This window comes from Yersinia entomophaga, from assembly GCF_001656035.1.
GTDB lineage: Bacteria > Pseudomonadota > Gammaproteobacteria > Enterobacterales > Enterobacteriaceae > Yersinia > Yersinia entomophaga.
Map to the genome: position 1 here is coordinate 2043749 of NZ_CP010029.1, position 230686 is coordinate 2274434.

Here is a 230686-nt window from a genome sequence, read left to right on the forward strand (position 1 = left end):
TGCAGGGCGCGGAGCATTCCAGGGATAGGCCCACTCAAATGGCACTACGCCGCTACATGGAAAAGGTAACGGCGGTGTAGGTGCAATGCGGCCGCGTGAGTCTCGGCTCAATCCACGGCCTCCAGCGTAGCAATAATCTCCTGCACTTTCTGACGGCCATCGCCTTTGCAACTGATAGAGCGCGGCGCGGTAATACTGTGGACGGCGAAAAGAGCGTAAAGCTCGGCAGCGCGGGGAGTGTCGCTATTGGAAACCACCACCTTGCAACCGTTATCAGCGGTATTTACCAGCGCCAAAGCTAGGCGGCGCTGATCGTCATCGGTAAAACCATCAGTGTGATAGTGGGTAAAATCGGCCGTTTTAGACGTTGGGATATACGGTGGATCGCAATAAACCACATCGCCTGGGACTGTCATATTTAGCGTCTCGGAAAAGTCGCAGCATAGGAACGTGGCGTTCTTGGCCTTTTCTGCAAAGAAACGGATCTCAGCTTCGGGGAAGTAAGGCGCTTTATATTTACCGTAAGGAACATTAAAACCGCCGCTTTGGTTATAGCGGCACATACCATTAAAACAATGGCGATTGAGATACAGAAATATTACCGCTCTGCTGAGTGCGTCACTGTTGCCGGTATTAAAAACATTGCGGAATTCATAATATTGCTCGGCGGTGTTAGCCGTCATAAACAAGGACGAGGCCAGGTTGATTAGCTCGCTCGGTTCTCGTTTGGCGATGTTGTAAAAGTTAATCAGGTCAGCATTAATATCCGTTATCAAATATTCGTCATAATCCGTATTCAGCATGACCGAACAGGAACCGGCGAACGGCTCAACCAGCCGCTTACCAGCAGGTAAATGCTGGCGCAGGGTTTCCATAATACGGGCCTTGGAACCGGCCCATTTAAGCGGGGAGCGATTTAATTGCATTGAGCACCGCCCGCCATAGCACGAATAATACCCAACGTGGTTTTACAGTCGGAAAGCGCACGATGAGCAGTACCCTCAATAACAACGCCTTGCTGTTTGGCGGCGTTACCCAGTCTCTGCCATTTGTATTTATTTCTCTTCTTATCCCTTTCGCCGAAATATTCGGCATAAGCTTCCATGACGCATTCAGCTTCAAGAATATATTTCTTACCTAAAAACTGACAATTATTAGCTGCCGCCGTTTGAAAAATTAAACGGGTGTCAAATAGCGCATTATAAATAAGTAGGGTACGGTCATTGGTCAGCACCATAAATTGCCAATGAATATCACGCCATGTCGGGGCGGCTGCAACCATTTCATTCGTGATCCCATGAATGGCGGTGGCCTCGGCGGGGATAGTTTTTATTGGCTTAACAAGCGTATCCAGCAGGATCTTACCGGTACAATCAATAATAGTTATTTCTACTATTTCAGCATCATCCCCTAGCCCTGTAGTCTCTGTATCTAGAATAAGACAGTTATTTTTTAGCCACTTTTTGGCTCGATGCTGTGCGCCTAATTTACACAGTCTATTACCCAGCCCCTTAATCCATTGACGGATGGCGCGGAAAAGTGCTTTAAATGAATCGCGAGCACCCATGATTTTTTGAACTGATTTAATGTCATTTTTCATTATTTATTTCCACTCAAGATAGCTGCATTGGCGTTACAAGAAGAGAGGTTGTCAGGAAGAGCAAAAGACAGCATTACCAACCCCTGAATTGCAAAATCAGCTTCGGTAATATCGGTGGTCAACACCTTAATTTCACGCCCTGTAAATTCATCCGCTCCGCCATCCCATTCCTTTAACAGCAAATAATCACCAACACGGAAACCCCGGTCATCTATTCGTAGTTCCGCTTTTTTCTTTCCTTCGATAACTGCATGGAAATATTCGGGCAATATTTTCAATTCATGCGTTCTTGGCGCGTAGGTATATGCGGTCACCGCCTCCTGAAATGCCGTTGCAGTGCGTATTGCTTCTTTGCGTCCAGACTCTGTTTTATTTATTGCTTTAAGCGCGTTAGCGGTTGTGCCGAATAAACCAGCGGTAACGATGTTTTTACCTGCATCAGTACCCGCAATCGCAAAAATCAATGAATCCCATAGCGGTTCAAATGCTGAATGGAAATACTCCAAATACCCAACGCGCTGATTTAACTGCTTTATCTTCTGTTGCTGACTGCTTTCAATACAGCTAAGGCGCTCTATTTCTGATGCGGCAGAGGTTAAGTGGCCTATAGCGTGTTTTGCCATAGCAGATAACAACGGATGCAACTCATGAGGAAATGATTGAATTGCATTGATTACGCAGGTAATTCCTTTAATTGAATCGATGGTTTTGGTATTAGTCATAATTTCAGCCTCGTTTTTAGGTAATAAAAAGCCCGACGCAATAAAGCGCCTGTAAATTTCAGGTGTTAATCAGGTTCGATTTAAATCAGGTAATAGGATCGCAATCTATATAAGTGATTCTTTCCGGTAATAAACTGGCTGACGCTCGCCAGCGGTTTAAGGCATCGACAATATTTCTTTGTTCGTCTGGTCGTAAATCTGAAAATTTATTGTTATGTCTGGCTCTCTCTATGCCTGCCAGATAATAAATAGCACCTTTCATCTTCGGGTCTGTCTCACCCATTTCAGTAATAAGCGCGGGAATAAGCCCTTTATGTTTTGGATTAGGGAATAAGCACCAAATTTCAGCAGTATGTTTAAGGCCGTTCTGACGTTCTTCTAATGTCAGCGGTAAAGCCCGTACCTGTTCGGTGTTAGCCATAACCAATCCTTACGTGAAAATACCCATTAAACGAGCAAACCAACGGCGCTTTGCTCCGGGCTTGGCAATAAATGGTGTGCGGCAACCTTTAACGAACTGCATTTCGCTGGCTTTGGGTTGTGACTTCGATGGGTTTTGGTATAACACCGCAATTACACTGAGTGACCAGCAATTCCAACGCCTGAGCGCTAGTTTGGTCTCCAGATGATTGTGCGGTACTTAACAGCCCCTCCAAGCCGACACTCAGGCGAAAGGCGTAATCATTAAGCGAAAACATTCGCACCTCGTCGGCAACAGCGGAAGCGATACGCAGGTTTTCGGCCTTGAAGTGGTATTGCTGCAACAACTCATTGATCAATATGAAATAGGCTTGCTTCATTTCTTATCCTTTAAAGTTGCTGGTACGTTTTGCGTTCGGTTTCTTTTTTGTTGATTATGCGGCTACGGTGATCGTGAATAACCGCACGGGCTGAAAGAAAGGCAATCCAAACGAGTGCTGCCAATAAGGCTATTGCTCCGCTGGTTAATTCGGCTAATTGGCCGGGCATGTCTCGACCTCATCGTTAAATGGTTGCGGGGCAATGCCGGACGTTTTGAATTCTTGCAGGGCCGCACTGAGCTGATGAAAAGCGTTTAATTCAGAGCCGCATAACTGCCAGGCTATCGTTGTGATCATGGTTAATCCTGCAATGGCATTACAGGTGATAACTTCTTTTTCACGTGCACGAAGATGAGGATTAAACGAGAAAGCTTCGCCTTTATCTGATGCACAGAGATTTAACTCAGCTATTTCAGCCGTGTAGGTTCGTAATATGGCGTTAGCCACCGGTAAGCAAATGGATTTCATGCTGCGGCTCCCGTTGTGCGTTGGCTATACAACCAGTCAATGTATTGAGTCGCCAGAGATTGTGAGTAGAAATAGCCAAACGACTGATCGCCCAACAGCACCTCATGCCGCGCAATTGGGTTAATTGCCGTACTGCGGCGATAAGCGAGCACAAACGAGCGATAACCTTTTGAGTTTTTGCTGATTGGGATTATGGCGTAGCTCATATTGGCTCTCCCAGCCCTAACCACATCAACCACCCGTCACGAATTTCTTTAGGACGGCTATCAAAAGCTAACTTCATTCCCTTGTTCCAGGCTGGCAAATAAACCCATGATTCGGCGCGTGCTGCAGGGTTCTCTGGGTTTTTCATTTCCACGACGGGCAACTTACCTTTCTCAATCATACCCTTCACCGCTTCCGGTGATTTGCCGATCAATCGAGCAAATTCCGGGTAACTAATGGCATCTGACATGCTTACGATTTCTTTGCTCATCTGCTAACCTCTACGATTGTGCAATTAATTGCTTATAGTTGCTTTTAGTTGCCTATGGTGGCGACAAGTACGCCTTACGATAGTGCCAATATTATACGATGGTATAAACATGTCAATAGACGTATCAGAGAAAGTAAAGCTAATTAGAGAGTCAGAAAGGATAAACAGAAAAGAATTCAGTGAGTTAACTGGTGTTAACTATGCGACTTTGTCTAGCTATGAAAATGGTGCTAAGGGAATGAGCTTAGAAATGACAATGAGGATCTTGAATCATCCCCGATTTAAAAAATACACACTCTGGTTTATGACCGATCAGATTGCCCCTGAATCCGGGCAAATTGCACCGGCTCTCGCACACTATGGGCGAGACAGCGAAACCTCTCCGCAATCGGAAAATGGGGCTGGCTAACTCTTTATAAGATATTCATTTTCGAAGATAAATTTCAAAACGACTACTACATCGGGGAGTTTTCTTATGTCGATTAAGAAGCTCGATGATGGTCAATATATTGTGGACATTAGGCCGGCTGGTCGCGACGGAAAGCGGATTAGGCGGACATTCAGTAAAAAGCACGAAGCACTGGCGTTTGAGAAATATGTGGTTGTTAATTACCACGAAAAGGATTGGCTATCTAAACCTGCAGATAAGCGGCCTCTTTCAGAACTGACTGCATTGTGGTGGCTATATCATGGTCAGAGCATGGATTATGGGAAGAAATATAAAGCCCAGTTGGCAAAGGTCGCCAAGATTATGGCCGATCCCTGCGCTTTTCAGATTGATAAAAGCGCCATTGCCAAATACCGAGCGATAAGACTTGCGGAGGGCGTAAAGGCATCCAGCGTTAACAGAGATTTGATTGTTTTGGGAGGAATGTTTACTGCGCTGATTAATGCGGGGATGTATCACGGCGAACATCCTTTGAGAGGGATCGGTAAATTAAAAGCCAAGCAAACAGCAATGGCCTTCCTATCGCAGGGGGAAATTGCGTTATTGCTCGACCGACTGAATGAAGATAATCGTCGGATTGCTGTTTTATGTCTGAGTACTGGGGCGCGCTGGGGAGAGGCTACGCGCTTGAGGGCGGAGCATGTAGTAAATAATCGAGTGACGTTTGTTGAGACGAAAAATGGCAAATCACGCTCTGTTCCTATATCGCAGGACGTAGCTGACAATCTGATTTCAAAAAAATCAGGCTTGCTGTTCGGCGAAGCGGCATACCCGATCTTTTGCCAAGAACTCCGGTCAGTGAAGGTAGACTTGCCGCACGGCCAGGCAACGCATGTTTTACGTCATACCTTTGCGACACATTTTATGATGAATGGCGGGAACATTATTACGCTACAGCGAATATTAGGTCACTCGACAATTCAGCAGACAATGGCATATGCGCATTTTTCACCCGACTACTTGCAGGATGCTATTTCGTTCAATCCATTAAGAGGAAAAGCAACGATTTAGTGTCCACGGATTGTCCACACTTGGGTCGCTTTTAGATGCTTTTAGAGGCTTGTAGTGCTGGCTAAATGATTGATTCCCCGTACCACACCAGTGGGACGGGGATATCATAAGGCTCCTACAGGAGCCTTTAAGCAAATACAAACGGAACGCTATTACAGTACGTCGACCGCGTTCAGTTCTTTGAATGCCAGTTCCAGACGAGTAATCATTGAAGTCTGGGCAGCACGGAGCCATACGCGTGGATCGTAGTATTTCTTGTTAGGTTTGTCTGCGCCTTCTGGGTTACCCAGCTGAGCTTGCAGATAGCCTTCGTTCTTTTTGTAATACTGCAGGATACCGTCCCATGTTGCCCACTGGGTATCGGTATCGATGTTCATTTTCACTACGCCGTAGCTGACCGCTTCTTTGATTTCTTCTGCAGTAGAACCTGAACCGCCGTGGAATACGAAGTCCAGGCTGTTGTGTGGCAGGCCATGTTTTTTAGAAACATAATCCTGAGAATCACGCAGAATAGTTGGGGTCAGTTTAACGTTGCCTGGCTTGTAAACACCGTGAACGTTGCCGAAAGAGGCAGCGATGGTGAAGCGTGGGCTGATTGCGTTCAGTTTTTCGTAAGCGTAATCAACGTCTTCTGGCTGAGTGTACAGAGCAGAAGCATCCATGTGACTGTTGTCCACACCGTCTTCTTCACCGCCGGTACAACCCAGTTCGATTTCCAGAGTCATACCGATTTTCGCCATGCGAGTCAGGTATTTGCTACAGATTTCGATGTTTTCTTCCAGAGACTCTTCAGACAGGTCGATCATATGAGAAGAGAACAGTGGTTTGCCGGTAGCCGCGAAGTGTTTCTCACCCGCGTCCAATAGGCCGTCTAACCATGGCAGCAATTTCTTGGCACAGTGGTCGGTATGCAGAATCACAGGAACGCCGTAATGCTCAGCCATCTGATGTACATGGTGTGCACCAGAGATTGCGCCCAGAATTGCAGCACCTTGTGGAACATCAGTTTTCACGCCTTTACCCGCGATGAACGCAGCGCCGCCGTTAGAGAACTGAACGATAACTGGTGCACGCACTTTCGCCGCTGTTTCCAGCACGGCGTTAATGGAGTCAGTACCCACGCAGTTTACTGCTGGCAGAGCAAAGTTGTTTTCTTTAGCTACTGCGAACACTTTCTGCACGTCATCACCTGTGATGACACCTGGTTTTACGAAATCAAAAATTTTAGACATGTTACGTTGTCCTGTTTCGTCGGCCGAAGATAAATGGAATCGGTTTCGCTGATTAACCTGTCGGCGGCTACCGACAGCAGCGAAATAGCGAAACGGGCGGCTTTCGCCCCCCGTCATCTAAATTACTGCTTAGCGCGCTCTTCCAGCATCACTACTGCTGGCAGTTTTTTGCCCTCCACGAATTCGAGGAATGCACCACCGCCGGTAGAGATGTAAGAGATTTGGTCAGCAATACCGAACAGATCGATTGCTGCCAGAGTGTCGCCACCGCCAGCGATAGAGAATGCTTCGCTCTCAGCGATGGCGCGAGCCACGATCTCGGTTCCTTTACGGAAGTTAGGGAACTCGAACACGCCAACCGGACCATTCCACAGAATGGTTTTGGCGTTTTTCAGAATCTCGGCCAGACGTTCAGCGGACACGTCGCCCAGATCCAGGATTTGTTCATCGTCTTTGATTTCAGTTGCTGGTTTCAGCGTCGCGGTCGCAGTTTCAGAGAACTCGGTCGCTACGCGTACATCGGTAGGAACCGGGATATTGCAGGTTTCCAACAGACGTTTGGCTTCTGGGATCAAATCAGCTTCGTACAGGGATTTACCTACGTTGTTGCCTTGAGCAGCCACGAAGGTGTTCGCGATACCGCCACCCACAATCAGCTGGTCAGCAATTTTAGACAGCGCGCCCAATACAGTCAGTTTGGTAGAAACTTTAGAACCGCCAACGATAGCCACCATCGGACGAGCTGGGTTACCCAGCGCTTTACCCAGTGCTTCCAGTTCAGCTGACAGCAGCGGACCGGCACAGGCGATAGGCGCAAATTTACCAACGCCGTGAGTAGAAGCCTGTGCACGGTGAGCGGTGCCGAAGGCATCCATCACGTAAACGTCACACAGGGCGGCGTATTTTTTAGACAGGGTTTCGTCGTCTTTCTTCTCGCCTTTGTTAAAGCGAACGTTTTCCAGAACCACCAGCTCACCGGCAGCCACTTCAACGCCATCCAGGTAATCTTTAGCCAAACGTACCGGAGAAGACAATTTGTCTTTCAGGTAGTTAACTACCGGCAACAGAGAGAACTCTTCGTTGTACTCGCCTTCGGTCGGACGACCCAGGTGAGAGGTAACCATTACTTTAGCGCCTTGCTTCAGCGCCGCTTCGATAGTCGGCAGGGATGCACGGATACGCGCATCGGAAGTCACTTTGCCATCTTTTACCGGAACATTGAGATCCGCACGGATCAGCACGCGTTTGCCAGCTAGATCCAGATCGGTCATCTTAATTACAGACATGGTGAATCCTCTCGTTGATTCTCTTTAAAGTTGCTTATCAGTAGGTCAACTCAGGGTAATCCCTTGAATTAACCCGCCGTATTAGAAACCGCTGTCGGCCATTGCCAATGTCGTATCCAACATTCTATTGGCAAAGCCCCATTCGTTATCGCACCACACCAGAGTCTTAATCAGGTGCTGCCCACTGACCCGTGTTTGGGTGCCATCAACGATAGCACTGTGCGGATCGTGGTTAAAATCGGTCGACACCAATGGTAATTCCGTATAGTCAACTATACCACGAAATGAACCCATTGCCGCCTTTTGCAAAAGCTGGTTGACCTCAGTCACCTTCACCGAACTGCTCACACTGACGCTCAGATCGATCGCCGTTACGTTGATCGTCGGCACTCGCACCGATATCGCTTCAAACCTGTCGCAGAACTTCGGAAAAATACGGGTAATGCCCGCAGCCAGCTTGGTATCAACCGGAATAATCGATTGACTGGCGGCTCGGGTGCGCCGTAAATCCTGATGATAGGCATCAATAACCGGCTGATCGTTCATCGAAGAATGGATGGTAGTGACAGTGCCGGATTCGATGCCGTAAGCCTCGTCCAACAGTTTAATAACGGGAATGATACAGTTGGTAGTGCAAGACGCGTTGGAAACAATCCGATGCTCTGCGCGCAGATCCTGATGGTTTACACCATAGACCACGGTGGCATCCAAATCATGGCTACCCGGATGAGCAAACAGTACCTTTTTGGCACCAGAGGCCAAATGCGCCTCGCCATCTTCTCGGGAACCGTACACGCCGCTGCAATCCAAAACTACATCGACTCCCAGCTCATGCCAAGGTAACTGCGCTATTTCTGGCTGATGTACCAGCCGGATAACATCGTCCCCAACGTAGAGCTTGTCACATTCCTGACGAACATCCCAAGCGAAACGGCCATGGCTGGAATCATATTTAAGCAGATGAGCCATGCCTTCCGCGTTTGCCAGTTCATTAATGGCAACCACTGAAATTTCTGCCCGACGGCCCGACTCATACAGCGCACGCAATACACTACGACCAATACGCCCAAAGCCATTTATCGCTATGCGGATTGTCATGTTACTCCCTGTTTTATGGTTATCTTCATGCAACCCCATAGAGTACTGTAGCACGTGGCCTGATATTCATCGTTTTATCACATTTCAGATAATCATGCTGTCGGCATTATGCAAATTATTCCCGACAGGCCTTGATAATGAATCACAACTGAAACGCTTCAGCCAGAATAAACCAAACGAGGTACAAAGGGAATATCTTGCTGATAAAGGGCACATATCCCCCCTTTTCTGGCGAAAAACAGGCAAAAAAAAGGCCGCAGAAGCGACCTTTTAACATCGATATTACCGAGGGATACCTTCCCTTTTACACCTTGAGAACAGCGTCTGTTATTTCAACAGCGCCTGAGCTTTCGCTACTACGTTCTCAACGGTGAAGCCGAACTCTTTAAACAGCAGATCTGCTGGAGCAGATTCCCCGAAGCTGGTCATACCAACGACAGCGCCGTTCAGGCCGACGTATTTGTACCAGTAATCCGCAATACCGGCTTCTACCGCAACGCGAGCGCTAACCGCCGCTGGCAGGACAGATTCACGGTAAGCCGCGTCTTGCTTATCAAACGCATCGGTAGATGGCATAGAAACAACGCGAACTTTACGGCCTGCGGCAGTCAGTTGATCCGCTGCGGCAACCGCCAGTTCAACTTCAGAACCGGTCGCGATGAAGATAAGTTCAGGCTGACCAGCGCAGTCTTTCAGGATATAACCACCTTTGGCGATGTTAGCCAACTGTGCTGCATCACGCGGCTGCTGAGCCAGGTTTTGACGGGAGAAGATCAGTGCGCTTGGGCCGTCTTTACGCTCCAGAGCGTACTGCCAGGCTACCGCTGACTCGACCTGATCGCATGGACGCCATGTGCTCATGTTTGGCGTTACGCGCAGGCTTGCCATTTGCTCAACCGGCTGATGGGTCGGGCCGTCTTCACCCAGACCGATAGAGTCATGGGTATAAACGAAGATGCTGCGGATTTTCATCAGAGCAGCCATGCGCACTGCGTTACGTGCGTATTCCACGAACATCAGGAAAGTTGCGCCGTAAGGGATAAAGCCGCCGTGCAGAGCAATACCGTTCATGATGGCGGACATACCGAATTCGCGCACACCGTAATGGATGTAGTTACCGGCGATATCATCGTTCAGAGCCTTAGAGCCAGACCACATGGTCAAGTTACTTGGTGCCAGGTCAGCAGAGCCGCCCAGGAACTCAGGTAACACTTTACCGAAAGCTTCAAGCGCATTTTGTGATGCTTTACGGCTAGCGATATTGGCTGGGTTTGCCTGCAATTGCTCGATGAATTTCTTGGATTCAGTTTCCCAGTTAGCTGGCAGCTCACCGCTTACGCGACGTTTGAACTCGGCAGCCAGTTCTGGGTAGGCTTTCTCATAGGCCGCAAACTTCTCGTTCCAGGCAGCCTCTTTCGCTTTGCCCGCCTCTTTAGCATCCCAGGCCGCGTAGATATCTTGTGGAATTTCAAAGGCAGGGTATTTCCAGCCCAGCGCGTCACGAGTTGCAGCCACTTCCGCAGCGCCCAAAGGCGCGCCGTGGGAATCATGGGTGCCCGCTTTGTTTGGTGAACCGAAACCGATAACGGTTTTGCACATCAACAATGAAGGCTTATCGGTAACTTTACGTGCTTCTTCGATTGCCGCTTTGATGGAGTCAGGGTTATGACCGTCTACATGACGAACCACATGCCAGCCGTAAGCTTCGAAACGCGCTGCGGTATCATCGGTGAACCAGCCTTCAACATGACCATCAATGGAGATGCCGTTGTCATCGTAGAATGCAGTCAGTTTGCCCAATTTCATGGTGCCGGCCAGAGAGCACACTTCGTGAGAAATGCCTTCCATCATGCAGCCGTCACCCATAAAGGCGTAGGTGTGGTGGTCAACAATATCGTGACCTGGGCGGTTGAACTGCGCGCCTAGAGTACGTTCGGCAATGGCAAAACCAACGGCGTTAGCAATACCCTGACCCAGAGGGCCGGTCGTGGTTTCTACACCTTCGGTGTAGCCATATTCCGGGTGGCCCGGAGTTTTAGAATGTAACTGACGGAAGTTTTTCAGCTCTTCCATCGGCAAGTCGTAACCGGTGAGGTGCAACAAGCTGTAGATCAACATGGAGCCGTGGCCGTTAGACAGCACAAAGCGGTCGCGGTCAGCCCAGTGTGGGTTAGTTGGATTATGGTTCAGGTAATCACGCCACAGGACTTCGGCAATATCTGCCATACCCATAGGGGCTCCGGGGTGGCCGGAATTCGCTTTCTGCACGGCGTCCATGCTAAGGGCGCGGATCGCGTTGGCAAGCTCTTTACGAGAGGTCATGTTTTACTCCAGGTCGGATTTAAAAAGCGTTCAAGTCTATCATTTTCTCAGACTAGACATTGAAACGGCAATCACTAAAAACAAATGAAGGCAACTTCCATGACGGCACAGCCGAATTTGCTGGATTTTCAGAATAAAGCTATAGCTCTATCGCTGATTGCACGTTACCTTCGCTACCTTCAGGTAGCTATATCAAGCGTCAGTATTGCGAGCTAGGGTAGTGGAAGCCGCACTGATGCAACAGCTATTAATGCAATTGCTGTAATGTAGCAATGAACCCAGATTAATTGAACTGTCTAACTATATTGATTGAAACGTAAAACTATATTGATTGAAACTGAATTGATTAGAACGGATTAAACCTTAAAAATTATTGAACGGCAAAACCATGCTGAACAGCATAATAATGCATAACTACAGGAAATAAGGCGTTATGAACATTCGTACTTCGTTGATGGCTTTGAGTATCACCGCGCTGCTAAGTGGGTGTCAGAATATGAACACCGAAGGCCTGATGCAATCTGGCGCACAGGCGTTTCAGGCTGCAACGCTAAGTGATACCGATGTCAGAACGCTCAGCGATAAATCCTGTGCAGAAATGGATCAAAAGGCGCAAATCGCGCCAGCTGACAGCGAATACAGCAAGCGTCTGGCAAAAATTTCCGCAGCCCTCGGCGACAATATCAATGGAACACCAGCCAACTATAAGGTTTATGTGACCAAAGACGTCAATGCCTGGGCGATGGCGAACGGTTGTATTCGCGTATACAGCGGCCTGATGGATATGATGACTGACAACGAAGTGGAAGGGGTTTTGGGCCACGAAATGGGCCACGTCGCTTTAGGGCATACCCGTAAAGCCATGCAGGTTGCTTATGGCACCATCGCCCTGCGTACCGCAGCGTCTTCCGCTGGCGGTATTGCCACTTCCCTGTCTCAGTCCCAACTTGCGGATATTGGAGAAAAACTGGTGAACGCCCAGTTCTCGCAGAAACAAGAAAGTGAAGCCGATGATTATTCCTTTGAACTGCTGAAAAAACGCGGTATCGATCCGAACGGTTTGGTCACCAGTTTCGAAAAACTGGCAAAAATGGAAGGTGGGCGAGGCAGCAGCCTGTTTGACGATCACCCGGCTTCTCAGGCACGCGCCGATCATATTCGTGAGCGTATTACCAGCGGCCAGTAAGCTAATTGGTATCAATCATTTCTACTACGCCCGTAAATCGCGGGCGTTTTTTCTTCTTTCAATTTTCATCGACTGGTTTATATCAACTAACTTTTATCGATTAATTTTCATCGATTTCCACCTGAATCTGCCCACCGTCAATCCGCACCGGATAAGTTTGTAGATCGCGATCTCCCGGCTCACGTAGACATTTCCCGCTTCTCACGTCAAACACCGCCCCGTGTAACAGGCACTCAATAGTGCCCTCATCAAAAAATCCCGGACTGAGTAACGCATTTGCGTGAGGGCAAATATCATCCATCGCAAAATATTCGCCATCAATAATATAAATCCCAATTCGTTTATCCCCCACGCTGGCGGAGAACGGCGAATCTGGTTTGACGTAAGACACTTTGCACACATTCAGCCAGCTCATGTTATCGCTCCATTTATTCTCAGGAAGCCCATTTCAAGGGGTACAGTTCGGCTTATCGATCTTAGTGTGGTCGATTTTGCGCATAACGGAGGAAAATGGTTGTTCGCAGCAGAGAATAGATATGGAGGGGAAACAATAAGGGCAGACCGAAGTCTGCCCTTAAGATAATGCCTGACAAGCCAGTTAACTGGGACTCACCTTCAAGAATTACTCGTCTTCGAGATAAGTGTAGCCATACAGACCGGATTCAAACTCTTCCAGGAACTGGGCTTGCAGTTCTGGGGCCAAATCGGTTTCTTTGACCTGATCGCGGAAGTGATTCAGCAGTTTTTCCGGGTCTAGCTGCACGTAAGCCAGCATATCTGCCACGGTGTCGCCTTCGTCGGTTTGTTCCACGTTCACGGTGCCATCAGGATAAACATAGACATCAACTGCGGCCGTATCACCGAACAGGTTGTGCATGTTGCCCAGAATTTCCTGATAAGCGCCCACCATAAAGAAGCCCAGCGCTGGCGGGTTTTCCGGATCGTACGGAGGCATTGGCAACGTGGTAGCCACACCGTCGCCGTCCACGTAATGATCGATAGTACCGTCTGAATCACAGGTGATATCCAGCAACACCGCACGACGCTCCGGTGGCTTATCCAAACCTTCTAGCGGCAGAACCGGGAACAGTTGATCAATACCCCAGGCGTCTGGCATCGACTGGAACAGCGAGAAGTTGACGTACAGTTTGTCCGCCATACGTTCTTGCAGCTCGTCGATAATCGGACGGTGTGCGCGATTGCTCGGATCCAACTGTTCCTGAATCATATTGCAGATAGTCAGGTACTGTTGTTCAGCCCAGGCGCGCTGCGTCAGATCCAGCATGCCGTGCGCGTATTGGGTATGCACATCGTGCAAATCCATCTGGCTATCGTGCAGCCATTCACGCAGAGAACGACGGCTTTCTGGTTTCTGCATTTCCTGCCAAGTATCCCACAGGCTTTCCAGTGCGCGTGGCGCATCTTCGGCCGGTGCCTGAGGTTCACTGAATTCATTGCGTTCCACGCCGATAACGTTGGAAACCAGCACGGTATGATGCGCGGTAACCGCACGACCAGACTCAGTAATCACCGTTGGATGCGGCAAACCGTGTTCATTACAGGCATCGCCGATACCCCAAATCACGTTGTTGGCGTATTCGTTCAAACCGTAGTTCACAGAGCAATCGGACTGAGAACGCGTTCCTTCGTAATCCACGCCCAAACCGCCGCCCACATCGAAGCACTGGATGTTTACGCCCAGCTTATGCAGTTCGACGTAGAAGCGAGCAGATTCACGCACGCCGGTTGAGATATCGCGGATATTGGAAAGCTGCGACCCCAAATGGAAGTGCAACAGTTGCAGGCTATCCAGACTGTTAGCTTCACGCAGCATTTCTACCAGTTGCAGAACCTGAGTTGCGGATAAACCGAATTTGGATTTCTCACCGCCGCTGGCCTGCCATTTACCTGACCCCTGAGACGCCAGACGAGCGCGAACACCTAGGCGCGGCACCACGTCCAGACGTGCTGCTTCTTCCAGTACCATTTTGATTTCTGACATCTTTTCGATGACCAGATACACTTTATGGCCCAGTTTTTCGCCGGTCAGTGCCAGACGGATATATTCACGGTCTTTGTAACCATTACAGACAATCACGGAGCGAGTCATGCCAGCGTGAGCCAGTACCGCCATCATTTCTGCTTTGGAGCCGGCTTCCAGACCCAAAGGTTCACCGGAATTCACCAGCGATTCTATCACCCGGCGGTGCTGGTTAACCTTAATCGGGTAAACCAGGAAGTAGTTGCCTTGATAGCCAAATTCGTTACGCGCACGCTCAAACGCTGCGTTAATGGAACGCAGGCGGTGCTGTAAAATCTGTGGGAAACAGAACAAAGCCGGTAAACGCTGCCCGCGCTGTTCTTGCATATCCTTGACCAGTTGCGCCAGATCGACACGTGCCTGGGGGACGTCCGGATCAGGGCAAACGCTGATATGGCCTAATTCATTGACGTCAAAGTAGTTCCCGCCCCAGTAGGCGACGTTATAAGTGCGCAGCATCTTGCTGGCATTACGATCATTCATGGCAACCTCCTGCATGGAGCGTAAAGAAACATGTGCGCCCGCAGTAGACGGACGGCCAATCAAGTTATCATCAGACATAATTCGCCTCTATTGCGATACTGACGATAAAGTCAGTCACTATCGCAGCTACAACCTGCAAGGACAACCCGTGTGCGCACCCTTTAGGAGGAATAATACGCTAATAAAGCGCCGCACGACCGCGAGTTATCACTCAGATAATTGTAAAACACGTTTAAATGTAAAATACGTTTAACGACACATACGTATTGAGATTTCGTGAATCGGATGCAGCCCAAATCTGAAAAACAGACGGCTGGCGAACCGGATTCAGTACTTCAGGCGACCGTTAACCTGCCCGCGAATCCTGAGTGGCACCCATATGGGTGTAACATCGGGTTGATGGTATACAAGAAAGGAAGGTTGCAAGGGGGGATTGAACGTCAGAACGACGCAGCTGTTGATGTGCAGCAACCAGTAGACAACGGATCATTAATCCAACCACCTCCACGCATGTCGTTCACGATTGAACGAACAAGACTTATTAATAAACAAGATAAAGTAACAGTTTGATGACGCCGCTGATAATGCCAATGTCGCTGACAGGATTTTCACCGCCAACTCTCGCCATTAAACAATGAGCCAATGCCATTCTATGCCATCTTCATCATTGCGTATCAAATAAGCTGCGCGCGCAGTTTATACCTAGAACAGAGAGAAAATGCAAAATGAAAATGGCCGAACAACTGTTTCAATAGGTAAAAAATTTGCCGCCAAAGCTCACTAAGCGTTATCTGATGTTAAAAAGGGCTGGTAATGAAGCTGAAAGGTGACCTAAAATAGACGTCCAGATGTTAATCCGTCCATACTACAAATATGGAATAGGATTATAGGCCGCTACAGGCTCTGTTTTTTTAATGACTGCTTGAGGCTTTGCCTAAGGGGGGCGTTACAGGACGCCAGAGTCAGGAAGCGAGCGTATTGATATGCACCACCGACTCGCCCCTCAATGCTATGCAGTGATTTTTCATCCGAATACCAAGGTAAAGAATAAAATGGCTAAACACCTTTTCACATCAGAATCCGTCTCCGAAGGACATCCTGATAAAATTGCCGACCAGATTTCCGACGCCGTACTTGACGCAATTCTGGAGCAAGATCCTAAGGCGCGAGTCGCCTGTGAGACCTATGTCAAAACCGGCATGGTCATGGTTGGTGGTGAAATCACCACCAGCGCATGGGTAGATATTGAAGAAATTACGCGTAATACCATCCGTGAGATTGGTTACGTTAATTCCGAAATGGGTTTTGATGCGAATTCTTGTGCCGTTCTGAGCGCTATCGGTAAGCAATCCCCTGATATCAATCAGGGCGTTGACCGTGCCGATCCGTTGGAGCAAGGCGCTGGCGATCAGGGCCTGATGTTTGGCTACGCCAGTAACGAAACCGATGTACTGATGCCAGCACCTATTACTTACGCGCACCGTTTGGTTCAGCGTCAGTCTGAAGTGCGTAAAAACGGTACGCTGCCTTGGCTGCGTCCAGATGCAAAAAGCCAGGTGACTTTCCAATACGAAGACAACAAAATTGTCGGAATTGATGCGGTTGTCCTGTCTACTCAGCATTCTGAAGACATCGCGCAAAAAGACCTGCAAGAAGCGGTTATGGAAGAAATCATCAAGCCGGTTCTCCCTGCTGAATGGCTTTCTGCGAATACCAAATTCTTCATCAACCCAACCGGCCGTTTTGTCATCGGTGGCCCAATGGGCGACTGCGGTCTGACCGGTCGTAAAATTATCGTTGATACTTACGGCGGCATGGCTCGTCACGGTGGCGGTGCATTCTCTGGTAAAGATCCGTCCAAAGTTGACCGTTCAGCGGCATACGCTGCGCGTTATGTAGCGAAAAACATCGTTGCTGCCGGCCTGGCCGATCGCTGCGAAATTCAGGTTTCTTACGCTATCGGCGTAGCAGAACCGACTTCCATCATGGTGGAAACCTTTGGTACAGAGAAAGTGGCTCCAGAGCAACTGACTCTGCTGGTTCGCGAGTTCTTCGACCTGCGTCCATACGGCCTGATTAAGATGCTGGATCTGCTGAAACCAATCTACCGTGAAACCGCATCCTATGGTCACTTTGGCCGTGAGCACTTCCCTTGGGAAGCGACCGACAAAGCCGAACTGCTGCGTGATGCGGCTGGCCTGAAATAAGTTTCAGACCTTTCGCGCATCAAGTTAAAACCCCGGTTTCCGGGGTTTTTTATGCCTGACGATGGGCTCTGACTCGTTCAGTCAGGCTAAAAATCATCATTCCCACCACCATCGCCAATGCGAAGATCATGCCCTTTCCCACACCGGCACCGACTAATACCAGCGCAGGGCCAGGGCAAATACCCGCTAATCCCCAACCAACCCCAAATAGCAGGCTGCCACCAATCAAGCGCCGATCGATTTGCGTTGCCGTCGGCAACTGCATCGGGAGCCCCAACAGACTTACAGAGCGCTTACGAGTCAGGAAAAAGGCTAATGTGCCTACCAGAATGGCTCCGGCCATCACCAGCCCTAAAGACGGATCCCACAGGCCGCTAATATCGAGAAAACCAAGCACTTTAGCCGGATTTGCCATACCTGCGACAATCAGTCCCAGCCCAAAAATCAGTCCGGCCAATAGAGAAAAGAACTGTTTCATTTTCCTGCCTTATCTATACCAATACGTGGCGAATTAGCCACACCGTGAAAAAACCGCCCAGCATGAAACTCAAGGTCGCCGCCAGCGAACGCAGGGAAAAACGCGATAAGCCACAGACGCCATGGCCGCTGGTGCAGCCCGAACCATAGCGGGTGCCGATACCAACCAATAACCCCGCGGCTACCAGTGTTCCGATATCGGCATCAATCCGAATCGCTGGCAAAGGTAAAAACAAGGCATAAACTAACGGGGAAGCAATCAGGCCAATCAGGAACGCCAATCGCCAACTGATATCCCCCTTTTTCCCTGCTAATAAGCCGCCAAAAATACCACTGATCCCCGTAATTTTTCCGTTGAATACCCAAAATAACGCCACGGAGCAGCCTAATATTATTCCTCCCGCCGCAGCCGAATACGGTGTAAAATTCATCCAATCAATGTTCATGAATCCCCTCTCCTTCTTTTGGACAGTAAAGCTCATATAGCGTGTGTAAAATCGCCAGAATCCGTCGATCTGCGATGGAGTAATAAATACGTTTCCCTTCCCTTCGCGTCGTCACCAGCCCTTCGTTTCTCAAAGCCCCAAGCTGCTGGGAAAGGGTCGGTTGATGAATATTCAGCAAGGTTTCCAGCTCACCGACGGATTTTTCCCCCTGACTGATTTGGCACAGCAATAACAAACGGTCTTCATTTGCCAGCATACGCAAGGTACCGCAGGCTTCAGCCGCTCCCATGCTCATCAGATTCAGACTCAATGTGTCTTTGCTACTCATGTTACGCCCTGCAATTTCGCCATTCATTATATAAAAACATATAATATAATTATATAATGTGTAATTCGTGCGCTCAAGGCTGAACGGGTCGCTTGCATCTGCGTTTCCGTCACACTATTCTTCCGCTCTATGAGCTCACAAAGAATTCCTATCGCCCTGCAACAAGGGGTTATGCAGTGTCTACGCCAGAAGCTGCAACTTGCCAACCAGCATCTGGGAACCCAACATCCAGAGCCAAAAATCAACTATTACCAACGCGGTACTAGCGCCGGTAGCGCTTACCTACAATCCTGGGAAATTCGCCTGAATCCGGTATTACTGTTGGAAAACAAACAGACATTTATCGACGAAGTGGTGCCTCATGAACTGGCTCACTTACTGGTATTTCGTCGGTTTGGCCGCGTTGCGCCACACGGTAAAGAGTGGCGCTGGATGATGGAAAGCGTGCTGCAAGTCCCCGCCAGCCGCACGCATAAGTTTGAAATCGCCTCGGTGCAGAGCAAAACCTTCCCCTATCGCTGTGCCTGCCAACTGCACCAACTGACGGTGCGCCGCCACAATCGGGTGCTACGCGGAGAGAGTGAATATCGCTGCCGTCACTGCGGTGAAAAACTGCAATATACGACTACAGAAACATCTTAGTTATTGGATTAACTGTATAAAAAACCAGATCTTTGTTTGCCTGAGCCGATAACTTTCTATAACCTGCGTTCTTTTCCATATTTAGGTCGTTTTGGAACATGTTACGCAAAATTCTATTGGTTCTGGTTTGCTCTTCCCCGCTATTCTCATCCGTCAGTTATAGCCAAAATATCAACAACTTCTCGCATGCCAAAGCCGCAGCTGCCAAGATCCATCAAGACGCTCCCGGTAGTTTTTACTGTGGCTGCCAGATTCAGTGGCAAGGCAAAAAAGGGCTTCCCGATCTAAACAGCTGCGGCTATCAGGTACGAAAAAACGCACAACGGGCCGAGCGTATCGAGTGGGAACATGTGGTTCCGGCCTGGCAATTTGGGCACCAGCGTCAATGCTGGCAAAATGGCGGCCGTAAAAACTGCAATAAAGATGCAGTCTATCGTCAAATTGAAACCGACCTGCACAATTTGCAGCCAGCCATTGGCGAAGTGAATGGAGACCGGAATAACTTCATGTACAGTCAATGGAAAGGCGGCGAAGGTCAATATGGTCAATGTGCGATGAAGGTTGATTTCAAGAATAAGCAGGCAGAACCACCGGCGCGTGCGCGCGGTGCTATTGCCCGTACCTACTTCTATATGCGCGATCAATATCAGCTTCGCCTGTCCAGCCAGCAGACCAGGCTGTTTGAGGTTTGGGATCGCCAATATCCGGTTGATAATTGGGAATGCCTGCGTGACGAGCGTATTGCAAAAGTACAGGGCAATCATAACCCTTATGTACAACAAGCTTGCCAGCGGCAAAAAAGCTAACCTACTATATTGGCTGATATCCCCATTGGCCGATATCCCCGCCACTCTGTTATTCTGCGGGCAGCCTTTTATTTCGCGTCGTTAACCAACGAACGGCGCGGTGAAATTTTCGTTACGGAAACAAGAGCAAATCCATGCGTATACCTCGCATTTATCATCAGCAGCCGCTGTCGGCTCATTCTGAACTGGCTCTCAGCGATGACGCCGCCAATCACGTAGGCCGCGTGTTACGCATGAGCGAAGGGCAAAACCTGCAGCTTTTCGACGGTAGCAATCAGATATTCAGCGCGGAAATCATTCGCGTGGATAAAAAAAGCGTTCAGGTTCGCCTCGGCGACGCCGTGGTTGAAGATCGGGAATCCCCCCTGAATTTGCATCTCGGGCAGGTTATTTCTCGCGGCGAAAAGATGGAGTTTACTATCCAGAAATCCATCGAATTGGGTGTGAACGTCATTACGCCTCTGTTTTCAGAGCGTTGCGGAGTCAAGCTGGACGGCGAGCGTTTGGCTAAGAAAATTCAACAATGGCAAAAAATCGCAATCGCCGCCTGCGAACAGTGCGGTCGCAACACTCTGCCGGAAATCCGTGAAGCTATGCAGTTAGAGGCCTGGTGCGCCGAACAGGATGATAGCCTGAAGCTAAATCTGCACCCGCGAGCCAGCAATAGCATTAATACGCTGCCGCTGCCGGTGGATAAAGTCCGCCTGTTAATCGGCCCGGAAGGTGGTTTAACCGCCGCCGAAATTGAGATGACCTCACACCACGGATTTACTGATATCCTGCTGGGGCCACGCGTTTTGCGTACAGAAACGACAGCGCTCACCGCAATCACTGCCTTACAAGTGCGTTTCGGCGATCTGGGTTAAAGGAGAAAATAATGATCAAGCTCGGCATCGTGATGGACCCTATCTCATCCATCAATATCAAAAAAGACACCAGTTTTGCCATGCTGATGGAAGCACAGCGCCGCGGTTACGAATTGCATTATATGGAGATGAACGACCTTTATCTCCACGCTGGTGAAGGCCGCGCCCGCACTCGCTTGCTGAACGTAAAAGAAGATAAAAACCAGTGGTTCAGCTTCGGCAGCGAGCAAGATCTGACGTTGCACGATCTCGACGTTATCCTGATGCGTAAAGATCCGCCGTTTGATACCGAATATATTTACGCCACTTATATTCTGGAACGCGCTGAGATCAAAGGCACGCTGGTCGTCAATAAACCGCAAAGCCTGCGTGACTGTAACGAAAAACTGTTTACCGCCTGGTTCCCGGAGTTAACCCCGGATACGCTGGTTAGCCGGAGCAAAGAGCATATCCGCACATTCCACCAGAAGCACGGTGACATTATTTTGAAACCGCTGGATGGCATGGGCGGCGCGTCTATCTTCCGCGTGAAACAGGACGATCCTAACCTGTCGGTGATTATCGAAACCCTGACCGAGCACGGCAGTCGTTTCTGCATGGCACAAAACTTCCTGCCAGCTATTACCGAAGGCGACAAACGCATTTTGGTCGTGGACGGCGAACCGGTGCCTTACTGTCTGGCGCGCATTCCGGCACAGGGTGAAACCCGTGGCAATCTGGCCGCCGGTGGCCGAGGTGAAGCCCGCCCACTGAGCGAAAGCGACTGGAAAATTGCTCGTGCGGTTGCTCCTACGTTGAAAGAAAAGGGGCTGATCTTTGTTGGTCTGGACATCATTGGCGATCGTTTGACTGAAATTAACGTCACCAGCCCAACCTGCGCTCGCGAGATCGAAGCCGCGTTCCCTCAAGTATCCGTTACCGGTATGTTGATGGATGCCATCGAAAAACGCCTGGCTGATAAAAAAGCCTGATTCTACTTGGGGTTGCGGCTTCAACGGCAGCACCCCATCATTTTATTACTTTCATCCGCAAATTGCGGCTGTTTATCTTTTACTTCAGCTAGTTACCTATAAAACATAATGAATTTACAGCATCACTTCCTTATTGCTATGCCTTCACTACAGGACCCTCAGTTTAAGCGCTCGGTGGTATATATTTGCGAGCACAATGAAGAAGGTGCCATGGGTTTGGTTATCAATAAACCTGTGGAAAAATTCACTGTGGAATCCGTGCTGAATAAACTAAAAATCACCCCTTCTCCGCGCGATCCTGCCATACGGTTGGATAAGCCGGTGCTTGCCGGCGGCCCTTTAGCTGACGATCGCGGTTTTATCCTGCATTCACCGCAGCCAGGCTTTGGCTCCAGCGTGCGCATTTCGCCGGAAACCATGATCACCACATCAAAAGACGTGCTGGCGACATTAGGTACGCCGGAACAGCCGAAAAATGTGCTGGTGGCTCTGGGTTATGCCGGTTGGCAAAAAGGCCAGTTGGAGCAGGAACTGCTGGATAATTCCTGGTTAACCATCGAGGCCGATCTCGATATCATTTTCCATACGCCTATTGCCGAACGATGGCAGCAAGCAGCCAATAAACTGGGCATCAATATTTTCAATATCGCCCCTCAAGCAGGACACGCCTGATGGCTAACCGCACCATTCTCGCCTTTGATTTTGGCACCAAAAGTATCGGCGTTGCTATCGGTCAGGAAATTACCGGTACGGCTCGCGCACTGACCTCTTTCAAAGCGCAGGACGGCACGCCAGACTGGCAGAAAGTCGAGAAATTGTTGAAAGAATGGCAGCCAGATCTGGTGGTGGTAGGGCTGCCTTTAAATATGGATGGCACCGAACAGCCTTTGACCGCCAGAGCGCGCAAATTTGCCAATCGGCTGCATGGCCGTTTTGGTGTACCTATTGCTTTACACGACGAACGACTGAGCACAGTAGAAGCCAGAGCCTATCTGTTCGACAGCGGCGGCTATCGTGCTTTAGACAAAGGCAGCGTAGACGCTGCCTCGGCGGTGATTATTCTGGAGAGCTGGTTCGAGCAACAGCCCGAGTAATATCTTGGCAAGATCATATCATAAATGCCCTGAGCCAAGGCTTGGGGTCGCCAGCCCATACTTTCCCCGCAAAACAGATAGCACATTGATTTAAAATCACTTTACCATGATAAACACCGCTATCTGCGGCAGAATGCTGCCAATTTACCCCTATTGAGCTAAGCACGCGGTACAATAGGGCTTGGCGAATAGTTTTAGCTGACATAGTATGCTGCCCCGCGATGATATCGGCGGATGAAATTGGGCAACGGCGGCCTTGATTACTATGCTTAGCCTCTATTGTCTCGATGCCGGAACCGCCAAGTTGCGCAACGGCCAACGCCGCCGTCTCTGTAGAGATTTATTTAACTCTGACAGATTGATGGCGCAGAATATCGCTCATCCTTAGAGGGTGTTTTTTACATTTATTGAGGTTTTCTCATGACAAAAGTGACTGTTGCTGCAACACAAATGGCCTGTTCTTGGGACCTGCCGAAGAACATCGAAAATGCCGAGAAACTGGTGCGACAAGCTCACGCCAAAGGCGCGCAGATCATCCTGATTCAGGAGCTTTTCGCTGCACCTTATTTCTGTATTGATCAAAGCCCTGAGCACTATGCGCTGGCCCAAGAGCTGGACAATAGCCCGCTAATTCAACATTTCTCCAAGCTGGCCGCCGAGCTGGAAGTGGTATTGCCACTGAGCTTCTTCGAACGCGCCAACAACGCTTACTATAACTCTCTGGTGATGATCGATGCCGATGGCTCGGTGCTGGATGTTTATCGTAAAACCCATATTCCAAACGGCCCGGCCTATCAGGAAAAACAATTCTTTATTCCCGGCGACACCGGTTTTAAAGTCTGGCAAACCCGTTATGCCAAAGTCGGCGTAGGTATTTGCTGGGATCAATGGTTCCCGGAAACCGCTCGCAGCCTCGCTCTGCAAGGCGCAGAAGTGATCTTCTATCCAACCGCGATTGGTTCAGAACCGGCTTTCCCAGAAATCGACAGCCAGCCACACTGGACTCGCGTACAGCAAGGCCACGCCGCAGCCAACCTGGTTCCGGTTATCGCTTCCAACCGCATCGGTACCGAAGCCAGTCAATATATCGATGGTCTGGAAATGACTTTCTACGGTTCTTCTTTCATCGCCGACCAAACCGGCGCTTTAGTGGCTCAGGCTAACAAAACCGACGAAACCGTATTAGTACATGAATTTGATTTGCAGGAAATCGCTGCACAACGCGCTTCATGGGGCCTGTTCCGCGACCGTCGTCCTGAAATGTATCAGGCACTGGCGACTTCTGACGGCAAAACCCGGAGATAATCATGGCGTTGCAAACAACTCCTCGGCAGGACGGTTTCTATATGCCTGCCGAATGGGCACCTCAAGACGCAGTCTGGATGCTATGGCCTTACCGTCAGGATAACTGGCGCGGTAAAGGTATTCCTGCCCAACAAACTTTTGCCAAGGTTGCTGAAGCTATTGCTCGCGCCACGCCGGTATACATGGGCGTACCGGCCAAATTTATGGAGCAGGCGAAAGCCACTATGCCAGCCAATATCACATTGGTTGAAATGGAGTGTGACGACGCCTGGATGCGCGATACCGGCCCAACTATGGTTATCAATGGTAAAGGCGAACGTCGTGGCGTTGACTGGAAATTCAACGCCTGGGGCGGATTACTGGGCGGTCTGTACGCCGATTGGCGACAGGACGAAAAAGTCGCCGAACAGGTGAACCAGTTTCATAAAAACCTCAGCTATGCCGCTCCGTTGATTCTGGAAGGCGGTTCAATTCATACCGATGGCGAAGGCACACTGCTAACCACCGCGGAATGTTTATTGAATCCAAACCGCAACCCAGACCTGAACCAAGAACAAATCGAAGCATTACTGCGGGAATATCTGGGTGTAACCCACTTTATCTGGCTGCAAGACGGCGTATATAACGATGAAACCGACGGTCACATCGACAATATGTGCTGCTTTGTACGCCCCGGCGAAGTGGCGTTGCACTGGACCGACGACCAGCAGGATCCGCAGTACGCCCGATCCGTGGCCGCTTACGAAGTACTATCGCAAGCGGTGGATGCCAAAGGCCGTAAGCTGAAAGTCTGGAAGCTTCCTGCGCCCGGCCCGCTGTACAACACCGAAGAAGAGACTGCCGACGTGCTGTCAACCGATGCGGTGCCTCGTACTGCCGGTGAACGTCTGGCAGGTTCTTACGTCAACTATCTGATCAGCAACCAGCAAACCATTTTCCCAATGCTGGATAGCCGTACCGATGATTTGGCCAAAGATCTGTTGCAACAAATGTATCCTGACTACGCCATTATTGGCGTTCCAGCCAGAGAGATTTTGTTGGGCGGCGGCAATATCCACTGCATTACCCAGCAGATTCCTAAGCCTTAATCTGTACGTCATCAGCCCGGAACTTATATCCGGGCTGATATTCCCCGCATACCCCCGTTGATTCTCCTGACAAATTCCCCGCTCCCAAGAGTCTCCATTGCTGGACGTCCCTCTTCGTTGCTTATGTTTTCTCTTTCCCTCTTTCTTTTCTTTTGCCTTTTGCCTTTTGCCTTTTGCCTTTTGCCTTTTGCCTTTTGCCTTTTAATGCTGCGTCCAACGTTGTTCTTCGGCCAGAGCCAATACGCCCTGATTTTGACGCTGTACTAAACCTTGCTCAAAAGTTTGCATTCCCATCGCTCCACCGGTTTGCATCAAACTGGTTAGCTGATGAGTTTTTCCTTCCCGGATCAGATGGCTGACTGCACCGGTTTGTACCATGGTTTCAAATATAGCCACTCGCCCTCCACCTCGTTTTGGCAACAGCTTTTGCGCAATTACGGCCATCAGGCTCCCCGCCAGCTGACTGCGTACACTGCCCTTGTCTTCCGCCGGAAATGCGTCAACCAGTCGATCAACAGCCTGCGCCGCCGTGCGGGTATGCAAGGTTCCTAACACTAAGTGTCCGGTTTCTGCTGCGGTCAGCGCCAGCGTAATGCTTTCTCTGTCCCTCAATTCCCCCAGCAAAATGATATCCGGATCCTGCCTTAGCGCTGCCTTAAGCCCCGCACTAAAAGACGGCATGTGCTCGCCTAGTTCTCGCTGCTGAATCAAGCATCCCTGACTGTGATGAATAAATTCGATAGGATCTTCCAGCGTAATGATGTGTCGCCCTCCCATACGGTTAATCCCGTCGAGCATTCCTGCCAGCGTGGTGGATTTCCCACTGCCAGTCGCTCCGGTTATCAATATCAAACCGCTTTCACAGGGTAATAAATGATGCACGACCTCCGGTGCATCCAACTCGGCCAAAGTGGGACATTGGGCGGAAATCAAACGGAAAGCGGCGGAAAGCCCACGTTGCTGTTGAAAGAAATGCCCACGCAGCCGCGTTCCACAAGATAATGAAAATGAAAAATCAATCTGCCCATGCCGTTGTAATTTCTCATAATGCACCTCATCTAACAGTTGTCGGCTTAAATTCTGTATCCATGTCGATGTAACCTGCGCGACCTGCCTGAATATATGCAAGTCACCGCAAATTCGTAACGCGGGATGATAGCCAGTACACAGGTGCAGATCGGAGGCATTATGCTTTACACTAGCCGCCACCCATTCATTGAAATCCATATCAAACTCCCGGGGTCATATGAGCACTATCCAACAGAACCTACAGGATGTCAGGAACCGGATCGCCGCTGCTGCAAGGAATTGCGAACGCTCCCCAGAAGAAATTACGCTGCTTGCAGTCAGTAAAACCAAACCTGTGGCCGCGATCGAAGAAGCCATTGCCGCCGGGCAACACGCCTTTGGTGAAAACTACGTTCAGGAAGGGGTGGATAAAATCCACTATTTCGCCGGGAATCCCGAGTTGGAATGGCACTTTATTGGCCCGCTGCAATCCAATAAAAGCCGTCTGGTAGCGGAAAATTTTGCCTGGTGCCATACCGTTGACAGGCTCAAAATTGCCAAGCGCCTGAGTGAACAACGCCCGGCGGACATGCCTGCACTGAATGTTCTGATTCAGGTCAATATCAGCGATGAGCAAAGCAAATCCGGCATTCAGCTCGCCGAACTCCCTGAGTTGGCCGCCAGTATTTATGGTTTACCAAACTTGAAATTACGGGGTTTGATGGCAATTCCAGCGCCAGAAAGCGATTTTGAACGTCAGCTTGCCGTTTTTCAGCAGATGAATCAGGCTTTCTTAACCTTAAAACAGCGCTACCCTGAAATAGATACGCTTTCTATGGGTATGACCGACGATATGGCTGCCGCCATCAGCGCTGGTAGCAACTTGGTGCGCATCGGCACTGCCATTTTTGGCGCTCGCGACTATGGTTCCACCGCGCCAGCGCAGGCTTAATCGAGGATATTTATGCAACATCGCAAAATTACATTTATCGGCGCGGGCAATATGGCGCGCGCAATTATCGCGGGTCTGGTTGCAGGCGGGTATCCGGCTAAATTAATCAGCGTCTGCGCTCCTTCAGCCACCCATCGTGATGCTCTGGCGCAGGAATTTGGCGTAATCAGTAGCAGTGATAACGTGGCTCAGACTCGTGAAGCCGAAGTAGTGGTACTTTCGGTGAAACCGCAAATGATGGCCGATGTCTGCAAGCCATTGAGTGAGCAGGTAGATTTCGGTAAGAAACTGGTATTATCCATCGCGGCCGGCATCAGCGTTTCGCGTTTTTACGCTTTGCTGGGAGACAAGCTGAATCTGGTGCGAATTATGCCTAATACGCCCTCTCTGGTAGGAAAAGGCATGAGCGGGCTTTATGCGCCGGAGCAGGTTAACCAGGCCGATCGCGATTTTACCTCTCAATTAATGGGTTCAGTCGGTAAAGTGTGTTGGGTCAACGATGAAAGCGGCATTAATCAGGTTATTGCCGCCGCAGGCAGTGCGCCAGCCTATTTCTTCTTGTTTATGGAAGCAATGCAGCAAGAAGCGGAACGTTTAGGGTTTGATAGCGAAACCGCACGCCTGCTGGTACAGCAAGCGGCTTCTGGCGCTACAGCGCTAGTCGAGGCCAACCCGCAGCTACCGCTATCGACTTTGCGCGAGCAGGTCACTTCGAAAGGTGGCACCACGGCGGAAGCGCTGCGCGTATTTAATGAGCAACATTTGTCGGATATTGTTTCCCATGCCATGCAGGCCGCAATCAGCCGCGCCCAGGAGATGGAGAAACTGTTTTAATCCATCCAATGGCTGATAAGACTGATTTACAAAACAATACGCTCCCCCTAAGCCTTTATCATTAAGATAGAGGTACTTTACAGACACTTGAATATGATTAAGGACTAAAGGCAACCATGCTAACGCTGACTTTTTTGGCTAAAACCGTCATTGACCTTTACGTCATGGTGCTGCTATTACGCATCTGGATGCAAATGGTACACAGTGACTTTTACAACCCGTTTTCGCAGTTCGTGGTGAAAATCACTCAGCCGATCGTTGGCCCGCTGCGACGAATTATTCCGTCATTAGGCCCGATAGATAGCGCTTCTCTGCTGTTGGCCTTCCTGTTGATGACCATCAAATACCCGCTATTACTGCTGATTCAGGGCGGCGGCATGTCCCTCAGCCCTTATAACCTGCTGTTTGGCGTAATTTCACTGGTTAAGGCCGCCGGTTATCTGATCTTCTGGGTGATGATTATCCGTGCATTGATGAGTTGGGTTAGCCAGGGCCGAAGCCCGATGGACTATCTGCTATATCAACTGACCGAGCCGCTGATGGCACCGATCCGCCGTATTCTGCCAGCAATGGGCGGGATCGATTTTTCCGGCATGGTAGTTATCCTGATCCTGTATCTGATCAATTATTTAGGTATGGATCTGTTAGGCGAGCTCTGGTTCGTACTGTGAGTGCAGTCACTCCCCTGCTGGACGGGCTGGCGATCAGGCTATATATTCAGCCGAAAGCCAGCCGCGATCAGATTATCGGTTTACATGGCGATGAGTTAAAAGTCGCCATTACCGCCCCGCCGGTTGATGGGCAGGCCAACGCCCATTTGATCAAATTTATAGCCAAACAGTTTCGAGTGGCCAAAAGCCACGTCATCATCGAAAAAGGTGAGCTGGGGCGGCATAAACAGATCAAAATTATTCATCCGCAGCAGATTCCACCTCAGGTTGCAGCACTGCTCGAATAGTCGGATAACTCCGCTGCTCCATTTTGAATGGCACGAAATAAATTCAATCAATGGCACAAAACCATCAGGTTTATCTCACGATGGAAAGCAGGTTACCGGCGTAACAATCAATCAGGATTTACCATGCAAAAAGTCGTTTTAGCTACCGGTAACGCCGGTAAAGTACGTGAGTTAGCCAGCCTGCTGGCGGATTTCGGTCTGGACGTGGTTGCGCAAACCGAGATGGGCGTTGAGTCTGCGGAAGAAACCGGTTTAACCTTTATCGAAAATGCCATTCTGAAAGCTCGTCATGCGGCACAGGTCACAGGATTGCCCGCCATTGCCGATGATTCTGGTCTGGCCGTCGATGCGCTGAGCGGCGCTCCGGGCATTTATTCGGCGCGCTATGCTGGTGTTGATGCCAGCGATAGGGAAAACCTGGAGAAACTGTTGGTAAGCCTACAGAATGTGCCTGAAGGACAACGCGGTGCGCAGTTCCATTGTGTTCTGGTGTATATGCGTCACGCCGAAGATCCTACGCCTCTGGTGTTCCACGGCAGTTGGCCTGGCGTGATTGCACGGGCAGCATCCGGCGCAGGTGGCTTTGGCTACGATCCTATTTTTTACGTACCGGAATTAGGCAAAACAGCCGCAGAACTGAGCCGCGAAGAAAAACAGGCAGTATCGCATCGCGGTAAGGCCTTGAAATTAATGCTGGATGCCCTGCGAAATGCTTAAGTTGCCACCGCTTAGTCTTTATATCCATATTCCGTGGTGCGTACAGAAATGTCCTTATTGCGATTTTAACTCCCATGCGTTGAAAGGAGATGTTCCTCATCAGGAATATGTCGATCACTTGCTGGCCGATTTGGACGCCGATCTGCCGCTGACCAGCGGACGAGAAATCGGCACCATTTTTATCGGCGGCGGTACGCCCAGTTTACTGAGTGCAGAAGCGATGCAAAGTCTGCTGGACGGCGTTAGAGCACGCCTGCCGGTTGCAGCAGATGCCGAAATCACCATGGAAGCCAATCCCGGCACCGTTGAGGCCGATCGCTTCAGCGGCTACCAGCGGGCCGGTGTCAATCGCATCTCTATCGGCGTGCAGAGCTTTAACGAGCAGAAATTAGTGCGTCTGGGGCGGATACACGGCCCAGAAGAGGCTAAACGCGCTGCGGCGCTGGCAACCTCTTTGGGTTTACGTAGCTTTAATCTGGATTTGATGCATGGATTGCCGGATCAAATGCTGGAAGAGGCGCTGGACGATTTACGTCAGGCCATCGCACTAAACCCCCCTCATTTATCCTGGTACCAGCTAACTATCGAACCCAATACCGGTTTCAGCTCGCGTCCGCCCAAGTTGCCGGATGATGATGCGCTGTGGGATATTTTCGAGCAAGGTCACCAGTTGCTTAGCGCTGCGGGTTATCAGCAGTATGAAACCTCGGCCTACGCAAAGCCCGGTTACCAGTGCCAGCACAACCTTAATTATTGGCGCTTTGGCGACTATCTGGGCATTGGCTGCGGCGCTCACGGAAAAGTGACTTTTAGCGATGGTCGCATTCTTCGCACGGTGAAAACCAAGCATCCACGCGGTTTCATGCAAGGCAAATATATGGACAGGCAACATGAGGTTGAAATAGCCGACCGGCCGTTTGAATTCTTCATGAACCGTTTCCGTCTATTGGAAGCCGCGCCGCGCGGTGATTTCTATAATTTTACCGGTCTGGAAGAAAGCACCATTCGCTCGCAGCTGGATCAGGCTATCGCCAAAGGCTATATGCTGGAAACCGATGAACACTGGCAGATTACCGAAAAAGGAAAGCTATTCCTGAATTCATTGCTGGAACTGTTTTTATAGTTGTCAGAGCGCATCGTAAAAAAACGGGCATTCGCCCGTTTTTTATTTTATCGGATGGAACTCAATTTAAGGCTTTGAGCAGCTCAATACGCTGTTGCTCTAGCGTGGTCACCCGACCGCAAACTTCATGGCCGAAGTTCTGGAAATCTTGTTCCTGATTGTTCCATTCAGTCTGAATCGCTTGCTGCAACCCCCCCAGATTGCCCATTATCGCCTGCAATGGATTATTGGAAGAACCGCTCGTCGCCTGCTTAACGCCCATTTCATTCAGGCTATCCTGCAAAACGCCCCCCAGACTCTGTTGCACGATGGCGCGACCGTCCTTCTCTACTTGGGCAATGGCCTGATGGTGGAAAGTCAGACCGTCGCTGCGTTTCTCAATGATGCGGCTCATTTGCTGTTTCAGCTGATCGTTCAACGTCGTCAGCCGGTTACGCACATTACTGCTGCTCCCCAACTGTTGCACAATGACGTTATCCAAAGAAACCCGGGCTTTTTCCAGATGCTGTTGCGCGCCTTTATCAATCCACGGCAAATCTTTACGCAATGCGCTCTGATAGCTGAACGCTTTCTGCCGCTGAGCCTCTGTGAGAGTCAATGTTTTGCCGTTGCGAATCACATCACCATCCGGTGAGATTTGCAGATTTCCGCTGGCTCCCACAACCTGTACGCTCTGCGGACTGATAATCACATCATCCTGAGGTTTTACGTTGCACTGATATTCTGCGTGAACCTGTCCCGCAGCCAATAACAAAAGCGCCAGTCCTGCTTTTCGTAACATAGATTCTCCTGAGAAACCGTTTATCTACCGCTAATTATGACACTGCCTGAGTTTTATCGCCGCCAGTAGTGGACTGATCCTAAAAGATTGAGCGACCAATCCGCTGGGCAAGTAACTCTAAGGCAGCGGTTCCGGCCAATGAGTTCCCTGAGACATCCAGTTCCGGTGACCATACCGCAATGCACATCTCATCAGGCACCACGGCAATAATTCCGCCGCCGACACCGGATTTCCCCGGCATACCCACGCGGAATGCAAACTCGCCGGCACCGTCATACATACCGCTGGTTATCATTAACGCATTGATTTGTCTGGCTTGAATCGGTGAAATAATCTGTTCGGCATGATTGATTGGCCGCCCCTGATTTGCCAGATAAACAAAACAGCGAGCCAGCTCGATGCAGCTCATACGCATGGCGCAATAATGGAAGTAAGTTTGCAGCACGGTCAAAACATCGTTGTCAAAATTGCCAAAAGATTTCATCAGATAAGCGATGGCCGCATTGCGATCCGAATGTTCAAATTCAGAACGTGCCACCCGGCTGTCATAGCCGATAGAGACATCATCGACCAACTGGCGCACCACTTCCAGCATCCGCTGCTTAGGCGCACTCAGGCGACTTTGAAGCATGTCGCAAATCACCAGCGCCCCCGGATTAATAAAGGGATTACGTGGCTTCCCTTGCTCCAACTCCAGCTGTACCAATGAGTTAAACGGCTGGCCCGATGGCTCTTTTCCCACTCGCCGCCACACTTCATCCTCGCCGTAGCGCCCTAAAGCCAGAGTCAGGCTGAGCACTTTAGAAATCGACTGGATTGAGAAACGCTCTTCCGCATCACCCGCCTGAAAAATCTGACCATCGACGCCGCAAACCGCAATACCCAGCTTATCTGCGGAAACTTCCGCCAGGGCTGGAATATAGTTAGCGACTTTCCCTTGCCCAATCATCGGTCTAACCTGATCGAGGATATCTTCCAACAGCGTATTCGATAACGTCTTTACCACGGAAATACTCCAGTACTTTCCCCAATAAAAATAAAGGCGCCTATAGCGGCGCCCTTATTATCAAACAGTGGTCAGATCGTTAGGATCAATCCCACCAGATATCAAACAGCTCGCTGGTTTCTACGTTTTTCATTTTACGAGCTTCCAGCCATTTGCTGACCAATGCACGGTGCTCATCGGTGCAATGACCGATTTCCTGCAGGCAGATTAGGCCTTCCCACTGCATGTAGCCACTACCGTCGAAAGCCAAACCGTTTGGTTCAATAACTTCGTCGATAAATGCGTCTACGGTGGAATCGATCACATCAACGCCAGTGCCTTCAGGGAAGGTCCACTGAACGGAGAAACCTAATTCCTGAAACTCATCGATGTGCATTTTCTTGCGTAAACGACGACTGCGATTGTTAGCCATTATTCTTTCCTCTCAAACATCAGATCCCAAACGCCATGTCCCAGACGCTGGCCACGTAATTCAAATTTCGTCAACGGACGTGAATCCGGACGAGGAACATAGTCATTGGTTTCGGAAAGATTACGGTATCCGGAGACGGCCGACATCACTTCCAACATATGTTCCGCATAAGGTTGCCAATCGGTGGCCATATGGAATACGCCGCCGACTTTTAATTTACTTTTTACCAGTTCCACAAACGGAGTCTGGACAATACGACGCTTATTGTGGCGCGCCTTATGCCATGGGTCGGGGAAGAATAGCTGAACCATATCCAGCGAACCTTCCGGGATCATGTTTTCCAGTACTTCAACCGCATCGTGACACATCACGCGCAAATTGTTCAGTTCCGCTTCATGAGCGCTGCCCAAACAGGCGCCAACGCCCGGCGAGTGAACTTCGATACCTAAAAAGTTCTGCTGCGGATTATTGGCTGCCATGGTGACCAAAGAGGTACCCATACCGAAACCAATTTCCAATACTGTCGGCGCTTCACGGCCAAACAGCGTGCTCAGCTCAACCGGGGTCGTTTGATATTCTACGCCCATCACCGGCCAGTAGTTATCCAGCGCAAACTGTTGGCCCTTGGTTAAGCGCCCTTGCCGGCGGACAAAACTACGAATACGGCGCAGTGCGCGACCGTTTTCATCAAACTCCGGAGATATGACGTCATTTATCATGGTGCTTTCTGTCTGTTGAGTTGCGCAAAATAAGAACGCGCATTATGCAAAGATACGCTAGTTTATCAACTATGAACGCGAGAAGTACAAATTTAACCACGAAATGATTCATTATTACCGACGAAACTTCGCCAACCCCTCGGAAAGTTCCGGTTTACAGCCTTCAGACTCTATGCTGCAATCCCAGCCCTAAATTATTTCTCTGCCGGATATCGATACTTACCTATGATGCAAGCGCAACAGTTCGCGCAAGTGGTGCTTGACTGGTACCAAAGCTACGGTCGCAAAACCCTACCGTGGCAACGGGACAAGACACCTTACCAAGTATGGCTATCGGAAGTGATGTTGCAACAAACTCAGGTTGCCACCGTCATTCCTTACTTCCAACGCTTTATGACGCGTTTCCCCGATGTGCGGGCGCTGGCTGCTGCGCCATTGGATGAAGTATTGCACCTGTGGACAGGTTTGGGTTACTACGCTCGCGCTCGTAATCTTCACAAGGCGGCGCAGACCATTGTGGCCAAACATCAGGGTGAATTCCCTACCACTTTTGAAGAAATTGCCGATTTGCCCGGAATTGGCCGCTCTACCGCAGGCGCTATTTTGTCGCTGGCGCTGGGGCAGCATTTCCCGATCCTCGACGGTAACGTGAAACGGGTTCTGGCTCGCTGCTATGCGGTAGATGGCTGGCCGGGGAAAAAAGACGTGGAAAAACGGCTATGGCAAATCAGCGAAGACGTCACGCCAGCTAAGGGCGTGGGCCAGTTTAACCAGGCGATGATGGACCTTGGAGCGATGGTTTGTACTCGTTCCAAGCCGAAGTGCGAACTTTGTCCGCTAAACGCTGGCTGTATTGCATACGCCAACCATAGCTGGCCACAATATCCGGGGAAAAAACCGAAACAAACCATACCGGAAAAAACCGCGTATTTCTTATTGATTCAAAATCATACGCAGGTTTGGCTCGAGCAGCGCCCTCCCGTTGGGCTGTGGGGCGGATTATTCTGCTTCCCGCAGTTTAGTGAAAGAGAAGATCTCAGTCACTGGTTGCAGCAAAAAGGGCTACCAGAGCAAGGTTTGCAGCAGCTAACCGCTTTTCGTCACACCTTTAGCCACTTCCATTTGGATATCGTGCCGATATGGATGAATGCGGTAACCCTGAGTGGATGCATGGATGAAGGAGCGGGTCTCTGGTATAACTTAGCACAGCCACCGTCGGTAGGGCTTGCTGCGCCCGTTGAGCGCCTGTTGCAGCAGTTGGCCAAGCAGCCTCCTACCCAAGCAGCTTTATTTGGCGATAGTGCCACAAATGAGGATTTAGCATGAGCAGAACGATTTTTTGCACATTTTTACAAAAGGATGCTGAAGGGCAGGATTTCCAGCTCTATCCGGGTGAAGTTGGCAAACGCATTTATAACGAAATCTCAAAAGAAGCCTGGTCACAGTGGATCACTAAACAAACCATGCTGATTAATGAGAAAAAACTCAGCATGATGAATGTGGAAGACCGCAAATTACTGGAACAGGAAATGATTAACTTCCTGTTCGAAGGGCAGGATGTTCACATCGAAGGGTATACCCCGCCGAGTAAGTAACGCCAAAGGGCCAGTCATGGCCCTGATGTTATTCCTCATCACGATATGGCTTGTAAGATGAAGAAAATTTTAGCTTTGCTAGTGATTGCCCCATTATTAGTTTCCTGCTCGGGCAATAAAGATCAGGCCAATAATGAAGCCTTTATCAAAGACACCAATGGGTTCGAAATCTTAATGGGCCAATTTGCCCACAATATCGAAAACATTTGGGGTTTGAGTGAAGTTTTGATCGCCGGTCCGAAAGACTACGTAAAATATACCGATCAATACCAAACCCGTAGCCACATCAACTTTGATGCCGGTACCATTACGGTAGAAACCATCGCAACAACCGATCCTGCCGCTCACCTGCGTCAGGCGATTATCACGACTTTATTAATGGGTGATGATCCCGGTTCGATCGACCTTTATTCCGATGTTAACGACATCCAGATCAGTAAAGAGCCGTTCCTTTACGGTCAGGTGTTGGATAACAATGGTCAGCCAATTCGTTGGGAATGGCGGGCCGCGCATTTTGCAGATTACCTGTTACAAACCAGAATGAAAAAACGGACTTCCGGTCTGCATGTCATCTGGTCGGTTACGCTGCAACTAGTGCCAAACCACTTAGACAAACGAGCCCACAAATATCTGCCGCTGGTTCGACGTTCGGCGGAAAAATATGGCGTGGAAGAATCGCTTATATTGGCGATTATGCAAACGGAATCTAGCTTCAACCCTTATGCGGTCAGCGGTTCTGATGCTCTGGGTCTGATGCAGGTAGTACAGCACACCGCCGGTAAAGACGTATTCAGATTGAAAGGGAAAAGCGGGCAGCCAAGCCGTAGCTATTTATTCGATCCTGAAAACAACATCGATGCAGGTACGGCTTATCTGTCTATTCTGCAAAATAGCTATCTCGGCGGCATCCAGAATGCCACCGCCCGTCGTTATGCGGTAATTACCGCCTATAACGGTGGCGCAGGTAGCGTATTACGCGTATTCCATAGCGATAAGAATCGGGCGTTCTCCATTATCAACAGCATGGCACCGGGTGATGTATTCCAAACGCTAACCACCAAACACCCGGCAGCGGAATCTCGCCGTTATCTGGTAAAAGTAAACAGCGCTCAGAAGAGCTATCGCCGATATTAATTTAGCTTTATTCCTAAATAACCGGTAAAAATGGCACAGTTTTCTGTGCCATTTTTTTTATTCTCAGAAAGCACCAATACCACTCTTTGCCAGACAGAAATTGTGTTCATTATCACAGTGCACGCAAGAACAATGGGAAATAAACCACGGCAGCCTATAGTAAAAGCTCCTCCCTTCTTATTACTCAGACTGAACAAATGGATCTTGGATTTACGCTATTCGAATTAGCAGCCATATTTGCCACCATGGTTGTCGCCTACATTATCTTTGGCCTGACCGGGTTCGGCTCCGCACTTATTGCTAGCCCGGTTTTAGCACTTTTTATCCCAGTCGCAAAAATTGTCCCTCTATTGGCAATAGTAGATATGTTCGCTGCCGTTACTAACGTCGCCAGACACAGTAGGAATGCCGATCTTGGTGAGCTTAAGCGACTGATACCCATGATGATTATCGGCAGCTTAATTGGCGCTACAATTTTACTCAAAACCCGTCCGGACATTCTTTTATTAGCCTTAGGGATATTTGTCATTCTTTACGCGCTCTATTCTTTGAGTCGACGTAAACCTCTGGGGAAATTCAAAACGGCGGCAGCCGTGCCTTTTGGCTTAGTCGGCGGCGTGTTTAGTGCGCTATTTGGCAGCGGCGGGTTTATCTATGCCATTTATTTATCTGGTCGAATAGAAAGCAAAGATAACCTGCGCATCACCCAAACAACATTGATAGGTTTGAGCACCTTCACCCGCGTTATTTTATTTACGCTGGCCGGTGTTTATATGGATTTATCGATCTTATTGATGGTGTTGCTGTTAGCCCCAGGTATGCTGGCAGGCTTAACCCTCGCTAATAGGATCAGTTTAGGTATCAACCGCGAGCAGCTAATAAAACTAATAAATATCCTGTTACTGTTATCTGGTCTGGTTCTGTTAGGTCGCTATTTCAGCCAATAATATGCATCTCCAGATACCACCGGCTAACCCGGTGGTATCAGAAAAAAATCAGTCTGCGATGACGTACCCCAAAATACGTCGCCACTCAACGTCACCCTTTTCGATATATACGCCCTGTAATTCCGGTGAGAATCCCGGTAATAGGTTAATTCCCTCTTCCAGTGCGAGGAAATAGCGCTGAGCGGCACCACCCCATACTTCACCGGGAACGACGCAAAGTACGCCCGGAGGATAAGGCAAAGCGCCTTCTGCGGCGATTCGCCCTTCAGCTTCCGCTATCGGAATTAGCTCAATATTATCTCGGATAAACTGAATATTGGCATCCTGCGAATTCATGACTACCTGCGGCAAGCTGGCTTTGCGGAACATCTCTTTTTGCAGCTGTTTTACGTCATGACTCACGTATAAATTGTGCATTTCCTGACATAAACGGCGCAGAGTATATCCGCGATAACGCTGCTCATTCTTCCGATATACCGTCGGCAATACGTCACACAGCAATGAATCTTGCCCAACGTGTCGCTCAAACTGCGCCAACATTTCTACCAGATGAGCCATTTTAGCGCTATTTTCAGCCGGCGTGAGCAAGAACAAAATTGAATTAAGATCGCACTTCTCTGGCACAATGCCATTTTCCCGCAGGAAGTGAGCCAAAATAGTCGCGGGAATACCAAACTCGCTATATTGGCCGCTGGCCACATCAATACCAGGCGTCGTCAGTAATAATTTGCAGGGATCGACCAGATATTGATCGTCGGTATAACCATCAAAGCCGTGCCATTTCTCTCTAGGTACAAAATCAAAGAAACGGGCATCATTCGCAATTGTCTCAGTGGCATAGTCCTGCCAGTTCTTGCCATTTATCTGTAGCGGGATAAAGGGTTTTAGCAATGAGCAACGTTCCAATATTAATTTTCGCGCCTCGATACCCAATCTGACACAATCCATCCACATATTGCGACCACTGGCACCAGAATGAATTTTGGCATTAACATCCAACGCGGCAAACAGCGGATAAAATGGGCTGGTAGAAGCATGCAGCATAAAAGCGTTATTAAACCGTTTATGATTACAGTGTCGTTTCTGCCCTTTAATGTGATTATCTTTTTTGTGCACCTGTGAGGTTTGGGAGAAACCAGCCTGCTGTTTATGGACTGACTGGGTCACAATAATCCCTGGGTCATCTTCATTTAATTCCAGCAACAGCGGAGAGCAATCTTTCAGCATCGGAATAAACTGCTCATATCCTACCCACGCCGAATCAAACAAAATGTAATCACACAGATGACCAATGCTGTCCACAACCTGACGAGCGTTATAGATCGTACCGTCGTAGGTTCCTAATTGAATGATTGCTAATCGAAATGGCCGAGCTTCATCGGCACGCTCAGGAGCGACTTCCCGCAACTGCTGACGTAAATAACGTTCATTGAAGCAATGTGCATCAATTCCGCCAATAAAACCAAAAGGATTACGAGCGGTTTCTAAATATATTGGCGTGGCTCCGGCCTGAATCAACGCACCGTGATGGTTTGATTTATGATTATTACGATCGAACAGCACCAAATCTCCGCGAGTTAATAGTGCATTAGCCACCACTTTATTAGCTGCAGATGTTCCGTTTAGCACAAAATAGGTTTTGTTAGCGTTAAACACTTTTGCCGCGTGCTTCTGCGCATCTTTGGCCGCGCCTTCATGGATCAACAAATCGCCCAATTTGACATCAGCATTGCACATATCAGAGCGGAAAAGCGTTTCACCGTAAAATTCGTAAAATTGCCGACCGGCCGGATGTTTACGGAAAAACTCCCCCCCCTGATGACCGGGGCAGGCAAAAGTCGAGTTTTTCATTTCGACGTATTTTTTCAGCGTTGAGAAAAACGGCGGTAACAGGTTTTTTTCATATTCAGCAGCAGAGGCTTCAAGTTGAGCGAGATAAAAAGCTTTATTATTTTCGCCCAAAGCCATTACACCTTTAATCAGTGGCAGGTAATCAACGGACACTTGTTGATCGCCTTGCGCAGCAATAAAAGTGGGTATCCCGAAGCCCTGATTATGCAATTCCGCCAGAATACCGCTATTGACGTCTTCCAGAGAAACCAGAATCACCGCGACGTCGGTAAAGTCAGTTTCATAAAGACATACTACCTCGCGTGGGGTAGCCAGATAGGAAACCAAATTTGCGCTTGCTGCTATTTTCAACTGTGTCATGTTACCGAGTCTCAAACTGTCAGGGATGAGTCGTGCCACCCAGGCACAAAGATGAAATCTTATGAGATAAATACACCTAATAATATTCCGTAAGTTGCTATTGAATTAGCTGAATGACTGATGAACCGATGTGGAGAAAAACACGAGCGGAGCATGATCTATCTCATTTCAGCTGTAACCAATAGACATCAGTAAAATCAGAGAATGAACTCTAGTTTTAATCATGCCTAACAGTGAGCAGAGGTAGCCTTACCGCATAGGAGAAACAGCAGAGGAATCATAGAAGGGCAAGAAATAGTGATAGGAATAAATCATTGGCTGACGGGGGAGATTTTGCGTCAAAAAAAAAGATACAACACTTGTCATGGACGCCCCTCTTTAGCCTGATTTAGCGTAATAGGATATGAGTTTCGCGCAATAATTGCATTTTTATTAGTGTGACTCAAGTGGTAAATATTCACTAATTGTGAATATTTAATCCATTGTTATGCAATCAACTAGAAATTAAGGGGTTATGGTTCGCAGGCGCTAAACCACACTGTCACTGATTCCCTCCTCCTCATCGGGCTGTATTTCACCTTACCTGACCGAAAAGGCAGCAAACGATCGACTTTATGACAGAAACTCATTGACGATTTAGTGCCAATACGGTTTAATGCGCCCCGTTGCCCGGATAGCTCAGTCGGTAGAGCAGGGGATTGAAAATCCCCGTGTCCTTGGTTCGATTCCGAGTCCGGGCACCATATTTAGAGAAACCAGCCTACGGCTGGTTTTTTGCTTTCTGGCATCTGGACTCTTCATCGAACACGTTCGATTATTCGAGCCAAAGGCTCTCACCCCTTCGGGGCCGTCGCAAGCGACGTTCAAAGCCGCCTAGCGGCGTTGTCCGAGTCCGGGCACCATATTTAGAGAAACCAGCCTACGGCTGGTTTTTTGCTTTCTGGCATCTGGACTCTTCATCGAACACGTTCGATTATTCGAGCCAAAGGCTCTCACCCCTGCGGGGCCGTCGCAAGCGACGTTCAAAGCCGCTGAAACGAAATGTCTCGCAAACTCAGATGTCGTGCAAAACCTTTATTACATCTGGGTATCGTTTCACTGCTTATTCTCTTAACCACTTCCCCACGGCATAGTCTAATAAAAAGAATCGCAGATAAACCATCGCCGATGCTGTCTGACTCCAAAATGAACTGCACTCGATAAAAAGACTATCGGGCTAATGAACATATTGAGGGAGAGTAGCGGAATGACTCAAATAGGAAAAATTTATGCTGGCAGGTTAAATTTATTCGTTACTTAGATATTGATAATAACTCTCTTTCAAGATCTTTTACGTCAATAAAAAATTAATATAACTAATACAGGATGCTTATCATTTATTTCTCAATCAAATTTATAACCCAATGAAAAACAGTACTAATTACATTATAAAAGCAGAGATTGAATGTATAAAAAACATAAGCCTATACTTCACAATAAATACAATAAGGGTGACATGCGTTTATTATCATACAAAATAAAAAAGCACCAGCAATACAACAAATTGTCAGAAAAACCTCAGCCATAAAAATCTGTAGGAATTTTCCCACATAAATTGGTTCGCTTATCCTATGTCCAGCCAGATATATTTTCTATATCATTCTCTCATCAAGTAATAGACGCAGATAAATAATGACTGCCAAATTACTTTTAATAAAAGGCACGTGGAAACCTGACGAGTATAACCGAATAACATTCGCGAACATAGTCACTAGCCCACTTCACATATATAAAGTTAAACACTCATTCCTATCTAAATACGAATGAATGCTAACCGCACATTTAATTATTGTATTGGAGTTTTAAATGAATAAGATTACTTTGGCTATCGCGTTATTCTCTGCATCCACAACCGTAGCAATGGCGGCGAGCAATAATACAATTACATTCCAAGGGGAAGTCACAGCGCAAACCTGTTCAGTGACAGTCAACGGGCTTGACGCAAACCCAATGGTTTTGCTGCCAACGGTATCAAGTACAGATTTAGATGCTTCTGGTAAAACAGCAGGTAAGACAACCTTTACTCTGGGTGTTGCCGGCTGTGCTCCAGGGGTTGATGATATTGACATCAAAACTGTGTTTGTAGGTAGCCAGGTTACTACCGCCGGTAACCTAAAAAATACAGGCACCGCAACCAACGTTGAACTTCAATTACTGAAAGACTCAACCACAACAACCGGTATCGATCTGAATAGCGGTGTAGCACAAGATGGTATCGTGTTAAAAGCGGGTGATACATCAGCAGAACATGATTTTGCCGTTCAATACTATGCAACAGGGAAAACCACCCCAGGTTCAGTCATTGCCTCTGTCCAATATGCGGTTTCTTACCTGTAAAAAAATAAGCGTGACCGTATAGGATATACTTTAATTAACTGGTGCGGCAGGTACGCTGCAAGTAAGTAAAATCACCCGAGGAACTTAGTAATAAGTTGCTCGGGTGAATGTATGCAGCATATCTCTGACCACACTCGGCAACCAGGGATATAGTTATTTCGCCCGCATTTAGAGGATATCCTCATGGCAATTAATATACTTGGTTACCGTTACCTGTTTATCACTCTTTTACTTTTCATAGGCATGTCTTTCGCTCAGGCTAGTGTAGTCATGAACGGTAGCCGGATTATTTATTCCGCAGGGGAAAAAGAGCACAGCGTACAATTAACCAATAATGATAGCTTTCCTAATGCCATTCAGGTTTGGCTAGACAGCGGCGATGCCCAGTCAACACCAGACACAGGCAAGGCTCCTTTTATCGTTACCCCACCGTTCTTTCGCATTGAAGCTAATGCAGGACAAACATTGCGCTTGAAATATACCGGCAGTGGTCTGCCGACGGACAGAGAGTCAGTGTTCTACCTGAATTTTTTACAGGTGCCCCCCGTCAATAAAGCAGAAAAAAATAACAAAATGTTAGTGCTGATGCGTAATCGCATTAAAGTATTTTATCGGCCAGAAAATATTGCAGGCCGCGTAGATCAGGTACCCAGCGCACTCACTTTTAGCCTTCACCAACGAGGCAAGGATGTCGTTGTCACAGGAAAGAACCCCACTGGTTTCTATGCCACTATTGCCAGCGCGGAAGTCGTTGGAAGTGGTAAAAAACTTAATATGAAATCAGAAATGATTGCGCCTATGTCTCAAGCTGAGTGGGTTATTCCGAATTCATCGGCCCCCTCAAATGCTACCGTAAAGTTCCTACTCGTGAATGATTTCGGTGGGCAAGATACCGGCAGTTATAAAATTCAGTAGCATCTTTCCGGCGAAGGAATATTTATGGGGTTTGTACGTGTCAGTCTAAAAAAGAAGTTCTCCGGCCGTAAAAAAGCATTAACTTTGTGTATTACTTTAATCTTATATGTTGATGCGCCTTTAGCTCAGGAAGAACCGCAAGACCTCGAATTTGATGAATCTCTTTTTCTAGGAACAAAATTCGCCTCAGGTTTGAATCAACTGAATAAAGAGAATGCCGTAACCGCCGGAAATTACGATGCCGTAGATGTTCTGATTAATAACAGGCTATTTAAACGTACCACTGTTAAATTTATTAAAAATGCTGATTCGTCAGAGGCCTACCCTTGCCTGAATGATGAATTCTTAACAGCCGCTGGCGTTGAACTCACGGCTAAAGGCGATTCCCTATCCCGACAACCCAACACACCTGAAATAGAGTCACGCCCTTCAGATTCTGCGATTCCGCTGATAGAACAATGTGTTCCACTGGCCGAGCGGGTCAAAGGCGCGTCTTTTCACTTTGATCAGGCAAAACTGCGATTAGAGCTATCAATTCCACAAGCCTTATTAAAAAAACGGCCTCGGGGATATATAGAGCGGAGCGAATGGGAAGAAGGTGAAAATCTCTTATTCGTTAATTACAGCTCCAACTTTTATCGCAGTGAGACAAAATCCCAACAGCAAAATAGCACCTCTGATTATGCTTTTATGGGATTAAAAAGCGGGCTTAATTTAGGATTATGGCAAATACGCCAGCAATCCAACCTGCGCTATTCCAATAACAGCAACGGTAGCGATAGCCAATGGAATAATATTCGTACTTATTTACAACGCCCTATTCCCCAATTAGATAGCCAATTAACGCTGGGCGAAACTTTCACCGACAGTACGTTATTTGGCACCCTGTCATTTCGTGGAGCAAAAATAGCCACCGATCAACGTATGTGGCCGGAATCAATGCGCGGCTTTGCTCCAGAAGTCCGTGGAGTTGCCAGTACCAATGCGCGAGTCATTATTCGCCAGAATGGCCGTGAAATTTATGAAACCAACGTCGCCCCCGGCCCGTTTGTTATTAATGACTTATATAGCACCACCAGCCAGGGTGATCTCAACGTTGAGATCATAGAAGCGAACGGTAGCCGTTCAACATTTACTGTGCCATTCAGCGCCGTACCTGATTCAATGCGCCCTGGCGTGAGCCGTTATAGCGCCGTTGCCGGGGCATCACGCGACTTTACCAACATTGATAACTATTTCACTGATTTTACCTATGAACGCGGCCTGACCAATCAGCTAACGGGTAACTCCGGTTTACGATTAGCGAAAGACTACACCGCGCTGCTGGCCGGAGGAGTCATTGGCACTTCAGTCGGCGCTTTCGGCCTCAATACCACTTTCTCTCACGCTAAGGTCGAAAATGACCAAACCCAGAATGGCTGGCGTATGCAGGCAACGTATAGCCAAACATTCAGCGAAACCGGAACGACCTTTTCGTTGGCGGGATATCGCTATTCAACCAAAGGTTATCGCGATTTAAACGATGTATTTGGCGTTCGTTCCGTGCAAAAGAACGGCGGAATATGGGATTCATCAACCTATAAACAACGCAGCCAATTTACCACCACAATCAATCAGAATCTGGGGAGTTTCGGCCAGCTTTATGCCTCTGCCTCAACCAGCGATTATTATAATGATACGCAGAGGGATACACAGTTACAGCTGGGTTATTCAAATAACTATAGGGATATCAGTTATAACCTGGCGATTAGCCGGCAGCGTAGCGTTTATACCTCGACGCTGTATGGTTGGGAAACCGAAGATAGTAATAATACGACGACGACACGCTATGGTAATACCGAAAACATCGCGACATTAACGCTGTCAATTCCGCTAAATATCGGCAGCAAAAGCCAATATCTGTCGATGTCTGCCAACCGTAATCCGAAAAGCGGCAATAGCTACCAGACATCGTTATCAGGCACTGCCGGTGAGCGGAATTCCTTTAACTATTCGGTTAATGCTGGCTATGACGATAATAAAATCGGCAATAACTCAAATAGTTGGGGAGCCAATGTGCAACAACAATTCCCTAATGCGACCGTCAACGGTAGTTATTCGCGCGGCAATAATTACACCCAATATGGTGCCGGTGCGCGCGGTGCCGCAGTTATTCACGGCAAAGGCGTAACATTTGGGCCTTATTTGGGTGAAACATTCGGTTTAATTGAAGCGGATGGCGCCCAAGGGGCAAGCGTTCGCAACGCACAGGGGGCCCGGATCGATAATAACGGCTTCGCTCTGGTGCCAGCCTTAACGCCTTATAATTACAATACGATAGGTTTAGATACCAAAGGCATTAATCGTAATACCGAACTGAAAGAAAATCAGGGTCGCGTGGTTCCTTACGCCGGTGCTGCAGTGAAAGTTAAATTCGAGACACTGACCGGCTATGCGATGTTAATTCAGACTCAAACCGCCGACGGTGAAGGGTTACCGCTGGGTGCCGACGTGTATAACAGTCAAGATGACATTGTCGGTATGGTGGGTCAGGGAAACCAGATCTATGTCCGTGTGAAAGACAAAAAAGGTTCGCTGCATGTCCGCTGGGGCGAAAACAGCGGTGATCAATGTGAGCTACCTTATACTTTCAATGATCAGGATACCGAGCAAGATATTATTCATATAACAGGCAGTTGCCACCGTTAACAATTATGAGAAAAATAATGTTAAGACCAACAAAGCAGTTAATACCTTGCGAAGTCTCACGGCCAACGTCCACTGCCTGTTATCGCCGCCCGCGTATTCTGGCTGGTTTAATAATACTGATCGGGCTAAGCAGTGGTTCTGCCTGGTCAGCCTGCTCTAAAATTACCGCGCAAAGTCAGCTAGGTACCGGTGATGGAACGGCGGGTTCCTGGGCGGGTTCTCTGGATAACAATAATGGCTCGCTGGGTTTACCAGGCATTATCGACCTCAGTACCAATGCAAATTTCCAGCCGGATGGCACATTATTAGCAGCGGCGACATCAAACTTTACCACTTTTGCCCTGAATACTGGCTATGATCCCGAACGAGTGCTGTTCCGCTGTGATGCAGCCGACGTAGATCAGATCTTCGAAATGTATGCCACAAACGGTGATAATAATTATGCGGGTAAAAATGAGGACGGCACCATTGCTGGCAACGTTCCCTCTGGCTTCGCCACCTATGTACGTAACGTTGTTATCCGTATTACTAATTTATCAACTGGTGAGTATTACTCTAGATTATGGAAAGGCCGTCGCCTGACCGATCTTGATAAGGACAGCACCGGCCGTATTCTGGTTAAAGCGAAGAACTTCAGCAATATCTATACCGAACTGTTTCGCATTGATTATGCCCGAAGTGGTACCAATAACGCGGCTTCTTATACCTATGCCTACACTCAGCCCAACGCCTATATTGCCTTTAAAGGGCCGGGTATCAATGGGCCGATTGAAGGCACTGATGCGGTATCAAACTGGCCCGGCTGGTATGCAACCTGGCCTGCGTCAATCGGCCTGTACAATTATGTTACCTTCCGCCGGACGACGATTTGCGCCGTGACCAATTTTACACCAACGGTGATATTACCCAGAATTTCTGTAGCAGAGCTGAATAGCGGCAACACCAGTTCGGCGGAATTTCACGTGGATTTTCAATGCCAAACTGGCATCACATCTGGAGTGACTTCTGGCGCAGTTGCGATGGGCTTTTTGGTTCCCGCAGCAAACGCAGCAAAAGCTCAATCATTGGGATTAATGAATGGCAGTGGCGGTATCAGCCATTTGATATCAGATAATTATGGTGCATCCGGAACGGCCAGCGGTGTCGGTATCCGTATTTATCGCAACAATAACCCAATTAATCTGCTATCAAAAAACGTGACATTAACCGGTAATAGCGGTGGCTGGTATGGCATCTTCGACGGCGCGCAGCAAACCACCGGCAGTGTAACCGGCGGAAATAGCTACACTGAAAACTTTCGGGCTGAGTTAGGCAAGATCAGCGGGCAAACTGTTACGCCAGGAGCGGTGAATGCACATGCGCAAGTGGTTATCCGTGTTCAATAATATGCCATTCAAACGCCTGACTAGCGGCATCACCCGCTTACTTTTGCTACTAATAGTGGCTCATAGCACACCCGCCGTGGCCAGCGTGATAGCGGAAAGAACGCGCGTGATCTTTAGTGAAGGCCATACCGAAGAGTCACTGCAATTGGTTAACAGCAATAGCTATCCAGTGGCGGTGCAGGTCTGGGTAGATGATGGCGATTTAATGGCAACGCCGGAGAAAGCAATTTCTCCTGTATTAGTGCTTCCGCCGCTGTTTCGTCTACAACCTCAGGCGCAGCGCAGCCTGCGACTCATTTTATCCGGCGTCAGTAAGTTGCCGACAGATAGAGAGTCCGCATTTTGGCTCAATGTCTACGAAATTCCGCCAAAGACCGTCACTCAAGTCGATAACGAGTCTTTCGTGACATTGGCACTACGTATGCAATACAAAGTATTTTATCGCCCTAAGAATATAGCTGCGCCGGGAGACACGCTGAGTAAAGCATTAACCTTCACGTTAGAGCGCAACGGCGATACCGCAGTGGTCAAAGTTGATAATCCGACGCCTTATTATGCATCGGTCGCCTCCCTGACATTAGGCTCAGCGGAAAGTCTGCCGGATATGGTTTCCCCGTATTCAACGCTCAACTTTCCTCTCAACCGCTCTCCGGCAGCTGGCAGCACTAGCCTTACTTTTGCTTTGATTGATGATTCAGGAAACAGTAAGGGTTTTAGCGCCAATCTAAAATAAAGCGTGTTTCTGTAGCAAGCGCGCGGTCGGATGCTTTCCCTCCGCGATTTGCATCACTCCCCTCGCCGTAATGCCACACGGACTCATTCCGTAAAAACCCTGTAGATCAGAGCGACCTAATTGTTCTATTTATAGAACGTAATGAGCTATTTTCGCGTCTACTCCGCTTGTTGTTGTGAATATATAGTAATTAAGTGAAACAGCTTTGCTGAAACCTAACCGATTCGGTCGCACCTAAGTACAACAAAGGAGAATACGATGTCTATCCCAGCTAATTTCAATGGTCAACGCCCAGTTATTGATGTCAACGATTCCGTGATGCTGCTGATTGATCACCAAAGCGGCCTCTTCCAAACCGTGGCCGATATGCCAATGCCGGAGCTACGCGCTCGGGCTGCTGCGCTGGCAAAAATGGCGACCCTGTGCAACATGCCGGTAATCACCACGGCTTCCGTTCCACAAGGTCCGAATGGCCCGTTGATTCCAGAAATTCATGCAAATGCTCCGCACGCCCAATACGTTGCACGTAAAGGAGAAATCAACGCCTGGGACAACGAGGATTTCGTTAAAGCGGTAAAAGCAACCGGACGCAAAACCCTGATTATCGCAGGCACTATTACCAGCGTTTGTATGGCTTTCCCGTCCATTAGCGCCGTCGCCGAGGGATATAAAGTGTTCGCGGTCATCGATGCATCAGGCACTTACAGCAAGATGGCGCAGGAAATTACGCTTGCCCGCATCGTTCAGGCAGGGGTAGTACCAATGGATACCGCCGCCGTGGCCGCAGAACTTCAGAGCACCTGGAATCGCGCGGACGCCGAAGCATGGGCGGAGGTTTACACTCAGATATTCCCAGCCTATCAATTGCTGATTGAAAGCTATAGCAAAGCTCAGGAAGTATTGAAAAGTAACGAAAAACTGGATTCTCAGCGTTAATCCGCAGGTAATCCATAGTTAGACAAGCCTCGGTTGAACCTGTTTCGTACCAACGGACAACCGAGGCTTGAATCGAATAGACCAGTGCCCTATCGCCCTTCTTTTATCGTTCCGAATCGTTCAGCCAGAAAATCAATCAAGGCGCGAATAGATGGAAGCAGCCCTCGCCGAGAAGGGAATACCGCATGAATAATTTCCCGACATGTCGCCCAGTCAGGTAGCAGACGAACCAAACGGCCATGTTCAAGCTGAGATCGCACCATCATCGCCGGAAGCTGAACCACACCAACTCCGGCAATTGCCGCCTTGCATAAGGTTTCCATATCGGTAGAGACAAATTTAGGCACATGGTGCTGGGTGGTTTGCATCCCATCGGCTCCCATCAGCGTCCAACAATGTTTTTCCATAGAAGACCCGTAACCAAGCGTTGGCCACGACGCCAAATCAACCGGCGTCAACGGCATACCATATTTTTCCAGTAAAATCGGGCTAGCGACAAGGTACTGAGCGGCATAGCCCAACCCTCGCATAACTAAATCAGCCCCATCCACAGGCAAAGGCTTTACCCTGATGGCCAGATCTACACCTTCAGTCAGAATATCTACGGGGCGATTCATACCTAAGAGCTGAATACTGACATCGGGGTATTGTAAGGAGAAATCTACCAACATATCTCCCACATAGGCATGCAATATAGTTATCGGGCAAGCCAGTCGGACGGTTCCGCAAGGCACGGACTGTGCTGATTCGATAATGGCCTGCGCGGCTTCAGCCTCAACTAGCATAGATCGACACTGGGTGTAGTAAGCCTGCCCCAATTCAGTGACGGTAAAAATACGGGTTGAACGTAGGATAAGCCGCACTCCCAAACGTTCCTCCAGCATACCAATGCGCCTGCTAAGTTTTGATTTGGGCATATCCAGCGCGCGAGCAGCCTGAGAAAATCCACCGTGCTCCACTACCTGGACGTAGTAATACAGGTCATTAAGATCTTGACGCATAGAAAATTTGTTTAAAATACAGTGTATTAGAGAAAAAATAACGTATAGCACACATACTGATATTTGATTTACCGATACTGCTAAAGAATGCTGCACACCTGTTTTTCTACACTCCGACTTCCTATACCTCTATTCCTTATTTATTAAGAAAAGAATATAGGTGGAGCACAGCATTCTACTTAGATCATCAGGAAGATTGGGATTCCGATTTATCCTCTACTTCACCCGTATGCTTGCCTTCATCGGTTCCTTTCCAACCATGACGCTGAATGAGGGAAAGATGAGCGCGTTCTTCGGCAAGGCTTTCCGTCAGCATTTCGCTGGTTCGCTTATATGCCGCAGCGCGAGACTGGGTATCGCTCTCCCCTTCCGCCATTTCCTGTACCATCTGGAGATTAAATCTGCGGAACAGATCGGCGCGCTCCCGCGCTTCATAGCGGCCCAGACCGAGTTTCTCCAACGCCAGACGCCCGATTTTCAACGCCCCTTCAAAGGTTTCACGCTCCGGTTGAGCAACGCCCGCGTGTTTAAGCTGAATGTAATGCTCGACATCCCGCGCTCTAGCAATGATTTGCAGGTTTGGGAAATGCTCTTTCGCCATTTCCGTAAGCTGCATACTGGTTGCCGGATCGTCTATGGCATTGATTAACACTTCCGCCTTGACTGCCCCTGCGGATTCCAGCAAATCCATACGTGTCGCATCACCATAAAACACTTTCATTCCGAATTTCCGCAGGGTTTCGATATGCTCAGGATCGTGATCGAGTACCACTACCTTCACGCCGCTGGAAAGCAGCAAGCGGCCTGCTATCTGCCCGAAACGACCAAATCCGGCAATAATGACTCGCGTCTGTTCTTCATCAATTTCATCGGCTTCGCGCTCCGGTCCGTGGTCGGATTTCTCCATTCGCGCCAACAACACTAGTAAAATCGGCGTCATCGCCATTGAAAGCGCCACGGCCAAAGTCAAGGATTTCACCCAGTCTGGCTCTAACACATTCGCCATTTGCGCCGCGCCAAAAACAACAAAGGCGAATTCACTCCCCTGTCCCAAAAATACGGCAAACCAATAGCGCTGCTTGCGAGGAACATTAAGCGGACGCGCAATTAACCACAGGACTGTCGTTTTGATGATCAGGAAGCCCGCCAGCAAAACGATAATACGCAGCGGATTATCGATCAGCGTGCCAAAGTCGATCGACATCCCGACACCGATAAAAAATAACCCCAATAACAAACCCTTAAAGGGTTCAATATCACTCTCAAGCGCGTGTCGGTACTCAGAGCTCGCCAGCAACACCCCGGCGAGAAAAGCCCCCATCGCCATAGATAATCCGACTTCTTCCAGTAATAGACCAAAGCCAAATACCAGAAATAGCGCTACGGCACTGAAAACCTCGCGTAAACCAGAGCGAGCAACAAAACGCAGAGCCGGACGGGTGACATAACGCCCCAACAAAATGACCAACGTAAGCGTTCCGGCAACTTTCAGAGCTGAAAACGCAAAAGCAGCCAGAGTGGTGGATGATTCGCTGGCAGCTAAAAGTGGAATCATCGCAACCAGAGGAATCGCCGCTATATCCTGAAATAACAATACGGAAAAAGCGCTGCGCCCCATCTGCGAAGCCATTAAATTTCGTTCATTCATCGCCTGTATAGCAATTGCCGTTGAGGAGAGCGCCAATGTTAGCCCAATTAAACAGGCAATTTGCCAGCGCAGACCCAGCAACATACAGAACAACCCGATAAGTGCGCCGCAGGCCACCATCTGTAATGCTCCACCGCCAAAGACGGAGACGCGCAAATTCCACAGTCGCTGCGGATCGAGCTCAAGACCAATAATAAACAGCATCAATACCACGCCGATTTCGGCAAAATGGAGAATACTGTCAACATCGGTAACCAGCCGTAATCCCCACGGCCCAATAATACATCCGGCGATCAGATAGCCTAATACCGAACCTAATCCCAAACGCACCGCAATTGGTACGATCAACGCCGCTGCACCAAGATAAATCAGTGCCTGTATGAGCATATGGCTATCCATAAAACGCCTCCTTCCATTCCATCAGACGGTGTTTGTAATGACGAGCCTGGGCCTGAAGCGTTTCATCATCACAAATAAAAGTATTGTGCATGGAAAAAGGCGGTAACCATTTCAGACCGCAATAAAGTGCCGTGGCCTGAAACGGCTGAGCAAGCACCTCAAAGCCGGGATGACTCCCCATGCCAAAATGATTTTCGCCACCGCCGGTGGTGACCGCCCACATCAGATTTTTTCCACGTAACGCCGTACCACCGTGACCATAAGCCCAACCATGAGCCAAAACTTTGTCCATCCACAGCTTAAGCAGCGGCGGCATGCTGTACCACTGCATCGGATGCTGCCAGATAACGAGATCGGCACGAGACAACGCTGCCTGCTCAGCGGCGACATCAATATTGAAATCGGGATAAAGTTGGTAAAGAGAGCGAATTTCTACACCTTCGAGAGTCTCCGCCTGCTCTATCATGCGTTTGTTCGCATGAGAATGCTGCGGATAAGGATGAGCATATATAATTAGAATCATGTCTTTTCCAAAAAGTATTAACGCACTTAATTATTACTATTAAGATAACCTGTTTTACCAAAACGCTTTATTCGATATTAATATCTATTTATATCAATCAATTACATTATTGAGTTTACCCTTTATCAACAATGGCATAACTGCGAGACGCTTAGATTAAAAGCGCTCACATAATCAATTATAGGTATGCCTCACCCTGATTCTCTTCTTCCTGGCAATTGAATCTCTGCGATATGGCATTCTTTAGCGATATATCCTTAGTCTGTTGCACTTTTCCGGCGTTTTCTCAGGAGGCCAAAACTCCTTTCGTTTAGCGAGGCTAATCAGTTAATCTCCGCTCAACAGACCCAGTGCATTAATATGAAGCAGGAATGTTAATCACCCTATTTATTAACAGATAAATTAAAACAATACTAAACAGTAAAGCTAATTCTTACTCATAACAATCACAATAAAATTGAAAAAATGAGAAAAATCCGAGAAAAACAAATAGGGATGTCCAACGAAAATGCAAAGCTGGATTGGGTAACCAACTAATTTAATGATGAAAATCAATTTTGAAAAAAAGAAAAATATAATACCCAAGACTACAATAACAAAAGATCAAAAAGTACTACCAGTCACACGTTTTGTTACTTCGTTCAAAAAATAAAACTCAAGTATAATTTAGCGTGTTAATTAATCACCTCATGAATTATCATTCTTATCTAATAAATGACTCACTCATATGGAGAATGATAATGAAGGTCTTGTTTATCGATGGAGCACAAAAGTCATTGCATTATGATAATAAGAAGATCGTGCTGACAGAAAAGGAATTTTTGATGCTACAGTTCCTGCTCAATCGCAGGAAAAATAATAGTATTCCTATAAACGAAATCGTCACTCACGTTTGGAAAGGTAGAGAGAGCATTATCGGTAAAGGTAACGTTTCGCAGCTGGCTTATCGTTTAAGGAGTAAATTATCAACCATAGGTGATGTCATTCAGATATCCATCTCAATGAACAACGGCGGAAATTGCAAAGTCCAGCGGAACATCATAACAATTATTGCAAGCAATAATGGGATCATGTGTTTTCTGGTCAAGTTCTTACTGAACATTAAGGAAAATAATTCATTATAATCAGGATTAACCTCAATATAAGTAGATCTGAAACTCTGACAGTATAACCAACAGGTATATAACCAAAGATAATCCAGCGTCTCAAACTGGATAAACTAAAAGAATCGTAAATAACTTGAATAGAACAGAAGCAATAATTTATTATTTATAAATAATCAAACCATTGAGTATCGAACGACAATGAGAAATAGCATTTAACTTATCCAAACGAATCGGGCAAAACGGAAATTAATTACCACACCTCTCTGTTGACTTAATTCTCATTTAGTTCATACGAGAGATGAAATTAACTACCATAGTTGCGAGTTAAAATGATTGATTACACTGATTTTCATGATTACACAGAGCGGATAGGTATTATCAGTTAGCCATTAACAGTGGCAAATAAATGGAGATAACCGCATGTCACTAAAGTCCCCGGCAGAAACACAGATTATTACATGGATAATTATCGGCATTTTTTCTGCTTGGGGAGGTTTAGTACGATACCTGATGGACAGACAAGGCACTCGCAGTAAATGGAGTTGGATGGGTGTGCTCAGCCAAATAACGATATCAAGCTTCACCGGTTTATTAGGTGGATTATTAAGTTTTGAGAGCGGCGCCAGCCATTACATGACATTCCTATTTTCTGGATTATTCGGCACAATGGGCAGCACAGCGTTGAGCTACTTATGGCACCGTTTATCTAATTCGTCAGGGAAGTAACATGGCTTATTTTATACAAAACCATGCCAACAGACAGAACTAACCAATAGTTAGTCCCCAATGGGTCCAAGTTGTTCACTCAGTATTTTAACTTTCACAAAGAGCTACTCATGACATTTTTACTCCCAACTATCTACAGCACCGGAATATTATTGTTCGCCTTGCTTCTTATCGTACTTTTGGTTCGTCATCAGCAGCGAACGTCTAACCAAGCTCAACGGGATAATCAACGGCTAAAAGCGCAGAATGACTTATTGAATGCCCGGTTATTACAGCTGAAAAGACAGGCTGAAGATTTAGCCTCGGCTATAACCAAACAAGCGCAGCATACAAAACAGCTGGAGAAGAAAAATGCATTGTTACGGGAACAACCGCATGTCATCCAGGCCGAAAAGGCCTAAGCTGCTCGAATTACCCCAACACAGCTATCCGACAAAATGCACTCCCACAGAGTCCAAATAACTCTCCGATAAAACTTATCCCACATAATCTTTGAGAGTTAGTCCACCCGTATGAGATTGAACGCAGCAAGATTATCCAGACTAAAATAGGCCTAATATTTACCCCCCCTATACTCCCCATTAATGAATAAGAAAACCTTTCAGAAATACGCCTCTCTCACTAACTTTATTCAACGTCACTGACCGCTTCTCTCCCGTCCTCAAGTTTTCCCTACCACAGCCTGAAAAGAGGCGCAAAAGAATGCAATAAATTTAGCGCATCAGATCAAGCCATTATTATTTAATCAATTAAATACGTTATAACTTATAATTTAATAAAAAAACAAAATAAGTTTTGCATTAAAATATAAATATCGCTGTCATCACTCAAAAAATCAAACACGAATAGCTTAGTTAAGATAAAAATAGAGCATTAACGATATCATCAATTATAACCCGATATTGATTTCTTAATCAGTGATTTATTGAATAGTCTTTTCGTACCAACAAATTGGTTGGTATAAAAAAGGATAAAGATATGAACAAGGTAACCATCACGATTAATACAGAATCAAATACAGTTGAAGTGGAAAAACCAACTGAAATTTATAAAGCTCAAGCAGCGGCTTTAATCTCCGCCCCCCTCAGAGCAAGAGTCGCAGCCGAAGTAGCGCCAAACTCCAGCACCGAGGTCTTCTATCAAAGCACTCCCATTATTCCAGAAAGCCGCCGAAACATAATGATCACTAATGATGGCGCGGCAAACCTCATTACTGCCGAGTATTATTGGTCGCACAGTTTCACTAGCCAATGGTTCCTTTATACGTCCATTGAGGTGAGTGTCGGTGAATCTAAGTTACTGCAGTCACCATCGAACTCTCTATATTACAGCAAAGTGGTATTGGTAAATAAAACCAGCCGAAAAGCGTACGTAACAGCAGAGGAGAAATAAAAGTAGCGATTAATTAACGGATTGTAAATCTTCTATCAGAGGAAAATAGAAACAGCCTGAAAAATCTTATCTTCATGCCAGTGAAGAGCCAGGACTTTACATAAAATTCTGAATTTCGGCTCAAGCCGGATTGAGACTTTTTATGGCCAAAAAAAAGTTTTAAATATTCAATCTGATTTGAATAAATCATGAAAATAAAAGGTAAGTTAAATGAATAAAATTACAGAGTATGACAATATCGCCAGTCTGACTCCTTACCCTGTCTATGCTAGCTCGGCTTACGAGTTTGACTGGAATTCTTCCGCTATCCTTAAGCAAGCGATAATTAAAGGTATATCCTTTATTCCTTACGTTGGAGATTATCTGTCCTCAATTATCGATTTCTTCTGGAAAGATCAAGAACGCGATATTTGGCAGGAAATGATGGGACAGCTGCACCAGCTTATTGAGGAAAGTGTCCTTAAAGCGATTCAGGGTATCTTATTAGGCGATATCGCCGAACTTAAAGGCAAGATTGCATCCGTAGTTTCCGCGCTACAGGATCATCCCGGTACGCCAGAAGCCAAAAGCTTATATATGAGTGTCTCCGTAAATTTAGACAGCGTACAGCGCAAGTTCACTACCTTTGATCACAAAACCAATTACCATATTCTTTCCATGTATTCGACGACTGCTCTGATGCAAATCATGTACTGGACTATGGGTATTGAGCGTAAAGATGAAATTGGATTAAACAACAATGAGGTTGGGCAACTTCAGCGGAACATTGATCAACTGGTAAAGCATGTCGAAGATTATACACAGGGTATTTACGATACAGAGCTAGATATTCAGTACAACGAATCTTCACCCAATACAGTGGCAAATAATGTCATGTACGCCCACGGTTATTGCCGGGTACATGGTATGGAATATACAGAGATCATTCAAAACGTTCAAAAAAATGGCAGTAACACGAAAGGTCTGTATTTAAAAACGTTGTGTTATTTCACCTTCTTTGGCTGGCCAACCAGCCAGGCTCGGATTTTAGCGTTAAAAGATGAAATTAATATGCCTGAGCCATTCAAACCCAGTCTGGTTAATGGTCGCATCAACCAGATTAAATCGATTAAAGGCTATATCCAGCGTATTGGCGGAGCTTTGCGAGTAGGCGGGTTCGAAATTATCTTTGCAAACGGCAACAGATACCAACAGGGTACGGTTACCGGTGAATCCCGCTCAATAGAACTTAATGGAAGCCTGATTAATACGCTCGAAACCTGGGGAAATGGAGCTATCGATGAGGTTAAATTTACCTTAAGCGATGGCCGAACCTTGAGTGTCGGTCAGCGCTATTCAACTAACTATCGGAAATTCGCTCTCGAGGGTCACTATATTTCTGGCATTTTTGTTTCCAGCGATCGAAAAGAGCTGGCCGGTCAGGCCGCGAATATTTGTGTTTCTTACCACCAAAAACAATAGCTTTATTAATATAGAGATTATTTTCAATTCTATTTAAAACTAAAAACAAACAGGAAATAAAAAATGAATAAGATGCCTATGGCTTTATTGTTATCTATTTTTTGCATTTCATCTTATGCAGCTAATGATGTGAGTTCAATTTCAGAGACTAGTGTTCCACCTGAAAAGAACATGCAAAAATCACTCAATAAGAGTGAAACCTATACCTATATAAAGTGTGCTTACCGGAAAAACAAAGATAAATCGTTTGACGCTACGTCATCCTGGGAATGGGGCCGCGCAGGCAATTCAGCCAATGATTATGCCACCGTTAATGGCCATTGGTATTCCAGCGCTATTTTAGCCAATATGTTTTATACGAAATCAACTCATCAGGAAATCAAAGACGTTTGTATTAATACATTAAATAAGAAAAATATTAGTTTTACCGACCTTATCCCTTATGCGTCAGATTACACGTTGTCTTACTACTATTCGTTCTGGAATGAAGGAGACAAAATACCGACAATTGATATTGGTAAAACTAAACTGGACCGAATGGTTGTCTTTGGTGACAGTCTATCAGATACGATCAATGTCTATAATGGTTCCTACGGAACTGTGCCTAACAGTAATACCTGGTATTTAGGGCACTTCTCAAATGGATTGGTTTGGCATGAGTATCTGAGCCAAAAACACATTAAAGTGCCTAGCTACACTTGGGCAACAGGTAACGCGGAGAGCGGTAGCGGCCTTATCTTCTCCGGCTTTGGGCAGCAGCTGGACTCTTTTGAGTCCTATATAAAAAAATCTGATGGGTATTCTATCGGTAAAACTCTTTTTCTGGCTTTATTTGGTGGCAATGATTTCATTACGGGCAGCAAGTCACCTGATGACATCATTAATAACTATAAAAATGATTTAGTCCGACTAAAGAATCTAGGCGCGAAGCAGATTGCGGTATTTAGTCTACCCAACTTTTCTACTGTTCCTGCTGTTAAAGGTTGGAGTCAATCTGATAAAGACAAGTTAAAAAATAAATCTATCGAGTTTAACACTAAGCTAATCTCATTAATCAATTCACTGAAATCGACATATCCTGATGTTAAATGGATTATGCCAAATCTAAATACGGCGTTTGAGGATATCATCAAAAACCCTGAGAAATTTGGCTATGTTAACTCCAAAGACACCTGTTTGAATTTGCGAGATTCAAGTCTCGATTATATTACCGGTGCGTCACCACGAGACGAATGTAAGAATAGTAATGGCGCTTTTGTTTTCTGGGATAATATGCATCCAACCACGAAAACACACGAAAATATCAGTGACATTTTGGCGAATGAAATCAAATTGGCACTGTAATACCTTACGTTGTATCCGATAATCGTCATGCAAAGTGCGCGTATATCTACGGCTGTGGATATACGCTTTTTACGGCCATTAGTTCTCACCGCCGTTCTTTATCAACGTTACGGTTTCTCACTGCTATTTTTTTCTCTACTATTTTTCTCTGCTACTTTTTAACCGTCATTTGTTTTTATTAGTCTTGTTAACAATTCGTTCTCTCAGAGCAAAGACGCAGCCTAATCCGCCTTGTATTTTACTCAATCAGCAATCTATTAGATGAAAAGCGGGGCGTCATTTCACAATGCACATCGGTCGGCCAGAAATCGGTTCGCGATGAATTTGCGCGTCAATCTGAAAAGTTTCCGCCAAGAGCTCCGGCGTCATCACCTCCTCCGGCGTACCCTGAACAATAACTTTGCCCTGCCTCATCATCACCAAATTGTCGCAATAACGGCTAGCCTGATTCAGGTCGTGCAATACTGCGACCAGAGTTTTTCCCTGTTGATTTTGCCGACGGAGCAACGCCATTAGTTCAACCTGATGATTAATATCGAGATAAGTTGTTGGTTCATCGAGCAATAACAGCGGCGTCTGCTGCGCCAATACCATCGCCAGAAATGCTCGCTGACGCTGCCCTCCGGAAAGCTCGCTGACCAATTTATCTGCCAGATCCGCGATCTGAGTATCGCGCATCGCCTGCTCAACTTTGCGTTTGTCATCGGCGCTTAACCGCCCCCACAGATTTAACCACGGGCTGCGGCCATAGCCGACCAGTTCGCATACCCGAATACCTTCTGGTGAAACGTGCTGTTGCGGTAACAATGCGAGTTGACGAGCCAGTTCGCGGCTAGATAATGCGGAAATAGGATAGTTATCAAGCCATATGCTGCCAGATGATGGCGTCAGCAAACGCGAAAAACACTTCAACAAAGTTGATTTCCCACATCCATTCGGGCCAAGCAATGCGGTAATTTTGCCCGCTGGCAGAGTCAGCGATAAGTCGCTAAGAATGGTATTTTTACCGTAGCCAGCGCGCAGGTTCTCAATTGAGAGTTGCATCAGCGGTTTCTCATCAAAAGCCAGAAAAAATAAGGAGCGCCAATCACCGCGGTTAATACGCCGGCTGGCAGTTCAAGGGGAGGATGTAGCGTTCTGGCCAGTAGATCGGCCCATAGGAGGATAAGCGCCCCCACCAACATTGCCGCGGGAATCAGCAGCAAATGACGCCCACCGACTAGTTTTCGGGTCAAATGAGGGGCGACCAACCCGATAAATCCAATCGGGCCGCATACAGCCACGCTGATAGCCGCCAGCGCTACTGCCAATATTAATACCAGCGATTGTACGCGCCGTACCGAAATGCCCAGCGTTGACGCACTATTCTCTCCCAGCGCCATCACGTCCAGATCGCGACAAAACCACAGGCTAAGCGGCAACAGGATGACCAGCCAGGGAGCAATAACCAGAACAAATGACCAGCCTCTCCCCCACAAACTGCCGGTCAGCCATAACAGCGCGTTATTGATTTCCAGCGGATGTGACAGCATCAGATAATCGGTCAGACTGGCGTAAAAAGCGGTCAGAGCCACGCCAGTTAGCGCCAGTTTTAACGCGGCGGATTGACCCGCGCAGACGCGAAGTAGCATAAACGCCAATACGCCGCCCATGAAAGCAATCGGCGGCAACCACAGTACCGATAGAGCGGGAAATAGCATCAAGGCGCTAACCGACGCCAGCCCTGCGGCATGATTCACCCCTAAAATATCCGGTGACGCCAATGGATTGCGAATCACCCCCTGAACTAATACACCGGACAATGCCAGCGCCGCGCCAACCATCATTGCCAGCAGCGCACGAGGCAAACGGTATTCGACGAGCGGAAAATAGTTGTCGTCTGCCGGAAGAAAAGCCATGCGCATCTGGCTGAAACTCAAAGTGTGGGTGCCATAACGCAGTGACAGCAACAATGTCAGCAATACCAACGCCGGCAGCAGTATCAACGTGATGAATGGGCGCTTCATGTTCGGCTCCTGACCAACCAGATAAAGACCGGCGCACCAATCAAAGCCAACACTGCACCGGCGGGGATTTCGCCCGGCCACGCCAGCACTCGCGCCAGTAAATCCGCCAGTAACATCAGCGTAGCCCCCATGATCATGCTGACAGGCAGCATACGGCGTAGGTCATAACCGATCCAACCTCGCGCCATATGGGGTATCAACAAGCCAATAAAGGCCAGCGGCCCAGCTACGCTCACGCAGGCGCCCACCAGCAGCAATACCATCAGATTAATTAATAATCGCAAACGAGGAAGGTTCACTCCAAGTGAGTGAGCGCTTTCATCGCTGACCTGCAATACATTCAAGCGGCTAGCAAGCAGCAACGCCAGTGGAGCCACGATCAGCGTGAAGGGGAATAAATGCCAAAACTCCGGCCAGCGCGCATGAGCAACGCCACCGGCTAGCCAGTTGAGTATGCTGTAGGCCTGATCTTCAGACAAAATCAGCGTTGCTTTGGCCAGAGCAGCACATAGTGCCGATACCGCAACGCCCGCCAGAACCAGCCGGCTACGGTCACCTGCCTGCTGCCAGCCGCCGCCAAGTAGCATAACAACGCCCCAGCTGATACCTCCACCTAAGGCGGCAGCCAAAGCAATGCTAAAGCCAGAAAACAGCTGCGGGCTAAGAGCGCTAACCACTACCATCGCCAGCGAGGCTCCGGCATTAATCCCCAATAATGAGGGGGAAGCCAGCGGGTTGCGGGTCAGCGTTTGCAGCAGACTACCCGCCAGAGCCAGACTGGCACCCAACAGCATGGCGACCAGACTGCGCGGCAAGCGGAGATTCAGCACCAAAGCCTGCGCCAAGGTTGCCGGCGCACCCGGAAACAAAGCGCGCAGCGCCTCTAACGGCGCAATCGGCACGGCCGAGCGGCAAAACAACGTGAGCCAGAAACCAAGCGCTAATACCAACAGTGGCAATGCCCAGCGCCACCCGATAAAAAGGCGTTTTATTAGCATAATAACATTGCGATCATGGCGTTTCGTTTCTTGACCGATGATGCAAAATGGCCACGGCGTCACTGGCGATATGCTCTGCGGCAAAAACCCCGCGCATACGCGCCCAGGTATTGCTATCTACCGCAGCAACATGATTTTGCTGTGCCGCTTTCATCACCTGCCACAGCGGATCTTTCTGCCACTGTCTTACAATACTTTCCTGACGATAATGCGCGACGATCAGCCATTCTGGATCGATCGCTAATAGCTGTTCGAGACTAATATTGGCGAGCGCCTGCTTATTCACGGGTTCAGGCACGATCAGGCCCAAAGCGGTCAAAACGCTGCCAGTGTAAGATTCACGGCTGTGCAGATTGAACTGCTGTTCGCGGGAAGTACCGAATACCACTTTTTCACCTTCCGGCAACTGGCCGGCAAAAGCCTGCATACGTTGATGATGTTCGGCCAAGCGCGGCTGCATTAAGGCATTTTTCCCCAACACTTCACCGATTATCGCCGCTGATTCCAGATTTTCACTGTAGGTTTCATTGCGAGACTTAAGCATCAGCGTCGGCGCAATGCCTTTTAACGCAGCATAAATACCACCGTGGCGGCTGCTGTCCGCGATGATTAAATCCGGTTTTAAAGCCGCAATAGCTTCCAGACTCGGCTGTGAACGTGTTCCAACCGACTGCCACGGCTGAATGCGCTGGCGTACCTCCGGCAATATTCTTTCGGGATCGTTATCGTCCGCTACGCCTACCGGGCTAACTTCAACTAAGGCTAAAGCGTCCACAAATGACAATTCCAAAACCACAACCCGGGAAGCCATGCCATTGAAAGTAAAAGCGCCCTGCTGATCCTGCACCGTCACAGCTCCGGCGTTGCCTAGACATAAACACATCAGACACACGGGAATGGCCAATCGTGAGATAAAAGACATAGAACCTCTGGCAGAAAAAGTAAAAATTACCGGGCATCCTATAGAGACACCCGGCATAGCAGCGATGCTGAAATATTAGAATTTCACCGAACCTTGCAGATAAAGGGTACGCGGCTGGCCGACATACATTCCTTTGTTGTTATCGTCATAGGCGCGGGTGAAGTAATGGTGATCGAAGATATTCTTCACGCCCACCGCCAGATTCAGGTTGGCCATTTGCGGGCCAAAGTTGTAATTGGCGCGAGCGCCCCACAGCATGAATCCAGGAATTCGCCCGTTACTGCCGTCCACGCTTTCTTTCACAGTATTGGCATTGTCCGCAAACTGGCTGGACTGGAACTCGCTATTTAGGTTAAACGTCCAACTACCCGGTGAATAATCCAGCCCCAGCGTGCCTTTGTTTTTAGGTGAGAACGGCACCTGATTACCGCGGTTAGCACCTTCTTCACGGATTATCGCATTCACATAGGCATAGCTGGCGTAGGCCGAAAGGTTATCCAATGCGGGAGATAAATCCGCCAGATCGTAGCGCACCTGACTTTCCAAACCGCTGTGGCGGGTTTTACCGCGAGCGGTCACGCTATCAGTCACCTGATTGGAATCATACTGATTATCAAAGTTAATCAGGAACAGTCCGACTTCCGCTTTCACGATGTCGTTATCGAAGCGCGTCCCCAATTCCCATGTGCGCGCTTTTTCCGGCTCAATTTTGCCGCTATCCACGGCTTTTCCGATTTGGCTGTACTGCACCGTACCGAAGGAACCTTCGGTATTAGCATAGATATTCCAGGCATCATTCAGGTGATAAACCACATTCAGAGCGGGCAGAGGCGCGTTGTAGCTGATGTCCTGCTTAGTATTCTTAATGTAGTTATTCTGATAAGACTGAATACGCTCATAGCGTATCCCCGGCGTAATCGTCCAATCACCAATATCAATACGGTCATCGATATACCAGGCGTGAGCCTGAGTTCCGGACTGAGTATCCCGGTCAAACGGGCTGCTGGTAGTCGGTAATTTTCCACTGCTGGCTAAACTGGTGTAGCGCAATTCATGGGTTGATTCGCTAACGAAACGATAGCCGATACCCACTTCATGGGCGGACGAGCCCAATGTGAAGCTTTGGCTATAACGCGGTTCAATACCACGAACCCAATATTCGCGCGGTGACAGGGTGATATTTTTGCCCTGATTGAGATAGCCACTGCGTAAGGTGTAGGTATAGAAGCTCTGGATATTAAACTTATGCTGTTGATCCGGTTGATATTGGTAACCCAGACTCGCGAGCTGGCGACGGCCCCAGAATTCGTCGTAAGGACGCGTTGACTGGAAAGGGTCGGCGTTATAAGCCGCACGTGACAAACCGCCCGGCATTTCAGCCCGACCTTCATAATATTGCAGTAAGCTATTGAAAGTATGTACATCGTTTGGCGCATAGCGCGTTTTCAACATCACATCGTCGATTTTGGTGGAACTGTGTTCTCGCCAGTCGCTACCGCGAGTGCCAGAATACAGCAGCGCCGCTCCCAGACCGTTATCCGCCGTGCCGCCAATCATCAGATTTCCGGTGCCTTTGGGATCATTCTGGCTCGATGTCGGGCTCAGTGCGCCTTCCATGCCCGCTGAGAGGCCAAAATCCTGCGGAATAGCGCGAGTCACGAAGTTAACCACGCCGCCAACGCTTTGCGGCCCGTAACGCACGGCACCGCCGCCGCGCACCACATCGACCGCATCCAGATTACCCAGCGAAACCGGTGCAAGGGAAAGCTGAGGCTGGCCGTAAGGGGCAAAAGGAACGGGAATACCGTCCATCAGCACGGTAGAACGACTGGCTAAACGCGGATTAAGGCCACGAATACCGAAGTTCATCGCCATATCATGGCTGCCAGTGCCATTGTTTTCCGGCGCATTCACCCCCGGCATACGGTTTAAAACCTCACGAACGGTAGTCGCACCCGTTTTAGCAAACTCTGCGCGGCGCACGACATCACGCGCCCCGGCGTGTTCAAAAATGTCATTTTCACGCGCATCCCCTAACCAATCACCGACTACGGTCAGAGTATCTGCGTTAGCTGAGACCTCAGGCTCCAGCGTGAAAGCATTGCCGCCCAGCGCTTTACTCCGTAAACCACTACCCGATAACAAAGCGTGTAAACCGCTATTCACCGAATAATTGCCGTTTAGGCCTTCGCTACGTTTGCCGCGAGTCAGTGAGGAATCCACTGACAAAGTGATCTCAGACTGACTGGCAAACAGATTCAATGCGGTATCGAGATCACCCGGTGCAATGTGATAGCTCGCGGTGGCAGAAGCCGCCGTCGCCATTACCGGTGCCAGCATCGCCGCTGGAATTAACGTGCAATGAATGGCGATTGCCAATGGTGTTGCCTTGCTAAAAATGCCAAAAACGCCTGCGCGTGAAGAAATGGACATACCCTCTCCAGAATTTATGTTTTTTTACTGTGCTATGTAGGAGTCGAATGAAATCGCAAAAGGTATAATCGCGAATGCGACTTTTTATCATTTTTATTTAGAAATAAGCATTCAGGCAGGCACCACTTTCACCCAATATCGGGTAAGTGATTGAACTTTAACAGGAAGAGTTTGAGTCAGTATTTTTAGCAAACGATCGGTATCCTTGAGAGGAAAAGTGCCGCTAATACGCAGCTCGGCAACCGTCGGATCGCAGCTTAGGCGGCCATGTCGATAACGCGCAATGTCTTCAATGACATCACCCAGCCGCCCGTCACTGACGCTTAATCGCCCCTGAGTCCAACTTCCGGCACCGGCGATTAACGGAGTCAAGGCAGAGAAATCCCGATCGCTGAAACTCACCGACTGACCTTCATTCACGGTGATAATTTGATTTGGAGCGGCGCGTAGCTTCACTTCGACGGCGTGTTTAAGCACCGATAACTGTGTGATATCTCCGGTTTGTCGCACGATAAATTGTGTACCCAACGCCCGCATCCAGCCCTGCGATGTTTCCACAATAAAAGGTCGAGCCTGCAGATCTTTTGCAGTGGTAATGCCGATCTCTCCCTGATGTAGCCAGATCAGCCGCCGATCCGTCGTATAACGAATGTCTGCCGCACTGGCGGTATTGAGGAAAAGTTGGGAACCATCGCTCAAAGGCAGAGATTTAATTTCACCGGTCGAGGTGCGCGCATCTGCCCACAGCCCTTGCCCGGTAGGCGACTGCCAGGCTTTCCAGGAACCACCGACTCCCAGAAAAACCACCAATCCTTTCAATACCCGACGCCGAGTGATTTCCGCCTGCTGTCGTGCCTGATTGAGGGTTTGATAGCTGAATGTACCGGGCATGCTGTGAAACTGCCCCTGTAATGCCTCGACCCGCTGCCACGCCCAGCGATGATCCTCATGCTGCTGATACCAAAGTTGCCACTTTTGCTTTTGCTGCGACGTGACGTTTTCGTCACAAAGGGCAGCAAACCACTGCGCAGCCATTTTCAAGGCCCGTTGCTGAGATTCAGATAATGAGGAACTCATGGCGTTTGAGGATGTTCCAGTGCAAACAGCAGGCAATGTTCGGTCGCTTTTGCCATATATTTTTTGACTGAAATAACCGATATCTGTAAACGTTCGGCTATCACCGGATAAGTGAGCCCTTCCAACTGCGACATCAGAAATGCCTGGCGCACCTTATGCCCAAGCCCATCAAGCATGGTGTCGATTTGTTGCAGCGTTTCCAACAGGCACTGGCGCTGTTCAGGTGAGGTGACAGAAACTTCCGGCATTTGCGCCAGCATTTCAAGATAGGCACGTTCCAGCGCGTTACGGCGGAAATAGTCGATCATGACCCGGCGAGCAACGGTGCATAAGAAGGATTTGGGTTCACGAATTTCATGAGCTTTATTGCCGACGAGAATCCCCATAAAGGTATCCTGCGCCAGATCGTCTGCATCATATGTCGATCCCAGCTTCGATCGCAGCCAATTTCTTAACCAGTGATGGTGCGAGCTGTAGAGAGCTTCAAAGCTAGCAGAAGGTGACGCACCAGCGAGAGTGGACATAGACGGTTACAAAACCCTACCGAGAATTTATTCAAGGATAATAATTGATAATAGTTATCATTACAATCGAGAATCAAATGCTATTTTATTTCCTCCTTTTTAATCAATTTGTTAGCGTTATACTCGCAGGTTCTGGCTAGAGATAAATTTAAACGCTTTATTGGCGTGAGTTTACATGAATATGATCAGCGTCAATCAGAGAATTCCGCGTCGGTATCGGGGCGTTCTTTAAAAGAGATCCGATATAACTCATGCCATTACATTAAATATAAGGATAAGGATAAAGATAAAGATAAAGATAAAGATAAAGATAAAGATAAAGATAAAGATAAAGATACAGATACAGATACAGATACAGATACAGATACAGATACAGATACAGATACAGATACAGATACAGATACAGATACAGATACAGATACAGATACAGAATTAAAGTTTTCGTCAGTCTATTTAAGAAAACCAGCCTTGCGGCTGGCTATTTTATCTCTGGAATGTATTTATCCCGCGACTTTAGCGACTCTAGCTTGATGTTTAAGAATATCCCGTGCTGAATCAGCCATAATCATAATCGCACCTGCCAGCATCAAAGTATCCTTTAATATCAATCGTCCTGCCCCTGATAAATAAGGGAAACCGTGGTGCATGTCTCCCAAATTCGGAACCCAGGCTTCTGGCGTTGTGATTAAAAATGAAAGGGTAACAAAAGGCGTCAGGAACGCTAGCAGGCCGCCAATCAGGCCTAGCCAACGGCTAAACGGATTGGCTAAGACCAAAAGAGCAATCAGCACTTCCACAACACCCAGTCCATTAGAAAAATCGTAGGTGTTATTCATTTCTTGCCACTGTCTGGCGACAAGGTTTAACTCACCTTCGTGCGTCATATACTGTTTATATTCGGTGGGATTCTCATAGAAGAATGACATCAACGGGCTATTGGCGACAAAAGGGGTAATACTATCGGCTTCGTAAGGTACAAATTTCAACAAACCGATCCAGATAAAAACAATCGCAATGCTTAATCGGATCAGGGTAAGACCGACCTTATCACCCCGACTCAGTAACTCTAAATACTTGTTCATCGATAAACTCCTTTTTATTTATCTGACACAGCAGTAGAAAACCGGGTTAATTAGATAAACACCCGTCTTTCCATTGATGAGATAATAGGTTTATCTGAGTGAGTTGCATTTTTCACAGACTCTGAATTTTTTTGTCGTATCGTCTGAAATAGCGTGACTACCCATAATCGATAAAACAACTCTCCGTCCGAAATAGAGCGTTGTAATAAAGCAGAATACTTTTATTGAACCAGACTGAATAAATCGTTTAAAGATTCACTCATCGAAGGATGAGTAAAAATCTGATCGCGTAGTATGGTATAAGGCAGCCCCGCATCCATTACCATTTTTACGGTATTGATCATTTCGTGAGAATCAGGGCAAAGCAACGATACACCGAGAATCTGCTGTGTCTTATTATCAATAATCGCTTTTAGCACGCCTCTCGTATCATTTAACACTCGAGCTTTCGGAATAGCAGCGACCGGCAGGGTAACAACCTGAATATCGGCACCGCTATTGCGCGCTTGCGTTTCGGTTAGCCCAACCCGAGACAGCGGCGGATTCATGAATACCGAATAAGGTACATGTTTACGATCGCCGGTATGGCGTTTACCACTCCCCAATAGCTGATCCCGAACAATGCGGAAATCATCCAGCGAAATATAGGTAAACTGCGGCCCACCTTTTACATCCCCCATCGCCCAGATATGACTCGCCGTGGTACGTAAATAAGGATCGACCATCACAGCACCGCGATCGTTAACCTCAACTCCCGCCTGATGCAATTGTAAATCTTGAGTATTCGGCGCTCGCCCGGACGCAACCAGTAAGGCATTTACGTTATAGTCACCTTGATCGGTATGCAGCTGAACTGCGCCATTATATTCAGATACGCAATCGACCTTGGCATTGAGCACCAGTTCAACGCCCTGATCTTTCAAAATACCCAGAATCGCCCCTGCTACATCCTGATCTTCATGAGGTAAAAAGCGCGATGCCGTTTCGAAAATAGTCACTTTACTACCAAACTGAGCAAAGATTGAGGCAAACTCCACGCCAATATACCCGCCGCCAAGAATGCCCAAATGAACGGGCAAAGTTTCCAGATTCAGCAGGCCGGTACTGTCATAAACCCCCGGCGTTGATGCTAAACCTTCCACCGGTGGCATTACCGACTTCGCTCCGGTATTGATAAAGATCTTTTCACCGGTGAGCGTTAATTCCCCTTCCGGCGTTGTGACTCGTAGCGTATGGCTATCAATAAATTCCGCACGCCCATCAATAACATCAACATTCTCCAAATCCGCCAGATTGTGATAATTCTTATCCCGCAGGAAATTAACCAGATCGGATTTACGACGCATAGCCTGAGAAAAGTCATAATGGAGTTGCGCATCATGAACCAAAGCTTTAGTTGGGATACAGCCAATATTAATGCAGGTACCGCCATACATTTTCTTTGACTGCTCAATAATGGCAACTTGCCAGCCGGCTTTAGCCAGGGTTACAGCCAGAGTTTTCCCGCCTTTCCCAAACCCGACTATGACAGCTTGATAATGATTCATGATTCATCCTCGCCAAGAATTTCTAATCCAAACCTGAGAAAAATAACGCCCCTAAAAATCCCAGAACGATTTCGATAGGTCATAGTGTAGCTATAACGACTGTGCTAACGTATTTCCATCACGCTTGATAAATTGTTCTGGAGTCTAATTTGGATACCCTTAGCAGGCTGATCGCTCTTAATCCCCCGCGGGGCCGCCTTGACCGTAATTGTATTCTGGATGGTGACTGGCAATTACCTCACGCCGCAGGTGACTTATCCGTCATTCGCTGGCATGTGGTCATTACCGGTTCGGCTTGGCTTGATTTATCTTCCGGCGAGTCCCGCCTGCTGGAAAATACCACCATGCTGCTGTTACCCCAAAGCTCCGCCCATCGCCTGCGACAGCATACAAAAGAAAATACCCAGATTTTATGCGGTAGTATGAATATGCCCATTAGCGCTCGCCATTTTCTGACCGCGCTGCCAGAGGTATTGGTGCTGTCCCCTGAGAATGCCTCAGTAAGTCGGGAGTGGTTCCACTACGCTATCAAACTGATGCAGGAAGAGGTGAATCGCGGCCAGCCCGGTGCCGAAGCGATTTGCAGCCAAATGTGCGGGATGTTTTTAACCTTTGCGATACGTGGTTGGCTACAACATTCTCCACTGGATAAAGGGCTACTGCAGGCTTTGCTACATACCCGATTAGGTGAAGCGGTGGCTCAAATGCTGGAAGCTCCTCATTATCACTGGACGGTGGAAAGCCTGGCGCAAATCGCCCATATGTCTCGGGCTAGTTTTGCCGAAGTGTTTCGTCAGGTCTCAGGGACAACTCCGCTTTCATTGTTGACGACTCTGAGAATGCAGCTTGCCGCACAGCGTCTGGCTCGCGAAGCCGCGCCTTTGGTAGCTATCGCAGAACTGGTGGGCTATGCCAACGAATCATCTTTCCACAAAGCTTTTGTGCGCCATTTTGGCTGTACGCCGGGGCAATACCGTAACAAAGCTAAAGAATTGGCGACACATAGCGGAGACTAGAGGGTTGGCCATAAACTGCCTGTTTTAAACAGAAACGCAACTCATCGTTTATTCGCTGTGCGTTTATTGACGACGAACTGAGTAACCATTCGTTTATTCACCGCCAGTGTGGTGGCAACGCTCCGATCGCCAGCACATTATCATTCCCTTTTATCCTATTGCACCCGGCTTAATGGGTAACCCTCAATTTTAATCCCAATGTTATTTTTTTGAATAAGATTCATATAAACTGAATGCCTTTCTCTATCAGTCGAACTGAAATGTGATTATCAAGCTGCAAAGACTTACAAAAACGCGTCGAATTATCGAAGCGAATGTACATTCTCTTTTTGATAAATGCCATGTGTTCTATCTTCTATCTTCTATCTTCTATCTTCTATCTTCTATCTTCTATCTTCTATCTTCTATCTTCTATCTTCTATCTTATTATCGTCGACATTATATATCTTAGCTAATTCCTTATTGGTGCAGCGTTGTAGCATAAGAAAAAAATAATATCCCTGCACGTTTAACAAGTCATTTTATACCTCGCTAAGGCACCATCAGGGAAACCTCATTTACGTTAGAAAGCGCCTTTGGAAGAGCAAGATTAATTGCCATAGGGGAGCTAATAATACAAGTAGATATACCGACAGCCAGAACTTACTACTCTTAACCGGTTTTTACTTTCCAGTTGATTATTTATCGCCCGATTTAATCAGAACGACTAAATATAACCGCGCACCTGCTGATAATAAAATGCCTAAATCAGGAAATAAAAAAGTCAGCCACTATATAGGCTGACTTTTTAACAGACTTTTATGATTAATTTATATCGGGATGCTGGGCGATAAGATTCTTTCTTTTTTTCTCCAGCTCAGCAATTTCCTGATCGATATCCTCAATACTTTGCTCAATATTATCATGGTGTTCTTGCAGGATTTCCTTAGCTTCTGCCCGGTCGGAAGCTGCCGGCGTAGCGCCTTTCAGCGGTTTATTCGCCGTTTCCTTCATAAATATCCCTGTAACCAAACCTATAACCGCAACCACCATCAAATAATAGGCTGGCATGAAGAGATTCTGAGTGGATTCAACCAGCCATGCGGCAATGGTTGGAGTCAACCCGGCAATCATTACCGATATATTAAAAGCGATGGCCAATGCACTGTAACGAATATGCGTAGGGAACATGGCAGGTAAAGTTGAAGCCATTACGCCGATAAAGCAGTTCAACAATACGGCCAGAATCAACAATCCACAGAATATCAGGCCAATCACGCCGCTGTTAATCAGGATGAAGCATGGAATGGCCAAAACAAAAAGGCCAATACTTCCGCATACGATAAAAGGTTTGCGGCCAAATCTGTCGCTCATCAATCCCATAATTGGCTGGACAAACAACATACCCAACATGATGGCGATGATGATTAGTACACCGTGATCTTCCGAATAATGCAGGCTATGAGACAAGTAGCTCGGCATATAGGTCAACAGCATGTAGTAAGTGACGTTAGTAGCAATAACCATACCAACGCATATGATCAGATTTTTCCATTGCTTCGTTAGAATTTCGCGGAAAGAAACCTTTGGCGGTTGAGTAATATTATTGCGCGCATCGCTATCCATTTGCTCAACATGCTGTTGGAAGGTTGGCGTTTCTTCCAAAGCGTGGCGCAGATAAATACCAATCAATCCTAGCGGAGCTGCAATAAAGAAAGGAATACGCCATCCCCATTCAAGGAAATTAGCTTCACCGACAATGCTGGAAATCAGAACAACCACTCCGGCGCCTAAAATAAAACCGGCAATGGAACCAAAATCTAACCAACTCGCGAGGAAACCGCGCTTTCTATCCGGAGAATATTCAGCAACAAAAATAGCCGCGCCGGTATATTCACCCCCGACGGAAAAGCCTTGGGCCAATTTAGCCAATAACAGTAGTATCGGTGCCCAAATCCCGATTGATGCATAGGACGGAATTAAGCCAATACAGAAGGTACTGACAGACATAATAATAATGGTGACGGACAAAACTTTTTGCCGTCCAAACTTATCGCCGAGGGCACCAAAGAATATGCCGCCAAGTGGGCGAACCAAAAAAGGTACGGAAAAGGTCGCCAATGCGGCGATCATTTGAATTCCGGGATCGGCTCCAGGGAAAAATACTTGCCCCAGTGCGAAGGCGACAAAACCGTAAACACCAAAATCAAACCATTCCATAGCATTGCCTAATGCAGCCGCGGTAATTGCTTTTTTCAGTTTGGTGTCATCAATGATAGTGATATCATTGATTTGCATAGGTTTTACCTTTCTTTTGCGTAATCCCATTATTTACTCCCTTGTATTCATCTTCATTCCACTGTGTAAAGCCAGAAAGAGTTAATTGCTTTAGCAGCCATCAAAAAAATTTATGTAACTATATAAGTAATAACCTATGTAATTACGTGATGCAATGAAGAATCAGGTGGAAATACGGGCTGAATGGCTATTTTTACTGACAAAAACTGACGAAATTTTTATGAAAAAAAACCTTATTTTTCTCAATGTTACTGATATTTTTTCCTTTAGAACTTACAGGGTTAGCGAAAATTGACAAAAAATGACGAAGACTTAAAGCTCACGAAGAAAAGGACGAAATCATCGACGCGTTCAAAAAAAATAATAAATTTCCTTTGACAGAGCAAATGACTGTTCTTGCGGAATAAATAACCTAACGAATTATTTTGATACATTCTCGTTAGCCGAAGCAACCATAGATAAATAGTGGCTAATAATTATCTGATTAGCCATAAATAAGGCAATGACGCTTTAGTAGAATGGCGAGGCCCTTTATTTATTGTTTCCCTTCCTTTTTTAGCAGCGCTCTCTTGCGCTCAACACCCCAACGGTAGCCAGACAACGCGCCATCCTGACGAACGACCCGATGGCAAGGAATCGCCACAGCCAGCATATTGGCGGCACAGGCTCCGGCAACGGCGCGCACCGCCTTTGGTAAACCAATTTTATCGGCAATTTCGCTATAACTTGCCGTGGCACCTAACGGGATTTCTCGCAGAGCTTGCCAGACCCGCTGCTGAAAAGCTGTTCCGCGAATATCCAATGGTAAATCCAGGCCAATTTCTGGCGTTTCAATACACCCCACCACCTGAGCCACCAGGATGTCAAAAGCTTCATCCCCGCCGATTAAAACCGCCTGAGGAAACTTATCTTGCAGCTCTTGCACTAGCTGTTGCGCACTCTCTCCCATCCAAATCGCGCAAATTCCCCGTTCACTTTTCGCCACTAGAATATCGCCCAATGAACACTGGCCAACGGCAAAATAAATAGTTGTTCCGGTTCCACCGCGATGGAATGCCTTAGGCGTCATGCCTAACATGGCATTAGATTTATGGTAGAAACGTGCATTCGATTGATAGCCCGCTTCGAAAATAGCGTCGGTAACAAAACCCGTTTGCGCCAATTGCTGACGTATCCGCTGAGTACGCAAAGCTTCAGCGTAGCCTTTTGGCGTCAGGCCAATCGCCGCTTTAAATCGTCGGTGAAAATGATATGCGCTCTGGCCCACATAATCAGCAAGTTCATTTAGCGTTGGAATATGATCGGACTTTTCAATATAGCGGCAGGCTTTGGAAATTATTTCGTACTGCTGATCTCCCTGAACACCGCCGCAACGTTTACACGGGCGAAATCCTGCTACTTCAGCCGCTAACCTATTCGCGAAAAACACCACGTTTTCCTGCCGGGGCTGACGGGATGGGCAAGACGGTAAGCAATAAATACCGGTGGTTTTTACCCCATATATAAAAGCGCCATCGGCGTCTTTATTTCGCTGGACGATAGCCAGCCAACGCGCCCGATCGCTCTTGAAATTCTGTCTAGCATTCATAATCGTTAACCCTCGACGAATGGAATCGTTAAGGCGTTGCCGTTTAAAATTTCGGTCCCGCCAGTGCTAGCCAGATTAATTCAGAGAAAACGGTCAAACACTCCGCTTCTTGCTTTTTCATTCGAGCTTCGGGTGAAAAGACTTTAATATTCCCCCCCCCCCCCCGCGAGCGGAATTATTTTTCACTCATCTTTGGATAAAGCCCAAAGATACAAAGAAGCGGTGGTGCCATAGGGTGAATAACGTGTTCTATAACGTTTAAAGCGCTCTTTAGTCAGTTCTTTATGACGATATAAATTCATCATACCGCGCCGAATAGCCAAATCCCCCCAACTCACAACATCTGGACGCGCCAGCGAAGAAATTAGCAGCATTTCTGCGGTCCATACGCCAATACCATTTAATCTGGAAAGAGTGCGAATGATTTCGTCATCGCTTTGGCTATGAATATTTGTCAAATCCAGCTCTCCGACCCGCACCGACTCTGCTGCCCCTTTAATATATTGGGCTTTTTTCATTGTCATACCACAGCGCTGTATTTCTTCATCAGGCAATAACAGAATGCGTTCAGGCGTAATATTTCCGACTAATATCTGCAAGCGCGTATTAACGGTTTGCGCCGCTTTTACCGATATTTGTTGTTCAACAATATATTGCACTAACCCGGCAAACAGATCGGGATTGGTTGGACGTTGTAACATGCCAAAGCGTTCAATGGCCGCAGCCATCTTTTTATCGCGTTTTTTGAGATGCTGAATCTCAGTTTCGCCATAAACAAAAAACATGCCCGCCCCTCAGTGAATTGCCTTCGCTACGAATATCCTTCATTGATACTGTATTTTTATCATGATGAATAGAGCCAATCTGGAAAATATTGACGCTAAACGAGATAGGATTTTATTTATCGGCCCAATGAGGTTCACGCCAGAGTAGTTTTCGCTGCCAGTCTCGGCAAACGCTTTTCATCCAGCTTACCATTTGGCGTGAGCGGCATTTCACTGAGCAAATGTAGCTGACTGGGAATCAGATATTCCGGCAGCCTGTGCGCCAAATCACAGAGAATACGACAAGGCTCCGGCGCGCAGGCCGGATAACACTGACATAGGGTCGCAAATGCCAACAGTTTTTCCTCAGCACCCAATCGTTGAACGACCACTTTGACCTGCTTTAATAACGGGCACACGCGGATCAACTGCGATTCCACTTCGGCAATATCGATCAGATAACCGCCGATTCGTACCTCTTCCTCTATACGCCCTAGAAATTGATAATGCCCGCAAGGCAGTTTTCTGAACTTATCGCCGGTACGGTATAAGCGTAACCTTTGGCCCGGTATTGGCTGCCACTCGATAAATCGCTGGGCAGTAAGCTGCGGTTGGTTGAGATACCCTCGCGCCAGCCCGAGGCCAGAGAGATAAAGCTCTCCGGCTTCCCCCGGCAGGCATTCGGCACCGTCACGGTCCAAAATCCAAGCCTGAATCCCAGTAACCGGTTGACCAACATGAACGCGCTGGCCGAGGAAAATCCGCCCATAAAGAGCGGTTACCGTACATTCCGCCGGGCCGTACAGATTATAAAGCGCTACGCGATCTGCCCAGCGATCCGCCAGATTTTGTGGGCAATCTTCACCCCCGATGGCAATCAGCGACGGTAACCCTGCAGCCTGAATATCAAGACGAGCTAACAATGCGGTAGGTAGAAATAAGTGGCTGCTGCGGCTGTGGACAATAGCCGCGGTTTCCCCGCAGCCAAGAGCCAATTCTCCTCCGCAGATTAACGGCAACAAAGCGGCCATATTACCCGCGTCAAATGCCAGAGATAAGGCGTTATACACCCGGCTGTTGGCGGTGATTCCTAGCCCTTTAGCATGATCTTTCAATAAATTAGCCAAAGCGCCATGTTCGATCATTACCCCTTTCGGCACGCCTGTGGAACCGGAGGTATAGATAATTAAAGCCAACTGCTGGGGACGACGAACGACCTGCGGCGGTTGGCTGCCCGACCAACGTTGAATACCGCGAAGAAATCCGGAAGAGGTTATATCGAAATAGCGGGCGCAGGACCAAAGCGCCATTGAATCACCGCTGCCAACGCCAAGAATCACGCTCAGCCCAGCGTCGGCGACCATATGGCTAAGTCGTCCAAGCGGGTAATCCATATCCAGCGGCACGTAGCAGGCTCCTGCTTTCCACACCGCCAGCAGTGCCACCAGAAAATAGGGATCGCTACCGGTAAGTACGCCGATCCTTGAGTGCTCACCTATTCCCTGTTGATTCAGCCAGTTGGCAATACGATTAGCATCTCTTTCCAGCTGAAAATAGCTGATGATCCCCTGTTGCGCATTCCTTGCCGCAATGCGATCTGGCGTTAACCGACTCCAGACCTCGATCAGGTCAGTGACCGTTTCTTCCATCGGATAATCCATCAGGCCGCCAGAGTTGCGCCACCATCCACGACAATATCCTGCAACGTAATATGGCTAGCTAAATCTGAAGCCAAGAACGCGACCGTTTGAGCAATTTCCGCAGGCGTAGCGATTTTCCCCAGCGGGATTCCGAGCTTGTACTGCTGAGGAAAACCGGCGATGGTGCGTTGCTCGGCGTCTGGCGTTTGCCACATTCCGCGTTGCATTGGGGTATCGGTCGATCCCGGCGAAACCAGATTGCAGCGCACGCCATAGGGAGCTAACTCCAGCCCAACGCAATGGCTGAAACTGGTTAATGCGGCTTTAGAGGCACAGTAAGCGGCCATTTGCATACGCGGTACATGAGCCGCATTTGAGCCAATGCTGACTATCGCGCCGGACCGCTGCTGCTTGAACACCGGAATAAGCTGTTTTAACAGATAAAAAGCACCAGAAACGTTGACGTCAAAACACTGCTGCCAGTCATCCAAACTCAAGCTTTGGGCTTCTCCCATACGCAAAATACCCGCTGCGTTCACCAACACATCGATGCCGGACGCAACCTCAAGCAGTTGCTCGCAAACGTCCGCCACCTGCGCAGGCTGCCTAATATCCAGCACTGCCGTAGTGAAAGGATATTTTTCATTGGGAAAGTTTTTATCCAGGCCAAAGACTTCCGCGCCCAGCGCCGTGAATAATTTAGCCGTTTCAAAACCGATACCCTGACCCGCACCGGTCACCCACACACGCTTACCGGTGAAATCCATTTGTACCATTGTGCCAGCCATTATTTCGCCCCAGCCGCCAGTTGTTTCTCAAACAGTGCCCACCAGCCATTTAAGCTTGGGGATTTCGCCAGATCGACAAAACTCAGCTCAATACCTTGCTGACGCCATTCGGTCACCAGCGCCATGATATGAACGGAATTCAGGCCGTAATCGATCAGATTTTCATCTTCATCAAAGTCTTCGTCACTTTCGTCAATCAGCGTCAGGAGCTGTGCTTTCAAGCTTTCTTTGCTGAATCTGTTATCACTTTGGTTTGCTTCACCCAGCAGTGCCTCAGTGAAAATCACACTTCCGCTACGCGTCGCCACATATTTCAGCGCCATCAGATGCTCTTCCAGCGAGAAATCAGCCACCGCGTCCGCCACCATAAACGGCTTAATATCTTTCATGAAAGCGTCCGTTGCAGTAATCATGCAGCCAATGTGGCCGTAGATACCGCAAATCACCAACTGGTCACGCCCCATTTCCTTCATCATTTGTTCTAACGGCGAGCGATGGAATGCGCTATAGCGCCATTTCACCAAAATCTCGTCGTCTTCTTCCGGCGTTAACGCACTCACTACCCGCTGCTTGGCCGGATGATCGTTTAAACCTGCGCCCCACATGTCATTCAGCAGCGCCCGATCTTCCGGGCTTTGATTATTAGGTTGAGCGGTATAAATCACCGGCACACCCTGACTTTTACAGTAGCGGCGAATGGCGGCAATATTGTCGATCACCCGATTAATCATTGGGTTATTGTCACCGTAGAAGCTGACAAAGTAGTCCTGCATATCGTGAATCAGCAGCACGGCTTTGGTCGGATCGAACTGCCAGCCCACTTTATTTGCCGGAACATGTTCTGCCTGCGGCAGTTGATAAGCAGAAAGAGTTGGAATCGCCATGAAAAAATCCTTATTCACTGATGCTGATTTGGGTCTGAATGGTTTGTCGCAGTAGTCGCTTGTCTATCTTCCCGACCGGCGTAACCGGTAGGCTATCGACCATTTCAAATCGATCCGGCAGCTTGAATTCCGCCACCCCGATACCACGCAGATATTTGCGTAAGTGGAGCGGTTTGAGACTGGCATCGCGAGTTACCACAAAGGCACAGCTTTTTTCACCCAGCATTTCATCAGGCATCGACACCAGCGCCGCGTGAATGATGCTTTCGTGGGTTAACAGCAGATTTTCTACCTCTTCGGCGGCAATTTTTTCGCCCCCGCGATTGATTTGATCCTTCTCACGCCCAACAACGCACAGGTAGCCGTCTTCGGTCATCTGTACTACATCGCCAGAGTGGTAAAATCCTTCATCATCAAAAGCTTTCGCATTATGTTCTGGGCTACGGTAATAGCCGCGGAAAGTATAAGGCCCGCGCGTGACTAACTCTCCCGCTTCTCCCGGCGCAACCGGCTGACCGGCACTGTCCAGCACCCTAACTTCATCATCGGCGCTGATAGGGCAACCCTGCGTGGTGAAAATACGCTCGTCGCTATCGTCCAAACGGGTGTAATTCACCAAGCCTTCGGCCATTCCCAGCACTTGTTGCAACTGACAGCCCAGCATCTGCGGAATGCGCCGTGCCAGCGATTCACTCAGTTTGGAGCCGCCGACCTGCAACAGTTTCAAGCTAGCGAGATCCTCTGTGCCAAAATGCTCGGCGGCCTGCAGCCACAGAGATACAGCTGGCGGAACTAATGAGGTCATGGTGATTTGATGACGTTTAATCAGTGGAAAGCAGCTCATAGCGCTAGGCTCAGGAGCCAAAACTACGCAGCCACCGCCATAGAAAATACCCAATGCGCCGGGCGAGCTGAGCGGATAGTTATGAGCCGCAGGCAGCGCGCACAGATAGCGGGTATTTTCATCGTTTTGACAAATATCTACGCTGCCTCTGACGCTGTAGTAATAATCATTGTGAGTTCGCGGAATCAGTTTCGGCGTCCCGGTACTGCCACCGGAAAGCTGGAAAAAGGCGACTTCGTCCGCCGCAGTCGGCGAAAAATCAGGCAACTCGCCGTCTAATTCCTCATACAGCATGGTCTGTAACAATGGCGCATAATCATTCTCACCATCAATAATCACAAATTCAAGAGAAGGCACTGACTGCTGCAACTGCTGCGTAAAGGCCGCGTCACTAAACAAAGCGTGGCTGGCGGAGGCAATCAACAGGCGCGGCTGAATTTGTTTAGCGTAAGCATTCAGCTCCAACCGATTGTGGCTAAATAAGGCATTTACCGGTACCACGCCAATTTTCAACAGCGCGAAATACACTAAATAAAACTCGGCGACATTGGGTAATTGCACCAAAGCCGTATCGCCATGTCCCAGTCCCTGACCGGTTAATCTGGCGGCCAGTCGATCCGAAGCGCGATTCATTTCGGCATAGCTGAACTGGCGTTCGCCGCAAATCACCGCCGTTGCCTGTGGACGCAGTTGGCACTGTCTGGACAGCACGTCCGTCAGCGGTAAATCAATCCAATAACCTTTTTCGCGATATTGACGTGCAAACTCCGCAGGCCAACGGGTAAATTCAATACTCATGGCAAACGTCCCTGTGATTGAATTCCCAACGCATTCAACATGGTGCCTAGCTTGGCTTCGGTTTCGGCCCATTCAAGTGCAGGCTGCGATGCCATCACGATTCCGGCCCCAGCAAACAGGCGCGCCTGAGTGTCATGCAGCGTTGCGCAGCGAATCGCTACCGCCCACTCCCCGTTGCCGTCTTCATCACACCAGCCGACGATACCGCTGAATAAGCCTCGTTCGAAAGGCTCTAACTGATTGATTAACCGACGAGCTGATTCCGTTGGGAACCCGCAGAGCGCTGGCGTTGGATGTAATAGGCAAGCCAGTTCCAGCACCGAGGTTTGGGCACTTTCCAGCTCGCCGCTAATAGCTGTAGAAAGATGCCACAGTGCAGCGGTGCTAATCAGTGAAGGCTGCGTCGGGATATTTAACGAGCGGCAATACGGCGTCAGTAAGCGGCGAATTTCGTCGATAACCAAACGATGCTCATACTGATCCTTTCCAGAATTCATTAAGGCTTGAGAAACCACATGATCGCCTTCTACCGTTGCCTGACGTTTTGCCGAACCGGCTAAGGGGTTGGTGTAAACTCGATCTCCGTCCTTACGTACCAGAAGTTCCGGGCTGGCTCCCAACAAAACGCCGCCTTCACTCAGAGGAATATGGAAATGAAACGCGCCTGGATTTTGGCGTAATAAGTGATTGATAACCCGGTTAGGATTGATCGGTGTCTCGGTTTCAATCTCTAAAATTCGCGACAATACCACCTTATGCATTGCGCCCCGACGGAAGGTTTCAACCGCCTGAGCAACCGCCTGTTTAAAGTCGTCTTCATTAGGCAGGCTGCGCCACTGAGCGACAGAAACCGGGTCTTCTGATGTATCTGATGCAGCAGAAACCAATTCCTGACGGTCGAGAAATTGATAGGATTGAGGAATGAATAGCTGGGTAGGCTGGCTAATATCAAAGGGAATGGCTCCGACAACGATAGGACGTTGCAGGCCATCGGCGCGCGCTTTGATAAATGCCTTCTGGATCGATTCTTGCAGCGTACCGGGGTATTCCGCACCGCCTTGTGCTCGTTGAGTAATTCGTTCCGCCACCCCCTGTGTTTTTATACTCCGATGTGCTGAAGTGAATAAAAACGCTGAGGAAGTCGCTGAAAAAAGTGAGTTATCCAAACGCCCTGCAGTGCCACTGTGTGCCACAAAAACCTCCACCACGATGTAAATAGTAATGTTAATAATAATTACTATCATTCCTCTTTAGGCGTGATAAATTACGACGAAGCAGTGACATTGTCAATGTATGTAAATATTCCATTAATTATTTTTTCTTATATGGACAAGTCAGGAAAATAGGAGATTCAACTAAGCCATGTCCCTTTTTTTTCGTAGCATTACGCAGAAAACCCGCCGCGTAGCCTTTCCGGCCTTTTTATGCCTGCTGGCTCTTTTGGGCTTGAGTGGATGTAAACCGGCGGATGAAACGCCCAGGATTTCCCCTACGCCCCCAGCCAGCGAAACCAATGGTCAATGGCCCCGCACGGTTCATACCGCCAGAGGCGATGTGCAGCTTGAGAAAGCACCGCGACGCATTGTTTCTACAAGCATTACGATTACTGGTACTTTGCTGGCAATCAAAGCGCCGGTGATTGGTACTGGCGCAACCGTTCCTAACACCACGGTTGCTGACGATCTCGGCTTCTTTACGCAATGGTCAAAAGAGGCCAAAGCGCGCAATCTGGTACCTATGTACCAAACAGAGCCGAATGCAGAAGCGGTGGCCGGTATGAATCCGGATTTGATTATCATTTCAGCTACCGGCGGCGATTCGGCCTTGAAGTTGTACGAGCAGCTTTCAGCCATTGCTCCAACTCTGGTAATGAATTACGACGATAAAAGCTGGCAGGAACTGGCGCTAACGCTGGGTCAGGCAACCGGCCACGAAGCCGATGCAGAGCAAGTAATTAGCGACTTTGCCAAACGTCTGGATCAGGTAAAAAACAGTATTACGCTACCGCCGCAACCGGTTTCAGCCTTTGTGTATCAGGCTGGAGGGCAGACCGCCAACCTGTGGACGGCAAACTCGGCGCAGGGAAAATTATTATTGGAGCTGGGCTTTACGCTAGCCACTGTCCCTGAATCCGTACTGGGTAATACCAGTATGGGACATCGTAAAGATATCATTCAGTTAGGCGGAGAAAAGCTAGCGGAAGGGCTGACCGGCAACACCTTCCTGCTATTTTCTGGCGACAGGCCTGCGATTGAGGCGTTGGAAGCGAATAAGTTTCTCTCCCACCTAGCGCCACTCCAGCAGAACCGCGTTTATGCGATGGGCAACGATACTTTCCGCCTGGATTATTACAGCGCCAGCAATATGTTGCAGCGAATTGAGGGGCTGTTTAAGAAGGATTAGGTTTGATTTTGATCTTAAGAGCGTATTTAAGCTACTGAAGGTTGGAATTGGGTTCAGTTTCGTAAGCCCAGCAGTTCACTGTCTCCTCACTTGCCGTGGAGGCTTCCGAGCAGGGTTGGCGCGAAAGTGGGGTTCTGCGAACGTCCCTCGGGCGCGCTTGTCAGGCAAGCCAGCGCTAGATTCGCCTGCGGGCGTTATCAGGATGCCATGCCATCCTGGCCCTGCGGCTCAAGGCGCGCTTTCAACAGCTGACGGCTGTTCACTCTTGGCCTCATCCCTGCTCGGCCCACTTCCTGATTGCGCCTGTTGAGTGCAAAACCAGTGTTCTTACGAATCACAATTTGCCTTTCGTTTTTGATAGGGCTTTTGACCTTGAGTTTGATTTTTCAGAGCACATTTGAGCGGCTGAGACGATGAGTGAGGGAACCCACTTAGTGGGCAGGCGATACGTGCGGAGGCGCGGATTGTTAAGGCTCGCGCTTACGAGCCTTAACTCGATTGAGGCTGTTGAGGTGAGATATTCACCAATCGAATACCAACCCCTTGCCCCCGCCCCGCGGCCGCTATCACAAGGTAAGCAAACAAAAATTAATTCTCTTTCGTTTCCTCTACACTCATCTTCACGTCCTCTTGCTCAGCACTCCCCATCGAAGCCTGACGCAAAGGCTGGACGCAAACCGCAATAACCGCCCCTAAACCCGCAGCAGCGACCCCATAGGACAACGCAGCTAAAGCCGGTGTCATCAAACGCGCCAGCAAACCTAATCCCAATGCGCCCAAAGACTCACCGGTAACAAACTGCACATTCCACAGACTATTAACTCGCCCCAGTAATGCGTCCGGTGTATGACTTTGAACCAAAGTATATTGCAGCAATCCGCTGATCGAACCCAGATAGCCATACAACAGCAGCCCCGGTAATGCCAGATAGAAATTATTAGTCAAACCCAGCGTTGCGATAGATAAAAATGCCGCTATAGACGCATACATCAACACCAAACCGGGACGGCGAACCTCCGCGACCCAACCGCTAGTAAAGGCTCCGATAGTCGCCCCTAACGGCACTACCGAATACATAATCCCAATCTGCGAGGCACCAACGTGATAAGTATTTTCAGCCAGCGCAGGGAACAGCACGCGAATCGCTCCGACCATGCTTACCAATGTCCCCAACAACACGACCGAGCCAACCACTTTATTGCTCAATACGAAGGAAATACCGCTGGCCAAAGCACGCAGCGGGTGTTCATGCTGCGTCACCGTCGGTTTCATCTGCGGTAAACGCAACAGCGGCAGCAGCGTCAGCATCGTACCCGTAGCCGCAATACCGTAGTTCCAACCCACTCCGCCGTAAACAATAATCAGACCGCCAATAGCCGGTGAAAGAATTGACCCCAAACGCACGGTCAGCATACTCAAACCGCCCGCCGCCGCCAGATTTTCACGTCCAACCAGCGATGGCGTAGCCGCCATTAACGCCGTCATGCCCAAAGCGCCGAAAAAACCGTCCCAAGTTGCCAGCACGTACAGCACCCACAGTGAAGGCGTGGCGGCAAAAGCGTTTATACTCAGACCAACAAAACCCAAACCGCAGGTAAAACGAGCGAATAAAATCAAACGACGTCGATCGAGACGATCGGCCAATACACCGCCCAACAGCAGACCAATAAACATGCCCAAGCCATCTAACGTGACGGCTAACCCTACCTGCAGGGTGGATCCGGTCATCGCCTGGATTTGTACCGGCACCGCAACGGTAAGCATCCCCAAGCCTAATACTGAGATCAGGCGAGCAATAAATACCGCCCGAAAATTTGCATTGTTCTTTAACAGGCTGAAATCCAGAAGAATGGGTGACTTTGCCATGATTATCTAATCCATTAATGTCGACAGAAATGCTGCCGGACATGGCCCTATTGACCGAAAAAAGTGTATTGTCACGCGGATACTCGCAGAATTTTGCTGATGTAATCCAATAATGACTCGTGCTAACATAGCGCAAACAAATAATAATGATAATCAAAACGATAACAATAATCATTTTATTAAAGAAGAATCGTTATGTCCCTTGATAAGACACTCAACATACCCGTTGCGGCTAGCCAATCGGGCCGCTTCTCTAACGACCGTCGTCGTGTATTCGGTTTATTTCTTTGCCTCACTCTACTGCTGATTATCATGGCCTGTAGCCTGATGTTCGGTGCCAAAGCCATTCCTCTAGACGTGGTATGGCGCAGCTTGCTGGGGGAACACAGTGGGCAAGACAGTACCCTGATTTTGGAATCCCGTTTACCTCGCACGTTGATTGGCGTATTGGCCGGAGCGGCTTTGGGGCTTTCGGGCGCAATTATTCAGGCACTGACTCGCAACCCGCTGGCCGATCCTGGTATTCTCGGCGTCAATGCCGGAGCCAGTTTTGCCGTTATTATCGGCATTACCGTTTTTGGGGCTAACGCCATCAGCGGCTATATGATTTTTGCGTTTGTCGGTGCAATGCTTACCACGCTATTGGTTTATTGGGTCGGAACCTTGGGAGCCGGCGGTGTGAATCCGTTGCGCCTGACTTTATCTGGCGTCGCTATTGGCGCGGTTCTCACCGGAATTTCCTCCGGCATCTCTCTGACTCACCCCACGGTTTACGACAGCGTCCGATTCTGGCAAGCAGGCTCGCTGGATATTCGCAATATGTCAGTGGTTACCGCAGTCACGTTGCCGATCGTAGTCGGCACCTTAATCAGTCTATTGCTGGCGCGTCCGTTGAACGCCATGCATATGGGAGAAGATCTGGCGGCAGCTTTAGGTGCGCATATTGGCCGTACTCAATTCTGGTCAGTCGTTGCCGTAACTCTGCTGTGCGGCGCAGCTACCGCAGCCGTCGGCCCTATCGCCTTTGTTGGCCTGATGGTGCCGCATATCGCCCGTTGGTTGGTCGGCCCCAATCAATGCTGGATTCTGCCTTTTACGCTGGTGATGACGCCTATCTTGCTGCTGTTCTCCGATATTGTCGGCCGTTTTCTGGTTCCTGGTGAGCTGCGAGTTTCCATCGTTACCGCCTTTATCGGCGCGCCGCTGTTAATAGGATTAGTACGCCGTAACGCAAGGATGACCGCCCTGTGAAATCAATCACTCAACCTTGGATTATTGGCCACAGTGACGGCCGGATAAATCTGCGCGTGCGTCCACGCAGTTTGTTGACCTGCGCCCTGTTGCTGCTGGCCTGCCTGATATTGGGCGCGCTAGCGTTAACTTTCGGCACGCTAAAACTCTCGACCAATCAGGTGGTTAGCGCTCTGTTTGGTCAGGCCAACGGTTATATCAATACCATCGTCATTCAGTGGCGGCTACCGCGAGCGGTTATGGCGCTAATTTTCGGAGCAGCGCTAGGCATCAGCGGCGCTTTGTTCCAATCGATGATCCGCAACCCTTTGGGTAGCCCTGATATTATTGGTTTTAACTCCGGTGCTTATACTGGCGCACTGGTGGCTATTATTCTGTTCAATGGCAGCTATTTTGAGATTGCCAGCAGCGCCTTAGGCGGCGGTTTGCTTGCCGCTGCGGCAGTGTATTTACTGGCTTACCGTCAGGGAATACAAGGATTCAGGCTAATTATCGTCGGGATTGCGGTCGGTGCAATGCTGACGGCATTTAATACCTGGCTAACCATTACCGCCTCGCTGGAAGCGGCTCTCAGCGCAGCAGCCTGGGGAGCCGGTTCGCTGAACGGCATCACCTGGGCCAAAGCCGCACCTTCGAGCCTATTCATTTTATTGGCTACGATGCTGGTGGCGTTGCTTAGCCGCCGTATTCCGCTGCTAGAAATGGGTGACGATGCCGCCGGCGCCTTGGGCATTCCCGTTGAAAAAACCCGGCTCGGGCTAATGGCAATTGGGGTTATTTTGATGGCAGCGGTCACCGCCGCCGCCGGGCCAATTTCATTTATTGCCCTGGCCGCCCCACAGATTGCCCGCCGCCTGACCGGTACGCCTTCGGTCACGCTCATTCCTTCTGCTTTGATGGGAGCGTTGCTGTTGGCTGCCGCCGATTTGTGCGCCCAGCATCTGTTTTCACCTAATCAGCTACCGGTGGGCGTGGTGACCATCAGCATCGGCGGGCTGTACCTTATTTGGCTTCTAATTCGCGAGTCCCGCCGATCATGAGTAATCTGTATGCTAACCCTGTAAACACCGCCGAAAACCGCCTGCGAGCCAAAGCCGTAACCTTAGGTTACGAAGGGAAGATCATCAGTGAAAACCTGAACGTTTCTATCCCCGACGGCGAATTCACCGTCATTGTCGGTCCAAACGCCTGCGGCAAATCTACCCTACTGCGGGCGCTAAGCCGCTTACTAAAACCTCAGGCTGGCGAGGTAATTCTCGACGGGAAAAATATCGCCCGCTATGACACTAAACATGTGGCTCGCCACCTCGGGCTACTGCCGCAAACCTCACTGGCGCCGGACGGTATCACGGTCATGGATCTGGTCGCCCGAGGTCGTTATCCGCACCAAAAACTGCTCCAGCAGTGGACACAGGCGGACAAACTCGCGGTACTCGAAGCAATGCAGGCCACCGGCGTTAGCGAGCTAGCCGATCGCACGGTTGATGCACTGTCCGGCGGACAGCGTCAGCGGGTCTGGATCGCTATGGTTTTGGCGCAGCAAACACCGCTGTTGCTCTTGGATGAGCCAACCACCTATCTGGATATTGCTCATCAGATTGAATTACTGGAGTTATTCAGCGATCTGAACCGCGAACGCCAGCACACGCTGGTGGCCGTATTGCACGATCTGAACCACGCCTGCCGCTACGCCACCCATATTATTGCCATGCGCGATGGTCAGGTGGTGACAGAAGGCGCACCGCGCGAGGTCATTACCGCTGAGCTGGTGGAAAAAGTATTCGGGATGCCTTGTCTGATTATTGAAGATCCGGTTTCCCATACCCCACTGGTTATTCCCAAGGGGCGAGTGAAGAATAAAGGATAAATAGGTTCATTTGGCGCTGAAATGGCAAAGTTGGGGGCAAAATGGATTCCTATGGGAAATATATTTTTTCCCATAGGCTATTTATACAAATTTTGAGCGTATGTCGCGCATATCATTGATGGAATCCATTTAATTCATGGTAATTATCAATTAGGAAGAACCTATGCCACAGATAACATCAAGCGCCTTCAGTAGCCGACTTGCATTTTTTAACCAACTGAATAATAAACCCGAGACAGAAAGCCGCTCCAGCGGAATGGGAAAACTCTCTCAGAGTTTTACCGGCGTGCGGAATAGCGCCTCGTCTCAATTTTTTCCCCGCCCAAAAACTACCGCTGATCAAACTGACGGCTCTTTCCGTTCCAACCTAAATGTGCGCCAATCCGCTAACGGCGAAGCCCCGGCAGCCCCCATGTCCAAAAGAGTCTCTATTCTGGATGTCATGAAGCTCAAAATGGAAGCAGAAGGGCAACCATTTGACAGTTTTATCAACAAACTTAAGTCGGTAAAAGTGACAGATGCTCCGCCTCCGATTAAACGTCAGGAACTTGCACCTGCGGCTCCGATAGCGGCACCTATTGCTCCAGTGAATGTTAGCTTTCAAAACGGTGTGATTCCTCCGCCTCCGCCGCCTCCGATGTTCTCCGCGCCAGTGAAGGCCAAATATGTCCCAACAGAGATAAAGCCGGCCAGTAAGGAGGATATTGCCAATCTGGCGGCTGCGCAGTTGGCTAAAGTGGCGAAGAAATCAGAACCTAAACACCAGATGCCAGCAGATTTTATGGCAGCATTGCTCGCAAAATTGCCGAAGAAGATTGAATAACCAGTGGCTGAGAAACAACAGAAAAAAGCAGTGACTCACTGATAAATCCTCTGGTTAAAATAGTCGTTAGCTAAAGATAGAAAATATTCAGGCCAGCATATTCGCTGGCCTGATGTTTATGAGTTACGGCAGTCTGTTACGGTTAGCAGTCACGCTTATTTTCCCAAACTGCCGATGTCACTCAGCAATTGGTTTAGCAAGGGACCCAGCACTTTGAGCGTTTCCGGCGACATCATGGTGATATGGGAACAATCAAGCTCAAAAGTACGCAGATTCTTCACATACGGAGCCCAGATCTCTGCCGGTGTTTCACCTTCAGGCTGGGTTTGCGTCGCCACAAACAGCGTGGTTTCGCCGTGATAAACCGCCGTGGTAGCCGCAGATAACAGGCCAACCGAATCGTCATAGTTAGCCTGAATCTGATCGAACATTTTACGCTTTTCTTCCAGCTCATCGCCGGTAGCCGCCATAAATAGCTCACGCTCACGTTCCACTTCAGCCAATGCTTCGGCTTCAATTGGCGCATTCCAGTCCTGAGTTTCAGGCGGGTAAGTATCGAGTAAACCGAGGAATGCCACTTCCTCGCCCTGTTCCTGCAATTTTACCGCCATACCCTGAGCAATGGTGCCGCCCAATGAATAACCCATTAAATGATAAGGCCCCGTAGGCTGAATGCGGCGTAGCGTTGCCAGATGCTGTTCGCACATTTCATCCATGTTGGCGCATTCGGCGATAGCGCCGCCGGGACGCGGCGATTGCAGCCCCAGAACCGGCCATTTACCTGACAGATAACGCGGTAACTGGCTGAACTGCCAAGCAAAACCTGAAGCCGGATGCACACAGAACAATGACGCACCGGAGCCTTGTCGCAATGTCATCACTTCGCCAAAACCGATTTCATTCTGGTTTTGTGACTGTGGCTGGCTCAGCGCCGCTGCCAGACCAGCAACCGTAGAAGCAACCATTACCTGACCCACGGCTACTGGCTGTTTCAATTCACGGCGCAAATCTGCCGCTAAACGCATGGCTAACAGAGAATGGCCACCGGCAGCAAAGAAGTCGGTATCCGCACCCACGGAATCTACCCCAAGCAGGCTGGCAAACATTTCCGCAATTCGGGTTTCCAATCCTTCAGCCGGAGCTCGCCCGCCGTTATCTGACTGGCTAGCCGGTGCTGGCAAGGCTTTGCGATCCAGCTTTCCGTTGGCGCTGAGTGGGAAGGCCTCCAGACTCACGATAACCACCGGCACCATATGAGCAGGTAAACGCTCAGTTAACGCATTACGCAGGACTTCGGTATCGACTTCCATCTGTCCGGCAGTCGGTACGATATAGCCCACCAGTTGACGGCTGTCGGCACCGGCCAGAACGCCTTCAGACCCGACCAGCGTGCGAGCTACCACCACCGCTTGCTGCACCTGCGGTAATTCCAACAGCGCAGATTCGATCTCACCCAGTTCGATGCGTTGACCGCGAATTTTCAACTGATCGTCGCTACGTCCCAGATATTCCACCTCGCCGTTAGCCAACCAACGGGCAATATCGCCAGTGCGATACATTCGCTGACCGCAATCGAAAGGATCGGCAACGAAGCGGCTGGCGGTCAGATCCGGACGCGCATAGTATCCCTGCGCCAACTGCACGCCGCACAGATAAAGATCGCCCGCCACACCCACAGGAACCGGTCGCAATAGATGATCGAGAATACGCAGCTCAGTGTTCCATACCGGTTTACCGATCGGCACACTATTGCCAGTGATCCGCGCCAGATCCGCGCCGTAAGCCGGTTGATAAGTGACGTCCACCGCGGCTTCCGTAGGCCCGTACAGATTATGTAACGGCGCAGAGAAACTTTGTTGATACAACTCTGACAGTTCGCGGGAAAGCGCTTCACCACTGCAGAATACCCGACGCAGGCTGGTGCAGGTTCGTCCCTGCCCGCTCATGGCGCTGACAAAAGCAGCCAGCATGGAAGGCACAAAATGAGCGGTTGTCACGTCGTAATCTTCCACGATCGCCCGCAGCGCTTCCGGATCGCGATGAGCCTCCGGCGGAGCCATAACCAATCTGGCTCCAGTAATCATCGGCCAGAAGAACTCCCACACCGATACGTCGAAGCTACAAGGGGTTTTCTGCAATACCACGTCATCACTGCCTAATGGATACTCATTTTGCATCCACAACAGTCGGTTAACGATGGCACCGTGAGAAACCACTACGCCTTTTGGCCGACCGGTCGATCCCGAGGTATAAATCAGATAGGCCGGATGATCGGGGGTGATAGAAGGCGCGACAAAATCCTGCGCCGCAGGCCAAGGCTGAGCTAACCGATCCAGTAATAACAACCCCCCCTGACCGGCGAAGCGCTCCGCCAGATCGCTGAGAGTTATAATTAAGCGTGGCCGGGCGTCCTGGATCATGTAAGCCAAACGATCGTCCGGATAACCGGTATCCAATGGCAAGTAAGCCGCACCGGCTTCCAGTATCGCCATCAGCGATAGACTGAGATCCACCGAGCGTGGTAAGGCGACCGCCACTCGATCGCCGGCGCGCACGCCCTGCCGCTGTAGATGAGCGGCCAACGCGGTCACTTTTTCACGAACCTGTTGATAATTTAGCTGCTGATGGATATCCAATAGCGCCAGATACAGCGGCGTTTCCTGCGCCTGCTGAACCATCAGGTCACACAGCGTCACCGCCGGTAGCGCTACGCCGGTATTATTGATTTCGGCTAGCAGGGCTTTCTCATCCGGCGTTTGCAGATCCAGCGCTGACACCGGTAATTCCGGCTGATAAACCAGATATTCCAGCAACATAACCAAACGTTGTGCCACCCGCTGTGGATCTTGTACCACATCGCGATATTCCAACTGCAACTGCAGTTTTTCCCCCGGAAGCGCCAGCAGCGCCAACGGATAATGTGTATAGCCACGGTTATTTAGACCGGCGCAACGCAGGCCGTGGAATGCCTGTTGATGTAACTTACTGTTTTCAGGATAGTTCTCTACGACTAACAGCGTATCAAACAGCGTGTTAGCACCGGCCAGGCGCTGAATTTCCCCCAACCCGAGCCCATCATGCTCCAACAGCTGAATTTGCTGCTGTTGCAACGCGTTTAGTTGCGCGAGTAATGGCAGATTTGGCTGTAATTTAACTCTGACCGGAATGGTATTACTGAACAAACCTATATGTTGCTCAATACCTTCCACTTCCGCATAGCGGCCGGATACCGGCGAACCGAATACCACATCGTTGCGGCCACTCAGTGCGCCCAGTAAAGTCCCCCAAACCCCTTGTAACAGGGTGTTCAGCGTCAAACCTTCCCGACGCAGCAAAGCGACCAATCCCGCCGTCAGCTCGCAGCCTAACTCCACCGCCAACTCCCGAACCGGACCTGATGAGTTAGCTTCAGGGTAAAGAATCGAGGGCGTTGCGCCCAGCATCGCCTGTTGCCAGATCTGACGATCCTGCTGAAGATCTCGCTGCGTCATTTGATTGATTAGCGAACCGTAGCTAACTTTCAGTGGTGCCAACGGCAGATTGCCGTAAGCATGCAGTAGATCATGCAGCATGATCGAAGATGACCAGCCGTCACCGATCAGGTGATGAGCAACCAGGATCAATGCGTGACGATCGGCGGTATAGCGCACCAGTACCGCTTCCAATAACGGACACGGGCTGGCGGCGATCAAATCTTTCGCGAGCAAGCTACGTTCCAGATTATGGAACTCCACGGCCTGCCGATCCGCCGTCATTTCTGACAGATCCAGCACTCGCCACGGCACATTCATTTGAGTTGTATCGATCGTCGGCAGAATTTGCAGCGGCTCACTGTGCAATTCAGTGTCAAAGATCGCCGCCAACTGTGGATAGCGAACCAGCAACAGCTCCAACGCGCCGCGCAGGCGGTCAGCATCCAACGGCCCTTCCAGCTCAAAACGGCTCATTGCGTTGTAGTTATTCGCCTCACGACCTAGCTGGGCGTGGAACAGCAAACCTTGTTGCAGCGGCAATACTGGCAGCACCGCGCTGACAGCACCGTATTTCTCCGTGACCGCGGCCATTACCGTGTCTGGCAGTTTACCTTCTGCCGTCGGTTTACCCGGTGCCCTCTCGCCCATAGGCTGCAACGCCTGCGCCATTCGCGCCGGAGTGCGTTGAGAGAAAATATCTCGCGGACGCAATTGATAACCTTGCCGGCGCAGTGCCGTACCCAACGCCATAGCGGAAATACTATCGCCGCCCAGTGCGAAGAAATCATCATCCGCGCCAACCTGTTCCAACCCCAGCAGATCGGCCGTAGCCTGACAAATCAGAGTTTCTTCTGGCGTTTGCGGTGCACGGCTAATTTGCTGCACCGCGCGTTCCGGTGCAGGCAGCGCCTGACGATCGATTTTACCGTTTACCGTTAGCGGCAACTCATTTAACACCACCAACACCGCTGGCACCATATAGTCTGGCAGGGTCGCGGCAAGCTGTTCCAGTAACTGGCTGGAAAGCTGCGGATTAGCATTCAGATCCGCATCTGGTACCGAGCAATAGCCGATTAAACGGTGGGTAGCTCCAATAGCTTCGGCAATCACCACCGCCGTGCTGACCTGCGGCAATGCCACCAGCGCATTTTCCACTTCTCCTAATTCGACGCGGAAGCCACGCACTTTAATCTGGTGGTCAATACGGCCAACGAAATCAAGCTGTCCCTCCGGCGTCCAGCGCATTAAGTCGCCGCTGCGGTACATCACCTCTCCCTCACGGAAAGGATTCGCCACAAAGCGCGCCGCCGTCAGATCCGGGCGGCGCAGGTAGCCGCGCGCCAAACCGGCACCGGCGATATACAACTCACCCATCACGCCAACCGGCACTCTCTCTAACTTGTTGTTCAGCAGATACACTTCGGTATTAGCGACTGGTCGGCCAATAACTGGCTGATCGGAAACTCGCGTACTGGTTCCCAAGGTGTCAATGGTGTATTCCGATGGCCCATAATAGTTATGAACGTTTAATTCCGGATGTTGCTTAAGCAGATTCCACAGGCGCGGCGTGGCCGCTTCTCCACCGATCATAATGAAGGCCGGACGATGACGCCCGTTTTCCAGCAGACCACTGTCGATCATTTGAGAGAAGAATGACGGCGTGATATCCATTGTATCTATGGGTATCTCATCCATCATTTGCACCAATGAATAAGCGTCGCGGCGCATTTCTTCGTCGAAGATATACAGCTCACAGCCGATCATCATCCAGAACAAGGGTTCCCAGGAGGAATCGAAGGAAAACGACGCAGTGTGTCCGGCACGCATCCGGCGGCGATGCTGCCGAGCAAATTCCGCCATTGCCGGGCCGTATAAATTATCGGCATGCGCCACCAGCAGATTGAGCAGGCCGCCATGGGTGCTCATCACCCCTTTTGGTCGTCCCGTGGAGCCAGAAGTGTAAATAATATAAGCCAGATGCGCACCACTGAGCGCTTCACGCCGTTCGGCGTCAACGACAGGTTGAGTCGGTAATGCCGCACATTCGCTGCGGAAAACCTCGTCATCCAGGCTTAACGTCACAGCGAGTTGCGGCAATTGCTCACGGATGCTGTTATGAGTTAATAACAGGCAAGGACGCGCGTCATCGCACATCAATTCCAGTCGATCCAGCGGATAGTCCAGATCAAGCGGCATATAGGCCGCGCCGCTCGCCAACACCCCTAAAATAGCCACCAGAGAATCGACCGAACGTGGCAAACCTATCGCAACCACATCGTCAGCACCGACGCCGCGAGCAATCAGCGCCCGCGCCAATTGCGCTACTCTAACCGAAAGTTGCTGATAACTAAGACGATGCTCGCCGCAGGCTACCGCGCAATCCTCCGGCTGCTGGGTAACGCGAGAATGGAAAATATCCAGTACCGAAACCGCACGGGCAGGCATGGAAATCGCCGGTCCGTTGGCCCATTGAACGATAGCCGCCAGTTCCTGCGGATCGATCAATGACAGTTGCCCGATCGCCACATTTGGCTGGCGAGCGATCTGTTGGATCAAATATTGAATACGCTGAGCGTGTAAACGCAGGCTGGCCATATCGTAGCGCGCCGGATTAGCGGTTAACTCAACGCTAAGCTGACCTTCATCCAGATACAGGTTGAACTCCAAATCCTCCACCGGCCCAGAAGCCATTTGATGAGTGATCCCATCAATACCGGCAAAATTCAGCTGATATTCAAACAGTTTGAAATTAATGGTTGGGCCATACAAATCCTGCCCTGCACCAACCATTCCGAGATCGCGCCGCAGTTGATCGGCTTCGTAACGCTGGTGGCGTCGCAGCGTTTTCAGCTCTAGAGCCAGATTACGCGCGACTTCGGCCAGAGTGAGATCGTCGCGCATTTTCGCCTGTAGCGGCAGCACGTTGACCACCGGCCCCAGCGCGCCAATAGCCACAGAACCCATTCGGCGCATAAATGGAAAACCGACGGAAAGATGCTGTTGCCCGCTCATACGATACAAATAGCTCATCACCAAGGCAATCGCCATATCCGCCGCAGATAGACGCTGCGACTTTACCGCTTCAGTAATGGCCGAAAATTGGGCGATATCAGTGGAGAAGTGGTAGCGCAGCGGCAAAGGAGAGAGATTCTGTTCGCCGCTGTTTTTCCCAGAGGAAGACAGACAAACCGGCACCGGCAGCTCCGCCGCGTGCTGTAACCAGAACTCACGATCCTTAGCTTCCGCTTCCGACCCTTGATAGGCCAGATATTCGGCCACCACTTCGCTAAAAGCGGTAAACGGATTTTCACCTGCGGGCAATCCAGACACCAGCGCAGTATAGATCTCAGCTATACGTCGCGTTAATGCGGTAAAACTAAAGCCATCCACCATTAAATGATGATAACGCTGATACCACAACCAGCGCTCTTCGCCTTCAGGCCGATCTTTCGCCGGACTCACTCGGAATAACAGATGGCGATAACCCGGAACATTCGCAGATTCAGGACGATCCGCTCCCAAAAGATCCGCTTCCATCAAAACCTGAGCGGCGAGGGCGGCATCGTTTCGATCTCGCCAATCCAATATTTCCGCAGGCGCGATCTGCTTAGGATCGATGGCCTGAGGAATCCACTGTACCGGCCCGTTATCACCCGTGCCAAAGCGGGCGTGGACAATATCGGCCTCGGCCAGTCCCTGACGGAGCGCGGCTTGAAAATGTGCCACATCGAGATGACCACGGAGTTCGATATAATGCGCGACAGCGTAAGCGTTATTTTGGACCGCGATCTGATCGGCAAACCAGATACCCGGTTGAGCTGCGACCAGCGGTAATTCGCTTTCGTTCGCGGCCGAAAAAGTTAGGGTTAAAGCCTCTGACACGGCAACAATTCCTTATTTGGCAAGTATCAAGAATCCGGTTATTCCGGCGTCTGTCCATCGGTCATGCTGGGCTATCTCATTCGGCGCAGCCTGTCAGCGGTTACGCATCTACAGCGCGAAAAAACCGCCTGACAAAGCATTTTTAAGGGTTTTAGGCGCTGCTAGATGCAACATGACAAGAGATAGGTTTTTATTCCGGTTGAGCATTCATCAGGCGCTGAGGGCGCATATCCGTCCAGTTCATTTCCAGATAGCGTACGCAGGCTTCCCTTACCGCCGGACCAAATACCGGTTCCCAACCGGCGGGAATCGCAGTGATTTCAGGCCACAGGCTGTACTGGCGCTGAGCGTTGATCAGCACAAAAAAGGGAATGCTTTCATCATCAAAAGGGTTCACTTGGGCTTCATTCATCATATTAATTACTGTCATTTTTAAGATTGAGTAAATAATGCAGACCATCGATTAATCCGCCCCGCCAGCACACGGCATCATGCCCGCCAGAATAAAAGCGGCAGTTTACGCGGTGAGGGGATTGCTCTAATGCATGCTGCATTTCCTGATTAACCTGATAAATCACGTCTTCCCTGCGCCCTGCCTCCATAAAGATATCCAGTTGATGATCGGCTCCCACGCCTTGCTGAACTTGCTGAGTAAGCCAACCGGCAACTTCAGCGTTGCCGTCGGGCATCAGCGCGGAATCATCCATACACGGCCACCAAAATGAACCTGACTGACTGAGTACGCAGCCAAAGCGCTGCGGCCAATGTAGCCCAGCATACAGCGCGGCTAAGCCGCCATAACTTTGCCCTGCAACCACAGTGCGTGAGGCCAGGCCACTAAAAGGCTGATACTGCGCCACCAGCGGCAGAAGTTCGGCCTGAATCGCCAACCAGAACTCCCGATTACAAGGCAACTCTTCCCCGCGATGCTGCTGATCGATAACGTCAATCAGCACATAAACGGTGGGAGGGAGCTGGCCGCTCTCGGTTTGTCGATCCAACACGCCAAATACCGGCTGCCCCTGCGCCCAATATTGCCCATCCAGCAAAATAGCCAACGGACGATCCTGCGGTTGATCGGTTTCCCCAGTGGAATAGATCCAAATATTGCGACTATTACCGAGCAACTTACTGTTCCAGAGGATCTTATGCAGACGCGCCGGATCGACTGGCGGCGGATTGCCAGCATCGACGTCTTTCCAAGCAGGCTGCGGAAGTGAAGCGGGAAGATGTACTGCAGAGAGAGGTGTGCCACGGTTGCTGTAATGTGGTCGAATTCGATTTAGCGGGTCGCTTTCTGCCAGATCCAGTAAAGAAATCCACCAGTTACGCTGCGCCATGCGCCGCTGCTCATGGCTACCTTCCGGCAGTTGCAAACACTGGCTGGCGCTGACCGGAATCACGCTATAGCTACCGCGAAAATCAGGCTCAACCTCAGTCTGCCAATACCACACATCGGAATCACCGAGGCGCTTTAGGCATTCAGGCGTAAAACTGTGGTGGTCAGTGACACCGTTAACATCAATATAAACTCGGTTGAGGGAAGACTGCTGAGCGTTTCCCTGTGGGTCTCGCCATAAAAACGTCAGTTTTACCCGATCTGTCTCTCTAGGTTCAACCAGAGGAGTGCCCCACTGCGCAACCTGTTGCCACCATGCCTCACTGCCAGCCTGAGGATCGCTTAATAAGCTTTGGCTGTCCGGATAACTGTTCACTGCATTCACAACCTTCCCTCGCTGTTTCAACTTTCTGTATCAGTCCTGAAAACCATTAGGCAGGCTAAAGATTGATTCATATATATTTAGGGATACAAGCAAACACAAATAATATTGAGAACTATTTGTGTTTGCAATAACATAGTTGGCATTCGCTCTAATACATCAACTTATAGTTTGCTCACCCCATAGGCAAACTGGCGGCGCTTAGCACAAAAATAAAGCGGTAATACCGTCGATGTACTGATTTTGGCTGGATTGGATGGCCTTAGAGACACTGCGTTAAGGTTTGGCAGGAATGCGCGAACATACCCAGCCGAGCCTGACAATACGTAATACCGGGTGACCTTAAGCCCTGATTGCGCAAACACGCTTTTTATTTTTATTAATTGTGTTCTAGGTAAGGGATAAATCATGTTCGATCTTTCTGGCAAATTGATGCCAAGGAAACTACCGCTTCGCGTCAGCTCTACCTCTAAGACTTTACTATTTACCTCTGCACTTATTCTTATTCCGTCTCTCGGCGCTCAGGCCGAGACGAATAAAACTGCCAATGCGCCGAAAGAAGATAAATTAGTGGTGGTTGCACAGGCGGGCAGTGGGGAGGAAGATTCAGGTTTTGTAGCGACCAATAGCTCCACGGGGACGAAAACCGATACTCCACTGATTAAAACACCTCAGGCCATCTCCGTTGTTACCCGTGAGCAAATGGCGGCGCAAGATGCGACCTCAGTCGCTCAGGCATTGCGTTATACCGCTGGCGTTATCTCTGAATATCGCGGCGCTTCCAACCTGAATGACGAAGTGACTATTCGCGGTTTCGGCTCCGTTCCTCGTTTCCTCGATGGTTTGAGCTATAGCTCCATCGGCGGCGTGCGTCGCGCTGGCCAAATCGATCCCTGGATGCTGGAACGGGTTGAAGTCGTCCGTGGCCCGGCGTCGGTTTTATATGGTCAGGTTAACCCAGGCGGCCTGATTAATATGGTCAGCAAGCGCCCTACCGCTGAAAGTATCCATAAAGTACAGGCTCGCGTCGGAAATAATAAACTGGCCGAAGCGGCATTTGATTTTGGTGGCGCCCTTGATGACGAGGGGAAAGTCCTTTATCGCCTGAACGGTATCGGCCGCACTCAAGATGATGCGGTGCAATCATTTAAGCAGGAACGTTTTGCCATTGCTCCGGCAATAACTTTCTTACCAAATGAAGATACCAGCTTCACCTTATTAACCAGCTATCAAAGAGAGCCTGAAGCCGGTTCACGTAACTTCCTTCCGGCCAGAGGATTACTGACCGCGACTCAGTATGGTTATATTCCGCGTGATTTTAACGTCAGCGATCCCGCATTTGATCAATCATGGCGTGAACAAACTTCCGTCGGTTATGCTTTCGAGCATTATATTAATGACACCTTTAAATTCCGTCAGAATCTGCGTTATACCCAAATAAAGCAGCATTATAATTATCTGGTATTTTTGGATATGCAGCCTGACAACCGCACCATGAATCGCCGTGCGCAAATCGAAAGACAGCAATATGGCGAATTCTCGCTTGATAACCAATTGCAGGCAGATTTCTGGACCGGTGAATTAAACCACACGGTATTAACTGGGCTGGATTACAAACGTACCCGAATTGATAGCCAGTTCCTGATGGATCGCGGCAGCAAATACGATTTGGACTGGGTATCTCCGGTTTATGGTCTGAATATTCAGGAAAGCGCGCTGGGAGTCAGCGATGACGATCTGAATAAACTGGATCAGGTTGGCGTTTATCTGCAAGACCAAATCGAATATGGCAACTGGAATCTATTGCTGTCCGGTCGCTATGACTGGTCGCAAATGAAAGCATTAAGCCGCGTCACCAGCAAACAGACGCAGCAGGATGATAACGCCTTCACCGGTCGCGCAGCGGTGCTGTACGCCTTTGATTCCGGTATTTCACCTTACGTCAGCTATAGCACCTCCTTCGAGCCGAATACGGGTAAAGGCGCACCGGGTCACGAAGCGCTGAAACCTATTACCGCTCGTCAGGTGGAAGCCGGTATCAAATATCAACCGCCGGGTTCGCAAACCTTGCTGACTGCGGCTCTATATGATTTACGTCAGAAAAACATCAGCCAGCGCGATCAGGTGCTGAACTACGACATTCCTATCGGGGAAACTCAATCTCAAGGCTTGGAAACCGAATTAAAAAGCGCGCTAAGCGATAATATTGATGTCATCGCGTCTTATACCTACACCACGGCTAAAGTGCGCGAAACAACCCGCGTTGGCGAGCAAGGTAAAATGCCACCCACTATTCCACACCACGCTGCGGCGCTGTGGGGGATGTATACCTTTAACGAAGGCGTGCTGAGTGGTTTATCTACCGGTGCTGGCGTACGTTATATGGGCACCAGTTGGGGTGATAGAAAGAACACATTCAAAGTACCGGCGTCTACCGTGTACGACTGGATGATGCGTTACGAATTAGGTAATGCAGTTCCGACGCTGAAAGGGACCTCACTACAGGTTAACCTGAATAACATCACCGATAAGGAGTACGTGGCAACCTGTTCAACCGATTCCGCCTGCTTCTATGCTCCGGGTCGTACTGCTACCGCAACCGTCAGTTATTCCTGGTAATCGCTGCGTATACACCGCGCCTGTCTGCTGGCAGGCGCCGATTTCCTACTGCCTTCCTCTTATCTTCCATACAAACCTTAAAGAAAGGTAAATATTTCCCCACGCGTTCACTCTCCCTTCATCGCCACGACAATATAACTTTATAAAATATAATAAGTTAACCTAATAATAACTTTCCCTCTCATGTCATTTAACCTTTCTAAAATTAGGGTTTTATCTTTATACTCGCCCCATCACCCATTGAGGCAAAACTATGTCAGCGTCCGTAGGAATACCCCAGTTAATGCACCGCATACGCACCAGTACCCAGCGTATGTGCGGGCTGCTGTTGGTATTTTTCTGGCTGATACTTAATGCTCAAGTTGCGGTAGCTGGCCATCATTGCGATTTGATGCTGTCCGACAAACCGGCGGTTATTCAGCATCAGGAACATACTCGGCAGACGATGGATATGTCCCACGGTCAGGCGCAAAATGCGCTGTGTGACAAACACTGCGTGCCGGATTCGATGCAGCCAGACGGCAGCGTTATCGCGCTAGCCGCTTTACTTCCACAAACCGAACTGCGGCTCGCAGCGGTTCAAACCCATGAAGTGATACAAAAAAGCGATTGGTATTCCCCTCCCATCGCCGGACCTCCGACGGAGATCGTTTTCTGTCGTTTCAGAGAATAACTCCAGACCTTGATATCCCCTGTATGCCGTCATTCAGCGGCACCTTGCGTTTATTTATTGTCTGGAGTTAATCATGAAAATCCTTATTGCTACCCTTTTCCTCGTGTTACCTACCGCCGTTTTCTCAGCCGATCCGCATTCCCATCAGCATATGTATCAACCGGATGCATCGAGTACATCCGTAGAAACCATTTATCAGTCCCAAGGTAAAATTAAGACCTGGAGCGCCGCAGGGGTATTCATCAGTCATCAGGCCATTCCAGCTCTTAACTGGCCGCCGATGACCATGAGCTTTAGCTTACCCACAGCAGATAATCTGCAACCTTTAACGGTCGGAACAGAAGCCGATTTCAGCTTCCGCCAGACCGCGCAGGGTTACGAACTGGTTTCCATCGCTCCGCACCAATCTTAAGCAGGGTTAACATGATCAGATTCCTCTCTCATCGTTCTCCGGTGCGGCCAGCCCTTGCCTGCTCGCTCACCTTGCTGACGCTGTGCCTGCCGTTGGCGGCTCAGGCCGTCGAGATCACGCTGAATCAGGCTATCAGTTCGGCTGAACGTTATTCCGCCGAACTGTCCGCCAATCAACATCAGGTGAATGCGTTGGAAAATATGGCCAGTTCCGCCACTCAACTGCCCGATCCCAAACTCAAATTCGGAATAGAAAATCTGCCGGTCGGCGGCAATAACGGTCACCGCTTTACTCGGGAAGGCATGACCATGCAGCGTATTGGCATCATGCAAGACTATGTAAGCGGCGATAAACGCCAGCGCAAAGCCGATACCTTCAACGCGGAGGCACGCAAAACCGCGGCGGCCAGCGAAACTATTCGCGCTCGTTTGCAGAAAGATGCGGCCCAATCGTGGCTGGATTTGGCGCTCGCCGAACAAGCCGTCAGAGATGCTCAAAAACTGGTGCTGGAAAGTGAAAAACAGATTGGCGTAAAACGGGCTGGCGTTATCGGCGGAGCCAGCCCTGCCAGTAGCGTAGTGGATTCCCGGTTGATGCTGGTTGCCATGCAGGATCGCCTAACCAACGCCGAGCGAGACGTGCGTCTGGCGCAAACGCGTTTGACCCAGCTAACCGGTTTGGAAGTGACCAAAGCCAGCGGTTCACTGCCCGCTTTCACCCGCCTGCCTGCTGATGTTGCGGTTTTGCAGGCGGCGGTGCTCCAGCATCCCGAAGTATTACAGGCCAGCCGCGAAGCGGAAGTGGCAAAGGCTCGTTCGGCTCAGTCTGCCATTGCGGCAATTCCTGATATTGGCGTCGAGGTTTATTACGCCAAACGTTCTGAGGGCTATGACGATATGGCCGGGGTGATGGTTAGCGTGGATTTACCGCTGTTTCGCTCCCAAAGACAGGATAAAGACTATGCCGCCGACGTTTCCCGCACCATGGAAGCCAACGATCAGCTCACTTTACTGACGCGAGATCATCGGGCGCAGCTCGACACGCTATTGGCACAATATCAGGCCGCCCAGCAACGTTGGCAGCGTCAGAGTCAGGAAGTGCTGCCGCTGCAAAAAAAGCGGCTAGATCTGATCATTGCGCAGTATCAGGGCAATAAAAGCGATCTGTCCTCGGTGATGGATGCCCGTCGGGCGCTATTGGAAAGCGAGCTAAACACTCGCGATGCCGCTCGTGAACTGGCCGCCCTGTGGGTTGCTATTCGCTATTTAATCCCGCAGGAGACAACACGATGAAAAAGCACTTCACTTTGAGTCTGGTCGCCGTCGCTATGCTGGGCGGATTGACCGGTTACTGGTTGGGAAAACCGGCGCAACATAGCGAAATAACTTCGCCTGACACCGCAGAATCTGGCCGTAAAGTCTTATATTGGTACGATCCGATGACTCCTGGACAACGTTTTAATCAGCCAGGTAAATCTCCGTTTATGGATATGGAGCTAGTGCCCCGTTACGCCGATCAACAGGCCGATGACGGAGGCGTGATTATCAGTGCCAGACAGCAGCAAAATCTGGGCATACGCACGGAAAAGTCCCAGATGCGTAGCCTGAATTTGCGCTTAACCGCTTACGGCACGGTAGCTACCGATGAGCGCAGCGTTTCAGTTATACCGGCTCGTGCCAACGGGATCGTCGAACAGCTTTGGGTGCGAGCCAACCAGCAGCAGGTCAGCAAAAATCAGCCGTTAGCGTCTCTGTGGATACCGGAATGGAACGCCGCTCAGCAGGAATATCTGGCGATCCGCAAGTTGGGAGATAACCCGCTAACCTCCGCCGCTCGCCAGCGTTTGCAGCTGCAATTTATGCCTGATGAAATTATTCGTCAGGTAGAAAAAAGCGGTCAGCCGCAAACCCGCTATACCTTACGCGCTCCCTCCGCAGGTTACGTTAACAAGCTGGATATTCGCGCTGGGGCGCAGGTTAGCGCCACGCAATCTCTATTTGAACTGGCCAGTCTGGATCCGGTTTGGGTCGTCATTGATTACCCACAGGCTCAGGCGAGCCAGTTGCAGCTCGGTAGCGCTATTCAGGCGACCTCTGCCAGTTGGCCAGGAGAAATTTTCCATGGGAAAGTCAGTGAACTGCTGCCTAACATGGATTTAACTACTCGCACACTGAAAGCCCGTATCGTGCTGGATAACCCGCAGCAAAAATTAAAACCGGGCATGTACCTGAATCTGCAAGCAACCTCGCGGGAAGCGCTGCCACCGGTGTTGGCAATCCCGCAGGAAGCGCTGTTACTGACTGGCAGTCGCAGTCGGGTGCTGGTCAGTGAAGGAGACGGTCACTTTAAACCCGTCAACGTCACCGCCGGTCACTCTCAGGACGGGTGGGTAGAAATTAAACAGGGACTGAGTCTCGGCGAGCAAGTGGTTACCTCCGGTCAGTTCCTGATCGACTCCGAAGCCAGCTTGCAAAGCGTACTTCCGCAAATGGAGGAGCCTAAATCCATCGATGGTAGCAATCCAACTAGCGCCGTCGCGCCAGATACCTATAGCGCTTCAGGCCGCGTCAATGCTATTGACGGGCAAACTATCACTTTGAGCCACGGAGCGATTCCTGCGTTGAAATGGGGGCCAATGACGATGGATTTCACTCTTCCAGAAAGCGATTTTCCTGCGAATATCCACGTCGGTGCTCAGGTGGATTTTCAATTCACGTTGGACGATAACGGCGCGCATATTCAGCACATTAACCCATCAAAATTGGCAGATAAGCAGCAAATTCATGGAGGCCACCTATGATTGCCGCCGTGATTCGTTGGTCATTACGCAACCGCTTATTGGTGCTATTGGGTGCCGTCATGATGGCCGGCTGGGGAATCTGGTCGCTACAGCAAACGCCGCTGGATGCCCTGCCGGATCTATCTGATACCCAAGTGATTATTCGCGTCAGTTATCCGGGTAAAGCGCCGCAGGTGGTGGAAGATCAGGTGACTTACCCGTTGACCACCACCATGCTATCGGTGCCGGGCGCAGAAACCGTACGTGGTTTTTCTATGTTCGGTGATTCCTACGTGTATGTGCTGTTTGCCGAAGGCACCGATCCTTACTGGGCGCGTTCTCGCGTGCTGGAATATCTCAGCCAGGTGCAATCCAGTCTGCCCGCCGAAGCCAAGGCCGCGCTGGGGCCAGATGCCACCGGCGTTGGCTGGATCTATGAATATGCGTTGATAGATAAAACCGGTAAACACAGTCTGGCGGATTTGCGAGCGTTACAGGATTGGACACTAAAATTTGAGCTGAAAACCGTTCCCAACGTCTCCGAAGTCGCCAGCGTAGGCGGTATGGTGCGCCAATATCAGGTGGTGCTCGATCCTGAACGGATGCGCGCACTGAATCTTTCCCATCAGCAAATCGCCAGCGCCATTCAGGATAGTAATCAAGAAGGCGGCGGTTCGGTATTGGAAATTGGCTCGGCGGAATACATGGTCCGCACCTCCGGCTACCTGAAAAAGCTGGATGATTTTAACAACATCGTGATTACCGCCCGCGACGGCATTCCAATCCTGTTATCGGATGTCGCCAGCGTGCGAATGGGCCCTGAAATACGCCGCGGCGTGGCCGAATTAAACGGTGAAGGCGAAGTGGCTGGCGGCATTATTGTGATGCGCTACGGCAAAAATGCGTTGGAAACCATCAACGGCGTCAAAGCCAAACTGCAACAAATTCAGCAAACGCTGCCCGCAGGCGTGGAAATCGTACCGGTTTACGATCGCTCTCAGTTAATCACCCACGCCATCGATAGTCTGTCTTTCAAACTGCTGGAAGAGTTTCTGGTGGTTGCCGTGATTTGCTCGCTATTTCTCTTCCATTTCCGTTCGGCGCTGGTGGCTATTATTACCCTGCCACTGGGAATTCTCGGCGCGTTTATCGTGATGCATTATCAAGGAGTTAACGCCAACATTATGTCACTGGGAGGTATCGCTATCGCCATTGGCGCTATGGTGGATGCCGCGATCGTGATGATAGAGAACATGCACAAAGTGCTGGAACAATGGCGAAAAGATCATCCGGGGCAAAAACCCGTCGGAAAGGATTACTGGCACATTTCCGAGCGGGCGGCGATTGAAGTCGGCCCGGCGCTATTTTGCAGCTTGCTCATTATCACGCTGTCATTTATTCCGGTGTTTTCATTACAGGCGCAGGAAGGCCGAATGTTCTCGCCGCTGGCCTTTACCAAAACCTACGCCATGGCGGTTTCTGCCGGTTTAGCCATCACTTTAGTACCCGTGCTGATGGGCTATTTTATTCGCGGTAACATTCCCGATGAGAATGCCAACCCAATAAATCGCTGGCTAATCGCATTATATCAGCCGGTGCTTAGCGCGGTGCTGGCTCGCCCTAAAACTACTCTGACGCTAGCCGCTGTGGCTTTGGTCGCCACGTTGTACCCGCTCAGCCGTTTAGGCAACGAATTTATGCCTGCGCTGGATGAAGGCGACCTGTTGTATATGCCATCGACTTTACCGGGTATTTCAGTGCAGGAAGCCACGCGGCTGCTACAACAAACTGACCGTCTGATCAAAACTATTCCCGAGGTCGATACGGTATTTGGCAAGGCGGGACGGGCTGAAACCGCGACCGATCCTGCGCCGTTAACCATGATCGAAACCACCATTCGTTTTAAGCCCAAAGATCAATGGCGGGCAGGTATGACGATGGACAAATTGATCGAAGAATTGGACGCCACGGTAAAAGTACCGGGGATCGCGAATTTGTGGGTGCCACCGATCCGCAATCGGCTGGATATGCTTTCCACCGGCATTAAAAGTCCCGTTGGGATCAAGGTAAACGGTAAGAATATTCAGCAAATCGAACAGGTTGCCTTACAGATCGAGCAAGTTGTGCGGCAAGTGCCTGGTGTCACTTCAGCACTTTCTGAACGTTTAGCTGGAGGCCGCTACGTAGATATCGATATCGATCGCCAGAGAGCGGCGCGCTATGGAGTTTCGGTCAAAGAGCTGCAATCTCTGGTTGCCAGCGTGATAGGCGGACAGAATATCGGTGAAACCATTGAAGGGCGGGAACGTTTCCCGATCAATCTTCGTTATCCGCGTGAGCTGCGCGATTCGCTGCAAAAACTGCGCGACCTGCCGGTATTGACCGCTGCGGGCGGGCAAATTGCTCTGTCGGAACTGGCGGATATTCGTATTAGCGAAGGCCCACCTATGCTGAAAAGTGAGAACGCCCGCCTCTCCGATTGGATCTATGTGGATCTACGTGGACGAGACCTTAAATCTGCGGTGTTGGATATGCAAAAAGCGGTGGATCAGCAGGTTAAACTACCGGAAGGACTCTCTCTCAGTTGGTCAGGTCAATTTGAATATCTGGAACGAGCCACCGCCAAGCTGCAAATTGTTCTCCCCGTCACGCTGATGATCATTTTTGTTTTGCTGTTTGTGACCTTCGGCAAAGTCAGGGATGCCGCACTGATCATGGCGACACTACCTTTCGCTCTGATCGGCGGTATTTGGCTGCTGTATGGATTGGGCTACAACTTCTCGGTTGCCGCTGCGGTGGGCTTTATTGCTCTGGCTGGCGTGGCCGCTGAATTTGGCGTCATTATGGTGCTGTATCTCAATCAGGCGGTGAAAAAGCATCAATTACCGGGGCAACCGCTGACCGCGGAACAAATGTGCGCCGCCATCCACGAAGGGGCGGTCCTGCGAGTAAGGCCAAAAGCCATGACCGTCGCCACCATTATGGCCGGATTACTGCCGATCATGTGGGGAGGCGGTGCCGGATCCGAGGTGATGCAGCGCATTGCCGCTCCGATGATCGGCGGCATGATCAGCGCGCCGTTATTATCGATGTTAGTCATTCCGGCGGTGTATTTACTGATGCATCGACGTAAAGGGTAATCTTTTTCGCGCGGGATAAAGGGGTATCCCGCGCGCGAAAGATCGCTGTTTTAACGGGTAAAGCCGACGCGGCAAAGATGGCTGTCTCCATTCAGCGTGATAGACTTAACGCCAGAAGAAATCCATAACAATCTGTATTCACTTATCTCTCCCAGAGGATTCATCATGAGCCGTGAGATTAACAAAGACACCCGTTTGTGCATGTCACTGGCCGGACGGCCGGGTAACTTCGGCACCCGATTCCATAATTTCCTGTATCAAGAACTGGACCTCAACTACATCTACAAAGCGTTTACTACCACCGATATTCAGGCGGCGGTCGGCGGTATCAGAGCCCTAGGCATTCGCGGCTGCGCAATTTCCATGCCGTTCAAAGAAGCCTGTATTCCCTTCCTGGATGAATTAGACGCTTCCGCCACTGCTATTGAGTCTGTGAATACTATCGTGAATGACGATGGCTTCCTGCGGGCGTACAACACCGACTATATCGCTATCGCCAAGCTATTGAACCAATATCAGGTGCCAACTGAAAGCACCTTCATGCTGCGAGGCAACGGCGGAATGGCCAAAGCGGTCGTTGCCGCGCTACGCGATGCCGGTTTCAAACACGGTCATATCATTGCCCGTAATGAGACCGCCGGAAAAGCGCTAGCAGAAAACTACGGCTATCAATGGCAGGCCGACGTTGGCGATTTGACCGCCGATATGGTAATCAACGTGACGCCTATTGGTATGGCCGGAGGCGCAGAAGCCGAGACGCTAGCCTTTGAACCGGCAACCATTGAACAGGCTAAGATTGTGTTTGACGTGGTGGCTCTGCCAGCAGAAACACCATTGATTCGCTACGCTCGAGAGCAGGGCAAGCAGGTGATTACCGGCGCAGAAGTGATTGCGATTCAGGCCGTTGAGCAGTTTGTTCTCTACACCGGAGTGCGTCCAACCGATGAACAGGTAGAACGTGCCGCTGCTCACGCACGCGGTTAATATGGATTTCTGACCAGAACGTTTACCTGATTTCAGACATAAAAAAGCGCAGTATCAAACCGCGCTTTTTATTTGCAACCTGTCGCTTTCGCCTACTGGGCGTTAGCCGCTTCCATTCCGACCAATCCCACTTTGAGATAACCGGCTTTCCGCAGCGAATCCATCACGCTCATCAATGTTTCGTAATCCACACTCTTATCCGCCTGGAAGAAGATTGTGGTTTCCTTATTGGACTGCGTTCGCTTATCCAGCGCCACGGCCAGCGTTTCGCGGTCAACCTGCTGCTCGCCCACGAACAGTTGGTTATCGGCTTTCACCGACAGGAACACCGGTTTCTCAGGACGCGGTTGCGGCGCGGCGGAGGACGCAGGCAGATCCACTTTGATGTCTACGGTAGCCAAAGGCGCTGCCACCATAAAGATAATCAATAGCACCAGCATGACATCAATGAAAGGCGTTACGTTGATATCGTGTAATTCGCCGCTTTCATCAGGATTTTCATTCATGTGCATTGCCATAAATCACCCCGCACGCAGTTGTTGAGCATGGCTTGATGATTTATTTTCTGCGGTGCTGCTAGCCAGATCCAGATCGCGGCTCAATAACAGCAAGGCTTGCGCGGCAACATCACCCACGTGAGCGCGGTAAGTTCCGATCAGGCGAGCAAAGATGTTATAGATAACTACCGCAGGAATCGCCGCCACCAGACCTAATGCCGTTGCCAGCAAGGCTTCGGCAATACCTGGAGCCACCACCGCCAAATTGGTGGTTTGCGAATGAGCGATGCCAATAAAGCTGTTCATGATGCCCCAAACGGTGCCGAACAAACCGACGAACGGAGAGATAGCCCCGATAGTCGCCAGGAAGCCGGTTCCTTTGCCCATCTGACGGCTCACGGCAGCCACACGACGCTCCAGGCGGAAAGAGGCGCGCTCTTTGATACCGCCATTATCAGTGGATTCTGCCGATAGCTGACGCTCGTTTTCCGCTTCGCGCAGCAACATGCCACTGATGCTTTCCGGCGCAAAATCTTCGGCCTGCGCCAAAGCGTCGCTCAGATTAGTCGCCGAGCCGAGCACAATGTGCTCATGACGCAGGCGACGACGGGCGCGGTACAATTCCATACCTTTAGAGAATAAAATAGTCCAGGTAACAACCGACGCCAGCACCAGACCAATCATCACGGCTTTCACCACTACGTCTGCATGCTGGTACATACCCCAAACGGACAAATCCATCGCCAGACCTTGTGGAGCAGCAGGCGCCGCCGGAGTCACAGATTGTAGCGCAGGAGCAGGAGCGGCATCCGGCGTTGCGACAGAGGTTAACTCCGGCTGCGGCAGCGGAGTTGAAACCGCGGCGGTGTGCTGCGTTGACGCGGGCGCCACGCCAGCGGCAACTGCACTGCTATTACCTGGGGCTGCTAATGCCGGGCCAGATAAACCTGCGATTAACAAGAGCGCCATAACGCCGCGCCCTAACTTCACTCCCCGACCCTGGTTTGCGGCGAATGATTTATGTTCCATAACTTTGCCAGCTGTTTTCACGCTGCGCCTCCACCCAATATGCATATCAATTTAAGGACGAAATCAGTGGCGGATCATATCAAACAAATGACGGATTGATAGTAATTATCATTATTATTTGAGCCAATTTTTCTATCTAAAAGATAATTAAGGCAAACTCGCCGCCCAGACCGCTGTTTTTCATCGCCAGCCTGCTTCAAACGCTGATAACACTTGGGCTAAACAAGTAACAACCATAGGGTTTTATTCACATAAAACTCACTCGCCGTCGATTTTCTTTACCAATAAACCATTACTTTCTGTGCGTTTTGCAGCATTTTTTTGTGCGTAAACCGCCTTAAACAGCGGCTCCCCCTCTTTAAACGCCATCCGGCTAAAAGCGCACTACATCAAATGTTCATCATGCTAATTTAAATAAATAACCAATCAGATAATGGCTGGCAATCAATCCAGACCGACACTAACCAAGCAAGGTGAGCGCCCGTATGTCTTCAAAAAAATTAGAAACCACGTTGATCAGCGCAGGGCGCAGTAAAAAATTCACCCTGGGATCGGTTAATCCTGTGATTCAACGCGCATCGTCGTTGGTTTTTGACAGTGTAAAAGCCAAAAAGCACGCCACAATTAACCGTGGTAAAGGCGAACTATTTTACGGTCGCCGCGGCACATTGACTCACTTCGCCTTGCAGGAAGCCATGACAGAACTGGAAGGTGGCGCGGGCTGTGTGTTATACCCTTGCGGCGCAGCGGCGATCAGCAATGCCATTCTGGCCTTCGTATCCGCGGGCGATCATGTATTGATGACCGGATCGGCCTACGAACCAGCGCAGAGTTTTTGCGATAAAATCCTGTCGCGGATGCAGGTCAGTACCAGCTATTTCGATCCACTGATCGGCAGCGCCGTGGGTAAGTTGGTTCAGCCTAATACCAAAGTGGTGTTTTTAGAGTCGCCCGGCTCTATCACTATGGAAATACAGGATATTCCCGCGATGGTGCGCGCCATTCGCGCCGTTTCACCAAAAGTGATTATCATGATGGATAACACCTGGGCGGCGGGCGTGTTATTCAAACCTCTTGATTTTGATATCGATATTTCCATTCAGTCCGGCACCAAATATCTGATCGGCCATTCTGACGCCATGCTGGGCATCGCCGTAGCCAACGCGCGCTGCTGGGAACAACTGCGGGAAGACTCATATCTCATGGGGCAAATGGTGGATGCCGACAGTGCCTATCTGGCTAGCCGCGGCCTGCGGACGTTAAGTGTGCGCCTGAAACAGCACGAAGCTAACGGTATAGACGTTGCCAACTGGCTGGCGCAGCGCCCTGAAGTGGCTCACGTTTATCATCCGGCGCTGCCAGACTGTCAAGGCCATGAATTTTATAAACGAGATTTTTCTGGCTGCAACGGGCTGTTCTCTTTTGAACTCAAGCACCGCCTGAACCAGCAACAATTTGAAAACTATCTGGACAACTTTCACCACTTCAGTATGGCATTCTCTTGGGGCGGCTTTGAGTCACTGATTCTGGCTTACCAGCCGGAAGATATTAAAGCGATACGTAAATATGAAGCTATCGCGCATCAGGGCACTTTAGTTCGTGTTCATATTGGTTTGGAGAATACTCAAGATTTAATTGAGGATCTGGCCGCCGGCTTCGCTCGTATCGCCTCAGCGCAATAAGGCCTCTACCAGTGGGAACTGCGCTAATTTGTGCGGTTTTCACCGAAGTTAGTCTCTAAACCATCAACAGAATGAATATACCCCGCTAATTTTTGGTTAATGAGGATAAGATCAATGTGGCCTGAGTCTAATACCGATACACTGTAAGGATTCACGGATTATCTTCCCCACCAATAGGCAAACAGGAAAAGAAATGGATGTGTTACGCGAAATCCTTCATGCCTTATGGCAACAGGATTTTAGTAAACTTGCCGACCCCAATGTCATTTGGGTTATCTACGGCATACTTTTTACCACTTTATTTTTAGAAAACGGCCTGCTGCCCGCTTCCTTCCTCCCCGGAGATAGCCTACTGCTGCTTGCCGGTGCCTTAATTGCCAAAGGCGTTATGGCTTTTATTCCGACGCTGATTATTCTTACCATCGCGGCCAGTTTGGGCTGCTGGCTTAGCTATGTTCAAGGTCGATGGCTCGGAGATACCAAGGTCGTCAAAAGCTGGCTACTACAATTACCAATACATTATCGCCAGCGGGCGCACCAACTGTTTGTACGCCACGGTCTGGCAGCCCTGCTCATTGGCCGTTTTCTGGCTTTCGTTCGCACCTTACTGCCTACACTAGCGGGTATTTCTGGCCTGAATAGTACCCGTTTCCAACTATTTAACTGGCTGAGCGGATTGCTCTGGGTCGGTGCAGTGGTGGGTTTGGGCTTCGCCCTGAGCCAAATCCCGTTAGTGAAACACTACGAAAATCAGGTTATGACCGCACTGATGATTCTGCCGGTAGCCTTGCTGCTGATTGGGTTGGTCGGCTCACTGATTGTGGTGTGGTGTAAGCGTAAAAGCGCCACCGAATAACGCGTTCAGACACGCTGGCTATCCGCGATTCATCGAGCCAGCGTGCCCTTGGTTTTACTAGTGACTGCGCAGTTTTGCCCGCTCGTCGCTAGGCGTATGACCAAAGTAACGTTTAAATTCTCGGCTAAACTGCGACGCACTCTCATACCCCACCCGAATAGCCGCCGTACTGGCCTTCAATCCATCGTGAATCATCAATATTCTGGCTCGGTGTAAACGATAGGTTTTCAAATATTGCAGTGGAGAAGTATTGGTTACCGCTTTGAAATTATGGTGGAAAGCCGAAATGCTCATATTCACTTCTGCCGCCAACTGCTCCACATTAAGATTTTCTGCAAATTGATTCTCAATGCGCCGTAGCGCCTTAGCTATCTGATTAAAATGACTGTGACGATTCACCAACTCCTGCAACGGAGCACCACAAGGGCCGGATAGCACATAAAACAGAATCTCGCGCACGATTTGCGGCCCTAACACTCTGGCATCCAGCGGTTTGGCCATAACGTCCAACAGGCGCTCGGTGGCACACAGCATCTCTTCCGTAAGCAATGCAGCGTTGACGCCGTTGGTATTACCTCGGGGTTTATCCAGCTCATCGTCACCAATATCCACCAGCAGATCCTGTAGCATTGGGTGATCAACCTGAATGGATAATCCGGCAAGCGGTTCTTGCGGGCTGGCAAATGTTTCACATTCAAACGGCAGCGTCACCGTCAGTAACAGATAGTTTTTCGGATCATACTGAAAGATTTTACTCCCCAGATAGCCTACTTTTTTACCTTGAAAGATGATCACAATACTGGGGGTATACATCACCGGCGTACGTGGTTGATGGGCATTGGAAAACAGCAGCTTAACCTTGGGAACCGCGGACGTCGTCAACCCGTTTCCCTGTGCCAGTTGCGCGACTTTTTGCGCCAGTTCCCGCTGAATATCGTCAATGCTCACCATACCAACCTCATATTTCATAAAAAATATATCGACACGAATTTTGCTTTATTTATCACATTTCCTACAGTGGTTTGTAGAAATAGGCAAGAAGCTGGCAGAAATGAGCATTGAGCTATATGACTAAGTTACCCACAATAGCCCTCAGAGAAATTTGCCCAATAGGTTTTTTCCGTCGCAAGGACGCAGCCTAAGGGTGGGAAGCCCACTGGCTAATTTACTGGCCATTCAAGGTTGATACTGACTATTAGCCTATTAATCAACTACAGGTTGGATTATAAAATCATGCAAAACTTTACTCTTCATACCCCGACTAAAGTCCTGTTCGGTAAAGGCCAGATTGCTGAATTGGCGAACCAAATTCCTGCCGATGCCCGCGTATTGATTACCTACGGCGGCGGTAGCGTGAAAAGCACCGGCGTGATGGATCAAGTCTATCAAGCATTGAAAAACCATCAATTCGAAGAGTTTGGTGGTATCGAGCCTAACCCAACTTATGAAACCTTGATGAAAGCCGTTGAACTGATTCGCGCCGGTGATTTCGACTTCCTGCTGGCGGTCGGCGGCGGTTCCGTTTTGGACGGCACCAAGTTCATCGCTGCGGCCGTGGCTTACCCTGAAGATCCGTGGCAGATTCTAGAAACTGCCGGTAGCAACATCACCGAAGCTATTCCTATGGGTTCTGTACTGACCCTGCCAGCTACTGGCTCTGAAGCCAATAATGGCGCGGTAGTCAGCCGCCGTAGCACCGGTGACAAACGTCATTTCTTCTCACCGCACGTTCAGCCGCTTTTTGCCATTCTGGACCCAGTGGTGACCTATACGTTGCCTAAGCGTCAGGTCGCGAATGGCGTGGTAGATGCTTTCGTACACACCATTGAGCAATATCTGACTTACCCGGTAAATGCCAAGGTACAAGACCGTTTTGCAGAAGGTTTACTGCTAACCCTGATTGAAGAAGGCCCGAAAGCGCTTGAAAATCCGAAAGATTACGACGTTCGCGCTAATATCATGTGGAGTGCCACTATGGCGCTGAACGGTCTGATCGGTGCTGGCGTACCGCAGGATTGGGCGACTCATATGCTGGGCCACGAGCTGACAGCTCTGCATGGGTTAGACCACGCACAGACTCTGGCAGTGGTGTTGCCATCTCTGCTGGAAGCGAAAAAAGAGCAGAAACGCGCCAAATTGCTGCAATACGCAGAACGCGTTTGGAATTTGCATGAAGGGACCGAAGAACAGCGTATTGATGGCGCGATTGCCGCAACCCGTCATTTCTTCGAGGCAATGGGTGTACCAACCCGTTTGTCTGAATACGGTCTGGATGGCAGCACTATTCCAAGCCTGATCAAAAAGTTGGACGAACACGGCTACCGCAGCCTGGGGGAACACGGCGATATTACGCTGGCAGATAGCCAACGTATCTACGAAGCCGCAATCTGATTTAATCATTATCGATACTATAAAGGGTAAGGAAACGTCCTTGCCCTTCTCCTTTCAAATTTACGATGGCCATAGCCTCGATTTTTTCTTCCAGCATCGATACTTACTGCTAGGCTTAAATACCATATCCGCGGTTTTCATTTAGCTGTAGTTCCTGCCCAAGGGATAGCAACAGCCCCCTTTCTGGTACTGCAACACCTTTCGCCCTATTGCATCTCGTTTATCCATGGGAGAGTCATATGTCGAACCAATCAGTTACACCCTCGACTGAATCTGATAATCACATCCAGGCTTGGGCCGCTCCTGCTGCGGGCCAGCCGTTAGAATCCTTCGTATTTGATGCCGGGCCACTGGCTGATGATGATATTGAGGTCAGCATTGATTATTGCGGGGTTTGCCACTCAGATTTATCCATGATCAACAATGACTGGGGCATCACCGCCTACCCCTTTGTCCCCGGCCATGAAGTGGTGGGAAAAATCTCTCGTATTGGCCAACATGCCAAAAACAAAGGATTAAAAATCGGTCAAGTGGTGGGCGTTGGCTGGAATCGCGGCAGTTGTATGCATTGCCATCCCTGTGTTTCCGGCGATCAGCATTTGTGCCATGAAGTTCAGCCCACGATTATTGGCCGCCACGGCGGTTTTGCCGATCGGATTCGCAGTCATTGGGCATGGGCAATTCCGCTGCCGGAAGGTGTGGATATTACCAGCGCGGGGCCGCTATTTTGCGGTGGAATCACCGTCTTCAATCCTCTGCTGCAATACGATGTTCGCCCCACACAGCGAGTGGGCGTGGTCGGTATCGGCGGGCTAGGCCATATGGCGATTCGCTTTATGAAAGCCTGGGGCTGCGAAGTGACCGCTTTTACCTCGTCTAATACCAAACGTGACGAAGCGCTTTCTCTCGGCGCTCATCGCGTGGTTGCCAGCAATGACAGCAAAGCGCTGGCAAAAATTGCGAACCAGCTCGATTTTATCTTAGTGACTGCAAATGCCTCCTTGGATTGGGATGCCTATGTCAGTACGCTGGCACCTAAAGGTCGGTTGCATTTTGTCGGGGCGATCCCGGAGCCGGTTCCAGTGCATATTTTTGCTTTTATCGGGAAACAGGCTGAGCTATCGGCATCACCGACCGGCGCACCGGCTCGCTTGGCAGAAATGCTGGCGTTCTGTGCACGTCACGAAATTAAACCTCAGGTTGAGCATTTTCCCCTGAGCAAGATAAACGACGCCATTGAGCATTTACACGCGGGAAAAGCACGTTATCGCGTCGTGTTGGATATGCACGCTTAATGCATAAAATGATTAGCCTGATAATTAATAAATAATTTCGACTACGATAAATAAGAGATCGATTACTGAGTGTGCGGCTGGCTGCTTCGGCAAAACTGCCCGCAACCTTGAGGAGAAATTCATGACAAATCAACCGATTATTAAACTGCATGATGGCAGCATAATGCCCCAGCTTGGGCTAGGCGTATGGAAAGCTAGCCACGAGGACGTTCAGGCTGCGGTCACCAAAGCGCTGGAAATTGGCTATCGTTCAGTTGATACAGCGGCAATTTACAAAAATGAAGAAGGCGTAGGTTTAGCGTTGAAATCCGCCGCGATTCCTCGCGAAAAGCTGTTCATCACCACCAAACTCTGGAATGAAGATCAGGCTCATCCACAACAGGCGTTAGAAACCAGCCTGGAAAAACTCCAGTTGGATTATGTGGATCTGTATTTAATTCACTGGCCAGATCCAAAACAGAATCGCTTTGTCGCAGCTTGGCGGGAACTGATTAAGCTCAGAGAACAGGGGCTAACTCGCAGTATTGGCGTTTGTAACTTCCATATTCCACACCTGCAACGGCTGCTGGATGAAACCGGCGTCGCTCCGGTGATTAACCAGATTGAACTGCATCCTTTGCTGCAACAGCGTCAGCTTCACGCCTGGAATGCCACTCATCACATTGCCACCGAGTCCTGGAGCCCGCTGGCACAGGGCGGAGAAGGCGTATTTGAACAACCGCTGATTCATCGACTGGCGGAGAAATACAGCAAAACTCCGGCGCAAATTGTCATTCGCTGGCATCTGGATAGCGGGTTAATCGTCATTCCTAAATCCGTCACGCCGTCTCGTATCAGAGAAAACTTTGAAGTTTTTGATTTCAAACTGGAAAAAGACGAACTCAGCGAGATCGCCAAATTGGACATTGGCAATCGTCTGGGGCCAGATCCCGATAGTTTTTAAATAATGGCAGCCAAATACCGCGACAAAATTACGCGATTTTTGGTCAATCGACGAACGGTAAACTGGCATCTTGAATCGGCTTTTTAATCGGCTTTTTAATTTAGCTTTAAAAGCACGCGTGAACCTTCGAGTCAGGGATGTCACTCATCAATCCGCCAGGGATGGCGGATTGATGCATCGCATGTAAAGGTTCTGGCGCAGGTTAACGAACTTTCTGCTTAACCCGGCCCGCGTTTGTCGACTTTCCCCCAGGACGAGAGCCTGTTGAGGATGATTTGCCCTGGATATTGGCTGGCGCAGTTTTACCTGAACCTGATGACGTTTTACCTGATGATCCTTGACCCGATGGCGGGTTGCCTGATGGTTCTTTACCCGATGCTGATGGCACTTTACCCGATGTCATTTTACCTGACGTCGCTTTGCGAGACGTAACTTCGCCCGATATTGCTTTGCCTGAGTGGGCATGACCCGGCGTAACTTTAGGTGAACCACTCGGCTGACGCTGGCGTGCGATAGCGGTGTGTTTAGTCAGCGCTGGCGTATGGTGACGCAAAGATCGTCGAGCTTCCCGCTGTTCTTCTATCGTCGGCGCAGGCACCAGACACTCCCGACGCCCACCGATCAAATGTGCCATGCCCATATCTTCCAAAGCGGTACGAATCAGCGGCCAGTTGGCAGGATCGTGGTAACGCAGCAGCGCCTTATGCAAGCGACGCTGGCGATCTCCTTTTGGCACCACCACGTCTTCACTTTTGTAATCGACCTTAGACAACGGGTTTTTACCGCTGTAATACATGGTGGTCGAGTTGGCCAATGGCGACGGATAGAAGTTCTGTACCTGATCCAGACGGAATCGGTTTTTCTTCAGCCATAGCGCCAAATTAACCATATCCTCATCCCGAGTGCCGGGGTGAGCCGAGATAAAGTAAGGAATCAAATACTGCTCTTTACCCGCCTGTTTGGAATAGGTATCAAACAGTTCTTTAAAACGCTGGTAGCTGCCCATGCCCGGTTTCAGCATTTTTGACAGCGGCCCTTCTTCCGTATGCTCTGGCGCGATCTTCAGATATCCCCCCACATGATGAGAAGCCAGCTCTTTGATATAACGCGGATCTTCTACCGCCAAATCGTAACGCACTCCGGAAGCAATCAGGATCTTCTTCACCCCTTTTAGATCGCGCGCCCGACGGTACAGCGAAATAGTGGGCTGATGATTGGTATCCATATGGGTACAAATCTCAGGATAGACACAGGAAGCGCGGCGGCAAGTTTGTTCCGCACGCGGAGACTGGCAGCGCAGCATATACATATTGGCCGTTGGGCCACCAAGATCGGAGATAATACCGGTAAACCCTGGGACTTTATCGCGAATTTCTTCGATTTCGCGAATTATAGAATCTTCCGAACGACTTTGAATAATTCGGCCTTCGTGCTCGGTAATCGAGCAGAAGGAACAACCGCCGTAGCAGCCACGCATAATATTGATCGAAAAACGGATCATGTCATAAGCCGGTATTTTTGCGTCACCGTAAGACGGATGAGGAACCCGTTGATAAGGTAGAGCAAATACGCTGTCCATTTCCTCGGTGCTCAACGGAATCGCTGGCGGATTAATCCAGATATAGCGATCTCCGTGTTTTTGCATCAACGCTCGTGCGCAGCCTGGGTTGGTTTCATGGTGCAGAATCCGCGAGGTATGTGCATATAACACTTTGTCTGCTTTAACTTTTTCATAAGAAGGCAGCAAAACATAGGTTTTTTCCCACGGTTTAGGCTTGGCAGCTCGCACCGTCACCGGTTTAGCTTCCTCGGCATCTGCTTTCCCCTCCGGCGCGCAGGCTAAGTCATCACCGTAAGGATTCGGAATCGGCTCAATACGCCCCGGTTTATCCAAACGGCTAGAATCCACGCCGCTCCAGCCAGGCAAAGGCGTTTTACGAATCACTACGGTATTACGCACATCCTGAATATCAGCAATTTTCTCGCCAGCCGCCAGCCGGTGCGCCACTTCAACCAATGGCCGTTCGCCGTTGCCGTACACCAGCATGTCTGCTTTAGCATCAATAATCACCGAACGCCGCACCGTATCTGACCAGTAATCATAATGAGCGATTCGGCGCAAACTGGCCTCGATTCCGCCTAATATCACTGGCACATGCTTATAGGCTTCCTTACAGCGCTGGCTGTAAACCAAAGTGGCGCGATCCGGCCGTTTTCCACTTTCATTATTCGGCGTATAGGCATCATCGTGACGCAATTTACGATCGGCAGTATAACGGTTGATCATCGAATCCATATTGCCCGCAGTGACGCCAAAGAACAGATTTGGCTCACCCAACCGCATAAAGTCTTCTTTATTGGTCCAGTCCGGTTGAGCAATAATTCCCACGCGAAATCCCTGCGCTTCAAGCATTCTGCCCACAATCGCCATACCAAAGCTCGGATGGTCAACGTAGGCATCGCCGGTCACCACGATAATGTCGCAGCTGTCCCAGCCCAGCACGTCCATCTCCTCCCGCGACATGGGTAAAAAAGGCGCGGTGCCATAGCACTCGGCCCAATAAGGCGTGTAGGAAAATAGATCGCGTTCTGGCTGAATCAGGCTGGTACTCATGGCAATACTCTTTAATCAGGAGATGGAGAGGAGGATGCGGGTCAGGAAATCATCACAGGGCGGCGATTATACGCATTTATCCATGTAAAGAGGAAGGTTATCGGTGGTTTCTTTGATCCCCCACCGACTCGTGGAGATCGCCCAAGAAATTATCGAATAGACAAACAAATAGTTGCGGGCAATGACGTAGACCAGGCGGCGATTAACCGCCCTGTCTTGAAGAAGAAAGGATTAAATCGGAGCAGGCTGTGTCACCAATTGACCGGTAGAGCCGCGATCGGCCATTTCCAGCGTCTGGCTGTAGAACAGGAATGGGAAATGCTCGGAAGAGACCTGATTGAAATACACCAGCAGCTCTACATCGCCATCGACCCAAACCGTATCTTTCCAACCACGGTCTTCCGCCATTGCCGGAGCGCCGTTCACATTTTTCACTAGGAAAGATACGCCCTGAATATGGAAAGCCTGCGGCATATCGGCGTGCAGCGTCCAGCGTTCCCAGGTTCCCTGCTGCGCCTGTGCGTCAACCCGATTCATATCCCAAATCGCGCCGTTAATGCCCGGTAAGTTATCGCCCAAACGAAATTCACGAGAGCGTACAACGTTGCCGTCAAGAATTTGGTCGGCCAATAGTCGCATTGGCAGATTATCAGTTACCAGCGGCAGTAAACCCGTCGGCTTTAAGGTCAAAACCAGCGTGGAGATCAAGATACTGGAGGGTTCAAACAGCCCGCGCAGACGATCCATAATACCCGCAGACTCACCGGCAGTAATGGAAACCTCGCTGCCCTGCGACATATCAATCAACACTTCGCGTCGCTCACCCGGTGCCAGCGATAGCTGTTGTACAGCAACGGGCGCGGGCAGGAAACCCTGATCGCTAGCCACAACGTGGAAAGGTCGGCCATCGCTGATTTGCAGAGTATAGCGGCGGGAGTTCGAGGCGTTCAGCAAACGCAAACGCACCCATCCACGAGAAACTTCGACAAACGGACTTTGCACCCCGTTAACCAGCAAAGTATCACCGATAAAGCCGCCCTTGGCCGGCGGGTTATATTCCGGAACGCCAAAGCTGTCCAGTCGTTTGTCCTGAATAATAATCGGGAAATCATCAACGCCGTAGTGGCTAGGCAGCGGCAGTGCTTTACTCACCTCATCTTCCACCAACCACATTCCCGCCAGCCCGTTATAGACATGGGGAGCCATACGATTAGGCGTATTGGCGTGATACCAACAGGTGGCAGCGCTTTGACGGATCGGCAGCACTGGAGACCAATCTACGCCCGGTGACATCATGCGCGGCGCTCCGCCCATTAAAGTGCCGGGAACCTGTAAACCGCTGATAGTCATAGAAACCGGCTCAGACAGTCGGTTGCTGTAAATCAACTTGACATCATCGCCGCTGTACACTCTGACCGTTGGCCCCAGATAGGAGCCATTGATGCCCCACACTTCCGCCTTTTTACGGCCAGACATGAATGCCCAGTGCGCGCGCTGTAACGTTAAAAACAGCGGTTGGCCACGGCGGGATTCCAGCAATGGGGGAACCGGTAAGGGAGGTTGCTGCGTACCGCTAGCCTGTGCCCTCAATGGCAGTGAACCTGCGCATAGCGCTAAGCCCGAAGCCTGAATGAACTGGCGACGACTAAGTGACATATCTTCTCCGTGAAAAGCACTAACAAACCGTATGCAAAAGTTTTGCCCGCCGACGCCGCACGGGTATCAGCGGGCAAAACACTAACGATCAAAGTCGTTTAAAATAAAGGCATTTTTATTTTAGCGTATCCAGTAACATACTGGAGTCGCGTTATTTTTTTTCTGCTGCGTACTTAGCAACTTCAGCATCAAGCTGCTCAATTTTGGTCGCCATCAGATTACGGCAATGCTCGGCGAGTTCGCGCACTCGCTCTTTGCTGTAGCCGCTGGTATCAATAGGTGGCAGCATTTCTACTATCACCAATCCATTATTCCAACGGTTCAAATTAATATTACCATTGGTATTGGAAACACAAATCGGCACGATAGGTACGCCAGCGGCGATAGCAGCATGGAAAGCGCCAGTTTTAAACGGCAACAGACCACGACCGCGGCTACGGGTTCCTTCCGGGAACATCCAGATAGAAATATTACGTTTCTTAACTTGCTCAACCACTTGCGCAATAGTTCCGTGGGCTTTAGCGCGATTCTCGCGGTCAATCAGCAGGTTACCGGTCAGCCAATACAGTGGCCCAAACAGTGGAATCCACAGCAGGCTTTTTTTACCAACGGTTACCGTACCAGGCTGAACCACATTCGACATAGTAACCATATCGTAATTATTCTGGTGGTTAGCGATATAGATACAGTTGCCATACTCTGCAGCTTCCGCTGGAATACGTTGTTCAACGGTGATACCGAATAGTCGGGACATTCGGCCAAACAAATGTCCGAAGGTCGCAACGTGGCGGGGATTTCGTGGACTGAAAAGACAGTAAATCGAACCAAACACACACACCAATAAGCAATACAAAACCGCCAGTACTGAGCGCAAAATTAATAACATAACAACCTCTTGAAAACCTAATCGACGCTAGTATAGCGGCTGCGATAAAAAACACCGCGTAGATTCACCGCCATAATAAATTGCCATTACAGAAGGTTCAAATAATCTGGGGGAAAAGGCCAACGGCCATGGCTGATCGATCAAAGCGGTCAACCGTTTAAATCGATGCCGATGCGGATTGCCAGCCTGAATACGACTGGCAATCCGCTCAGGGACAATAGCTACTGGTTATTTTCAGGCTGTTCAGGGCGCGCAGGCGCGTCCACTTCAACCCGGTCTATCTTCTGCAATCCACGAGGCAACGGCGAGCCTTTGCGTCCACGTTCCGCACGGAATTTCTGTAAATCTTCTGGACGCAGCGTCAGCTTGCGTTTGCCGAAGTACAGCGTCACCGAAGTCTGCGGAGGCAAGACAAACAGCCAGGCTAGCCCGTCTTCCCCTGCCGCCGCCTGCGCCGCCGGAATAGAGACGATCTTATTCCCTTTCCCTTTCGACAACTCCGGCAAATCGGCCACCGGGAACATCAGCATACGTCCAGCCATGGTGATGGAAAGCAACATATCATCCGGGCCATGAATTTCCAGCGGCGGCAACGCTTTCGCGTTTTCCGGTAGAGTAATCATGGCTTTACCCGCGCGGTTCTTAGCCACCAGATCGTTGAAAGTACAGACAAAACCGTAACCGGCGTTAGAAGCCATCAACAGTTTTTGATCGTCCGGAGCCATCAACACCTGCTCAATGGTCGCCCCCGGAGGCGGCGTTAGCTTACCGGTTAGCGGCTCACCTTGCCCACGAGCAGACGGTAGCGTCAGCGGATCCAGCGCATAGCTGCGTCCGGTGGAGTCAATAAACACCACCGGCTGATTACTCTTGCCGCGAGCAGCGGAGCGGAAGCTATCTCCCGCTTTGTAACTTAAACCGCTTGGATCGATATCATGGCCTTTGGCGCTTCGCACCCAGCCCATCTCAGACAGCACAATAGTTACCGGCTCGGAAGGCACAATATCGTGCTCGCTCATCGCCTTGGCTTCACTACGTTCGGTCAGCGGCGAACGGCGATCATCACCATAAGCGGCCGCGTCTGCCTGAATTTCTTTTTTGATCAGCGTATTCAGCTTGCGTTCAGAAGCCAGCAGCGCCTGCAATTGATCGCGCTCTTTCGCCAGTTCATCCTGCTCACCGCGAATCTTCACCTCTTCCAGCTTGGCCAGATGACGAAGTTTCAGCTCCAGAATAGCTTCGGCCTGCGTTTCGGAAATCCCGAAATGCTGCATTAGCAATGGCTTAGGCTCATCTTCGGTACGAATAATATGAATCACTTCGTCGATATTCAGGAAGGCGACTAATAAACCCTCTAAAATATGCAGACGCTTCAATACCTTATCCAGACGATAGTTCAAACGCTTACGCACGGTGTCGCGGCGGAATTCCAGCCATTCGGTCAGAATTTCCAGCAAGCCTTTCACCGACGGACGATGATCTAGACCGATCATATTCATATTGATACGGTAGCTGCGTTCCAGATCGGTTGTCGCGAAGAGGTGGTTCATTACCTGTTCGAGATCGACGCGATTGGTTCGTGGCACGATCACCAGGCGAGTCGGATTTTCATGATCCGATTCATCGCGCAAATCCTCTACCATCGGCAGCTTTTTCGCTCGCATTTGGTTGGCGATTTGTTCCAGAACCTTGGCACCGGAAACCTGATGAGGCAACGCTGTAATCACCGCGCTGCCGTCTTCTTTTTTCCATACCGCGCGCATTCGCACAGAGCCACGGCCATTCTGATAAATCTTACGGATTTCGTCTCTTGGTGTAATGATTTCCGCTTCGGTTGGGAAATCAGGGCCTTGTACGAACTCTAGCAATTCTTCCAGCGAGGTATGGGGCTTATCAATCAACGCCACTACCGCCTGAGCAATCTCCCGCACGTTATGCGGCGGAATATCCGTCGCCATACCAACGGCAATGCCGGTAGTACCGTTCAGCAGTATGTTTGGCAGGCGCGCAGGCAGCATTTTCGGCTCCTGCATGGTGCCGTCAAAGTTTGGCACCCAATCCACCGTCCCCTGCCCCAATTCACCCAGTAGCACTTCGGCATATTTGGATAAACGAGATTCGGTATAACGCATCGCTGCGAACGATTTAGGATCGTCCGGTGCCCCCCAGTTACCCTGCCCGTCCACCAGCGGATAACGGTAAGAGAACGGCTGCGCCATCAACACCATAGCTTCATAGCAGGCGCTATCGCCGTGAGGATGGTATTTACCCAGCACATCACCCACGGTACGCGCTGATTTCTTAAATTTGGCACTGTTGCTCAGACCCAGTTCGGACATGGCATACACAATGCGGCGTTGTACCGGCTTTAAACCATCGCCGATAAACGGCAACGCCCGATCCATGATGACGTACATGGAATAGTTCAAATAGGCGTTTTCAGTAAATGTGTGCAGCGGTAAGCGCTCTGCACCGTCATGAGTCAAATCACTCATTACTTAATTATCCTCAGACTCGGGCGAGAAGATCGTGGCTTACAGCCAATCATCACCGGAAGTTCATTATAGATTTCTGCTCGCGATAGTAACTCATCTGCGGGGTAACTGTCACAAATCCAAAGCAATCTACGCGGGCAAATCTGCCTATTTTCGCCGCAGGCCACGAATTTTGCTGTCTGGCGCTTTTGTCGCTAAAAGCGACAGTTAGGATGAATATCCCCGCTTTGTTGCTTCGCAGTCAAAACTGTTCTGCCTAAAAGCCTATTTTTCTATGCGAATGCAATCATTAGCATACGCTGCAATCGAGATAGGCCAGAAATAATAGTCACGCTGTATACAGCATGTTGTTTTCACTGGTTGTCTTCACGCTACCCGGAGTATGCCATGAGTAACATACTGATTATTAATGCAAAGAAAGAATTTGCCCACTCAAAAGGGGCATTGAACGATACGCTGACCAAGGTTGCGACCGAGTGTCTGCAAGAAATCGGTCATCAGGTTAAGGTCACGGTTGTTGATCAAGGCTATGATATTGAATCTGAAATTCAGAATTTCCTCTGGGCCGATACGGTTATCTATCAGATGCCGGGTTGGTGGATGGGGCCGCCTTGGATTCTGAAAAAGTATATCGACGAAATCTTTACCGAAGGTCATGGCCGTTTGTATCAAAGCGATGGTCGTAGCCGTTCGGAAAACAGCAAGAAATACGGATCTGGCGGCCTGCTTCAAGGTAAAACTTACATGCTTTCCGTGACCTGGAATGCACCGGCAGAAGCCTTTACCGATCCAAATCAGTTCTTCCACGGCGTTGGCGTGGACGGCGTTTACCTGCCCGTTCATAAAGCGAATCAATTCCTTGGCATGGAACCTCTGCCAACCTTTATGTGCAACGACGTGATTAAACAGCCGGACATCGCAGGTGATATTGCACGTTATCGCCAGCATTTATCAACGCTGTTCGCCTAAAATCCAGCCCGATTTGGAGTGGTTATGATTAGCGTTTTCGCAGAAATTCAGGTTAAACCGGGCCGCCGTCAGGCGGTACTGGATTCCTTCGCCCAACTGCTGCCGGACGTACTGGCAGAGCAAGGCTGCGGCGGGTATGTCCCCATGGTTGATGTGCCAACTCAGTTAGCCTGGCAGCGCCAAGCGCCTGATTTCATTTTTATGTGGGAACAGTGGGCCAGCGTGCAACATCTGGAACAACATCTCGCCATGCCGCATATGAAGCGGCATCAGGAACGAGTGAAAGACGATGTATTGGACGTAGTTATCAATATTATTGATCACGCCCTGCCAGCCAAAGCCTGATGTATTTATATCGATAGCTTTTATGTCAGTCGCTTGAAAGTCAATAACACCCAATAGATTACATATTGATAGATTGCATAGTGGAGCAATAAGACAAACGAACGAATCTTTAGGCACTTATTCCACTCTGTGACTGAAGTCAGTAAAAGCGATCAACATCCCAGCAGAATGAAAGCGAAAAAGTCTAATGTGTCTACCGGCTATCCGCCCTCATCGGGTAGCCGGATTTCCCAATCTACGACTATTTTTCTGCTTTGAGCCAATGGCTACCCTGCAAACGAATCTGCTCGCTCACGTAATCCAGAAAGCAGGTGATCCGCGCAGCCAACTGCGTATTACGATAATAAACCGCATTGATCGGTTGCCAGGCTTCCAGCGTTTGCTCCGCCAGCACCTGCACCAAGCGTCCTTCCAACTGATCTTCCCGCGTCATAAAATCGGATAACTCGACGATTCCTTGTCCATTCAGTGCCAAATGGCGCAAAGTTTCCCCACTGGATGCCGCCAAGCAAGGCGTAATCGATGAGCGACCGCCGGGCAAATAAGGTAACGCCCACTGATTCAGAAATTCCGGTTGAGTAAATCCTAATAAGCTGTGCTCAGCCAGTGCTTCTATCGTTTCTGGCGCACCGTGGCGCTGAATATATTCCGGGCTAGCCAGAATCCGCAGACGGCTGGAACCCAATAAGCGGGCATGAATCGTCGAGTCGCGCAGAGCGCCAATACGAATGGCAACATCCGTCCGCTGCTCCAGCAGATCGATATTCAGATCGTCGGTATTCAACTCCAGATCGATCTGCGGATATAACTCGCGAAAACCGCCAATCATCGGCACGATCACATGCTGCATAAAAGGCACCGCGGCGTTGACTCGCAGTCTCCCGGCTGGTTTCAGCCGTCGCAGTGCGATTTGTTCTTCGGCATCATCCACCGCGCCAATAATCTGCCGAGCGTGAGCCAAAAACAGCTCTCCTTCCTCGGTTAACTCCAGCCGACGCGTGGTACGCCGCAGCAAGGTGGTTTCCAGTTTTTGCTCCAGACGGCTCAGCGCCCGGCTAATACCCGATGTGGTTTGATTGCGTTGTTCCGCCGCCGCCGTGATCGAACCGCTGTCCACCACCGAGATAAAAGCTTGAAGTTCTTCTAAGGTGATTTTCATTATTGACATCCAGGCAAAGATTTAAGCTATTTAACCGCAAAAACTTGTAGAAATGAAGCTGCGGTTAGCGGTCATAAACGACCACGCCCGGATCTGCATGAATGCAGCCGGGCGCGGTTTAACGCAAAGATCCGCAAAAAAAGAATTACACTTCGATCTCGGCGGTATCTCCCTTCTCTTGTAGCCAATTACGGCGATCTTCGGAACGCTTCTTCGCCAGCAGCATATCCATCACCGCCATCGTCTTATCGATATCGGTATCGTCAACGGTCAGCTGCACCAAACGGCGAGTATTAGGATCGAGCGTCGTTTCACGCAGCTGTAGCGGGTTCATTTCACCCAATCCTTTAAAGCGCTGAACGTTAGGTTTACCACGTTTACGCTTCAACTGCTCCAATACGCCAGTTTTTTCTTCTTCATCAAGCGCATAGAACACTTCTTTACCCAAATCGATACGGTACAGCGGCGGCATGGCCACATAGACATGGCCACCGCGCACCAGCGAGCTGAAGTGGCGTACAAACAGCGCGCACAGCAAAGTGGCGATATGTAGACCATCAGAGTCCGCATCCGCCAGAATGCAGATCTTGCCGTAACGTAGTTGGCTCAGATCTTCGCTATCAGGATCGATACCGATCGCGACTGAAATATCATGCACTTCCTGTGAAGCCAGTACCTCATCCGAGGACACTTCCCAAGTATTCAGGATCTTACCTTTGAGCGGCATGATGGCCTGATATTCACGATCTCGCGCCTGTTTCGCCGATCCGCCTGCGGAATCACCTTCTACGAGAAACAGTTCGGTCATGCTGAGATCCTGCGAGGTACAGTCTGCCAGTTTGCCGGGTAAAGCCGGGCCGCTGGTCAGCTTTTTACGTACCACTTTTTTCGCCGCGCGCATCCGGCGCTGCGCGCTGGAAATAGCCAGCTCGGCCAGTTGCTCAGCCGCCTGAACGTTCTGGTTTAGCCACAGGCTGAAGGCATCTTTCACCACGCCAGATACATAGGCCGCGCACTGACGAGAGGACAGGCGCTCTTTGGTCTGACCGGCAAACTGCGGATCCTGCATTTTGACGGAAAGCACGTAGGCGCAGCGTTCCCAGATATCGTCGGCGGACAGCTTCACGCCGCGCGGCAAAATATTGCGGTATTCGCAGAACTCACGCATGGCGTCCAGCAAGCCTTGGCGCAGGCCATTGACGTGAGTACCGCCTTGCATGGTAGGAATCAGGTTAACGTAGCTTTCTGTCAGCAGATCGCCACCTTCCGGTAGCCATAACAGCGCCCAGTCAATAGCTTCGGTATCCCCAGCGGAAGAACCGACAAACGGCACTTCCGGCAAAGTAATCAGGCCGTTGACCGCTTCCATCAGATAATCGGTCAGGCCATCGGCATAACACCAGCGTTGTTCGGTGTTATTCACCATGTCTTTAAAGACGATTTCCACGCCCGGACACAGTACCGCTTTTGCTTTCAGCAAATGTGACAAACGGGAAACGGAGAAACGCGGGCTATCGAAAAACGATTCATCAGGCCAGAAATGCACGCTGGTGCCGGTGTTTCGCTTACCGCAAGTACCAATCACCTGCAAATCCTGCACTTTATCCCCGTTTTCAAACGCCATGCTGTAAATCTGGCCGTCCCGGCGAACCGTCACTTCCACTCGACGAGACAAGGCGTTAACCACTGAAATCCCCACGCCGTGCAAACCGCCGGAGAATTGGTAGCTCTTATTAGAGAATTTCCCCCCGGCGTGCAGACGACAGAGAATCAGCTCAATGGCCGGTACGCCTTCTTCCGGGTGAATATCCACTGGCATCCCGCGGCCATCATCAATCACTTCCAGAGACTGATCGGCGTGCAGAATCACATCAATACGGCGAGCGTGTCCGGCTAGCGCTTCATCAACACTGTTATCTATCACCTCTTGGCCGAGGTGGTTTGGGCGCGTAGTGTCGGTATACATACCTGGACGACGACGTACTGGTTCTAGACCGCTGAGTACTTCAATGGCATCAGCGTTATAGCTGGATTGAGTCATGGTTTGATTAATGTTCGGCTAAGGGTTGGAGGGCTAGCGGTGACAGCCGGGTGAGTGATTACACTCACCGCATCTGGCGGCGATAACGTCACGCTGTATCAGGCAGTCGTTAGCCCTAAAAAATTCACAATCGGTGAGAAATAGTGTTCAAAGCCTACAAAGGCATGATTTCCACCTGATTCTACCGTTTGTCGACAAGAGGTGTAATAAGCAACCGCCTGTCGATAATCGAGGATTTCGTCCCCGGTTTGTTGCAATAGCCAGAGTAAATCAGGCGATTCCAACGGATCTATTTGCATGACTTTCAGGTCATAAACGTGACGAGACTCTAACACATATTGCTGACCCGTGTAGGGGTTCTGATTTTGCCCCAGATAATCAATCAACAGCTCGAAAGGACGTACCGCCGGGTTGACTACCACCGCCGGAATGCTGAAACACTGGGAAAGCCAGGTGGCAAAATATCCACCCAGCGAGGAGCCGACAATGCCCAGATTCTGCCCGGCCTTGCTCATAATGATATCTTCCAGCATTTCCGCCGCCTCTGCCGGAAACGGCGGCAACTGCGGTACCAACATGTCAATGTGCGGATGATTTTCCTGCAGCCAGCTTTTGAACGCGGTGGCTTTCGCCGACTGCGGAGAGCTGTTGAAACCATGCAGATAAAGAAGAGTATTCATCAATAGCCGTCCGCATCCATATTGGGGTTGAACTCGTCACTGTCCAGGCGGCGTACTTCCGTTTCCAGCGTACCGCCCGGCAATAAATCGAGGTAACGCCATCCCGGCGCTACGGTATCCAGAGTAAAGTTAGTACAGTGCGGTTTGAATTGCACGCAGGTTGACGGGCTGGCCAGCAGCCGCTTGCCATACCAATCAAGATCCAATTCCTGATGAATATGTCCGCACAGCAGCGTAGTGACGCGCGGATAGCGAATCAATACATCGGCCAGCATATGAGCGTTGCGCAGACTGTGTTGATCCAACCAGGTACAACCTGACGGCATCGGATGGTGATGTAGCAAAATCAAAGTGTAGCGTTCTGGATGAGCCTGTAAGCAGCGTTCCATCCACTCTAGCTGATGTTCGCTTAATTCACCGTAAGGCACACCAAAAACCTGGCTGTCCAATAAGAGAATCTGCCAGTTATCGCCTACAAACGCCTGTTTTGATGGCGCAATATTTGCCGCGGCCAGCACATCTACCATTGCCGGCTGGAAATCATGATTTCCCGGCAACCAAAGGCATGGCGCAGACAAACGGGCAATACCCTGCGCAAAATGCTGATAAGCCGCTATAGACTGATCCTGCGCCAGATCGCCGGTCGCAACGATCAGATCGTAGGAGTACTTTTCGGCAATAATTGCATCCAATACCGCCCGATAGCTGCGTCCGGTATTGACACCCAGCAAGGTTTCATCCTCACCGGCAAAAAGGTGGGTATCTGTTATTTGTAATATTCTGACCCTGGCCCCACTCGCCATAGGCAGTTCAAACAGGCTTTCCAATTGGTATCCTTGTTTTAAGTCTGTCTAACAAACCGGAACCGCCACAGCTCCATGCGCCAAGCAATAGCGCAACCAGTCAGCAAGAAACTGGTTAATTTGATGCTTTTCGTCCCGTTGATGCAACTTTTTATTCGGATAATCATAACTTGCTTTGAACCGGGAGATCTGCTGACTGGCACACACTTCCGCTACCCTGGCATCATGGTAAAGGCGTACCGACATCGAAGGCAGCCCCCAATGGCCGACGACTGGCGCAGTCTGCACAATCTCAACCACCGTAGTGTAGCGAGTCGATTCCAAGATAGTTAATCGATAACAGATGCTATTGACCTGATAAGCCATGCTTTCATTCACTTCGTCAGTGCGCGGCGTTAAACGACGCAATTGTGCGTAATTAGTTTCGCACACCCGCATCATTTCAGGAAAATCAGGCGTATAGCGTTTAGACATTATTTTTCCCACTCTTTTCTCAGCAACTGATGGTGCAACGCCAGCCATTGTAATGCAATGACCGAAGCGGCGTTATCGATAACGCCTTCTTCCACCCAGCGGTAGGCCTGCTCGCGGCTAACCACGTGGACGCGAATATCTTCATTCTCTTCTTCCAGACCGTGAATACCGGAGGCCGTGGTGGCATCCACTTCACCGACCATAATCGATAAACGCTCGCTGGTACCACCGGGGCTGGCCAGATAACTCAATACCGGTTTACAGCGCCCAACGATGATACCTGCCTCTTCCTGCGCTTCGCGGCGGGCGACCTCTTCCACACTCTCCCCCGGCTCGATCATGCCAGCGACCATCTCCAGTAGCCAAGGAGACTCACTGGAATCAATAGCTGCGATACGCAGTTGCTCCACCAGCACCACTTCGTCCCGGATCGGATCATAAGGAAGCAAAACCGCCGCATGGCCGCGCTCAAAAATCTCCCTTTTTACCTCACCACTCATTTCACCGTTGAATAGGCGATGACGGAAGCGATACAGATTCAATGAAAAAAAACCGCTGTAAAGTGACTCACGTGCAATAATTTCCACATCATTCTTATTCAAAGTTACCGGTGACTCTTGGGGCAATGACATATACTTTTCTCCTACCTGAGTATTGTGCCGATATACTAATTTTTTATGACACTCGTTTTACTGATATAAAAAGTAAAAGTCTTCGCGAATAAAAAATGATAAGCGGCGGGCTAGCTATGCTGTCTGAGTTTAAAATAGCAAGCGTGGCGGCCTTATGGGAATGGTTGGAAGAATACTGGTTTAAGTTTGTGTTAGATTTAGGTAAATAAAGGCAAGATGGCACAATCAGCCACCTTATCCCATTGGCAGACTCTGATAGAATCGGCAACAATTCGTCTATCGTCAGATACCATGGCAACATTTTGCGCACAACTGCTGCACAACAAGGAATGCAAATGAAGAAACTGCTCCCCCTTCTTATCGGACTGAGCCTTGCCGGTTTCAGTACCATGAGCCAGGCAGAGAACCTGCTGCAAGTTTATAAACAAGCGCGGGACAGCAATCCCGACTTACGTAAATCTGCCGCTGACCGTGATGCTGCATTCGAAAAAATCAATCAATCTCGCAGCCCGCTGTTACCACAGCTCGGTTTAGGCGCAGGTTATACCTATACCAACGGTTTCCGCGATAACAATGGCGTAGACAGCAATTCCACCTCAGGATCGCTGCAACTGACCCAAACCATTTTCGATATGTCAAAATGGCGCGCGCTGACCTTACAAGAAAAAGCTGCCGGTATTCAGGACGTTTCGTTCCAGACCAGCGAACAATCGTTAATCCTGACCACCGCTACCGCCTATTTCAACGTACTGAGAGCGATTGACTCTCTGTCTTACGTTCAGGCGCAGAAAGAATCGGTATACCGTCAGTTGGATCAAACCACTCAGCGTTTTAACGTCGGTCTGGATCCAATCACCGACGTACAAAACGCCCGCGCCAGCTATGACACTGTGCTGGCCGATGAAGTGACGGCGCGTAATAATCTGGATAACGCACTGGAAGTTCTGCGTCAGGTCACCGGCGTTTACTACCCGGAACTGGCCTCTCTGAACGTTGAACGTTTGAAAACCGATAAACCAGACGCAGTCAATAACCTGTTGAAAGAAGCAGAAAAACGCAACCTGGCGTTGCTGACTGCTCGCTTAAATCAGGATTTGGCTCGTGAGCAGATTAAAGCGGCCGAAACTGGCTATATGCCAACGATTGATCTGACCGCTTCTTCATCAATTACTAATACCCGTTACAGCGGTAGCGCCAGTTCGCAGCAAATCAATAATGACGCTGGTCAGAACAAAATCGGCGTGCAGCTTAGCCTGCCATTATACAGCGGCGGAGCAACCAACTCGGCGGTTAAACAGGCGCAGTTCAACTTTGTTGGCGCCAGCGAGCAGTTGGAAAGCGCACACCGTGGCGTCGTGCAGAACGTTCGTTCCTCGTTTAACAACATTTCGGCATCAATCAGCAGCATCAATGCCTACAAACAGGTTGTGATTTCAGCCCAAAGTTCATTGGATGCCATTGAAGCCGGTTATCAGGTGGGAACTCGTACCATTCTGGATGTGTTGACTGCAACCACCACGTTGTACAATGCAAAACAGCAGTTAGCCAATGCCCGTTATGACTATCTGATCAATCAGTTAAACATTAAATCTGCTCTGGGTACTCTGAATCAGAACGATTTGATGTCGCTGAACGCAGTATTGGATAAGCCGGTTCCAACTGCACCAGACGCTGTGGCGCCCGAGGGTAAACAGCAACCTGCGGGCAGCGACGCACAGACCGCGTCTCAAACTGTGCCGGTGACTCAGCCAGCGGCGGCGACAACCCGCAGTTCTGGTAATCCATTCCGCAACTGATTCTGACGTCGGCCTTTCCCCAAGGCCGACATTCTTCGGGCGTAGCATTGTATACGCCCGATTATTACTTTTCTCATGATTTCCTCCACTTTAGGGACAAGCATTTTTCATCGATGAAAAAAGAGAGCTAGCCCGCAGCATTTCGTATAGCAATGTAAAGTATGCCGCTGACCTCCCCCTGCGCTTTAATTTTATACATCTTTCCCCTATTCTTATGGCCACGCTATATGACTATAAATGGGATAAAGGGCAAAAAGCCCGGACACAGGACCAATGACGATGAAACGGACTAAAAACATCAATCAAGAGACATTCCGTAAATCCTGGCGTAACTATCGCTTAGCGCCTGTCGCGTTGGCGGTCAGTGCCGTATTTATGCTTGCCGGTTGCGAAAAAACCGATGAAACCGTCTCTCTGTACCAGAATGCAGACGACTGCTCACAGGCAAATCCATCTAAAAGCGCCGAATGCACTGCGTCTTACAATAATGCCTTGCAGGAAGCGGCTAAAACCGCGCCTAAATATGCAACGCGTGCAGACTGTGTGGCTGAATTTGGTGAGTCTCAGTGTACTCAGGCACCGGCTCAGGCCGGTATGGCTCCGACTTCAGCACCCGCAGAAGCTGGCGCAACGGCGCAGCCACAGCAGAGCGGCAGTATGTGGATGCCTCTGATGGCCGGTTACATGATGGGCCGAATGATGGGCGGCGGCGCAAGCCAACCACTGTTTACCTCTAAATCAGCAGGCAGCCCGGCTAACGGCAAATTTGTTGACGCAACCGGTAAAAACTACGGCCCTGCTACCACCGGTCGTACCATGACCGTGCCTAAAACCGCGCTGGCACCAAAACCTGCGGTAACCAACACTATCACTCGCGGTGGCTTCGGTGAATCAGTAGCCAAACAGACCTCTATGCAGCGCAGCAATGCTTCATCATCCAATTCCAGCTCGCGCAGTATGGGTGGCTAAGGTCTGATTAATGAAACGTTTACCGATTACCGAGCGTCCAGACTGGCGCGAAAAGGCGACCGAGTTTGGCTTTAAATTTCACACCATGTATGGCGAGCCGTACTGGTGTGAGGATGCCTACTACGAATTTACGCTGGCGCAGATTGAAGAGCTGGAAGATACCACGGCAGAATTGCATCAAATGTGCCTGCAGGTGGTAGAAAAGGTCATTAATAGCGATGAGCTGATGGCAAAATTCCGCATTCCTAAACATGTTTGGGATTTCGTCCGCACTTCGTGGCGCACCAACCAGCCTTCTCTCTATTCCCGCCTTGATTTAGCCTACGACGGTAAAAGTCCGGCCAAGTTACTGGAAAATAACGCAGATACGCCAACGTCACTGTATGAAGCGGCATTCTTCCAATGGCTGTGGCTGGAAGATCAGATCAACGCTGGCAATCTGAGCGGCGATGCAGATCAGTTCAACAGCCTGCAGGAAAAGCTAATCGAACGCTTTACTGAACTGCGGGAAAACCACGGTTTTAGCCTGTTGCATCTGGCCTGCTGTCAGGACACCGAAGAAGATCGCGGTACGGTGCAATATCTACAAGATTGTGCTCTTGAGGCCGGATTACCAACCGAATTCCTGTTTATGGAAGAAATCGGCCTGGGTGAAAAAGGGCAATTTACCGATCTGGATAACCAGGTTATCAGTAATTTGTTCAAGCTCTATCCATGGGAATTCATGTTCCGCGAAATGTTCTCCACCAAGCTGGAAGACGCGGGCGTTCGCTGGCTGGAACCGGCGTGGAAAAGCATTATTTCCAACAAAGCACTGCTGCCGCTGCTGTGGGAGATGTTCCCTAATCACCCAAATCTACTGCCAGCATACTTTGCCGAAGACGACCATCCGCCGCTGGATCACTATGTGACCAAGCCTTTGTTCTCACGGGAAGGTGCCAATATCCAGATCGTGGAAAATGGCAAAGAAGTGGCCCGCGTGGATGGCCCTTACGGTGAAGAAGGCATGATCGTACAGCAATTCCATCCGTTGCCACGCTTTGGCGATAGCTACACGCTGATTGGCAGCTGGTTGATCAACGATCAGCCCTGCGGTATTGGTCTGCGCGAAGATCGCGAATTGATCACGCAGGATCTGTCTCGATTCTACCCACATATTATTTTTGGCTAATCCCCAACTATGATGTGCAAAAGGGAAGGCAATCGCTTTCCCTTCTTATATTTATAAAACCACTTATATCAATCAAATCATTAGCCTAAACGAACCGACAGCATACTCAGCGATCCCATTTCGATTCCTTCGGTCGGTAGAGAAATAGCTTCTTTTCCGTCCCAGGCTCCCAAAATATACAGCAGCGGCAGGAAGTGTTCCGGAGTCGGGTTTGACAGCGCCGCGCCCTCATGATCCATAAAATGGACCAGTGGATGGTTATCCCCCTGATAATCAAGGTTATCCCTGACGTACTGTTCAAAAGATTCGGCCCACGGATAAGGGCTAGCCTCTCCCTTCCAGTTAACCATTCTCAGGTTATGAACCACGTTACCACTGGCCACAATCAGCACACCCTGCTCACGTAGCACCGCCAGCTTACGCCCTAATTCATAGTGATAAGCCGCTGGCTGGGTACCATCAACACTGAGTTGCACCACCGGAATATCGGCGTCAGGGTACATTTTAATTAACACTCCCCAAGCTCCGTGATCCAAACCCCATTCGCGGGTATCGGCCATCACTTCAGCAGGTTTCAGCAGTTGCTGAATTTGCTCTGCAAGCTCAGGCGAACCGGGAGCCGGATACTGAGTATCAAACAAAGCCTGTGGAAATCCGCCAAAATCGTGAATAGTCCGCGGTTTTCCCATTGCTGTTACCGCAGTTCCACGGGTATACCAGTGGGCGGAAATAGCCAAAATCGCTTTCGGCCTAGGAATCGCCTTACCCAACGCACGCCATGCCAAGGTATGACTGTTTTCTTCCAGCACGTTCATCGGGCTACCGTGGCCGAGAAACAGTGCAGGCATACGAGAGGTGTTCATAGGAAATCCTTACAGTTAAATGAAATTATCAGGCTCTAGCTACAGGTTGGTCGCCAGACCTTGCAACTACATTACGCGCTTTCTTTTCATTGCACAGCCGGATAACCATGAAGAAGATAGTCAAGAAATTTGAATGTATAGCGAGGGAAGACAAAGCGGGAATCCACAGCGGAAACAGAAATGAAAAAACCGGGCTATTTTACCTGTTAAGGAAAATAAAACCCGGTTAACTCAGTCAGTTAAATCAGACAGCATTCAGAATGCTGCTAACCAAACTCAGCTGGCTTTCTGTGCATGAGCCAAGCGGTATTCCGCCAGGTCATCAATAGTCACTACTGGCATATCATGCTGTTTAGCAAAGGCAATCACTTCTGGCGCATGCGCCATGCTGCCATCGTCATTGGTCAATTCGCACAGTACGCCTGCGGGTTTAAAACCGGCCAGCGTTGCCAAGTCAATGGATGCTTCGGTATGACCACGACGAGTCAGTACGCCACCCGGTTGACCGCGCAGTGGGAAAACGTGGCCTGGACGGCTAAGATCCGCAGGTGCCGCGTTATCCGCAATGGCCGCACGAATGGTGGTCAAGCGGTCAGCGGCAGATACGCCCGTAGTAACGCCTTTAGCGGCTTCAATAGTCACGGTGAATGCGGTCTGGAACTGGCTGGAGTTGTTGGTCACCATCATTGGCAACTCAAGCTGCTGACGACGTTCTTCGGTGATACACAGACACACAATCCCACTGCCGTGACGAATTGTCAGAGCCATTTGTTCTACGGTCATGGTTTCTGCGGCGAAGACAAGATCGCCTTCGTTTTCGCGGTTTTCGTCGTCTAGCACCATCACACCTTTGCCATTACGCAAGGCGTCCAATGCACGCTCTACACGCTCGAAAGGCGTGCCAAAATCTGATAGAAGGGTCTGATTCATGGTAAAAAACCTCATTAAATTATGGATTACCAGAATCAGGGCGGTCTTGAGGAGTGTTCGCCAAATATACGGCAAAAATAACGCAAGCGGGCAGTATGCCCGGCAGATACCGTTACTCTCTCCCATCCGGACTATAACCGTCGGCCCCGGAATTACACCGGATCTGCTGACCTCTACGCTGAATGAAATTAACCACTCAATGTGAGCGCTCGCGGGCTTCCACAACGCGATACAAAAGTACCTAACTATGGTTTACCGCCGGTGGGGACTTTCACCCCGCCCTGAGAATAAGCGTAAAGACTATAACGCTAATGATTCGTCCGGGCAATTGGCAAAATGCAGAATTAAACCCTGGTCACAAAGGTTTATAGAATTGACGCCAGGCATTACACTATTAGGCAATCACTAAACATCAAATTAGGGAAATACCATGATTGACCCGAAAAAAATTGAACAAATCGCCCGCCAGGTGCATGAATCCATGCCGAAAGGTATCCGCGAGTTCGGGGATGACGTCGAAAAGAAAATCCGCCAGGTGCTGCAATCGCAACTGACTCGTTTGGATTTGGTTAATCGTGAAGATTTCGACGTGCAAACGCAGGTGTTACTGCGCACCCGCGAAAAACTGGCAATGTTGGAACAGCGGATGAGCGAGCTGGAAGCCAAATTTAACGCGGCGCCAGTTGCTGCGCAGGACGAAGCCGAGAAAACCGGCGAGTAATTATTTCCAGCGTTCAGCTTAAAGGGGCTAGAATGCCCCTTTTTTCGTTGATAAAAAACATCTTAATGTTAGCCGATGAGTCAGCGATCAACCGTTGATATGGTTGTTTTTGGCAAAATGAGCCAAAGTCCCGCAAACATAACCAGAGCGTATAAACTCTTCCACCCAATCATCAACAGCAATATGCAGCACAGCAGGCTGCCAATCATCGCCATCCAGCGTGAACGCCCTTTCAACAAGCGAATACCCGCCAACATACACAGCAAATAAATCAGCACGAAAATACCGTTGGCGTAGACGATCAGCATATCCAGCGGCAGAGAAAACCAATAAGTCAGCAACGTAGCAGCCAGACAGCAACCCACTACGGCGCTAAGGGCATTGACCGGCGTTTGGCCAGCGGATAAGCGAGCCAAAGGGCTTTCTGGGCGACTGACAGCCTGTGACCACACCATGCGAGCAAAACTCTGGGTATAAATATTCACACTGGCGAAGCACGCCAGATAGCCAATAATACAAGCGACCCAAAGTGCGCGCTGACCAAAAAGTTGCACCACTATGCCCGGTAGAGATGCGGCCGCGGCCTGCTCTGTGCCATAGGCATGGAAATGGAGTACGGCAACGGTACAACCCCAGTAAACCGCACCGGCCACCAACATGCCGATCAGCAAGGCGCGAGGAAAATCCCGTTTAGGATGGCGGAATTCTGTCGCCAGATGCGCAAAGGCTTCCAGACCGACAAAACACCAGAACATTACCGCTAATGCATTGAATATATTAGGAGGAGAAACATCGGTAATCGCTGGCCAGGGAATCTGAGCGGGGCTGATATCCCCCCGCCACCAAATCGCCGCAACCAGAGCGATAATCAACAGGGCAATCAGAGTTTGAATATTGGCGCTGGAACCTGCGCTACGGGTGCCCAGTAGCCAAATCACCAGTAAAGTAGCCAGTTGCACTATCAGCAAGCCGGTAGCACTCCAGCCAAAGATGGCCTGCCAGAAGCCAGCGGCAATCTGCAATGCCGCTGGTAACCCCACGGGAATCACCGATAAAAACAGCCAGCCCGCCACTTTACCCAAACGTGGGCCAAACGCCATATTGACGAAATGAGCCGCGCCACCAGCACTAGGGAAATGACGCCCCAGCGCGGCGAAGGCGATAGCAATAGGGAACACCAGGGCAATCAGCAGTGGCCACGCCCATAGGCTGTCGTCGCCCGCCAGCATGGCGGCTAACGCCGGTACAGCAAATACGCCGGTGCCCAGCAAGGACGTAGATAACAAACCAACGCCCTGCGCCAACCCCAACTCCTGCTTCAATCCACTCACCGTACCGCCTTATGCCATTGGCCATGGCGCAGCATCCTTACCCTGATTCAGCGGATTGAGTTAACCGCGCCCGTTTTTGATCGACTGAATAATATTAGTAGTGGAAACACCGTCTTCAAAGTTAAGTACCTTAACTTCACCGCCTGCGGCCCAGACTTCAGCGCTACCGGCGATATCTTCAGGCTTATAGTCTCCGCCCTTCACCAGTAAATCTGGTAGAACACCAGCAATTAAGCGCTGTGGCGTGTCTTCTTCGAAAGAAACGACCCAATCAACAGACTCCAACGCACCCAACACAATCATGCGTTGATCCAACGGGTTAACCGGACGTTTCTCTCCTTTCAGGCGTTTAGTGGACGCATCACTGTTAACCGCGACAATCAAACGATCGCCCAGTTTACGGGCGTTAGCCAGATAAGAGACATGACCTGCGTGCAGGATGTCAAAAATTCCGTTGGTCATGACGATTTTTTCACCGCGCTGACGCGCCTGAGCCACCGCAGTTTTAAGCTGTTCTTCGGTCATCACGCCAAAACCAGTACTGGCACGGCCACGGATGGCGTTTTCCAGTTCGATCGGAGAAACCGTTGAAGTACCCAGCTTGCCCACCACGACACCTGCGGCGGCGTTCGCCAGGAAGCAAGATTCTTCCAGCGTTTTACCCGCGGCCAATGCCGAAGCCAATACGCCAATCACAGTGTCACCCGCGCCGGTTACATCGAACACTTCCTGCGCCTGAGTTGGTAAGTGCAGCGGCGGCTGCCCCAGTTGCAACAAGGTCATTCCCTGCTCGGAGCGCGTCACCAGCAGCGCTGACAGCTCGAAATCAGCAACCAGTTTCATACCGCGACTCACTAACTCATCTTCGGTTTTACAATGCCCTACTACCGCCTCAAATTCAGACAGATTAGGCGTCAGCAGGGTTGCACCGCGATAGCGTTCAAAATCACTGCCTTTCGGATCGATAAGCACTGGTACCTTAGCCGCACGCGCCAATTTTATCATCTGCTGAACGCTAACCAGAGCGCCTTTGGCGTAGTCAGAAAGCACCAATGCGCCAATATGAGGCAATGCCTGCTGGATACGATCAAACATAGGCTGAGGATCGACACCGTCAAATCCTTCTTCAAAATCAAGGCGGATCAACTGTTGGTTACGGGAAAGCACCCGCAGCTTGGTAATGGTAGGATGCGTTGGCAGAGACACAAAATCACAGCGCACGTTGACTTCATTCAGCTTGCTGGTCAACGCCCGCGCCGCATCATCAATGCCGGTTAAGCCAACCAACTGTGACGCGGCACCCAGGGAGGCGATATTCATAGCAACGTTAGCTGCACCACCCGGACGCTCTTCGATAGTGTCCACTTTCACCACTGGCACCGGTGCTTCCGGCGATATCCGACTGGTCGGCCCATACCAATAACGGTCCAACATCACGTCGCCAACCACCAGTACACCAGCGCGGCGAAAATCGGGCAGTGTAACTTTCATCCCATAGCTCCAAAACAGATCATTATATTGTGGCGGATAATATCACAGGCTTTCGTTTACCAATAAAATCGGTTTTGCCTTATTACCTCAGGTAGATGAATTTCAGTACAGGCAAAGGGATTTGAATAGCGGTTTTTTCCCCTTTTGCGCAGTGCATGGCAAAAAACCGGTGTCAGAGGCAACATGCCGCAATGAAAAGGGCTATCCACTTCCCATCCACTGCCAATTTCAATTTACAGGTCAGAAAAAGGGGCGATATTCGCCCTACAGACTATTTCCAATAGATAATTAATAAAAATGATAAGAAAAGTGAAATAGTTATCCCAGCCAATGTTGCCAGCTAGCGGCCACCTGCTCTCTCTCGGCAATAAAGCAATCGGCGGCAACTTTGCTGGATAGCTCCTGTAAAGCCAGATGGTGAATCTCATCCCGCATGGTGACGTAGGCTTGGGTCAACGCCACCGCTTCCTGCTGTTCCATAATGCCGTAATTGGCCATCAGCTCGAAAATACGCACGTTATCAGACCAACGGGTTAAACGCGGCTCACCGGCGGCGTAGCGCAATACCAGATACTGGGCGATAAACTCGATATCGGTAATACCTCCCGCATCGGCTTTAATATCAAAGGTATCCCGCTGTTTACTGCCTAAGTGATTGCGCATTTTCTCACGCATTTCGCGCACTTCCTGCTGCAATGTCAGATCGTTACGCGGTTGACACAAAATACGCTGGCGAATGGCCACAAATTCCTGCTGCAGGCTTTCATCGCCATACACCATGCGTGCCCGCACCAGCGCCTGATGTTCCCAGGTCCAAGCTTCGCTTTGCTGATATTCTGCAAAGGCTTCAATGGTGCTCACCAGCATCCCTGACTCACCGGAAGGGCGTAAGCGTGCATCCACTTCATATAAAATACCCGATGAAGTGCGGGTGCTAAACAGATGCATCACGCGCTGCGCCAGACGCAGATAGAACTGGCGGCCATCGATACTGCGCTCGCCGTCCGTCATCACATCTAACGGACAGTCCAGCAGGAAAACCAAGTCTAGATCAGAGCTATATCCCAGTTCCCATCCGCCCAGTTTGCCATAACCAATGACGGCAAAACCGCGCCCTTCCCGATTTTGTAAATGAGTTGGCTGGCCGTAGCGTTTGACCATTTGATTCCAGGCTTGTTGAATCACCGCGTCAATAATGGCTTCGGCAAGATAGGTTAAGTGATCGCTCACTTTCATTACCGGCAGCGCTTCAGTGATATCGCCGGCAGCAATTCGTAGCTGCTGCGCCTGTTTAAACTGACGCAACGCTTCCAGTTGTTGCTCCTCGTCATCCTCCGGCACCCGCAGTAAATACTGACGCAATTCATCACGATAAGCGCCAGGAGCAAGGGGTTGATACAGCGAATGAGGATCGAGTAATTCATCCAATAAAAGCGGGTAACGCGCAAGCTGGCTGGCCACCATCGGTGAAGCGGCGCACAGCTTAATAACGTGAGTCAGCGCTGCATGGTATTCCAGCAGCAGCTCCAGATAGGTGGTACGGGTCACAATGCTCAACAGCAGTTGAATCAGGCGGCTTAGAGCGATATCCGCATCGCGACGCGGACAAACCTCCGCCAGCAAACGCGGCATCAGTTGATCCAGCTTATCCCGACCGCGCGGCCCAATGGTGCGTTTATCCACGTCATGACGGAAAGAAGCGAGCGTGCTAAGGAAGTGTCTGCGCGCATGTTCATCTAAATGCGGAGTCAAGGGCGCCAAATCACCTTCATCCAACGCATCCTGCCACAGACTGTTATACGAAACATAGCAGGCATCTTCGCCAACATCAGGGGTATCATCGCCAATTAGATCGTCAAATACCAAACGAACGGACTGCATGTGATTGTCCAGCGCATCCGTCAGCTCCGCCCAATTCCGTTTCCCCATTCCCCACGCCAGACGCGCTTGATTCAGCCCATCACTCGGCAAAGTTTGGGTTTGTTCATCACCAATCGCCTGTAAAAGATTCTCTAAACGGCGTAAAAACAGGTAGCTGGTGCAGAGATAGTCAACCTGCCGCTGAGTGAGTAATCCCAGCTCTGATACCGCCTGTAGCGTGGGCAGCAACGCTCGTTCCTGCAAACGCGGCTCGCGGCCACCGCGAATCAATTGGAATACCTGCGTAATAAATTCGATTTCCCGAATTCCACCTGCGCCCAGTTTTATATTGTCTTTTAGGCCGCGGCGTCGTACTTCGCGGGCGATCATGCCTTTCATATTACGCAGCGATTGAATCACGCTAAAATCTATATAGCGACGGAATACGAAAGGCCGCAGAGTTCGACGCAGTTCCTGGCTATAATAATCCTCCGCACCGCCCATCAGCCGCGCCTTCACCATCGCATAACGTTCCCAATCGCGACCTTGTTCCTGATAATAGTCTTCCAGCGCGGCGAAGCTCAGCACCAGCGGGCCGCTATCGCCAAAGGGACGCAGCCGCATATCGACCCGATAGACAAAACCATCAATAGTTTGCTGATCCAACGCCTTTATCAGCCGCTGCCCTAAACGAGTAAAGAACTGCGCGTTATCCAGCTCCCGGCGGCCACCTTGGGTATGGCCATTTTCCGGATAAGAGAAAATCAGATCGATATCAGAGGAAAAGTTCAGTTCTCCGCCGCCTAGCTTTCCCATCCCTAAAATCAGCAAAGGTTGTGGAACTCCCTCGCTATTACAAGGCGTTCCCCATTCTTTGCAGCAGGTTTGATACAGCCAATCGCGGCTGGCAATAATAATGCTTTCCGCCAGCCCGCTCAGCTGTTGCAAGGTTTCTTCCGTGGTACTGGTCTGCAACGCCTGCGACCACGCAATACGCACCATCATTCGCCGCCTGAATAAGCGCAGTGCCTTCATCAGCGCGGCTTCATCCTGCACTTCGCTCAGCACCTGGCCCAGCCAATCCGGGTATCGTGGCCACTCATCCGCCTGCGGCGGCTGCTGGTGTAGCTCATCCAACCATTCGGGATGAATCAACAACATATCACTGACAAAATCACTTAGCGTCAGCACTGCAACGTCTTCTTCTGTTAACGTCCGGCTTATCGGAAGCTCATGAAAACGCTGTACAATACTTTGCGCTTGCACCTGTAATTCTGAGGAGAGTGGCAACATTTCGAATCCCTATACAAAACAGCCTGCAAAAAGCAGGCTGTTAATCAGTTAACGCGCAGCTCCGTTGAGCCAGAAAGCGGGCTGAGCCAACGCCTCTTTACGGGCGGTATCACGCCAGTGTCCCTGACGTTCAACAATAGCCTGTTGCAGACCAAACCATCCATCAATGTATGGATGCCATTCGCTCTGCGGATAGAAACCGGATAATAGCTGGAAAGAAAGAATCTGACGATTCAAGCGAGGCAACTGCGCCAGATAGCCATCGTCATCCATATGATGTGTAAAGGCTTCTTTCAAATCTGCAGCGCTGCGACTCAGCATAATATCAGCAAAACGCTTAAAGGAACCCTGTAGCTTTGACTGCCCTTTAGCATCGAGGAACGGACGCCAGCCAGCGTTAACCAGCCAAGATGTGAGCGCCAACTTACATTTAAGATAAGCGGCGCTGTAGCACAATTGTTCCGCCTCGGCATTTTTCGCCGCCAGTAAAGGTTCCAGCTCGGTCAAGAGTGCCCGCAGCTCAGTGCTGGCTTTACGTGGCACCAAACCACCAAATACCGTCATGATCTGACGAATCATCGCTAACGCTTCGATTATCATGGCTTTTGCTGATTCATCGCCACGCAGCCACAGTTCTTCATGGTATTGCCAGTGATCCAAGGCCATTTCCAGACCCGCAGACATTCCCTGCTCAACGGTAGACTTAGGCGCAGGCTGCACCACCAACAACGGACGAACTTCCCGCGCCGGATTGCCTTTTGCCAAATGGTAGCCGCGCGCAGCTTTACTCAGGCTCCCCTGACGCAGACCGCCGTTTTGCGCCAGTTCTGCCGCCAACGCCAGAAGATCCGCCTGATTCCCCTGCTTTAGCTCCAGCTCCACTTCGTGCAAAGCTTCGCTGAGATCGTTGGCTGTAACATTGCCCAGATCCAAAGCCAGTTCAATCAGGCTTTGCTGGTAAGTAACTACCCACTTTTCACGCACAAAGTCGGTCTGGAATAGTGGTTTCAGTTCAGCCTGAAGTGCGGTGACATCCCAGCCTTCCGGCCAGATTTCCACAGGAAATTGCGCCAAATCCAACTCTGGTTTATCAATAGTGACATTATATTCTGGGCGCTGATGCAAACCGCCGACCACCTTGCCACCGGTTTTTATCGTCATTTCAAATTGCCCATCACAGCCGCGAATACGTAAGCCCATATCATGCTCGCGCAGGCGACCGTCTTCGGTTTCAAAGTAGATATTGGTCAGCGTTTGTGGCGCGAAATGTTCATGTGGCCAGGACGCAATCTGGCCCGGCAAGGCAGCAATGGCTGCTGGAGTAGCGATAAATTTTAATTCTATTTCAACGGTCATAATTTCATTCACACCGATATTTGCGAGATTATGGGCATTATGCGCCATTCGCGATAATTTGCCTGTTTTACACCGCTTTTTCTGTACGAAAAGTCTCGTGCAGCAGGCGAGTCAAACCCTATTTTAACCTGATTTGCCGAGTCTGCCCTACTAGCTTGATCAGACTAATTTTAGTTTCTGAAAAACCGGCGAAAATCGCGCTAAACCCGCACTGGCATTGAGAGTAAGATAGTTCTCATTCCGGTTTATGCGTTGCGTCGGCAAACTGAACCCTCTACTATCGTTCCATAAATTCACTCATAAACGATGATCTAATGCAGAAATTACGCCTAATTTGTCTCGCAGTGCTAAGTCTAAGCATCAGTTGGGGCGCGCACGCTGAAGAAAAACGCTACATCTCCGATGAGCTAATCACCTACGTCCATAGCGGCCCCGGTAACCAATACCGCATTCTCGGCACGCTAAATGCCGGCGATGAAGTCACCCTGATCAGCGTTAACGAAGCGGCAGATTATGGCCAAATTCGCGACAGTAAAGGGCGTACCACTTGGATCCCAATGGATCAATTGAGTCAGTCGCCAAGTATGCGAGTGCGTTTACCTGATTTGGAACAACAGGTTAAAACCCTGACGGACAAACTGGCTAATATTGATAATAGCTGGAATCAGCGTACCGCTGAAATGCAGCAGAAAGTTGCGGCCAGCGACGGCGTGATTAACGCGCTGAAACAAGAAAATGCAGCGCTGAAAAACCAATTGGTTGTCGCGCAGAAGAAAGTGAACGCCGTCAACCTACAGTTGGATGACAAGCAGCGCACCATTATTCTGCAATGGTTTATGTACGGTGGCGGCGTTGCCGGTATCGGTCTGCTGCTGGGTCTGGTATTGCCGCACCTTATCCCAAGCCGTAAGAAAAATAACCGCTGGATGAATTAATCGCGGAAACTGTAGATTGAATCCTATCGGCTGCCATCAGGCGGCCGATTTTATTTGCTCGCCCCACCTCGCTATACTCTGGTCAGGCCTTAAGCCTCTTATTTCAGAATCATCGATACAATCGGTATCAGGAGAATAACAGTGAATATCTACCTGGTCGGCGGTGCCGTACGCGACAATTTATTAAATCTGCCGGTCACCGAGCGGGATTGGGTAGTGGTCGGTGCCACTCCTGAGCAGTTGCTTTCTCTAGGTTATCAGCAGGTCGGCAAGGATTTCCCGGTATTCCTTCATCCGGTCAGCCGTGAAGAATATGCTTTGGCACGTACCGAGCGAAAATCCGGTCAGGGTTACACCGGCTTTACCTGCTATGCCGCACCGGACGTCACGCTGGAAGAAGATTTACTCCGTCGGGATCTGACCATCAACGCCATTGCCCGTAGCGCGGAAGGCGAACTTTTTGATCCTTATCATGGCCAAAAGGATCTGGAAAACCGCATTTTGCGCCATGTTTCTGACGCCTTTGGCGAAGATCCACTACGCGTACTGCGAGTCGCCCGCTTTGCCGCTCGCTTTGCTCATCTGGGCTTTTCTATCGCGCCAGAGACTCAGATATTAATGCGCCAAATGGCCGACAGCGGCGAGCTTTCGGCGCTCACGCCAGAGCGCGTATGGAAAGAAACAGAAAAAGCCTTAATCAGCCAGAGTCCACAAACCTATTTTCAGGTTTTACGCGACTGCGGCGCGCTGGCTGTGCTGTTCCCGGAAATTGACGCGCTGTTTGGCGTGCCTGCTCCGGAGAAATGGCATCCAGAGATTGATACCGGTATCCATACTTTGATGACGCTGGCCATTGCCGCACAGCTTAGTCCAGACATTGATATTCGCTTCGCCGCACTGTGCCACGATTTAGGCAAGGGACTGACGCCCAAAGAATTCTGGCCGCGTCACCACGGCCATGGCCCCGCAGGTGTCAAACGGGTAGAGAAAATGTGCCAACGCCTGCGAGTACCCAATCCTATTCGGGATTTGGCAAAACTAGTGGCGGAATATCACGATTTGATTCATACCGTCGATAAATTGCGCCCGGAAACCCTACTCAAGTTGTTTGACGCCATTGACGTCTGGCGCAAACCGGAACGTTTAGAGCAAATGATTATGACCAGCGAAGCCGATGCCCGTGGGCGCACCGGTTTTGAAAATAATCCTTATCCGCAGGGCGATTATCTGCGCGCGGCCTATCAGGTTGCTAATGGCGTGTCGATCAAGGAAGTGGTTGCCAGCGGCCTGCAAGGTCTGGCGATTAGGGATGAAGTCAAACGTCGCCGCCAGCAAGCGTTGGCAGACTGGAAACTGACTCTCTGCGAAACTAACCAGAACAGCGAATTTCAATAAACAGGTGTAAAAAAGCCCTGTTAAATCAGGGCTTTTTTTGGCATTTATTAACTTAAAAAGTTTACATAAATACCCAATACACTGCCGCGGCCACTACAAAACGGTAAATAGCGAAAGGCACAAACGAGATTCGCTTAATCAATGACAGGAAGGTTTTGATAGCAATCAGCGCCACCACGAATGCCGTAGCAAAACCAACGGCAAACATCGGTAAATCGCCCAAAGTCAGGAAGTGCAGGCTCTTATACAAATCCAATCCGCTGGCACCCAACATCATAGGTACGGCCAGAATAAACGAAAATTCAGATGCTGCATAACGGCTCACGCCGGTCAGCATACCGCCAGAAATGGTCGCCCCAGAGCGGGAGAAGCCCGGCCACAGAGCTAAACACTGGAAGCAGCCAATCATAAATGCCTGACGATACGTAATATCGTCCAACCCAACCGCTTTAGGGTTTTTAGGTTTCAGCCATTCCGCCGCCAGCAGCAGCAGGCCGCCGACCACCAAGGCGTACATCACACTTTGAGGCTGAAACAATGACTTTATCGCATCGTGGAATACCAGACCCAAGACGACCGCCGGAATCATGGCCAATAATATGTGCCCGAGCGTTAAATGACCGCCGGTCTGGCCATCGTTAGCCACTTTCTTACCGCCAAAGTGGATACCGATCAGGCCGAACAACCTGCGCCAGAACACCACGACCACGGCCAGAATCGAGCCTAACTGGATGATAACTTCGAAAGTTTCAGCTTTCTCACCGGTAAAGCCCAAGAGATGGCCCACGATGATCATATGTCCGGTTGATGATACTGGTAGAAACTCGGTTAAACCTTCGACCACGCCCAGAATAAATGCCACAAACAGCGAATACATATCCGTCATCTACGCTACCCATACCCAATAAGAGAAAACCACAAAAAAACGGCAATGTTATAGAAAAACACTGCCGTTTAAATTCTATTAAATTGAAAACATCAACCGCCGTAATATGACCAGCTTATCAATGGATGGTTTCATTTTTATGGCACTTTGTCGCCAGAAAAATCAGCAGGTTCGCTCACCGCGTTCAATTATTACGCCGACGTTGCGAGCTTCCGCTACTGCGCCAGGTTTGCTGACCTTGATTCTCACCCAGGGAGAAGCAAAACGCTGCAATAATATTTCGGCAACTTCTTCTGCCACTCGCTCAACCAATGCAAAACGCTGGCCTTCGACGTGTTTCAAGATGGCATCGCTGATATCAGCATAGCTTAAACAATCGCTGACATCGTCACTGGCGGCCGCTTTGCGGTTATTCCATCCCATTTCGATATCGAACACTAACTTCTGTTTAATAGTCTGTTCCCAGTCATAAACACCGATGGTGGTAATCACGCTGAGTTCTTCAATAAATACGATGTCCATCACGTCATTCTCTGTTTTTGTGCCTACCGGATATCACTTCCAGCCGAATATGCGTATTATCCACTGATGTTGCGATTAAAACGACCATTATTAAACGGGGCGGCGTTATGAGTGCTATCGCGCTTGGTATGATTCTCTTCGCGTATTTGTGTGGCTCAATTTCCAGCGCGATTCTGGTGTGTCGAATCGCTAAATTACCCGATCCGCGTGAAAACGGTTCAGGGAATCCCGGAGCGACCAACGTATTACGCATCGGCGGCCGCACGGCAGCGGCGGCAGTATTAGTGTTTGATGTGATAAAAGGTATGCTGCCGGTATGGATCGCTTATCTTCTGCATGTTTCCCCTCTTTACCTTGGCATTACCGCTATCGCCGCCTGTCTGGGCCATATCTATCCGGTATTCTTTAATTTTCGCGGTGGCAAGGGCGTAGCGACGGCTTTTGGTGCTATCGCACCTATCGGCTGGGATCTCACGGGTTTAATGACAGGAACCTGGCTGCTAACAGTACTGTTGAGCGGTTACTCCTCATTAGGTGCGATTGTCAGCGCCCTGATAGCCCCGTTTTATGTCTGGTGGTTTAAACCACAGTTTACCTTCCCGGTCGCTATGCTTTCCTGCCTGATTCTGATGCGTCACCACGATAATATTCAGCGTTTATGGCGCGGTCAGGAAAGTAAAATTTGGGACAAGTTGAAGAAGAAAAGACAGAAAACCGCTGCCGAAGAAGCAGAAGAACAGGAGTTGGAAGACTGATTTAGCGCTCGTCCGCTCCCGTAACTCAGTTCTGATGACAGAGCGAGAGCGAGGCAAGCGCTGAGGATTAAAAAAGCGGAGTGAGTGGGCTAAAATCCATGAACATTTTGAATGACTGCGGCAACGCAGCCGCAGCCCTGCCTAGACTTTCGGAAGTTCAGCCAACGGCCAACGTGGCCTAACCGACACCGTCAACTCGCTATTCACACCAGTTTTCAGCCTAATCATGCCCGCATAAGCGATCATCGCGCCATTATCTGTGCAAAATTCAGGACGAGCGTAGAACACTTCGCCGCCGCGTTTTTGCATCATTTCGGCTAATTTACGACGCAATGTGGTGTTGGCGCTCACCCCACCGGCGATAACTAAACGTTTGAAGCCGGTTTGATCCAGCGCCCGTCTACATTTGATTGCTAATGTATCCACGACCGCATCTTCAAAGGCGCGAGCAATATCGGCGCGAGTCTGATCGTCATTACCGTTGGCGCGAATGGTATTGGCGGCAAAGGTTTTCAGGCCGGAAAAGCTAAAATCTAGCCCCGGACGGTCAGTCATTGGCCGAGGGAACGTGAAGCGGGAAGCATCCCCTTGTTGAGCCATACGTGACAGCATCGGCCCGCCGGGATAATCCAGACCTAACAGCTTTGCGGTTTTATCGAAAGCTTCACCAGCCGCATCATCAACGGATTCACCAAGCAGTTGGTATTCGCCAATGCCGGTCACGCTGATTAATTGCGTATGACCGCCGGAAACCAGCAAAGCGACAAACGGAAACTCTGGCGCGTTTTCTTCCAGCATAGGCGCCAACAGGTGGCCTTCCATATGATGAACCGGCACCGCAGGCACATTCCAGGCAAAAGCCAACGCGCGGCCAATGGTGGCACCAACCAGCAAAGCACCGACCAAACCCGGCCCGGCGGTATAGGCTACGCCGTCGATATCTTCCGGTTTCAGATTGGCTTCTTTTAAAGCAGCCTGAATCAGCGGTACGGTTTTTCGCACGTGATCGCGCGAGGCCAGTTCAGGAACTACGCCGCCGTAATCTGCGTGTAATTTGACCTGACTGTATAATTGGTTGGCTAACAGACCGGTTTCATCGTCATAAACTGCAATTCCGGTTTCATCGCAGGATGTTTCTATACCCAAGACTCGCATTACATTTCCCATCATTCACGTGCGGCGGACAGTTTACCACAACCGTGAGGACAGTCATGGTTTCTGCTATTGACTGTTTATTTAGTTTTTCAGAAAACATCATTTCCCTATGCAATGGCCTGATTTCTCTGCGGAAGGTCGCCAGAATGTTGTTGAGTCTCACTATAATTGAAAAAATTGTTGATTCGTTCGACCCGAACCGCTGTTTAGTATATAATCAGCGCCCGCCGCACTTCTGATAATAAAACAGTGGTCGGTCATACAGGGGCGTGCCTGTTTCAATTTGCTGTGGTGCTTTACAACGCAGCATCCATTGAAGTAAAATTCCGCACCATTTTGAGAAGGCTGGCACTTGGCCAGCAGAAACCGATTTCTATTGAGGTGAGAGGCACATGCCGGTAATTAAAGTACGTGAAAACGAGCCATTCGACGTAGCTCTTCGTCGTTTCAAACGTTCCTGCGAAAAAGCAGGTGTTTTAGCTGAAGTTCGTCGTCGTGAGTTCTATGAAAAACCGACTACCGAACGTAAACGCGCTAAAGCTTCTGCTGTAAAACGTCACGCGAAGAAATTGGCTCGCGAAAACGCACGCCGCACTCGTCTGTATTAATTCTTCGGGGGCAACCCCGCAGCGTGATTTGTTAGTTTCTAAGAACGCGCAGACCGAGTAGTTGCAACGAAGGCCGTGCTTTCCGAAAGGAATGCGCGGCTTATTCTCGTTTATGGACTAGCGAATAGGGGCTTATGGCTGGACGAATTCCGCGGGTATTTATCAATGACTTGCTGGCTAGAACCGACATCGTCGATCTTATCGATGCCCGGGTAAAGCTGAAGAAGCAAGGCAAAAATTATCACGCGTGTTGTCCGTTCCATCATGAGAAAACACCCTCATTCACCGTTAATGGCGAAAAGCAGTTTTATCACTGTTTTGGCTGTGGTGCCCACGGCAACGCGGTAGATTTTTTGATGAATTACGATCGACTGGAGTTTGTCGAAAGTATCGAAGAATTAGCTACCATGCACGGGCTGGAAGTGCCTTACGAGGCAGGAACCGGCAGCACGCAGATCGAACGTCATCAACGACAAAGTCTTTATCAATTGATGGATCAGCTTAGCGCTTTCTATCAGCAGTCACTCAATAGCCCATCAGCTAAACAGGCACGTGGTTATCTCGAACACCGCGGTTTGAGTGAAGATATTATCCACCATTTCGCCATTGGTTTTGCTCCCGCAGGTTGGGACAATGCCTTAAAACGCTTTGGTCGTGATGCCGAAAGTCGTACCGCACTGAACGATGCCGGTATGCTGGTGACTAATGATACAGGGCGAACTTACGACCGTTTCCGTGAACGCGTTATGTTCCCAATTCGCGATAAGCGCGGGCGAGTAATCGCTTTTGGTGGTCGTATTCTGGGGGACGGTGTTCCCAAATACCTCAACTCACCGGAAACAGAAATTTTTCATAAGGGTCGCCAGTTATACGGCTTGTATGAAGCACAGGTTATTCATCCCAATCCAACGCGTTTACTCGTGGTGGAGGGGTATATGGATGTGGTGGCGTTAGCGCAATTTGGCATTGATTATGCCGTTGCCTCACTTGGAACCTCAACGACGGCTGAACATATTCAGCTGCTGTTCCGCGCCACCGATCAGGTTATTTGCTGTTATGACGGCGACCGGGCTGGCCGAGATGCCGCCTGGCGGGCATTGGAAACCGCTCTGCCCTATTTGAACGATGGCCGTCAGCTACGTTTTATGTTTTTACCTGACGGAGAAGATCCCGATACGCTGGTGCGTAAAGAAGGTAAAGAGGCGTTCGAACAAAGGATGGAGCAGGCGCAGCCGCTATCAACCTTCTTGTTCGAAACTCTCATGCCGCAGGTCGATTTGAGCAGCCCCGATGGGCGAGCCAAATTAAGTACCTTGGCGCTGCCTTTAATCAGCCAGGTGCCGGGAGAAACGCTGCGGCTTTATCTGCGCCAGCAGTTAGGTAACAAATTAGGCATCCTGGATGATAGTCAGCTAGATAAGCTGATGCCTAAACAGGCTGAAAACACGAATACCTACCAACCGCCCCAGCTAAAACGCACAACCATGCGTATACTTATAGGGCTACTGGTACAAAACCCGCAACTGGCTACACTTATTCCCTCACTACAGGGAGTTGAGCAGGCGAAACTGGCTGGATTACCGCTATTTATTGAGCTGGTAAATACCTGTTTGGCTCAGCCGGGGCTGACGACAGGCCAATTGCTGGAACAGTATCGTGATAATAAATTCAGTCAACAGCTTGAAACCTTGGCAACTTGGAACCACATGATTGCTGAGGAGATGGTCGAGCCGACCTTTGTCGATACGCTGGCGAGTCTGTATGACTCAATTTTGGAACAGCGTCAGGAAACATTGATTGCCCGCGATCGAACACATGGATTAAACGCCGAAGAACGTAAAGAGCTTTGGTCTTTGAATCTTGCGTTAGCCAAGAAGAAATGAACTACCCAACGGCTTAATTGCCGATAAATGCGGGGGCGAATCCCTGCAATATGCCGCCATAGCGGGCAGCGGCGAAAAAAAAAGCCCCAAATGCTATTGTTGGCGGTTTCGCCGACCGACACCAACCCAAATACTCTGAAGTGTGGATACCGTCTTATGGAGCAAAACCCGCAGTCACAGCTGAAGCTACTTGTCACCCGTGGTAAGGAGCAAGGCTATCTGACCTATGCTGAGGTCAATGACCATCTGCCGGAAGATATCGTCGATTCCGATCAGATCGAAGACATCATCCAGATGATTAATGACATGGGTATACAGGTGCTGGAAGAAGCACCTGATGCCGATGATTTAATGCTGGCCGAAAACACCAATGATACCGACGATGATGCGGCTGAAGCTGCTGCACAGGTGTTGTCCAGTGTCGAATCCGAAATTGGTCGTACGACCGATCCGGTCCGCATGTATATGCGTGAAATGGGTACCGTTGAGCTTCTGACCCGTGAAGGCGAGATTGATATTGCCAAGCGTATCGAAGACGGTATCAATCAGGTGCAATGTTCTGTTGCAGAATATCCTGAAGCTATTACTTATCTGTTAGAGCAATACGATCGCGTTGAAGCTGGCGAAGCCCGCCTGTCCGACCTGATCACCGGCTTTGTTGACCCGAATGCCGAAGAAGATATTGCGCCAACCGCAACCCACGTAGGTTCAGAATTGTCCGCCGAAGAGATGGACGATGATGACGACGAAGATGAAGACGAAGACGACGACAGCGAAGACGATAACAGCATCGATCCGGAACTGGCGCGTCAAAAATTCAGCGACCTGCGCGAACAATACGAAAACGCACGGAAAGAAATCAAGAAAAATGGCCGTAGCCATGCCAGCGCTGCCGCTGAAATTCTGAAACTTTCTGAAGTTTTCAAACAGTTCCGCCTAGTGCCTAAGCAGTTTGACTATCTGGTCAACAACATGCGCACCATGATGGATCGCGTTCGTACTCAAGAACGTATCATCATGAAGCTGTGCGTTGAGCAGTGCAAAATGCCGAAGAAAAACTTCGTCACGCTGTTTGCCAGCAACGAAACCAGCGATACCTGGTTTGCTGCGGCTGTCGCGATGGGTAAACCATGGTCTGAAAAACTGAAAGACGTAGCGGAAGATGTCCAACGTAGCCTGCAAAAACTGCGTCAGATCGAAGAAGAAACCGGTCTGACCATCGAGCAAGTGAAAGATATCAACCGTCGTATGTCTATCGGCGAAGCGAAAGCTCGTCGTGCGAAGAAAGAAATGGTCGAGGCGAACTTGCGTCTGGTTATTTCTATCGCTAAAAAATACACCAATCGCGGCCTGCAATTCCTTGATTTAATTCAGGAAGGCAACATCGGCTTGATGAAAGCGGTAGATAAGTTTGAATACCGTCGTGGTTATAAGTTCTCGACTTATGCCACTTGGTGGATTCGTCAGGCAATTACCCGTTCCATCGCAGACCAGGCGCGCACCATCCGCATTCCGGTGCATATGATTGAGACAATTAACAAACTCAACCGTATCTCCCGTCAGATGTTGCAGGAAATGGGTCGTGAACCTACCCCGGAAGAATTAGCAGAACGTATGCTGATGCCGGAAGACAAGATCCGCAAAGTGCTGAAGATCGCGAAAGAGCCGATCTCAATGGAAACGCCAATTGGTGATGATGAAGATTCACATCTGGGCGATTTCATCGAAGATACTACGCTGGAGCTGCCGCTGGATTCTGCTACCTCAGAGAGCCTGCGTTCCGCAACTCACGACGTGTTGGCTGGCTTGACCGCTCGTGAAGCGAAAGTTCTGCGTATGCGTTTTGGTATCGATATGAACACTGATCATACTTTGGAAGAAGTTGGTAAGCAGTTCGACGTAACCCGTGAACGTATTCGTCAGATCGAAGCCAAAGCGCTGCGTAAACTGCGCCACCCAAGCCGTTCAGAAGTTCTGCGTAGCTTCCTTGACGATTAATCGTCAGCGCACTTGAGTCAAAAAACCCCGGTTAACCGGGGTTTTTCTTTATCTATTATCTATTCTGCATCAACTTTCATCGGCTTTTTCGTTCAGCCGAAGATAAACCTGACGATAGGCAGCTACTAGCTCGTCCAGCGTCGCACGATTCAATCCGCTGGGATTAGGCAATACCCAAACCTCAGTATTACCGATCTTTAGCTCCTGACGCCCCCACTGCATTTTACGTACGCCAAAAGCACTGCTAAAGGCCTGCTTGCCTAAAACAGCCAGAATCCGAGGTTGGTATAGGGTTATTTTATCAATCAGTTCCTGCGCGCCCTGACGCAATTCTGCCGCAGATAACTCCGCTGCCGCTACCGTGGGCCGTTCTACCAATGCGGTAATGCCACAGTCGGTATCCAGTAGTTCTAATTCATCCTCAGGAGCCAACTGGCGTTTAGTGAACCCGGCCAAATGGATAACTTTCCAAAAGCGATTGCTCCTATTGGCAAAGTGAAAACCGCGATTGGCGCTGCTCAGCCCCGGATTAATACCGCAAAATACCACTTTCAACCGTGGCCGCAGAATATCTGTAATCATAGGCACCCCTGAATGAATGTATAAACCATCACTCATTCTATCAACAAATACAACCATCTAGATTTGCACATAAAACACGCACATAGCTCGCTAACTGTAGACCTATGGCTAAAAACTACCGTATAATCGCCGCCACATATGGCCCCTTAGCTCAGTTGGTTAGAGCACGCGACTCATAATCGCTTGGTCACTGGTTCAAGTCCAGTAGGGGCCACCAAATTTTAGCTGTTAAATCAGTACATTAAGCCAACTTTCGAGTTGGCTTTTTTGTTGGCTAAAAAGGCAATGGCGATAAAATGGCGATAGATATTTTGGTGATCGGTTAATTGGGGCGAAAAAAAACCTGCTTTCGCAGGCTTCTTTTACATCCACAACACCCCTTGATTATTTCTACTTGGATGTGGTGGCGCTGGTTTTGTTTCCCCCGGTGACACAATTATTCTGTCAACCGTTTCGTGCGTGGCGAAAGTACAACTGCAATTTATATTCTGACACTGGTGATAACGTTCCTTCGTCTTCTCACTCAGGTAACGGCTAGACCGAGCATGTGCAGCGGTCTTACAAAGCGGGCAATGCATCATGCTCGTATCCCCTCATCTCTCTGCTTATGCAAGTATGATAACACTAGAAACGCTCAAAAATTAGCTTTAAGTGAATAAAATAATCACAAAACCACTTATTGTGAACTCACTCCGCCTCATAAGTGACATCCGACAACAACACTTCGAGAGACAATTGGGTGGTGTAGCCGCTGTTGCTCAGGCTGTGCGATACCTTGCTGATTATCCAGCTCTGTTGGTCTATCACCGATTTAAAGCCGTTGACCGCGACTGGTGTTTCAGGAAATAAATCAGCGCGCCCCATGGCTAAAGTGATAGAGAACTCAGCAACTCCGCGCTGTAACTTCTCCCATTTAGACTGGGCAGCGCGCATGGCGGCTTTTTGCGTGGCGTAAACCGTCGTGATAACAAAGACATTATCCTCAGCCCCCGCCAGATAATCCCCTTGTTTTTCCTCTACCGGCTTTTTCTCTTTAGCCGCTTTGGTGCGGGTCGGCTTGGCTTTCGGGTGTTCCAGTGCGCGGAGCTGTTTAAACTTCGGCTTGCGCTTTAACTTAACCTTTTTCGGCTTGGCCGGTTTGGGGTCTTTGGTGTGCAACCAACTGGCACTTACACCGGTATACGCGCCCCGGTCAGCAATACTAAAACTGTGTTGGTCGCCATCTTGTCGGGTGATCGTCATTTGCGGAATGGGTTTACCACTGGCAGTGACACCGCTGCCCGGCTTGATAAACAACAATCGCCCGGCTTTAACGGCGGCCACTGCACCATTAAGCGAGGCTAACCGGGTGATAAACTTGGCGTCAGTTTCTTGTGTCTGGTCGATATGAGAGATAGCGATATCCGCCAGCCCCTCGGCCAGCATCGCTTTCAGGTTGTTGCGCTCCGCCACCTGCGCCACGACTTTACCCAGCGTTGTCTCATGATAAGAGACTTCCCGCCGCGCATTGAGCGAACTCCGAAAATCGGCACTGCGGGCACGAATAGTCAGTGTGTCTGGTGCGCCATGGTGCTCGACCTCATCCACGGTAAAGTCACCTTTACCAATCAGCGCCGACCCTTTCCAGCCCAAGAACACCGACAACGCTGCGCCGCGTTCCGGCATGGCAAGCTGGCCGTCAGCGTCGTCCAGTTCAACGTCAAGCTGGTCAGCTTCAAAGCCCCGGTTATCGGTCAGGCTCAGGGACAACAGCCGAGGGCGAATATTCTGTGTGATATCTTTCGCGTTAATCGTCAGCATAAAGTCCGGGGCCATATCCGCCCCGGCCGGTAGAGACATGCCGGTCATCATGAGAATAATCCTCCGATAGCTGCCTGTGCTTTACCGGTCATTGCTGTCGCTTTACCCAGCAACTCGTCAGCCTGTTGTTTCATGTCGCCGAACATGGCCGTTAATGACTCGTCAACCCGCAACAGATTGAGGGTGAACTCAATGCGCCGGGCGCTACCGTCTTCAAATAATAGCGTGCCGGTCTGGCTCAGACTCTCGATGACAAACATGCCGTAAATCATGCCGCTACCCTCAACCAGCGGCCACGCCTTGCCTTGGTCAGCCATCGACTCAAGGGCCAGCAATGACAGGCGACCACCGGTCAGTTCCGGCAGTAATACACCGGACAGCTTAATTTTCTCACTGTCTACGCCAAGAAATTGCGCGGACGGGCGCAAGCCCACCCGGCTGTTAGTCGGCCAACGGTACTCAATATCGCGCCCCATGCTTTGGTAAGGCGTGGTCTGGCGCATAAAAACAAATAACCCCAGTGATAACATCATGATTAATCATTCTCCATCTGGCCGCGCTGACGGGCGCGCTTATCGCGTTCGTTCTTGGCAAGCGCATCGGTCATCATTCGCTCCGCATCCTGTCTGCTCATGCCCGGCGGGATAGTCATCTTGATATCATTGGTGGTGACACTGCTATCAATGATAGTGGTGCCAGTATTGGCGGTGACCGGCTGATAACCGCCGTACAACACACCGCCACTGGGTGAGTACCCGCCCGAGTAAGGGTTATCTTTCGGTACCTTATCGGCCAGTCCGTCTGACTTGGTATCAATGATGCCGAGTTTTTCCAGCACCCAGTCAATGCCACTGCGCAGGGTGTTTAGCGCATTCATGGGCAGACTGAGCGCCGCCGCCAGACCCTCGCCGAATAACTTGCCCGCATTGGTGGCCCTGTCCAAGGTTTCCTGTGTGGCTTTTACCGGTTTAATCAGGTCAGCGAACCAGTTCGAAAGCTGTTTCACCTTGTCACTAAACCAGTTGAATACCGGTTTAAGCGGCTCAAAGGCGGCACTGATTGGCCCCATAGCAGCGATAAAGCCCTCGGCCACGCCAGCAATAAAGGCGCTGATAGGCTCCCAGTATTTACGGATAAGCAGGCCACCGGCCACAATGGCCGCGACCACTGCCACTATCGGCCATGTCAGCGCCGTGAGCGCGGCGGCAATGGTTCCTGCCATCAGTGAAAAACCGGTACTCAATAAACCGGCTCCGGCCAACAGCAGGTTAAACCCGGCCATCACCGGCCACGCAATCAATCCCAGCGCACCCAGCCCGGCGACCAGTGCTAATGCCGCGCCGGTGACTTTGGTAATGGTGCCGACCAGCTCAGGGTTTTTCCTGGCCCATGCAGCCACATTAATCAGCCAGTCGGTTGCAGTTAGGGTCAGTTTGCGCAGCGCGGAGTCTTGCTTCTCAAAGACTTCAATCTCTAAGTCTTCCCATGCCGAACTCAGGTTTTTCAAATCGCCGTCAAGGTTATCCATTCTGACCGTGGCAATTGATTGCGCGGTGCCACCGGCCTGCATCAGCTTACCTTGTTTCTCCGCCAGCTTGCCGTTACCGGCAGCAGCCACCAGTTTCACCGCGCCTTTCATCGCCTCTTCACCGAATATCACTTTCAGGTATTCGGCTTGCTGTGCGGTGCCTAGCTTGTTCTTTTTAAATGAGTTGTTGATGTCTTTAAGGATTTTCGCCACCGGCAACATATTGCCTTTGCCGTCGCGGGTTGTAATACCCAGTTCTTTCAGTGCGGCCGGTGCTTGCCCGACAGGCGCTTGCAACCGGCTAAACACCGCACTGGTACTGGTGCCCGCCATGCTGCCCTTGATACCGTTATCAGCCAGTACACCGAGTAACGCGGTGGTGTCTTCAATGCTGGCCCCGGCAGCCTCAGCAATAGGGGCCACATATTTCATGGCCTCACCCAGTTCTAACAGGTTGGTGTTTGAGCTGGTAAAGCCTTTCGCCATCACGTCCGACACGCGTTTAATCTGGTCTAGCGGCAGGTTAAACGCCGATTGCATGTTGGTGACAATATCCGCTGCCTCAGCAATATCCACACCGGACGCCAGCGACAGGTTAACTGTCGGCTCAGTGGCGGCCAGAATGGCGTTAGCGTCATAGCCAGAACGTGCCAGCGTGTCTTGGGTTCGCGCTACGTCAGTCGGGGAAAAGGCGGTGGATCCGCCGATATCTCGCGCCTGTTGACGAATGGCGGCCAGCTTGGCGTCATTTTTATCCAGCCCTAAAATCGCCTGAGTGCCCGACATCTGGCTGTCAAACTCCATACCCGGCGCAACCAGTTTCGCTGCGCCGTACAGCCCGGCAGTTGCTACGCCAAGACTCGCCGCACTGGTATTACGCACGGCACTGGTGGCGGCTTTGCCTTTCTGGTAACGATTGCTGATACGGTTGAGTTGTTCCTGTTTCAGGCTCAGGCGTTGCAGTTCTTGGCGCTGGCGACTCAGGGCAACAGTCGCCTCGGCGGCGCTACTGCGTAACCGGCGCTGTTCACTGCTCAGGTTTTTGGTCGCTATCCCGTCGGCGTTAAGCGCATCGCGCTGGCGCTGCACTGACTGGCGCAGCCCGTTGTATTTGGTTTGCAGTTCAGCCGCCGCGCGCTTGGCTCCCTCCATCAGTCGGGCTTGTTGAGCGGTGGGTTTCTCGGTGTTTTTAAAGGCGATAGCCAGGGCCGCCGCATCTTCTTTGGCTTTTTTCAGCGCCTGCCCGGTGACGGCCAGTTGGGCGCTGGCCTTGCGGAAACCGTCAATCTTCGCCGCCTGCGCATCAAGGGATTTGATGCTGCTTTGTGTGTTGCGAATATCCCCAGTGAGGGATTTACTGGCGGTTTGAATGGCTTTAAACGGGCGGGTGGCTTGGTCTACTGCTTTGAGCAATACCTGTAACTGTAAGTTCTTACTCATTATTTACGGCTCCACTGCGTAGTAAGGCTTTATGACGCCAGCGCACCAGCTCGGTGAGGCTCAAGGCCCAAAGCTCTGACGGCGGCCAGTGAAAAATGGCGGCAATATCCGCCATCAGGTCGTCAACTTCCAGTTTCGGGTCGAGCGTTACGCCCCCTGTTTCGGCGACAAAAAACCAATCACCTTGCCCGCCAGTGCCACTAAATCCGGCAATTCTAAGCGGCTGCATTCTGCGGTGGTCAGTGTCGGTGTGGTGATACGGGGTAGCACCACAATCAGCGCATCCACATCAGAATGAGCGACATCCGAAAGCCGCACCCCGCGCAGCGCCCCGGCATTGGGGCGGTAAACTTCGATTTCAGTAATCAGGGTATCGCCACGCTTTAGCGGGGTTTCCAGTACCACCACATTCTCGTTAACCTCGGCGGTGGTTTCAGTTTTAACAGTGAGTTTTTTCATGGTTTTTCCAATTCAGTCAGTAAGGGGCCAGCGGGTTAACACTGGCCGTCAGGGGTTAGCGGCCAATGGCCTTGCGTTGCGCTTCCAGCAGGTCTACGCCGTTAACCATTTCAATCAGGTTAACCACGTCAATTTCCATTACCACCTTGCCGTCAATGGTCAGCTTGTAGTAGGTGCACTGGGTCGATACCTTGGTTTCGGTGTCTTCCCCTTGCTTGGATTCGCCGCCATCAATCTCTTTATGACGGCCACGGATCTCAACTTCTACCGCTGTCACTTCGCCGGTATCGTCACGCTGATAAGCGCCCGCAAAGCGCAGCGGAACCCCGTCAACTTTAGGCGTTCCCCATTGCTGCAACACCAGCTCGTCGAGGCCGCCCATCGACCACTCCATGGATAGCGCATCGTCATCCAGACCCAAATCAATCGGCGCAACGCCATTCATCCCACCGCCCCGGTAGTTCTCCAGCTTGCGAGTGAGTTTCGGCAGGGTGATGGCGGACACGATCCCCATGTAATCCCGGCCATCGTTAAACAGGTTCATCAATTTCAGCTTACGTGGCAGTGCCATAAGTCAGTTTTCCTTAGCTGTTGACGGCTGCGGCAAAGTTCACCAGATATTTATCGGTGATACGCTGGCGCAGGGTTAAATCTTCCAGTGGTGGCACTGGGGTGTAGTCGTAATCGATAAACAGCTTGCCCGCTTTCAGGGTGTCTTTATCGTTGGCGCTGTCGTCATACCAGCAAGCGCCGTCAATAATCAGCCCGGCGGATTTCATTTCGCGGAATTTGGCGTTGATGCTGCCAATCATGTCTTTGACCAGCGTCGGGTGCATCGGGCGGTCTATCGCCCACAACTGCGCCTCGGCCATGGTGTCGGCCAGAATCTGCGCGGTGCGGGTGTAGTTCTCAAAGGCAAACAGTGGATCATCAGAACAGGTACGCGAACCCCAAAACTTGAAGCCGTCTTTACGGATCAACGTCGTTACACAGGCTTTGTTAAGTAAGTCAGCGTCAGTGCCAACGGTCTGTAAATCCCAGTAGACGCTGGCAGATATACCGGTCACGCCATTTACGCCGACGTTAGACAGGGTTTTATGCCAGCCGGTATCGGTATCAATCTTGGCGCGCAGACCGAGGGCGCGGGCGGTGGCATAAGCAATATCTGTGCTGTTGGCGGTGGTGTTCCAGCTCAGGAAGTCCGGCCAAATCAACATCAACTCGCGTTGGCTGAAATTGTCACGGTACAAGATAGCTTCGGAGAGGGTTTTGCAACCGTAGGCGCTGATATAGGCAAAGGCGCGCAACTGCTGGCAGATACTCCCCAGTGCGGTGGATACTTCCTGATTATCCAGCCCCGGCACACCAAGAATACGCGGGCGAACACCGGTGACAGACTGCGCATCTAACAGCGCTTTCATGCCAGTGTAGCGGCCGTTCTCGTCTGCGCCGCCGATGATATTAGAGGTGGTTTCGGCCTCATCTTTACCGGTAGCCACTCGCACCACAATGGTGACTGGGCGCGACTGTTCAGCAATCGCCAGCAATGACGCGGCCAGCGTGCCTTTTTTACCGGCTTTACCGGCAGCGGCGCGCACATCAGTAATCAGTACCGGGGTATTGAGGGGGAATGCGGTTGCGTCAGCATCGTCGCTGGTGCAGACCATGCCAACAATGGCGGTGGAAATAGTGGAAATGACACGCGTCCCCTCGTTGATTTCGAGAACGCGGACGCCGTGATGGTAATCACCCATGGGGTAACTCTCCGTTGGTTAAGGGTGAGAGTATGGTGACGGCTTAGTAAGCGCGAGGCATTAGATGGGGGATGTGTGGGCGATGGCACAACAAAAGCCCCCTGAATCGGAGGCTGAAAAGAAATGTCAGGCAGTGACTGGCGGCCACTCTGGCACCACATAGCCATTATTCACCGCCTCGGTCAGTAGCCAGCGTGATTTATCCGGCTCGCCAATCACCGGTAATTCTATCAACGGCCAGCCTGCCAGCGTCGGCCACTGTTTGAAGGCTAAGCGGGTGGTAATTAGCTCACTGTGCTGGTCTTCCGTCAGTGGTACATCGTCAATAGAATAGTCGCTGACCATCATGGGATCGGTGGCAGCAATAAAGGCATCCCGATAATGTCGGGCACGGGCGGCTAACTCATCCTCGGTAGGGACATAAACGGGAATACCCCCCCAAACCGGCTGGCCTTGCTTTCCGGCTATTCTGGTTTTACCGGCCGGCGAAGCACAGGCAAAAAATGTCTGATAAGTCTCGTCCGTGATTTGAACCGCATCGTCCGGCCAAGTTTGCGCAGCTTGATATTCCGTTTTTAACGACTCTGGATAAGCGGCATTATTCGTCGGGCTGTAGAAATAATTCATTTAAATCTCCTTAGTAGCCAATCACTCGCCACATAACTCTTTGCGCTGTAGGGATGTTTTCCCCGTATTTCTTGCTCAGTGGGATCGCTGCCCATGTTGCTGCTAACATATCCGATGCGAGAGTTTTTCCTATTATCGAAATATCGGTGATGCCACGTAGTGTCACGCTCATATTTAAAACTTTATTAGGGAACGCTATTGGGAAAAAAGCGTCAGCATAAAAAAACTGGTCATTTGATCTGGAAAAGGGTGATTCTCCCCATTGCTCAATGAGTCCGTCCGGTCGTTTCATCCAGCCGGTTGCGGCGGCTGAACTGGCAAAGCTCGACATATCCGGGATTTGAGTAGCCGCTGTTCCTACCTCACGCTTTGCCGCACCTTTTAAATCCAAATTTTTGAGCGTCTCCGCAACAGCGATAGGGCCTAGCGCTTTAATTTCAGATAGTGAGTTTTCAATCTGCAAGTACTGGTCATGAGGGTTAGCGCTGCGAACGTGATCGGCTAATGCCGTTACCGCTGCATTAGCGGCGGCCTTAACCGCTCTCGGCGTCGCCGCGTCGGTTTCACTGTTGCTGTCGGTGGCATTGCTCAGTGCGACAAAGCCTTTTTCGCTTAACGTCGCATCGGGATGATGACGGGATTTCTCATGCTCAGCCAGTACGTTATCCGCGTACTGCTTAACTTCAATCACCTTATCATCGACATATTTACGTGTAGCCAGCACCACTGATGGGTCGATTTTCAGCGTGACAGCAGCCGCGCTACTGACAATTAAAATCATCCGAATGGTTTGGGTGCGCCCGCTGCCCTCTTGCAGTTGTGGTTTATAGGTTTCGGCACAGTTGGCAATGGCAACCAAATCACCGTCTTTATCCAGCAAGCCAATCTCCCGGATCCACCATCCGCCCTCAGTCTCAGGGATAACCTGTTCAGCAATAATCTGACTGGTGTTAATCGGGTCAATGGTCAACATATTCAGAGCAGCGCGGCGCTGCTCATTCATCAGTTTGGTTTGTGCCGGGCTAGGGGTTGGCAGGGTTCCGCCGCCATCCCCGACCGCCATTTGGGTAATTTCTAAGCGGGTGCCGAGCGCGGTGGCGTTCGCCAGCTTGGCCGCGCCGATGTTGGTCAGTAAAGCAAAGAATCTCGCTGTCATGGGTTCACTCTCAGGTCATCGATAATGTGGATTGCGGCACTGGCGTAACCCTCGCCGGTCACGGTTATAGTTTCAGGTAAATACGGGTATACGGTCAGCTCATCACCGCTGTAACTACCTGCGGCGACATACAGCGGGCCGCTACTGTCGAGATTGATAGACAGGCCGACTAAGTGGCGGCTGCATGGCTTGGCGTCGTCTATCAGCCGCTCAAGCTCTTGATACATTTCTTCGGTAATGCCGGTTTCCAATACACCAACATCGAGGCGAAAGGTGCCGGGGGTCTCGTTGGTCTTCCACCACTCAATCACTTTGATGAGATAGCCCAGCGGCTCAACCACCCGGCGGATTGCGCCAATGGTGCCTTTGTGTTTGTGGACGTACTGCGAGGACTTCACCACCGCGCGCTTGGTGGTTTCCGGCCATTTATCATCCCAGCGGTCAACCGACCACGCCCACGCCAGATAAGGCAGCAGGGATAACGGGCAAGTGTCGGCGTTCCAGAGCTGCCGAATGGGTACCGGGGTATTCTCTAGCTCGGCGCAGGCGCGCGCGGCGGCCACTTCCAGCACCGACGAACCAACAGGCAATAAACGGTCAGTCATCCGTACCCCCGACAGTGATGCTGCTGCCGGTGCACCAAGCCGCTTGGGTTTTATCCAGCACCACATCAGCCAGGGGAGCATTAATTACCACCCGCTGGACACCCTCAACATGCAGTGCGGCATAGAGCGCCGACAGACGAATGTCGCGACCAAGGCGGCGCTGTGCGGTCACAAAGGCGGTCAGTTTCTTCTCTGCCGCAATGCGCACCGGTTCAGCCTCCGGCCCCGGATGCAGATAGAGCACCGCGTCAATCTCATAATCTTCAATGTGGGCGGATTGCACTGTCACCCGGTCAGCCACTGGCCGCGTATTCTCATCATTCAACGCGGCCTCAACCACGGCCAGCAGTTCGGCTGAGGCTTCGCCGTTGCCCTCACGCGATAACACCGTGACCGTGACACAGGCGGGTGTCGGACTGATTGCCGAGGCATCAGCGACCCGGCCGTCAGCACTTTTGGCGTGATATTCATACGCACCGGTTGGCCCGGCGACACTCAAGCCCTCAAAGGCTTGCGGGATACGCACCCGGAAATCACTGTCAGATTCCATCACCGCCTCAATGGGTGGAATGGCGGCGGGGTCAGCTGGGATAATCACCAGCCGCTCAACGTTGTTATTTGCGCCGAGCTGGTCTAAATCGCTACCGACGGCATAGGCCACCATCACCGCGCGGGCCGCATCATTGACGCGCTGACGTAATATCACTTCGCGGTAGGCGTTTTCCTGTAGCAACTTGACCAGCGGCTCAGATTCTAGCGACAACGTGCGGGCCACGGCGGCGCGCTGTTCTTCCGGGTAAAGAGATATCAGCGTGGCTTTGCGCTCGGCCAGCAGGGTTTCATAGTCCAGTTCTTCCACCACAAACGGCGGGGGTAACAGGCTCAGGTCAATGGTTGCCATAGGGTTAGCTCACGGGAATGGTTAAAGAGAGAGGTGCCGCGCTATCGGTGCGGGTGCCGGTGATATCAACCACCATTTTTCCGTCAAAGGTGGTTTCAAAGGTGATACCAGTCAGCTTGACCCTCGGCTCCCAGCGCAAAATGGCACTGTAACTGGCGGCCATAATTTGCAGTCTCAAGGCCGGATTTTGCGGCTGGTCAATCAGCTCCGATAGCAGCGAACCATAAGCGCGGCGCATCACCCGCGAACCGACAGGGGTAATCAGAATGTAAGTATCCCGCTTAAACGGCCCATTCACTTTTAGAGATCTTCCGACATACTGATGATGTCACCTGAGGAGATCCTTATGCGCAAGATCCGATTTACCGAGCACCAGATCATCGCCGTACTGAAGTCCGTCGAAGCGGGTAGGACCGTCAAAGATGTGTGCCGCGAGGCTGCTATTTCCGAAGCCAGCTATTACAATTGGAAGGCGAAATATGGCGGGATGGAAGCCGCTGATATCAAAAAAATCAAAGATCTAGAAGACGAGAATCGCCGTCTGAAGCAGATGTTTGCCGACCTGAGTCTGGAATGCCGTGCGCTGAAAGACGTCATCGAAAAAAAGCTTTAAAACCAGCGATAAAGCGTGAGCTCGTCAACTATCTGACCACGCAGTTTACGATGAGCATACGCCAGGCATGCAGGACGTTATCGCTGAGCAGGACGGTGTTTCGTTATCAACCGAATACACGACGTGATGAACCGGTGATCCAGAGGCTGACTGAGGCGGCTGAACGCTATCCCCGCTATGGATTTAAGAAGCTTTTTCAGGTGCTTCGCAGGCAGGGATACGCCTGGAACCACAAACGCATACACCGGATTTACTGTCTGCTAAAACTGAATTTTCGTCGTAAAGGGAAACAACGCCTGCCGGTGCGTAATCCGGCGCCGCTGGCCACGCCGGAAGCCCTCAACCAAAGCTGGTCGATTGATTTTATGCACGACGCGCTGACATGTGGCCGACGTTTTCGGACTTTCAACGTCGTGGATGATTTTAACCGCGAGGCTCTGGCTATCGAAATTGACCTGAATATTCCGGCGCAGCGCATTGTGCGGGTGCTGGACAGAATAGCGGCAAACCGTGGCTATCCGCTGAAGATGCGGATGGATAACGGGCCGGAATTGATATCACTGGCGCTGGCACAATGGGCTGAAGACCATGGCGTGATGCTGGAATTTATCAAGCCCGGCAAACCAACACAGAACGCGTTTATCGAACGGTTTAACCGAACGTACCGGACCGAAATACTGGATTTTTATCTGTTCAGAACACTGAATGAAGCACGGGAAATAACGGAGCGCTGGCTGAATGAATACAACAGTGAGCGGCCTCATGAATCCCTGAATAATCTGACGCCGGAAGAATATCGGCTGATGGCTGAGAAACCGGAAATCTCAAAAAGTGTGTGGAACTAAAGCTGGGATACTTACAAGAATATCTGCTATTGACTGGCTGATATGGTCAGCGTCGGTAATGGTCTGCCCGGCGGTGCGGTTCATGCCGAGATAGGTGGCAGTGGTCATTTAATTCCCTCCGTATAATCCCCACCACGCAAGACGCCGCCGTGGTCATGGTCATCAACCACCACACCATTGGATGAGAACTTGCCGCCGGAATGTTCAATATTGCCGCTCATCTGGCCGCCTTTCTTCACGTTCAACGTGCCGGTGGTCAGGTTGTTGGTACATTCCACTTCGGGTGTATCCAGCAGGATTTTGACCAAGGCAGCACAGGTGATAGTGGGGGCAGTGGCATTTATCGATTCACTGGCATTGATAACCGCCGTTTTGATGCCATCAGCCTGCAACTCGCCGCTCTCAGGTTCATAGTGCAACGTGGCACCGTCAGGAAAGGCGATATACAGGCCATCCGCCGAGGCCGACGGCGGCGGGAAGTCATCAGAGAAAATGCCCGGCAGCACAAAGGCGGTATCCAGCTCGCCGCCGAGGGACAATATCAACACCTGCTCCCCCTCAGACGGTGCCCACCATGATCGCGATTGACCGGCGCGCAGTGTCAGCCAGTTAAGCCAGCCGGTGGTATTGTCCCCCGTCGCCACACGGCACAGGGCTTGGTCGAGATCGACCTCGGCCACCGTACCAATACGGATCAGGTTGCGCAGCAGGCGCAGAATTTCAGTAAGTTGGGTTTGTGTGTTCATAGATGAAGCATGTCTTTTTTATAAACACGCTTCAATTAGATGTTGTTCTGCTGTCTATGGCACAAAAATATATATCTATTAAATAAATTTAATTATTTTTTATCGTTAATTCAACTTCATGATATTTTTCCGAAAATAATGAACTAGAACCAGAGTTAAGTGTTTCACAAGTAAGAACACCTGCCTTAAGAAGCAATAATGGCATTGTCCCTATGTAATAATAAAAATCAGCAGCCTTTTTATTATTATAAAGCAACACTGTCATATCTTTATTATCTTCATCAAACTCTAAATGCCTATTAAGGACGGCTTCTAAACTGCTATGTGCTTCAGTGCATAGTTTTGAATATATTGAGTCGTACTCATCTTTCAATCCTGCCATTGTGAACTTTTCAGCTATGGTTGTTTTGCCATCAACTCTTTGAACTATTTTCTTTAGACTTCTTATTTCGTTCTTATTTTTTTTATAAATTAAACAAAAGCTATCCATTTCCAATAATGACTTAGTGTATTTATTGCCTTTTTTGGAACTCCGCATCAATCTCTCTTCTCTTTCGTGAAATTCCAATATAAGCAATTTAAAGTATTCTTCATTGTTATGAATATTTATAACATCAACATAACACTCTAGAAAAGTTCTAAAAATAGAGTATGGGCCGGTGAAATTATTAGTTTCCAAAAGTGTGATCATCGACCTTGTTAACTCAATCATAGATGAGAATATGCCTATGGCTAATACTGACTTGATAGACTTCTTATTAAACGATATTTCTCTAATGTTATTTTGAGAAAATGTAAGAGACTCTTTTAGAGTGTCCATTGGATTACCTTTTTCACCCATATTTTAAATTATATTAGCAGAAATAACATATTGTTAGACTATTATTTACCGATGTAACTTAGTACAGCCATTTCCACAATGTCTATATCTTGCTGACTGAAACCGAGCAACGGCCGCTCGTCATACTGCACATCTTTGCTGTGCACGTTCGGACGGTCACGCAGGCCAAAATGGTGCACTGCCGCCATCCGTTCCACGCGCCCGGCAAACTCAACCACCGCCTCATCAGGGCTACTGTTGGCTTTCATATAGCGGGCGGTGCGCAACTTGGCGAACATTTCCCGTTTAATGCGGCCTTTTGGCTTACGCAATGGTTGAGATTTACGCGCCGCATACAGGGAGCCATCAGGCGCTTGCTGGCGTTTAATGCGTTGCTGCTGGCTGGCCCGCAGGCGTTTGGCAACTGTCACCGCCAGCGCTTTGCGGGCTTTGGGTGTCAGACTGGCAATCAGCCCGGCCAGTGCATCATCAAAGGGTTTCAGCGTATTCATTTAATCCGCTCACCGTGGAAATAAATTTCAGTTGGACGAGGAAGTACGCCCGACAATGCTGGCTCAGGGGCATGGTTAACATGCAATGCGCCGTCCAGTTCTTTCACAATCACCCGCTCAGTCAGTTGCAAGTCGATACGGATATCACTTAACACATCGCTCATCACATCAACCTTATGAATAAAGCCGGTGCGGCGTTTTTCTTCTGTTGCCATGATGTCCGGTTGATGTTCCCGCAACCATGCCAGTATCGGCACAAAGAGATAATCAACATCATCGGGGAAATCCTCAATAAACAGCGTCAGCGTATATTGATTTTCAAAAGACAGCGACGGGGCCAGTGTTGAGACAATGCGCCCGCCATCAACAAACATTTTCAGCCGCTCCGGGTTAGTCTGGAACAGTTGCAGACTGTCGGTTAAGGCTTGGCGTAACAGTTTGGGTTTTAACATGGTGTTGTTCCTGACACTGTTTAACAGCTTCCACTTGCAGCCCGCAGGCCACCAGTGCGGTTTCTAATTGGCGAATGTCGGCACTTAAATCACCGTTAACCGCCGGTGTGCTGCCCGGCAGCGGGCAACTGCTCACCGTCGGACAGCCAACGTAAATAATCGTTGGGGTTGGCGAACGCGGGGCGCTGGTGCAGCCGGATAACGCCAGCAGGCAAAGCAGTAGCGAACCAATCACGCAAGACTTTATTTTCATTGAGTAACCTTTGAATTCTCTGTTCACGAGATAATGACAAGGTGCTGGCGTGGCTCAGTGATTGCCGTAATGCCCGCTCATTGTCTGCCTGTTGCCGGGCCTCATCTTGCAGGCGGGTGATCGCGTTGTCCCGGCTCTCAATTCCGGTGGATAAAGTGCCAATCACCAGTTTGGCGCTGTCTAACTCTTTTTTAAGGTTATGGGCGTGCCACGCCAGCACCCCCATCATCAAAACCCATAACAGAAGTAATGTGCGCATATCATACCCCGCTCAGGCAGTGTGTTTGCTCGGTGGTACGTCGACGCTCTAACCCTTTGGTTTTCACGCCGTTGACGTAGACCCAGCGCGGCAACTGATTGCAGGCGCTGCGCCAGTCGCCCTTGTTGACAAAAAAGGCCAGCGTCGAGCGACAGGCCGCCCCCGTACCCACGTTAAAGGCGAACGACACCACGGCGTCATACACCGGTTGCGGCATGGCAACCGGCATACACACTGCCACAGCCCGTTCGACCCGCTGCACGTCAGCAACCAGATTGACCGCCACCTGTCGCTCACTGATAACGCTGCCCGGCTTAACCCCGGCCGTGTGACCGATGCCATTTGTCCAGACGTTGGCGCTGCACTGATAGGCGTTGAGCTGGCAGCCCTCATAATCGGCGATCAGTTTTAGCCCGGCGGGCGATGTGTTGAGCGTCTGGTAATTTGGCAAGGTGGCGGCCAGCGCCAGAATCGCCCCGACCAGACAGCGCTTAACGATTGAGTTCATCGAACACCTCCCGCCTGATAGCCAACTCTTTTAGCAAGAAATAGCTCTTACGCCGGTAGTACCAGTTGATAAAACAGGTCGCCGCAGCGGCCACCGCCGCCACATAAAACGCGATATCTTGCGGACTCAGTGCGCCAATAAACGCCAGTACCAGCGCCAATACATAGGCTACCGCAGAGCTAAATTTCTCCATTTTCAATCCCATAATTGAACGGTTTCACGTTGGGCCGCCGGGGCCATGTCGGGCAACGCCACCGGATAACCATGCGGCAGAATGGCCCCCAGTTCCGACAGCCCCGGATTCGCGTCATAGACTTGCTCCAGCACATCTTGTGTGCGCCCGTAATAGCGCCAGCACAATGCGTCGAGCGTGTCGCCTTGCAACGCGTTGACCTGCATCAGATAAGGCCAATAATGTTGTGAGGCTTACCGGCAATGTTGCGAATACTAATCCGCGCATCACGCCACAACTCATCAACCGTACTTTCAATGGCTTCCGCACGTTTATCACCGCGCGCGCTGGCGTCATAGCCGCGATAACGCTCGGCCAACAGTGCAGCCGTAATGGCACAGACCGCCCGCTGGTACTCGGCCAACTGGATGCTTTCGCCGTCCAGTTGCTCGGCCTGCACCTCGGCCAGTGTTTTAAAGCCTGCCGTCATCTGGTCACGGCGGTACTCAAACAGTTCAGCGTTAACCTCGGCAATAGCGCCTTTGATGGTGAAGCGCAGTCGCTCGGCGGTGACGGTTCCCTCAAGGCGCAACAGCTCGCGCAGTTTTATCGGGTCAACCGCAGGCCAGAAAAAGGTATTTTCAATCACCGGTTCGGCCGTTTTGTCAGGCCGTGGCGCGGGGATAACAACAGTGGTCATGGCAACCTCAATATCAGAATGGGTGGGCGGTGGACGACGGCGTTAACAAGGTAAACCCTGTTGCGGCCATCGTGCCGCCCGGCTCGGGGAGCGTTCGGTTTAGCGGCTGGCGGCGTTCTTTAACTTCACGGCCAGTCGCTCAATGTCTTTCTTGACGCCACAACCGGTATGCAGTTGGAGTGCGCGGTGAAGGTGGCTCAGGGCCAGTTCGCCCCGGTCACTGTCACGCAGTACATAACCGGTCATTTTGTGCAGTTTTGCCCGCACCTGGTCGGGCATGTCTTCGTCTTCCATCAGCTCAATGGTTTGCAGCAGATGGTCAACATCAACCGGCTTACCGGTGGCATAGGCTCGCCCGGCAGACTCGGCCACTTCCTCGGCAATCAGGTAAGCGGTAGAACGAGTAAAACGGTCTGTTGGCACTAACTGATAACGCAGAGCATAACGGGCGATATCCAGTGCGCCGGGGATATCCCCGGCATCCAGACGCCAAATCATGATGGTCATTAAAATGGCGTCCTGCGCGCCTTTCCCCTCACTCAATACACCCGACACCCACGGCAGATAGTCCGGCAATAACTGCCGCTTCAGCTCGGCTTTACGCTCGTTTGAACGCACCTGTTTCAGCTTGCGTTTATCTTCATTGAGCTTGAGCAACATCAGCTCGTAGCCGGTGGCATGACGTAACGGGTTATCCCGTAGCTGTGAGGCGGCAATAGCCGACTGTTGGATAAAGTGGCGGCGCGCAGGACTGGTCATGGCTTATTTACCCTCGTCGGTAACGGTAGGTGCGGAGGCTGTTTTCACCGCTTCAACCAGTGCATCAGCAAGACGATCAAAGTTGGATTTGTCCGCTGCTTCGGTGTCTTCTTTTTTCGGCGGCGATAAAATCTCGATATTTTCCACCAGACAGCCGCAGGCGTAATCCTCCACCACATAATCCTGTTTAATGGATTCATAGTTTTCGATGCGGTCACGCTTGGCGTTCTCATCGATATGGCGGCGGTGCGAGTCTTCCAGCCAGTAAATAGACAGGTTATCGAGGCGGGTGATCATGAATGCGTTAGCCGGGAAGAATGGCACACGGATAGCCGGTAAATTGCCGATCCGCTTCTGGCTGATAATCAGGTCAGCGGCGAGGGTTTCGCTGTTTTCCTGCTCTTTATTGACGATGGGGAAATACTTATCCTGCATCAACTGACGGCCAGTGATAACCACCAGTTCAGGGTCTTCCTGATGCCATTCCGCAATCATGTTATTCGTGGCGTCCATCACCAGCGCGTCCAGATTGACGTAATCACCGCCATGGCCGACACGAATTTTTTCCGACACTACCGCGCCATCGTCACCGATGATTTTACTCATTACGCGGGTTGGGGCATTGGTGCGGTATTTTTGCAACCAGCCCGGCGCAATATCCTGCAACATCGGGTTGAGTGCACGGTTTGAGGTCTTGGCACGGTGGGTGCCATTGAAGCCCGCCATGATACGGTCAAGTGCCTGACGCTTGATAATCGCGTCGCGCAAGCGGGTCTGGAAGTCCTGATAACGCGCCCACAGGTCGAGGGTGTTATAGCGAATGTGGAAATCGTAGTTCACCTGCTCACAGAAATACTTCTCACTGTCCAGCCCTGCAAACTCAGCGGTTTCGCGCTCATCGCCACCGTCAGTATCAGTATTGCTGGCAATTGACCCGGTAACACTCAGGCCCACTTTTTCAGCGGTCAGCTCGGCGACGGGCACAATATTGATGCGGCTCAGAAACTCTGAGGACTCTTGAACGCGGGTCATGATGGTTTGCGTGACGGAGGGTTCAACGTTGAATTTTTTATTCAAATCGCCGGTTGCGACCCCGTTCAGTTCGGCTTGACGGGTCAGATAGGCATTAAATTTAAAACGGGTTGCTGGGCGCATAATAATCCTGATTCAGTTAAATAATGTAATGGTGAAATAACAACGTGACCGCACAATGGGCGGCCTGTGGCCCTGATTAGCAGTCAGTCAGCACGTCGGCTTGACCACTGACACCAGTGGATTCCGGGCGCTTGGTCTGGTTAAAGTTTTCAGTGATAGACAGTTTGTTTTCGAGGGACGTAACCCCTTGTTTTCCCTTTTCGATGCTCTTTTTCAGCTCCACCACGTTGTCAGTCAGTTGTTTCTCAATGGCGGCAAAGCGGGCTTCAATGGTTTCCCCCTGTTCCTGCACATGCACTGCCACGGCATTCACCGCCTCATGCACATCATTAAAACGGGCATCATCGGTTGCCTGTTTACGACTGAATACTGACTTCACCATGCTGAGTAAGGTGACACCCGGCTCGGCCACGTCTTCAAACTCCAATTGCACTTCAACTGCCGCAGAGAAAAAGTTATCTGGGTGAGACTTACGGGCGGCCAGTGGGTTGTGTTTGGCTTTGGCGCTGAATTCCAGCATTTCAGTACCGAGGCTGGCGGGGTCATCGGTCACGGCCAGCCCGACCAGATAGGCTTTACCGGTATTAGCAAAGTTCGGGCGAATTTCCATGGAGGTATAGATTTTCTGTAGGGCTTTGTTCATCTGCACCAAATCATCGGTTGGGCTGATTTGGGCGAACAACGCACGCTTACCGTTCAGGATGGAATCGTCTTCAATGGTTTCTGCTTTAAGTGCTGATACATCGCCATAACGGCGGAAGGGGCTGTCAGGGAAATAACTTTTCAAATGCTCCAAATTGATACGGCAACCGTAGACGCGTGGATCAAATGACTCGGCCATCTGGTTGATATCGTCAGCGTCAATCACTCGTCCGTCGCAGGTATCACCTTCAACGCCGATACGAAAATACTTAGAGACTTTCTTAGCCATGAGCGGCTCCATTTAATGTGGGTTGTTTGGTACGGGGCTTAGTTTCCAGACTGAGGGAGGCGGCAACAACGAAAGCCCGTTGTGACGGGGCTGGCACAACAGCGAGGACGCGCAGAGGGTCGGGCTGGTCGCGTAGCCTAATGGCATGAATACGATACCGAGCACCATCATCAGCGACCCACGGCGACAGGCGGCCTTGCTTTACTGGCAGGGCTTTTCTGTGCGCCAGATTGCGGACACGCTGGCCCTGAAATCGCCGACTGTGCAGAGCTGGAAGAAGCGCGACGGGTGGGACGCCATTGCGCCCATTTCCCGCGTGGAAACCAGCATGGAAGCGCGGTTGATTCAGCTCATCATGAAAGACGCCAAAGAGGGGCGGGACTTTAAAGAGATTGACCTGTTAGGCCGCCAGATTGAACGGCTGGCGCGGGTTAACCGCTACAGCCAGACCGGCAGCGAAGCTGATTTAAATCCGAACGTAGCGAACCGCAACAAAGGGGAGCGCAAAACCCCGGATAAAAACCTGTTCGGTGAATCCGCTATTGAAAAGCTGGAGTCAATTTTTCACGAAAATATCTTTGATTATCAGCGCAACTGGTTTGAGGCCGGACTCACTCACCGCATCCGCAATATTCTGAAATCGCGCCAGATTGGGGCAACCTTCTTCTTTGCCCGCGAAGCGCTGCTGGATGCCATCACGACAGGACGTAACCAGATATTCCTATCCGCCAGTAAGGCACAGGCGCATGTGTTCAAAAGCTACATTATCGACTTTGCCCGCATGGTTGACGTTGACCTGAAAGGCGACCCGATGGTGCTGCCGAACGGGGCGCGCCTGTTCTTCCTCGGCACTAACGTGCGCACCGCGCAGAGCTACACCGGCAATCTCTATCTTGATGAGTATTTTTGGATCCCCAAATTTCAGGAACTGCGCAAAGTCGCCAGCGGCATGTCATTGCACAAAAAATGGCGTACCACCTATTTCTCCACACCGTCGAGTCTGGCCCACAGCGCCTATCCGTTCTGGTCTGGTGAGTTGTTCAATAAAGGCCGCCGCAATAAATCCGACCATATCCAACTGGATTTAAGCCACAGCCATTTGGCCCGTGGTGCGTTGTGTGCTGATGGTCAGTGGCGGCAGATTGTCACGGTTGAAGATGCTCTGGCGGGCGGTTGTAACCTGTTTGACCTTAACCAGCTCTCACTGGAATACGGCCCGTCAGAATATCAAAACCTGCTGATGTGCGAGTTTGTGGACGATCAAGCGTCGGTGTTCCCGTTCGCCGAGTTGCAGGCTTGCATGGTGGACAGTCTGGAAGAGTGGGAAGACTACAACCCGTATTCGTTGCGGCCGTTTGGGCATCGCCCGGTGTGGATTGGTTACGACCCGTCAGAGGCCAACGGCGGTGACAGTGCCGGGTGTGCGGTGATTGCGCCGCCAATGGTGCCGGGCGGCAAGTTCCGCGTGTTGGAACGCCACCAGTGGAAAGGGATGGATTTTGAGGCGCAGGCCAAGCATATCGAAGAGTTGACGCATAAGTATTGTGTGGAGTACATCGGTATTGATGCGACTACCGTCGGTCAAGGCGTTTTCCAGTTGGTGCGCCAGTTCTTCCCGGCCGCAAGGGAAATCAAATATACCCCTGAAATCAAAACCGCCATGGTGCTGAAAGCCAAGCACACCATTAATAACGGCCGTCTGGAATATGACACCGGCCACACCGATATCACCCAGTCATTTATGGCCATTCGCAAAACCATGACCGCCAGCGGCAAAAGTTCGACTTATGTTGCCAGCCGCAGCGAAGAAGCCAGCCACGCCGATGTGGCGTGGGCGATTATGCACGCCCTGTTAAATGAACCCCTTACCGCGACATATGGCGGTCACAGCCCTAACTTCTTGGAGTTTTACGGATGAGTAAGCGCAAAGGCCGCAAGGCATTAAGCCGACCTGTCACCAATCACACCGCCAGCCAACAGCAGCCGGTGGAGGCGTTCACCTTTGGCGAACCCTCCGCCGTGCTCGACAAGCGGGAAATACTGGATTACATCGAATGCACCAGTAACGGTAAATGGTATGACCCACCTATCAGCTTTGACGGGTTGGCGCGCAGCTTCCGGGCGGCGGTGCATCACAGCTCACCGCTGTATGTGAAACGCAACATACTGGCAAGCACATTTACCCCTCATGCAATGCTCAGTCAGCAGGCATTTAGCCGCTATGCACTGGATTATCTGGTGTTTGGCAATGCGTTTTTAGAGGTGCGCCGTAACCAACTGGGCGCACCACTGCGCCTCGACCCCAGTCCGGCCAAGTACACCCGCCGTGGATTAGAAAAAGATTGCTATTGGTTTGTCCAGAACTGGAAAGATGAACACCTGTTCGCCGCCGGGAGCGTTTTTCACCTGATAGAACCGGATATCAATCAGGAGCTTTACGGTTTGCCGGAATACCTCAGTGGCTTAAATTCGGCTTGGCTCAATGAAGCCGCCACGCTGTTTCGCCGCAAGTATTACCAGAACGGCGCTCACGCGGGATACATCCTGTATATGACTGATGCGGCGCAAAGTAGCAGCGATATTGAGGCAATGCGTAAAGCGATGCGCGACACCAAAGGGCTAGGCAATTTCCGCAACCTGTTTATGTACGCGCCTAATGGCAAAAAAGACGGTATCCAGATTTTACCGTTGAGCGAAGTCGCCACCAAAGATGACTTTTTTAATATCAAGAACGCCACTCGCGACGACCTGCTCAGTGTGCACCGGGTGCCACCGCAGATGATGGGGATTATTCCCAACAATACCGGCGGTTTCGGTGACGTGGCGAAAGCCTCACAAGTGTTTGTCCGTAACGAGTTAACGCCGTTGCAAGAACGATTGAAAGAGGTGAATGACTGGATAGGGGAAGAGGTGATCCGGTTCAAGCCTTATGAACTGATAAGCGAGGATTAATATGGGACGTAAAGCGCCAACACCACCGCCATATAACCCCGGCGATATTGTGAAGAGGCCCGCGCCACCGCCTCAGCCACCCCAAAAATGCGAAACGAAACGAGTAATAATTATGGAAACTCAAACTAACCAGAAAATCACAGTGCAACGGGCTGTTGATATTCTTAATCAAGCGTTGTCACTTGACCCGGATTGTATTACTGCGCTGGTATCGCATCGAATAGAGTGTAACGCGACGTTAGCCCATGACTCTGAGGTGATGTGTGGTATGTCTGAAGGCAAATACATGACTGGCGCGCTTGGCGTTATCAACTCACTGGTTACAGACGGCTTTATCGCTGCACTGTATACAGATGAAAAAAAGCTGGCAGCGTTTCAAGTTTGCAAATAGTTAATTGATATTTTTGAATATCATAGCCGCCGAACCGGGCGGCTTTTTCATGCCCGAAAAGTAGCAATCCCAACACCTCGCGCCATACACCACCAGACGCCCGTCACGCCCTCGTAACCCATGAACACGCATTGATTCCCAACCCAACCGAACGCAGCACCACGGCCCGCCCAAGACCTATAAATAAGGGTATCAAAACCCTTTGCGCGCAATGCTATCCCCGCCACGCCTGCGCGCTTTACAGGTCGCTTTTCATGCACTTGCATGAGGCATTGAGAACAGCACTGGGACTGGCAGAGACAGGAAAAAGGAGGAAGAGGATCATAATGCAAAATAATGCAGAGTCATGCACAAATCTTCTTGAACAGTGGGCCACTCAAAGTGGCCCAATCAATACTAGGATTGCAAGCGAATTTGTTGCTGTATCTGGATTGGTTGTAAAGTTTGGTAGCGTTGGCGAATGTTGTTATAAAGCTCAGGTGTATCATGAGCTTTTAAAGTTACAATCAACACATAAGGTAAATTAGGTAAATCTTCAACCGCTGTTGGCATTCCCCCTTCTCGCCCATAATAGATAACATCAAAACAAGGGTCATTAATGATATCTTTCTTAAAGGTTTTTTCACTATGCAAAGTAGTTTCCCATTTATGGGCATCTCCTCTTTGCTCTTGTTCATCGGCATAGATACTTTTTAAATTGAACAGAGGGAAAGTCCCTCCCTGATTATTTTGATTTTTTCTAAAGGTAACAACTAGCCCACTACGGGTATAATTAATTGGATGCTCAGCATCAACCGGCGTAGTAAAACAAAATGTAGCTTTTAAAGTTACATCTCCACTGACTGGAATATCAGGAAAAGGAATTGATGCTCTAAGGTGCTGTGACGGTTTTAATTCGCCTTGATAAATAACCTTAACCTCATCATCACCACAGTAAATAATATCTCTGATATCATGGGGGAATTTACCCCAACCTACTTCACTTCTATTATAACCATTATTTCGTGAGTGATGAATAAGTAATGCTTTCGCAGTTAAAGGAGTAATATCATATTGTAAACTTGCAGATAGACCAATCGCCTGACGTAGAACGAGGGGCGAAGCAAAACTTGTTCCTGCTGTTTTCACTAAACCGTTAGTGAAAGGGCTATATAGCGTAAAAGGCTCTTCCGCTGAACCTCCAAAAGCAACACCATCTGGCTTCACATAACCGGGACTACGACCGGGACCAATACAACTATAGCTACTTCTCTCCCAATTATCCGAAAGTGAAGTTGCAGCACCGACAGCTAAAGCATTTACAAGATCTGATGGAGGTTGAATTCTATTTAATCCACCTGTTTTCTCTCCATCATTTCCAACTGCAACAGTACAAAGAGTTTTTCCTGTGGCAAAATACTGCTCTAATGTGGAAGTCCATACATGAACATCATCATCGTCGACAGGTAGCCTAGGGCCAAGGCTGAGATTTATATATTGGTAGTCATTGGAGTCTAATACTTTTTTTATTCTCAATAAGACATCGAAAAGATCACTATCTTGTCCATTGATAGAATTATCTAATACTCTATAATGATCGATTTTTGAATATGGTATAGGCAATTGGTTTTGGCCATCAGCTACAGCCCCAAAAAGAATAGTAGAAGTAACATCTTGTCCATGGCTTAATAGACTTCCACTGGTTTTTTGTTCCGCTGTAAACGTATGCTCTGAAACCCACCTGTCAAAATCTGAACATCCTATACCACCATCGAAAATAGCAACTTTAATATCATTATTAATTGCATTATCATCAGGAAGTTCTAATTGACTATTCAGAACAGTTGTTCTAGTAAATACGGGATTGTTAATTCTAAGTCCCGGTAAATCTCTAATTGTTCTTAAAAATGAAAACTCTGCAACCTCTCTAGCAATTTTAGAGTTAGCTAAGATTGGTAGAAAAGTAAGCCCCTTAATTGAAATAACTTTATCTTCTTTAACCGTAGCACCACAAAGTGATGCATATCGGATAAATGAATTGAGAATATCATCCTCTTCAGCCGGGGTATGCAACGCTACTTCAATAGCCCTTTCCTGAGCAGATTGGTCGATGTTTTTAATCTTGTCATTAGCATCAAATATTTTTATCTCCTCTAAAGATATTACTTCATCTTTCTGCCCTTTATTTAAAGTCCCTCTATCAAGAGAATTATAAAAATCAGAAAATGACTTCGTCGTACCGGCAACATATATACAAGCAGTGTTATATTCTTCTTTGTTCTTATTTTTAACTTGTTTTCGTGGTGATATAGTCACTGATTTACTACCAATACTTCTCAGTGAAAACTGCTTAAGTATTTTTACAGGAAAATATGACTTTGCAAGAAAAGCGGGATGCAAAGTTATTTTCGCAACAGCTTCACCATTTGGTTTTGTAGCTTCGGGCATGTTGTTTACGAAATCTACTAGAGACCTCAAATTCTGCATTATAAATGGCCTATTCTCCTCATATGTATAAGGTTTATTTTTAGGGCCGTTACCGCTTTTAATATGCACATCACCAGTTAGTGTCTCACCATACCCCAAGAGCAAGTTTTTGTTATTCATTTCTTAATCCTTAATTCTGAATAATCTTTCTAATGATTGGCCGTGAAATTGATAGTTCAGCGGATATTTGTCGCTGAGACATTCCCTTTTTATGCATAAGTAAAATAAACTCATCTAGAGACTCGCCGTCAAACAACTCCTCAAATATTGCTTTATTCACAGGGATATTTTCTAAGATTGCATTACGTTTTGCTTGTTTTAGGGAGCGTTCTATCACTGCGAAAGAGCGCCCTTTTAACTCACCACTAATTTTTTCAGCTATAGCAGTTGGTATATCATTTTTTACTAAAAACTCGTGAATTAACTCTTCTGTTGGATATTCAAAGTTTATAACTCTATCAAATCTACGCCAGACAGCCGGGTCTAATAATTCACCATGATTCGTTGCTGCAACTAAAATAGATGTATGAGGCCACTCATCAATAGCTTGGAGTAAAACAGTAACTAATCTTTTTAATTCACCGACATCAGAGGAATCATCACGTTTTTTTGCAATAGAATCAAATTCATCAAGCAATAAAACACATGGGAATGAACGAGCATATTCTAAAACAGCTCTGATATTATTCCCTGTTTTCCCTAGAAAACTACTCATCACACTTGCTAAGTCTAATGTTAGTAATGGCAAACCAAGTTTGTTTGCAAGCCATTTAGCGGCTAAAGTCTTCCCAACGCCCGGAGGTCCACCCATCAAAAGAGAACGGGATGGCAAAAGCCCATTATCAATTAATTGATCTTTTTTCTCCCACTCAGTGATAAAGCGCAACAAACTAGTCGTAATATTCGCAGGCCATAGAGGCTTAACAGTTAGTTGTACTGGGTAAGTTTCAACCAATAGCTTTTGTCTTGTATCAGCATCTACAGGAGTTGGTAACTTACTTAAGCTCCCACCACGCACCAAATTCATCGGCATGCTATTTTTAATAAGAATATCATTTAGCTCTGATGCCAACTCAGGTGAGTCTTTTTTTAGCTTTCGAATCATGAGCCGTAAGCGCATCTCAAGATCGTCGCGTTTACCCTGCAATGCATCCGTCATCACTTCAACAAACGCATCCTTAGTGATGTTTATCATGTACCACTCCGAAAGAAAAACGTACCAAACATTATGAATGATATACCAACAAGTACCATATTTACATTAATTTTAACCAATCATAAGAAAAATGATACCATTAGGTATCTTGTTGAAGCCACTTTGGGAATTTTACATTAAAAGATAAAAATGGACTTACCAACTGCCAGAAATCTCTGACTAAACAGTAGACAGTTCTAATTTTGTCCTATGCCATCTACCACATCAGAAATCATACAAATGCAGTATTTTTATCTTTCACTTGTATAGCCTCTGCCCTCACTTCTTTAACAAGTTCAGCAATCCAAACCAAAGCAATCTCACGATCACGGTTTTGACTCTCACTACCAGTAGTAAGCCGCGCTATCAGATCGATTCTTTCGAGTAAGACTATTTCTTCTAATGAATCTGGCACCTCATCCCTCCGTCACACATATAACTGTGTTTATATACAGTATACTATGCACTTTTTAAGAAAACTTCTATATAAATATATGGTTTTACTTGAGTAAAAAATCTTGGATTAAAAAGCATCCTGTTGAACAACAACCCTTTTATGCATAAAAACAGCGAACACAGCGCGTCACGCTACATATTTAATTTTCAGTGTGACGCGTCACAACGATTTAACTGCACTAATTAATAATCTGTTGATACCTTTGGTCTGCCAACACGCCGCCTCACCCCGTAAACAACACCCATTCGGATCACCCGGCAAGGTATCGCCACATTTGCCACAACGTTGTTTATCCAGTTCAGCCAGTTGCTCTTTTAGTCGCTGGTTATCTTGTCGAATCAGGAGCGCGATATATTCCGGTAAATCGTAGGCTGGCCGGAACAGACGCCGTGTGGCCATGCCCTCGATTAGCATCGCGTACTCTTCTGGCTCCAGTCGGGCGCGGATCTCATTGATACCGGCAGATTTATCACGCTGGCGCTGTGCCTGTTTGCGGGTAGTTGCGGCGGTTTTAGTCATGGTTTTCCTCACAGGTAGATTAATCATCGAATTCCGGCCAGTCGGACAGGGCCGGATACTGAATAACAATGTCGCCGAACGTCATTTTTGCCCCACGGGCTAACGATTCCAGCTCCCATGGTTGGACGCTGATATCTTTTAGCTGCAGGTCATAGCGGATTTTGGGAATGCGCTGGCGTTCTTCGCGGGTTAAACGGGCCGATGGCGCAATAAGGCGGCCCTTGGTGGGGTTATAACTGCGTTGCATCTTGCTAATGCGTGGCTGATTTTCTTTCATTCGCGCCACAATCGCCCTCACGGCGGCAGTGTCGGTGAAGTCAATAACTGCATCCGGTGGGTATTCCATCGCCATCACAGGCGTTTTAGCCTGCCCGTTGGGGTCATTTGGCGCTTGGGTGTTTCCACCTAACCCACAGTTATTGACAGGACTCCGAGGCGCGCCAGAGGCGCTTTTTAAAGTCAAAGGCTCAACGTCAACGGCACCCGAAACGATGCGCCATTGGGTTATGCGGGTTTCATGAACACGGTCAGCACCTAAATGCGGCGCGTAGATACCGACGACTTTCTGTACTTCCTCGTCATAGGCGTTGAGTTCATCGGCGACGCGCTTGGCTAAACGGACAGTCTGATTTCCGCAATTGGTGCCACCTTGCGCCGTGATGTAGGCAGCAAAATCACCCTCGTCAGCCGCATGGCGCACAGCCTCAACGGTTTCGTCGAAAGTCTCGGCTAGACTAATAGAACGAATACGGCGGCACTCGCGATAAACGCCCATGGAGGGCAGACCAATCGGGCGGAATTGAGGGATACGCCACGTTGCCGCCCACGCTGTCACCGCCGCAGCGGAGTCAGTTAGAAGCTCGCCGGTTTCATGGTCACGTTCACCCTCAAGCGCATAGCCGTCGATATTTTTGGCAATGTATTTAGCGATGTAGCCAGCGGCCCCGCCTTTGTTCATGTGCTTGCATTCAAAGCGGTATTTAGCGGCTCCGCGCTCGTCACTGTCTTCTTTCAACGCATACCGGCGCATGACGTCGATAATCTGTTGGCGCTGGCGACGCTCACAAAACAGCATCATGTGCCAGTGCGGGGTTCCGTCGTGGTGCGGCTCAACCACCCGCATTCCGTAGACGCTTAATTTATTGTCTTTAAAGGCGGTACGCATTTTGCTCCAAATGTTGCAGAGATAACGCTGTCCGTCTTTGGGGGAATAGGCCTCATCGTCCCACTTGTGGTTAAGCTGGACTTTCTCGTTATCCCCTTTACCGATAACGCGGGTCGGGTGATATTTTGACGGGGTGGTGATGGTCAGGAACATGCCGACGTGCTTTTGATTGGCAGCATATTTTTCAGTAAAAGCAATGGTGTTCATTAGCTCCATACGGCGAATTTCTGGATTAGAAATACTCGCCATCACCTTATCAATCAGGTCGATGCGCTCGCCGGTTTCAATGTTTTCTAACTGGCAGCTTTTGAGATATTCCAAATTAGACTGACGACGAGCGAACACCTCACGGATGGCCTGCTTACTGGCATAAGACGACGCCGACATATCTCGGCTAACATTACCGACAGCAATCAATAATGCTTCCCGCCAGCACATACGTTGGGCTTTAAGTTTCCGCTCCCACCATTCGGGATTAACCAGTCGTGACAGACTGGCGATAGCAGACGTGATATCTAACCGGCCTTTCCGGTATTTGCGCCAGTGCATCGGCGTGATATTAAAAGCGCGCGCCATTTTGGCAATATCGCCGTATATCCGTACCTGTGTATCAGCCTGCAATAAAACAGACCTGTCACCCTGATTGGCCTTAATGCATTCATCACAATGATGGTTGTACGCCACCATTAACTCATCACCTATTTTGCGGGCAAAGCGGCGCAGCTCTTTATCATGCATACCCGCTAGGCTGGCATAGGTTGGTGCATCAGTGGAAAAGCTCATTGACGCACTGAGGCGCATAACATTTTTACTATTGACCACCTGAATACGCGGCCAGATACGCTGGTCAAAAACAAACACCAGCCATTTATTAGCATCGTTTAGCCCTTTATTGGCTAACAGGTATTCATAGCGAGAAATGAACTGGATACGCAGGAAGTGAGGCAAATTATTGATATTGGCTAAAACAGCTTGCCCCTGAATCAGTTGTTCACGGGTAAGCGGTCTTGCTGGTGCAAGGGTTTGGCGTGGTTTGCTGCCGGGGTAGGCATAGGCAGGAACAGCAGCGCCGCTGCCCGGATAAGGCAACGGCGCTGCTGGGGCAATGCGACCGCGCATATTATTAGTGCTGGTCATAAGACTGAGTGATTATGTGTTCAGCGATTTGGTTAAGCAGCTCCGCCGCCTCTACACCGTTCAATTCTCGGTTTAGAATTTGATTAGCAATCTCATCCAAACGAAATGAAACCAGCGCGGCCTGATTCTTTCTTTCATCCATGCGCGCTTCATTTAGCATTAGCTCCACTGATTCAACTGTCGTCATTGTTACTGTACTCTCACTGCCCGGCTTGGCTGGGTCTACACCCACCCATATATTTTGTGCTGGATGAGTGTTATTCAAAATGGGATATCTCCATCAAAAGAATAAACATCGATAGAGTCGATGCCATCAAATGAAAGCATGACAAAATTAGGCGCAGCAAAATCACATAGAGTAATATCTGTAACTTCTACCACGACTTTACGCCCGGTATATATATCTCTTTTAAAATCCCACTCAGCCAAAAGCAAATAATCACCAATAGAGTAATATCGGTCATTTTTCCGTAACTCAGCTTTTTTTCTCCCATCAATTACAGCTTGATAATACTCAGGCATAATTTCTAATTGATGAATTATAGGTGATGCTGTACATTCCTTTTCTTTTCCCCCTGTTATTTTATTGTTATTTTTTGACTTCACATAAATTAGGTTTGCTGCAGTCATAGCACTTGATAAATGCCCCCTTAACTTAACCTCATTCACTTCCCTATCTATAGGGCAGGTAGTTCTCTTAAGATACGAAAAAACATCACCAGCACGCTCAATTTCTTCCAGAACGGTATATATATCTGTCTTTTTCATTTCTATAACCTTATTTTAGGTAATGGAAACCCCGGCGAGTAAAACGCCATATATTTCGATTTTGGTTAATTAATAATATTCAGTACGCAGTCATCATTACTAATAAATGACGGTAACGAACGAGTGAACTCAATTAAATAATTTAATGCTTCAACAACACTCTCTCTTTCTGTTGGACTCAATTCTGAAAACTTCATATTCACATGTCGTTTTTTTAAACCAGCATGAAAGCAAATTGTTTTACGCAAATGCGCAGGCGACTTATCAAAAGCCTCTTGAGCAATATTCTTTCTATTACGGAAATGTGTTTCTTTTAATTCAGCAATACGAGTAATACCCGTCATTCTTAACTTTTCAGATTCCGTTAATTGCAACATATAACCCCCAATTAACGCCCGAACAGACGGCGTAATATTGGTGTCTTCTTTGCAGAGGACAGTTCTTGTAAAAGCGCCTTTTGATTACTTCCCGGCTTCCAGCGCTGGCCGCTCTTCAACTCCAGCACACCGTTACCGAAATGGCGCAGGTTTACCGGGCTTTGCTGTTTTAACAATGGGGCAATAGTAATAATCATAAAGACACCTCAACTCAAACCGGCGACAGCACTCAATCCGCTAATAACATCAACGGTTGAAGCAAGCGCAGGGGTTGACTGAATACGACATTGTACCGTCAGGCCAATTAATGACAGATGGCGAATCGCTGTATTGACCGTATCCAGCAGTGACGATTTACGGGAAGCGGTCTTATGATCGCCTTGAACAGCAGCGGCGGCAATCAAGCCAACGGCAGCGGTAGCATGTAGAGCATAAGTTGGGATATTACCGGGACAGGCTTCATTGACTGGCACCGATGGCATGCAATTGATTTGTGCCAACATGGCATCAATCAAGCTGGCGTCTTCTGTTGCGTCAGTGATCGCAAGCAATTCAGTAACCGTAAGATGGTGTGGCTGTTCCGGGTTCAGCTTGTTCCGCAACGTTTGCGCATTCATATCCAACTGTTTCGCCAACTGCGTCAAATTGTGACGTGTCGGAAACTGGCGGCATACATTGTCAAAGTGCGGATGTTTAGAAACAGAAAAATCAAACATGTCACATCCTTAAAATTCACTTAAAGTGAATACAGATTATCAATGATGAGCTGAAAACGAGCATGACCGAATGCATTGCGAAGTTGTTCTTCTTTCCAACGCGCATAGTAAATACGAATCGGGCCACCTGCTCTCTTACATCCCTTGCGAATCATTCGCTTTTCAATTGGTACGCGAGGGTTATCGCCAGTCGTCCAACGGTAAGCGGTACGTTTTGAAACACCCTCAAGTTTTGCGAACATTTCTAAGCTCACTACAGGAGCAGGAATTTTTATAATTGCGATTTCAGAAGCCATGGTGCATGATTCCCTATTTGCCAAAGTTTGTAAGTGATGCGCCTCTGTTTGCCAACACCAGCCATCAATTACGTAGGTTTAGCCAAAATATATCTCCATATTGGGAGATAGTAAATAGGTTTTGTCAAAATGAGAATTGATTCTTTAGGATGGAGCAACGTAGATGTATTGGATAGAGTCTGTTTGGCATATGGATTTTCTCAGAAAATTCAATTAGCTAACCACTTCGATATCGCGTCTAGTTCGCTGTCTAATCGATACACCCGTGGAGCTATCTCTTACGACTTTGCAGCACACTGCGCACTTGAAACGGGGGCAAGCCTTAGATGGTTATTGACCGGAGAAGGGCAACAATTTGAAGGTAAGTCTTCATCATCGGATACAAAGAGAATAGAAAAATTCACATTATGTGAAGAAATACTCAAAAGTGATGGTTATCTGAGTATTGATGTTCAGCTTTTTGGGAAGCCTTTATCTGATGGAATTGCTGTTCGCACTGATGGAAAACTTCACTTTATCGATAAAGCAGCATCGTTATCGGACGGTTTGTGGTTGGTTGATATTGATGAGTCTATTAGCATTCGTGAACTAACAAAGCTACCGGGCAAAAAATTACATGTTGCCGGGGGGAAAGTGCCGTTTGAATGCGGGATTGATGAGATCAAATTGATAGGGCGCGTTACGGGTATTTACAGCGAGGTTAACTAATGGCTGTGCGTAAGAACCCTGCTGGCGGCTGGATATGTGAACTGTATCCTAACGGATCAAATGGCAAACGCATCAGAAAGAAGTTTGCCACAAAAGGTGAAGCACTAGCGTTTGAACAATACACCGTTCAAAACCCGTGGCAGGAAGAAAAAGAAGAAAGACGCACATTAAAAGAGCTGATTGACGCATGGTATAGCGCTCACGGCATCACACTTAAAGATGGCCTCAGACGCCAGCAAGCAATGCATCACGCTTTTGACTGTATGGGCGAACCTCTTGCGAGAGATTTCGATGCGCAAATGTTTTCCCGTTACAGGGAGAAAAGATTAAAAGGTGAGCACGCCCGCTCAAACAGGGTAAAGGTGGTATCACCCCGTACACTAAATCTTGAGCTGGCTTATTTCCGAGCGGTATTTAACGAGCTTAATCGACTCGGTGAGTGGAAAGGTGAAAACCCTTTGAAAAATATGCGACCTTTCCGCACCGAAGAAATGGAAATGGCCTGGCTAACTCAAGACCAGATTGCATTGCTGCTCGGTGAGTGCAAGCGGCATGACCATCCAGATTTAGAAACCGTAGTGAGAATATGCCTCGCGACTGGCGCGCGCTGGTCTGAGGCCGAGAGTTTAAGAAAAAGCCAGCTCGCGAAATATAAAATCACCTACACCAACACAAAAGGCAGAAAAAACCGCACCGTTCCCATCAGCCAAGAGCTTTATGACTCTCTGCCTGATGATAAAAAAGGTCGGTTGTTTAGTGAATGTTATGGTGCGTTCCGGTCTGCATTGGAAAGAACAGACATCGAATTACCGGCAGGACAACTTACCCACGTTTTGCGCCACACCTTCGCTAGTCATTTTATGATGAATGGGGGCAATATATTAGTACTGCAAAGAATACTTGGTCATACAGACATAAAAATGACTATGCGATATGCACATTTCGCTCCTGAACATCTTGAAGATGCTAAACTATTAAATCCATTGGTAAAAAAATGACAACACTCGAAAAAATAATTCAATTTATCAAAGAGCACAAATTTCTTTCTGTAATGGTAGCTCTAATTACTACCTTCATTTTGGCGATCCCTCTCATACTCTATATTACGAAATTCAATGCTTCACTATCCACTGACCCCAACAAATGGGCTGCATTTGGAACGTATGTTGGAGGCGTATATGGGCCAATAGCAACAATAATTAGCATTGCCGTATTAATCCTTACCGTTGTAGAAATTAATCAATCTAATAAAATTAGTATTGCGGAAGCAAGAAACAATAATTTTATCAATGAGATAGTCAAGCTTACAGAGATATTATCCAACTGCCTAGATAAAAACCCTCTAATAATAGACAGAACTTACTTATTTAAATGGTTTAATAAGCAGATGGTTTCAAAATTTGAAAAAAATCACCCTGCAGATGAATATGATATTTGGAAAGAATGTATAAAAAAGTTCACTAATGATGAACTCTCTCTTTTCGAAAATGAAGTTGCAATCACAGAAGAGATACTATTAAGAATCCATTTTATAGTGGATGAAGATCTAAAAGCTAGAGCTAGGGGTATCTTTAAAGGGATAATCACTAACAATGAACGATTCTGGCTCGAATGCTACATACGTAGGTTTAACTTCCCTTTGGTTCATTTTTTGTCCCTATGGAACTCCTTCAGCATAGTTCCTAAAACGTTAAGTGATATGATCATAGACAAGGAACTTGAAGAGTTTATTCAGGAATACAGTGGCGATATAGTGGCGATAGATATGGCTAACAAACGGTAATAAATGGCAAATAGATGCAAACTATGTCAATGATAAATAACGCAAACCATTGATTTTCGGTTGTTACTGTAGGAACTCATAATCGCTTGGTCACTGGTTCAAGTCCAGTAGGGGCCACCAAATTTTAGCTGTTAAATCAGTATATTAAGCCACTTCTTCGAGAGTGGCTTTTTTGTTTTAGGGGATTTTTTTGTTTTTGGGGCTAATGCCCCCAAAGTGCCGCCAGCCACCAGATCTGCGGTTCGCGACGACAGTTTGGTGCTTTACCTATTAACCGGCTTTACCTATTTACCTATTTACCTATTTACCTATTTACCTATTTACCTATTTACCTATTTACCTATTTTATCGGCTTAACCGGCGATCTCTGGTTTTTACAATTTAGTCTTGCAGGCCTATCTCTCGTTACGAACCTTCTGCGCGGTAGCACTTCTCATACAGTTTGCCCTGGACGTAATACCAGAGTTCGTTATCCGAAATAACTTGTATTGCCTCCGGCTGCCCGCTCCCCAACACATGGTAATAAATGCTGCCGTCTTCTTTCTTGGCATAGAAAATTTCGTGTCCCGGACGCTGTAGCGATAACAGGTTGGCGTCCCTCGTCATCTCAAGGTGCTCAACCTTGCTGTCAAACATCTGATTTTCGCATACATAATCACTGGCCGATGCCTGGAAAACACATAACGACATCGCAGCCATACCCAACTTCCACAACATTATATTTCTCCCTAACACGGATAGGCTTCCTGAGATAAAAGCTATCACAATGATAAAAAATAATAACCTAAACGAAAGCTTTAATATAAATACCTACATTTAATAATACATCTTGCTTATATCTCATCTGCCAAACACCCTTAAATCAGATTTTTTCCCATTTTTTGTCCTATATTTATACGTGATATTAACCTGTGCAATGGAGCCCTGTGTTTGGGAGATAATATGAAAAAGAAAATCTTGGTTGTTGTCACCAGCGTTGAGAAATACCCTACTCTTGAGCGCGCAACCGGCCTGTGGCTTGGTGAAGCAGTGCATTTTGTGAAAAAACTGCAGAATGCTGGCTATGAAATTGACTATGTCAGCCCCAAAGGCGGCTACACGCCAATTGACCCCCACAGCCTGAGCATGGCAGATAAAACCGATTGGGAGTGGTATCAAAACAAGGACTTTATGAATAAGCTCGGCGCAACGCTGAAGCCAGAAGAAATTAAACCGGAAGATTATGACGTTATTTATTATGCCGGCGGCCACGGCGTCGTGTGGGACTTCCCGGATAATAAGCCGCTGCAAGAGATCAGCCGTAAAATATATGAAAATGGCGGCATTGTCTCGTCAGTATGTCACGGTGCCGTTGGCCTGCTGAATATTAAACTGTCAGACGGTTCTCTGCTGATTAAAGATAAAACCGTCACCGGCTTCAGTAATGAAGAAGAAAAGCTGGCTGAGCTGGATAAATATGTCCCGTATTTGACCGAAACTGAAATGGTTAAACGCGGCGCTCAGTACCAAAAAGCAGACAAAGCATGGGACGCTTTCGCCGTAGCTGATCGTCGGGTGATTACCGGTCAGAATCCAGCCTCTGGCGGTGCGGTTGCCGACGAAGTGCTGAAAGCTCTAGGCAAATAAGTACAACTCGTGCGGTTTGATCCGCCGTGATAATAAGCCACTCTCTGCGAGTGGCTTATTAGTTTCTATCCGCTATATCATTGCCTCAATATCATCAATTCTGGCTCATCTTAATGAAATCTGAAGCCTTAAAAACCCGCTTACGCGGGCTTATGAATAATGACATCACTTTGGATAATTAACTTTTGCAGTCGTTAATCCGTACATCGTTTTTATAGATACAGTTTGAAACCAGTTTGCCTTCTTCATTCCAGACCTGCGAAGCGCCCTCCTGTTTACCAGCAACATAATTTGTCACCATCTCTTTTTTACCATCCGCATACCAGCGTTTTACGGCACCGTTCAATTCACCGTCTTTATAAGGTTTTTCTTCTTTCAACTGGCCGTTGGAATGCCACTGTTTCAGAACGCCAACCTCTTTATGATCGTTATCCCACTGCCATTGCAGGGTTTGCACGCCCTCTTCATTCCATTGACCCAGGCTACGCTGCGCGCCTTTAACGTAAAAGTCTTTGCTTTCAACCTTACCATTTGGGTAATAGCTGATAGACCAACCTTCCAGCTTGCCGTCTGCGAATACCTGTTCATTACGTAAGGTGCCATCTTCGTAATAGCTTTTCGTCGGCCCATGCGGCTGCCCTTTTACATAGGGGTTGCTGCTGCGCACTTTTCCATTCGGGTAATATTCCAGATTAGTGCCGTCAAAAACGCCGCCCCGATAACTAAATTTGGCGGATAACTTACCCTTTTCGTCATAGCTCTCATCAATACCATCAACCGGTTTATCATTATGGAAAGTGCTGGATGTCGCCTTGCGCCCGTTCTCATGATAAAGAGTGGTTAAACCCTCACGTAAGCCATTGGCGTCTAAGCTGCTGTCTACGCTGACTTTGCCATTGCTGAAGTAGGTTTTATAGGGATGAACCATTTTGCCGGAAGCAAAATCTTCCGCATCAATATAACCTTCAACGTGTAGTTTGCCGGTGTTGACGTCGTAGACTTCCATTTTCCAGGCCTTCAGCTTTTGGTCATAAGGCATTGGCATTTTTTGTACGTACTGAGCGTCAGCTTCTCTTACCGGCTCCAGTTCTTCACTCAGATAAAGCATGCCTTTAGTAACCGCTTTAGGAGCAAACTCTGGGCAAGTTTGAGCATTGCAATCGTCAGCGCCGTGTACCATGGCTACGCTGCCCTGACAGTCAGCCAGAAACATCAGCATTGGAGTTTGATCGTCCATCAACGCTTTGAGCTTGCCCGCAACTGAGCCAAACTCTTTGGCTGGCGCGCCGATAGACTCCGGCGTGATGTAGGCAATATTGTTTCCGCAGGCGTGCTTGGAAGACAGCGTTAACCGCAGCGCCGGGCCGCTGTAATCCATACTTGCCGGTAATTTTGCGTTGGCCTCCATGCCAACAATAATCGCAGGATGGTGAGTTTCCAAACGCGCAGCCGCTGGCCACATTAATGCGATGCTCAGTGCCGAACCCACGCAAAGATTCCAGTGTTTCATTGACTTTCAGTTCCCTCTAAGGTGCCGTTTACGGCTAATTTAAGTGCCAAGCTGCTGGCATATCGAACGCAATGTCCGAGTTACTCTCAGCAGCGCTATACAGGCTGCTAATTTTTATAGTGCTATTCTATTCGTTGGCGATATTCATATAACCAGTCAATTCCAGATAACCAAAGAATAGAGCGCAATAATGTGAATTATTTATGATTACGATGCAGAAACGCACGAATGACCAACGTGCCGTGCACCGTGAGCATGCTCAGCACGATTAGTGCCAGCCAGAACGCACCTATTACCTGCCAGGGATGTTCCTCGGGCTGCACCAATACCACAGGAATAGCGTCTTTTGATAAGCCGGTAGCGCCAATAAAGGACACATGATGCTCACCGGCGCTGCTTGCCTGCGAACGGAAAAAAGCCAGAATGGGCAGCCATCCCCCCACTTTCTCAGGTGGTTGCACCAACAGGTCTTCCCGATTCAATCCCACAATTTTTACCGCATGTTCACTGGGAACAAAGGACGCGACCTGTTTACGCAGCACCGGACGTATATAAATCCCCATGGCATCCGCGCTTTGATCCAACATTTCGACTTTATGATTACTGGGGAATGCCGCAGGCTGCTCAAACGCCCCCAACTCTGACATTGCCAGTAGGTCATACCAATCGTCTGATTCCGTGCCGTAAGCGTCGTTAATGCTGATTCTCAGGCGATCTTTCATATAGTTACAATCAACGTTGGTACAAGCAGTGTTAATCATTGCCAACGCCTGAGGAATATTTGCCAAAAAACCATAATGGGTATCATCAACATAGAATTCACCGGTCGCCAGACGCGCCACGGTCTCATCCAACGGAATGATCGGTAACGGGTGCGGAGCATCCCAAATCAGGCGGCTACAGTCTGCATAGACTTCGCGATACGGCTTTTGTGAGCGAGTTTCATCGGTGACGTTAATGGTTTCAGGTAAAATCATTTCACAGCGCGCTGTCCCTTCCACCGTAACCCGCTCTCCCGGCGGCAACTGAGCGTCCCGTAAAGCCGTAGAAGAAGTAAAATGAACCGGTTCGCTACCTGCAAGTTGATGATAACCCAGGGCAATCCGAGCTAAAGGCGCCCGCCATTCGCTCCACGCCACGCCCAGTACCAGCAACGCCACAATCATGATGGAAACGTGATGGCGCCAGAACCTTGGCCTAACGTTATTCATTCCCTGATCGATAGCCCGACCATTGAAACGTAGAACGGTAAAATCTTCGGTACTGAGATGAACCTCAACCTCACCGGCAGGTGCCGTTACAGCGCCCCAGGATTCAGGGAATACCAGCAGCAGGTGGTCTCCCAGCCATAGCAAACCCTCCTGCTCATACACTTTCCCTCGCATAATGTTCACCGCGCCAGGAAGGCCGCGACGACGCAGCAGCAGGAAATACCCGAGCGGCAGAAGGCACGCAGCAGCCCCCCACCAGGCGATGATCCACTCGGTGGTCAATGTGCTGGCCAGTAATGCTCCTAAACCTAGCAGAATCAGAAACGTAGGAAAAATACGCCAGCCGGAACCTTTGCGCAGAATAAATTCACTTTCGGTTTCTTTGCGCTGCCTGATTAGCTTGATTGGCTCGCTGGAAGAATCTTCTGCAATCGTTCCCGGCGTACCCTTGGCCCAGTTCTCCCGCACGGTTTCAGCGCCGATAAGACGCTCCAGTCCCTCTTCAATCCTGAAACTGTTGTTGAGGGAAACAACCAACCCAATGTTGCCGATAAAAATCACTTCTGCCCGATTATGGGGCTGTAGAAACGCATCTGGGTCAAAGGGTAAATACACCTCGACGCCACCCAGAGTTTCATGCTTTACCTGCCCGCCGCCGCTCAAACCGTGGCTGGAATACTCACCTTCGATAATCCGCACGTCATGATTATTCAGATCAGACAGATTTGGCGGCTGGCGAAATGGATCCAATAGCAGCAGCTTATCCGTCACCGGGCCGAAAGTTATCTCTATCGCGGCGAGTTCCGCGCTGGTCAGGCTGCGCACGACAGGAAGTTGACGAGCCTGCCGCAGTTTAAAGCGATCGCGAAAACGCCTACCGCCATAGATCAGAACAGAAATAAGGGAAATAGCGCAGATAACCAACGGCAAAAACTCGTTAAAACTCATAATCCTTTACGACTCCAGCTTCCATGCTCAATAAAATGTTATCGGCTACACAGAAAAATCTAAAACCGGTATCGGCGCATTACCGAAACACTTGAACCTTTTCTATCAATGGATAGAGAGGAAATATTCTATAAGCGGCTAATTTAACCGACACATTTATTTACACGGCGCATATTATCAGTTCCTGACAATACCGAAAGTTATCCTTTTCTTTGGTTCTCATCTTTTATTCCTTATTTTTTATAAGGATAAACAAGTCTTTTCAGCCCTATCTGCGCTTTCACCACCTTTATGTTCAAAAAAACGATAACCTGCGGCGCTCCTTAAAACCGCATATTCATGACGGCTATCACATTCGCTACAGAGAAATTTCCCAAGCCAGACCACAGCGTCTAGATTGAAATAAAAATCTCATCCGACCACTTGCCCGAGAAGCTGCGAGGAGGGGAAATAATAATAACAATTTGGTGGTATCTAATATCACCAAAGCACTCGATGGAGACTGCAATGATCGCTTATCCCAACCTGCTCGCCCCGCTGGACCTCGGCTTTACTACACTAAAAAACCGCGTTCTGATGGGCTCCATGCATACCGGGCTGGAAGAACTACCCGATGGACCTGAACGTATGGCTCGGTTTTATGCCGAACGGGCAGCTGCTGGCGTTGGCCTAATCGTGACCGGCGGTATCGCGCCCAATAAAAAAGGGGTGGTTTATCAAGGCGGTTCGATGCTGAGCGATGAAGGTCAGGTGGCTCATCATCAAATTGTCACCGATGCCGTTCATCAGGCTGGAGGGAAAATAGCGCTGCAAATTCTTCACGCTGGACGCTATAGCTACCAAAAACAGCCCGTAGCTCCTTCTGCCCTGCAAGCGCCAATCAATCCTTTTTCACCTCAGGCACTTACTACGGAAGAAATTGAACAGACCATCGCGGATTTTGCTCGCTGCGCGCGGTTGGCTCAGCTGGCGGGCTATGATGGCGTCGAAATCATGGGCTCAGAAGGTTATCTGATTAATCAGTTCCTCGCCGCTCGCACCAATCAACGTACCGATGAATGGGGCGGAAGTTTTGAAAAACGGATGCGTTTTGCCGTGGAAATTGTGCAGGCAGTGCGTCAGGCAACCGGTGAGAAATTTATACTGATCTATCGGTTATCCATGCTGGATCTGGTAGATGAAGGCTCAGACTGGCATGAAATAGAACAACTGGCGCTGGCAATTGAACAAGCCGGAGCCACTCTGATTAACACCGGTATTGGCTGGCATGAAGCCCGGATTCCGACCATCGCCACCATGGTGCCACGCGCCGGATTTAGCTGGGTAACGCGCAAGTTAATGGGCAAAGTCACGATCCCATTGATCACCACCAATCGCATTAACGATCCGGCGGTCGCAGAAAAAGTGCTGGCCGACGGCTGTGCCGATATGGTTTCCATGGCACGCCCTTTCCTCGCCGATCCGGAATTTGTCCGAAAAGCGGCAGAAAACCGAGCGGACGAAATCAATACCTGTATCGGCTGCAATCAGGCCTGTCTGGATCAGATATTTGAAGGCAAGCTGACCTCTTGTCTGGTTAATCCTCGCGCCTGCCGCGAAAGCGAGATGCCGATACAAGTGACACCCGTACCCAAGCGCCTGGCCGTTATTGGCTCTGGCCCTGCCGGTCTGGCTTTTGCGACTACCGCAGCCAGCCGCGGGCATCAGGTGACCTTATATGACGCAGCCGACCGCATCGGTGGGCAATTCAATATCGCCCGACAGATTCCCGGCAAAGAAGAATTTAACGAAACTTTGCGTTATTTCCGGCGACAGCTTGAAATTCAAGGCGTGAATACGATGCTAGGGAAGCATATTCAGGCTGCGGAACTGGCAGAGTTTGACGAAGTTATTCTGGCCTGTGGCATTGTGCCACGCTTACCCGTTATTGAGGGAATCGAGCACCCGAAGGTTCTCACTTATCTCGATGTATTGCGTGATAAAAAACCGGTTGGTCAACGAGTGGCTATTATCGGCGCTGGCGGTATCGGCTTTGATACGGCGGAATACCTCAGTCAATCCGGGGAATCGACCAGCCTGAACAGTGAGGCTTTCAACGCCGAATGGGGAATTGACCAAAGCTTGAATCACCGCGGAGGTTTGGCTCCTCAAGGCCCCGAACTATCGCCTTCTCCACGCCAAATTTTCCTGTTGCAACGTAAAGCGAGCAAAGTGGGCGAAGGATTGGGAAAAACCACCGGTTGGATTCACCGCACCAGCCTGACCATGCGTGGCGTAAAAATGCTGAATGGCGTGAGCTATGACCGGATTGATGATGAAGGTTTACACATGACCCGCGGCGAGCAATCGACCTGTCTGCCGGTGGATAACGTGATTATTTGTGCCGGACAGGAGCCACGCAGAGAACTGTATCAACCGCTGCTGGATATGGGGAAAAAGGTGCATTTAATCGGTGGAGCAGACGTGGCTGCCGAGTTGGATGCACGGCGCGCCATCGATCAGGGCACGCGATTGGCTTTAGCTATCTAATATTGCGGATCAAAAAGGGGAGCCTCAGCTCCCCTCTGCACGATTAAAAATCGCTGTAAGACATATCCAGGCTGCCTGAGCCGCCGCCCTCGGAACGAGAGCTGGAGCTGGTTTTCACCGCTTTCAATACGACAAATTTCTGATTGGAATCGATGGTTTCACAGTTACCAAACAGGCGATTCAGCTTATGGTAGTAGTCCAAATGACGGTTACCAACAATCATTAGCTCACCACCGGTTTTCAGGCAACGTTTCGCATCACAAAACATCTGCCAGGCGACGTGATCACTGACGGTATGTTGTTGATGGAAAGGAGGATTACAGAAGACCATCTGCAAACTTTCACGTTCTACGCCAGCAAGACCGTGGCTCACCATAAACTCGCAGCGCGCCAGATCCTGCGGCAAATTGCGCTCAATATTCAAACGGCTGGAAGCCACCGCCATATAAGACTCATCCACGAACAGCATTTCTGCATCCGGATTCTGCTCAACGGCAATCAGCCCGACCACGCCGTTCCCACAGCCCAGATCGGCCATTTTTCCACTCAGATTGTACGGCAGGTTTTCCATAAAGAAACGCGCGCCGATATCCAGATTGTTGCGAGAGAAAACGTTAGCGTGATTATGAATTACATAATCAGTGCCGCCCAGCTTCCAATCGGTGGTTTCAGGTGTTTCTGTCAGCGGTAAATCAGCCACTTCACAGTGAATCAGTCGCGCTTTTTTCCATGCCAGGCTGGTTTTGGTTGGGCCTAAAATACGCTCAAACAGCTGCAAAGTAGAATTGTGTACGTCACGGGCTTTGGCGCCAGCAATAATAATGGTATCGGGAGCCACCACGCGACGCAGCGCCTGAAGTTGATGTTCCAGTAATGCCAACGCTTTAGGAATCTTAATCACAACCAACGCCGGAGCCTCAGGTAAGGCATCCATACTGCTCAGCAAAGTCACCGCGTTATCATCCAGACGGTTCAAATGCAGATTGTGCGCGGTACCCAACTGGCTCATATAAGAATCGCTGACGCTATACGGGTTGGACGCGTGTAATGCACAGGCCAAAGCACCAAATTGATCGTTGAACAGCAGCACCGGGCGTCCGCCAACTTTACTGATGTCGATGTTTTTTAACAGATATTCATCTGCTGCTTCCCACGCCTGTAGGTTGCTGGAATCTTCCTGCTGTGGGAAACGTTCAAGTCTTAGGCTTTGCGTTTCCAGATCGAGTTGGCTCATCGCCGCTCCTGAATGATAAATTTGGGCTGTTTATCCCCTAAAAAGGGCGATCAGTAAATTGTTTTTTCGTGAATAAGGGTTTTATTGATACTGGGCTAACCAGAGGGGAATTCTTCTTATAGTTATATTATTGATGCATAGAGATATATTTAAATAACGAATAAACCTCAAAAAATTCTACAGTTTATCCCATTTTTAGTTCTCTAAGGATATTGCAGCTATCAAATCGAAATAGGCAAATATACAATCCGCCAACTTATTACAATCGGAAAGGTTATATAGTCAATACCGATAATACATTATTAATGAAACAAATTAAAGAACTAATTAATGGGAAACTGCCTGTGCAATTTTCTATGCTTATCCAGCAATATAACCACGGAAGGTACTCACTCATGGATCTATTCAGCGCTTTGCCCTACACAATCCCGCCAAGTTCGCGTTTATACCAAACTCAACACTCTAAAGCCTTTCATCGTAATTGGTGTGCCAGAGGCATTGCCATTGCGCTGTTGGCAATGAGTAGTGCTAACGCCAGCACGACTTCTTGGGCTTCTCTGCCGACCTTCGAGCCACCTAGCGCACTGAGCATTCAGCCTCAGGCTGTTTACTTGTCAGCAGCTACTCCCCATTGGCCTACTGCAACTCCGCGCTGGCCTGCTGCTGCTCCCCGTTGGCCTGCCAGTCGAATCGATACTCCTGTCAATGATGTTGTGGAAATCATCACTTCTGGTGTTGAACATATTCATGAGTTCCTGATCAAAGAATTCAACAATGAACTTTATCTACAATTTAAGATTGCAGGTGCTCTATCCTCTATAACGCCACTTAATCATTTATCTCCTGCGTTAGGAATTAATGTTACTGATGATCTTATTACAGAAGAAAACATTTATAACCATATCAATAGCTCGGCCAGTCCCAAATCTATTGATGCATCTTCAGATGAAGATATGAATCAAAACAAAACAACCGAAGTAGCGGTTAATACCCCCCCTCAGCATGTTGATGTCGTTCCCAACGACGTAATACACCCGGTTGTGATTAATCCAAATTTGAATAACGATATCTGGACAATAGATGATGAGTCCATCATTGAAAGTTTATCTTTGAGCAATAACTCAAAAATAGTCATTTTGCCCAGCAGCGAACTGGGGAGTTATATTTTTTACATGAACGAGTACCAATCTGATAATAGCCAAAATGAAATACACTTCCACACACAAATTGGTAATAACGAATACCCAGGTGGATATCTTTGGATTAATAGTGACAGCGCAGGCACAACTTTTGTCACTATCCATAATCACCGAGTCAACGAATCAATAAATAAACACGATCAGGATATTCAACTCATAGAGGTTTCAGGCGAAATAAAAGGCAACTTTATTCAGCGTGGTCGCGTTATATCCGGCGCTTATGATTATCGATTGTTACGCGACGGGCCAGCTGGCAAAAGCTGGTATCTCACCAATAAGGTCTCCCTGGATCCTAAAGTGGCAAACTCTACCGCACGGGTGTACCGCCCAGAAGCGGCAGGTTATATAGCCAACCAGATAGCCGCTAACAAACTCTTTATCAGCGATATTCACGATCGCTTTAATCAAACCGATTATGTAGATCCTCTCAGCGGCCAGAAAATGACGCCCCCAATGTGGATGAAAACATCCGCAGGTATTCATCGTTTTAAGGATTCATCGGGCCAGTTGGCCAGTAAATCCACATATTCCTCTATTCAGTTAGGCGATATCTTGAACCAATGGTCAACCAACGATAACGATGTTGGATACTTTGGTATTACTGGCGGATATGGAAAGGCCAATGCTAATAGCGAATCGAATATTACCGGTTATCGCGCCCATTCCAACACTCACGGATATAACTTGGGGCTTTACACCACATGGTTTGCCGATCGCTCCACTAAGCTAGGTGCCTATATTGATATTCTGGGGCAATATAGCTGGTTTAAAAATAGCGTCGAAACCCAGGGAGAAGGTAATGAATCATATAAAAGTAAGGGATTTACTACCTCTATAGAAACTGGTTTTAAACACCCACTGATTGATCAGGAACAGTTTGGTTTATTTATCCAACCTAAAGCTCAGGCCGTTTGGCAGGGAATTAAAGCTAAAAATCATGTTGATGCTTATGGCACGCTGATTTCACCTAAAGACAACCACCATTGGATGACAAACGTCGGCTTACGCAGTTATATGCAGATCAACTCTGGCACGCTGTCGGAGAAACGCACACTGTCAGTCAAACCTTATCTGGAGACAAACTGGATCCATAATAGCAAAGCTGCGGGAATCATTATGGATAACGCAAAAATTGATCGTTCGGGTGGAAAGCATATCGCAGAAGTTAAGTTAGGTATTGAAGGCATCTTTAATAAAGATCTTAACATCTGGGGTAATTTAGGCCATCAAATGGGCAAACAAGGCTACTCTGACACCAATGCGGGTCTTGGCATGAAATACCAATTCTAAACGGCCTCCAGTGCCGGGCGCGCACTCAAAACGCTATCCCGGCCTTGGTGCATTTTTGTTTAATTTAGCTGAAAACGGTACTATCGGCTGATTACTTCCAACGTAAAGCCATCATCGTTAAAATCCTAACGGTGAGGCTTATCAGCCAGAGCATACTCAGATGCAGGAATTGACCTATCTGCAAGGTTATCCCGAACAGTTGCAAACCCAGGTTCGTCAGTTAATCACCGAACAACGTTTGGGGCAGGTTCTTCGCAGCCGTTATCCTCAACCGCATGATTACAATACGGATAAGTCACTTTATCAGTACACCATGGATCTGAAGAACCAGTACCTGCGTAACGCTCAACCGCTGAGCAAAGTGGCTTACGACAGCAAAATCCAAGTAATGAAACACGCATTGGGGCTACATACCGCCATTTCACGGATTCAGGGAGGGAAATTAAAAGCCAAGGCTGAAATTCGCGTAGCGACGGTATTTAAAAATGCGCCTGAGCCTTTCCTGAAAATGATTGTGGTGCATGAATTGGCGCACTTAAAAGAAAAAGAGCACAACAAAGCCTTTTATAGCCTGTGTTGTCACATGGAACCGCAATATCATCAGTTAGAGTTCGATACCCGGCTTTATCTGACCCAATTATCTCTGTTTGGCGATATTTACTAACCGCTTAATTGACCTAACGGCATCAATAAATTCTCATCGTCAGCCCTTTTTCTGGCGGCGGTTCAATGACTGACACAGTACACAGATACGGAGCTTTTATGATTCGCTTTGCTGTTATTGGCACAAACTGGATTACCGAACGGTTTATTGATGCCGCCCACGCAAGTGGCAAGATGTCGTTGGCTGCGGTCTACTCACGTCAATTGGAGCAGGCGCAAAATTTCGGCAATAAATTTGGGGTCAGCGCCTGTTTTCATTCTCTGGAACACCTAGCCCAGAGCAACGAGGTAGATGCGGTTTATATCGCCAGCCCCAACTCTCTGCACTATTCCCAAGCCTTGCTGTTACTCAGTCATAAAAAGCACGTAATTTGCGAAAAATCTCTGGCCTCTAATCTGGCCGAGGTTGAAGCCTTAATTGCCTGCGCCAAAAAATATCAGGTCATACTCTTCGAAGCGTTTAAAACTGCCTATTTGCCTAATTTTATTCAGCTGCAAAATGCGTTGCCCAAGTTAGGCCAGTTACGCAAAGCCTTTATCAATTTTTGCCAGTATTCCTCTCGCTATCAGCGTTATTTAAATGGCGAAAATCCTAATACCTTCAATCCCGCTTTTTCTAACGGCTCGATTATGGATATCGGCTATTACTGTCTGGCAAGCGCCATCGCGCTATGGGGAGAACCTCAGAGCGTACAGGCTAGCGCCACTCTGCTGCCCAGCGGAGTCGACGCTCACGGTACGGTCTGCCTGAATTACGGTGAATTCGACGTCGTATTATTCCATTCCAAAGTCAGCCAATCTCATATTCCTAGCGAAATTCAGGGCGAAGACGGCACGCTAGTTATTGAAAGAATCTCTGAGTGCCACAGCATCACCTATACTCCAAGAGGTCAGGAGATACAGGATCTGACGCTACCGCAGTATGAAAATAATATGAGGTATGAAGCTGAAGCCTTCGCCGATTTGATTGCTAAAAATCAGGTTGAGCATCCAGGTTTAGCGCTTTCAGTCAGCACCGCGCGCCTTCAAACTGAAATTCGTCGCCAGACTGGCGTAGTTTTCCCTGCGGATTCGCAGCAAGCATCATCATTAAAATGAATAGGTGTGATTGACCAACGCCCTCTTTTGAATTAATTTTGGTGCTGCAAAGGGGAGTAACTTCATTGCCGGTTTGCCGTCATTACGGTGCGAAAGCACTCGGTTACCGGGCAACCTCATCATGTAGAAGCAATTAAATCGCTTTTACATCATCAGGGTTGTAAGTGAGACCTTGCCGGAAGGCGAGGTTTGCTTGCAGCTCAGACATAGCGGCTGGCGTCTTCCGACGTTGGCCGTTTTGTTTTTTTATGAGGTTTACTCTGATGATGAACTCCGTTGGTACGCCCGTACTTTGGGTCGGTTTTGCCGTTGTAGTCGCGATTATGCTCGCCGTTGATCTTTTCCTTCAGGGCCGTCGCGGCTCTCAAACCATGACGCTACGTCAGGCCGCCGCCTGGTCGTTGGTATGGGTGAGCCTGGCTATGCTGTTTAACGCCGGTTTCTGGTGGTATCTGAGCGAAAGCGTAGGGCGCGAAATTGCGGATAAGCAGGCGCTCGCTTTCCTGACCGGCTATCTGATTGAAAAAGCCTTAGCGGTCGATAATGTCTTTGTCTGGCTGATGCTATTCAGCTATTTTGCCGTTCCTGCCAATCTACAGCGACGCATCCTGATCTACGGCGTACTTGGGGCAATCGTGCTGCGAACGGCAATGATCTTCGCAGGTAGCTGGCTGGTTTCGCAATTTAGCTGGATTCTTTATCTGTTCGGTGCCTTCCTGTTATTCACCGGCCTGAAAATGGCATTTGGCAAAGAGGATAACAGCCCCATTGGTGATAAACCCTTAGTGCGCTGGATTCGCAATCACTTACGCATGACTGACGAACTCCACGGCGAACGTTTCGTCATTCGCAAAAATGGTCTGTTGTACGCGACACCTTTGGTGCTGGTGCTGATTCTGGTTGAGCTGAGCGACGTCATTTTTGCCGTCGACAGCATTCCAGCAATCTTTGCCATCACCACCGATCCCTTTATTGTGCTGACTTCTAACCTGTTCGCGATTCTCGGCCTGCGCGCCATGTATTTCCTGCTAGCAAACGTGGCGGAGCGCTTCTCGCTATTGAAATACGGTCTGGCAGCGATTCTGGTGTTTATCGGAATCAAAATGATGATCATCGATCTGTTCCATATTCCTATCGGCATCTCTCTTGGCGTAGTTGCCGGTATTCTAGCCCTCACTTTACTAGTGAATGCCTGGGTGAATCACCGCGCCGATCAAAATACACCACACTAACTATGTGACTATCTGCCTGATAATCTATTACACGGGGTGTCTGTCACCCCGTATTTATTTGGCAGATACCACTAATCGCCAAATGTTATCTTGATCACACATATGTAAACAAAATGTTATGCAAAGTGATCAACATTATATTTCCCTAATTGTTTCTTTCCAGCCTATTCCATTCCCTTATACTAACCCTGCAAACACACTTGGTTACAGGTTTGAAGAAAAAGTACCCGGTCAGGTTCCGGCCGAGGTATGAAGCCTGTACAACGTCATTCAACACAGCGACATTCAGTTCACTGGGAAGAGGTAAATTGATATTTATGGAAAACAAAAAATCAGGGCTATTTCACTACTTAAGCCACGGAAGTCTGGTTAAACAGATATTGGTGGGTTTGGTTGCCGGTATCATTCTGGCAAGCGTTTCACAATCAGCCGCTGTCGCGGTAGGCCTGTTAGGCACCTTGTTTGTCGGCGCATTGAAGGCCGTCGCCCCGGTATTAGTATTGATGCTGGTAATGGCTTCTATCGCAAATCATAAGCAGGGTCAGAAAACCAGTATTCGCCCTATCCTGTTCCTGTACTTGTTAGGAACCTTCTCGGCGGCCCTGATTGCCGTCGCCGTGAGTTTCATGTTCCCTTCGACGCTGGTATTGGCAACCAATAATGCCGATATCTCCCCTCCGGGCGGCATTGTTGAAGTATTACGTGGGCTATTACTGAGCATCGTTGCCAACCCGATTCATGCGCTATTGAACGGCAATTACATCGGTATTCTGGCTTGGGCGGTCGGTTTAGGCTTTGCTCTGCGTCATGGCTCAGAGACTACCAAGTCTTTGATTTCTGATATGTCTCACGCCGTTACCTTCGTGGTACGAGTGGTGATTCGCTTTGCTCCTCTGGGTATTTTTGGTCTGGTAGCTTCTACTCTGGCAGAAACTGGCTTCGGCGTATTACTGGGCTATGTGCAACTGCTGGTCGTATTGATCGGCTGTATGCTTCTGGTAGCACTGGTGGTTAACCCACTGATTGTTTTCTGGAAAATTCGCCGTAATCCTTACCCACTGGTGTTTGCCTGCCTGCGTGAAAGCGGTGTAACCGCATTCTTTACCCGTAGCTCTGCGGCCAACATTCCAGTGAACATGGAACTTTGTAAAAAGCTGAATCTGAACGAAGATACCTATTCAGTTTCCATTCCACTGGGTGCCACCATCAATATGGCCGGCGCGGCAATTACCATCACCGTGTTGACGCTGGCAGCGGTACATACGTTGGGTATTGCGGTTGATTTGCCGACGGCATTATTGCTCAGCGTAGTCGCGGCTGTGTGCGCCTGTGGCGCTTCCGGTGTGGCTGGTGGTTCGTTGCTGTTGATTCCGCTAGCCTGCGGTTTATTCGGTATTCCAAATGAAATCGCCATGCAGGTAGTTGCTGTAGGCTTTATCATTGGCGTATTGCAGGATTCGGCAGAAACCGCGCTGAACTCCTCTACCGATGTGCTGTTTACCGCCGCAGCCTGTCAGGCTGACGATGCCAAACTGGCTAATCCAGACCCGCTGGCAACGCGTTAAATCTCAAGATTCTCACTTATCCAAAGGGTGGCAAAAGCCGCCCTTTTTATCCTTTCTTTTCGACCAGAAAAGGATCGATGCCCTGCAATTGCAAGCGACGGAAGCGGATGATATTAAAGCCGTTAATCAGCAGGAAACTCCCTTCAATCAGCGATCCGCCAATCGAACCCAGCCAGATATTATGAATTACCCAACAGGCGGTTGAGCACCACATAATACAGCGCGTGGTTAAGCCGTGAGTGCGGAACAGCGCCCAAGTACTGGCTACGGTGCCAATTATCGGCAAAAGCTCTACTACGTGATGCATTCGCCACAAACCTAACGTTAGTGTCAGAATGATAAACACAACCATCACTATGCTGCTACGAGTCTTGGTCGAGATCAGGGTGCGTAGAGCGTTAAGCAATGCACTGCTGCCTGCTGCACTGGCTCCCATCAGAAAGAAATGGCCACCGATGATGGCGCTATAAGCCGAAAGTTGCAGTTTGAAACGTCGTTCATCCCGGTTGAAAAACATGGTAATACCGACAAAAAATGCCAATACGCCAACAGCTTGGGCAAACCAATAGAACGTCATGGTGGGGTATTCCTGGTATAGGGGAGTCCCTATCTCTTCTGGAGTCGAACATAGCTAAAACGACGCGCTTACCGCTAATCGGGGCCCACGGTAAGCGCGCGAAAAATGAAATGTCGTTTTATTTTAATGGTTAACCATACTAGTTACAAGGTGACTCCGCTTTTAAAAATAGCTAATTCACGGAAATCATTGGCTTCATTGCGCGCCGGTTTGCCATTGGCAATGGCGACGATCAGTTCGACGAACTCTTCCAGTAAAACATCCATTGAAGTCCCTTTGATTAGTTTTCCCGCATCAAAGTCGATCCAGTGAGGTTTTTTCGCCGCCAACTCGCTGTTGGTAGCCAGTTTCACCGTAGGCACGAAACCACCATAAGGCGTACCTCGACCGGTGCTGAATAGCACCATATGACAGCCTGCCCCCGCCAGCGCACTGGTTGCCACCGCATCATTCCCCGGAGCGCTGAGCAAGTTCAGCCCCGGACGTTGCAGGCGCTCGCCGTACTTCAGCACGTCGACCACTTTGCTTTGCCCTGCTTTTTGGGTGCAGCCCAACGATTTTTCTTCCAGCGTAGTAATGCCGCCAGCCTTATTACCCGGTGACGGATTTTCGTAAATTGGCTGATGATGAGCGATGAAATACTGTTTAAAATCATTCACCATGCTAACAGTCTTTTCAAAGGTAGACTCATCGCGACAACGGCTCATCAAAATGCGTTCTGCACCAAACATTTCTGGTACTTCAGTCAAAACCGAAGTGCCACCGTTGGCAATCACATAATCGGAGAAACGCCCCAAGAGTGGGTTAGCCGTGATACCGGACAAACCGTCCGAACCACCGCATTCCAGGCCAAATTTCAGTTCGCTGAGTTGACCCGGCACACGCGGGTCGCTGCGCATTACCTGATATAGTTCTCGCAGTCGTTCCAAGCCAGCTTCCACTTCGTCGTCCTGCTGCTGGCACACCATAAAGCGAACCCGCTCATTGTCCACTTCTCCCAGCGTAGTTTGGAAAACGTCGACCTGATTGTTCTCGCAGCCTAAACCTATAACTAATACCGCACCGGCATTAGGATGGCGCACCATATTTTGCAGCATGGTTCGGGTATTTTCGTGATCCTGACCAAGCTGTGAACAGCCGAACGGATGGCTAAACAAATGCACCCCGTCAATGCCTTCCGCCTCGTTGGTTTCCTTCAGAAAACGCTGTTGGATCTGACGCGCGATACCGTTAACGCAGCCAACGGTTGGAATGATCCACAATTCGTTACGAATGCCCACGTCGCCATTTTTGCGACGATAGATCCGAACTTCTCGATCGGCCATTTGCACCGGCAGATCGCTAAATTCTGGCTGATATTGGTATTCATCCAAGTCACTTAAATTGGTTTTAGCGTTTTGAGAATGAATATGTTCACCGGTTTGAATCGGGCTAAGTGCATGACCTATCGGCAAACCATATTTCACAATCATTTGATCCGGCTGGATTAAAGTTAGCGCAAACTTATGCCCGCGGGTCACTGGCTGCGCCAGCGTGATTGCATCGCCATCAATTTTGATGACTTCTCCCTGCGCCAGATCCTGTAGAGCAACGGCTACATTATCCAGTGGGTGAATTTTTATCGTCTTTTGCATAGAAAACCTTTAGCTGTAAGCCGCAACCGCTGCTCTCATTCCACGATCCAGGATAGTTTGCAGTTGCTCTGTCACCTGTTCGGCCAACTGGGGTACTGCAGTTAAATCCTGCCCCCAATGATTCGCATCAGACAAAACGGTCTGAACCAATGCGGCGGGAGTCGTTTCGTATTGCTTCACACTGCTCCATAAGCGAGAGTAGGTTTCCAGCCAGTGAGCGTCGTCTTGCAACGGATAGGATTCTCCTTGACGTTCCCCGCGATAAAAGGCGAGCAACGCGGCTAATGCAAAGGTTAAACGCGGCGGCAGCTTGCCCTTTTGCTGCTGGTAAGCCAGCAGCTGAGGCAAAATGCGGGTACGGAATTTGGTCATACCGTTCAACGCAATAGACAATAACTGGTGCTGAATGAAAGGGTTACGGAAACGGCTTAATACCGCCTGCGAGAAGGAAAGCAGTTCATCCTCAGGTAAATCCAAAACCGGAACGATTTCTTCAATCATGGTTTTTTCCACGAACTGACTGATTTCAGAATCATTCATGGTTTGCCCAACGGTATCCAGACCGGCCAGATAAGCGATAGGCACCAGCGCTGTGTGAGCACCGTTCAAAATGGCGACTTTACGCTCTTTATACGGCTTGATGTCATCCACGATGCACACATTCAGATCCAGTTGATCCAGACGCAACTCTTTTGCCAACCACTGTGGCCCTTGAATAACAAAGAGATAGAAGTATTCCGCCGTATCGAGGAAGCTGTCCTGATAGCCCAATTCAGCCTGTAAAGCGGTCACTTCATCGCGGGGATAACCGGTCACAATCCGATCCACCAACGTTGAGCAAAAAGTATTATTTTCTGTTAGCCAACGGGTAAATCCAGACGGTAACTGCCAATGCTCCGCATAGCGCAGCACCAGTTCCCGCAAGGCTTCGCCGTTATAATCGATTAATTCACAGGGCAACAACACCCAGCCTTTATCTGCCGCGCCGTCAAAATGCGTATAGCGCTCAAATAATAAGCGAGTCAGCTTAGCTGGAAATGACGCCGGTGGCGCATCATCCGGTTTATCTTGCTCATTCCAGGCGATACCGGCTTCGGTCGTATTGGAAAAAACAAAGCGAATATTAGCATCGCGAGCCAGTGCCAGATACTCGTCGAATTGACGATAGATATTGATCTCCCGATTCACCGAACGGATCAGCCGAGATTCCCGCACCGCTTCCCCCTGCTCATTCAGACCGCGAATGACCGTGGTATACAGGCCATCCTGCGTACTCAAGGACGGAGGAAAATCCGTATCTATTGGCCGGATCACTACGATCCCAGCGTTAAGATCGGTATGTTCGTTCAAAAGGTCCAGTTGCCAATCGACAAAGGCGCGCAGGAAATTGCCTTCGCCAAATTGAATAACTTTGTCAGGGTAACTGCGGCCGGGAAAATCACGACGGTTCAGGGTTAGCATGTTGATCTACCTCATAACGCGTTCCGCCATAGACAGGCCACGGGCGATAAACCGGCATCATATGCACAGCCCGTCGCTTTCCGTCCCGCAGACAGCGTTGAATTAAGCAAAAGTTTGAAAGGCGGGAGGCCGATTGGCGCTCCCGCTTGGCACATTACAATTCGATAGTGAAATACTGTTTGGCGTTATCGAAACAGATGTTTTTCACCATCGCACCCAGCAGTTCAATGTCTGCCGGTGCTTCACCACCTGCCACCCAGCGGCCAATCATCTGACACAGTATTCGGCGGAAATATTCATGACGTGTATAAGAGAGGAAGCTGCGGCTATCGGTCAGCATACCGACAAAGCGGCTTAGCAAACCCAGCTGCGCCAGTTGGGTCATTTGGCGCTGCATACCGTCTTTTTGATCGTTGAACCACCAGCCGGAACCGAACTGCATTTTCCCTGCGGCACCTTCGCCCTGGAAATTGCCGACCATAGTGCCAATGACTTCGTTATCGCGTGGATTCAGGCAGTACAGGATCGTTTTCGGTAGCGCATTACGCAGACCTTGCGCATCCAGCAAACGGGAAAGCGGCTGAGCCAGCGGCTGGTCATTAATCGAGTCAAAACCGATATCTGGGCCAACCAGATTGAACATGCGACTGTTGTTATTACGCAGCGCACCGATGTGATATTGCTGAACCCATTCACGACGATGATATTCACCAGATAAAAATAGCAACACAGCGGTTTTAAACTGAGCCACTTCTTCCAGCGTTGGCTGAGTTCCCGTCAGACGACGAGCTAGAATACCGTCGAGCGTCGTTTCGTCTGCTTCACCATAGACCACCACGTCCAACGCATGGTCAGAGACTTTACAGCCGTGAGCGGCAAAGTGATCCATACGTTTGTTCAATGCGTCGCACAGGTCGGAGAATTTACTTATAGACGTATCTGCCGCAGCTTCCAGCAGCTTCAGGTAATCGCGAAAACCGGCGGCTTCAATATTGAAGGCTTTATCCGGACGCCAACTTGGCAACACTTTGATGTTAAAGCTGCCATCCGCGGCGATAGCTTTGTGGTGGCGCAGATCGTCAATAGGATCATCGGTGGTGCCGACCATTTTGACATTCATCTGTTGCATGATACCGCGCGCAGAGAAAGCCGGTTGAGCCAACAGCTCATTGCCACGTTGCCAGATTTCTTCCGATGTTTTCGGCGAAAGCAGTTTGCCGGTAATACCGAAAGGACGACGTAATTCCAGATGAGTCCAGTGATACAGAGGATTGCCAATTGTGTGAGGGACGGTTGCGGCCCAAGCTTCGAATTTTTCCCGATCGCTGGCATCGCCAGTACAGAATCGTTCGGCAACGCCGTTGGTACGCATAGCGCGCCATTTATAGTGATCGCCCTTCAGCCAGATGTCATACAGGTTCTTAAAACGATAGTCTTCTGCGATTTGTTCCGGTGGTAAATGGCAGTGATAGTCATAAATCGGCTGATCTTTTGCATAATCGTGATACAGACGACGGGCAAACTCGGTATCCAGCAAAAAATCTTCGGTTAAAAACTGCGACATATTGGCTTCCTCACATGGCTACATCGTAGAGCACTGTTTTCTGTTATCGCGAAGTTATCACACCAATTCCACTTACCGTCCAGCACTTTTTACAAGACAGTGATCGCAAAAACCTAACAAAATGAACAAATACTCAACATTTTCTATTATTTAGTCCCTTGCAGCACTAAGGCTGACGAGTTCTATTATTCCCTAATTGAAAAGTGGTTTTTGTGATGTCACTCAACTTTTAAATCTGTATGACAAGTTATTGTTGCGTCGCCCTGAGTTGTCTTATGGATACGCATCATGAGAGTTCAGGGGAAACCAAATCGAAAAAATTACAGGTCGTCGGTGAAGGGATACATCGTCAGTGTCATTTTTCTAACGGCTTAGGACCGTGGTGATACCAGGCATCGCAACCTTAGGGGCATCAGCTTGATTTAACCCCCTCGGCGTTGAGAGACACGATCAAAAAAGGAGCGTTTAGGTACCACCGGGTGCACGGGCATCGACTGGATGGACCAAATTGCGCCATGGACTGCCGCCAGACAGCACTCCATAGCAGTAATCTTAGAGACTGGGAGAGATTTAGAAATGCGTAAAATTAAAGGGTTACGCTGGTACATGATAGCCTTGGTCACCATGGGCACGATTTTGGGTTATCTGACACGTAACGCCATCGCCGTCGCCGCACCTACGCTTCAAGAACAGCTACATATCACTACGCAACAGTATTCTTATATTATCGCCGCTTATTCCGCCGCTTACACTTTGATGCAGCCGGTTGCAGGTTACGTACTGGACGTCATGGGAACCAAAATCGGCTACGCCATGTTCGCCGTTATGTGGGCGATATTCTGTATGGGTACCGCGTTAGCCAGCAGTTGGGGCGGCCTGGCCATTGCCCGTGGTGCCGTGGGTGCAGCTGAAGCAGCCATGATCCCCGCAGGCTTGAAAGCCAGTAGCGAATGGTTCCCGGCGAAAGAGCGTTCTATTGCCGTTGGTTATTTTAACGTCGGTTCATCCATTGGCGGAATGATTGCTCCACCGTTAGTGGTCTGGGCTATAGTCATGCACAGCTGGCAAATGGCTTTCATCATTACCGGTGTGCTCAGCCTGATTTGGGCTATCTGTTGGTTAATTTTCTATAAACACCCGAAAGATCAGAAACGACTGACGGATGAAGAACGGGACTATATTCTCAGCGGTCAGGAAGCTCACCACTCCACCTCCAACTCGAAAAAGATGTCTGCAATGCAGATTATCCGTAACCGCCAATTCTGGGGTATAGCCATCCCACGCTTTCTGGCAGAACCGGCTTGGGGGACGTTCAATGCCTGGATTCCACTATTCATGTTCAAAGCCTATGGCTTTAACCTGAAAGAAATTGCGATGTTTGCCTGGATGCCAATGCTGTTTGCTGACCTTGGCTGTATTCTCGGTGGCTATCTGCCTCCGTTGTTCCAAAAATACCTGAAAGTGAATCTGATTGTTTCTCGTAAATTGGTTGTGACTATGGGCGGTCTGCTAATGATTGCGCCTGGCACTATCGGCCTGTTCACTAGTCCTTATGTCGCTATTGCTCTGCTGTGTATCGGTGGTTTTGCTCACCAGTCTCTATCTGGCGCGCTGATTACCCTGTCTTCCGATGTCTTCGGTCGTAACGAAGTCGCCACTGCCAACGGGTTAACCGGCATGGCAGCCTGGACTGCCAGTACGCTGTTTGCTCTGGTGGTTGGCGCATTAGCAGATACGTTGGGCTTCAGCCCACTATTTGCCGCGCTGGCGGTGTTCGACGTACTGGCAGTCATCGTTATCTGGACGGTGCTGCAAAATCGCCCTGCCGATGACTCACAGACAGATCCGATACAACAAGCACCGGCTGAGCAAAATTAACCCGTCCGGCGACGTTCTCCAAGAGTGACGCACTGCGCACACACTAGCCCGGCAGAAGCTTGCCGGGTTTGTTTTTCTCCGCCCTACACTACCTTTGGTTAAGTATATCTGTGATAGCAATAGCTAGAACCAATCGGGAATAAGTGGTATAACAAGTCCGCGAGATATGCCGTTCGGGATAGCCTCCAAGCCCTGACAACACTGAGTCATAACATTATCTGCCTCAATTGATCCAAGAGCCTTAATCATGGAATTCACAGATACCAGACGGTTATACCAACAGTTGGCCGCAGAGTTAAAACGACGCATCGAAGCTGGTGTGTATCAGGTTGGCGATAAGTTGCCTGCTGAGCGCTATATTTCGGAAGAAATGAATGTCAGCAGAACCGTCGTCCGTGAAGCGATTATTATGCTGGAAGTCGAGGGCTACGTAGAAGTACGCAAAGGCTCTGGCATCCACGTCATGTCCAATCAGCAGAAGCATTTGGTCATGCCAAGCAATGAAATTGAGTTCGCTGCTGCCGGTCCTTTTGAGCTACTTCAGGCGCGCCAGTTAATTGAAAGCAATATCGCCGAGTTTGCAGCAACGCAAATCACTCGTCAGGATATAGTCAAACTGATTGAAATACAGGAACACGCTCGTCAGGAAGATCGTTTTCGGGATTCACAATGGGATTTGAAATTCCATGTGCAGGTCGCTCTGGCTACCCAAAATACCGCGATGGCCACTATCGTCGAGAAAATGTGGAGCCAACGGGTGCATAATCCGTATTGGATCAAACTGCATGAGCACATTGACGATAAATCCATTGAGAGCTGGTGCGAAGATCACGATCAGATCCTGAAAGCGTTAATGCGTAAAGATCCTTATGCCAGCAAACTGGCAATGTGGCAGCATCTGGAAAACACCAAGCAAATGCTGTTCCATGCCACCACTGATGATTTCGAATTTAACGTCGATCGTTATTTATTTGCAGAAAATCCAGTGGTTCATCTGGATAATCTTGCGGCCAACAATATGACGATAAACAGCAAAGCCTGAGCTGAATAGTCTCCCCGCTACTATTACCTACGTTTTTCCGCAGGAAGAATCGAAAAATAAAAGGGATACCGCCTGCAAAAATTGCGGTTTCCCTCTTATAACCTTGCATTGGCGGGATCACTCTAGTCAGTAAATGTCGAGATCTGTCAGCAAATGTAAGCAGAGAAGCTATTTCTTAAAAGCGGTACAATAAACCATCAATTAACGCCTATATTTCCCTGTTTCATATCCTGCTATTTTGCTAAAGTGACTGCTCTTTTTTTTCCCGCCACTTTGGGAGCGAAACGCGAAAGATGCGCTGGTTGTTGATCCTGCTTATTGCTGTTTCTTGCTGGACCGGTTCGGTCGCCAGCAAGCCGCTATTGGCTGGGCATTCTGATTCCACGCAGGACGTTTCTTATACCGCCCTTCAGCGCGCCGCAATTCAATACATTAATGTTGAATTCATTACTCAAAACGTCTTCCGACATAATGCGCCATTGCCCGACCAGCTGCGTCTTGGCAAGCGGATCAAAAATTTCTCAATTAAAAACCGTCTGAGCACATCTAAATTCACCGGAACAGGCAATACTTTATGGGTAAACCTGAGTTGGCATCCGTCCTGGTTCCTAACTTCACGCAATGCTCAGGCAAAAGAAATCTATAAGCAGTCCCGACAACCGTCACCATTACGCCAATCTGGCCGCTGGATGCTTCATTCAGCTGCGCAGCAAAATCGCGTGGGCGGCTGGAAAGAGAGTAATATCCTGTACAGCGGTGCACTGACTTATCACGACGCCGCAATTCTGTTTCCATTGTCATAAAAATTTATAAGCAAAAAATAGATTTACTGCATACGCATCAACGGATTGGTTCACTTTGGAAGTATCAGCACCTTTATCTGAACCGCCGCGTGAGCGCAACAAAAACAATGACGTTTTAGGAATACCAGATGGATATCATTAAAGAACTCTTACATGCCTTGTGGCAGCAGGACTACGAAACACTCGCTAACCCTTCGTTGGTGTGGGCCATTTATATCCTGCTGTTTGTCATACTATTTCTGGAAAATGGCCTGCTGCCAGCAGCATTTTTACCCGGCGATAGCCTGCTGATTCTGGTCGGCGTACTGATTGCCAAAGGGGCAATGAGTTTCCCGGTCACGCTAGTGGTTCTGACTACCGCCGCCAGTTTAGGCTGTTGGGTCAGCTACATACAGGGAAGATGGCTGGGAAATACCAAGATAGTGCAGGGTTGGTTATCCCATTTACCTGCTCACTATCACACCCGCGCGCATAATTTATTCCACCGCCACGGTTTGTCCGCCCTGCTAATTGGCCGTTTTTTAGCTTTCGTCCGGACACTGTTACCCACAATTGCTGGCCTTTCTGGCCTGAGCAACGCTCGTTTCCAGTTCTTTAACTGGGTCAGCGGCCTGCTTTGGGTACTGATTCTGACTACATTGGGGTTCGCGTTGGGTAAAACGCCGGTATTCCGCAAATACGAAGATGAAGTCATGTTCTTCCTAATGCTGCTACCGCTAGCGTTATTGTTTATCGGCCTATTTGGTTCTCTGTACGTACTGTGGCGTAAAAAGCGCAGCGTGCAGGGTGATAAAGGAAATCAGGCGTGATCCAGCTTCTGGCTCGTTTGCGCCGCCCACGCTGGCACTATGCGGTGCTAGCGTTAGGTATGCTGGTGCTTGTCGCGCTGTTTACCCCCGTGATACTGCATACTGAAAGCGCCCTGAAAATCAGCCCTAATCAACAAGGGCTGAGTCTTCCGGACGGCTTCTACCTTTATCAACATCTGGACGAACGAGGCATTCGGATTAAAAGCATTACGCCGGAGGCCGATAGTTTGGTGGTAAGTCTGGAATCACCGGAGCAGCAGAAAGAAGCCATTGAAGCATTGCAGGCTATTTTGCCGAAGGGCTACGTCATCGTGCTGAGTGAATCAACCAAACGTCATAGCTGGCTGCCAAAGTTTGGCGGTGATACGCAAAAAATAGGCTAGCTCAATCCTCTGTCGGGGGAAACTCTCCCCCGTCCCTCTGATGTCATTTCTCCCCGCGTGCTCTGATTACTCTTCGATATGTAACCGATAGGTTTCGCGCTGCCGCTAACCACGCAACAATTTGAAAAATGAAAGGGATTCCCCAATATAACCCAATAGAAAACTTGGGCGATGTTCTATTCAGCGCTATGCTTAACTTAAGTGCGGTTATCGCCATTACTGATATGTCCCATTTATTAAGCGGCATGGAACTAAGACACACCGTTGTCTTCAGGCTGCAAAAAGGAAGAAATATTATGTTGTTACGCCATTCCCTTCTGCTGGTTTTACCGGTTGTTGCATTCTGCGGCCTGGCTCAGGCTGCTACCGCTAACGGCTGCGATATCAAAGCGAAAGAAATTCAGCAGCAGATCGATTATGCCAAACAGCATGGTAATACCCAGCGCGTTGCCGGGCTGGAAACGGCTCTGAAAGAAGTGAAATCCAACTGTACTGAAGCCGGTTTACAGGCTGAGCATCAGCAAAAAGTTGCTCAGAAACAGCAGAAAGTTGCCGAGCGTCAGCAAGAGCTGAAGCAGGCGCAGGAAACCGGTGACGCAAAGAAAATCGCCAAAAAGCAGAAGAAGCTGGACGAAGCCCAAACCGAGCTAAAGCAACTTCAGGCTGAATAGATATTATTCATCGCTTTTGGTAGTCAAAAATCTGGTTAAAAAGCCATTTTATGGTGTTTTTTAGGACGAATCCGCAGGCGGATTAGCATGATTTTCCACAGGTTGGCCTTTCAACCGCTCAGAAAATCCGCTATGTTAGATATTCTTCTCAGTTATGTTAAGGAGTTATTTATATGGCACAAGATAAAAACGCTGAAAATTTGCGCGCCGAACTCAAATCACTGGCAGATACATTGGAAGAAGTTTTGCATTCCTCCTCTGATAAGCCAAAAGCTGAGTTAGATAAATTACGATCCAAAGCTGAGAGTGCCCTAAAGGACACTCGTGAGCGCCTGAGCGAAACCGGCGACAAAATTGCGGCTCAGACCAAAGAAATCGCCGACAAGGCTGATAACTACGTTCATGACAACCCTTGGACAGGTGTTGGTATCGGTGCCGCAGTTGGCGTGGTATTGGGCGTTCTGTTGTCTCGTCGCTAATTATGGCAGAGCAACCTCGCACACAGGGCCCCGGTAAAGGGGTCCTTGATACCATCCATCGCATCGCCACTATCGTGGTTGGCATGGTTGAAACCCGCGTTCGACTGGCGGTAATTGAGCTGGAAGAGGAAAAGGCAACGCTGATTCAGTTGCTGATAATGGCCGGAATCACTCTGCTATTAACCGCTTTTGGTTTAATGAGCCTGCTGGTGTTAATGATGTGGGCCGTTGATCCCGTCTACCGCTTTATGGCTTTGGCTATCACCACCGGCGTGCTGTTGGGGCTAGCGTTGATAGGTGTTATCTGGACGCTGGTTAAAGCTCGTCGTTCCACGTTTTTGGGTTCTACCCGTCAACAATTGGAAATCGATCGGGAATTATTGGAGAAAGACCAGTGAGCCGCCAGTTACGGTTAGAGAAGGAAAAGTTGCTGCGTCAGATTGAACAGCAACGCCTGGATCTGGCTAACAGCGCGGCACACTGGATTGAAGTGACCGCGCCTTATGATCGCGGCTGGCTCAAAATTCTTGAAATGCGTAAGTTTCTGGTTCTGGGTTCCAGTCTGATCGCAGTTTATGGCGTTCGCCATCCCAGCCGAATGATTCGCTGGTCCCGCAGGGCGTTAAGCGCGTGGGGTACCTTCCGACTTTTCCGTCGCACATTTTCTTCCCGCTAAACTCGCCTGTCGCCACTGTCTCAGACGGCGAGTTTTATTAACTCATTCAATTTATTATTTATTTTTTATTCTCAACCCTTCCACTTATCTTTATCGGCTAACCTTTTTCGCACTTTTTGTTAAACCCATCAATTTTTTTGATAAAAACAAACAGTATTACTTGCTAACAACTTTCCTACCTCCCTACTAACATATTATTCATCAACCCGGTATGAAGCTGGAAAGCCAACGGATTGCCACGAAATATTGCCGCTAATGTTAAGCATTAGCATCAACCCTTATTTGGAGTAAGTAGTCGATGAATAAATTACAAGATACCGGTCTGTTGGTTGCACGTATTCTGATGCCAATTCTGTTTATTGTTGCCGGTTACGGAAAAATGGGCGATGCCTATGCTGGAACTCAGCAATATATGCAGATGATGGGCGTTCCCGGCTTCTTCTTGCCATTGACTATCTTGCTGGAATTTGGCGGCGGTCTAGCGATTCTGTTTGGTTTCCTGACCCGTACTACCGCTCTGTTTACCGCGGGCTTCACGTTGTTAACCGCGCTGATTTTCCACACAAACTTTGCGGAAGGCGTAAACCAGCTGATGTTCATGAAAAACCTGACCATCGCCGGTGGCTTCCTGGTGCTGGCCGTTGCAGGTCCTGGCGCATTCAGTATTGACCGTCTGCTGGGCAAAAAGTGGTAACTTTCCCCCGCGGCTAATATCCGACGCCCTATCTGATGGTAGGGCGTTGTTATTTTGTCGCCTTACTGACGAATGGATTAATACGGCGTTGCTAATCCAAACTTATTTCGCCTTCCTCTGCTCTCTGCGCTATAAAATTCGTGATTACCTCTAAATACACAGGAGTACCCAATGGGACAACTAGTTGACGGCGTTTGGCAAGACATCTGGTACGACACTAAGTCAACCGGCGGCCATTTCAAACGTAGCACCTCACAATTCCGTCATTGGATAACCCCTGATGGCCAGCCCGGCCCTCACGGCCGCGGCGGCTTTAATGCGGAAAAAGATCGTTATCATTTATACGTTTCCCTTGCCTGCCCTTGGGCGCATCGCGCTTTATTAATGCGCAGCCTTAAAGGGTTAGAATCCCTTATTCCGGTTTCAGTCGTACATCCATTAATGTTGGATAAAGGTTGGACCTTTAGCACCGACGTCCCTGATACCACCGGAGATTCCCTTTACCAATCGGATTACCTCTACCAGTTGTATTTACGTGCAGAACCCACTTATAGCGGACGAGTGACCGTCCCCATACTTTGGGATAAGCAGCAGCAAACCATCGTTAGCAACGAATCCGCCGATATCATGCGTATTTTTAATAGTGCATTTGATGGTGTAGGTGCCGCCAAGGGGGATTATTATCCCGAAGCGCTGCGTGAGGAAATCGAAGAAATTAACGGTTGGGTCTACGATGCGGTAAATAATGGTGTATACAAAGCCGGTTTTGCCACCAGCCAGAACGCCTACGATGAAGCGGTAAATACGTTGTTTGTGGCGTTGGATAAATTGGAATTAATTCTGGACCAGCAGCGTTATTTAACTGGCAATCAACTGACTGAAGCTGATTTACGTTTGTGGACCACTTTAGTTCGTTTTGATCCTGTCTATGTCACCCACTTTAAATGTGATAAACGCCGAATTAGTGATTATCCGAACTTATTCGGTTTCCTACGAGATATTTACCAGATGCCAGGCATTGCTGGCACCGTTAGCTTGCCACATATTCGCAATCATTATTATCGTAGTCATGCCACGATTAATCCCTACGGTATTATTTCCGTCGGGCCAGAACAGGATTTATTGTCGGCCCACGGGCGAGATGTTCGTTTTGGTTCAGAGTAATAGTCTAACCCAATACCCTGTTATACCTTTTTTACTCGGACGGGCGACCAGCGCCCGTCTCACTATATTCCTAACCGCGCCCCAGTAATTTAGGAATTTCCCGCAGGCACCAGGACTTAGCCTCGCCCATACTGTCTCGCCGCCAGGCCATAATAATATCCACTTCTCGGCTGTACTCCGGCCCAACAACCCGTAAGCGACCCGCTTCGATATCTTTTTCGACCATTTCATAAGGCATGGTCGCCACGCCTAATCCGGCCAGCAACGCGCGTCGTTTATCTTCAATAGTACTGACCGTTAAACGCTGCTGTTTATCCAATAACTGAACGGTAATGACCGGGCGCTCGCGAGCGGTATCTGCCACGGCAATACCTCGATATTTAACCCGAGTCACTTCCGAGAGCGGCTCCGGTTCCTGATGGATTGGATGATCTGGGCTGGCCACGTAGACGCTGGTTACTTTATATAATTTTCGTGAATTGATTTCTGAAGAAGCGCGGAAATGCATATCTGGTGCGATAACAATATCAGCACGCCCCTGCTCCAATCGCTCCCAGGCTCCGGCCAGAACCTCAGTCAAAATTGAAACCTGCGTATTGGCCTTGAGCGACAGTTTGTCGATAAGCGGGAACAGTTTCCAGGCGGGCGACAACGCCTCACTCACAATTGTGATGTGTGTTTCCCAACCCCGCGCCAGCGCTTCAGCATCGGTAGTCAGTTTATCGGCAGCTTCCAATAACACCCGGCCGCGATCCAGTAGCATCCGACCAACATTTGTGAATTTAGTGCGATGCCCGGAGCGGTCAAATAGCACCACATCCAGCTCTTCTTCAAGCTTCTGCATGGTGTAGCTGAGGGCCGAAGGCACTCGACCCAGTTCATCAGCGGCAGCGGCAAAGCTGCCTCGACGATCAATCGCATCCATTACCCGCAGCGCTTCTAGCGTTAACGCCCGATCTTTGGCCATCAGTTTTCTCAGTCAGGAAATTTGAATATACCGACCAGATTAACTGGCTAACAATCCTGCGTCCAGACGCTTACCATTTGTCTATCAATTTATAGGGGCAATCATCGTCATGATCACATGCAGAACGGCAAAACAGTGCGGGCAAGCTGACTTTGGTTGGTTACAGGCCCGCTATACCTTTTCTTTCGGTCATTATTTCGATCCCAAACTGCTGGGCTACGCTTCATTGCGAGTGCTCAATCAGGAAGTTCTCGCACCCGGCGCAGCGTTTCAGCCACGAACTTATCCTCAGGTAGATATTCTCAACCTGATCTTACAGGGTGAAGCGGAGTACAGAGACAGTTTGGGTAATCATGTACAGGGAAAAGAAGGCGATGTTATTTTATTTTCGCCGCAGTCTGAGGTGAGTTACAGCGAGCATAATTTGAGTGGCTGTAAGCCATTAACCCGGATTCAGCTGTGGCTGAATGCCTGCCCTGAGCAGGATACTGATTCGAGTCAGCGTCTAGCGCTAGGCAATGAATCATATCGTTTACTGGCTTCGCCTGATGGCGATCAGGGGAGTCTGAAGCTGCGTCAGCAGATGTGGATTCACCATTTGGATATGGCGGCGGGAGATGAACATAGCATTCAGCTTCACGGTCAACGGGCGTATTTACAGTCAATTCACGGCACCGTAGAAGTGGAAGGTTCGCAGACCAGCGATCTTCAGCGTCTGACCTGCGGCGACGGCGCCTTTGTTCAGGAAGAGCAGCAGCTCACCATTAAAGCCAAAACGCCGCTACGCGCGCTGTTAATCGACCTGCCGGTATAGGTACTGATTCAAATAACAGCTGAATCCTCAAAGATCGCATCACGCTGGATTTTAGGACGTCGCGAGCTAGCCGAGTTGGGGTGCGCCCAGCACGTAGGAACCGGAACCTACACAAAGTAGGTGAGGATTCTGAGCACTGCGTCAGCCCAAAATGGCGACGCGCAGTAGCCTGTCACCTTACAGGCTCGAGCTTAGCGCACCGAGGGGCGCTCCGGCGGCTCACGCCGCTACGACCCCAGCGGCACGCTTTCACTCGCATCCGTATTAGTGTTGCTGACTTATCACGTCAAGAACCGAAGAAATTACACTCCATTGAATTTTAGGGCGACGCGCAGTAGTCAATCACCCAATAAAAAACCCCTTGTGAGGATAACCTCACAAGGGGCTCTATAATAGAGGGAGTTGACCGGTAAGCCGGGTTCTGTCGTGGACAGTCATTCCTCTAGGCCAGCAATCGCTCACTGGCTCAAGCAGCCTACCCGGGTTCAGTACGGGCCGTACCATGTGAACCCCTATTTGGCCTTGCTCCGGGTGGAGTTTACCATGCCACGGACTGTTGCCAGCCGCGCGGTGCGCTCTTACCGCACCCTTTCACCCTTACCTGATCCCACTTGCGCGGGCCATCGGCGGTTTGCTCTCTGTTGCACTTGTCGTAGGCTTGCGCCCCCCAGGCGTTACCTGGCACCCTGCCCTATGGAGCCCGGACTTTCCTCCCCTCCACCTGTCTCCCCCGAGAGGGACGGCAGTGAAGCGGCGACTGTCTAGTCAACTCCGCGGCGGATTATAGTCACATTGAAGCGGAATGTCATCTTTCACTTGAAACAAAGATTTATAGTGATTAATTATCAAACAAAGTGATTTTATCGAACGTGGCTTAACTCTGTTTTGCATATGCGATAATAAATGAAGCCGTTACCCGCGCAATTGGGTCAATGTATGGCGCGATATGTTCTCTTCCTCCGATACCGCGTGAATGACCTATTTTCACTTTATTACAGCTCAACAAACTCATAGATAATTGTAAAGATGCTGACAAAAATTACCTTTTCGATCAAAACAATACGCAGAATTTATTAGCTAGAATTAGAACTGTCAGGCCAACATTTCACTCGAGCGTTCTAGGAGCTGTACTATGAAAAGTATCGCGCTGTTCATTGCTCCACTTGCCGCAATTTTTTTGCTCAGTAGCTGTGTGGTGGAACCCGCTCGCTATCGCGAATCTGAATTTGTGGTACCGCCGGGCATAGTTTATGTCGCTCCTGAATATCCAATGCCAGGGCCGGGCTATGTTTGGCGCTATCATGAAGGCCATTCGTGGGGCTGGTATCACCCTGGGCATGGCTGGCATCACGGTTGGAAATAATGGGTAAAGAGCCTGATAAAAGCCGGACATCGCGCCCGGCTTTGCACATTACTGCGCTGCGTCTTCTTCTGTCTCTTCCGCATCGCTCTGCTGGTTGAGCGCATAGCGATATAAGGCATTTTTCTTCACGCCGTGGATTTCTGCCGCCAGCGCCGCAGCTTTCTTTAGTGGAAGCTCTTTTTGCAGTAATGCCAGAGTGCGCAGTACCTCAGCCGGCAATGCATCGTCAGCCAGCGCTTTGTGTCCTTCGACAATCAGCACCATTTCACCCCGGCGGCGCATGTCATCTTCCTGCACCCAAGCCAGCAATTCGCCCACTGGCGCACCGTGGATTGACTCCCAGGTTTTGGTCAACTCTCGCGCCAAAACCACGTAGCGTTGTGGGCCGAGCACCGTCACCATGTCCTGCAAACTTTCCAAGAGACGATGGGTCGATTCATAGAAAATAAGCGTTCGTGGTTCCTCAATCAGCGCCTGCAAGGTATCCTTACGGCCTTTGGTTTTTGCTGGCAAAAAGCCTTCGTAGCAAAAACGATCTGAAGCAATCCCCGCAGCTGACAACGCAGCTATAGCAGCGCAAGCTCCGGGCAAAGGTACGACCCGAATACCCGCTTCACGACAGCGGCGCACCAAATGGTAGCCGGGATCGTTGATTAATGGTGTTCCCGCATCGGAAACCAGAGCTATACTTTGGCCTTCCTGTAGCTTCGCCAGCAGTTGGTCAGCTTTTTGTTGTTCGTTATGGTCATGAAGCGCAAACAGGCGCGCGTTGATAGCAAAGTGTTGCAACAGCAAACCCGTGTGGCGCGTATCTTCTGCCGCAATCAAATCAACGCTTTTCAGTACCTCTAACGCCCGGTGGGTGATGTCCCCTAAGTTACCGATGGGGGTGGGTACCACGTAAAGCGTAGATGCAGAAATCACTGCTCGATCGTGTTGATTCATTGTTTCATCCGGATTACCGATTTAATATTGAGCATCTTGAAAAAAACATCACTGGATACAGTATGCTTTCCTCAACATCCGTTCGTACCAAAGCAGGAATTTTCATTCCTGCTGTTCTGGCCGCTCTTGTCTTGGCTGGCTGTTCTGGCCTGGCCCCACAGACTCCGCCGCCGTCAAATATACAGGACGAAGCAAGCGCGAACTCTGATTATTACCTGCAACAATTGCAGCAAAGTAGTGATGATAACAAGGCTGACTGGCAATTACTCGCCATTCGTGCCCTGCTACGTGAAGGGAAGCTGCCGCAAGCCAGTGAGCAACTGAATACATTGCCTGAAAAAATGAGCGACACTCAGCGTCAGGAACAACAGTTGCTGGCCGCCGAGTTATTGGTTGCACAGAAAAATGCACCTGCCGCCGCTGCAATACTGGCTAAATTAGACGCCAGCACATTATCGGCAAATCAGCAGGTTCGCTATTATCAGGCGCTGATCGGCGCCAGTCAGGGTAAACCGACTCTGCCGCTGATTCGCGCCTATATCGCTCAGGAACCACTGCTTAAAGATAAGGCTCATCAGGATAACATCGATGCCACTTGGCTGGCGCTGGCGCAACTGACGCCTCAGGATTTGAATACGCTGGTGATCAATGCCAATGAAAATGTCCTGCAAGGCTGGCTGGATCTGTTGCACGTATATCAGGATAACCGACAGAACCCTGATTTATTGAAAGCGGCGATCAAAGACTGGCAAACTCGCTATCCGCAAAATCCGGCGGCGAAATCATTGCCTGCGCAGCTAACTCAGATTGTGAACTTCACTCAGGCGTCCACCGCTAAAATTGCGCTGCTGCTGCCATTAAGCGGTCAGGCAAAAGTATTTGGCGAAGCTATTCAGCAAGGTTTTATGGCGGCTCAAAGCGGCCTGCCAGCACCTGCACCAACCGCAGAACCGACCATTGACGCAAGCGCGCCAGTGGACGGTGAGGCCGCCGCAACGCCGGAAGCCCCGGCTCCAGTTGCCGCACCTGTCGCTGCCAGCAATGCACAGGTTAAAGTCTATGACACCACTTCTCAGCCAATCGCTGCGCTGCTAGCTCAGGCACAGCAAGATGGTGCCACGCTGGTTGTCGGCCCGTTGCTGAAACCAGACGTTGAGCAATTAACCGCCACGCCGACCACGCTGAATATTCTGGCGCTAAATCAGCCAGAAACCGCCAAAGACAGCCCAAATATCTGTTACTTCGCTCTGTCGCCGGAAGATGAAGCGCGCGATGCCGCCCATCATTTATGGCAACAGCAAAAGCAAATGCCGCTGTTGCTAACCCCTCGCGGTGCTTTTGGCGATCGTATCGCCAAAGCCTTTGCTGAAGAATGGCAGAAGCAAGGCGGCCAGACCGTACTACAGCAGAGCTTTGGTTCCACCGCAGAGTTGAAGCAGTCCATCAACAGCGGCGCGGGTATTCGTCTGACCGGCCAACCAATTTCTGTTACACCGACAGCGGCTCCGCAATCAGTGACTATCGCCGGTTTGACTATCCCGGCACCGCCGGTTGACGCGCCGGTGGTTTCTACTTCCGCAGGCGGGAACGTGGATGCCGTGTATATCGTGGCAACGCCGGACGAGCTGACGCTGATTAAACCTATGATCGATATGGCGACCACCACTCGCAGCAAACCATCGCTGTACGCCAGCTCGCGCAGTTATCAGGCTGGTGCAGGCCCGGATTACCGTCTGGAAATGGAAGGCGTTCAGTTCAGCGATATTCCGCTGATGGCCGGCGCCAACCCTGCGTTGATGCAGCAGGCTTCCTCCAAGTTTGCTAACGACTATTCGCTGGTTCGTTTGTATGCCATGGGGATGGATGCTTGGACATTGTCTAACCACTTTGCTGAAATGCGCCAGATTCCAGGCTTTAAGGTATCAGGCTCTACCGGTGAACTGACCGCATCATCAAACTGCGTGGTTAACCGTAAACTGCCTTGGTTGCTATACCGCCAGGGAATGGTTGTTCCGGCGCAATAACCGGCGTTTTCAACCTGACTTTAGCGCCCCCGTTTCCGGTCGGGGGCGAAAATAATGGATTAAAACATGAGCCAAAGGGATATTGGCGCAAATTATGAACGGCTGGCTCGCCGCCATCTGGAACAAGCCGGTCTGGTCTTTCATTCTGCCAATGTGAGCGTTCGCGGCGGCGAGATAGATCTTATTATGCGCGACGGTGCGACTTGGGTATTTGTCGAGGTGCGTTTTCGTCGGAATGCGACCTTTGGCGGTGCCGCTGCCAGCGTGACTCATACCAAACAGCAAAGGTTATTACGTGCTGCAGCGGTTTGGCTGGCGCAGCGCGGAGCCAGTTTTGACACATCATCTTGCCGTTTTGATGTTTTTGCGATTACCGGTAACCAGTTAGAATGGTTGCCTAATGCTTTCAATACGGATTGATCATTTTTCTCCGGCCAAAGCCGGGCAATTCATTTTACTGAGTGGGTTAAATCAACGTGCTGGATAGAATCAAAGTCTGTTTTACCGAGAGTATTCAAACCCAGATTGCTGCGGCGGAAGCCTTACCTGACGCGATATCACGAGCGGCGATGATGCTGGTTCAATCACTACTGAATGGTAACAAGATTCTTTGCTGCGGCAATGGAACCTCGGCGGCAAACGCCCAGCATTTCGCCGCCAGTATGATCAACCGATTCGAAACCGAACGGCCAAGCCTGCCAGCTATCGCACTAAATGCCGATAATGTGGTGTTGACCGCGATTGCCAATGACCGTTTGCATGAAGAGGTTTACGCCAAGCAAGTGCGTGCTTTAGGCCAGGCCGGAGACGTTCTGCTGGCAATTTCCACTCGTGGTAACAGCCGTGATATTGTGAAAGCAGTTGAAGCAGCCGTAACCCGCGATATGACGATTGTCGCGCTTACGGGTTACGACGGTGGTGAACTGGCAGGTCTGTTAGGCCAGCAGGATGTTGAAATTCGCATTCCTTCTCACCGCAGCGCTCGGGTGCAGGAAATGCACATGCTTACAGTGAATTGTTTGTGTGATCTGATTGATAACACCCTATTCCCTCATCAGGACGATTAAAGGAGCATAAATGAAGGTTAGTTTCCCATTTTTTGCCGTGCTGTTTAGCGCATTGCTATTACAAGGCTGTGTTGGTGCCGTCGTAGTTGGCAGCGCCGCCGTGGCGACCAAATCCGCAACTGACCCTCGCAGCGTCGGTACTCAAGTTGACGACGGCACACTAGAAGCCCGAGTGACCAACGCATTGAGCAAAGACCAGCAACTGAAAAAAGAAGCCCGCGTCGTCGCTACGGCTTACCAAGGCAAAGTACTGCTAACCGGGCAAGCACCGACGACCGAACTGGCAACCCGAGCCAAGCAAATAGCCGCTGGCGTTGAAGGCACCAGTGAAGTGTACAACGAGATTCGTCTGGGCAAACCGGTCGATCTGGGCACCGCTTCATCAGATACCTGGATTACCACTAAGGTTCGTTCGCAAATACTCACCAGTGATTCGGTTAAATCTTCTAACGTCAAAGTCACCACCGAAAATGGCGAAGTGTTCCTACTCGGCCTGGTTACGCAGCAAGAAGGACAATCTGCCGCGCAGATCGCCAGTAAAGTTGGCGGCGTAAAACACGTCACCACCGCCTTTACCTACGTTCAGTAATTTACTCACTTAAAAGCAAAAGGGCTTAGTTGATACTAAGCCCTTTTTGTTTCTGCCAACTCAACCTAGCGGCCGTTTTACAGCGCATTTTCCTGTAGGAAAGTTTTGCCGCCCAGCTGACGCATTTGGCGTAAGATCCACTGTTGGCGGCTAATTACATAGCCTGAGGGTGCATTTGCCTTAAAGCGATGTGGATTCGGCAACACTGCCGCCAGCATAGCCGCTTCAGAAGCGCTTAACCGGCTAGCAGGCTTATGGAAGAAACGCTGCGCCGCGGCCTCAACGCCGAAAATACCGTCGCCAAACTCCACAATATTCAGATAAACCGTCAAAGTGCGCCTTTTGGTCCACACCAGCTCAATCCCGGCCGTCAATCCAGCTTCCAACCCTTTACGCACCCAACTGCGGCCATCCCACAGAAACAGGTTTTTCGCCGTTTGCTGCGATAACGTCGATGCGCCTCGGATGCGTTTTTGATTGCGCTGATTGTGCGCCAGAGCCGATTCAATGGCCCCCATGTCAAATCCCCAATGGTCAGGGAATTTCTGATCTTCCGCCGCCATCACGGCCAAAGCCATGTAAGGGGAAATTTCGCTCATAGGCACCCAGTCCGAATGCGCCACGTAAGAAAAATCGCCGGAAAACCAAGCTCCGAGCTGCCTTTCGACCATCACCATGGAGAAGGGCACGGGCAGGAAGGCAAAAATCAAAATAGCGGCCAGCCAAAAGCCCAACAGCGCCAAAATGCCACGCTTTAGACCACGCCAGATCCATCCTATCCCGTATTTCCCCAATTTCATTCGATTAAGCCCAGCACCTTACTCACCAGTTTGTTGATACCGACGGCTGCTTCTGAGATAGAACCGGCCAGCATATAGGCGGGCGTGGTAACGACTTTATGCTCCGCATCCACCACGACATCTTCCACCGGGCAAACGATATGTTCTCCCCCCATGGCCTCAATAGCATCGGCGGTATCGATATCATTACCAATAGTCAGGCGAATTCGCTCTCCCAACAGCTTTGGTAACAAAGCTGGGGCAATACACATAAATCCAATTGGTTTGCCAGACTTATGCATTGTTTGAGTAAGCTTATATAAATCTTCGTCTACAGAACACGCCGTTCCTTCGGTTGCGAAGCGACTCAGATTCTTCGCCGCACCGAATCCGCCGGGTACAATTAACGCGTCTAACTGCGCCGGATCGGCGGCAGAAAGTGGCTGAATCTTACCTCTCGCAATACGCGCAGACTCGACTAACACGTTACGATTTTCGTCGGTAATTTCACCAGATAAATGATTAATAACATGGAGTTGCGTCTTGTCCGGCGCAAAGCATACTGCCTCGGCTCCGGCGCGATCCAAAGCCAGCAATGTTAAGACGGACTCATGTATCTCTGCGCCATCGAAAACACCGCAACCACTCAACACTACACCGACTCTTTTCATCACAATCCTCCTTTTGTTTCGCTGTCAATCGCTAACCTGTTCTAGTGACAAACAACAATCTCTATCACATATTTTAATGAATCTTGTAACAAGAGCGCTTACATTTGCTATGTTGTTGCTTGTATGATGTATCAACGAATCCATAAAACCTGCGGACACACACAGAAATCAATACGCAGGTTCACGTTTTCCCTGGTGTTGGCGCAGTATTCGCGCACCCCGGCCTCGGTCGGGGTTATTTTTTTTCAGCTTCCGCAGTCCACTCACGCAGTACCTGAACATCGTTACGCCATTCCAGTTTCAGCTCATCAATCCAATCCTGAACGTTATCCCACCATGCTGGCAATGAAGGCGTTTGAATCTGCTGTGCCAGTTGCTGCAAATGCCGTAAACCTACCGAACCTGCCGCCCCTTTAATTTTATGCGCTTCTTCGGCAATACCTTTTTGGTCACGAGCGGTCATATTGGAATCCAACACCGCCAGATAACCCGGCATCATCTGCTCGAACATTTCCAAACTCTGATGAATCAGCTGTGGTCCCACCAAATCGATGTATTGCTCCAACATCACGGTATCGAGTAACGATTCATTAGTTTGCATCGGTTTATGTTCCTGTTTTTTTGTGGAGTGGGAAGGCTGATGATCCCAGAGCTGCTTGATCATTGCCGTTAAAGCCGGGACAGACAGCGGCTTGCTCAGCACGTCATCCATTCCAGCATCAAGATATTCTTTTTTATCTTTTAGAACGTTAGCCGTAAGCGCCACCAGCGGCGGCAAGTGGCAATGGCCATAATCCGCGCGAATTTTGCGAGCAATATCCAGCCCTGTCATATCCGGGAGCTGAATATCCAATAACACTAAATCAAAGTCATCCGGATTAAACATATCCAACGCATCCTGGCCATTCATCGCCACCTCAACGCTGTTACCCAATTTTTCCAACACCGAGCGCGCCACAATCACGTTGAGTTCGATATCCTCCACCAGCAGCACGTGCAGTGCTGGCAGCGGCATATCTTCATCAGACAACACGCTAGCCGCCTCATCCTGCACCGCAGGCGCCTTGATAGACAGCGTAAAGCAGGAACCGATGCCCTGAGTGCTTTTCACGGTGATATCGCCGCCCATGCTCTGCGCCAGCCGTTTGGACACCGCCAGCCCGATTCCGGTTCCGGTAGCCGGACGCCCGCCGTTGCTGTCTTTCACCTGATAATACATAGCGAAGATTTTGTCTTGTTCATCCTGCGGAATTCCCATGCCGGAATCTTCCACTTCGAAGATCAGTCGGTCAGGATTTTCTCGTCGGATACGCACAACTATCTGCCCTTCCTGAGTGAATTTCACCGCATTACCAATCAGATTCCACAAAATCTGGCGTAGGCGAGTGCCGTCGGTGATGATTTTCTCTGGTAATGAACCCTGAGGTTCCATCAGGAATTTCAGACCTTTAGGCTGAACCAGCAAACCGGACAGGTTTTCCAGATCGGTCATAAAACCGGTAAAGTCGATCGGTTGGTTGTCCAACTGCACTTTGCGCCGTTCCAACTTATCCATTTCGATAATATCGTTGAATATATTGCCCAGAGTGATGGCACTAACATGAATGGTTTTGAGGTATTTCAGCTGTTCATCGTTTAAATCGGTATCCAGCAAGATACGACTTAGGCCGACGATGCCATTAAGCGGCGTACGCAGCTCATGGCTGATTGTTGAGATGAAAGTGGTCTTATCCCTGCTGGCGTTCTCCAGCGCGTCTTGGTAGCGCTTACGCTCGGTTATATCGCGGCCAAAGCCCATCAGACCATGCCGTTTACCCACGCGATCGTAAAACGGTACTTTACGCAGTTCAAAACAGGCCTTACGCCCATCGGGGTACACCAGCCACTGTTCGTAGGTCAGAGAAACGTTGTGGCGGAAGACTTTTTCATCGGTTTCCATTACTTTTTCGGCAATATCTGGCGCGTAAACTTCCTGTGGCGTCAAGCCGACCAGCTGTTTCTCACTTTTACCGGTCAGCAACTCCATCGCGCGGTTACAGCCGGAAAATTCATTATCTTCGTTACGGTAGTAGACCAAATCGGGGGATGCATCGAGGAAGGAACGTAATAGGGCGGATTGTTGCCCTAATTCCACCTGCGCCT

General features: G+C 49.5%; 217 protein-coding genes, 2 tRNA genes, 1 other RNA gene, 2 pseudogenes and 1 riboswitch (2 of these 223 cut by a window edge). Of the genes and pseudogenes, 98 read left to right on the plus strand and 124 right to left on the minus strand.

Going from position 1 to position 230686, the window contains the following annotated elements:
* The 9 genes from PL78_RS09320 to PL78_RS09360 all read right to left on the minus strand — a co-directional run.
* Window positions 1-45, minus strand: partial view of a replication endonuclease gene (locus tag PL78_RS09320; protein WP_084414382.1) — the 5' end (the start) only. 2280 nt of this gene lie to the left of the window's left edge; only the first 45 of its 2325 coding nucleotides appear in the window; its start codon is at window positions 43-45; its stop codon lies beyond the left edge, outside the window.
* A 62-nt stretch (window positions 46-107) separates the two neighbouring features.
* A complete protein-coding gene (locus PL78_RS09325; RefSeq protein WP_064514983.1) occupies window positions 108-926 on the minus strand; it encodes a DNA adenine methylase in 819 nt (272 codons plus the stop codon).
* Complete coding sequence (locus PL78_RS09330; RefSeq protein ID WP_084414317.1) at window positions 917-1600, minus strand: 3'-5' exonuclease; 684 nt, start codon at window positions 1598-1600, stop codon at window positions 917-919. The genes PL78_RS09325 and PL78_RS09330 overlap by 10 nt, the downstream gene beginning before the upstream one ends.
* Window positions 1600-2322 (minus strand): DUF3850 domain-containing protein, encoded by a 723-nt coding sequence (locus PL78_RS09335; RefSeq protein ID WP_064514984.1) that lies wholly within the window; start codon window positions 2320-2322, stop codon window positions 1600-1602. Before PL78_RS09335 ends, PL78_RS09330 begins: the two co-directional genes overlap by 1 nt.
* 85 nt (window positions 2323-2407) lie before the next feature.
* A complete protein-coding gene (locus PL78_RS09340) occupies window positions 2408-2743 on the minus strand; it encodes a DUF5347 family protein (protein ID WP_064514986.1) in 336 nt (111 codons plus the stop codon).
* Window positions 2744-2831: 88 nt separating this feature from the next.
* Window positions 2832-3122, minus strand: coding sequence for a hypothetical protein (locus PL78_RS09345; protein ID WP_064514988.1), 291 nt, complete (start codon window positions 3120-3122; stop codon window positions 2832-2834).
* A 153-nt stretch (window positions 3123-3275) separates the two neighbouring features.
* On the minus strand, window positions 3276-3590 hold the full coding sequence (locus PL78_RS09350) for a hypothetical protein (protein ID WP_064514989.1): 315 nt from the start codon (window positions 3588-3590) through the stop codon (window positions 3276-3278).
* Window positions 3587-3796 (minus strand): hypothetical protein, encoded by a 210-nt coding sequence (locus PL78_RS09355; protein ID WP_064514991.1) that lies wholly within the window; start codon window positions 3794-3796, stop codon window positions 3587-3589. The genes PL78_RS09350 and PL78_RS09355 overlap by 4 nt, the downstream gene beginning before the upstream one ends.
* The gene (locus tag PL78_RS09360) at window positions 3793-4065 is read right to left on the minus strand and encodes a Cox family DNA-binding protein (protein ID WP_064514993.1); all 273 of its coding nucleotides are present in this window, start codon (window positions 4063-4065) and stop codon (window positions 3793-3795) included. Before PL78_RS09360 ends, PL78_RS09355 begins: the two co-directional genes overlap by 4 nt.
* 109 nt (window positions 4066-4174) lie before the next feature.
* Here PL78_RS09360 and PL78_RS09365 point away from each other — a divergent pair, with 109 nt between their 5' ends.
* Both PL78_RS09365 and PL78_RS09370 read left to right on the plus strand, forming a co-directional pair.
* The gene (locus PL78_RS09365) at window positions 4175-4474 is read left to right on the plus strand and encodes a helix-turn-helix transcriptional regulator (protein WP_064514995.1); all 300 of its coding nucleotides are present in this window, start codon (window positions 4175-4177) and stop codon (window positions 4472-4474) included.
* Window positions 4475-4540: 66 nt separating this feature from the next.
* Window positions 4541-5524 (plus strand): phage integrase, encoded by a 984-nt coding sequence (locus tag PL78_RS09370; RefSeq protein ID WP_064514997.1) that lies wholly within the window; start codon window positions 4541-4543, stop codon window positions 5522-5524.
* 152 nt (window positions 5525-5676) lie between these two features.
* Here PL78_RS09370 and fbaA read toward each other — a convergent pair whose 3' ends face one another.
* The 4 genes from fbaA to tkt all read right to left on the minus strand — a co-directional run bounded on the left by fbaA (window position 5677) and on the right by tkt (window position 11462).
* Window positions 5677-6756, minus strand: coding sequence for a class II fructose-bisphosphate aldolase (gene fbaA, locus PL78_RS09375; protein WP_064518361.1), 1080 nt, complete (start codon window positions 6754-6756; stop codon window positions 5677-5679).
* Window positions 6757-6878: 122 nt separating this feature from the next.
* The gene (gene pgk, locus PL78_RS09380; RefSeq protein WP_049599683.1) at window positions 6879-8042 is read right to left on the minus strand and encodes a phosphoglycerate kinase; all 1164 of its coding nucleotides are present in this window, start codon (window positions 8040-8042) and stop codon (window positions 6879-6881) included.
* Between the two features lie 81 nt (window positions 8043-8123).
* Window positions 8124-9140, minus strand: coding sequence for an erythrose-4-phosphate dehydrogenase (gene epd / locus PL78_RS09385; protein ID WP_064514999.1), 1017 nt, complete (start codon window positions 9138-9140; stop codon window positions 8124-8126).
* A 327-nt stretch (window positions 9141-9467) separates the two neighbouring features.
* Window positions 9468-11462, minus strand: a complete 1995-nt coding sequence (gene tkt / locus PL78_RS09395) for a transketolase (protein ID WP_064515003.1) — start codon at window positions 11460-11462, stop codon at window positions 9468-9470.
* Window positions 11463-11895: 433 nt separating this feature from the next.
* Between tkt and loiP the strand changes: the two genes are divergently transcribed.
* Complete coding sequence (gene loiP / locus PL78_RS09400) at window positions 11896-12648, plus strand: metalloprotease LoiP (protein ID WP_064515005.1); 753 nt, start codon at window positions 11896-11898, stop codon at window positions 12646-12648.
* Between the two features lie 100 nt (window positions 12649-12748).
* On the opposite strand, the gene PL78_RS09405 is transcribed toward loiP, so the two are convergent.
* From PL78_RS09405 to PL78_RS21085, 3 genes are all read right to left on the minus strand, one after another.
* Complete coding sequence (locus PL78_RS09405; protein ID WP_064515007.1) at window positions 12749-13063, minus strand: non-heme iron oxygenase ferredoxin subunit; 315 nt, start codon at window positions 13061-13063, stop codon at window positions 12749-12751.
* A 207-nt stretch (window positions 13064-13270) separates the two neighbouring features.
* On the minus strand, window positions 13271-15250 hold the full coding sequence (gene speA, locus PL78_RS09410; protein ID WP_064515009.1) for a biosynthetic arginine decarboxylase: 1980 nt from the start codon (window positions 15248-15250) through the stop codon (window positions 13271-13273).
* Between the two features lie 268 nt (window positions 15251-15518).
* The gene (locus tag PL78_RS21085; protein WP_420804279.1) at window positions 15519-15662 is read right to left on the minus strand and encodes a hypothetical protein; all 144 of its coding nucleotides are present in this window, start codon (window positions 15660-15662) and stop codon (window positions 15519-15521) included.
* Window positions 15663-16224: 562 nt separating this feature from the next.
* Here PL78_RS21085 and metK point away from each other — a divergent pair.
* Complete coding sequence (metK, locus tag PL78_RS09420) at window positions 16225-17379, plus strand: methionine adenosyltransferase (RefSeq protein WP_064515013.1); 1155 nt, start codon at window positions 16225-16227, stop codon at window positions 17377-17379.
* Window positions 17380-17428: 49 nt separating this feature from the next.
* Here the strand turns inward: metK and PL78_RS09425 are convergent, their stop codons facing one another.
* The 3 genes from PL78_RS09425 to PL78_RS09435 are packed head-to-tail and all read right to left on the minus strand — an operon-like array spanning window position 17429 to window position 18630.
* The gene (locus PL78_RS09425; protein WP_064515015.1) at window positions 17429-17857 is read right to left on the minus strand and encodes a DUF6691 family protein; all 429 of its coding nucleotides are present in this window, start codon (window positions 17855-17857) and stop codon (window positions 17429-17431) included.
* 13 nt (window positions 17858-17870) lie between these two features.
* Window positions 17871-18302, minus strand: a complete 432-nt coding sequence (locus tag PL78_RS09430; protein ID WP_064515017.1) for a YeeE/YedE family protein — start codon at window positions 18300-18302, stop codon at window positions 17871-17873.
* Window positions 18292-18630 carry an ArsR/SmtB family transcription factor gene (locus PL78_RS09435; RefSeq protein WP_064518363.1) on the minus strand — a complete coding sequence of 113 codons (339 nt, stop codon included), beginning with the start codon at window positions 18628-18630 and terminating at the stop codon, window positions 18292-18294. Before PL78_RS09435 ends, PL78_RS09430 begins: the two co-directional genes overlap by 11 nt.
* Window positions 18631-18759: 129 nt before the next feature.
* Between PL78_RS09435 and PL78_RS09440 the strand changes: the two genes are divergently transcribed.
* From PL78_RS09440 to aguA, 8 genes are all read left to right on the plus strand, one after another.
* A complete protein-coding gene (locus PL78_RS09440) occupies window positions 18760-19272 on the plus strand; it encodes a SprT family zinc-dependent metalloprotease (RefSeq protein WP_064515019.1) in 513 nt (170 codons plus the stop codon).
* A 98-nt stretch (window positions 19273-19370) separates the two neighbouring features.
* Complete coding sequence (endA, locus tag PL78_RS09445; protein ID WP_064515021.1) at window positions 19371-20078, plus strand: deoxyribonuclease I; 708 nt, start codon at window positions 19371-19373, stop codon at window positions 20076-20078.
* 134 nt (window positions 20079-20212) lie between these two features.
* Window positions 20213-20944 carry a 16S rRNA (uracil(1498)-N(3))-methyltransferase gene (rsmE, locus tag PL78_RS09450; RefSeq protein WP_064515023.1) on the plus strand — a complete coding sequence of 244 codons (732 nt, stop codon included), beginning with the start codon at window positions 20213-20215 and terminating at the stop codon, window positions 20942-20944.
* Window positions 20945-20955: 11 nt separating this feature from the next.
* The gene (gshB, locus tag PL78_RS09455; protein ID WP_064515024.1) at window positions 20956-21915 is read left to right on the plus strand and encodes a glutathione synthase; all 960 of its coding nucleotides are present in this window, start codon (window positions 20956-20958) and stop codon (window positions 21913-21915) included.
* 108 nt (window positions 21916-22023) lie between these two features.
* Entirely contained in the window at window positions 22024-22587 is a 564-nt protein-coding gene (locus PL78_RS09460) for a YqgE/AlgH family protein (RefSeq protein WP_064515026.1), read from the plus strand.
* Entirely contained in the window at window positions 22587-23009 is a 423-nt protein-coding gene (gene ruvX / locus PL78_RS09465) for a Holliday junction resolvase RuvX (protein WP_064515028.1), read from the plus strand. The genes PL78_RS09460 and ruvX overlap by 1 nt, the downstream gene beginning before the upstream one ends.
* Window positions 23010-23429: 420 nt before the next feature.
* The gene (aguB, locus tag PL78_RS09470; protein WP_064515030.1) at window positions 23430-24314 is read left to right on the plus strand and encodes an N-carbamoylputrescine amidase; all 885 of its coding nucleotides are present in this window, start codon (window positions 23430-23432) and stop codon (window positions 24312-24314) included.
* Between the two features lie 2 nt (window positions 24315-24316).
* Window positions 24317-25402, plus strand: coding sequence for an agmatine deiminase (gene aguA, locus PL78_RS09475; RefSeq protein ID WP_064515032.1), 1086 nt, complete (start codon window positions 24317-24319; stop codon window positions 25400-25402).
* A 201-nt stretch (window positions 25403-25603) separates the two neighbouring features.
* On the opposite strand, the gene PL78_RS09480 is transcribed toward aguA, so the two are convergent.
* Window positions 25604-26629: a type IV pilus twitching motility protein PilT gene (locus PL78_RS09480; RefSeq protein WP_064515034.1), complete on the minus strand. Its 1026-nt coding sequence runs from the start codon at window positions 26627-26629 to the stop codon at window positions 25604-25606.
* A 19-nt stretch (window positions 26630-26648) separates the two neighbouring features.
* Between PL78_RS09480 and PL78_RS09485 the strand changes: the two genes are divergently transcribed.
* From PL78_RS09485 to hemW, 6 genes are all read left to right on the plus strand, one after another.
* Window positions 26649-27362 carry a YggS family pyridoxal phosphate-dependent enzyme gene (locus PL78_RS09485; protein WP_064515036.1) on the plus strand — a complete coding sequence of 238 codons (714 nt, stop codon included), beginning with the start codon at window positions 26649-26651 and terminating at the stop codon, window positions 27360-27362.
* A 12-nt stretch (window positions 27363-27374) separates the two neighbouring features.
* Window positions 27375-28196 (plus strand): pyrroline-5-carboxylate reductase, encoded by an 822-nt coding sequence (proC, locus tag PL78_RS09490; protein ID WP_064515038.1) that lies wholly within the window; start codon window positions 27375-27377, stop codon window positions 28194-28196.
* Window positions 28197-28312: 116 nt separating this feature from the next.
* Window positions 28313-28867: a YggT family protein gene (locus PL78_RS09495; protein ID WP_049599617.1), complete on the plus strand. Its 555-nt coding sequence runs from the start codon at window positions 28313-28315 to the stop codon at window positions 28865-28867.
* Window positions 28864-29154: a DUF167 family protein YggU gene (gene yggU, locus PL78_RS09500; RefSeq protein ID WP_049599614.1), complete on the plus strand. Its 291-nt coding sequence runs from the start codon at window positions 28864-28866 to the stop codon at window positions 29152-29154. The genes PL78_RS09495 and yggU overlap by 4 nt, the downstream gene beginning before the upstream one ends.
* Before the next feature lie 123 nt (window positions 29155-29277).
* Window positions 29278-29871 (plus strand): XTP/dITP diphosphatase, encoded by a 594-nt coding sequence (locus tag PL78_RS09505; protein WP_064515040.1) that lies wholly within the window; start codon window positions 29278-29280, stop codon window positions 29869-29871.
* On the plus strand, window positions 29864-30994 hold the full coding sequence (gene hemW, locus PL78_RS09510; RefSeq protein WP_064515042.1) for a radical SAM family heme chaperone HemW: 1131 nt from the start codon (window positions 29864-29866) through the stop codon (window positions 30992-30994). The genes PL78_RS09505 and hemW overlap by 8 nt, the downstream gene beginning before the upstream one ends.
* A gap of 61 nt (window positions 30995-31055) precedes the next feature.
* Here hemW and PL78_RS09515 read toward each other — a convergent pair whose 3' ends face one another.
* The 4 genes from PL78_RS09515 to trmB form a co-directional block, all read right to left on the minus strand.
* Window positions 31056-31775 (minus strand): YggN family protein, encoded by a 720-nt coding sequence (locus tag PL78_RS09515; protein ID WP_049599607.1) that lies wholly within the window; start codon window positions 31773-31775, stop codon window positions 31056-31058.
* A 79-nt stretch (window positions 31776-31854) separates the two neighbouring features.
* On the minus strand, window positions 31855-32781 hold the full coding sequence (gene glsB / locus PL78_RS09520) for a glutaminase B (protein ID WP_064515043.1): 927 nt from the start codon (window positions 32779-32781) through the stop codon (window positions 31855-31857).
* Window positions 32782-32866: 85 nt separating this feature from the next.
* The gene (locus PL78_RS09525; RefSeq protein WP_064515045.1) at window positions 32867-33193 is read right to left on the minus strand and encodes a YggL family protein; all 327 of its coding nucleotides are present in this window, start codon (window positions 33191-33193) and stop codon (window positions 32867-32869) included.
* Window positions 33193-33912 (minus strand): tRNA (guanosine(46)-N7)-methyltransferase TrmB, encoded by a 720-nt coding sequence (trmB, locus tag PL78_RS09530; RefSeq protein ID WP_064515047.1) that lies wholly within the window; start codon window positions 33910-33912, stop codon window positions 33193-33195. The genes PL78_RS09525 and trmB overlap by 1 nt, the downstream gene beginning before the upstream one ends.
* 225 nt (window positions 33913-34137) lie before the next feature.
* Between trmB and mutY the strand changes: the two genes are divergently transcribed.
* From mutY to PL78_RS09550, 4 genes are all read left to right on the plus strand, one after another.
* A complete protein-coding gene (gene mutY, locus PL78_RS09535; RefSeq protein ID WP_064515049.1) occupies window positions 34138-35238 on the plus strand; it encodes an A/G-specific adenine glycosylase in 1101 nt (366 codons plus the stop codon).
* On the plus strand, window positions 35235-35507 hold the full coding sequence (locus PL78_RS09540; RefSeq protein WP_064515051.1) for an oxidative damage protection protein: 273 nt from the start codon (window positions 35235-35237) through the stop codon (window positions 35505-35507). The genes mutY and PL78_RS09540 overlap by 4 nt, the downstream gene beginning before the upstream one ends.
* A gap of 57 nt (window positions 35508-35564) precedes the next feature.
* Window positions 35565-36641: a membrane-bound lytic murein transglycosylase MltC gene (gene mltC, locus PL78_RS09545; protein ID WP_064515053.1), complete on the plus strand. Its 1077-nt coding sequence runs from the start codon at window positions 35565-35567 to the stop codon at window positions 36639-36641.
* A 197-nt stretch (window positions 36642-36838) separates the two neighbouring features.
* On the plus strand, window positions 36839-37588 hold the full coding sequence (locus PL78_RS09550) for a sulfite exporter TauE/SafE family protein (protein WP_064515055.1): 750 nt from the start codon (window positions 36839-36841) through the stop codon (window positions 37586-37588).
* A gap of 48 nt (window positions 37589-37636) precedes the next feature.
* Here the strand turns inward: PL78_RS09550 and speF are convergent, their stop codons facing one another.
* A complete protein-coding gene (gene speF, locus PL78_RS09555) occupies window positions 37637-39799 on the minus strand; it encodes an ornithine decarboxylase SpeF (RefSeq protein WP_064515057.1) in 2163 nt (720 codons plus the stop codon).
* A gap of 667 nt (window positions 39800-40466) precedes the next feature.
* Here speF and PL78_RS09560 point away from each other — a divergent pair.
* From PL78_RS09560 to PL78_RS09590, 7 genes are all read left to right on the plus strand, one after another.
* A tRNA-Phe gene (locus PL78_RS09560) sits at window positions 40467-40542 on the plus strand.
* A 1102-nt stretch (window positions 40543-41644) separates the two neighbouring features.
* Window positions 41645-42175: a fimbrial protein gene (locus PL78_RS09565; RefSeq protein WP_064515059.1), complete on the plus strand. Its 531-nt coding sequence runs from the start codon at window positions 41645-41647 to the stop codon at window positions 42173-42175.
* A gap of 183 nt (window positions 42176-42358) precedes the next feature.
* Window positions 42359-43090, plus strand: coding sequence for a fimbrial biogenesis chaperone (locus tag PL78_RS09570; protein ID WP_064515061.1), 732 nt, complete (start codon window positions 42359-42361; stop codon window positions 43088-43090).
* A 24-nt stretch (window positions 43091-43114) separates the two neighbouring features.
* Window positions 43115-45778, plus strand: coding sequence for a fimbria/pilus outer membrane usher protein (locus PL78_RS09575; protein WP_064515063.1), 2664 nt, complete (start codon window positions 43115-43117; stop codon window positions 45776-45778).
* Window positions 45779-45795: 17 nt separating this feature from the next.
* Window positions 45796-47163, plus strand: coding sequence for a fimbrial usher protein StbD (gene stbD, locus PL78_RS09580; protein WP_128821920.1), 1368 nt, complete (start codon window positions 45796-45798; stop codon window positions 47161-47163).
* Window positions 47129-47896, plus strand: coding sequence for a fimbrial biogenesis chaperone (locus tag PL78_RS09585; protein ID WP_064515065.1), 768 nt, complete (start codon window positions 47129-47131; stop codon window positions 47894-47896). The genes stbD and PL78_RS09585 overlap by 35 nt, the downstream gene beginning before the upstream one ends.
* 258 nt (window positions 47897-48154) lie before the next feature.
* Window positions 48155-48832, plus strand: coding sequence for an isochorismatase family protein (locus PL78_RS09590; RefSeq protein ID WP_064515067.1), 678 nt, complete (start codon window positions 48155-48157; stop codon window positions 48830-48832).
* Between the two features lie 89 nt (window positions 48833-48921).
* Here the strand turns inward: PL78_RS09590 and PL78_RS09595 are convergent, their stop codons facing one another.
* The 3 genes from PL78_RS09595 to kefF form a co-directional block, all read right to left on the minus strand.
* Window positions 48922-49833 carry a LysR family transcriptional regulator gene (locus tag PL78_RS09595; protein WP_064515069.1) on the minus strand — a complete coding sequence of 304 codons (912 nt, stop codon included), beginning with the start codon at window positions 49831-49833 and terminating at the stop codon, window positions 48922-48924.
* Window positions 49834-50020: 187 nt separating this feature from the next.
* Window positions 50021-51880: a glutathione-regulated potassium-efflux system protein KefC gene (gene kefC / locus PL78_RS09600; protein ID WP_064515070.1), complete on the minus strand. Its 1860-nt coding sequence runs from the start codon at window positions 51878-51880 to the stop codon at window positions 50021-50023.
* On the minus strand, window positions 51873-52403 hold the full coding sequence (gene kefF / locus PL78_RS09605; RefSeq protein ID WP_064515071.1) for a glutathione-regulated potassium-efflux system oxidoreductase KefF: 531 nt from the start codon (window positions 52401-52403) through the stop codon (window positions 51873-51875). Before kefF ends, kefC begins: the two co-directional genes overlap by 8 nt.
* A 740-nt stretch (window positions 52404-53143) precedes the next feature.
* Between kefF and PL78_RS09610 the strand changes: the two genes are divergently transcribed.
* The 6 genes from PL78_RS09610 (at window position 53144) to PL78_RS09630 (ending at window position 58432) form a co-directional block, all read left to right on the plus strand.
* Window positions 53144-53527 carry a helix-turn-helix domain-containing protein gene (locus tag PL78_RS09610; protein WP_064515072.1) on the plus strand — a complete coding sequence of 128 codons (384 nt, stop codon included), beginning with the start codon at window positions 53144-53146 and terminating at the stop codon, window positions 53525-53527.
* 402 nt (window positions 53528-53929) lie between these two features.
* Window positions 53930-54235, plus strand: a complete 306-nt coding sequence (locus tag PL78_RS19605) for a phage holin family protein (protein WP_071925577.1) — start codon at window positions 53930-53932, stop codon at window positions 54233-54235.
* A gap of 110 nt (window positions 54236-54345) precedes the next feature.
* Window positions 54346-54636, plus strand: coding sequence for a hypothetical protein (locus PL78_RS09615; RefSeq protein WP_064515074.1), 291 nt, complete (start codon window positions 54346-54348; stop codon window positions 54634-54636).
* 577 nt (window positions 54637-55213) lie between these two features.
* Window positions 55214-55627 carry a hypothetical protein gene (locus PL78_RS09620; protein ID WP_064515076.1) on the plus strand — a complete coding sequence of 138 codons (414 nt, stop codon included), beginning with the start codon at window positions 55214-55216 and terminating at the stop codon, window positions 55625-55627.
* A gap of 210 nt (window positions 55628-55837) precedes the next feature.
* Window positions 55838-57088: an insecticidal delta-endotoxin Cry8Ea1 family protein gene (locus tag PL78_RS09625; RefSeq protein WP_064515078.1), complete on the plus strand. Its 1251-nt coding sequence runs from the start codon at window positions 55838-55840 to the stop codon at window positions 57086-57088.
* A 63-nt stretch (window positions 57089-57151) separates the two neighbouring features.
* Window positions 57152-58432, plus strand: a complete 1281-nt coding sequence (locus PL78_RS09630; protein ID WP_064515080.1) for an SGNH/GDSL hydrolase family protein — start codon at window positions 57152-57154, stop codon at window positions 58430-58432.
* Between the two features lie 276 nt (window positions 58433-58708).
* Here PL78_RS09630 and fecE read toward each other — a convergent pair whose 3' ends face one another.
* The 7 genes from fecE to fecI all read right to left on the minus strand — a co-directional run bounded on the left by fecE (window position 58709) and on the right by fecI (window position 66392).
* A complete protein-coding gene (fecE, locus tag PL78_RS09635) occupies window positions 58709-59476 on the minus strand; it encodes a Fe(3+) dicitrate ABC transporter ATP-binding protein FecE (RefSeq protein ID WP_064515082.1) in 768 nt (255 codons plus the stop codon).
* Window positions 59476-60438, minus strand: coding sequence for a Fe(3+) dicitrate ABC transporter permease subunit FecD (gene fecD / locus PL78_RS09640; protein WP_064515084.1), 963 nt, complete (start codon window positions 60436-60438; stop codon window positions 59476-59478). Before fecD ends, fecE begins: the two co-directional genes overlap by 1 nt.
* Window positions 60435-61436 (minus strand): iron-dicitrate ABC transporter permease FecC, encoded by a 1002-nt coding sequence (fecC, locus tag PL78_RS09645; protein WP_064515086.1) that lies wholly within the window; start codon window positions 61434-61436, stop codon window positions 60435-60437. Before fecC ends, fecD begins: the two co-directional genes overlap by 4 nt.
* Window positions 61437-61449: 13 nt before the next feature.
* On the minus strand, window positions 61450-62358 hold the full coding sequence (locus PL78_RS09650) for a Fe(3+) dicitrate ABC transporter substrate-binding protein FecB (RefSeq protein ID WP_064515088.1): 909 nt from the start codon (window positions 62356-62358) through the stop codon (window positions 61450-61452).
* Window positions 62359-62433: 75 nt separating this feature from the next.
* The gene (fecA, locus tag PL78_RS09655) at window positions 62434-64791 is read right to left on the minus strand and encodes a TonB-dependent Fe(3+) dicitrate receptor FecA (RefSeq protein WP_120806579.1); all 2358 of its coding nucleotides are present in this window, start codon (window positions 64789-64791) and stop codon (window positions 62434-62436) included.
* A 111-nt stretch (window positions 64792-64902) separates the two neighbouring features.
* Window positions 64903-65868, minus strand: coding sequence for a ferric citrate uptake sigma factor regulator FecR (fecR, locus tag PL78_RS09660; protein ID WP_064515092.1), 966 nt, complete (start codon window positions 65866-65868; stop codon window positions 64903-64905).
* Window positions 65865-66392, minus strand: a complete 528-nt coding sequence (fecI, locus tag PL78_RS09665; protein WP_064515093.1) for a ferric citrate uptake sigma factor FecI — start codon at window positions 66390-66392, stop codon at window positions 65865-65867. The genes fecR and fecI overlap by 4 nt, the downstream gene beginning before the upstream one ends.
* 165 nt (window positions 66393-66557) lie before the next feature.
* Here fecI and PL78_RS20645 point away from each other — a divergent pair, with 165 nt between their 5' ends.
* A complete protein-coding gene (locus tag PL78_RS20645; protein ID WP_201030828.1) occupies window positions 66558-66923 on the plus strand; it encodes a hypothetical protein in 366 nt (121 codons plus the stop codon).
* Here PL78_RS20645 and rclC read toward each other — a convergent pair.
* Window positions 66893-67474, minus strand: coding sequence for a reactive chlorine resistance membrane protein RclC (gene rclC, locus PL78_RS09675; RefSeq protein ID WP_064515095.1), 582 nt, complete (start codon window positions 67472-67474; stop codon window positions 66893-66895). The two genes, PL78_RS20645 and rclC, sit on opposite strands and share 31 nt — an antisense overlap.
* A 221-nt stretch (window positions 67475-67695) precedes the next feature.
* Window positions 67696-69021, minus strand: a complete 1326-nt coding sequence (rclA, locus tag PL78_RS09680; RefSeq protein WP_064515097.1) for a reactive chlorine resistance oxidoreductase RclA — start codon at window positions 69019-69021, stop codon at window positions 67696-67698.
* Window positions 69022-69170: 149 nt separating this feature from the next.
* On the opposite strand from rclA, the gene rclR reads away from it, so the two are divergent.
* Window positions 69171-70037 carry a reactive chlorine-specific transcriptional regulator RclR gene (gene rclR / locus PL78_RS09685; protein WP_064515098.1) on the plus strand — a complete coding sequence of 289 codons (867 nt, stop codon included), beginning with the start codon at window positions 69171-69173 and terminating at the stop codon, window positions 70035-70037.
* Window positions 70038-70841: 804 nt separating this feature from the next.
* Here rclR and proP read toward each other — a convergent pair.
* The 8 genes from proP to PL78_RS09725 form a co-directional block, all read right to left on the minus strand.
* A complete protein-coding gene (proP, locus tag PL78_RS09690; protein ID WP_049597746.1) occupies window positions 70842-72344 on the minus strand; it encodes a glycine betaine/L-proline transporter ProP in 1503 nt (500 codons plus the stop codon).
* Between the two features lie 505 nt (window positions 72345-72849).
* The gene (gene ada / locus PL78_RS09695) at window positions 72850-73902 is read right to left on the minus strand and encodes a bifunctional DNA-binding transcriptional regulator/O6-methylguanine-DNA methyltransferase Ada (RefSeq protein ID WP_064515100.1); all 1053 of its coding nucleotides are present in this window, start codon (window positions 73900-73902) and stop codon (window positions 72850-72852) included.
* A gap of 182 nt (window positions 73903-74084) precedes the next feature.
* Window positions 74085-74687 (minus strand): DNA-3-methyladenine glycosylase family protein, encoded by a 603-nt coding sequence (locus PL78_RS09700; RefSeq protein WP_064515101.1) that lies wholly within the window; start codon window positions 74685-74687, stop codon window positions 74085-74087.
* Window positions 74688-74821: 134 nt separating this feature from the next.
* The gene (locus tag PL78_RS09705; protein ID WP_064515103.1) at window positions 74822-76327 is read right to left on the minus strand and encodes an amino acid adenylation domain-containing protein; all 1506 of its coding nucleotides are present in this window, start codon (window positions 76325-76327) and stop codon (window positions 74822-74824) included.
* Window positions 76327-77094, minus strand: coding sequence for a 2,3-dihydro-2,3-dihydroxybenzoate dehydrogenase (dhbA, locus tag PL78_RS09710; RefSeq protein ID WP_275482603.1), 768 nt, complete (start codon window positions 77092-77094; stop codon window positions 76327-76329). The genes PL78_RS09705 and dhbA overlap by 1 nt, the downstream gene beginning before the upstream one ends.
* Window positions 77094-77978, minus strand: coding sequence for an isochorismatase family protein (locus PL78_RS09715; protein ID WP_064515105.1), 885 nt, complete (start codon window positions 77976-77978; stop codon window positions 77094-77096). The genes dhbA and PL78_RS09715 overlap by 1 nt, the downstream gene beginning before the upstream one ends.
* Window positions 77979-77988: 10 nt before the next feature.
* Entirely contained in the window at window positions 77989-79620 is a 1632-nt protein-coding gene (locus PL78_RS09720; protein WP_064515106.1) for a (2,3-dihydroxybenzoyl)adenylate synthase, read from the minus strand.
* Window positions 79617-80864: an isochorismate synthase gene (locus tag PL78_RS09725; protein ID WP_084414319.1), complete on the minus strand. Its 1248-nt coding sequence runs from the start codon at window positions 80862-80864 to the stop codon at window positions 79617-79619. The genes PL78_RS09720 and PL78_RS09725 overlap by 4 nt, the downstream gene beginning before the upstream one ends.
* Window positions 80865-80982: 118 nt before the next feature.
* Here PL78_RS09725 and fepB point away from each other — a divergent pair, with 118 nt between their 5' ends.
* On the plus strand, window positions 80983-82023 hold the full coding sequence (fepB, locus tag PL78_RS09730) for a Fe2+-enterobactin ABC transporter substrate-binding protein (RefSeq protein ID WP_064515108.1): 1041 nt from the start codon (window positions 80983-80985) through the stop codon (window positions 82021-82023).
* Window positions 82024-82611: 588 nt separating this feature from the next.
* Here the strand turns inward: fepB and entS are convergent.
* Window positions 82612-83889: an enterobactin transporter EntS gene (gene entS / locus PL78_RS09735; protein WP_064515110.1), complete on the minus strand. Its 1278-nt coding sequence runs from the start codon at window positions 83887-83889 to the stop codon at window positions 82612-82614.
* 195 nt (window positions 83890-84084) lie between these two features.
* On the opposite strand from entS, the gene fepD reads away from it, so the two are divergent.
* The 4 genes from fepD (at window position 84085) to PL78_RS09755 (ending at window position 87830) form a co-directional block, all read left to right on the plus strand.
* Window positions 84085-85140, plus strand: a complete 1056-nt coding sequence (gene fepD / locus PL78_RS09740; RefSeq protein ID WP_084414320.1) for a Fe(3+)-siderophore ABC transporter permease — start codon at window positions 84085-84087, stop codon at window positions 85138-85140.
* Window positions 85137-86180 carry an iron-enterobactin ABC transporter permease gene (gene fepG / locus PL78_RS09745; RefSeq protein ID WP_064515113.1) on the plus strand — a complete coding sequence of 348 codons (1044 nt, stop codon included), beginning with the start codon at window positions 85137-85139 and terminating at the stop codon, window positions 86178-86180. Before fepD ends, fepG begins: the two co-directional genes overlap by 4 nt.
* A complete protein-coding gene (locus tag PL78_RS09750; protein ID WP_064515115.1) occupies window positions 86177-87007 on the plus strand; it encodes an ABC transporter ATP-binding protein in 831 nt (276 codons plus the stop codon). Before fepG ends, PL78_RS09750 begins: the two co-directional genes overlap by 4 nt.
* 163 nt (window positions 87008-87170) lie before the next feature.
* Window positions 87171-87830 carry a hypothetical protein gene (locus PL78_RS09755; protein WP_064515117.1) on the plus strand — a complete coding sequence of 220 codons (660 nt, stop codon included), beginning with the start codon at window positions 87171-87173 and terminating at the stop codon, window positions 87828-87830.
* 155 nt (window positions 87831-87985) lie between these two features.
* Here PL78_RS09755 and PL78_RS09760 read toward each other — a convergent pair whose 3' ends face one another.
* The 3 genes from PL78_RS09760 to fes form a co-directional block, all read right to left on the minus strand.
* Window positions 87986-95185 carry a non-ribosomal peptide synthetase gene (locus PL78_RS09760; protein ID WP_064515119.1) on the minus strand — a complete coding sequence of 2400 codons (7200 nt, stop codon included), beginning with the start codon at window positions 95183-95185 and terminating at the stop codon, window positions 87986-87988.
* Between the two features lie 190 nt (window positions 95186-95375).
* Window positions 95376-95597: an MbtH family protein gene (locus PL78_RS09765; RefSeq protein WP_064518374.1), complete on the minus strand. Its 222-nt coding sequence runs from the start codon at window positions 95595-95597 to the stop codon at window positions 95376-95378.
* Between the two features lie 4 nt (window positions 95598-95601).
* A complete protein-coding gene (gene fes / locus PL78_RS09770; RefSeq protein WP_064515121.1) occupies window positions 95602-96909 on the minus strand; it encodes an enterochelin esterase in 1308 nt (435 codons plus the stop codon).
* Between the two features lie 405 nt (window positions 96910-97314).
* On the opposite strand from fes, the gene PL78_RS09775 reads away from it, so the two are divergent.
* The 7 genes from PL78_RS09775 to PL78_RS09805 all read left to right on the plus strand — a co-directional run bounded on the left by PL78_RS09775 (window position 97315) and on the right by PL78_RS09805 (window position 107513).
* Window positions 97315-99525 (plus strand): TonB-dependent siderophore receptor, encoded by a 2211-nt coding sequence (locus PL78_RS09775; protein ID WP_064515123.1) that lies wholly within the window; start codon window positions 97315-97317, stop codon window positions 99523-99525.
* Between the two features lie 283 nt (window positions 99526-99808).
* Window positions 99809-100198 carry a hypothetical protein gene (locus PL78_RS09780; protein ID WP_179207945.1) on the plus strand — a complete coding sequence of 130 codons (390 nt, stop codon included), beginning with the start codon at window positions 99809-99811 and terminating at the stop codon, window positions 100196-100198.
* A 73-nt stretch (window positions 100199-100271) separates the two neighbouring features.
* Window positions 100272-100610: a copper-binding protein gene (locus tag PL78_RS09785; protein ID WP_064515126.1), complete on the plus strand. Its 339-nt coding sequence runs from the start codon at window positions 100272-100274 to the stop codon at window positions 100608-100610.
* 11 nt (window positions 100611-100621) lie between these two features.
* On the plus strand, window positions 100622-101902 hold the full coding sequence (locus tag PL78_RS09790) for a TolC family protein (RefSeq protein ID WP_064515128.1): 1281 nt from the start codon (window positions 100622-100624) through the stop codon (window positions 101900-101902).
* Window positions 101899-103410, plus strand: a complete 1512-nt coding sequence (locus PL78_RS09795) for an efflux RND transporter periplasmic adaptor subunit (protein WP_064515130.1) — start codon at window positions 101899-101901, stop codon at window positions 103408-103410. Before PL78_RS09790 ends, PL78_RS09795 begins: the two co-directional genes overlap by 4 nt.
* Entirely contained in the window at window positions 103407-106529 is a 3123-nt protein-coding gene (locus tag PL78_RS09800; RefSeq protein WP_064515132.1) for an efflux RND transporter permease subunit, read from the plus strand. The genes PL78_RS09795 and PL78_RS09800 overlap by 4 nt, the downstream gene beginning before the upstream one ends.
* A 165-nt stretch (window positions 106530-106694) precedes the next feature.
* Window positions 106695-107513, plus strand: a complete 819-nt coding sequence (locus PL78_RS09805) for a shikimate 5-dehydrogenase (protein WP_064515133.1) — start codon at window positions 106695-106697, stop codon at window positions 107511-107513.
* 92 nt (window positions 107514-107605) lie between these two features.
* Here the strand turns inward: PL78_RS09805 and exbD are convergent, their stop codons facing one another.
* Window positions 107606-108031 (minus strand): TonB system transport protein ExbD, encoded by a 426-nt coding sequence (gene exbD, locus PL78_RS09810; RefSeq protein ID WP_064515135.1) that lies wholly within the window; start codon window positions 108029-108031, stop codon window positions 107606-107608.
* Between the two features lie 3 nt (window positions 108032-108034).
* Window positions 108035-109060 (minus strand): tonB-system energizer ExbB, encoded by a 1026-nt coding sequence (exbB, locus tag PL78_RS09815; protein WP_084414321.1) that lies wholly within the window; start codon window positions 109058-109060, stop codon window positions 108035-108037.
* A 464-nt stretch (window positions 109061-109524) separates the two neighbouring features.
* Between exbB and metC the strand changes: the two genes are divergently transcribed.
* Window positions 109525-110721: a cystathionine beta-lyase gene (metC, locus tag PL78_RS09820; RefSeq protein ID WP_120805765.1), complete on the plus strand. Its 1197-nt coding sequence runs from the start codon at window positions 109525-109527 to the stop codon at window positions 110719-110721.
* 193 nt (window positions 110722-110914) lie between these two features.
* Window positions 110915-111577 carry a DedA family protein gene (locus PL78_RS09825; RefSeq protein ID WP_064515139.1) on the plus strand — a complete coding sequence of 221 codons (663 nt, stop codon included), beginning with the start codon at window positions 110915-110917 and terminating at the stop codon, window positions 111575-111577.
* Between the two features lie 57 nt (window positions 111578-111634).
* Here PL78_RS09825 and PL78_RS09830 read toward each other — a convergent pair whose 3' ends face one another.
* Window positions 111635-112528 carry an AraC family transcriptional regulator gene (locus PL78_RS09830; protein WP_064515141.1) on the minus strand — a complete coding sequence of 298 codons (894 nt, stop codon included), beginning with the start codon at window positions 112526-112528 and terminating at the stop codon, window positions 111635-111637.
* Window positions 112529-112810: 282 nt separating this feature from the next.
* On the opposite strand from PL78_RS09830, the gene yqhD reads away from it, so the two are divergent.
* The 3 genes from yqhD to dkgA all read left to right on the plus strand — a co-directional run bounded on the left by yqhD (window position 112811) and on the right by dkgA (window position 116206).
* Window positions 112811-113968: an alcohol dehydrogenase gene (yqhD, locus tag PL78_RS09835; RefSeq protein WP_064515143.1), complete on the plus strand. Its 1158-nt coding sequence runs from the start codon at window positions 112811-112813 to the stop codon at window positions 113966-113968.
* 239 nt (window positions 113969-114207) lie between these two features.
* Window positions 114208-115263 (plus strand): NADPH-dependent aldehyde reductase Ahr, encoded by a 1056-nt coding sequence (gene ahr / locus PL78_RS09840; protein WP_064515145.1) that lies wholly within the window; start codon window positions 114208-114210, stop codon window positions 115261-115263.
* Between the two features lie 121 nt (window positions 115264-115384).
* Window positions 115385-116206, plus strand: a complete 822-nt coding sequence (dkgA, locus tag PL78_RS09845) for a 2,5-didehydrogluconate reductase DkgA (protein WP_064515148.1) — start codon at window positions 115385-115387, stop codon at window positions 116204-116206.
* A 403-nt stretch (window positions 116207-116609) separates the two neighbouring features.
* Here the strand turns inward: dkgA and PL78_RS09850 are convergent.
* The 4 genes and pseudogenes from PL78_RS09850 to parC all read right to left on the minus strand — a co-directional run.
* Window positions 116610-118820: pseudogene (locus PL78_RS09850) on the minus strand (YgiQ family radical SAM protein); the annotation flags it as partial.
* Window positions 118821-119051: 231 nt separating this feature from the next.
* On the minus strand, window positions 119052-120476 hold the full coding sequence (ftsP, locus tag PL78_RS09855) for a cell division protein FtsP (RefSeq protein ID WP_064515150.1): 1425 nt from the start codon (window positions 120474-120476) through the stop codon (window positions 119052-119054).
* A gap of 151 nt (window positions 120477-120627) precedes the next feature.
* Window positions 120628-121362, minus strand: coding sequence for a 1-acylglycerol-3-phosphate O-acyltransferase (locus tag PL78_RS09860; protein ID WP_064515152.1), 735 nt, complete (start codon window positions 121360-121362; stop codon window positions 120628-120630).
* Between the two features lie 221 nt (window positions 121363-121583).
* Window positions 121584-123857 (minus strand): DNA topoisomerase IV subunit A, encoded by a 2274-nt coding sequence (gene parC, locus PL78_RS09865; RefSeq protein ID WP_064515154.1) that lies wholly within the window; start codon window positions 123855-123857, stop codon window positions 121584-121586.
* 387 nt (window positions 123858-124244) lie between these two features.
* Between parC and PL78_RS09870 the strand changes: the two genes are divergently transcribed.
* Window positions 124245-124826 carry an NAD(P)H-dependent oxidoreductase gene (locus PL78_RS09870; protein WP_064515156.1) on the plus strand — a complete coding sequence of 194 codons (582 nt, stop codon included), beginning with the start codon at window positions 124245-124247 and terminating at the stop codon, window positions 124824-124826.
* 24 nt (window positions 124827-124850) lie between these two features.
* The gene (locus tag PL78_RS09875; protein WP_064515158.1) at window positions 124851-125171 is read left to right on the plus strand and encodes a putative quinol monooxygenase; all 321 of its coding nucleotides are present in this window, start codon (window positions 124851-124853) and stop codon (window positions 125169-125171) included.
* A gap of 241 nt (window positions 125172-125412) precedes the next feature.
* Here the strand turns inward: PL78_RS09875 and PL78_RS09880 are convergent, their stop codons facing one another.
* From PL78_RS09880 to nudF, 6 genes are all read right to left on the minus strand, one after another.
* Window positions 125413-126330, minus strand: a complete 918-nt coding sequence (locus PL78_RS09880; RefSeq protein ID WP_064515160.1) for a LysR substrate-binding domain-containing protein — start codon at window positions 126328-126330, stop codon at window positions 125413-125415.
* A gap of 145 nt (window positions 126331-126475) precedes the next feature.
* Complete coding sequence (parE, locus tag PL78_RS09885) at window positions 126476-128371, minus strand: DNA topoisomerase IV subunit B (RefSeq protein ID WP_064515162.1); 1896 nt, start codon at window positions 128369-128371, stop codon at window positions 126476-126478.
* A gap of 98 nt (window positions 128372-128469) precedes the next feature.
* On the minus strand, window positions 128470-129051 hold the full coding sequence (yqiA, locus tag PL78_RS09890) for an esterase YqiA (RefSeq protein WP_064515163.1): 582 nt from the start codon (window positions 129049-129051) through the stop codon (window positions 128470-128472).
* Window positions 129051-129878, minus strand: coding sequence for a 3',5'-cyclic-AMP phosphodiesterase (gene cpdA / locus PL78_RS09895; protein WP_064515165.1), 828 nt, complete (start codon window positions 129876-129878; stop codon window positions 129051-129053). The genes yqiA and cpdA overlap by 1 nt, the downstream gene beginning before the upstream one ends.
* Before the next feature lie 24 nt (window positions 129879-129902).
* Complete coding sequence (locus PL78_RS09900) at window positions 129903-130328, minus strand: DUF1249 family protein (protein WP_064515167.1); 426 nt, start codon at window positions 130326-130328, stop codon at window positions 129903-129905.
* Window positions 130328-130960, minus strand: a complete 633-nt coding sequence (nudF, locus tag PL78_RS09905) for an ADP-ribose diphosphatase (protein WP_064515168.1) — start codon at window positions 130958-130960, stop codon at window positions 130328-130330. The genes PL78_RS09900 and nudF overlap by 1 nt, the downstream gene beginning before the upstream one ends.
* A 335-nt stretch (window positions 130961-131295) precedes the next feature.
* Here nudF and tolC point away from each other — a divergent pair, with 335 nt between their 5' ends.
* The 3 genes from tolC (at window position 131296) to PL78_RS09920 (ending at window position 134896) form a co-directional block, all read left to right on the plus strand.
* Window positions 131296-132756, plus strand: a complete 1461-nt coding sequence (tolC, locus tag PL78_RS09910; RefSeq protein ID WP_064515170.1) for an outer membrane channel protein TolC — start codon at window positions 131296-131298, stop codon at window positions 132754-132756.
* Window positions 132757-133035: 279 nt separating this feature from the next.
* On the plus strand, window positions 133036-133725 hold the full coding sequence (locus PL78_RS09915; RefSeq protein ID WP_064515172.1) for a DUF1190 family protein: 690 nt from the start codon (window positions 133036-133038) through the stop codon (window positions 133723-133725).
* 10 nt (window positions 133726-133735) lie between these two features.
* A complete protein-coding gene (locus PL78_RS09920) occupies window positions 133736-134896 on the plus strand; it encodes a glutathionylspermidine synthase family protein (RefSeq protein ID WP_064515174.1) in 1161 nt (386 codons plus the stop codon).
* Between the two features lie 80 nt (window positions 134897-134976).
* Here PL78_RS09920 and ygiD read toward each other — a convergent pair whose 3' ends face one another.
* Together ygiD and ribB are read right to left on the minus strand one after the other, a co-directional pair.
* The gene (gene ygiD / locus PL78_RS09925; RefSeq protein WP_064515177.1) at window positions 134977-135759 is read right to left on the minus strand and encodes a 4,5-DOPA-extradiol-dioxygenase; all 783 of its coding nucleotides are present in this window, start codon (window positions 135757-135759) and stop codon (window positions 134977-134979) included.
* 276 nt (window positions 135760-136035) lie between these two features.
* Window positions 136036-136689 carry a 3,4-dihydroxy-2-butanone-4-phosphate synthase gene (gene ribB, locus PL78_RS09930; RefSeq protein ID WP_064515179.1) on the minus strand — a complete coding sequence of 218 codons (654 nt, stop codon included), beginning with the start codon at window positions 136687-136689 and terminating at the stop codon, window positions 136036-136038.
* A 110-nt stretch (window positions 136690-136799) separates the two neighbouring features.
* Window positions 136800-136982: riboswitch (FMN riboswitch) on the minus strand.
* 137 nt (window positions 136983-137119) lie between these two features.
* Here ribB and ubiK point away from each other — a divergent pair.
* Window positions 137120-137410, plus strand: coding sequence for a ubiquinone biosynthesis accessory factor UbiK (gene ubiK / locus PL78_RS09935; protein ID WP_064515181.1), 291 nt, complete (start codon window positions 137120-137122; stop codon window positions 137408-137410).
* Window positions 137411-137490: 80 nt separating this feature from the next.
* Here ubiK and yjeH read toward each other — a convergent pair whose 3' ends face one another.
* The 4 genes from yjeH to PL78_RS09955 form a co-directional block, all read right to left on the minus strand.
* A complete protein-coding gene (gene yjeH / locus PL78_RS09940; RefSeq protein WP_064515183.1) occupies window positions 137491-138741 on the minus strand; it encodes an L-methionine/branched-chain amino acid transporter in 1251 nt (416 codons plus the stop codon).
* 60 nt (window positions 138742-138801) lie between these two features.
* Window positions 138802-140232 (minus strand): bifunctional D-glycero-beta-D-manno-heptose-7-phosphate kinase/D-glycero-beta-D-manno-heptose 1-phosphate adenylyltransferase HldE, encoded by a 1431-nt coding sequence (hldE, locus tag PL78_RS09945; RefSeq protein ID WP_064515184.1) that lies wholly within the window; start codon window positions 140230-140232, stop codon window positions 138802-138804.
* Between the two features lie 318 nt (window positions 140233-140550).
* Window positions 140551-143385 (minus strand): bifunctional [glutamate--ammonia ligase]-adenylyl-L-tyrosine phosphorylase/[glutamate--ammonia-ligase] adenylyltransferase, encoded by a 2835-nt coding sequence (gene glnE / locus PL78_RS09950; protein ID WP_064515186.1) that lies wholly within the window; start codon window positions 143383-143385, stop codon window positions 140551-140553.
* 48 nt (window positions 143386-143433) lie between these two features.
* A complete protein-coding gene (locus tag PL78_RS09955) occupies window positions 143434-144741 on the minus strand; it encodes a CYTH domain-containing protein (protein WP_064518378.1) in 1308 nt (435 codons plus the stop codon).
* Between the two features lie 314 nt (window positions 144742-145055).
* Between PL78_RS09955 and PL78_RS09960 the strand changes: the two genes are divergently transcribed.
* Both PL78_RS09960 and PL78_RS09965 read left to right on the plus strand, forming a co-directional pair.
* Window positions 145056-145676, plus strand: coding sequence for a TIGR04211 family SH3 domain-containing protein (locus PL78_RS09960; protein ID WP_064515188.1), 621 nt, complete (start codon window positions 145056-145058; stop codon window positions 145674-145676).
* A gap of 141 nt (window positions 145677-145817) precedes the next feature.
* Window positions 145818-147071: a multifunctional CCA addition/repair protein gene (locus PL78_RS09965; RefSeq protein WP_064515190.1), complete on the plus strand. Its 1254-nt coding sequence runs from the start codon at window positions 145818-145820 to the stop codon at window positions 147069-147071.
* A gap of 61 nt (window positions 147072-147132) precedes the next feature.
* Here the strand turns inward: PL78_RS09965 and bacA are convergent, their stop codons facing one another.
* The gene (bacA, locus tag PL78_RS09970; protein WP_049597795.1) at window positions 147133-147957 is read right to left on the minus strand and encodes an undecaprenyl-diphosphate phosphatase; all 825 of its coding nucleotides are present in this window, start codon (window positions 147955-147957) and stop codon (window positions 147133-147135) included.
* 162 nt (window positions 147958-148119) lie between these two features.
* Window positions 148120-148479 carry a bifunctional dihydroneopterin aldolase/7,8-dihydroneopterin epimerase gene (gene folB / locus PL78_RS09975; protein WP_064515192.1) on the minus strand — a complete coding sequence of 120 codons (360 nt, stop codon included), beginning with the start codon at window positions 148477-148479 and terminating at the stop codon, window positions 148120-148122.
* A gap of 107 nt (window positions 148480-148586) precedes the next feature.
* Here folB and plsY point away from each other — a divergent pair, with 107 nt between their 5' ends.
* Window positions 148587-149234: a glycerol-3-phosphate 1-O-acyltransferase PlsY gene (gene plsY, locus PL78_RS09980; RefSeq protein ID WP_064515195.1), complete on the plus strand. Its 648-nt coding sequence runs from the start codon at window positions 148587-148589 to the stop codon at window positions 149232-149234.
* A 141-nt stretch (window positions 149235-149375) separates the two neighbouring features.
* Here plsY and tsaD read toward each other — a convergent pair whose 3' ends face one another.
* Window positions 149376-150389 (minus strand): tRNA (adenosine(37)-N6)-threonylcarbamoyltransferase complex transferase subunit TsaD, encoded by a 1014-nt coding sequence (gene tsaD, locus PL78_RS09985; protein ID WP_064515197.1) that lies wholly within the window; start codon window positions 150387-150389, stop codon window positions 149376-149378.
* A 392-nt stretch (window positions 150390-150781) separates the two neighbouring features.
* On the opposite strand from tsaD, the gene rpsU reads away from it, so the two are divergent.
* The 3 genes from rpsU (at window position 150782) to rpoD (ending at window position 154878) form a co-directional block, all read left to right on the plus strand.
* Entirely contained in the window at window positions 150782-150997 is a 216-nt protein-coding gene (rpsU, locus tag PL78_RS09990) for a 30S ribosomal protein S21 (protein WP_001144069.1), read from the plus strand.
* A 134-nt stretch (window positions 150998-151131) separates the two neighbouring features.
* Window positions 151132-152880: a DNA primase gene (gene dnaG / locus PL78_RS09995; RefSeq protein WP_049597799.1), complete on the plus strand. Its 1749-nt coding sequence runs from the start codon at window positions 151132-151134 to the stop codon at window positions 152878-152880.
* 156 nt (window positions 152881-153036) lie between these two features.
* Window positions 153037-154878, plus strand: coding sequence for an RNA polymerase sigma factor RpoD (rpoD, locus tag PL78_RS10000; protein WP_064515199.1), 1842 nt, complete (start codon window positions 153037-153039; stop codon window positions 154876-154878).
* A 69-nt stretch (window positions 154879-154947) separates the two neighbouring features.
* Here the strand turns inward: rpoD and mug are convergent, their stop codons facing one another.
* Window positions 154948-155460 (minus strand): G/U mismatch-specific DNA glycosylase, encoded by a 513-nt coding sequence (mug, locus tag PL78_RS10005; protein ID WP_064515201.1) that lies wholly within the window; start codon window positions 155458-155460, stop codon window positions 154948-154950.
* Window positions 155461-155600: 140 nt separating this feature from the next.
* On the opposite strand from mug, the gene PL78_RS10010 reads away from it, so the two are divergent.
* Window positions 155601-155677, plus strand: a tRNA-Ile gene (locus PL78_RS10010).
* A gap of 145 nt (window positions 155678-155822) precedes the next feature.
* Here the strand turns inward: PL78_RS10010 and PL78_RS19615 are convergent.
* The 13 genes from PL78_RS19615 to PL78_RS10070 form a co-directional block, all read right to left on the minus strand.
* The gene (locus PL78_RS19615) at window positions 155823-156041 is read right to left on the minus strand and encodes a DNA-binding transcriptional regulator (protein WP_071925580.1); all 219 of its coding nucleotides are present in this window, start codon (window positions 156039-156041) and stop codon (window positions 155823-155825) included.
* Window positions 156042-156147: 106 nt separating this feature from the next.
* Window positions 156148-157311, minus strand: coding sequence for a phage late control D family protein (locus PL78_RS10015; RefSeq protein WP_064515203.1), 1164 nt, complete (start codon window positions 157309-157311; stop codon window positions 156148-156150).
* Entirely contained in the window at window positions 157308-157793 is a 486-nt protein-coding gene (locus PL78_RS10020) for a phage tail protein (RefSeq protein ID WP_064515205.1), read from the minus strand. Before PL78_RS10020 ends, PL78_RS10015 begins: the two co-directional genes overlap by 4 nt.
* A gap of 2 nt (window positions 157794-157795) precedes the next feature.
* On the minus strand, window positions 157796-160228 hold the full coding sequence (locus PL78_RS10025; RefSeq protein WP_064515207.1) for a phage tail tape measure protein: 2433 nt from the start codon (window positions 160226-160228) through the stop codon (window positions 157796-157798).
* Window positions 160221-160343: a GpE family phage tail protein gene (locus PL78_RS10030; RefSeq protein ID WP_014609033.1), complete on the minus strand. Its 123-nt coding sequence runs from the start codon at window positions 160341-160343 to the stop codon at window positions 160221-160223. The genes PL78_RS10025 and PL78_RS10030 overlap by 8 nt, the downstream gene beginning before the upstream one ends.
* A 32-nt stretch (window positions 160344-160375) precedes the next feature.
* Complete coding sequence (locus PL78_RS10035) at window positions 160376-160687, minus strand: phage tail assembly protein (RefSeq protein ID WP_064515208.1); 312 nt, start codon at window positions 160685-160687, stop codon at window positions 160376-160378.
* Window positions 160688-160742: 55 nt separating this feature from the next.
* A complete protein-coding gene (locus PL78_RS10040) occupies window positions 160743-161258 on the minus strand; it encodes a phage major tail tube protein (RefSeq protein ID WP_050941465.1) in 516 nt (171 codons plus the stop codon).
* 13 nt (window positions 161259-161271) lie between these two features.
* Complete coding sequence (locus PL78_RS10045; RefSeq protein WP_064515210.1) at window positions 161272-162441, minus strand: phage tail sheath protein; 1170 nt, start codon at window positions 162439-162441, stop codon at window positions 161272-161274.
* 126 nt (window positions 162442-162567) lie between these two features.
* Complete coding sequence (locus PL78_RS10050; protein WP_064515212.1) at window positions 162568-163068, minus strand: hypothetical protein; 501 nt, start codon at window positions 163066-163068, stop codon at window positions 162568-162570.
* A gap of 10 nt (window positions 163069-163078) precedes the next feature.
* Complete coding sequence (locus PL78_RS20790) at window positions 163079-164224, minus strand: phage tail protein (protein WP_235600966.1); 1146 nt, start codon at window positions 164222-164224, stop codon at window positions 163079-163081.
* Window positions 164221-164829, minus strand: coding sequence for a phage tail protein I (locus PL78_RS10060; protein WP_064515214.1), 609 nt, complete (start codon window positions 164827-164829; stop codon window positions 164221-164223). The genes PL78_RS20790 and PL78_RS10060 overlap by 4 nt, the downstream gene beginning before the upstream one ends.
* Complete coding sequence (locus PL78_RS10065; protein WP_064515216.1) at window positions 164822-165730, minus strand: baseplate assembly protein; 909 nt, start codon at window positions 165728-165730, stop codon at window positions 164822-164824. Before PL78_RS10065 ends, PL78_RS10060 begins: the two co-directional genes overlap by 8 nt.
* Before the next feature lie 4 nt (window positions 165731-165734).
* Window positions 165735-166028 carry a GPW/gp25 family protein gene (locus PL78_RS10070; protein WP_064515218.1) on the minus strand — a complete coding sequence of 98 codons (294 nt, stop codon included), beginning with the start codon at window positions 166026-166028 and terminating at the stop codon, window positions 165735-165737.
* A gap of 48 nt (window positions 166029-166076) precedes the next feature.
* On the opposite strand from PL78_RS10070, the gene PL78_RS10080 reads away from it, so the two are divergent.
* A protein-coding gene (locus tag PL78_RS10080) for an IS3 family transposase (RefSeq protein WP_145933944.1) occupies window positions 166077-167188 on the plus strand; the annotation gives its coding sequence in 2 pieces (ribosomal slippage) (window positions 166077-166338 and window positions 166338-167188; 1113 coding nt in all).
* 15 nt (window positions 167189-167203) lie between these two features.
* Here PL78_RS10080 and PL78_RS20530 read toward each other — a convergent pair.
* The 14 genes and pseudogenes from PL78_RS20530 to PL78_RS10140 form a co-directional block, all read right to left on the minus strand.
* Window positions 167204-167296: pseudogene (locus PL78_RS20530) on the minus strand (GPW/gp25 family protein); the annotation flags it as partial.
* Window positions 167293-167934 (minus strand): phage baseplate assembly protein V, encoded by a 642-nt coding sequence (locus PL78_RS10085; RefSeq protein ID WP_064515220.1) that lies wholly within the window; start codon window positions 167932-167934, stop codon window positions 167293-167295. The pseudogene PL78_RS20530 and the gene PL78_RS10085, both read right to left, overlap by 4 nt.
* 88 nt (window positions 167935-168022) lie before the next feature.
* Window positions 168023-168754, minus strand: a complete 732-nt coding sequence (locus PL78_RS10090) for a DUF5677 domain-containing protein (protein WP_064515222.1) — start codon at window positions 168752-168754, stop codon at window positions 168023-168025.
* A 62-nt stretch (window positions 168755-168816) separates the two neighbouring features.
* Window positions 168817-169266 (minus strand): phage virion morphogenesis protein, encoded by a 450-nt coding sequence (locus tag PL78_RS10095; protein WP_064515223.1) that lies wholly within the window; start codon window positions 169264-169266, stop codon window positions 168817-168819.
* The gene (locus PL78_RS10100; RefSeq protein WP_064515225.1) at window positions 169263-169718 is read right to left on the minus strand and encodes a phage tail protein; all 456 of its coding nucleotides are present in this window, start codon (window positions 169716-169718) and stop codon (window positions 169263-169265) included. Before PL78_RS10100 ends, PL78_RS10095 begins: the two co-directional genes overlap by 4 nt.
* Window positions 169657-169929, minus strand: coding sequence for an Rz1-like lysis system protein LysC (gene lysC, locus PL78_RS20795; RefSeq protein WP_235601036.1), 273 nt, complete (start codon window positions 169927-169929; stop codon window positions 169657-169659). The genes PL78_RS10100 and lysC overlap by 62 nt, the downstream gene beginning before the upstream one ends.
* The gene (gene lysB, locus PL78_RS10105; RefSeq protein WP_064515227.1) at window positions 169814-170230 is read right to left on the minus strand and encodes an Rz-like lysis system protein LysB; all 417 of its coding nucleotides are present in this window, start codon (window positions 170228-170230) and stop codon (window positions 169814-169816) included. The genes lysC and lysB overlap by 116 nt, the downstream gene beginning before the upstream one ends.
* 1 nt (window position 170231) lies before the next feature.
* On the minus strand, window positions 170232-170738 hold the full coding sequence (locus tag PL78_RS10110) for a lysozyme (protein WP_064515228.1): 507 nt from the start codon (window positions 170736-170738) through the stop codon (window positions 170232-170234).
* Window positions 170722-170931 (minus strand): HP1 family phage holin, encoded by a 210-nt coding sequence (locus PL78_RS10115; protein WP_004875931.1) that lies wholly within the window; start codon window positions 170929-170931, stop codon window positions 170722-170724. The genes PL78_RS10110 and PL78_RS10115 overlap by 17 nt, the downstream gene beginning before the upstream one ends.
* Before the next feature lie 2 nt (window positions 170932-170933).
* Entirely contained in the window at window positions 170934-171137 is a 204-nt protein-coding gene (locus tag PL78_RS10120; RefSeq protein ID WP_050088535.1) for a tail protein X, read from the minus strand.
* On the minus strand, window positions 171137-171610 hold the full coding sequence (locus PL78_RS10125) for a head completion/stabilization protein (RefSeq protein ID WP_064515230.1): 474 nt from the start codon (window positions 171608-171610) through the stop codon (window positions 171137-171139). Before PL78_RS10125 ends, PL78_RS10120 begins: the two co-directional genes overlap by 1 nt.
* Window positions 171611-171709: 99 nt before the next feature.
* Complete coding sequence (locus PL78_RS10130) at window positions 171710-172369, minus strand: phage terminase small subunit (protein WP_050312850.1); 660 nt, start codon at window positions 172367-172369, stop codon at window positions 171710-171712.
* Window positions 172370-172372: 3 nt separating this feature from the next.
* A complete protein-coding gene (locus PL78_RS10135; RefSeq protein WP_064515233.1) occupies window positions 172373-173524 on the minus strand; it encodes a phage major capsid protein, P2 family in 1152 nt (383 codons plus the stop codon).
* 76 nt (window positions 173525-173600) lie between these two features.
* The gene (locus PL78_RS10140) at window positions 173601-174455 is read right to left on the minus strand and encodes a GPO family capsid scaffolding protein (RefSeq protein WP_064515235.1); all 855 of its coding nucleotides are present in this window, start codon (window positions 174453-174455) and stop codon (window positions 173601-173603) included.
* Window positions 174456-174600: 145 nt separating this feature from the next.
* Here PL78_RS10140 and PL78_RS10145 point away from each other — a divergent pair, with 145 nt between their 5' ends.
* From PL78_RS10145 to PL78_RS10155, 3 genes are all read left to right on the plus strand, one after another.
* Window positions 174601-176373, plus strand: coding sequence for a terminase ATPase subunit family protein (locus PL78_RS10145; RefSeq protein ID WP_064515236.1), 1773 nt, complete (start codon window positions 174601-174603; stop codon window positions 176371-176373).
* The gene (locus tag PL78_RS10150) at window positions 176370-177407 is read left to right on the plus strand and encodes a phage portal protein (RefSeq protein WP_050133832.1); all 1038 of its coding nucleotides are present in this window, start codon (window positions 176370-176372) and stop codon (window positions 177405-177407) included. Before PL78_RS10145 ends, PL78_RS10150 begins: the two co-directional genes overlap by 4 nt.
* Before the next feature lie 112 nt (window positions 177408-177519).
* On the plus strand, window positions 177520-177798 hold the full coding sequence (locus tag PL78_RS10155) for a hypothetical protein (protein WP_064518380.1): 279 nt from the start codon (window positions 177520-177522) through the stop codon (window positions 177796-177798).
* 396 nt (window positions 177799-178194) lie between these two features.
* On the opposite strand, the gene PL78_RS10160 is transcribed toward PL78_RS10155, so the two are convergent.
* The 11 genes from PL78_RS10160 to PL78_RS10210 all read right to left on the minus strand — a co-directional run bounded on the left by PL78_RS10160 (window position 178195) and on the right by PL78_RS10210 (window position 186894).
* Window positions 178195-180384 (minus strand): S8 family peptidase, encoded by a 2190-nt coding sequence (locus PL78_RS10160; RefSeq protein WP_064515240.1) that lies wholly within the window; start codon window positions 180382-180384, stop codon window positions 178195-178197.
* 10 nt (window positions 180385-180394) lie between these two features.
* A complete protein-coding gene (locus PL78_RS10165; RefSeq protein WP_064515242.1) occupies window positions 180395-181459 on the minus strand; it encodes an AAA family ATPase in 1065 nt (354 codons plus the stop codon).
* Window positions 181460-181691: 232 nt separating this feature from the next.
* A complete protein-coding gene (locus PL78_RS10170; protein WP_064515244.1) occupies window positions 181692-181874 on the minus strand; it encodes a hypothetical protein in 183 nt (60 codons plus the stop codon).
* 201 nt (window positions 181875-182075) lie between these two features.
* On the minus strand, window positions 182076-182435 hold the full coding sequence (locus PL78_RS10175; protein WP_064515246.1) for a hypothetical protein: 360 nt from the start codon (window positions 182433-182435) through the stop codon (window positions 182076-182078).
* A gap of 19 nt (window positions 182436-182454) precedes the next feature.
* Window positions 182455-184737, minus strand: a complete 2283-nt coding sequence (locus tag PL78_RS10180; protein ID WP_064515248.1) for a replication endonuclease — start codon at window positions 184735-184737, stop codon at window positions 182455-182457.
* The gene (locus PL78_RS10185) at window positions 184724-185002 is read right to left on the minus strand and encodes a DUF2732 family protein (protein ID WP_084414322.1); all 279 of its coding nucleotides are present in this window, start codon (window positions 185000-185002) and stop codon (window positions 184724-184726) included. Before PL78_RS10185 ends, PL78_RS10180 begins: the two co-directional genes overlap by 14 nt.
* Window positions 184999-185505 carry a DUF3850 domain-containing protein gene (locus PL78_RS19975; RefSeq protein WP_084414323.1) on the minus strand — a complete coding sequence of 169 codons (507 nt, stop codon included), beginning with the start codon at window positions 185503-185505 and terminating at the stop codon, window positions 184999-185001. The genes PL78_RS10185 and PL78_RS19975 overlap by 4 nt, the downstream gene beginning before the upstream one ends.
* 65 nt (window positions 185506-185570) lie before the next feature.
* The gene (locus PL78_RS10195) at window positions 185571-185882 is read right to left on the minus strand and encodes a hypothetical protein (protein WP_064515250.1); all 312 of its coding nucleotides are present in this window, start codon (window positions 185880-185882) and stop codon (window positions 185571-185573) included.
* An 11-nt stretch (window positions 185883-185893) separates the two neighbouring features.
* Window positions 185894-186079, minus strand: coding sequence for a phage filamentation protein Fil family protein (locus tag PL78_RS10200; RefSeq protein ID WP_064515252.1), 186 nt, complete (start codon window positions 186077-186079; stop codon window positions 185894-185896).
* 9 nt (window positions 186080-186088) lie between these two features.
* On the minus strand, window positions 186089-186598 hold the full coding sequence (locus PL78_RS10205; RefSeq protein ID WP_064515254.1) for a phage regulatory CII family protein: 510 nt from the start codon (window positions 186596-186598) through the stop codon (window positions 186089-186091).
* A gap of 20 nt (window positions 186599-186618) precedes the next feature.
* Complete coding sequence (locus PL78_RS10210) at window positions 186619-186894, minus strand: hypothetical protein (RefSeq protein WP_064515257.1); 276 nt, start codon at window positions 186892-186894, stop codon at window positions 186619-186621.
* Between the two features lie 129 nt (window positions 186895-187023).
* Between PL78_RS10210 and PL78_RS10215 the strand changes: the two genes are divergently transcribed.
* The 3 genes from PL78_RS10215 to PL78_RS10225 are packed head-to-tail and all read left to right on the plus strand — an operon-like array spanning window position 187024 to window position 189385.
* The gene (locus tag PL78_RS10215; protein ID WP_064515259.1) at window positions 187024-187602 is read left to right on the plus strand and encodes a phage repressor protein CI; all 579 of its coding nucleotides are present in this window, start codon (window positions 187024-187026) and stop codon (window positions 187600-187602) included.
* Entirely contained in the window at window positions 187602-188600 is a 999-nt protein-coding gene (locus PL78_RS10220; protein ID WP_064515261.1) for a phage integrase, read from the plus strand. Before PL78_RS10215 ends, PL78_RS10220 begins: the two co-directional genes overlap by 1 nt.
* Window positions 188597-189385, plus strand: a complete 789-nt coding sequence (locus PL78_RS10225) for a hypothetical protein (RefSeq protein ID WP_064515263.1) — start codon at window positions 188597-188599, stop codon at window positions 189383-189385. The genes PL78_RS10220 and PL78_RS10225 overlap by 4 nt, the downstream gene beginning before the upstream one ends.
* A gap of 405 nt (window positions 189386-189790) precedes the next feature.
* On the opposite strand, the gene PL78_RS10230 is transcribed toward PL78_RS10225, so the two are convergent.
* Window positions 189791-190102 carry a hypothetical protein gene (locus tag PL78_RS10230; RefSeq protein WP_064515264.1) on the minus strand — a complete coding sequence of 104 codons (312 nt, stop codon included), beginning with the start codon at window positions 190100-190102 and terminating at the stop codon, window positions 189791-189793.
* Window positions 190103-190327: 225 nt separating this feature from the next.
* Here PL78_RS10230 and PL78_RS10235 point away from each other — a divergent pair, with 225 nt between their 5' ends.
* Window positions 190328-191011 carry a type 1 glutamine amidotransferase domain-containing protein gene (locus tag PL78_RS10235; RefSeq protein WP_064515266.1) on the plus strand — a complete coding sequence of 228 codons (684 nt, stop codon included), beginning with the start codon at window positions 190328-190330 and terminating at the stop codon, window positions 191009-191011.
* 178 nt (window positions 191012-191189) lie between these two features.
* On the opposite strand, the gene PL78_RS10240 is transcribed toward PL78_RS10235, so the two are convergent.
* Both PL78_RS10240 and PL78_RS10245 read right to left on the minus strand, forming a co-directional pair.
* Window positions 191190-192521 carry a toxin-antitoxin system YwqK family antitoxin gene (locus tag PL78_RS10240; RefSeq protein ID WP_064515268.1) on the minus strand — a complete coding sequence of 444 codons (1332 nt, stop codon included), beginning with the start codon at window positions 192519-192521 and terminating at the stop codon, window positions 191190-191192.
* 197 nt (window positions 192522-192718) lie between these two features.
* Window positions 192719-194680, minus strand: coding sequence for an IgaA/UmoB family intracellular growth attenuator (locus PL78_RS10245; protein ID WP_064515270.1), 1962 nt, complete (start codon window positions 194678-194680; stop codon window positions 192719-192721).
* A 507-nt stretch (window positions 194681-195187) separates the two neighbouring features.
* Between PL78_RS10245 and PL78_RS10250 the strand changes: the two genes are divergently transcribed.
* Window positions 195188-197209 (plus strand): NADPH-dependent 2,4-dienoyl-CoA reductase, encoded by a 2022-nt coding sequence (locus PL78_RS10250; RefSeq protein ID WP_064515272.1) that lies wholly within the window; start codon window positions 195188-195190, stop codon window positions 197207-197209.
* A gap of 43 nt (window positions 197210-197252) precedes the next feature.
* Here PL78_RS10250 and rlmG read toward each other — a convergent pair whose 3' ends face one another.
* A complete protein-coding gene (rlmG, locus tag PL78_RS10255; protein ID WP_064515274.1) occupies window positions 197253-198443 on the minus strand; it encodes a 23S rRNA (guanine(1835)-N(2))-methyltransferase RlmG in 1191 nt (396 codons plus the stop codon).
* A gap of 395 nt (window positions 198444-198838) precedes the next feature.
* Between rlmG and PL78_RS10260 the strand changes: the two genes are divergently transcribed.
* The 5 genes from PL78_RS10260 (at window position 198839) to sstT (ending at window position 205490) form a co-directional block, all read left to right on the plus strand.
* Window positions 198839-200932 (plus strand): autotransporter family protein, encoded by a 2094-nt coding sequence (locus tag PL78_RS10260; RefSeq protein ID WP_064515276.1) that lies wholly within the window; start codon window positions 198839-198841, stop codon window positions 200930-200932.
* Between the two features lie 160 nt (window positions 200933-201092).
* On the plus strand, window positions 201093-201596 hold the full coding sequence (locus PL78_RS10265) for a M48 metallopeptidase family protein (RefSeq protein WP_064515277.1): 504 nt from the start codon (window positions 201093-201095) through the stop codon (window positions 201594-201596).
* Window positions 201597-201694: 98 nt separating this feature from the next.
* Complete coding sequence (locus PL78_RS10270; protein ID WP_064515280.1) at window positions 201695-202693, plus strand: Gfo/Idh/MocA family protein; 999 nt, start codon at window positions 201695-201697, stop codon at window positions 202691-202693.
* A gap of 263 nt (window positions 202694-202956) precedes the next feature.
* The gene (locus PL78_RS10275; RefSeq protein ID WP_064515282.1) at window positions 202957-203925 is read left to right on the plus strand and encodes a TerC family protein; all 969 of its coding nucleotides are present in this window, start codon (window positions 202957-202959) and stop codon (window positions 203923-203925) included.
* A 317-nt stretch (window positions 203926-204242) separates the two neighbouring features.
* Window positions 204243-205490 (plus strand): serine/threonine transporter SstT, encoded by a 1248-nt coding sequence (gene sstT / locus PL78_RS10280; protein ID WP_064515284.1) that lies wholly within the window; start codon window positions 204243-204245, stop codon window positions 205488-205490.
* A gap of 46 nt (window positions 205491-205536) precedes the next feature.
* Here sstT and PL78_RS10285 read toward each other — a convergent pair whose 3' ends face one another.
* The 4 genes from PL78_RS10285 to uxaC all read right to left on the minus strand — a co-directional run bounded on the left by PL78_RS10285 (window position 205537) and on the right by uxaC (window position 210726).
* A complete protein-coding gene (locus tag PL78_RS10285) occupies window positions 205537-206067 on the minus strand; it encodes a YgjV family protein (RefSeq protein ID WP_064515286.1) in 531 nt (176 codons plus the stop codon).
* Window positions 206068-206210: 143 nt separating this feature from the next.
* Window positions 206211-207701: a UxaA family hydrolase gene (locus tag PL78_RS10290; protein WP_064515288.1), complete on the minus strand. Its 1491-nt coding sequence runs from the start codon at window positions 207699-207701 to the stop codon at window positions 206211-206213.
* Window positions 207702-207710: 9 nt separating this feature from the next.
* Entirely contained in the window at window positions 207711-209162 is a 1452-nt protein-coding gene (locus PL78_RS10295) for a tagaturonate reductase (RefSeq protein ID WP_064515290.1), read from the minus strand.
* 154 nt (window positions 209163-209316) lie between these two features.
* Window positions 209317-210726 carry a glucuronate isomerase gene (uxaC, locus tag PL78_RS10300; protein ID WP_064515292.1) on the minus strand — a complete coding sequence of 470 codons (1410 nt, stop codon included), beginning with the start codon at window positions 210724-210726 and terminating at the stop codon, window positions 209317-209319.
* A gap of 576 nt (window positions 210727-211302) precedes the next feature.
* Between uxaC and PL78_RS10305 the strand changes: the two genes are divergently transcribed.
* From PL78_RS10305 to PL78_RS10355, 11 genes are all read left to right on the plus strand, one after another.
* Window positions 211303-212604, plus strand: coding sequence for an MFS transporter (locus PL78_RS10305; RefSeq protein ID WP_064515294.1), 1302 nt, complete (start codon window positions 211303-211305; stop codon window positions 212602-212604).
* Window positions 212605-212851: 247 nt separating this feature from the next.
* Window positions 212852-213646: a transcriptional regulator ExuR gene (gene exuR, locus PL78_RS10310; protein WP_049597832.1), complete on the plus strand. Its 795-nt coding sequence runs from the start codon at window positions 212852-212854 to the stop codon at window positions 213644-213646.
* A 293-nt stretch (window positions 213647-213939) separates the two neighbouring features.
* Window positions 213940-214449 carry a hypothetical protein gene (locus PL78_RS10315; RefSeq protein WP_064515296.1) on the plus strand — a complete coding sequence of 170 codons (510 nt, stop codon included), beginning with the start codon at window positions 213940-213942 and terminating at the stop codon, window positions 214447-214449.
* A gap of 128 nt (window positions 214450-214577) precedes the next feature.
* The gene (locus PL78_RS10320; RefSeq protein ID WP_064515298.1) at window positions 214578-215258 is read left to right on the plus strand and encodes a DedA family protein; all 681 of its coding nucleotides are present in this window, start codon (window positions 214578-214580) and stop codon (window positions 215256-215258) included.
* A complete protein-coding gene (gene mzrA, locus PL78_RS10325) occupies window positions 215255-215641 on the plus strand; it encodes an EnvZ/OmpR regulon moderator MzrA (RefSeq protein WP_064515300.1) in 387 nt (128 codons plus the stop codon). Before PL78_RS10320 ends, mzrA begins: the two co-directional genes overlap by 4 nt.
* Window positions 215642-215937: 296 nt before the next feature.
* Complete coding sequence (locus PL78_RS10330) at window positions 215938-216312, plus strand: DUF1090 domain-containing protein (RefSeq protein WP_064515302.1); 375 nt, start codon at window positions 215938-215940, stop codon at window positions 216310-216312.
* Window positions 216313-216485: 173 nt separating this feature from the next.
* Entirely contained in the window at window positions 216486-216791 is a 306-nt protein-coding gene (locus PL78_RS10335; RefSeq protein WP_064515304.1) for an ElaB/YgaM/YqjD family protein, read from the plus strand.
* A 2-nt stretch (window positions 216792-216793) separates the two neighbouring features.
* The gene (locus tag PL78_RS10340) at window positions 216794-217189 is read left to right on the plus strand and encodes a phage holin family protein (RefSeq protein ID WP_064515306.1); all 396 of its coding nucleotides are present in this window, start codon (window positions 216794-216796) and stop codon (window positions 217187-217189) included.
* Window positions 217186-217467 (plus strand): YqjK-like family protein, encoded by a 282-nt coding sequence (locus PL78_RS10345; RefSeq protein ID WP_064515308.1) that lies wholly within the window; start codon window positions 217186-217188, stop codon window positions 217465-217467. Before PL78_RS10340 ends, PL78_RS10345 begins: the two co-directional genes overlap by 4 nt.
* 298 nt (window positions 217468-217765) lie before the next feature.
* Window positions 217766-218161 (plus strand): DoxX family protein, encoded by a 396-nt coding sequence (locus PL78_RS10350; protein ID WP_049597845.1) that lies wholly within the window; start codon window positions 217766-217768, stop codon window positions 218159-218161.
* A 171-nt stretch (window positions 218162-218332) separates the two neighbouring features.
* Complete coding sequence (locus PL78_RS10355) at window positions 218333-219325, plus strand: glutathione S-transferase family protein (RefSeq protein ID WP_064515310.1); 993 nt, start codon at window positions 218333-218335, stop codon at window positions 219323-219325.
* Between the two features lie 70 nt (window positions 219326-219395).
* Here the strand turns inward: PL78_RS10355 and PL78_RS10360 are convergent, their stop codons facing one another.
* Window positions 219396-220292, minus strand: a complete 897-nt coding sequence (locus PL78_RS10360) for a LysR family transcriptional regulator (protein WP_049597848.1) — start codon at window positions 220290-220292, stop codon at window positions 219396-219398.
* Between the two features lie 109 nt (window positions 220293-220401).
* Between PL78_RS10360 and PL78_RS10365 the strand changes: the two genes are divergently transcribed.
* The gene (locus PL78_RS10365; RefSeq protein ID WP_064515312.1) at window positions 220402-221106 is read left to right on the plus strand and encodes a pirin family protein; all 705 of its coding nucleotides are present in this window, start codon (window positions 220402-220404) and stop codon (window positions 221104-221106) included.
* Window positions 221107-221500: 394 nt separating this feature from the next.
* Here PL78_RS10365 and rnpB read toward each other — a convergent pair.
* Window positions 221501-221879, minus strand: an RNA gene (rnpB, locus tag PL78_RS10370) — RNase P RNA component class A.
* Between the two features lie 359 nt (window positions 221880-222238).
* Here rnpB and PL78_RS10375 point away from each other — a divergent pair.
* Window positions 222239-222469, plus strand: coding sequence for a hypothetical protein (locus tag PL78_RS10375; protein ID WP_064515314.1), 231 nt, complete (start codon window positions 222239-222241; stop codon window positions 222467-222469).
* Window positions 222470-222517: 48 nt separating this feature from the next.
* Here PL78_RS10375 and rsmI read toward each other — a convergent pair whose 3' ends face one another.
* Window positions 222518-223414, minus strand: a complete 897-nt coding sequence (gene rsmI / locus PL78_RS10380; RefSeq protein WP_064515316.1) for a 16S rRNA (cytidine(1402)-2'-O)-methyltransferase — start codon at window positions 223412-223414, stop codon at window positions 222518-222520.
* Window positions 223415-223476: 62 nt separating this feature from the next.
* Between rsmI and PL78_RS10385 the strand changes: the two genes are divergently transcribed.
* The 4 genes from PL78_RS10385 (at window position 223477) to dolP (ending at window position 227094) form a co-directional block, all read left to right on the plus strand.
* The gene (locus PL78_RS10385) at window positions 223477-225438 is read left to right on the plus strand and encodes a penicillin-binding protein activator (RefSeq protein ID WP_064518386.1); all 1962 of its coding nucleotides are present in this window, start codon (window positions 223477-223479) and stop codon (window positions 225436-225438) included.
* Window positions 225439-225504: 66 nt separating this feature from the next.
* The gene (locus tag PL78_RS10390) at window positions 225505-225858 is read left to right on the plus strand and encodes a YraN family protein (RefSeq protein WP_064515318.1); all 354 of its coding nucleotides are present in this window, start codon (window positions 225505-225507) and stop codon (window positions 225856-225858) included.
* Window positions 225859-225914: 56 nt separating this feature from the next.
* Window positions 225915-226505, plus strand: coding sequence for a DnaA initiator-associating protein DiaA (gene diaA / locus PL78_RS10395; protein ID WP_049597857.1), 591 nt, complete (start codon window positions 225915-225917; stop codon window positions 226503-226505).
* 10 nt (window positions 226506-226515) lie between these two features.
* The gene (dolP, locus tag PL78_RS10400; RefSeq protein ID WP_049597858.1) at window positions 226516-227094 is read left to right on the plus strand and encodes a division/outer membrane stress-associated lipid-binding lipoprotein; all 579 of its coding nucleotides are present in this window, start codon (window positions 226516-226518) and stop codon (window positions 227092-227094) included.
* Between the two features lie 77 nt (window positions 227095-227171).
* Here the strand turns inward: dolP and mtgA are convergent, their stop codons facing one another.
* The 3 genes from mtgA to arcB all read right to left on the minus strand — a co-directional run.
* Complete coding sequence (mtgA, locus tag PL78_RS10405; protein ID WP_064515320.1) at window positions 227172-227894, minus strand: monofunctional biosynthetic peptidoglycan transglycosylase; 723 nt, start codon at window positions 227892-227894, stop codon at window positions 227172-227174.
* Entirely contained in the window at window positions 227891-228544 is a 654-nt protein-coding gene (gene elbB / locus PL78_RS10410) for an isoprenoid biosynthesis glyoxalase ElbB (RefSeq protein ID WP_064515322.1), read from the minus strand. Before elbB ends, mtgA begins: the two co-directional genes overlap by 4 nt.
* A gap of 235 nt (window positions 228545-228779) precedes the next feature.
* Window positions 228780-230686 carry the 3' portion of an aerobic respiration two-component sensor histidine kinase ArcB gene (gene arcB, locus PL78_RS10415; protein WP_064515324.1) on the minus strand. Its footprint extends 433 nt past the window's final position, so only the last 1907 of its 2340 coding nucleotides appear in the window; its start codon lies beyond the right edge, outside the window; its stop codon occupies window positions 228780-228782.

What these genes read in the sequence shown, in the direction of transcription:
- PL78_RS09325 (WP_064514983.1), bottom strand. Translation starts at nt 926, where the DNA reads ATGCAATTAAATCGCTCCCCGCTTAAATGGGCCGGTTCCAAGGCCCGT.
- PL78_RS09330 (WP_084414317.1), bottom strand. Translation starts at nt 1,600, where the DNA reads ATGAAAAATGACATTAAATCAGTTCAAAAAATCATGGGTGCTCGCGAT.
- PL78_RS09335 (WP_064514984.1), bottom strand. Translation starts at nt 2,322, where the DNA reads ATGACTAATACCAAAACCATCGATTCAATTAAAGGAATTACCTGCGTA.
- PL78_RS09340 (WP_064514986.1), bottom strand. Translation starts at nt 2,743, where the DNA reads ATGGCTAACACCGAACAGGTACGGGCTTTACCGCTGACATTAGAAGAA.
- PL78_RS09345 (WP_064514988.1), bottom strand. Translation starts at nt 3,122, where the DNA reads ATGAAGCAAGCCTATTTCATATTGATCAATGAGTTGTTGCAGCAATAC.
- PL78_RS09350 (WP_064514989.1), bottom strand. Translation starts at nt 3,590, where the DNA reads ATGAAATCCATTTGCTTACCGGTGGCTAACGCCATATTACGAACCTAC.
- PL78_RS09355 (WP_064514991.1), bottom strand. Translation starts at nt 3,796, where the DNA reads ATGAGCTACGCCATAATCCCAATCAGCAAAAACTCAAAAGGTTATCGC.
- PL78_RS09360 (WP_064514993.1), bottom strand. Translation starts at nt 4,065, where the DNA reads ATGAGCAAAGAAATCGTAAGCATGTCAGATGCCATTAGTTACCCGGAA.
- PL78_RS09365 (WP_064514995.1), top strand. Translation starts at nt 4,175, where the DNA reads ATGTCAATAGACGTATCAGAGAAAGTAAAGCTAATTAGAGAGTCAGAA.
- PL78_RS09370 (WP_064514997.1), top strand. Translation starts at nt 4,541, where the DNA reads ATGTCGATTAAGAAGCTCGATGATGGTCAATATATTGTGGACATTAGG.
- fbaA (WP_064518361.1), bottom strand. Translation starts at nt 6,756, where the DNA reads ATGTCTAAAATTTTTGATTTCGTAAAACCAGGTGTCATCACAGGTGAT.
- pgk (WP_049599683.1), bottom strand. Translation starts at nt 8,042, where the DNA reads ATGTCTGTAATTAAGATGACCGATCTGGATCTAGCTGGCAAACGCGTG.
- epd (WP_064514999.1), bottom strand. Translation starts at nt 9,140, where the DNA reads ATGACAATCCGCATAGCGATAAATGGCTTTGGGCGTATTGGTCGTAGT.
- tkt (WP_064515003.1), bottom strand. Translation starts at nt 11,462, where the DNA reads ATGACCTCTCGTAAAGAGCTTGCCAACGCGATCCGCGCCCTTAGCATG.
- loiP (WP_064515005.1), top strand. Translation starts at nt 11,896, where the DNA reads ATGAACATTCGTACTTCGTTGATGGCTTTGAGTATCACCGCGCTGCTA.
- PL78_RS09405 (WP_064515007.1), bottom strand. Translation starts at nt 13,063, where the DNA reads ATGAGCTGGCTGAATGTGTGCAAAGTGTCTTACGTCAAACCAGATTCG.
- speA (WP_064515009.1), bottom strand. Translation starts at nt 15,250, where the DNA reads ATGTCTGATGATAACTTGATTGGCCGTCCGTCTACTGCGGGCGCACAT.
- PL78_RS21085 (WP_420804279.1), bottom strand. Translation starts at nt 15,662, where the DNA reads ATGATCCGTTGTCTACTGGTTGCTGCACATCAACAGCTGCGTCGTTCT.
- metK (WP_064515013.1), top strand. Translation starts at nt 16,225, where the DNA reads ATGGCTAAACACCTTTTCACATCAGAATCCGTCTCCGAAGGACATCCT.
- PL78_RS09425 (WP_064515015.1), bottom strand. Translation starts at nt 17,857, where the DNA reads ATGAAACAGTTCTTTTCTCTATTGGCCGGACTGATTTTTGGGCTGGGA.
- PL78_RS09430 (WP_064515017.1), bottom strand. Translation starts at nt 18,302, where the DNA reads ATGAACATTGATTGGATGAATTTTACACCGTATTCGGCTGCGGCGGGA.
- PL78_RS09435 (WP_064518363.1), bottom strand. Translation starts at nt 18,630, where the DNA reads ATGAGTAGCAAAGACACATTGAGTCTGAATCTGATGAGCATGGGAGCG.
- PL78_RS09440 (WP_064515019.1), top strand. Translation starts at nt 18,760, where the DNA reads ATGAGCTCACAAAGAATTCCTATCGCCCTGCAACAAGGGGTTATGCAG.
- endA (WP_064515021.1), top strand. Translation starts at nt 19,371, where the DNA reads ATGTTACGCAAAATTCTATTGGTTCTGGTTTGCTCTTCCCCGCTATTC.
- rsmE (WP_064515023.1), top strand. Translation starts at nt 20,213, where the DNA reads ATGCGTATACCTCGCATTTATCATCAGCAGCCGCTGTCGGCTCATTCT.
- gshB (WP_064515024.1), top strand. Translation starts at nt 20,956, where the DNA reads ATGATCAAGCTCGGCATCGTGATGGACCCTATCTCATCCATCAATATC.
- PL78_RS09460 (WP_064515026.1), top strand. Translation starts at nt 22,024, where the DNA reads ATGAATTTACAGCATCACTTCCTTATTGCTATGCCTTCACTACAGGAC.
- ruvX (WP_064515028.1), top strand. Translation starts at nt 22,587, where the DNA reads ATGGCTAACCGCACCATTCTCGCCTTTGATTTTGGCACCAAAAGTATC.
- aguB (WP_064515030.1), top strand. Translation starts at nt 23,430, where the DNA reads ATGACAAAAGTGACTGTTGCTGCAACACAAATGGCCTGTTCTTGGGAC.
- aguA (WP_064515032.1), top strand. Translation starts at nt 24,317, where the DNA reads ATGGCGTTGCAAACAACTCCTCGGCAGGACGGTTTCTATATGCCTGCC.
- PL78_RS09480 (WP_064515034.1), bottom strand. Translation starts at nt 26,629, where the DNA reads ATGGATTTCAATGAATGGGTGGCGGCTAGTGTAAAGCATAATGCCTCC.
- PL78_RS09485 (WP_064515036.1), top strand. Translation starts at nt 26,649, where the DNA reads ATGAGCACTATCCAACAGAACCTACAGGATGTCAGGAACCGGATCGCC.
- proC (WP_064515038.1), top strand. Translation starts at nt 27,375, where the DNA reads ATGCAACATCGCAAAATTACATTTATCGGCGCGGGCAATATGGCGCGC.
- PL78_RS09495 (WP_049599617.1), top strand. Translation starts at nt 28,313, where the DNA reads ATGCTAACGCTGACTTTTTTGGCTAAAACCGTCATTGACCTTTACGTC.
- PL78_RS09505 (WP_064515040.1), top strand. Translation starts at nt 29,278, where the DNA reads ATGCAAAAAGTCGTTTTAGCTACCGGTAACGCCGGTAAAGTACGTGAG.
- hemW (WP_064515042.1), top strand. Translation starts at nt 29,864, where the DNA reads ATGCTTAAGTTGCCACCGCTTAGTCTTTATATCCATATTCCGTGGTGC.
- PL78_RS09515 (WP_049599607.1), bottom strand. Translation starts at nt 31,775, where the DNA reads ATGTTACGAAAAGCAGGACTGGCGCTTTTGTTATTGGCTGCGGGACAG.
- PL78_RS09525 (WP_064515045.1), bottom strand. Translation starts at nt 33,193, where the DNA reads ATGGCTAACAATCGCAGTCGTCGTTTACGCAAGAAAATGCACATCGAT.
- trmB (WP_064515047.1), bottom strand. Translation starts at nt 33,912, where the DNA reads ATGATAAATGACGTCATATCTCCGGAGTTTGATGAAAACGGTCGCGCA.
- mutY (WP_064515049.1), top strand. Translation starts at nt 34,138, where the DNA reads ATGATGCAAGCGCAACAGTTCGCGCAAGTGGTGCTTGACTGGTACCAA.
- PL78_RS09540 (WP_064515051.1), top strand. Translation starts at nt 35,235, where the DNA reads ATGAGCAGAACGATTTTTTGCACATTTTTACAAAAGGATGCTGAAGGG.
- mltC (WP_064515053.1), top strand. Translation starts at nt 35,565, where the DNA reads ATGAAGAAAATTTTAGCTTTGCTAGTGATTGCCCCATTATTAGTTTCC.
- PL78_RS09550 (WP_064515055.1), top strand. Translation starts at nt 36,839, where the DNA reads ATGGATCTTGGATTTACGCTATTCGAATTAGCAGCCATATTTGCCACC.
- speF (WP_064515057.1), bottom strand. Translation starts at nt 39,799, where the DNA reads ATGACACAGTTGAAAATAGCAGCAAGCGCAAATTTGGTTTCCTATCTG.
- PL78_RS09565 (WP_064515059.1), top strand. Translation starts at nt 41,645, where the DNA reads ATGAATAAGATTACTTTGGCTATCGCGTTATTCTCTGCATCCACAACC.
- PL78_RS09570 (WP_064515061.1), top strand. Translation starts at nt 42,359, where the DNA reads ATGGCAATTAATATACTTGGTTACCGTTACCTGTTTATCACTCTTTTA.
- PL78_RS09575 (WP_064515063.1), top strand. Translation starts at nt 43,115, where the DNA reads ATGGGGTTTGTACGTGTCAGTCTAAAAAAGAAGTTCTCCGGCCGTAAA.
- stbD (WP_128821920.1), top strand. Translation starts at nt 45,796, where the DNA reads ATGTTAAGACCAACAAAGCAGTTAATACCTTGCGAAGTCTCACGGCCA.
- PL78_RS09585 (WP_064515065.1), top strand. Translation starts at nt 47,129, where the DNA reads ATGCACATGCGCAAGTGGTTATCCGTGTTCAATAATATGCCATTCAAA.
- PL78_RS09590 (WP_064515067.1), top strand. Translation starts at nt 48,155, where the DNA reads ATGTCTATCCCAGCTAATTTCAATGGTCAACGCCCAGTTATTGATGTC.
- PL78_RS09595 (WP_064515069.1), bottom strand. Translation starts at nt 49,833, where the DNA reads ATGCGTCAAGATCTTAATGACCTGTATTACTACGTCCAGGTAGTGGAG.
- kefC (WP_064515070.1), bottom strand. Translation starts at nt 51,880, where the DNA reads ATGGATAGCCATATGCTCATACAGGCACTGATTTATCTTGGTGCAGCG.
- kefF (WP_064515071.1), bottom strand. Translation starts at nt 52,403, where the DNA reads ATGATTCTAATTATATATGCTCATCCTTATCCGCAGCATTCTCATGCG.
- PL78_RS09610 (WP_064515072.1), top strand. Translation starts at nt 53,144, where the DNA reads ATGAAGGTCTTGTTTATCGATGGAGCACAAAAGTCATTGCATTATGAT.
- PL78_RS19605 (WP_071925577.1), top strand. Translation starts at nt 53,930, where the DNA reads ATGTCACTAAAGTCCCCGGCAGAAACACAGATTATTACATGGATAATT.
- PL78_RS09615 (WP_064515074.1), top strand. Translation starts at nt 54,346, where the DNA reads ATGACATTTTTACTCCCAACTATCTACAGCACCGGAATATTATTGTTC.
- PL78_RS09620 (WP_064515076.1), top strand. Translation starts at nt 55,214, where the DNA reads ATGAACAAGGTAACCATCACGATTAATACAGAATCAAATACAGTTGAA.
- PL78_RS09625 (WP_064515078.1), top strand. Translation starts at nt 55,838, where the DNA reads ATGAATAAAATTACAGAGTATGACAATATCGCCAGTCTGACTCCTTAC.
- PL78_RS09630 (WP_064515080.1), top strand. Translation starts at nt 57,152, where the DNA reads ATGAATAAGATGCCTATGGCTTTATTGTTATCTATTTTTTGCATTTCA.
- fecE (WP_064515082.1), bottom strand. Translation starts at nt 59,476, where the DNA reads ATGCAACTCTCAATTGAGAACCTGCGCGCTGGCTACGGTAAAAATACC.
- fecD (WP_064515084.1), bottom strand. Translation starts at nt 60,438, where the DNA reads ATGAAGCGCCCATTCATCACGTTGATACTGCTGCCGGCGTTGGTATTG.
- fecC (WP_064515086.1), bottom strand. Translation starts at nt 61,436, where the DNA reads ATGCTAATAAAACGCCTTTTTATCGGGTGGCGCTGGGCATTGCCACTG.
- PL78_RS09650 (WP_064515088.1), bottom strand. Translation starts at nt 62,358, where the DNA reads ATGTCTTTTATCTCACGATTGGCCATTCCCGTGTGTCTGATGTGTTTA.
- fecA (WP_120806579.1), bottom strand. Translation starts at nt 64,791, where the DNA reads ATGTCCATTTCTTCACGCGCAGGCGTTTTTGGCATTTTTAGCAAGGCA.
- fecR (WP_064515092.1), bottom strand. Translation starts at nt 65,868, where the DNA reads ATGAGTTCCTCATTATCTGAATCTCAGCAACGGGCCTTGAAAATGGCT.
- fecI (WP_064515093.1), bottom strand. Translation starts at nt 66,392, where the DNA reads ATGTCCACTCTCGCTGGTGCGTCACCTTCTGCTAGCTTTGAAGCTCTC.
- rclC (WP_064515095.1), bottom strand. Translation starts at nt 67,474, where the DNA reads ATGAACAAGTATTTAGAGTTACTGAGTCGGGGTGATAAGGTCGGTCTT.
- rclA (WP_064515097.1), bottom strand. Translation starts at nt 69,021, where the DNA reads ATGAATCATTATCAAGCTGTCATAGTCGGGTTTGGGAAAGGCGGGAAA.
- proP (WP_049597746.1), bottom strand. Translation starts at nt 72,344, where the DNA reads ATGGGATTACGCAAAAGAAAGGTAAAACCTATGCAAATCAATGATATC.
- ada (WP_064515100.1), bottom strand. Translation starts at nt 73,902, where the DNA reads ATGAATGCTAGACAGAATTTCAAGAGCGATCGGGCGCGTTGGCTGGCT.
- PL78_RS09700 (WP_064515101.1), bottom strand. Translation starts at nt 74,687, where the DNA reads ATGTTTTTTGTTTATGGCGAAACTGAGATTCAGCATCTCAAAAAACGC.
- PL78_RS09705 (WP_064515103.1), bottom strand. Translation starts at nt 76,327, where the DNA reads ATGGATTATCCGATGGAAGAAACGGTCACTGACCTGATCGAGGTCTGG.
- dhbA (WP_275482603.1), bottom strand. Translation starts at nt 77,094, where the DNA reads ATGGCTGGCACAATGGTACAAATGGATTTCACCGGTAAGCGTGTGTGG.
- PL78_RS09715 (WP_064515105.1), bottom strand. Translation starts at nt 77,978, where the DNA reads ATGGCGATTCCAACTCTTTCTGCTTATCAACTGCCGCAGGCAGAACAT.
- PL78_RS09720 (WP_064515106.1), bottom strand. Translation starts at nt 79,620, where the DNA reads ATGAGTATTGAATTTACCCGTTGGCCTGCGGAGTTTGCACGTCAATAT.
- PL78_RS09725 (WP_084414319.1), bottom strand. Translation starts at nt 80,864, where the DNA reads ATGATAGTAATTATTATTAACATTACTATTTACATCGTGGTGGAGGTT.
- fepB (WP_064515108.1), top strand. Translation starts at nt 80,983, where the DNA reads ATGTCCCTTTTTTTTCGTAGCATTACGCAGAAAACCCGCCGCGTAGCC.
- entS (WP_064515110.1), bottom strand. Translation starts at nt 83,889, where the DNA reads ATGGCAAAGTCACCCATTCTTCTGGATTTCAGCCTGTTAAAGAACAAT.
- fepD (WP_084414320.1), top strand. Translation starts at nt 84,085, where the DNA reads ATGTCCCTTGATAAGACACTCAACATACCCGTTGCGGCTAGCCAATCG.
- PL78_RS09750 (WP_064515115.1), top strand. Translation starts at nt 86,177, where the DNA reads ATGAGTAATCTGTATGCTAACCCTGTAAACACCGCCGAAAACCGCCTG.
- PL78_RS09755 (WP_064515117.1), top strand. Translation starts at nt 87,171, where the DNA reads ATGCCACAGATAACATCAAGCGCCTTCAGTAGCCGACTTGCATTTTTT.
- PL78_RS09765 (WP_064518374.1), bottom strand. Translation starts at nt 95,597, where the DNA reads ATGAATGAAGCCCAAGTGAACCCTTTTGATGATGAAAGCATTCCCTTT.
- PL78_RS09775 (WP_064515123.1), top strand. Translation starts at nt 97,315, where the DNA reads ATGTTCGATCTTTCTGGCAAATTGATGCCAAGGAAACTACCGCTTCGC.
- PL78_RS09780 (WP_179207945.1), top strand. Translation starts at nt 99,809, where the DNA reads ATGCACCGCATACGCACCAGTACCCAGCGTATGTGCGGGCTGCTGTTG.
- PL78_RS09785 (WP_064515126.1), top strand. Translation starts at nt 100,272, where the DNA reads ATGAAAATCCTTATTGCTACCCTTTTCCTCGTGTTACCTACCGCCGTT.
- PL78_RS09790 (WP_064515128.1), top strand. Translation starts at nt 100,622, where the DNA reads ATGATCAGATTCCTCTCTCATCGTTCTCCGGTGCGGCCAGCCCTTGCC.
- PL78_RS09795 (WP_064515130.1), top strand. Translation starts at nt 101,899, where the DNA reads ATGAAAAAGCACTTCACTTTGAGTCTGGTCGCCGTCGCTATGCTGGGC.
- PL78_RS09800 (WP_064515132.1), top strand. Translation starts at nt 103,407, where the DNA reads ATGATTGCCGCCGTGATTCGTTGGTCATTACGCAACCGCTTATTGGTG.
- PL78_RS09805 (WP_064515133.1), top strand. Translation starts at nt 106,695, where the DNA reads ATGAGCCGTGAGATTAACAAAGACACCCGTTTGTGCATGTCACTGGCC.
- exbD (WP_064515135.1), bottom strand. Translation starts at nt 108,031, where the DNA reads ATGGCAATGCACATGAATGAAAATCCTGATGAAAGCGGCGAATTACAC.
- metC (WP_120805765.1), top strand. Translation starts at nt 109,525, where the DNA reads ATGTCTTCAAAAAAATTAGAAACCACGTTGATCAGCGCAGGGCGCAGT.
- PL78_RS09825 (WP_064515139.1), top strand. Translation starts at nt 110,915, where the DNA reads ATGGATGTGTTACGCGAAATCCTTCATGCCTTATGGCAACAGGATTTT.
- PL78_RS09830 (WP_064515141.1), bottom strand. Translation starts at nt 112,528, where the DNA reads ATGGTGAGCATTGACGATATTCAGCGGGAACTGGCGCAAAAAGTCGCG.
- yqhD (WP_064515143.1), top strand. Translation starts at nt 112,811, where the DNA reads ATGCAAAACTTTACTCTTCATACCCCGACTAAAGTCCTGTTCGGTAAA.
- ahr (WP_064515145.1), top strand. Translation starts at nt 114,208, where the DNA reads ATGTCGAACCAATCAGTTACACCCTCGACTGAATCTGATAATCACATC.
- dkgA (WP_064515148.1), top strand. Translation starts at nt 115,385, where the DNA reads ATGACAAATCAACCGATTATTAAACTGCATGATGGCAGCATAATGCCC.
- ftsP (WP_064515150.1), bottom strand. Translation starts at nt 120,476, where the DNA reads ATGTCACTTAGTCGTCGCCAGTTCATTCAGGCTTCGGGCTTAGCGCTA.
- PL78_RS09860 (WP_064515152.1), bottom strand. Translation starts at nt 121,362, where the DNA reads ATGTTATTAATTTTGCGCTCAGTACTGGCGGTTTTGTATTGCTTATTG.
- parC (WP_064515154.1), bottom strand. Translation starts at nt 123,857, where the DNA reads ATGAGTGATTTGACTCATGACGGTGCAGAGCGCTTACCGCTGCACACA.
- PL78_RS09870 (WP_064515156.1), top strand. Translation starts at nt 124,245, where the DNA reads ATGAGTAACATACTGATTATTAATGCAAAGAAAGAATTTGCCCACTCA.
- PL78_RS09875 (WP_064515158.1), top strand. Translation starts at nt 124,851, where the DNA reads ATGATTAGCGTTTTCGCAGAAATTCAGGTTAAACCGGGCCGCCGTCAG.
- PL78_RS09880 (WP_064515160.1), bottom strand. Translation starts at nt 126,330, where the DNA reads ATGAAAATCACCTTAGAAGAACTTCAAGCTTTTATCTCGGTGGTGGAC.
- parE (WP_064515162.1), bottom strand. Translation starts at nt 128,371, where the DNA reads ATGACTCAATCCAGCTATAACGCTGATGCCATTGAAGTACTCAGCGGT.
- yqiA (WP_064515163.1), bottom strand. Translation starts at nt 129,051, where the DNA reads ATGAATACTCTTCTTTATCTGCATGGTTTCAACAGCTCTCCGCAGTCG.
- PL78_RS09900 (WP_064515167.1), bottom strand. Translation starts at nt 130,328, where the DNA reads ATGTCTAAACGCTATACGCCTGATTTTCCTGAAATGATGCGGGTGTGC.
- nudF (WP_064515168.1), bottom strand. Translation starts at nt 130,960, where the DNA reads ATGTCATTGCCCCAAGAGTCACCGGTAACTTTGAATAAGAATGATGTG.
- tolC (WP_064515170.1), top strand. Translation starts at nt 131,296, where the DNA reads ATGAAGAAACTGCTCCCCCTTCTTATCGGACTGAGCCTTGCCGGTTTC.
- PL78_RS09915 (WP_064515172.1), top strand. Translation starts at nt 133,036, where the DNA reads ATGAAACGGACTAAAAACATCAATCAAGAGACATTCCGTAAATCCTGG.
- PL78_RS09920 (WP_064515174.1), top strand. Translation starts at nt 133,736, where the DNA reads ATGAAACGTTTACCGATTACCGAGCGTCCAGACTGGCGCGAAAAGGCG.
- ygiD (WP_064515177.1), bottom strand. Translation starts at nt 135,759, where the DNA reads ATGAACACCTCTCGTATGCCTGCACTGTTTCTCGGCCACGGTAGCCCG.
- ribB (WP_064515179.1), bottom strand. Translation starts at nt 136,689, where the DNA reads ATGAATCAGACCCTTCTATCAGATTTTGGCACGCCTTTCGAGCGTGTA.
- ubiK (WP_064515181.1), top strand. Translation starts at nt 137,120, where the DNA reads ATGATTGACCCGAAAAAAATTGAACAAATCGCCCGCCAGGTGCATGAA.
- hldE (WP_064515184.1), bottom strand. Translation starts at nt 140,232, where the DNA reads ATGAAAGTTACACTGCCCGATTTTCGCCGCGCTGGTGTACTGGTGGTT.
- glnE (WP_064515186.1), bottom strand. Translation starts at nt 143,385, where the DNA reads ATGTTGCCACTCTCCTCAGAATTACAGGTGCAAGCGCAAAGTATTGTA.
- PL78_RS09955 (WP_064518378.1), bottom strand. Translation starts at nt 144,741, where the DNA reads ATGACCGTTGAAATAGAATTAAAATTTATCGCTACTCCAGCAGCCATT.
- PL78_RS09960 (WP_064515188.1), top strand. Translation starts at nt 145,056, where the DNA reads ATGCAGAAATTACGCCTAATTTGTCTCGCAGTGCTAAGTCTAAGCATC.
- bacA (WP_049597795.1), bottom strand. Translation starts at nt 147,957, where the DNA reads ATGACGGATATGTATTCGCTGTTTGTGGCATTTATTCTGGGCGTGGTC.
- folB (WP_064515192.1), bottom strand. Translation starts at nt 148,479, where the DNA reads ATGGACATCGTATTTATTGAAGAACTCAGCGTGATTACCACCATCGGT.
- plsY (WP_064515195.1), top strand. Translation starts at nt 148,587, where the DNA reads ATGAGTGCTATCGCGCTTGGTATGATTCTCTTCGCGTATTTGTGTGGC.
- tsaD (WP_064515197.1), bottom strand. Translation starts at nt 150,389, where the DNA reads ATGCGAGTCTTGGGTATAGAAACATCCTGCGATGAAACCGGAATTGCA.
- rpsU (WP_001144069.1), top strand. Translation starts at nt 150,782, where the DNA reads ATGCCGGTAATTAAAGTACGTGAAAACGAGCCATTCGACGTAGCTCTT.
- dnaG (WP_049597799.1), top strand. Translation starts at nt 151,132, where the DNA reads ATGGCTGGACGAATTCCGCGGGTATTTATCAATGACTTGCTGGCTAGA.
- rpoD (WP_064515199.1), top strand. Translation starts at nt 153,037, where the DNA reads ATGGAGCAAAACCCGCAGTCACAGCTGAAGCTACTTGTCACCCGTGGT.
- mug (WP_064515201.1), bottom strand. Translation starts at nt 155,460, where the DNA reads ATGATTACAGATATTCTGCGGCCACGGTTGAAAGTGGTATTTTGCGGT.
- PL78_RS19615 (WP_071925580.1), bottom strand. Translation starts at nt 156,041, where the DNA reads ATGATGCATTGCCCGCTTTGTAAGACCGCTGCACATGCTCGGTCTAGC.
- PL78_RS10015 (WP_064515203.1), bottom strand. Translation starts at nt 157,311, where the DNA reads ATGATGACCGGCATGTCTCTACCGGCCGGGGCGGATATGGCCCCGGAC.
- PL78_RS10020 (WP_064515205.1), bottom strand. Translation starts at nt 157,793, where the DNA reads ATGATGTTATCACTGGGGTTATTTGTTTTTATGCGCCAGACCACGCCT.
- PL78_RS10025 (WP_064515207.1), bottom strand. Translation starts at nt 160,228, where the DNA reads ATGAGTAAGAACTTACAGTTACAGGTATTGCTCAAAGCAGTAGACCAA.
- PL78_RS10030 (WP_014609033.1), bottom strand. Translation starts at nt 160,343, where the DNA reads ATGGCGGATATTGCCGCCATTTTTCACTGGCCGCCGTCAGAGCTTTGG.
- PL78_RS10035 (WP_064515208.1), bottom strand. Translation starts at nt 160,687, where the DNA reads ATGAAAAAACTCACTGTTAAAACTGAAACCACCGCCGAGGTTAACGAG.
- PL78_RS10040 (WP_050941465.1), bottom strand. Translation starts at nt 161,258, where the DNA reads ATGGCACTGCCACGTAAGCTGAAATTGATGAACCTGTTTAACGATGGC.
- PL78_RS10045 (WP_064515210.1), bottom strand. Translation starts at nt 162,441, where the DNA reads ATGGGTGATTACCATCACGGCGTCCGCGTTCTCGAAATCAACGAGGGG.
- PL78_RS10050 (WP_064515212.1), bottom strand. Translation starts at nt 163,068, where the DNA reads ATGAATTATTTCTACAGCCCGACGAATAATGCCGCTTATCCAGAGTCG.
- PL78_RS20790 (WP_235600966.1), bottom strand. Translation starts at nt 164,224, where the DNA reads ATGACAGCGAGATTCTTTGCTTTACTGACCAACATCGGCGCGGCCAAG.
- PL78_RS10060 (WP_064515214.1), bottom strand. Translation starts at nt 164,829, where the DNA reads ATGACTGACCGTTTATTGCCTGTTGGTTCGTCGGTGCTGGAAGTGGCC.
- PL78_RS10065 (WP_064515216.1), bottom strand. Translation starts at nt 165,730, where the DNA reads ATGGCAACCATTGACCTGAGCCTGTTACCCCCGCCGTTTGTGGTGGAA.
- PL78_RS10085 (WP_064515220.1), bottom strand. Translation starts at nt 167,934, where the DNA reads ATGAACACACAAACCCAACTTACTGAAATTCTGCGCCTGCTGCGCAAC.
- PL78_RS10090 (WP_064515222.1), bottom strand. Translation starts at nt 168,754, where the DNA reads ATGGACACTCTAAAAGAGTCTCTTACATTTTCTCAAAATAACATTAGA.
- PL78_RS10095 (WP_064515223.1), bottom strand. Translation starts at nt 169,266, where the DNA reads ATGAATACGCTGAAACCCTTTGATGATGCACTGGCCGGGCTGATTGCC.
- PL78_RS10100 (WP_064515225.1), bottom strand. Translation starts at nt 169,718, where the DNA reads ATGTTAAAACCCAAACTGTTACGCCAAGCCTTAACCGACAGTCTGCAA.
- lysB (WP_064515227.1), bottom strand. Translation starts at nt 170,230, where the DNA reads ATGCGCACATTACTTCTGTTATGGGTTTTGATGATGGGGGTGCTGGCG.
- PL78_RS10110 (WP_064515228.1), bottom strand. Translation starts at nt 170,738, where the DNA reads ATGAACTCAATCGTTAAGCGCTGTCTGGTCGGGGCGATTCTGGCGCTG.
- PL78_RS10115 (WP_004875931.1), bottom strand. Translation starts at nt 170,931, where the DNA reads ATGGAGAAATTTAGCTCTGCGGTAGCCTATGTATTGGCGCTGGTACTG.
- PL78_RS10120 (WP_050088535.1), bottom strand. Translation starts at nt 171,137, where the DNA reads ATGCAGGTCAACGCGTTGCAAGGCGACACGCTCGACGCATTGTGCTGG.
- PL78_RS10125 (WP_064515230.1), bottom strand. Translation starts at nt 171,610, where the DNA reads ATGACCACTGTTGTTATCCCCGCGCCACGGCCTGACAAAACGGCCGAA.
- PL78_RS10130 (WP_050312850.1), bottom strand. Translation starts at nt 172,369, where the DNA reads ATGACCAGTCCTGCGCGCCGCCACTTTATCCAACAGTCGGCTATTGCC.
- PL78_RS10135 (WP_064515233.1), bottom strand. Translation starts at nt 173,524, where the DNA reads ATGCGCCCAGCAACCCGTTTTAAATTTAATGCCTATCTGACCCGTCAA.
- PL78_RS10140 (WP_064515235.1), bottom strand. Translation starts at nt 174,455, where the DNA reads ATGGCTAAGAAAGTCTCTAAGTATTTTCGTATCGGCGTTGAAGGTGAT.
- PL78_RS10145 (WP_064515236.1), top strand. Translation starts at nt 174,601, where the DNA reads ATGAATACGATACCGAGCACCATCATCAGCGACCCACGGCGACAGGCG.
- PL78_RS10150 (WP_050133832.1), top strand. Translation starts at nt 176,370, where the DNA reads ATGAGTAAGCGCAAAGGCCGCAAGGCATTAAGCCGACCTGTCACCAAT.
- PL78_RS10155 (WP_064518380.1), top strand. Translation starts at nt 177,520, where the DNA reads ATGGAAACTCAAACTAACCAGAAAATCACAGTGCAACGGGCTGTTGAT.
- PL78_RS10160 (WP_064515240.1), bottom strand. Translation starts at nt 180,384, where the DNA reads ATGAATAACAAAAACTTGCTCTTGGGGTATGGTGAGACACTAACTGGT.
- PL78_RS10165 (WP_064515242.1), bottom strand. Translation starts at nt 181,459, where the DNA reads ATGATAAACATCACTAAGGATGCGTTTGTTGAAGTGATGACGGATGCA.
- PL78_RS10175 (WP_064515246.1), bottom strand. Translation starts at nt 182,435, where the DNA reads ATGACTAAAACCGCCGCAACTACCCGCAAACAGGCACAGCGCCAGCGT.
- PL78_RS10180 (WP_064515248.1), bottom strand. Translation starts at nt 184,737, where the DNA reads ATGACCAGCACTAATAATATGCGCGGTCGCATTGCCCCAGCAGCGCCG.
- PL78_RS19975 (WP_084414323.1), bottom strand. Translation starts at nt 185,505, where the DNA reads ATGAAAAAGACAGATATATATACCGTTCTGGAAGAAATTGAGCGTGCT.
- PL78_RS10195 (WP_064515250.1), bottom strand. Translation starts at nt 185,882, where the DNA reads ATGTTGCAATTAACGGAATCTGAAAAGTTAAGAATGACGGGTATTACT.
- PL78_RS10200 (WP_064515252.1), bottom strand. Translation starts at nt 186,079, where the DNA reads ATGATTATTACTATTGCCCCATTGTTAAAACAGCAAAGCCCGGTAAAC.
- PL78_RS10205 (WP_064515254.1), bottom strand. Translation starts at nt 186,598, where the DNA reads ATGTTTGATTTTTCTGTTTCTAAACATCCGCACTTTGACAATGTATGC.
- PL78_RS10210 (WP_064515257.1), bottom strand. Translation starts at nt 186,894, where the DNA reads ATGGCTTCTGAAATCGCAATTATAAAAATTCCTGCTCCTGTAGTGAGC.
- PL78_RS10215 (WP_064515259.1), top strand. Translation starts at nt 187,024, where the DNA reads ATGAGAATTGATTCTTTAGGATGGAGCAACGTAGATGTATTGGATAGA.
- PL78_RS10220 (WP_064515261.1), top strand. Translation starts at nt 187,602, where the DNA reads ATGGCTGTGCGTAAGAACCCTGCTGGCGGCTGGATATGTGAACTGTAT.
- PL78_RS10225 (WP_064515263.1), top strand. Translation starts at nt 188,597, where the DNA reads ATGACAACACTCGAAAAAATAATTCAATTTATCAAAGAGCACAAATTT.
- PL78_RS10230 (WP_064515264.1), bottom strand. Translation starts at nt 190,102, where the DNA reads ATGTTGTGGAAGTTGGGTATGGCTGCGATGTCGTTATGTGTTTTCCAG.
- PL78_RS10235 (WP_064515266.1), top strand. Translation starts at nt 190,328, where the DNA reads ATGAAAAAGAAAATCTTGGTTGTTGTCACCAGCGTTGAGAAATACCCT.
- PL78_RS10240 (WP_064515268.1), bottom strand. Translation starts at nt 192,521, where the DNA reads ATGAAACACTGGAATCTTTGCGTGGGTTCGGCACTGAGCATCGCATTA.
- PL78_RS10245 (WP_064515270.1), bottom strand. Translation starts at nt 194,680, where the DNA reads ATGAGTTTTAACGAGTTTTTGCCGTTGGTTATCTGCGCTATTTCCCTT.
- PL78_RS10250 (WP_064515272.1), top strand. Translation starts at nt 195,188, where the DNA reads ATGATCGCTTATCCCAACCTGCTCGCCCCGCTGGACCTCGGCTTTACT.
- rlmG (WP_064515274.1), bottom strand. Translation starts at nt 198,443, where the DNA reads ATGAGCCAACTCGATCTGGAAACGCAAAGCCTAAGACTTGAACGTTTC.
- PL78_RS10260 (WP_064515276.1), top strand. Translation starts at nt 198,839, where the DNA reads ATGGATCTATTCAGCGCTTTGCCCTACACAATCCCGCCAAGTTCGCGT.
- PL78_RS10265 (WP_064515277.1), top strand. Translation starts at nt 201,093, where the DNA reads ATGCAGGAATTGACCTATCTGCAAGGTTATCCCGAACAGTTGCAAACC.
- PL78_RS10270 (WP_064515280.1), top strand. Translation starts at nt 201,695, where the DNA reads ATGATTCGCTTTGCTGTTATTGGCACAAACTGGATTACCGAACGGTTT.
- PL78_RS10275 (WP_064515282.1), top strand. Translation starts at nt 202,957, where the DNA reads ATGATGAACTCCGTTGGTACGCCCGTACTTTGGGTCGGTTTTGCCGTT.
- sstT (WP_064515284.1), top strand. Translation starts at nt 204,243, where the DNA reads ATGGAAAACAAAAAATCAGGGCTATTTCACTACTTAAGCCACGGAAGT.
- PL78_RS10285 (WP_064515286.1), bottom strand. Translation starts at nt 206,067, where the DNA reads ATGACGTTCTATTGGTTTGCCCAAGCTGTTGGCGTATTGGCATTTTTT.
- PL78_RS10290 (WP_064515288.1), bottom strand. Translation starts at nt 207,701, where the DNA reads ATGCAAAAGACGATAAAAATTCACCCACTGGATAATGTAGCCGTTGCT.
- PL78_RS10295 (WP_064515290.1), bottom strand. Translation starts at nt 209,162, where the DNA reads ATGCTAACCCTGAACCGTCGTGATTTTCCCGGCCGCAGTTACCCTGAC.
- uxaC (WP_064515292.1), bottom strand. Translation starts at nt 210,726, where the DNA reads ATGTCGCAGTTTTTAACCGAAGATTTTTTGCTGGATACCGAGTTTGCC.
- PL78_RS10305 (WP_064515294.1), top strand. Translation starts at nt 211,303, where the DNA reads ATGCGTAAAATTAAAGGGTTACGCTGGTACATGATAGCCTTGGTCACC.
- exuR (WP_049597832.1), top strand. Translation starts at nt 212,852, where the DNA reads ATGGAATTCACAGATACCAGACGGTTATACCAACAGTTGGCCGCAGAG.
- PL78_RS10315 (WP_064515296.1), top strand. Translation starts at nt 213,940, where the DNA reads ATGCGCTGGTTGTTGATCCTGCTTATTGCTGTTTCTTGCTGGACCGGT.
- PL78_RS10320 (WP_064515298.1), top strand. Translation starts at nt 214,578, where the DNA reads ATGGATATCATTAAAGAACTCTTACATGCCTTGTGGCAGCAGGACTAC.
- PL78_RS10330 (WP_064515302.1), top strand. Translation starts at nt 215,938, where the DNA reads ATGTTGTTACGCCATTCCCTTCTGCTGGTTTTACCGGTTGTTGCATTC.
- PL78_RS10335 (WP_064515304.1), top strand. Translation starts at nt 216,486, where the DNA reads ATGGCACAAGATAAAAACGCTGAAAATTTGCGCGCCGAACTCAAATCA.
- PL78_RS10340 (WP_064515306.1), top strand. Translation starts at nt 216,794, where the DNA reads ATGGCAGAGCAACCTCGCACACAGGGCCCCGGTAAAGGGGTCCTTGAT.
- PL78_RS10350 (WP_049597845.1), top strand. Translation starts at nt 217,766, where the DNA reads ATGAATAAATTACAAGATACCGGTCTGTTGGTTGCACGTATTCTGATG.
- PL78_RS10355 (WP_064515310.1), top strand. Translation starts at nt 218,333, where the DNA reads ATGGGACAACTAGTTGACGGCGTTTGGCAAGACATCTGGTACGACACT.
- PL78_RS10360 (WP_049597848.1), bottom strand. Translation starts at nt 220,292, where the DNA reads ATGGCCAAAGATCGGGCGTTAACGCTAGAAGCGCTGCGGGTAATGGAT.
- PL78_RS10365 (WP_064515312.1), top strand. Translation starts at nt 220,402, where the DNA reads ATGATCACATGCAGAACGGCAAAACAGTGCGGGCAAGCTGACTTTGGT.
- PL78_RS10375 (WP_064515314.1), top strand. Translation starts at nt 222,239, where the DNA reads ATGAAAAGTATCGCGCTGTTCATTGCTCCACTTGCCGCAATTTTTTTG.
- rsmI (WP_064515316.1), bottom strand. Translation starts at nt 223,414, where the DNA reads ATGAATCAACACGATCGAGCAGTGATTTCTGCATCTACGCTTTACGTG.
- PL78_RS10385 (WP_064518386.1), top strand. Translation starts at nt 223,477, where the DNA reads ATGCTTTCCTCAACATCCGTTCGTACCAAAGCAGGAATTTTCATTCCT.
- PL78_RS10390 (WP_064515318.1), top strand. Translation starts at nt 225,505, where the DNA reads ATGAGCCAAAGGGATATTGGCGCAAATTATGAACGGCTGGCTCGCCGC.
- dolP (WP_049597858.1), top strand. Translation starts at nt 226,516, where the DNA reads ATGAAGGTTAGTTTCCCATTTTTTGCCGTGCTGTTTAGCGCATTGCTA.
- mtgA (WP_064515320.1), bottom strand. Translation starts at nt 227,894, where the DNA reads ATGAAATTGGGGAAATACGGGATAGGATGGATCTGGCGTGGTCTAAAG.
- elbB (WP_064515322.1), bottom strand. Translation starts at nt 228,544, where the DNA reads ATGAAAAGAGTCGGTGTAGTGTTGAGTGGTTGCGGTGTTTTCGATGGC.